Below are 228,792 nucleotides of genomic sequence, written 5' to 3' on the forward strand. Positions count from 1 at the left end.
ATCGCTCTGGTTCATCAACTGCGGCAGATAGTCGGCACCGGCGTGTGAGGCGGGATCAAACAGGGCGATGGCACCGGCGGCGAACAACCCCTCCCACGGCCAGCGGGCATCGGGTTGCGTGCGACGCAAGGTGGCAAATTCGGGCAAGGTAACGGCTTTTGCCGCCTGATAGGCCACTCCGTCCAGTGCATAGAGGGTCACCGGGTAAAAAAAACGCTCCTGGGTCTCTTCCGAGTTCAGCAACGCCAATAACTCTTCATCTGTGATGATCATGTCAGACTCTCTCACCTAATCGCCGGCAGACTTCATCCAGAGCGTGCCGCAGCGGGGACATCAGGGGTTGTTGTGGATCCCGTTTCCACTGCTCGATCACCTGGATCAGCGGGGTGGCGCCCACCATTTTGGCCGCCCCCTTCATCTTGTGTAAAGCCGCATCAAGCGCTTCAGCATCTCCTTGTGTGATGCACTGCTCAATGTCAGCCAGATCTTGACGAGTTGCCTCCAGATAGAGGTTTATCAACTCGCGGCTCAAAGGGGGCTGTGCCGGCTCATGCCACCCGGCCCCCATTTCCTCGCCTGCGGTGCCGGGAGAGGGTGCGGACAAGAGGACACTCGTGTCCGCAAGCCTTGGCACGCTGCGCAGTAAATTGGCCAGATCTTTAAGCAACAGGGGCTTGTCCAGATGTCCTCGACAACCGCAGCTGGCCAGTCGCTGCGCCGCCTGCTCGCTGAGATCGGCTGTGATAACGTAGGCAGGCAGATGGTGCCAGCGCGCAGAATCCCGCAACTGCTGGCACAGCTGGGCACCATCCATCACTGGCATCTGCAGATCGGTCAGCACCAGATCCACGGTTTCGTGCTGCAGGATATCGAGCGCCAGCCGACCATTGGCCGCACTCAGTACCTCGGCCCCCAGCTGGGTCAACTGCATGCTGATCAACACCCGATTCACTTCGTGATCTTCAACCAGCAACACCCGCATCCCCTGCCCTGGCAAACTCATCTCCTCCAGGGCAGAGGACACCAGCCGGGGCTGCAACAGGCTGACCACAGAGCCTGGCACCCAGGGCTCGCCCTGCCAGTCCCAGTAACGCAGACCCTGATCATCTTCGACGGCGCGCAGCAGGGGGCCGGCGGGATCCTCGGTCAGGCCGAGCTCGCCAAGCCAGGGCACGAGATAGGCACGCTCCGCATCGTTCAGCTGGATATTGACGCTGGCCACTCTCGGTTGCCAGCGCGGCATCTCGTGCAGCAGCACCAAGGGCAAGCTGCAGGTGAAACGGCTGCCCCCGAGAGGACGCGGTTCGACCCGGATCTCGCCACCCATCTGCTCCATCAGCTGGCGGCTGATGGCCAGCCCCAATCCGGTGCCCTGAGCTCTGGGCTGGCCCTCCTCTCCTCCCTGCTCGAATGGCAGGAACAGGCGAGGCAGCAGATCGTCGCTGATACCCGGCCCGTCATCATCCACGCCGCACAGCAGACGGTCGCCTTGACGGCGTGCCCACAGCACGACTTCACCTGCACAGCTGAACTTGATGGCATTGGCGAGCAGATTGTGCAGCACCTGCTGCACTCTATGGGGATCCAGCTCCACCTGGGCGGGCAGGTGATGGTCGATATCCAGTCGCAGCTGCAACCGCTTGGAGCGGGCCTTGGACCAGTGCACCGCCGCCACATGCTCGCACAAATCAACCAGGTCGGTTGGCTGGGGAGAGAGCGCCAGCTGCCGGTTCTCGTTGCGGCTGAAATCGAGCACATCGTTGAGCAGACCGAGCAGCTCGTCCCCCGCCTGTCTGACATGGGAGAGCGCTGAGTGCTGCTCCGCTGACAAGGGGGTGTGATTGAGCCACTCCAGCAGCCCCAGAATGGCATTCATGGGAGTACGAATTTCATGGCTCACCGCCGCGAGGAAGCGCCCCTTGGCCAGGACGGCCTGTTCGGCACGCTCATGGGATGCCTGCAAGGCACGCTCCTGCTCGACTCTAGCGGTCACATCCTGCACCACACCGTAAACCCGCCACCCCCCTTCCTGCTGGCTGCGGCCGCGACCATAACATTGCAGCCAGCGCGTGCCCTTGACCGGATGTTCATAGCGCAGCGCGTAGGAAAAAGGTTGGCCGGCATGCAACATGGCCAGCATGGGCGCCCGCATCTCGCGCCTGTCCTGATGAACAAGACGGCTGAGTGCGCTGTCGGGATGACGGCGGATCTGCTGGCTGGCCAGGCCCAGCAGCTCGTAACTGCCACGACTGATAAATTCGACCCGGGTTATTTTCCCCTGCAGCAAGAGGAACTGGATGACGACGCCGGGCACCGTATTGGTGAGGGCGCGCAGACGTCGCTCGGCCTGATGCAGCAAACGCGTACGCTCGCGCAGGGCGCTGATGTCGGAGAGCGCGATCAGATCCCCCGCCGGTGCCTGTTTGCCCAGTCGCAGCGGGATCTGGGCATAGGAGAACACCTGATCGCCGAGGGTCATTTCCCCTTCGGTTCCCTGCAACTGGGACTGCGGCAGGCTGAGTTCGGCCAGATATCGGGCTTCCAGCCGTTTGGCCTGTTTGTTGCGCTTGATGATCTCTCCCTGATCATTTCGCAGGAAGACGGGCACAGGCAGTGCCTGGAACAGGGACTCCCTGAACTGACTCTCCAGTGCCAGCGTCTGCTCCATCTCCTGACGCCGGCTCACTTCTCGCGCCAGCTGCTGGCGGGAGCGCCAGATCAACCAGATGACACCAGCACTGATCAGCAATGCAAGCAACACGGACCCCAGCCAAATGCCATAGCTGACGCCGCTCTGCTGGGTCAGTACCAGCTGACGCCAGCGCTGGTTGAGATCATCGTTCTGCTGGCCTGTGATCGTCATCAGGCTCTGTTCCATCACACCGGCCAGCCTGGGGCTGTGGGGACTGATGGCAAACCCTAGCCCGAAACGCTCCGGCAGCTCCTTGATATCCAGTCCAGCCAGCAGATTGTTACGCAGCGGATATTGCAACTGATACAGCTCGGCCAGCATGGCCTCCGCCCTGCCCGCCTGTACCTCCGCAATGCCCGACTCAAGGGTCTGGCTCTTGCGCCATCCATGCTTGCCAAGACGGGCCAGCATGTCGGGATCATAGAGGCTGGCGGGCACGACTACCTCACCCTTGATCTCCTCAAGTCGATCGAAAGACCGCAACTTGCGGCTGACCAGGGCATAACGACTGGCTACCACGATGCGAGTGAAATCAAACTCGCCAGTCAACGCCGGTGTCTCCAACAGACCCGCCATCATGTCTGCCTCGCCACTGCGCAGCCTGGCCAGGGCGTCTTCGGTGTCCTTGACTGGCACCACATGAAAAATCATCCCGGTCTGCTGGCTCACCCGGCGCAGCACATCTGCACTCCAGCCCCTGAGCTGCCCCTGCTTGTCGATGCCGCTATAAGGCATCAATGCAGGGTTCACCACCAACTTGACGGCACGGGAGGTACCGACCAGCCAGGCCTGCTCCTTGTCGGTAAAGTGCAAGGGGTTGATGTCCTGCTCCCCCTGCTCCAGATAGCGCTCGAGATCCTTGTAGACGCCCCCGGGCGGCATATAGCGGATCGCCATGTCGACCAGCTCCCTGAGCTCTGGCTTGTCATGCATCATCAGCCGATAGCTGAGCACCAGCTCATCGCTGCGCAAACGGCGCAGACGCAGTCCCACATCCGGGTATTCGCGCATCAGGTAACGCAGTTGCAGGTAGTCGCCGAGATAGGCCGTTCCCTTGCCCGCTACCAGTGACGAGTACCAGTTGACGGCATCGGTCAGGACCAGCTGGGTCGAATGGGGATAGAGTGTCTTGAGCACCTCACTCGCCTGCCAAAGGGGTGACACCAGGAAGGTGGCATGCTCCAGCTCACCCTTGTAAAGAATGGCGGACTCGGCTTCCAGCAGGGCGCGACTGAGCGCCATGCCAGGCAATGCCTGCCGTGAAGGCCCTATGTCAGGAATGAGATCGCAGCGCCCCGTCAGCAGGGCCTGCTGAACCGCGGGCCAGTTTGGCAGCTTCTCGTGCAGCAAGGGCACCGGCAGCTGTTCAGCCAGCCGTTCCAGCTGATCGATAAGCAGCCCCCCCGACTCCTCGAGATAGGGCGGCCGGATCAGGGCGGGGTAACAGATGGTCAGCGAGGTGAGAGTGTCAGCATACGCCTGGGTGGCGGGGGACAGAGGCAGCGTCATGGACTGCACCGGCATGGCCAGCAACAGAGCGAACAATAAGTTGGATTTCATCATGAAAAAGTAAAAGCCAGGCGTTTGCCTGGCTTTTTGTCACTCGTTGGGTTCAACATTTTCTACCCTGGCCTTGAGTTTCTGGCCAGGCCGGAAGGTCACCACCCGACGGGCGCTGATAGGAATATCCTCGCCTGTCTTGGGGTTACGTCCGGGACGCTGATTCTTCTCACGAAGGTCAAAGTTACCGAAGCCTGAAATCTTGACTTGTTCACCACGCTCAAGCGCCTGTCTGATTTCCTCAAAGAAGGCTTCCACCATATCTTTGGCTTCACGCTTGCTCATCCCGAGTTGGGTGAACAGGTGCTCTGCAATGTCGGCTTTGGTAAGCGCCATAGATCAATCCCTCAAGGATGCATTCAACTCTTCACCAAGGGCCCGCACGACATTGTCTACGGTCTCGGCAATCTCTTTCTCCTCCAGAGTGCGCTGGGTGTCTTGCAATACAAGACTGATGGCCAGGCTCTTCTTGTCCTCGGCCATACCAGCACCCTGGTATACGTCAAACAAGTTTATTCCAACTACCTGATTTCCGCCAACTTTTTTAATTACTGCGAGGACATCACCGGCCAGAACCTGACGGTCTACCACCACGGCGATATCACGACGGTTGGCTGGGAAGCGAGAAACCTCGGCAGCAACCGGCACCTTGGCAGGGATCAGCTTGTTCAATTCCAGCTCGAACATGATGGCCCGGGTCTTGAGACCCAGCTTCTTCTCGAGACTCGGGTGGATCACGCCGATATGGCCGAACACCTCGCCATTGCGCAAAATGGCTGCGCTCTGGCCCGGGTGCAGGGCACTGTGCTCGGTACGCTCGAAGGTAAAGGTGGCACCTTCGGCAGTCAGATCCAGCACGGCTTCCAGATCCCCTTTCAAATCAAAGAAGTCAGCTGCGCGACTCTTGATGTCCCAGTGCTCGTCGCTCTGGTTGCCGGTGATGATACCGGCCAGCATCGGTTCCTGACGGATGCCGTTCTCGGCGCTCGCGTCCTTGATGAAACGCAGACCCTGCTCGAACAGGCGTACCCGCGGCTGCTGACGATTCTGGTTGTAGACCGCTGCCTGCACCAGACCTGGGAACAGAGAGACACGCATAGCGGACATCTCGACCGAAATCGGGTTCGGCAGCACGATGGCATCGCTTTGCGGATAGAGCAGTTGCTGCGCTTTGGGATCCACGAAGCTGTAGGTGATCGCTTCCTGGAAGCCGCGGTCAACCAGCAGGTCACGCACCCGCTTGAGGGTCACCTGCCCTTCCGCCTGTTCAACCATCGCCAGGGAGGCGGCGGGTTTGAGGTTCGGGATATTGTTGTAGCCGTAAATGCGGGCTACTTCCTCGATAAGGTCTTCCTCAATGGCGATATCGAAACGCCAGGAGGGTGCCAACGCGGTCCAGCCGTCAGCATCCACAGTGACCTGCATGCCGAGGCGGGTCAGGATCTCGACCACTTGAGCGTCAGCCACGCTGATGCCGATCACCTTGTCGAGCTTGGCACGACGCAGTTTGATGGGGGCTGCTTTGGGCAGATGGGCATCGGATTTGACCTCGATGACCGGACCGGCTTCACCGCCGCACTCTCCGCCACAAATGTCCAGCAGCAGACGGGTTGCACGATCCATCACCTTGGCTTGCAGCTCGGGATCAACCCCGCGCTCGAAGCGATGGGAAGAGTCGGTATGCAGGCCGTAGGTACGGGCACGACCCGTGATGGAGAGCGGCGCGAAGAAGGCGCACTCCAGCAGGATATCGGTAGTGGTCTCGGACACACCGGTGCGATTGCCACCGAAGATACCGGCCATGCAGGCAGGACCTTTGGCATCGGCAATCACCAAAGTGGTCTCTTTGAGCTTCACTTCGTTGCCGTCGAGCAGGGTCATCGGCTCATCAGCACGGGCGCGACGCACCACCAGTTCCCCTTCCAGGGTAGCCAGATCGAAGGCGTGCATCGGCTGACCGTATTCCAGCAGCAGGTAGTTGGTGATGTCGACGATGGCGTCGATGGAGCGAATGCCGCCACGGCGCAGCTTCTCTTGCATCCAGAGCGGGCTCTTGGCTTGCAGGTTCAGCCCTTTGATGACGCGGCCCAGATAACGGGGGCAATCGGCTGGCGCCTCCACCCGGATCGGGAAGGTCGCATCACAGGTGGCAGCAGCAGGCGCCCAGGTCGGCTCAACCACGTCCACGCTGTTGAGCACGCCGATTTCACGGGCGAGTCCCGCGATACCGAGGCAATCGGCACGGTTTGGAGTCAGGTCCACATCGATGGAGACGTCGTTCAGATTGAGATAGTCGCGGATATCGGTGCCGATGGGAGCATCGCCCGGCAGCTCGATAATACCGTCCGCTTCCACGTCAATGCCCAGCTCACTAAAGGAGCAGAGCATGCCGTGGGACGGCTGACCGCGCAGTTTGGCTTTCTTGATGGTGAAATCACCCGGCAGAGTCGCCCCTACTTTGGCCACGCACACTTTCAAGCCGGCGCGGCAGTTCGGCGCGCCGCAGACGATGTCCAGCAGCTCGGCCTCGCCCACGTTGACCTTGGTCACCCGCAGCTTGTCGGCGTCCGGATGCTGGGCGCATTCGACCACTTCACCCACGACCACATTGTTGAACTGGCCAGCCACCGCTTCCACGGCGTCCACTTCCAGACCAGCCATGGTGATCTGCTCGGCCAGTGCATTGTCACTCAACTCGGTGCGGACCCACTCCATCACCCAGGATTTACTGAATTTCATGTTCTCTCGCCCTTACTTGAACTGCTTGAGGAAGCGCAGGTCGTTTTCGAAGAAGGCACGCAGGTCGTTGACCCCGTAACGCAGCATGGTCAGGCGCTCAACGCCCATGCCGAAGGCAAAGCCGGAGTATTTTTCCGGGTCGATACCGACCGAACGCAGTACGTTCGGGTGCACCATGCCGCAACCCAGCACTTCCAGCCACTTGCCGTTCTTACCCATGACGTCTACTTCGGCACTCGGCTCGGTGAACGGGAAATAAGAAGGACGGAAGCGAATGGTGAGATCTTCCTCGAAGTAGTTACGCAGGAAGTCGTGCAGTATGCCTTTGAGCTCGGTAAAGCTGGCATGCTCGTCAACCAGCAGGCCTTCAACCTGGTGGAACATAGGCGTGTGGGTCATGTCGTAGTCGTTACGATAGACGCGGCCCGGCGCTATGATGCGGATCGGCGGTTGCTGATGTTCCATGGTGCGGATCTGCACACCCGAGGTGTGGGTACGCAGCATCAGATCGGGATTGAAGTAGAAGGTGTCGTGATCGGTACGCGCCGGGTGATGAGCCGGAATATTCAACGCATCGAAGTTGTGAAAGCCATCTTCAATTTCGGGACCGCGTTCCACCTTGAACCCCATCTCGCCAAATAGGCGCTCAATGCGCTCAATGGTACGGGTCACTGGGTGCAGACCACCATTCTCGATGCGACGGCCCGGCAGGCTCACATCGATGGTCTCGGCAGCCAACTTCTGGTTCAGCTCCTGCTCCACCAGTGCATCACGGCGTGCGTTCAGGGCATCCTGAACCTGCTGCTTGGCCTGGTTGATCACGGCGCCCACGGCGGGACGCTCTTCGGCGGACAAGGCGCCCAATGTCTTCATCTGCTCGGTAAAAAAGCCTTTTTTACCCAGATATTTGACCCGGATTTCGTCGAGGGTCGCAACGTCGTTGACGCCCTCAATTTCGGCCTTGGCCTGGCCGACTACTTCTTCAAGCTGTTGCATGTCTTCCTCGTCACCACTCCCGAAACAGGAGCCTATTAGGCTAAATAAGGTCAAGAGGGGAATAATACAAAAAAAGCCCCTTCGCTGACCATAGTTAAGGTGGCCTTTTCTCCCTAGAAATCATTTTGTTATCGGGGAAGAGGCTGACCCGATCCCCTCTACCCGTTAAATATGGGGAAACAATACTAGTTTGTTGGCATATGATGAAAGCATGTTGCAGATATACAGAGGTAACAGTCGGGTCTGACAACAGAACTGGATAAATTGCAGACAACAAAAAAGGAGGCCTGAGCCTCCTTTTATCTTTCATAACAGAACCGGATTAAACCAGTGCTGCTTTAGCCTTTTCAACCAGGGCGGTGAAAGCCAACTTGTCGTGAACGGCGATATCGGACAGGATCTTGCGATCGATCTCGATAGAAGCCTTCTTCAGACCGTTGATCAGACGGCTGTAGGACAGACCGTTCTGACGGGCAGCAGCGTTGATACGCGCAATCCACAGCTGACGGAACTGACGCTTTTTCTGGCGACGGTCACGGTAGGCATACTGACCAGCTTTGGTTACCGCTTGCACCGCTACGCGGTAAACACGGGAACGGGCGCCGTAGTAACCTTTGGCGGCTTTCATTACTTTCTTGTGACGAGCTCGAGCAGTCACACCACGTTTAACTCTTGGCATTTTTTACATCCCCCCTTATGCGTACGGCAGACAAGCGACAACACGTTTGTGGTCGGCAGCGGAAACCATGAACTTCGGTCCCAGCTTGCGCTTACGCTTGCTGCTCTTCTTGGTCAGGATGTGACGCAGGTGGTTATGCTTGCACTTGAAGCGACCCGAGCCAGTCTTTTTGAAGCGCTTTGCAGCACCCCGGTTGGTTTTCATCTTCGGCATTTCATACTCCGCATTGTGAGTGACAACAAAATCGCAAGGCGAACCAACTCATGGGCGCGAACCCATGAGTCAATTTCTTGTGGGCCTTAAGATTTCTTCTTGGGTGCGAGGACCATCACAGCTTGACGGCCTTCGACTTTCGGGAACGACTCCACTACGGCCAACTCTTCCAGATCGTTCTTGACGCGCTCCAGAACCTTGATACCAAGATCCTGGTGAGCCATTTCACGACCACGGAAGCGCAGGGTGACCTTAGCCTTGTCCCCGTCTTCTAGAAAGCGAACCAGGTTGCGTAGTTTTACCTGATAGTCGCCTTCGTCAGTACCAGGACGGAATTTGATTTCCTTGACCTGGACGACTTTCTGCTTTTTCTTCTGTTCTTTGGTTGTTTTGCTCTTTTCGTAGAGGAATTTGCCGTAATCCATGATGCGGCAAACGGGCGGTTCAGCGTTAGGACTGATCTCGACCAGATCTACTCCAGCCTCAAGGGCCAAGTTCAGTGCATCATGGATCTCGACGACACCCAAAGGCTCTCCGTCAATACCAGTGAGACGAACTTCTTTCAGACGAATCTCGGTATTGATCCGGTGAGCGCGGGCTTGCGGTTGCTTGCCCAGTTTTTTTCCGCCTTTTATAGCTTATTCCTCCACTTTCTTTTGTCCGCGGGTCTGAACTTCCTGGGTCAACAGAGCAACTAGCTCTTCAACAGGATAAGTGCCCAGGTCAGCCCCTTTACGAGTCCGTACTGCAATCTTACCGGCTTCAACTTCTTTATCGCCGCAGACCAGCATGAAAGGTACTCGCTTCAAAGTATGCTCGCGGATTTTAAAGCCAATCTTCTCATTTCTCAAGTCCGCTTTTGCGCGAAGACCCGCATCATTCAATGCTTTGGCTACTTTTACCGCATAATCGGCCTGATTATCTGTGATATTCATGACCACAGCCTGAGTCGGAGCCAACCAAGTCGGGAACAGTCCGGCGTACTCTTCGGTCAGAATACCGATGAAACGCTCGAGTGAACCCAGAATGGCCCGGTGGATCATCACCGGTACGTGGCGTTCGTTGTCTTCACCCACATACGTGGCACCCAGACGTCCAGGCAGGGCAAAGTCGAGCTGCACGGTACCACACTGCCAAGCACGATCAAGGCAATCATGCAGGGTAAATTCGATTTTGGGACCGTAGAAAGCCCCCTCGCCCGGCTGCAGATCGTATTTCAGACCGTTCAGCACCAGGGCTTCGGCCAAGGCGGCCTCGGCGCGATCCCAGGCTTCATCGGAACCGATACGCTGCTCAGGACGGGTTGAGAGCTTGACCACGATATTTTCAAAACCAAAGGTACCGTAGACGTCATAGACCATACGGATACAGGCAGACACCTCTTCCATGATCTGCTCTTCAGTACAGAAGATGTGAGCATCATCTTGGGTAAAACCACGCACTCGCATCAGACCGTGCAGGGAACCGGACGGTTCGTTGCGGTGGCAGGAGCCGAACTCTGCCATGCGCAGCGGCAGATCGCGGTAGGACTTCAGACCCTGATTGAAGATCTGGACGTGACCCGGGCAGTTCATCGGCTTGATGGCGTACTCGCGGTTTTCGGACTGGGTGGTGAACATGGCCTGGGCATACTTTTCCCAGTGGCCTGAACGCTCCCACAGCACCCTGTCCATCATGAAGGGACCCTTCACTTCCTGATAGTCGTACTCTTTGAGCTTGCCACGGATGAAGGTTTCCAGCTCACGGAAGATGGTCCAGCCATCGTTGTGCCAGAACACCATGCCAGGCGCCTCTTCCTGCATGTGATACAGGTCGAGCTGCTTGCCTATCTTGCGGTGGTCGCGCTTGGACGCCTCTTCCAGACGCTGCAGGTAGCCTTTGAGCTGCTTCTTGTCAGCCCAGGCAGTGCCGTAAATGCGCTGCAGCATCTTGTTGTTGGAATCGCCACGCCAGTAGGCGCCAGACATTTTCTGCAATTTGAAGTGGTGGCAGTGACGCATGTTGGGCACGTGCGGGCCACGACACATGTCGACGTACTCTTCGTGATGATACAGACCTGGCTGGTCATCACGGGCAATATTCTGATCCAGGATCTCGACCTTGTAAGTCTCGCCACGGGCTTCGAACACGTCGCGCGCTTCCTGCCAGGAGACTTTTTTCTTGATGACGTCGTAATCCTTGGCGGCCAGCGCCAGCATGCGCTCTTCCAGGGCAGCCAGATCGTCGTCGGTCAGGGTACGATCCAGATCGATGTCGTAGTAGAAACCGTTATCGATGACAGGACCGATGGCCATCTTGGTCTGGGGCCAGAGTTGCTTGATGGCATGACCCAGCAGGTGAGCACAGGAGTGGCGCAGTATGTCCAGACCTTCTTCGTCTTTGGCGGTGATGATGGCCAAGGAGGCATCGGCTTCGATGAGCTCGCAGGCATCCACCAGTTCACCGTTTACCCGACCGGCAATGCACGCCTTGGCGAGACCCGGACCTATGTCCGCGGCCACGTCCATGACGGAAACGGAGTGGGCAAATTGACGTTGGCTGCCGTCAGGCAGAGTAATGATTGGCATTGTGTGTTTCCTTATACAGTGGTGCCCCCTACCAAAGGGCACATGTAGGCTAGAGAAATCTTTAAATTTCAAGAGGTTCACTTATGAGTTTCACCGTTCACAATACGGTTGGTACACATAGCGGTACACACTTTATTTTGTGTCTGAAACCATCAATAAGCATGTACGCCGAGGATTGTATCAGACGTCACGACTCAGACAAGCGTGATTGGTTGCTCCTTGAGCGACTGCTTTGCTAATTCAGAAGCTGTCAAAGCAGTTGGTACATCAAATAGGTTGGACCGAATTACACCTCTATCTCATAGGTCGGTAAGTCCGGCGCCTCTCCGGCAAGCTCCCCTCCCCTGTAAAATGCCTTCTTGCCGATGGTTACCCCGACACCGCGTACTGTGACGGTACCGCCTGCCAACGTATCCAGGGTGGTGGTGGTACTGGTCATGGCTGTCACGGTACCGACCAGCAGCGGGTCGGCACCAGGTACCAGCTCCAGGAATCGCTTGAACAGGTTCATACAAATCGCTCCACACTCAATTGCTGGCGCACCGTCATGGCCTTGTTCTGCAACGCAGCAGAGACCCTGACGCCCCGGTTGTACCCCTTCCAGCCATCCACCGCGAGCAGCGCCCCCGGCAGGATCAAGCCCGTATCTGCAGACAACGGCAGCTCAATGGTCTGGGTGCGCTTGGGCATGGTCTTGGCCAGCCCCACCACACCCTGGGCGCGGGCCGCCACCACATCGCACACCAGCGGATGGGTGATGCTCTGGGCCAGTTGCTCGCCAGCGGTACCTTGCCGCATGACCCGCGCACTGATCCCCTGATGACCACCGCTGACCCAGATCCCGTTGGCCGCCTGCCCCGGCTGGAAGTCACTGCCAAGGGTAGTAATGATGGCGCGGGGGATGGCCACATCGGCCAACGCTGTCTCAAGCTGCCAGGGCACAGTGGGATAGCGCGGCTTGATGACCAGATGCCGGTTGCGCTGGTGTGGCAGCACAAAGCCACCGGCCGCCTCGGCCAAGTACTTGACCACCTCGATTGGCGTCTGGTTGTCCAGGCTGAAGAACCCAGCCGGTACCAGCCAATCCGCCGCCTGCCACTCCAGTGTCCAGCCAAACGGCAGCACGGCTGCCGCCAACTGGGCCATGGTGGCCGCCGCACTCTCGCTCACCGCTTGCGCCAATACATGGGTCGGTGACAGGTAAGCAGTGCGAGAGCGGCCAGTCAGGGTGGCCGACTCACGGGCAAAACTCTGGCTCGACTGCCAACCATCACACACGCACTCCCATTGCTGGCCGTTGATGTGGATGCTCACCTCTTCCTCATCGGTCAGGGCCGCCGCCGCGATGCGCGGGATCTGGGCGCTGAACTGCCAGGCCCAGGAGTCGGTGTCGAGCTCGATATTCACGGCGGTGGCCGGGATATCGAGGCCATCGCGCACGCGCACAATGCTTGCAGTGTTACTCACCAGATAAACCCTCCGGGTCGGGATAACAATACGGGCGTCTTGCACATGCCAGACAAACTCCAGGCTGGCATCGCCACGCTGGCGGCCGAACGCCAGTGTCTTGGTGCGCTTGTCCGGGCGCGCCGGGGTGATCGGCGGCTTGGGTGGCGGGCTTGTGCCCCACGGGGGCAGCATGGCCTCGTCCCAACCATCCAGCCGGTGCAGGTGCAGCGAGGCCCCCAACTGCCAGTGCTGGCCACCGATGACCTTGCCCAGCTTGGCCCCTTCCTGCCACTGGTCGGCCTGCCACACCTGATCAAAGCGCGGCGGGTTGCGATAACCGCTTAACTGCCAGCGGCCGACCTGTTCCCCCTCCACCCACAGCGAACGGATAGCCGCATGGCCAGGGGGCAGGTTGTCAACCTGTTGGCCATGGGCATGTCCCAGCGGCGCACCTTCCTCAAACACCCCACGGGTCAGCTCATAGCGGGGGGGGCATCAGATCCCCGTGCTCGACCACGGCGGCCTCTAACGGCGCGGCTTCTTGCCAGTCAGCGGCGCAGGTGGCCCGCTCAATGGCAGGACGTTGCCAATCACTGGCCACCCCACCGCTCACCAGATCCGCCCGCCCCCAATCACTGGTGCTGGCATAGCTCGGCCCCCTGAACACGTTCACGTCATAACCGGCATCAAAGTCGTGGATCACCGGCTCGGTGGTCACGGCCATGGCGCACTCAATGACGATGGTGCCCCGGAACTCGGCCACGGCAGCCGGGAGTTGGCCTGCCAGCGCGCCCTGGAAGATGAGCCCCACATCGACAGCCAGCGCGGGAGCGGCTATCTGGCCCGCCAGCACAGCGGGCAACACCAGCCCGAGCGAACAGGCCAGTACAGGCGGCAAGGAGGTGCCCTGCAGCACCGCCTCATAGCGCACCACCTCGGCCTGGTTCAGCTCCAGATTGCCGTTGTTCTGGCGCGCCTTGCGCAGTTCAAGCGCCGCATCCTTTCTGGCCATAGGTGGCTCCGGTGGTTAGGTCTTGGCTTACGGTTCGGTGATGGTGGCGGTGTTGATGCGCACCAGGGCCCCGGTAAACAGCTCGTTGGTGGGGATCTCCAGATCGGCGCCACTACCGGGTGGCCCCACATCGAGATCCGCCACAAAGTCACCATCCCGATTGGCAAAGCGCCCCCAGGTGGGAGCACCGGATCCGGTGGCCATCTGCTCGGCCAGCGGCTTGAGGGTCAGCACCCCACCAGTCACCGACTGGGCACATGGCAGCTGGAACTGCAGCGTGACCAGCAACGGCTGGTCGGTGATGGCAGCCCCGACTGCGGGGCGGCTGCCACCGTAGATCTTGAAGGTGGCCGGGGCGGCACTGCCCTGGTCGATGGCATCCGCCAGTATCTGGGCGCGGGCGGTGCGCACCGAGTCGTGGAACTTGAGCATGGAAACCTCGCTAGACGATGTAAGGAGTCGGGGCTTGGTAATCAGCCGCCACGGCATTGTAATCGGCTGGGCCAAAGGCGGGATCGTCCTGGGCGACCAGCATGTAACGCCGGTTCAACCAGAGGTGATCGAACCGGTAAACCCCATCGGCCGCACTGCTGTAGGTTTCCGCCACCAGATACCCATCCTGGCTAAAGCAGAGTACCCGGCGCCTGACCCCCTCCCCGTTGATGGTCACCCGGTTGCTGATGTAGCCCTGGTCCACGTTCTGCACCCCATCACGGACCCAGAAATAGTCATGTCCCTTGCAGACAATGGACTGGCTCATCTGTTGGACGTCGACCGGCCCTGGATAGAGCTGCGGGGTGCCACTCCAGGCCACATCCTGCGGCTGAAAAACGGCTCTGGGCTCTTGGTTGGCGGGGGTAGCGGTCAAATGATGGCAATGGCTGTAATAGGTAAACTCTTGCGGCAGAGGCCTCCACTCAATGCCGATACTGGCCAAAGTGTCTCCCGGCGGTAACTCGATCCAGTTTTGCTGCGCGCTCTCGGTAAAAAACAGGCTTGAACGGATAATTAACTGATTCTGGTAGTAACCAAATGCTTGGCCGTTGTATTGATACAGGCTGATATAGGGTGCCGTACATGCAGCGTTGGTTGTCACCCCGCCAACAGTCAGACTGGCGACCCCATCCACATAGGAGAGGCGGGCCACGACTTGATCACTGCTATTGAGTAGCACCCCAGTCTGCCCCGGTAAGATCCCCCTCGTCAGTATGTAGGATGGTGCCGAGCCCGACGCGACTACCCCCACACCTGGCGTGTGGGTGAGCACAGCACCAGCAGGCAGTTTAAAGTCCGGGGCCAGCGCGATGTACTGTGCCTCTGTCAGCGCGGAAAAGTGACCATCAAAACCAGCTGGGGCACTGGCAATCTCCACATAAACATAAGCCCCACCTGTTCCTCCTGTGTAAGAGGACTGTGCTCTGAGGTTAGAAAATCTCAGCTGGGTGATGGCGAAGGTATTGCAGGTAATACTGAAAGACTGGTTCTTGTTTGTTCCAGTGTCAGTGGTAAAAATGATGGCGCTGTCGGTAAAGCTCAAACTGCCGGATGTCTGGGGGTAACTACCGAGCTGCGCAGCCTTGGTCAAGGTAGCCAGATTGGGGCCATACCATAACCCATGCCGGTAAGCTGCATCCCATCGAGTGCGTATAGCGGCCAGCACCACCCCGCCAGCATCCAAAAACTCCAGATCCATGTCACAGTAATCCGGGGTCAATGTGGCATTTCGAAGATCTAGCCGAAAAACAACGTCACGCACTGCCATCGCAATGGTTTTGGTGGGGATGACGCCCGTGTTAGCAAGCCCGGCGGGATTAAATACATAGCTGAATACCCCTATGTCTGCGGTCTCACCGTATAGGTTGTACCAGTTTGGATTACTGATGGCGGTCACATCATAATCGGCATTATCACCACCGATAGACTGAGCGCGAACACTGACTAATCGCCCGTGACCGGGAAAAAATGTGGCCATGACTACCTCCAGGGGCCAGTGAGATCAAACCCCATCAGCACACGTTGATTCGCTACGTTCTGCGTCTCCGAATACCCAACCATAATAAAGCGGGTCACCTTGTCGGGTATCGCTGGCAAATCCCGGAAGTTCTTTCTATCCCATGACGCCGGCGAACCGTATGGCACGACCAGGCCAGGCTGATAACCCCGGAGGTGGCTGCCCGTCTCCAGCACCATGATGGGGTCGGTGGAGAGATAAAAACCGTTGTCAGGACCGTTGGGAATGGGCAGACCCGAGCCAAACACCCCAAACAAGCCTTTCTGCCACCAGGCCGTGGTGCCAAACAGCTGATGGTAGGCGCGAGCGATCGCTTTGTATGTTGTGTTATCGAACACCGGATAGGGGTTGCCATAGCCGCTGTTGCCAGCACCTCCACCATTCGACCACACTCTGGTTGCATCGCTGGCGGATGAGGTGGGATACCAGTTCAACACCGCATGATAGCGATCCCCAGGCCGCACCGACTTGAGGTAGCCAAAGCTATACATGAACTGGTAGTTGACGAGGGCATATGCGGGCAAGAAATAGAATATCTGGCTGTCACCGATGAGATCCCAGCGACCGTTGGAATAGCGCTTGGTCGCTGGCCAACGGGCCTCCACGATGTTGGTATAGGTGTTGATGTCCACCACATCCTCGACCATCGCCACCTTGGCCAGATAGGCGCTGCTGGTGCCGGTCCAGCCGCTGAATGCGGTGTTGTCGATACGCAGGCTCACATTGCCCGCCTCGCTGACGTTGGTCGGCCGGATGATAAACACTTTGCCGTCACCGCTTTCGTGGGTGATGGTCCAACCGAGCGGCGCCACCTTCATCGTCATGGCCGCGCCGGACCCCGACGCCCCCGGATCCCCGGCATCCAGCTCGAACCACACCTGGGTGCTACTGACCTGCATCACCCTGTGCTCGCCGTTGTAGGCCGCCGGGCTCACGCCGGCGACCTCAACCACAGAGTCTTGCAGGTAGGCATGGCCACCGGAGAAGGTCGCCACTGCCCAGTCCTTGGCCGCATCCCAGGCCAGGGCGTTGATGGTAAGGGTGCCAAAGCCGGTCACCATCACCGCCTTGAGCAGCGCAGCCAGCGCCCCATCGGCGGTATCCCCCAGGCTCGGGGCGCCCTGCATTTCACTCGCGTACCATTTCACGGGATAAGCCATTGCGTCAGTCTCCATCAGTGAGGCCCTGGCTGTCAGGTCCTGCCCCACGGCAAAATAAGGGGTGGGGCGCTCTCTGCAAAAGAGTGCCCCACCTATTAGCGGTTAACGTTGCCGCGCAGTTGCAGCTCGAACTTGTCGCTTTCACTGGCCGCCACCGACTGCAAAATGGTGCGGATAACCCAGACCGGGAAGTTGGCCGATTTGGTGTTGAACCGCAGCACGTTGCCGGTAGCCCAACCTGTGCCCCACCCCCGCTTGTCCAGCCGAAAATAGGGCTGACCATTGTTGGGGTTGACCGGGGCAAAGTCGGTGTTCACGTCACCCAGCGCTATCTGGCCCACGTTCTCCCCGACCAGCACAAAGGAGGTGCTGGACTGGAAGATGATCGCCCAGCGCTCCTCTATGGTGGCCCGGTTGGTCACCACCAGAGGAAAGTCGGTGTCGTTGTACTGGGCCGTTGACTGGTCGCCGTCCACGTAGTCCTGCCACTTGTTCGTCCATACCTTCTGGTCGAACAAGCTGGTGTAACGGGACCACAGATCCCCCATGATGAGCGCGCTCGACACATGGGTGTCACTGGCGTCATAGGCATGGGACAAGGGCCGCGCCAGGGTGAGGCGGCCGGAGATCTCCACATCGGTGACCAGGCTCATGTCCTCGATGCGATGCACCACCGCCAACGGCTCCAGATAACCGGTCAGGTCTAATGGACTGCTAAGCGCGACGATCCCGCTGTCCAGGTTGACGCTGTAGAGCGCCTGCGCCAGTTGCTTGCCGTCCTTGTCCTCCACATGGGCATAAGCCAGCCGCTCACGGTTGGTATTGAGCTGCTGCCCCGCAGTGACCCCCATCGGGAAGGCACTGCGGCGGGTGGAATGCACCACGGCGATATTACCCTTGCGGATAAACGGCACCCGGCCGTCAGACGGCAGCCGCACCGGATCCAGCCCTATGATGTCGGCATCGAGCGGCAGATAGCTGAACACCACGCAGTTGAACCGGATGGTGTCAGCCACCACACTGATGGGCTTCCAGATCTTGCCATCTTCCCCCACGGCCTCGGCGTCATACCAGGGCTGGCTTTCGTTGCCGGCGGCCGTGACCTTGCGGCCAAAGCGCACCTGCACGATGCCGGTCTGGTAGCTCACCCGGCCATCCATATCGGTGGTGGTGAAATAGCCGTCCCCGTCTGCCGTGGCCTCGATACGGCGCCCGCTCGCAGTGTTGGCGGCGATGTAGAGGCTACCTGGGGCCAATGGGGCGCCCGGGGTGCGGAAGGTCACCGCATCCACCGACTGGGCGCTGAACGAGGTGGCCAAGGATTGCAGCGCAGGCTGGGCCGCCTGCCCTGCTGCCCAGTCAGCCAGCACCGCCAACCCGTTGGAATAGTCGATGGTGCCTGCCTGAATGCCAGAGCCGGTTTCAGGGTCAGGGTTGCGATAGAGCAGCCCCTGCCGGTCAACGTAGGTAGACCCGCCCAGGGTAAAGCGCATCGAGCCCTCCAGGATCGCCTCGGCAAAGCCGGGGGTCACGTCGATACGCAGCGCCTGCGCGGTCAGGGTGGCATTCTGGGCCTGCGCACTGTTGTTGTTGCGGTAGGTCACATCCACCCAGCCCTGCTCACCATCAGGAAAGGTGTACGCCGTGGTGTGGTACTGGATCCCGGTCATGGTCCAGCGCTGCACCGCGATCAGGTTGTTGCCATCCCAGCGGGTGCCCACCGTCACCCAGGCATAGGTCGGCTTGGGCAAGGGGGCACTGCCGTCCGGCATGAAATGCAGGGTGCCGGCCGTGTAGTCGATGGCCCCCAGCTCCACCCCGCTGGCATCGCGCAGCTTGCCCTGACCGTCATCGCGCAAGGTGATGATGGGGTCGCGGGTCTCAATCACCAGCTCCTGATCGTCCACGTCAAACTTGTGGTACAGGGCATTGAACTTGACGAACACCGAGCCCGGGGTGAGGTTGGTCGCCCCACCGCCCGACCCGTCCAGGGTGATGGAGAGGTGCCCCACCTGCCCCGGTGTGCTCAGCCGCCCAGGTTCGATATGGCGCTCGGTCACCGGCTCACCGTACTGATATTGGGCCGCATACTCCTGACCAAGCGCTGGCAGGGTGATGTGCTCCAGATCGATGATGCCCTCGGCATAGTTGATGGTGCCGGTGATGTCGCCCCGGATCTTGCCATCCCCCACCGAATCGTTGGCGGTCAGGCCCGCGCCCCAGGTCAGGATCAGACTCTTGGGGGTGATCCCGGTGTGGGGCAGTTGCCATGCGCTCTTGCTGATGCTGATCGCCTGGCCGCTGCGGTTGGTGTAGTTCACCGGGGTGGCCCAGCTGAACATGATGGAGGTGTCCACATCCGGCAGCGCCCCCAGGGTCAGCATGACCGAGCCGGTGGCCAGATTGATGGTGCCAGAGCCATAGGAGAGATCCGCCCCGCGCAGTTCCCCTCGCCCGTTGTCCTTCAAGTCGTACCATTTCCCCTGCGCCATGAATGACACAGTGGTGGTGCCAGGTGCCGGGGTCGGCATCAGGGTGATGGTGTAGGCATAACCCCGGTTGTTGGCCTTGACCTCGATCCGCGCCGTGTCGGCAATCCGTGATGGACGGGCGGCTGGCCAGAAGCTCACCGTTTTGCTGGCCGCGCCGTAGTTCGGGCACTGGGCATTGAACTCACATTGACCACGGCCATAGTCGATGGCACCGATTATCGTGCCGGCCACCACCAGTTCGCCGCCCCGGTCGGTGATCACCGCCGCGCCGATAGTGATGGTCACTGTGCCGGGCTTGGCGCCGCTGCCAAGGAACAAGCCCCGGCTCGGGGCGATATTGGCGGCCGTGTTGAAGCTCACCAGCCCCTGGCCAGAATCCACCAGACTGGCCAGCTCACCGGCGGCGGTGAGATCCACGGCCGGGGTTTCGCTGCGGGCCGCCGGCACCAGCTGGGTGAAAATGGTCTTGGCCTTCACCTGCAGGGCGCCGAACGCCGCATCTTCCGCCATCTTGGTGCTGGCATAGTAGTTGGCCGCATCGGCCACCACGGTTTCGCGCAGGCTGGTCTTGACGTTGGTCACCACGTCATAGGGGGTCGGCTGTTCCCCCTCGAAGGTGTAGCGCAAGGGATCAGCCAGGGTGCAGGTGATGACGTTGCGGGTGAACTCGGGCACACCAGGCACCTGGAACTTGGCCAGCTGCTGATTCACTTCAAGGACGCGCACATACTGCTCGAACTCGCCGGCCTTGCCCTCGTTGCCGACCAGCACCAGGGTCTCGCCAATCTCTGGCAGGCGCACCTCGACCCGCTGGAAGAAGCGGATCGCCCGCTGACCTTCCAGCTGGGTGTCGTAGAGAAACCCCCGCCACTTGGGCCCACGGGCCAGATAGCGCTCCACCACGTCGCGGGCTTTGTCGCGGGTGTCGTGGTGGTCTTTGGTGGTCATCAGCGCCAGTCCCACATTGGGGTCGGTCGGCGGCAGCAGCACGGTGGCATTGGCCCCGAAATAGGTGTCGGTGTCGTCGGTCTGCACGGCCAGAAACACCTTGCGCAGGTTGACCACGCCATAGGCGCGGTCCAGATCGCTGATGTCGGGGAATATGCTGTTGTGCTCGCCGCTGACGATCTCCCTGCCGGTGAGGCGGCCACCGCCATCGGTGGTATCCGTCATGCGCTGGCTGGCCATCAGCTTGATATCGCCGGAAAGAATGGTCATGGGGCTACCTCAATAAGGCGGAGAGTTATTTCATAGGGTGTCTGGTCATCCGGATCGGCAATTCGATAGAGCTGCTTTGCCTCAAAGCCCCCGCCACTCTCACGACGCCACAGTACGGTGAAATGACGTCCATTGAGCTCGAGCACCATTGGAGTTGATCGCACCGAAGCCAAGGCGTAAAGCGCGACAACAATCGATCGCTGCACCCATGAATCACCATCGGATCGCAACGTGATGGGCCGCCCCTCTGACTGAGCGGCCTCTTCCACGATGATTGCGCCTGATAAGGTCGGAGTGATTACCTGCCCGATAGGCTCCCATTCGAACTCATCACTCCAATCCAGATCATCGGGTAACTCAATGCCGGCTAGTCTGATCATCAGCTTCTCAGTCCTTGCTGTTTCAACAGGCGTAGCAAGGCATCCAGATTCTCTTCATCGGACTGGACTTCTGCATTGCCGGTGGGGGTTTTAAGATGAATGGTGACCGTCTTGCTGCTCGCAGCTTGACGTTGTTCATTCTGAGGCGACTTGGGTTGGGCAGTTTCTACAGGTAGCTTATTGGCAACTTTCTCCACTTCTTGCTGCTGTGCCTTGTCGAGCTCCTTCTGTAGCTGAGCCCGCATTACTTCCATCTCCTTCTGGAACTTCTCTCCGTAGTATTTCGACCATTCGCTGTATGCCGGAATGTCTTTGACCTTCTGGCTGTAGCGGGCCAGCTCCTCTTCCACGCCTGCGAGCGTGTTGGCCAGGGCATCGGCGTTGCCGCGTAACTGGTTGATGTCGACAGTTTTGTAGTAGAACGAGCCTGCTGCTACCGAACGAGTATCAGTGGAGCCTGTGCCTGTATTAAGGGAACCACGGCTGCTGATGGCATCTTCCACATCTGACTTGGTTTTCTTAGCCTCCTCCTGCACACCTTTGAGGTTCTCCCTCATGGTGTCGGTTGCACTCTTCGACTTGTCTGCAGCAGTGTTGAAACCATCACCAATCTCCGCTGCTTGCGCCTTGGTCTGCCGGATCTGGTCATTCAGATACCCAAGTCCGCGACCCTGTTCCTGTGCCGAGATCTTTCCTGCCTGTCCCAATGACAACCAGACCTGACGCAACTCCTCCAGTTCTTGCGCGGTATCAGCCTTATTGACGGCCGCCTTCATGGCGGCAGCAATATCGAGGGAAGTGGCATTTACATCGGTGGCCACTGCGCGGAAGGTATCGATCGTCTGGCGACCCACCGCATCAATGCCGGTATGAAGCGCTTGATAATCAACCCCCAGGCGCCGCAGCTTTTCTGACAGTACCGACTCGGTGATCTGAGCCGTGCTGATGGCACCATTTTTCATGGTGTCAAAAGCCGCCATTGACTGGACTTTCAACACTTCGAGATCCTGCAGGCTCATGTCCTGCAGGCTCTTGCGAAGTCCTGCGTCAATCTCGACCTGGGTGACCTTGCCCTGTTCACGCAAGGTGTCGAGTGCCAAGGTGATGTTTTGCAAGGAAGTCGGATCTCCCATTTGCAGACCCTTGAACATCTCGTTGATCCCGGTAGTGGTCTCCTTACCTTTTGCCTTGAGCATGTCGAAATCGGCCACCAGCTTGACCACAGCCGGACGAGTCTTGGCGTCAATGGCCTGGCCGGCAATCTCAGCTCCTGCCGCCAGGTCGAGAAATCCCTGTCGCATACTGGCCAGAGCAGTATCGGCCTGATACTGCATGGCCTCAGCCTTGAGGCCCGAGGCTTCGAGCGCCTTTTGCACCTGCAGCTGACCGGTCAGGTATTCACGGTGACCCTGTAGGCGCTGTTCATAGGCCGCTCGTTCAGTGGCTGAGAGGTTGGCCACTTCCTGCGCAGTGAGGATCTGCACATTTTTGAACTCGTCAAACTGCGCCATGGTGGTCATACCCTGGCGCTGCAACTGGGCAAAGAAGGCGCGAGACTGCTCGGCAACCCGCAACTCAATCTGGCCGGCTTCACCCATTTTGGCAGCCCAGCTCCCGGTATCTTCGGCCAACTTGGCTAACCCCTTGCCTCCCTCATAGACCAGCACCGATAAGCCCGCCAACAAGGCACCATTGCCCAAGGTCAATGCAGCCAGCACGCCCTTGAGCTTTACGGCCTTCTGACTCGTTGAGTCGAGTTCTTTGCCGGCTTCCGCTGTCGGCTTAACAACTCCGGTTCTCATCGCCTGACCAAAACCGAGCAACTGGGTGCTCCATTGGATCACCTTCATGGTGCCCCAGACCTTCACCACCAATCCGATCCCGTCTCTCATCTCGACAAGGGTTTCGGTGATCCCACGAATGGCAATGGCGCCTGACTTCATGCCATCCGACACGCCTTGCGCCCAGTCAGCCAGACTGCCATCTGCCGCTGCCGCTTTGATCTGGGCGGTGACCTCGGCCAACTCGGATTTGATGAAGGCAAAGATGCCTGCATCGGCCACGGCCAGCTCGACCTGGTTGAGCTGCTCGAGAAAGTTCGACCATATCCCACTGAAGGTCTGCGCCATCTCCTCCGACGCACCGGCAGCATCCTCACCCATCGCCTTGATCAGCAGCTCGATCTCGTTTCGACCCAGCTTGCCTGCCGTGGCCATGGCGATGATCTCGTCAGTGGTCTTGCCCATGGCCTTCGCAAGCAGTTTGGCTGCTGCCACCGAGCGCTCATTGAGCTGATTCATCTCCTCGGCTTGCAGCTTACCTTTGACATAGGCTTGCCCGAGGGCGGTGATGATCCCTTCCAGATCCTGATAGGTGCCGGCCGTCTTGGCGGTGTAATTGGCCGTTGCCTGCAGTACTCCGTTATAGGGATCCAACCCGAAGTTCTTTGCCTTGATAAAGGCGGTGGTGATCTCATTGAGCTGGAACGGGGTTTTCTCGTTGAATTCCCGCAGCCAAGCCAGCGCCTTCTCGCCGCCGGCCGCACTGCCTTCCACACTCTTGAGCGAGACGCCCAAGCGCTCGATCTCGTCAGCCGTTTTGACCATCCCGGTGGTACGGGCAACCAGTTGGTCAAAGCTGAGATAGGCTGCAGCAACACCGGAGATCTTGCCCGCCAGAGCAGCCCACCCTTGCTCACCGCTCTGAACCGCCTCATGCAGTTGCTCGGTGTTCTGCTCTGCCTGCTTGGCCCTCTTGCTGTATGCCTCCATCCCGGCGGCATTGGAGCGCAATTGCCCTGCTTGTCCTGCAAGCTGGCTCTTCAGGTATACCACCTGGGTCCCAGCCTGTTGGCTGGCGGTTTCAATCCGCTTCTGCTCGCTGGCCAGCTTGCGGGTGTCGACCCCAGCCTCGGTCAGGGCGCGGCGCAGCCCGTTGAGCGTAGTGTTCTGCCGCTGATACTGGCTATCAAGAGACTGCACTTCCCGGCGAGCAGAGTTGAACTCTCGAGCCTGTTGGCGCAGAGCCTTCTCGCTGGCGTCCAGCCCGTTCTTGAGGACATTGGTCTGGCTCGCGCTCTCTTTGTACTGGTCCCCCAGCAGACGAACCTGATCACGCGCATCCTTGAGTGCCTGGCGCTGCTCCTTGGTGACGCTGTTCGCCTCGCTGTTGGCCTGGCGCAGCAGGTCCACCTTGGCCTTGGCTTCAGCATGAGCGCTCGCCAGCCGCTCAGTCTCCTGCCGATTGGCACTGTAGGCGGCATTGGATGCCGTCAGCTCCTTCTTGGCATCTGCCAGAGCCTTGCCCATGCCGGTGGCCCGGGTGCGGGCAGCCTCCAGCCCCTCCCCCAGGTCGGCGGTGCTGCGCTTGAGGTTGGCGAACTGGGTCAGGGTTGCGTTCTGCTCACCGAGGCGCTGCAGCTCATCGCCCAAGGTGCCGACCTGTTCGCTGCTCGATTCGGTCTCACCACCGAGGGTATCCACCTCGGCAATGAGCTTGCTAATCTCGGCCAGCCCCTCAACGGCGGCGCGGATCCGCAGCTGGATATCGGTATCGTTGCTGGCCATCAGGTTCCCCTAATAATAAAAAAACCCGCCGAAGCGGGTTAATAGTTACTTTTGTGATGACAGCACTATGTATTCCATTGCATCACAAAAATCTTTGTACGATATTTGAACTACCACATTCAAACGAGTGGGGTGCCAGTCGGTTGCGCCGCTGGTGTAGTGCTGTCAGGAATACTCCTGCCAGTGCCCGATCTACCCGATAAGGTGTGACGGGACTTCAACTTCAACATTGAAGCCCGGCACAATTATCTCTGTAACGTCGCCCGGACTTCAAAAAACTTTTGGAGCCCTATATGGCAAGTTCAATTCATAAACAACGCCACCGCGCAGCGGTCAACCAAGCATATCGTTGCTACTACTGCGGCATGCCTATGTGGGAGGCGAACCCTGCACAGTTTTCTGACCAATATCAGATTAGCAAACAGCAGGTGGACCACTTCCAATGCACTGGGGAGCACCTGCTAGCCAAATGCAATGGCGGACCTAATTCAGCGAGTAACATTGTGGCCGCTTGCAAATATTGCAACCAGGCTAGGCACAAGGACAAAGATCCTCTGACCGCCACTAAATACAAGAAGAAGGTCAAGTCTCTCGCAAAAATGGGGCAATGGCATACCTCAAAAATCCTGCAAAAAGCCCAACAATCAAAGTGTGAAAAGGCGAAGTAACCACATCACGCGTTGAACAACAGAATGGCATCCATCGATGCCATTCGATCAGTTGAGGATTTCCATCCGATACGGCTCGGACTTGCCGGGCTGGGTCACCAGTGAGCCTTCCAGCTCCCCTTCCATAAACTCGCCACTCATCAGCGCCAGTGCTCCCTGGGCGGCTAGCATGGCCTGGTCAATGGTGACGCGTACCCGCTGGCCGGGGTTCGCCAGGTTCTCGCCGTCGATCAGGAAGTAGCGCGGCTTGAGGGTCTCGGTGGTGCCGGTGTAGGTGGTGCCAGTCACGGCCGCCTTGGTGTAGCTGACCTTGCAGGCCGCAGCAGCCTGATCGCTGATGGCCATGACCATGTTGCCGTTTACCTGGTAATCGGTGTCGAGTACCAGCGCAGTACCTCCAGCACTGAGCTTGACGGTGATGGTACCCGGCTTGATAAAGGCAGTGGCGAGCTCGACCCACCCCAACTTGCTTAGCGTGATCAGCTCATCCACCACCGGAGCCTCGGCCTGGGTGAAGGCCACCTGCTTGCCGGCGATGGCATCGGCCAGCAACTGCTTGGTCATGGAGTCCCATTTTAGGGAAAGCTTGGCCGGGTCTTTCGGCAGCTGGACCGAGTCCAGCGCCTGTCCGAAGGTGCTGCGCTTCTTGGATATGCGCGACTTCTCCTCGGTGGTCGGCGGGGTAACGGTGATCTCGTTGACGTTGATGGGGCCAATCAGGGGCCCTTTCACGCCGTTGTTGATTTCGGCGATGTAGACATCACCAGCCAGCAGCAGGCCTTTGTCGGTAAATGACATACTTGGATGCTCCTATGGTATCCGGATGGTAGTGCCAACCTAGAGGCTGGCGGTATAGGTGAGGCTGAATTGGATGGAGGTCAGCAGTGTGTCGCTGCCAATTTCTTCGGGTTCCAGATTGATGGTGCCTACCGAGATGGAAAGCAGCGTCGTGCCCGGCAGAGGGATCCCCGCCGTAGACGGCACCAAGGCGGCCAAGACGTCAGAGAGCAACTGGTCACGCCCTGGACGCCCGTCATTCACCGGTTGGTAGAGGTCCACCTGAATGCTGCGAGTGCGCTTCCACTCCCGTCCCCGCCGCTCCGGTTTACCCTCAGACAGCTCCCGAAAATGTGCCAGCGGCAATGGGGTATGCTGGTCGATCTGTGGGTCGCTATCGCATACCCGGTCTTCTGGAGACAGTGCTGGCACGCTGCGCAACTTGGCCAGCAGCGCATTGATGATGACGGTCGCTTCGGTCATGTCACTCTCCTGGTGAAGGTGCTCGCAAGGTTGGCTTGCAGCTCGTCAAGGAACTGCTCGGTGATGATGTCGTTCCACCAGCCCCGCAGGCCCACACCACCCGCCATCACCAGCCGTGGCTTACCGGCTTTCGCATACCGGATCATCGGGCGGCGCTTCTTGCCGTAGGGGTTGATAAAGCCGTAGACCTGCACGCGCTTGCCGCCCCGCAGCACCCAGACGCTGGCCCGGGTGCCGGTGCCATCGGTACGCTGACTGGCAAATTTGACTCGGCTGAACGGGATTTTCTTCAGGTCCAGGCTGATAGTGGCAACGTCGTTGCTGGCGTTCGCCTTGTCGAGCTGGATCCGCGCCCTAACCGAGGCTGTATTGAAACCATCCGCTGCGATCCGGTTCACGATGTCACCCCGGGTGTTGGCAGCCACTTCATTGACCACGGCCACCAGCTGCTTGCGGATCGTGGCTGGGAGCGCCTTGAATGCATCGACGCTCTCGCTCAGGCCGGTGACGTTGATCGCCCTGGCCCTGCGCTTGCGGCTAATCCCCCCCGGCATCAGGCCACCATCACTCGGAGCGTGGTGCCGTTGTCACTGCCCTCAATCAACCCATCGATACGATATTGCCGCCCACGCAAGGTGATCTGGTCACCCTGTCGTGCAAAGGGGTGTTCGAGCTCAGGCAGGATCAGGTCTATCTGGTGCCGCGGTTCGCTACGGGCTCCGACCATCACGTTCTCAGCCGCCAAGAAGGCGGTGACCGGATAAGGTTCGCCCTGCTTCGGGGTGTAGGTCGCTGGCTCACCGGAGAATTTGCGGGCCGAGATCTGCAAGGCACCAGGCGAGCTGGCGGTGTCTTCGATCAAGTACCAGCAGGCATGACCCTTCAGCAACTGCCCGGGCAGGATATCGCCCCGTGCCCGCACCGTGATCAGGGTCGAGCCGGTGGCGTAGATGCTGGCCTGGGCCTCGCGGCCTGCGGCTTTGGGGTCAATGATTTTTGCCCACAGTTTGCCAAGCGGTGGCCATACGGGGGGCGATCCGCTGGCGGCACCAAAGCGCATCAACCGAGTGTCGAGTTCGCCACTTTTAAGCATGCGTCCCCCTAGCCCACCACGATGTCACGATAGGGGTGGATCAGTGAGTCATACGCCAGCGGCAGAGTCGTGGCGATGGTGCCCGTCACCACCGCCTCCCGGTTGGTGTACCAATGGCCGATCAGCAGCAAGGCCGCCAGCTTGAGCGCAGGGGTGAGAGGCTGCCCCTCCTCCCCTGTCGCCACCAGCGGCTTGTTGATGTCGGACTGGATGTGGCTGATCGCCGCTTCAATCAAACCGGTCAGCAGCGCATCTTCGTCGGTCATCTCCGGTTCAATACGGCACTGTGCCTTGGCCTCTGCCACGGTGATCAGCAACATACTTACTCCTCACCCTCGGCTGCGGTGTAGGCCTCAGCTACGCCACCGTCGATCAGGGCCTGCACCTTGGCTGCGTCAAATCCGGTGATGTCGCCGGGGCTGTAGTTCTTGAAGGGGCGGATGACCTTGATAAGCATCACGGCGGGTTCGCTCCCCGCCTTGTCTGGTTTGGCCATGATGGCTCTCCTGAACGGTCTTGATAGTGAAATGGAAGGGGCCACGAAGCAGCCCCGTGGTAGGGTTTACCAGGTCACAGCGGTCCCCAGCACCATCCCTTCAGTGTGACGGAAGCCCACATCATGGTTGCAGACCAGCCGGATCAGGGACTGGTTGCGGGCAAAGGCACTGACCAGCTCGCCGGCAGCATCCACATAGGTGGCCTCACGGCTGAAGTCGATGGTCATGTTGTCCTGCTCGCCGATCACCACGTCGTTCCAGTCGGCGAAGTAGATCTCGGTCTGGTTGGTGCCAGCACCGAGGTTCACCGGGATGGTATTGGTATGGGCAATCGGGTAGCCCTTGAGCAGGCCTTGGGCCATCTCCGGATAAACCTTGTTGCCGTTGCCATCGCGCAGACCGAACAGCTTCATCCAGGAGCGCGGACTCATGCCCCAGCCCGGATTGATCATCATGGAGTCGGAATTCATCAGCATCAGCATCAACGAATCGAGATAGGCATCGATGGTTGCCAGATCCGCCGTGCCGGTCCAGGCGACAGTGCGGCCCGCATCGGTGGCCACCTTCTTGAAACCGGTCGGGGTGTTATTGGAACCGTCATCACGCAGAAAGGCTTTATCTTCCCGCACAGACATTGCTGCAATCATGTCACCCAGCACCAGTTGTTCGACGTTGTAACCAGCGAACCCGATCAGCTGGTTGCTCAGCGGAACCAGAGTGATCATTGTCTTGGCCGAGAGTTTCACGTCATCGGTACTGCCGCCGGTGGCCTTGGCGTCAATCCCTTCCCCCACGTAACCTGAGGTAGCGCCACCGGACAGGCGCGGCATGCTCAGGTTGCCGTTGGGCAGTGGGAGCGGGCGTGCACCGAGCTTGCGCACGATAGTGCGCGGGCGCAGCAACTCGATCACCTCGGAGTGCAGGTTCTCGGGGATGAGCGCACCACCGGAGCCGGCAGCCGTGCTGATCACCATGGCGATCTCGGCATCGCCGATCTCTTTGGCGGCAAACTGCTCGGCCAACTGCATATCCCCCTTGCCAGCGGCAACCGCCATGGCGAGGCGAGCCATGCCGGCACCGGGGTACTGCTTGAGTTCTTGTTTCACATGTACTGCCGGTGGGGCCTGAGAGCCGTTGGCATTCACCGGCACAGCCTGCTGAGCCATCAGTCGCTCGGTGCTCTCTTGGCGAGCAATGGCGGCACTGATCTGGTTCGCTTGCGCCTCCAGATTGGCAAACTGGGCCAGTTGCTCGTCACTCAAGGCAGTGCCGCTCGCTTCCAGGTCGGCAAGGGCTTTGATCTGGGCGACGATTTCGCCACGCTCGCGGCGGAGGGTTTCGATAGTTTTCATCGAGTGGTTTCCTTTGGGTATAAAAAAAGCCCCGAAAGGGGCTTATTGGGATGGGCTCCGCCGCAGGGCTAGAGCTGGTTCTGCAATTCGATGGCCCTGGCCCTCAGGCCGACGGACTGTTGAGGTTTACCCTGGTTTGCTACGCTGGCAGCAAGGGCGTTGAGATAATCCTGGGGATTGGCCAGTTCGTCGGCCATGCCGTTGGCCACGGCTTCACTGCCGCTGAAGAGGGCCGCTTCAGTGGCCTGCACTTGCTCTGCTGACAAGCCGCGATATCGAGCGACCGAGCTCACGAACAGCTCGTAGGCCTGATCCATCCGGTGGTCGATGGCGGCCATCGCTCCATCGGAGAGAGGTTCGTGCGGGGTGCCATCCTTCTTGCGCTCGCCGCGGTAGAAGGTGGTGAAGGTGAGACCCACCTCCTGCTCCCACTTGCTCACCTCCATATGCTCCATGATGACGCCCACAGAGCCGCAGCCGCCGGTTTCACTCACCACCACCCTGGTGCAAGCGGCAGCGATGAAGTAGGCGGCCGAGTAGGCGGCAAAGTTGACCAGTGCGGTGATCGGTTTGACGCTGCGCTTGGAATAGATGTATTCCGCCAGCTCCTTGCAGCCCACCGCCATGCCGCCGCCGGAGTTGATGTCGAGCACAATCTCCTTGACCCGTTCGTCGGCCAGCGCGGTGGCGATCTGCATCCTCACCCACTCGTAGCTGGTCAGCTCGGTGCAAGTGGCATCGATGTGGCCACGCCGCGCCATCAGGATGCCGTGCACAGGTATCACCGCCAGCCCGCCGATACGGTTCTTGAACTCGCCCTTGGCCTCCAGCGGAGCAGGCTCGAACCCGTCCGGCAACTCGTCGGCAGCCATGATGTCTCGCTGGTTGCCCAGCATGCGTGGTAGCAGCAAGCTCTTCACCCCAGCCAGAACATCCTGGGTGGCATAGAGTGGTTGGCCAAACGCCATGCTGGCCAGATGGGGGTAATTGATCAGCTTCGGCATAGGATGGCCTCGATCTCGTTGAGTTGTTCGGCGCTGGCTTTGGTGATGCCGGGCGGAAGAGAGCCGGTGCTCACCATGTTGAGCGGGGTCAGGTAGATATCTCCACCTGCTACCGGCGGCAGGTTCTCCAGCCGGCGGATATCGTTGACACTCATCCAGCCCCACTGGCGACCGAGGGCATAGGCCTCGTAGCGGGACTTCTGATCTGCCCGTAGCAACCCGGAGACGTTGAACTCGATGTAGAGGTTCTTGCGCTCCGCCGGCAGCAGCAGGTCTCGCATCATGGCGCCTTCGATCCGCTTGACCCAGGCCAGCAGGGTGTAGATGACAAACTGCAGCCCCTGGTGCTCAATGTTGTTGTTGGTCGCCCGCTCCAGTTCGCCGATCATGTGCGGCGGCACCTTGTAGAGCCGGCAGATCTCGTTTGCCCCATACTTGCGGGACTCCAGCAGCTGCGCCTGCTCGTTGTTCATAGCGAGCTGCTTGTACTGCATTCCCTCCTGCAGTAACGCGACTGAGAAGGCATTGCGTAGTCCCGAGTGGCGCTCTACAAACTTGCCGAGGAACGCATCCACCTTGGCCTGTGAGTCGAACTTGGCACCATCCTTCGGGCTTTCGATGACGCCCGAGAGAGTGGTGCCGTTGGCAAACACCCTTCCCGCATGCTCATCCACCGCCATGGCGAGCCCGATGGTGTCCGGGTTTGTCTGGATCGGTGACAGCCCCAAGTAGCCGTCAAGACTGAACGCCTTGACGTGGTGCACCATTCGCATCGGCAAGATCTGGTTGCTGCCGTCCAGCAACTGGTAATAGGGCAACCCATCCGGCCCCTTGAGCACCGCTACCTTGTCCGGGTTGACGGGAATGAGTTCGGTGATGAAGCCCCGGCCATCCCGGTCTATCAAGCTGTAACTGTTACCCCGCAGGCCCAGGTGGCCCATGCGTTGTTCGTTGTACTCGAACGCAGTGTCTCTCTGGTTCGGCTGGTTATGGATCAGGTCGTACAGTGGGTGGTCAGTGGCACGAAGCCGCTTGTCATCGTCACGACGGTAGAGCTCACAGGGCAGCTGCGCCACGGACTCGGCCAGCAGGGTGACACAGGCACGCACGACCCCTTGCGCCAGGGCCGTCTCCGGCGTGACCAGCACCCCGGCCTTGGTAGTCTTACCTGCCATGCTGCTGATCCACTGACTGAAGTTGCCGCCCTTGCGCCCGCTGCCGAACATCATTGGCAGGAACATTAGCTATCCCCCTTGTGGCGTTTGGCGAACTCGGCTTTGGCAACTGCTCGACTCATCAAAAATGACCAGATCAGGCAGAGCAGGCCGCCCACTATCCAGCCGAGCGGCGGGGCGTAGAGGCTGGCGCCATAGGCCAGCGCCGCAGCGCCCAGCAGGCCCACGATGAAAATGGAAAGTTGTGTCAGCATAAAACGTCCGAGGTTTCGTAGATGGAGCGGTCATCGCCGCGATCCGGCACCATGGCGCGGGCGATGGTCATGATCAGCGCCACCGCGCCGTCTATCTTCTGATCCGCGCTCTCCTTGATCGGGCGCACCATGTCATCGTTTCCTGGTAGGTTCTTGCCGATCACATTGCCGATACACCAGGTCATCAGGCTGTTGCCGTCGTGGTGGAAGCGGCCGGCCTGGATCGCAGCCTCCAGCTCCTTCATTCCGGCGGACATGTTCTGATAGTTCTGGGTGATGGTGATGGGGGTCATCCCCTCATCTGCCAGCGAGTGAGACAGGGCAATTGCCCCTGCCGGATCGAGTGGAGTCTCCAGCACCTTGTTGGCCAGGTTGGCCTCTTTGGCCTCTTCGAAGATCTCGCGATAGTCGATCTCCGCGCCATCGGTGGTACTGAGCTCGCCCAGGTTGACCCACTTCTGATACCGCTCTGCGAGGCGCCGGTTATCGTTATCGAACACGGTATCTTCCGGCACCCAGAACCTGGGGGCGACCGAGTAGTAGTGGCGTTTGCCGTCGATATCGCGCCAGAACAGCCGCGCCATGGAGTTCATGTCGAGCTTACGGGCCAGGTCGAAACCGAGGATGCACTCGTCACCGTCGAACTGCTCCAGAGTGAGGCTCTTGTCCTCGCAGGCCGCCCAGCGCTGCATGTTGTAGAACGCCGTCTTGGCCGAGACCCAGACGTTGAGGTGTTTGGTTTTGAAGATGTTGGCAAAGCGGGCCGACTTGATGGCCTTGGCCTGCTGCGCCAGCAGATGCTCGGAGTAAACCGAAATGCCCATGTTCGGATTAGCCTTAGCCAACACCTTGGGATCCGCCCAGTCATCACCCTCGTCAATGGTGTAGATGATCCCGAACAGCTCATCGTCCGGCACCGTGCCGGCCAGCATCTCGAGCACCTCCCGCCGCTTGTCGTAGCAGGGGCCGTCGATGTTGTAGCCGGCAGTGGTGATGACCCACATCAGCGGTTGGCGGCGGGCGCCCATACCGGTGATCATGGTGGTGTAGAGGTCGTCGCTGTCATGCTCGTGGTATTCGTCCACGATGGCGCAGGATGGCGACTGACCGTCACCCGGGTTGCCAATCAGCGGCTCAAAGCGAGCGCCGTCAGCAGGAATGTTCAGGTTGCTGGCGTTGACTTCAACCCCGTAATTGTCGAGGAAGTCTTGGGTGCGCTTGGCCATAAGGCGGGCGGGGCGGAATACCTCCCACGCCTGTTTTTCAGTGGTGGCGCCGGAGTAGACCTCGGCACCGAATTCGTTATCCGCCGCGAAGCAGTAGAGGCCAACCGGAGCGGAGAGCGCCGACTTGCCATTCTTGCGGGGGATTTCGTTGTAGACCTCGCGAAAGCGACGCAGCCCGCTGCCCTTGCGCACCCAGCCAAACACACAGCAGATGATGAACATCTGCCACGGCTCAAGGTTCAGGGTCTGGCGCTTGAAGGCCCACTCCCCCTTTGTGTGGGGCATGAGCTGAACGAACTTGGCAGCCCGCTCGGCTTTGTCCTTGTCGAAACGAAACCGGAACTTGGCCGACTTCTCTTTGGCCAGATCATCGAGATGACGCTGGCAGGCCTGGATCACGTAGCGGCAGGCTGGGATGTTGCCACGCGCCACATCGCGGGCGTAGCCATTGGCCACGTTGACATAGGGATAGCTTTTGCGTGCGGCCATAGTCCATCCCTACAAAGCAGCGAACGGGTTGCCTCCTCCCTTCTTCTTGTTGCCGCCGATCAGGCGCGAGCGGCTGGAAGGGTCCAGCCCGAGCAGGGCCCCGTATGTGGTCATTTGCTTGAGTGATTCGTTGGCGACGGTACAGGCCGGATTCTTGACTGGACCACCAGTGGCCCCTTCAACCACCAGGCCGTGCTTGGTGATCTCGATCTCGGCTCTGCGCCAGCGGGAGTAAGCGGCGCAGAACGCCTCCAGGTTGTGCAGGTCGGTGATGCACAACACCTCCGCCGCGCACAGTTCTTTGATGACCATATCCCACAGCGTGGGGGCCCATGGATCCTCTGCCAACCACTCAGGGCAGGCGACCCCGATCAAGGGGGTGAAGGTGGGTTCGTCTTTATTAAGTGCCCGCTTTCCGGCATTGCCACCCAGGCGCTTCAGTGCGGTTGGCTTGGGCTTTCTGCCGCGCCCGGGTACGGCAGCTGCACCGGCCATCGCGCCCTCCATTTAAATTTTTAATTTCGCGGGGATAAAAATTTCGCGGGGCGGAGCAGTGGGGGAAGCAAAAAGCTGGAAGGATTTGATCCCCCCTACCCCCTCTGGCGCCCAGACTGGCGGGCTGCCAGTGCCTCTGCCCGAGTCTTGGCATCGTGGCAATGGTTGCATATGCCCTGCAGATTGGACTCAGCATCGGTACCGCCAGCAGCCTTATTGACGATATGATCCACTTGGGTTGCTGGTGTCACAATGCCAAGGGCAAGGCACACCTGGCAGAGGTAGTTATCCCTCACCAAAATCCGCTTGCGCAGTTTGCGCCATGCCCAGTCATAGCCGCGATCATCAGCACTGACCCTGGCTACCTTCTTCCATCCATCGAGTAGATGAACATGGACAGAACAGTAGCCATGACGCTCGGTCGTCAATTGATGGCAGGTCCGCTCACGACAGACCTTGGGCACACGTGGAGGCATAGCTGATCCTGAAAGGTGCCGCACCGGCACAGATTAACGCGGGACGACCCGCCAGATGGGAGAGTGACCCGGTGCGGCTATTTGGTTACTGCTGAGAAATCAGGGAGTGGTAGGCTCTTTCGCAGGCAAGACCCGCTGTTCTAGCTCGGTCATACGCTCTTGCCAGCTCTCCCGCTCGCGCATCAGCCCGGCCGAGCAAGTCGGCGAGCACCACTGCGGGCTGTCTGGCTGCATCGCCTGACTGGGTAACGCTGGAATGACTGGCGCACTGACTGGCTCTGGTTGCCAAGCGGCGGGCTTGCTCGAGCACCCCAGCAGCAACAGCACTGGCAGCAGCGGCATCAGTCTCAACCCGGGCGATTTGTTGTTCCGCATCTTGCTTCACCTTATCAACAGCACGCTGGCGACGCTGCTCTTCCTCACGCGCCAGTTGAACGTTCTGGGCCCTGGCCTCTGCCAGTTCAGCAGATTGCCTATCCCATTTTGCCTGCCAGGTCTTGCGCTCACCCTCTTCACCGGCTGAATGACCAGACTGGTAAAGGACCACGCCACCACCGGCCAATGCAGCAATCATCAGGGCGCCAACCAGGAAGGGGATCGAGTTACTCTGCGGGAACAGTGCCATCACATCCCCTTACATTTGGCATTGAGGCGCATCCGATCTTTCCAAAGCCCGGGGCACACTCGGTTCCCCGGCACCGAGCAGTCCTGCTTGCCGGCACGCTTAAACAGCAGAATGGCCTCACAGGCTCCGGGATAATCGCCAACGTTCAGGCGCCTCACGATGGTGGAGCGGCAGAAGGCCCTGGGGCCGATGTTATGGGCAAGCTCGACATAGGCATCGTACTCGAACTGATAGAGCGGTACCGAGATGCAATCCTTCAAGGCGAGCTCGAACGACCGCACCTCCCGCAGGCTCCGGTTGATAGCTTGCAGCGGGGTGATGGTATCGCCCATCTTCACCCCCTCGGTGCTACCAAACCCCAGCGTCGGCAGCGCAACCCCGTGAACCGGGTCGGGGTAAGCCACGGGCTCATAGCCTTCCCGATTCAAGAGCCCTACAAATCCGGCCGCACTGAGCGTAAGCGCTGCAATGGCAATGCGAACCTTGCTCATCACTTACCACCCGATCCAGAACGGGGCCGAATGATGTTTTGCCATAAGAACCAGCCCATCTGGATCGCAATCCACAGGAGCGTAGCGGCCAACACCCAATCATTGAGCGAGTAACCGGCGAGCGTCATGCTGGATACTAAAACCGGAGGCCCAGACTTCACTGCGGTGCCACCAAGAGCGGCTGCAGTGGCCATGCTTTCCTCTTTGCTCATCCGCCCCCCCCAGAAACGAAAAAACCCCTGCAAAACAGAGGTCTAGACGTAGAATGCAAAAAGGACCGCCCCTGTTCAGGTGCAGTCCTCCATTATCAGATTCTACGCTAGCAAAAAATGTAGACAATGTAAAGTCATGTTCAAATGATTATTGAACTCACATACTTTCCTTTATTGATGGGTTTCAATAGAATAAGTATCTATTCAAATGGCTTTATTTTTAACACAACATGACACTCCTAACACCAAAAAACCTAAATGAGAATGAGTTTTACTGGGTTGGACAAATGACAGAACGCTTTGACTGGTTAAAACAAAAATATTATACGCCAGGGCTACATGGCCTTGCTTCTGAATACTCTGGCGAAGATGAGAAGGCAGCCTTAGAGTTATTGTTTGAACGTTTTACTCATAACGATTACAGCGAAAGAGATGACGCTATCGAAAAGCTTGCAGAATTAATAATCGAACGTAATTTCTTACCTGAAGACACTATGATAATTGGAACTGCAAAGGGAACAGAAGCTGATGGGGCAATGGCTGGACTCTACTTACTTAAACCATTACTATCTGAAATTAATTTAAATTGGAGCGAGAGAAATATTTCTCCTGTCTTGAAACACGCTACGGAAATGTGCTTAAACGACAACATTAAAAACATTGTTGTTTTTGATGATTTTATCGGAAGTGGAAAAACTCTAGTCGATAACATACAAAAATTAAAGTCTGACTTGAATAGTAAAAGAAATGCTAATTACAATATATTGGTTGCAGCATTCGCAGGCATGGAATTTGGTATTAATCACATTACCAACACCTTAAATGTAGAAGTGACTTGCCCAATAAGATTAATAAAAGGAATTTCTGATTACAACACAGAAAACCGAGAAGAAATAAAGAGCATTGTTCTCAAAATGGAAGAAATACTAGGTGAAAATTGGAACAATCTTAAGCTTAGAACTTTCAGCTTTGGCTATAAAAAATCTGAAGCCTTATACGCACTTATACGCTCCAATTGCTCAAACAATGTTTTCCCAATTTTTTGGTGGCCTAAAAACTTAGATGGAACTCATAGAGTGACGTTACTTAAGAGGCTTCGATGAATGAATGCAACCAATATATATTTAGCTCTTTGTCTTGCAAGACAACATAATGATTGTAGTCTTTATAAGTTACACACCACTTATAGACTGACGTACAATGAAACTCTTGAGGCTGTTTCATACCTTCATGAGTTGGGAGTTGTTAATTTTGATGGGAAGAATTTTTCAATTATACGTCCTATCAACTTAGTCCAGCTCTCCAGTTTATACAAAGTAATTCATCATCGCTCATGCATTCTTGATGAATTAGACATACAAGCGTATAAAAATAGAGCGACCACTGCTCATTCACTATACGCCCCCAATCGAGAAAAATTAGATAGATCATTACTTCTTGACGAATGATGATTAATCAGTAAAATATTTTGTTAGGCTGCTCAGCATTAGTTAGCATAGGTGATTCGCCTATCATGTTGAGGTCCATTTTAACCTCATATATTCTATGCATATGCATATTTCGTGGTGTTGAGCAGCCTTCTTTTGACCGAAAAGGATAAAGGTTTGGAACAAAGATATTCAGCTTGGCTTACTTTTTTGTCTAAGAATGGCTTTGAAAAAAAACATGCTATTTTATTGACGGATTATGCCGTCGGGCTAGAAAAAAAACAATTTCCTGTTATTTTCGAACTAGAGCACCTATCAAAGATTTTAGGTATGGAGTACTCTCTTCTTAGTCGGATGACTGGAGCTAACAGTTATTTTTATCGTGACTTCAAAATAAAAAAAAGAAATGGTGGCACACGGACCATTCAGAGTCCATATCCAAAGTTGGCATACACTCAGCAGTGGATAAAAAAGCATATTTTAGATAAAATATGCATAAGCGATCATGCTTTTGCTTATGCTAAAGGTAAATCACATATTGAAAATGCAAAGCAACATATTGGTTCTGGTGAATTACTAAAAATTGACTTAGTCAATTTTTTTGACCACATAGACTTCAAATCTGTATATTCCATTTTTTTTAACTGTGGTTATTCTGAAAAAGTAAGCACTCAGCTTGCTAAATTGTGTACTATATGGGATCGTTTACCCCAAGGCGCACCCACAAGCCCTGTCATAAGCAATATAATTTTAAAAGAAATAGACCACGAATTTTCTTTGTTTTCCGCTGAACATGGCCTTATTTATACCAGATATGCTGATGACATTTGCATTTCTGGACAGGAAATTTCACTAGATTTTATTCTCAATGCAAAAAATATAATCGAGTCTAATGGATTTTTAGTTAATCCAGAAAAAACTTGTCTTGTTAAAGGGAGCGCAAGAAAGTTAATCACTGGAGTTCAAGTGAATGATTTCGGTGTTAGAGCGCCAAAAAAACTGCGTCGAGAATATAGAAAGTCTGCATACTTCCTAATTAAAAATAACTTTTCATCATTAAATGGGACATTACAACCATTAAACCCAACCTATATAGATGAAGTCTATGGAAAAGGCCAATACATCTTATCAATAGAGCCAAAAAATAATAAAGTAATAGAGTATCAATTAGCCCTAAAAAAATTAAAGAATGAGCTAATGTCCTCATCATCTTAATTACCATTTAACTGCAGATGCTCGAAATGGAATTTCCTCACTTGTTGTCTCAATTCTGGCAGCTACTGACTTTAGTTACAATCTCGGCTATCTCGTTACACGTTTGCAGGTACCGCGGCCTCTCAAGCTCCACCCCGATAAACCGCCGCCCCAACCTGATTGCCGCTTTGCCGGTAGTGCCTGACCCCATAAAGAAGTCCGCCACCACATCACCAGGACGACTACTGGTTCGGATGATGTGCTCCATCATGGCCAGCGGCTTCTCGCATGGGTGCTTACCCGGGTAGGCCTGCACCGATGGATACATCCACACATCGGTAAACGGCACATCCTGGGTTACAGAGAACGGCCGGCGCAACTGCTCATACTCCGCCCGCAACTCGTCATAGGATGCCACCAGATGGCTGTAGGTCTGGTGCAACCCCTGATAGGTCTCACTCAACCCGGCATAATCCTGCCCAAGTGCCCTGCCCCGCTCGGCAAACAGCGCCTGCAACTGAACATACTGCTCTCGGCTCGGCAACTGCCACTGACTGGCACCGAACCAATGGCCAGCCATCTTGGTACCGGTTACTCGGTTGATATCGGCAGCACTGACCCCCGACACCTCCCGGGCATAGCGGAAATACTCTATCAGTGGGGCAAACACCTGCCGGCGTAGATCGTGGCATGCCTTCGCATATCCCGATCCCACCTTGGCACTCCCCTCCGCCCCCACCTGCTCAGCAAAGATGATCCGCTCGCTCGCCGGCCAGAACGCTCGCATATCAGCCTTGCGCATCCGGTTCCATACCCCTGACGGCTTGGCCCACACGATATGGTTCAACACCCTGAAGCGATCCCGGATCAGCATCTCCACATCCGCATTCATCCGCGGTGAACAGAACAGATACACAGAACCATTGGGCTTGAGCACCCGCCGGAACTCCACCAGGAAGGCATCGAGCCAAGCCAGAAACTCAGCCCCACTCTCCCATTGGTTGTCCCATGCCTCCTGCTTCACCCCGAAATAGGGCGGGTCAGTCGCGATCAGAGCAACGCTTGCCGCCGGCAGCGTTTTGATAAACTCCAGCGAGTCCGCGTTCACCAACCGTACCCACCCGTCCTGTAATTGTTTTTCCATGACTACCTCCAAGCAGGGGCTCAGAGGCACTCGCATTGTTGATGACCTTACAACGGGGACACTTAATCTCGATCTGCCCCACAAAATTTGCCAATTTCTTGCCGCAATGGCCGCATCGCAATTCGTACATATGATCAGGGGTCCTTAAGCGTGATAAGCTCACCCCGCTCTGCAGAGCAATGGTGGCCTTGGCTTAGCCCGTGATCTCGTGCATGTGGCTAGGTGGCCTAGTGGCGTTACAAGCACCGCTAGGTCGCCACTATCTCTCAGGCAACAAAAAGCCCGCCACATTGCTGTGCGGGCTTTGTTTTTCGTGCAATGAAAAAAGGACCTAACCCATTAGGGTTCAGTCCTCTATCATTGATTTCTACGTTAGCAAAAATTGCAGATTGCTGTCAAACCGGTGGATGAACACTTCTGCCACATCATTTACTAATAAAGCTATTAACAAACGTCTCGAACTTATCCGCCTTCACGAACGTTGCAGGATTATCGATTGCGTTACCCTGTATGTCCTTCGCCAGTGCTTTAAAATGCTCGATACCGCAGTTGATCTTGGCCTGCTCAGTTGCCCGCAAATCATCAGAGAAAATACTGGATTTGGTTTCAACGACGAAATACAGGTGATCACCCATGCCATCATCTTTGTCGATAAGCACGGCCCAGTCCGGGTTATAGCTCCCCAGTGGCGTATCGATTTTAAACCATGCAGGCAGCTTGGCGTACAGCTTAACCTCGGAGGCTTGCTCCAGCTTTTTGGCAAACTCAAACTCAACATCAGAATCACAGATGATGTAGTCGTAAACTGATTTATCCGCCGTGACCATGTTCTTGAGGTAGCCGGTCAGCTCTGCTTCCTGGAACAGCTCTTGAGCGTAGTAATCATCATCACCAATACGGTGATAACTTATCCCATCCACAATTGCCAAACGCATCTGCTTGCGGATAACTTCACTGGCCAACTGAATAAAACTCTGTGGGTTGTTCTTAAAGGCCTCAAGCTTATCGCCCAGCCCCAGCAAAATATCAATCACGGTTTTGCGGGTCAGGTTAGTAGTAGATTCCAGATAAGTGACCACATCGGGCAACTGATAGTTACGATGCTGGTAAATATGTGTTTTGTTATCAACTACCGTAGTAGCCAACTCGGCTTTGCTTATCTCAACACTCACCTTGGTGTAATCGAACTTGGCACTTCGAACATCGACGCTGGCACGAATTTCTTTAATGCAGGTCGTAACCAAATCACCGACAGAGAAGTTCACCCGGTAGGTGGTCTTGTATTTGATTCGGTCCCACAGCGCCTTGAAGTCGTCCCCCAGCACTACTTGCTTGCCGTTATCTTCACGTAGCTTGGCGGTTTTCTTCTCCTCATGCTTTTTGATGCTCAAGCCTTTGGCCACTTTGCCAATAGTGGCAAGAATGGCCTCGGCGTACTCTGCAAACCGATCTGGCAGATTAACCTTGTTATCCGCCAGCGCCTGCTTCAGAGAGTCTTGGATCTTACCTTTGCTATCGATATAGCCTTCTGCGTACAGATGTTGGTAGATGGCTTCAGAGGCCTGGGCGCCCAAGAAGGCTTTATCTTCATGGGCCGCAGACACCAAAATATTGGCAAACTGGTGCTTCTCAATGGTGCCGAACTTGATGCCCTCTTCCTCTTCAATCTCTTTTTGCAGTTGCGCAACGAAATCCTCATAGGACTCGTTGGCCATCACCGTCAGGGTATTGACCTCAAAACCATAGGGCACTCGCTGCCCCGACTGATCGACAGCCAAACGCAGACCACGACCAATCTCCTGACGTTTCTTCATCACCGAGTTGGTTTCGTTGAGGGTACAGATTTGGAAGACATTAGGGTTATCCCAACCCTCTTTCAGTGCTGAGTGCGAGAAGATAAAGCGCAGCTTGCTATCAAGTGACAGCAGCTTTTCTTTATCTTTCATGATCATGTTATAAGCGGATTCATCGGCTGCGGTATTTTTACCGTCACCATTCTTGTCAAATTTTGACTCGGCAAACTGCGGGTTACCTGCCGCATCTTTCTTTTTATCTTGCGCAAAGTAGCCATTGTGAACACTGCGAGCCAGTTCAACTAACGCCTGTTCATTGATAACGTGCTTACCGGAAGCGTCCTGCTCCCATAGCTCGGGGTATAACACCCGAAACTTGGGCTTACGAAGTTGCGCTTTAAATTCATCCTCAAACCACTGGGAAAATTTACCTTGTACCACGGCGCCGTCTTTATCGTAGCTGCGATAATTGACCACTTTATCAATAAAGAAGAGTGACAACACTTTGATACCATGGGCTTTTATAATCGCAGCATGGTCGCTTGCGGCCGCTCCGGTGGTCAGTTTTTGGTAGAATTTCAACTCTTTATTGAGGTGCTCTTCAACGGTTTTGCTCACTTGCAGCCGTTTGAAGGTATCCACATCCACTTCACCGATGGCATTGCCCAAGGTGATGATGTCATCACGGCTAGTAAAATCGATATACTCATTGCCCTGCTCGCAATAGATATCATTGATCACATAGCCTTCATACACGCTGCGACCACCTGATGCTTCGAACAAATCGGTACCACTGCGCACGGTCACCAGCTTGCGCGGCTGCAATTTACCGGTTTTGCTCTGGGCATCGATCTCAACCTTGGCGGTGATCGGCGATTTTTTATTATCAACACTGAGCAGCTTGATATATGCCTGATTGTGGTTGTCGTGCACAGATAAGGATGCCACCTCAATCTGTTTGACCAATTTACGCTCATAAGCATCGATGGAGTCGAGCTTATAAAGCAGGTTGAATTTTTCAGTCAAGGTCGCCGAAAAACGAAACGTACAGAGCGGATTTAGGCTGGCAATCGCTTTTTTTCGGTTAGCGGTTGACGCCACCGATTGCGGCTCATCAATCAGCACCACAGGGTTGGTCGCCTGAATAAATTCAATGGGCTTCATGCCATTAAGGCGATCATCGGTGCGGTGAATCAGGTTAGCGGTTGACTCCTTTTCAGGGTCAACAAACGACTTACTGAACGCATCGATGTTTATCACCATGATCTGGATATAATCGTTAGTGGCAAAGTTTCTGACCTGATCGCGCTTGGAAGAGTCGTAAACAAAATAATCATACTGGATATTTTTATACTGTTGTCTAAAGTGCTCTTCGGTTATCTCCAGCGACTTGTTCACCCCCTCTTTAATAGCAACAGAAGGCACCACAATAATAAACTTAGTCAAGCCATAGCGCTGGTTTAGTTCAAATACGCTGCGCAAGTAGACATAAGTTTTACCTGTACCGGTTTCCATCTCTATGGTGAAATCATTGCTTGGTAAGGCTTTTTTGGCACTTTCAGTTTGTGGAAGGCCATTTAATAGTTGGACATGACGGGTGTTTTCATAGATATCTTCAGGCTTTAAGGTAAGGTTGTTAGAAACCCCAAAAACGTTATTTTTTGAAAACAAGCCAAGCTGTTGATTGGCCACAGAATGAGTTCCAACCGAAAAGCTAGACCCAAAGGAGCTCTGACCATCAAATACACCGACGATGGCATTAACAGCATCTATTTGATGATTTAAATCCGCTATAAATTGAATTTTCATCTTTATCACCTTAGATGCTCTTTACATCATCAATACCTACCTGTTTCAATATTTGAATAGCGTTTGTTTTGATAACGCTATCAGCAAACCCAGTATCTTTGAACACAACTTGGACTGTTTCTAAATTCAGATCATGTTTTAACATTGCAATATATTCGACCACATCCATAGTTATGTCGTCATCTAGACACACAATGAGAGCCCCAGATCGAACAACAAATATTTGCTTACCATTGACGATTTTCAATCCAACTGGAGCGGTTAACTCGATACCATATTTAAGTAAAATTTCATAGAGTACATCTTCAGCTTCACGATCAGATTTAACTGAGTCAACTGCATTCAATAATGAATGTTCAAGATCATCAAAGTTTGCATCCCAAGCCTTTATGTTAGTCTCATCCAACCGAAAAAATTTAAATCCAATATCGCCAGTGCTTATTTTTTCACCGCACCTCAATAAACGTTCTCTAGTAATATCTGAAATATTCTTATAGTTTGACTTTCCTGCAACTGATGAACTTAAGCACGGTTCAGGAAGTTGTACTAATATAAACTTACGATTCCCACCATCTTTCTCATTTTCAAGCATAACGCTATGCCCAGTCGTACCGGAACCAGCAAAAAAATCTAGCACTATATCACCAGAATCTTTGCTAGTTGCAATACCGAGCATTTTACTTATCAACCGAGTAGGCTTGGCAGTATCAAATACTGCTGAACCAAATAAATCTTTTATTTCTTTACCTCCATCATCTGTTGTACCCGCGTCCTTATAGCTCCATAAATCAATCGGAACCAACCCTTTGGTCTGTTCAGAGAGAAATAGTTTCAGCCTCGGAAACTCCGCCTTACCATCTTTCCCCCACCATAACCTATTTTCATTCGCATGTTTTTCACATGACTCTTGTGAATGCTTCCATGCATGGGTTGGGTGCTCTACCACTTCTCCAGTAAACGGATTGGTTATACCATAAACAAGATTTTTGCGTGCAGACTTGACTGCTGGATTTACATATGAGGAAGTAGTCCATGGACCTCTGGGATCATTATCCGGATTAGAGTAATTTGCATCTGACTTTTCATTCCTAGATTCTTTGATAATATCAAGAGCGGATGATTTTCGATATGCCAATATATTATCTTTAAGCGAATAAAAGCGCTTTGCATTATTACTTCTGGTGTATCTTTTTTCCCATGCGATTTGGGCTAAAAAGTTATCTTCGCCAAAAATCTCATCGCATATAAAACGAAGATTTTTTACCTCGGTATCATCAATTGATATAAATATGATTCCGTCATCCTTTAATAAATTTCTAGCCAGGCGCAATCTTGGATACATCATATTCAACCAATTAGTATGATATCTGCCTGAAGCGTCTGAATTAGTAGAATATGGATTGCCTTCATCATCAATTTGATTTGTCAACTTTTTATAGTTAGCAATCCCATCAGTGAAATCATCTTGATATACAAAATCATTCCCTGTGTTATATGGAGGGTCTATGTATATCATTTTAATCTTCTTATGGTAAGATTTTTGCAGGCATTTTAAAGCTTCAAGATTGTCACCCTCAATAAAAACATTCTCAGTTGAGTTCCACGAAGCGCTCAAGTCTTTATCTGGCCTTAGAGTGCCATAGGAAGGCAAAAGAGCTATTTGTTTGGCCCTTGTTTTCCCTTTCCAAGTAAAATCAAATTTTTCATTGGTATTTTCTACTGCATCACCTAAAAGTATTCTTAGGGCATCAAAATCAACAACCCCATCTTTGATGGTTTCAGGGAAAATTTCAGAAAGCTTAACTAAATTATCACTTTTGATATCGAGTGACTTAGATAAGTCAGAACTGGAATTAATTCTCTCAATCACTTTGAATTCCCCCTGTTTAAAATAAAAATTTCTTTTAATTTTACCATCTATTTGAGAGATATTCAATAATTTCCCAAGAATCCCCTTCTTTTTCATTATTAAATTTTTTAAATCGTGTTTTGAACTCAAGAAAAGACATCACACTATCTTTAGTTACAATATGATTAATATGTTTGGTTTCATGTCCATCATATACCCACTTTGATGTGGCATCTATATTTATACTAATAACATTCATTACTTTTATCGTATTTCTAGCATCATCATAATTTACTAAGACCAATTTGGATTCAAATCCAGCAGCCTCTAGACTGCGTTTTAGAGCCCATAAACTTAAGAATTTTCGCTTGTTTTTTGTCCAATACCTGTTCGGGTGACTGGACTCAACACTCAAATGTTCAGAGTCTTTTTTTAGAAATTCAAATATCAGCCACCCCCATCCCCCGGCTGTCTTATATGAAAAAATTGACTCCACATCGAAATTTCTACCTGGCGAGCCATCTAATAAATCAATAAGTAGCCTTGCGGCAGAATCATCACTATTTGAAAGGACTTTTGATGTATTTTCTATACTCACTTGCATCTCCATAATAAAAGAAAATTTCAATCAAATTCTTATACTTAAAATATCATTTTCATAGGCACATTGACTGAGAGGAAAAGGCCTAACGAGCTCCAAATACAGGGATATTATATCTACTGACATTAGAAATGACGCTCAACATAAATTACCATACACACCTTCTCAGATTTCTAATTCGTAAGTAAACGATGCACAATCGCAATCAGGGTTCTTGCTCGCATGGATGCCATAGATATAGCTAATAGCGCTCACAAATTCATCAATACTCATAAAAACTCAATTGTGAACGCTTTCCCCTGTTTGATGTGCATCATACTGCAACATGACTCTCAAGCGAGTGTGAATGAAAAGTAATTTGCGGTGGACCACAAAATTTAGGACAAGTTCTCCGGAGCCCCTCCTTGCGCATCACCAGCACAGCCTCATTTCTTGGGTGCCCTTTTTTCCATAACCCCGCGCTCTTGCGAGGCGGGATAGAGGCTGTCGCCCCTTTGTGCGAGATCAGCTGATGGCTGGCTTTGCTGTCATAGGCTCCATCCGCATAAACACGTCCCAGCTTGCGCCGCAGTGGATTGAGCAGAGTCGGCAGCACCTCGGCATCATGGACATTTTCCAGCGAGACTTCCGCCGCCACGATATCGTGGGTCACCGGGTCTACCGCCAGATGTAACTTGCGCCAGACTCGCCGTTTCTCAACACCGTGCTTTCTGACCTTCCACTAGCCTTCACCAAACACCTTCAGCCCGGTTGAGTCGATAACCAAGTCAGTAATGCGCCCCTTTGGGGGCTGTCGATAAACCACCGTCACCGTGCGTGCCCGCTTGCTGACACAGCTATAGTCCGGTGCGCACAACGGCACATTCATCAACTCGAACAAGGAGTCGAGTAGTCCCTGAGTAGCCCGCAGAGTGAGGTTGAAAATCCCCTTGAGCATCAGGAAGGTGCAGATGGTCTGGTCAGTGTAAAGCTGGCTGCGCCCCCGCCGCCCATGATGGTCATGATGGTCATGATGGTCATGATGGTCATGATGGTCATGATGGTCATGATGAAACCAGTTGCTCATGGCCTCGGCATCAACCCAGAAGGTGAGTGAACCACGGTTAATCAGAGACCTGTTGTATTTAGGCCAGTTGGTGATGGGGTGAAGCGACGTGCCCATGATGCAGACTTGAAAGGGATGGTGGTGATCAGATCACCGAGCCCTCAGCAAGTTCCATTCAAGCTGCATCGATTTGGGCAACAACGCCGGTATTCACCTGACAGTAGCCCACAAAAGAGAGTGGTCATACGGCTTCAAACCGGATAACAAAACGGTACCCCTACCGTGTTATCTGGAGTCACCGTATGACCACCAACGAGAAAGTAGCACGTCGCAAACTCAGCCTGCTACTAGCGCTCGCCAAAGAGCTCAATAACGTCAGCAAAGCCTGCAAGCTCATCGGCTACAGCCGTCAGCAGTTCTACGAAATTCGCCGTAATTACCAGACCTATAGCGCCGAGGGCTTGCTCGACAAATTGCCCGGCTGTAAAGGCGCTCATCCCAATCGGGTTGCGCCCGAGATTGAACAGGCTATCCTCGATTACTCCCTCACCAGACCAACTCATGGCCCGCTGCGGGTCGCGCAAGAACTGGCTCTGCAAGGTATCAATGTCAGTGCCGGTGGGGTGCGTGGCGTGTGGCAACGGCATGACTTGCTCTCCAAACACGACCGCTTGTTGCGCCTCGAGAAAACCCACCGGGAGCAGACCATTGATCTCAATGACGAGCAAATTCGCCTGTTAGAGCGCTTCAGCCCCGAGTTTCGCGAACGCCAGATTGAGGTCCACTACACCTTCTTCGTCGGCGCGTTCAAGGAGGTTGGTAAGGTGTATATGCAAACCGTGCTCAACTGCTATAGCCGCCACGCTTGGGGACGGCTCTACACCAGCAAGCTTCCGGTGACCTCGGTTCATGTGCTCAATGAAACAGTGCTACCGTTTTTCGAAGCCCACGAGGCACGGGTCTATACCATCCTGTCGGACAACGGGCGCGAGTTCTGTGGACAACCTGACCACCCCCTACGAGCTATTCCTGCAACTGGAGGGGATTGAGCACCGGACCACCAAGGTGCGCAGGCCGCAGAGCAACTGCTTTATCGAACGACTGCATCGAACCTTGCTGGATGAACACTTCCGTATCAAGGGGAGAACAACCTGGTATGAGTCGGTAGAGCAGATGCAGATAGACCTAGAGAGCTGCTTGGAACACTACAACACCCAGCGGCCACATCAGGGCAGGATGATGGAGGGACAGACCCCCTACAGCATGTTCAAGAAGGGTCTGAAATTGATACCGAAGGAAGTGCGCACTAAAGTAGCGTAAACAAGACACCGGTTTGAGGCCGGTGTCAGGTGATAACTAGATCTGTACAGCTAAGGAATGTGCAAACAAGTTAACTTACTTTAAAATATATAGGCTTGAGTCTTTCAGACTCTTCCTTATCAAATGATACTACCATATCCGCATGAGCATTTGGCTTTTGTATAAATGTTTGCGCCAAATGTATTTCTTCTTTTTTCATTTCATCTACAGAGTATTCAGAGTTAATTAAACAATAAAAATCTACATTTCCTTTCAAATTTTCACGCACAATCATTTTATACATTACATAGCTATTTAATGTAACAATATAAGATTTTACTTTTAATTCAGCAATGAAAATTCCGTGTACTTTTGCAAGAGTGACCGAACCGACACCCTGCCCTCTTATTTGAGGAGATATCTCTATATTTGTAAGAATCCAAGTCTTAGCACCAGTACCCTTATTAATTGTTTCAGCTAAGATAACATAGCCAAGATAACTACCACTTTGTTTTATTAATAAGAATTTAAACCGACGATATTCCAATCGATCAGCATTACTAAAGTGACTAATTATGATTTTTTGTTTCTTTAGTTCCTTATGAAAATCCTTCTCATTTTTCTCAACAAGAATCACCTTGTCGTGTTCAATCTTTAGTCTCATGAATACCCTTACTTTTTATAAAATAAGTAACATCATTTTTTTTGAGCATTTAACATAGCTATGAACAGATGGAATTTCTTGTTATGCTGATAGCAAAGCATTCCTTATTACTTCGCAAAAAACAAACCCATCACGAGAAATTATGATATTACCAGACTATCTCCGATGTCTAGAGATACTCACTTGTCCCCACCTTACTTCTGTACAAAAACACATGCGAGAAGCCTGCTATGGAAAAATTCAACGGCAAATATCACGCCGCCGTCACTCGCTTGTAGAAAGCTTCCACCTCACTCTCCTGCACATGACACCAGGCCAGCACAGCTTGATAGAGCGGATACCACTGCTGCTCCCATTCTCCACGGCTTAGGGGGCCCAGTCGTGGCTCGATTGCTCGTCGTATCTGTGTGCCAGGAATGGGACGCAGGCCGGTACCGCCACAGCGCGGGCAGATCTTGTCGATGGGCTTACCGTGCAAGCGGGATGCTTCCATATCCCGCACATTTCCCCTCCCCTTGCACTGACAAGCCGCATCCGGGATATCTGCGGTACGGCAGTAGTGTTCCACAGCCAGAGCAGCGATGGTTTTCAGGGCCATGGCATGACCACGCGACTTGATAGAGCCCACATACTTGGCGGCCTGCTTGCTGCAGTGTGCCATTACCCCGATCACCGCCTTGCGATAGCTGGCCTTATCTTTTGTGTAACGGGCCATCATCAGCGCCAGTCCCACGCCTTCATATTTCTGCACCAGCCCAAGCGCCCCCAGCACATCGGCCTGGGTCAAATGAGAAGGGCCAGTGGAGCGCGACTGAATAGCCTGCAGCATCACCGAACGGGGTTCACCAATTGAAAGTGCATATTCAAGCCGCATCAGAATGCCTCCAGTGACCAGTTGGCACCATGGCGCATCACGCCCACGAAGGTGAACATCCAGTGCTGCTTGGCCGCCACCTTGATCTTGACCCGGGCGTCATCCTCCCAGAACCCCTTCACCTCGTGCAGCTCGATCAACCCATCCTTACGCACCACCATAAAGTCCGGGGTGTAGAAGGTTTTGTCCGCCAGCCGCAGCTTGAGCGGCTCGAACTCATAGGAGAGCACCTCCCCCGCCAGCATCAGCAGCCGAAGATGATCGGCATAGGCCTGCTCGGTCTTGTTCATAGTGCCCGGTATCGGCTGTGGGCGAGCCCGCGCCTTCACGACTTTCGTACTGTATGGTGTCATCCAAACACTCCCAGGCCGGCGGCCTTGTTTAACGTCATCGCGACGTGATCTAGCTGGCTTCCGTGGGTTTGCTCCCATTGCTGCCAACCATTGTTGTGCAATTCCATGTGTGCCTGGTGGCAAAGCGGGAAAGTCATCAGGTCATGGGTCTTGCTGCCCATCACGCTGAGCCCGTGCCCCACCACATGGTGCGCTTCGATGCCATCGGTCTGGCCGGTCACCACACAAGGCAGCTGGCGCACGAACGCCAGATAGTTGGCAGACTCCCACCGTTTCATCTTGGGGCGGGGGATGTGTAGCATCGGAGGCTCAGGATCGATCGTCTTCACCGCTGGTTTGATGCGCAGCCGGCCACGCAGCTCGACCAGCGGGTCCTGCTCCATCAGCTCGGGGCGGTTCACCCGATAGCGGGCATCGCTCTCGCGATAACCACGCCCAGGGATCAGCACCCTGTCTGGCCCCACCGGCGGCAGCCGGCAAGCATGGCGCACCACATCAATGGGCAGCAGACCCTGCACCTTGAACACGCTGGCCCACCAACAGAGATCCCGCGCCTGCAACTGGGCAAGGACGACCCCGCACCAGCCCGCCACCCGGGTCAGCAGCGCCCGGGCGATTGCCTCGGCATGCTCACCCTGATTGAACGGCAGCTGGCCGTCGCGGAACTCGTTGTCGTGGTGCCAGCACAGGGGGAGCGGCAGGCCACCCATCTCGGTGGTGACCGACTCGCCAATGCACCCCTCGCCGATCAGGCACTGACCCACACTACGCAAGGCCAGCTCGCCACCGGCGGCATTAACGATGGCAGGATCCAGCAGAGCGCTTGCCAACTCAGGGAATTGCGCCAGCAGATCCCCCTTTTCGCAGGCTGGGACCAACACCGCCGGACGATTACCAAGAGAGGAACGCAACGTGGCCAGCCCCTCTCCCACCTCCAGCAGCACCAGCCCCATGGCTGGCACAAACACCGGATGTGTTGGCATCATCCCAACTTCTCCACCATCTCCAGCTTATCGAGCAGTGGGCCCAGGCGAGCCAGTAGCTGGTAACTTGCGCTACGGCGCACGGCCAGTGATTCAGAGGCAATGACCCGGCGGGCAGCCTCGGCGGCGGTCAGCCCCGGGCAGGCGGTGTCGATGGAACGGAACAGCGCAGCACTCTCGTTAAGTGCCGCACCAGCCGGGTTGCTGGCTTGCTGCTGTAAATGGTGTGCTCTGGCCGCGCTGCGGCTAGTAAACTTGCTCATGTGACCCCTTTACCTCACGGTAATAGTTCAGCCGCTAAAGGAAATACGTCCGGTATTCCTCTGGCTGACCGGTGATGGCCTTGGCAACATCCTCTCGAGTCACCAGGTTGCGGCGGCACTGCCAAACCAGCCAAGCCGCCAGCTTATCCAATTCTACTTTCTGGCGTTCCTGCTCAGGAAGTTGCGCCAGACTCAATGTCATTGTGTGCTAATTCGCCGCCGGCAAGCCCTTGCTTGAAGGCTGTCAGTATGTGGATCAGGTATGCCGCCTCATGGCGGGCATCGTGCAGTGCGTGATGGCGGGTACCCTCGAACGGCAATTGATACTTGGGATCAATGCCCAACAGTTGCCGCCCCATCCACACCACAGTCCGCAGGCTCTGGTTACCACGGAACCACCAAGGCTGATCGACACCCCACTGCTGGTAGGCATCAGCCAGCAGTACGTTGTCGAACTCGCTGCCATTGCCCATCAGCTCGACCAGAGCCACCTTGTCAAAATGGCGACCCAAGAAGTTGGAGAGGGCTTGAAGCGCATCCACCAGGAACAGCCGGCCAGCATTGCCGAACATCTCTTCCCACGCCACTGGGCTCTCGCTCTTCTGTCGCTCCCAAAATGCCATGGTGTCATCATCACGCTGGCGGCCCTGTGCCAGATCCACCCGGCAGTAAAACTCATCCACAGTACGCAGCTGCGCCACATCCACAATCACCACCCCGATGGCGCCGATCACCGCATCATGACCCTGCGCGAGGGTCTCGATATCCACCACTGCGACCAAACTTGAATTACTCATACGTCCAGAACCTCGATTAAATTGTCAGTTTCAGGCCGCCACTTGTCCCAGCCCAACCTTGGCCAACAAGTCGGCGAACCGGCTCTGGTACCAGTGCGGCTGCGTCTCGCGCTGACAGCGCGGATCCACAATGTTCTTGCCGAACAGCAGCCCTTTGGGCGTGATCGCCCAGAACTCCTTCTGCTTATCCGGTGACTTGGTGGAAGGGCGCCGCATCTTGGTCAGCAACCTCCTGCACACCGCTGGTTGTGGGGGTGTCGCGCTTCACGACATCCCCCTCATCCACATGGCGGCGCACCGCATCCCGCGCATTGCTGTAGCCCAACGCCTTACACACGTCGACAGCACAGAACAGCACCCGCCCGTCTTCCTGGATCAAGCGCACTTTGCCAAACTCTGCGCTATCAAAGCTCAACACCTGCATGTCACTCTCCCGATTGTCATGAGTAAGGTTTAGCTACAAAATAATACTGTTTATTTATACAGCCAACAATCACCACTCATAAGGCTTTTCAGAGCAGTGAGTGCCTATACAACCAGGGGTAAGTGCTGCTTGGCCCACACTTCACCGGCCACTTCGTCCATATCCAGTTGAAACAGGCTCAACCCAAAGGCATGGGCCCGGGTGAACTCTTGCCGCGCCCCCTTGCTCTGCTGCCAACCCGGCAAAAAGGCCACCGCATCGCATTCCATCAACATGGGAATGGCGATCCGCATGTAGGCGTCATGAGTCCAACCATCCGGTAACACGGCAGGATTCATCACCCATGCACCCTGGCCGTGCAGATAGACTTCGGCAGCAAAGAACATGGGCCGATTAAACATGGGAAAACCGCTCATCGGCCCGGCGATATACACCTTCACGCCGGCCAGGTCGATCAGGCCCTGCTCAGTCAGTTCCTTCGGTTTAATGGTCATGATGGGCCTCCTCGGCCAGATCGCGATTCATACGGTTCAGCGTCACCAAGACGGCTTTTGCCAACGCCAACAGCAGGGTGCCGCACCATACCAGCACCAGTAAAACGGCCCGCAGCGGAGCCAGCAGTAGACGGGTAACCTGGCGAGGGAACATAACCAACACCCAACCCGCGGAGATCACCCACACCACAGGGGCATGCAACATCTGCCAGCCAATCCCACCCTCGTAGGGCATATGAGCCAGCGCAAACAGCGCCACGAACACATACATCAGCAGGAAGAAAGCCTTAACCATGACTGGCCTCCTTGGTCTTCGCCGCCAGCTCGGTGAGCTCACGACAGGCAGATACCAGTCGGGGCTCTACCTCAAACTCATCCCACTCAAGACCACGCTCCTCTTCCTCCGCCAGCCATTCGCGCAGCGAGAGCCAAACAAGAGCAAGAAACGCAGCCCAGGCCAACATAAGGGCCAACAACATCCATTCAATATTCATCCCTTCCTCCCCCTCCCGGTGGTGGCTTGATGAGCTGCCTTGTTCATGGCAGTCCCGACAATCTCTCCTATCTCGGTGCTCCAGGCACCAAATCCGATATCGTGGATCACCCACATCCCGATCGACACACAGATGCCGGCCTCCTGCGCCTTCACCAGCTCCTCAATGCCCAGCAGCGGGGCTTGCCAATCCCGGGTCGGGGTGTGCTGGGCGTAGTAGTGCATCATGCCCCTACCCTCACCAGCTCCACCGCCTGCCCCCGGATCCGCGCAGCTTCTGCCCGTGCCTCCTCGGCCCCATCCCACACCAGGTAATACCCGGCACCGGTGGCAGCATCGGTCTTGCCAAGAGTATCCAGTGAGTTCGACACCTCCAGGTGCACCCGCTCCCCCACCCAGCCCCGCACCGGCGGATAAATGACCACTCGGCAGAACTTCGCCTCGCGCACATCGCGCTCGACGTTTGCATTGAATTGACCAGCCATCACCGAATCCTCCCCGTAATCGTCACACCCTCAATGCGCAGCTCTGCCAGCAGTTGCTGCAACTCGGCCTGCAGCGCTTCATCGGTCACCTGACGATCACGCACATAGACCCTGGCCTCCGCCTGCATCTCGCAGGCACGTATGGAGATAAAGCGCCCAGCTGGGGCACACTTCGGTACCGGATTGCGCTGCAAGATAGCGGCCTTGACCTCGGCCGGACGCGGTGCGAACTGACGACTGGCATCCTCGGCCAGCACTACCACCGCTTCGCGAACCTGACCGACAGGGAAGCCCCTGAGCATCAGCGCCCAGGCCTGGGCGGTATTGCTAGCGTTGCTGTCGAGCTGGTTGGCACTGGCGGGCCAGAACGCCGTCATCATCGGGAATAACTCGTTGGCCAGGAACAAGGCGATCGGGTCGGCAGTGCGCTGTTCGGTAGGCAAGCCGCCTTGATGCCGCACGGCCATGTCAGAGGATGGTGTTATCGTCATAGCCGAGCCCTCCCGTGGCGGCCATGATGGCCTGAGCCTGCTGCTTAGCCTGCGCCAGATTGGACAAGGTGCGCTTGCGCTCGAAGCCCTCCCACTCCCCGTTAACACAGCGGGGCCGCCCAACCTGCTCCCAGCGCCGGGCTGCGGCGAGATATCCCGGGAACTTCTGCGGGGCATACACCGTCATCGGGCGCAGGTACTCGGCCATCTTCAGGTCGGCCGCCCAGTGGGCGCTTTTGAACTCGGCAACCAGCATCAGGTCAGCCATGCTGTGCCCCTCTGTCAGCCGGGCATTGATGTTTTGCAGGGCGGTGGGTTTGGCCTGGTAACGGCGATCGGCTACCGCATTGAAGTGTGCCAGCACGGTCCTGGCATCCACGCTGATGGCCAACGAGGCCGTATCCTTCCGGTCGCGTTCGGTTTCGTCAGAAACCGGACAAGAGATCTGTTTAAGATCCTCTGTAGTTTCCTTTTCTTTTACTTCTTGTTCTGTTGTCGCGACGGTCGGGGCCCCGATGCGCGGGACAGTGGGCGCCCCATCACACCCACTCAAAACTGCGCAAGACATGGGATTGGGCGGGACACTCGGCGCCCCAGTCGGTACCCCGATGGGTGTCCCTTTTGTCGCGCCCTCAAACTGCTCTGTTGCGAACGATTCGCAATTAGTGGCGACTGGCTGCACAACGGCCTGATAGTCGTCATAGTGGCAGATCTCGATGATGGTTCCCCATGGGGTGCCACGCAGCTCAATCATCCCCTCCTTGGCAAACCAGGCCAGCATGCGCTCTGCCCCCTTCTTGTCGAGCCCACGGCCTCGCTCGTCACGGAGTTGCAGGCCCAGCTCGGTGGCGCTGATCACCAGTTGGCCCCGCAGCAGATGCCAGTCACGCCCCTTGTAGTGCACAGGGCCAGCCTCATAGGCCGCCATGCTGATCAACCGAATCCAGGCCGCCAGCTTGGTGGCATTACGGGCCCACTCTGCTTGCAGCAACGAGCGCCAGCACACCACATAGCCGCTGCGACGGTTGTCACTCATGTTGCACACCTTCTTTCTGGCCGAGGTGGCTACCTGGGCCAAAAGCCTCACAACTTCACCCATGACGGCCTCCCATGTGCTGCAGTTGGGCAAACACCATCCTGGCCTGTTCAGCACTGATGGGTAACGACAGCCCCATCACCACCAGCCGGTATCCGTTAACAAACTGCAGTTGCGGCATTGCTTGCCTGACTGAGCTCGGTTGGATAAGATCTTTCATGTTCACATCCCTTTCGATGTTTGAACCATGGTCCCGGCTGTTGACGCAGCGCGGGGCCGCCCTTTTCTACTTGTTGTTGGTAGTCGTCGGCAGCTGTCGCACATTGGCGGCGGTAGAACAGATCAGCCCCATCACCTGCTCAGCAACCAAGGCGCCAACCCGTTCAATCTGGCCCTGCTCTATTCGGTCAATCACCCCATCAGCACGGGCATCATGAATGGCCTGCATCAGCTTGCCGAACACGGACTGGGCCAGCAGTACCTGCTCCACCAGCTCATCATCACTGACAGAGCCATGAGGTCTCGCAACCAACATCAGGCCACGACCTGCAGCCCATGCTTCCAGGATGCAGTTGTCATCTGCCAGCTCAGTGACGGCAACCGCCTCCCCCAAATTCAAGTGGTGACTGTCGCAATCGGGGTTCATCTTATTGGCCAGTACCACTGGGCTCTTACCTAGCTTGCGAGCCAAGTCGCTGATATTGCTGATCTGCCCCAGCAAATACGCAGCAGCTAGTACATCGGTACGCAAAACAGAGCCCTGGTTTAACGTGGTTTTTTCGGTAGTGTTTGCCATGATGACCTCATACGTTTACGGGTTTGGGCCGACCACATGCCAATATTTCAGATGGTGAAAATGAACCGCCGGAGACCTCGGCAAGACGAACTGCATGCTGAGTAACACCGCTGTAATCCGTATGGGGCAGCGTGTTAGTTTTTCGCCATTTATAAACAGCCCGAACGCTGACTAGACACGCATCCGCCGCCACTTTTACACCTATGGAGTCGATGACTTCTCGTAGAGAGGCCATATGCACCTCAATGAATGTGAACCTTTGGTACACCATAGATCGGAACTGAAAGTACATGCAAGCGCATATAGTATTGAACGTATGGTTCACAAACTGAAAGACCGCGACTCATATGCGGCTCGGCTACATCATGCAGCTGACAAGAAAGGCTTACCCATGCGGGGCAGAGGCAAAATTTTGTCTGATGCCATCAAAGTCACGCCCAAGGCCATCAGCAAATACCTGAATGATGAAGCCATCCCTACCTCGGAAAACGGGCGTAAACTGGCAGATTTCCTCGGTGTCTCGTTCGTATGGCTTCAGTTGGGAGAAGAGGCAATAGATAGAGAACAAGAGCTGATCCCTGTGCCCTCGAGTAATATTAAGATGGTGCCTTTAATCTCCTGGGTACAGGCTGGTGAATTCTGCTTGTCAGATAGCCCCGACTTTATTGCGGATGATACGCCATACTATGCCTGCCCCAATCCCAAGGCTGGGCCCCGTACTTTTGCTTTAATGGTACGTGGCGACTCTATGACTAATCCAAATGGCCAGCGAAGCTATCCAGAGGGAACGATAATTTTTGTCGATCCCGATCATGCCCCCAAAGCAGGGCTACGTGTCATTGCAGGTCTGGAAGATGGCAGTTGTACCTTTAAAGAATTGGCAGAAAATGAGACGGGTAAAACATATTTGAAGGCCTTAAACCCTCGCTACACAATCAATGATCATGTTCAGCCCGCCAAAATCTGCGGCGTGGTTATCGGCTCGTATACTCCTGAATAGACCCATCATCATTTCTGATCACCCGCCACCTTGGCGGGTTTTTGCTATCCAAAGAAATAAATGAACCAATGGTACTTTACAAAAATATACCTTTGGTTCATTGTTGTTCAAGGTAGTTGGTTTTGCAGGGGACTTACGAGGCTTAGCGCCCACGGACGAGCGAACCGGCGACCAGAACCAACTGAGTTGTGGTGACAACCATCCCATCAGCTGCAAGCAGCCGGGAGGTGCCGATAAGAACTGCAATCGTAGGCCACCACATTCCCACCGCGGGGTTAAGCGGATGCTTTGTCCCGCTGTGAAGCGCCAACAAAGCCCTCGCCGAGAGGCGACAGTTTCGATAGGTAGGTCTGTCCGTGAGGGCGCACCGGTGCCAACAACCAGAACGGCTGACTCACTGTGAAGTGCTCAAGCCACCGCCACAGGTGCAACGCATGTGGCTATTGCTCTCTCCTGGCCCCGGCAACGGGGCCCTTATCCCACAAGCGATAGCGGCCCATCAGCGGGTCACGGACTTCTATTGCCTGTCGCTTGTGTGATGAGACTTGTTCCAGAAAGAGCGGAGGCAGCCATGCACCCACGCGAGTTCATTGCCAAACATACCCAGGCAATGCTGGAGAAAGAGGAATTCCCTCCCCATGCAGTCTCGTTGGGTGTGACAGAAGCTACCCGCTATTTCGACCGGACACCTATCTTCGCCAAAGGGAAGGTGTTCGATGAGTGCCTCAAGGCGGCCCGCGCAGTAGCCAGGATCGCGAAGAAGGCCGAGTCGGCCAGGAAGGCCAAACCCTGATCCGGGGCTCGGATTGCAACTGATGGATGAAGTGATCATGAATCATTACGCCGAGGCTTTGGCCCTACTTCAAACCCAGCCTGACCATGAACTCAAGCAGATAGGAGATCAGTGGCAGACCCCCAAAGCGTTGGCCTGGGGCCTCTTCCACCAGTTCGTCCCCACTCTGGGGCCAGTGGTACTCGACATGTTCGCTGACGACAGCAACGCCCTGGTACCGAACTACTACGACGCCGAGGACAATGCCCTGACTCAGGATCTCGCTTCGGACCTGCGCCGACTGGGTGGAGCCGCCTTCGGCAATCCGCCCTACTCCCGCCCCTGCACGGATGCTGACGGCAACGCCATCACCGGGATGGAGGCCATTCTCAACTATTGCCGCGAGCAACGGGCTCAAGGTGCCAAGATCATGTTGCTCATCAAAGCCGCAACCAGCGAGGCTTGGTGGCCGGAGGATGTCGACTTCATCCAGTTCATCAGCGGCCGCATCGGCTTTGAAGTGCCGGAATGGTACGTCCCCCGCGATCCCAAGAAAGACAAGCCCAGCGCCTCCGGCTTTGCCTCTGCCGTGGTGATCTTCGATATCAGCTGGCAAGGCGATCGCCGACCAGAAGCACGCCTGCGTCGGGATGACCTTATCACCACCGGCCAGATCATCCTCGACATGATCCACCGCCAGGCTGTAGCGCTCAACGAAGAAGCCAGCCAGGCCATCGCCAAGGCCGTTTCTACCGAGCCAGCCATGCTGCAGGACGAACCTGCCGTCGCCAAGCCGGCAGGTTGGGATCCATCTTGGGATCTATCCAAGGAGGCCGATGACCACACAGCAGTTACAAAAGTCGCTCTGACTCAGATGGGGTTTGAGGTAATCCACGCTATTGAGCCGCTGAACGATTGGCAACATTTCCCAGCCATCAAGTCGATCATCTATCAGATTGATGAAGCGGATCTGCTTACCCCTGCAAATACCCGCCTGCTGGCTGGCTACATCCACAATCTGCAGGATGGAGAGGGTGACCAAGAGTCCACGCTCAGTGCTGCGACCAAAATGGCCAAACACCTGCTGAACCCTGAAGAAGCGCAGCTGAGACTCTCGCTGAATGATGGGGAGGCAGCATGAGAGTCATAGACCTATTTGCCGGGCTTGGCGGCTGGTCCACCGGAGCAAAGATGGCTGGGTGTAATGTTCTGTGGGCAGCAAACCATTGGCCGGATGCGGTGCACTGGCACAGCGCCAACCACCCTGACACCCAGCACATTTGCCAAGATCTGCACCAGGCCGACTGGGCTTCGGTGCCAGCCCATGATCTCTTGCTCGCCTCCCCCTGCTGCCAAGGCCACAGCAAGGCAAGGGGCAAGGCAAGCGGCAACCCTCAGCACGACGCAAGCAGATCAACTGCGTGGGCAGTTGTCTCTGCGCTGGAGTTCCATCGACCACCAGCGGCAATCGTGGAGAACGTACCCGAGTTCATGGATTGGCCGCTCTACCAAGCTTGGGCTGCAGCCATGCAGGCTCTTGGCTATGCCTTGGCTCCGCATGTGGTCAACTGCGCAGATCTCGGTGTACCGCAGGAGCGGATTCGTCTGTTTATCGTCTGCACCCGCTCTGCCAGCCCGCTGACGCTGCATCTGCCGAGCCTTGAACATGTCCCTGCAGCTGCATTCATCGACTTCTCTGCCGGGAGATGGTCGCCTATAGAGAAAACCGGCAGAGCGGAGGCAACACTGGAACGGGTAGCTAATGGTAGGGCCATATATGGCGATCGCTTTGTGATGAGTTACTACGGAAACACACGCTCCGGCCGCAGCATGGACCGCCCCATCGGAACAATTACAACCCGGGATCGCTGGGCAGTTGTTGATGGTGACTGCATGCGGATGCTGACAGCAGAAGAGAATCTGCTGGCTATGAGCTTTCCGGCAAACATTAAGCGCCCCGATAACCACCGCCTGACTGTTCATATGGCTGGCAATGCTGTCCCCCCACTGGCAGGCATGCGCATCATTCAAGCTTTGATGGAGGATGCATGAGCATCGTTCAGGACGTTGCCGAGTGGGTGCATACCCGGGTAGAGGGGGCTCTGTGTGGGGATGTGGCAACTGAGTTCGCCATCACTGCGATCAAGGCCAGCATGGTGATGAGCCAGATCCATCGGGAGTCTCGTTTCACTACTAGGGTTGAGCACAGTTGCATCCTTGATGCCAACGGCAAGGGGCGGAACACCCGCCGCCTTTATGTCGATGCAGTGCAGACCCCACAGTGGCACAAGACACCAGTGATAGGCACCGCAGGAGATCAGGTCGTCAGATTCGACAGCATCACCGATGCGGAAACCATCGGCGGCTTTGTCAGAGTCAGCATCACCCGCTGCCTCGCTGGCCAGCAAGAGAAACACGGTGGCTACCATTGGCAAGCTGACACCACAGAAGGAGCTACGAAATGCACCGCTACCACTACACCCTGAATGCGGCAACCGAGCTTGGCGCTGCACCGGATCGGCTAACCGGCACCATCGAGGCACACCACCCGATGACCAGCCAGCAGATCAGAGTGGCTGCCATCGACCAGGCGGCCGCCCACTACCTCAACTTCACCGAACTGGAGTATCAGGAATGTGAAGAGGGAAGTGATTGAAGGGCTGGCCGTCCTGGTTGGCACCATATTGGAAATGATGTAACAGCGACTGTCCGGGAGGACACGATGGATATCAGACTCTACCAGCGCAATTACAGGGATGACCTCAAGCAAGCCATCCTGCAAGAGCAAACCGCAGACTACCCTGCTGCCGCTCTTTCATACAAGAAGGCTCAGCACCACGCGGCCAGCGCCAACATGTTGGACAAGGCAAAATTTGCCATGGCTCGCCGCATTCATTGCCTCAAATTGGCCAATGACCCGCAATGGAAACAGGTGAATTCCCAGTACCAGCAGCTCTATCAAGCCATGGAGGCCCACTAATGAGACGCGGGATTAACAAGGTCATCCTGATCGGCAACCTCGGCCAGGATCCAGAAGTCCGCTATATGCCAAGCGGCGGTGCTGTTACCAGCATCACCTTGGCCACCTCTGAGACTTGGCGCGACAAGCAGACCAATACCCAGAAGGAGCGTACAGAGTGGCACCGAGTGGTCATTATGGGCAAGTTGGCCGAAGTGGCCGGCGAGTATCTGAAGAAAGGTGCTCAAGTCTACGTTGAAGGGAAACTGCAGACTCGAAGATGGCAGGACCAGAGCGGCCAGGAGCGCTACACCACCGAGGTGCTGGTCGATAGCTTCACCGGGGTGATGCAGATGCTCGGCAGCAAACAACAGGGCAGCCAGCCACAGCAAGCACCAGTGCCACAGCAGCAGGGCGGATACGGTCGACCAACCCAGCAACCAGCACCACCGGCTTACAATGAACCGCCGATGGACTTTGATGATGATGAGATCCCGTTCTAGGACTCCGGAGGATACATGGCAAACTACATTCAAACACCAGCACTGATCCGCCGTTGCGATATCGAGCAACTGCTCGGCGGGATAGGCAGAACTACTTTCTACCGCCGCCGGCTGGAGTGGGAAGCACAAGGCACCCCGTTCCCCAAGCCACTCAACTGGATGGCCAAGGGGGGCACCCTATGGCGCCGTCACGAAGTAATCGCGTTTCTGGTGGAGCGTGGGCTGATGCTTGCGGAGTCACATCCATCAGCACAACACTGAGCAATGTGGGCGGCCCAACGCTCAAGGGCCTCCCTCTGCTCATCGGCATAGTCGTGCTGGTCATAGACGGCAAGAATCCCTGCCAATCTGTGACCAAGCACTTTCTCCGACACATGGGGATGTACACCGATCCGGCTCATTACCGTCTTTACGGTACGACGCAGGTCATGGTTACCCCAGTCAGTGACACCCATTATCTTCCCTACTTGCTTAGCCAAACTCAACAGTACACTGGCTGCCATTGGTCGATCTTCTAAGCTGCGAGCAGGCGGGAATACATAGACATGGTCAGGAAAGAACTCAAAGGCTGCTGCAAACAGCTCACAAGCCTGGTGCGATAGCCCCCGCAAGAAGCCAATCCCTGTTTTGGAATCATCATCAGTTACCCTCCATTGGCCCTTAACTAAGTCAATGTCGGCCTTCTTGGCGGTTCGGATCTCCACCCCACGACAACCAGTGAGCAAAATCAGCTTCATCAGGATTTTGTGGGCATCCGTCATATCTGTGCGGTCTACGGCCAGCCAGAACTGGCCGATTTCCTCGTCATTCAAGTAACGAGATCGGCTCTTGATAGGTGTACCTACGTCCTTAACCTTCCAAGTGGCAAGTGTGTTGGCCTTGATCATGTTACGGCGCTGGGCATAATCCAACACCTCCTTCAGCTTGCCAAGCAGGATCCCCGCTTGGGTGCTGGCTGATTCCTGCATAGGGATAAAGACTTTGTCCCAGTGCAGTGTCGTCATGTCATCCACCACAAACTGGCCAACGGTGGGAATCACGTACATCTCGAACTGACGACGCCACTGCTTGAAATGAACCAACCGGATTGCCTGCTGACTACCCAACCAAGCGTTCAGACAGTCATTTACTGTGACAGCGACATGACGCTCCTTGATCTCCATTAGGCGAGCCATTGCCGGATCAGTGCCTGTCTGCAAGATCCGCCGAGCTTCGGCATGGCGTTCCCGCGCCTCCTTCAGAGTGACATCACCATAAGTTCCCAGTGACATCCTGCGGGCATGCGCCCCGTGCCGGTATCGGTACTGAAAGCTGATGTGCCCTGATGTGCTGATACGGGCAGAAAGTCCCTGCCCATCAGGTAACTCGGTCGGCCCATCATATGGCTTGCCAGCAATTTTACGCAGCTTCGCGTCACTCAATGCCATAGCACTGTTCTCGCCTGATTTGATGTGTCCATGGTACACACGTTGGTACACAAATTTAAATACACAGGCCAGAAGCAACGTGCACAGCATGGAACAGGAAAGACGCTTAGACCTTGATAAAACAATAGGTTACAGCGCAGAAAAAGATATGAAAAAACAGGCTGGATCGAGAGTAGTGACTACTACCAAAGGGCACATGCGGGATGGAAAAAATCATTCAAAAAGGGTGATGTTCTGGCTCTCTACAGCACTTTGCAGAGGTGCACTGCGACGCAAACAGCTTGCTTAACGGCACAAGGCAAACCAAAAACCGGACCATGCTACCAGAAGTAGGCGGGGCTGTATCGAGTTTGGTGAGATTTTCTACAACCAAATGAATCGCTTGCCAGTCACTCACTCAGCAGGGGTTGCCAGTTGAAATCGAAGGTACTGCTCCCCTCCTCGGCCAGGGCAAGCTCCTCCAACACCTTCAATGCAAGCTTGTTGCCCTTCTGCGAAGCCTGATAGAGCCACTGCTTGGCCTGGGGCAGATCGACCCGGCCACTTACCCCCATCAGGTGCAGCACGCCGACTTTGAGCATGGCGGGCACGTCACCATTGCGGGCCGCCAGCTCCATCCAGTGAAATGCCTCCCGCAGGTCCCGTTTCACCCCGGCGCCGCGCAGATAGACCTCCGCCAGCCGGTATTGGCCAAAGGCGTCTCCGGCCTGCGCCGACTGGCGATAAAGGCTGATGGCTTGCTCCATGTCCTGCGCTGTGCCCTGCCCCACCTCGTGGCTCCAGCCCATCAGCGCCTGAGCCCGGGGGATCCCCTGCTCGGCCAGCGGTTGCCAGATCTTTGTCGCCGTCTCGAACTGGCCGCTACGCCAGGCTCGATTGGCCGATGCCAGCTCCTGATCGGTGGAGAGCGGGATCAGCCGCCAGATGACCAGGCCAAGTACACCGATAAACAGCCAGCGGGAGACAATGGGTTTCATGATGATTTCCGTGATCCAGTTCGCATTTTGTCTATGTAAACGAAATGTATCAGAGGGATCAAGCAAGAGATCCATTTGTCATGCTGTTTTAAGCAAGGAAGCGATGGCGAGAGCTTGTATTTTGGCACTGAGGCTTGCAAGATGACTGTATATATAAACAGTATTAGTGTGACGCTATGGCAGGACGAGGCAGTTTCCACAATGTTGATCACCGCTTCAGCGGCCAGCGGGTCGACGCGGTCGATGACGGCTGGGCTCAACCCGAGTGGGAAGCGGCATTTGCCGCTAGTGATCCCCGCACCGAGGTGAAGGAGATAACCGCCCGCAGCATCATCAGTTACAACCGCTCACCGGATGTGCCCTTTGGTCGCTCCATCAACCCCTATCAAGGTTGTGAGCATGGCTGCATCTACTGCTATGCCAGACCGAGTCACGCCTATCTGGAGCTATCCCCCGGCCTCGACTTCGAGACCAGGCTGTTTGCCAAACTCAATGCCGCCGAGCTGTTGCGCCGGGAGTTTGCCAAACCCAGCTACCAGCCGGACACTATCGTGCTGGGGGCCAACACCGATCCTTACCAGCCCATCGAGCATCACTATCGCCTCACCCGCCAATTGCTGGAAGTGATGTTGGCCCATCGCCACCCGGTCGGCATCATCACCAAGAGCGCCATGATCTTGCGCGACCTCGATCTGCTGGCCGAACTGGCTCGGGAGGGACTCTGTCAGGTGATGGTGTCGGTGACGACACTAAATGAAACCTTGCGCCGTCAGCTGGAACCCAGAGCCAGCACAGGCACGGGTCGGCTAAAGGTGATTGAAAAGCTGGCACAGGCAGGAGTACCGGTCGGCGTGCTGGCGGCGCCCATGATCCCGCGCCTCAACGAACCTGAGCTCGAGCACATCATCAAGGCGGCAGCCGAAGCCGGCGCCCAGAGCGCCGACTACATACTGCTGCGATTACCCCACGAGCTGACCACACTGTTCAGCGACTGGCTGGAGGAGCACTACCCCGGCCAGAAGGAGGCCATCCTGAACCAGTTGCGAGCCAGTCGGGATGGCAGGCTCAACAGCCCCGCCTTTGGCGCCCGCATGCGCGGTGAGGGCCAGTTTGCGGACTTGCTCGCCCAGCGCTTTCGGCTTATCAACAAGCGTTTGGGCCTGGGCAAGCGCCATCTTCAGCTGCGGCGGGACGGCTTTATCCGCCCGGGTGAACAACTGCGGCTCTTCTGATCGCCCCGACAGCATCAACAAGGATCACAACGCCTCCCCCCTTAATCGGCGCACCACAAGGTTAACCATGCCGACAAGCAGGGCCTCAACCCCTTGGCCGAGGCGCGTACGTGCCCTTGCCCTGTGCAGTCAATTCGGCGGGCAGTCGTGCAGGCTCATGGGCCACTTCGTCCTCATGCTCCTCTGTCAGCGATCCTTGCTGATGTTCGCCCCATACCCGGCTCCACCAGATCTCCCACATTACCCAGCTGGTCATAAGATGCTCCTGTTGATGGATGCAAGCGCCAGGCCCGCTTGGCATGCTTGTTGAGTACAAGGTGCAGCTTGGCCCCGCCCAATGACAGCGAGATGACACCAGCATGAAGGATTTGGGGTAAATTGCGGGAGTGCGGCAATGCAGAGGAATCAAAGCGGGCACGATCAGCTGGCTCCCTGGGGCGGATGTAAAAGCAGCAGCAAGGCACAAAACAGCAATAAAAAGAGCGACCCAAGGGTCGCTCTTTTTCATGGGGGCAAACGCGCGATTATTCGTCGCTCGCTGCGCCCTCTTCAGTAGACCCTTCAGAGGATCCTGCGGCGGCAGAGCCGGCGTCTGGCGTGGTGTCGGTGCCTTCAGACACCTCACCGTCAATGGCCATGACGTCGTTCTCTTCCTCATCGCTCTCGGCAATGCGCTGCAGGCCAACCACGGTTTCATCTTCACCGGTACGGATCAGACGAACACCACCTGTGTTGCGGCCTATGATGCTCACTTCGGAGACACGAGTACGTACCAGGGTGCCGCCATTGGTGATAAGCATGATCTGGTCGGTATCGTCGACCTGGATCGCATCGATCACCTTGCCGTTACGCTCGTCCACCTTGATGGAACGAACGCCCTGAGTACCACGGCTCTTGGTCGGGTACTCGGTCAGCGCGGTACGCTTGCCGTAACCGTTCTCGGTCGCGGTCAGGATGGCACCCTCGCCACGGGGGACGATCAGGGAAACCACCTTGTCACCGTTGAGCAGGCGGATACCGCGTACCCCACCGGCGGTACGGCCCATGGGACGCACGCCCTTGAAGGTACCCTTGCTTTCGGTACTCTCGCTGCCTTCGCCGTTGTCGCTGCCATCATCGTCGTTGCCAGCGTCAATGACACTCTCGTCATCTCCGTCGACATCATCGCTGACATCAGCATCGGCTGCATCGGCGCGGCCGCTACCTTCATTGAAGCGAACCACCTTGCCCGCATCGGAGAACAGCATGATCTCGTTGCTGCCATCTGTGATGTCCACCCCGATCAGCTCATCACCCTCTTTGAGGTTGATGGCACGAATACCGGAGGAGAGCGGACGGCTGAACGCAGACAGGCTGGTTTTCTTCACGGTACCATCAGCGGTAGCGAAGAAGACGTACTTGTCGTCGGCATACTCTTTGACCGGCAGGATGGCGGTGATACGTTCACCCTCTTCCAGCGGCAGCAAGTTGATGATCGGACGACCACGGGCACCACGGGACGCCTCCGGCAGCTGATACACCTTGAGCCAGTAGACCTTGCCACGGGTGGAGAAGCACAGAATGGTGTCATGGGTGTTGGCCACCAGCAGACGTTCCACAAAGTCCTCTTCCTTGATCCGGGTGGCCGACTTGCCACGACCACCGCGGCGCTGGGCCTCGTAGTCGGTGATCGGCTGGTATTTCACGTAACCCTGGTGAGACAGGGTAACCACCACGTCTTCCGGCGTGATCAGATCTTCGATGTTGATCTCGGCGCTGGAGGCGCTGATCTCGGTGCGACGTTCGTCGCCATACTGCTCGCGCACGGCCAGCAGTTCATCGCGGATCACTTCCATCAACCGTTCCGGGCTTGCCAGGATGAACAGCAGCTCAGCAATCAGATCCAGCAGAGATTGATACTCTTCCAGGATCTTGCCGTGCTCGAGGCCGGTCAGCTTGTGCAGACGCAGGTCAAGGATGGCCTGGGCTTGCTGCTCGGTCAGGAAATATTGACCTTCGCGGATGCCGAATTCCGGCTCCAGCCACTCGGGGCGGGCCGCGTCGTCGCCTGCTTTTTCCAGCATGGCGGCCACGTTGCCGAGCTCCCAACCGCGGGCAACCAGTTTGGCTTTGGCGTCTGCGGGCGTATCGGAGTGACGGATCAGCTCTATGATGGGGTCGATGTTGGCCAGCGCGACGGCCAGACCTTCAAGGATGTGAGCCCGATCCCGCGCCTTGCGCAGCTCGAACACGGTCCGGCGGGTCACGACCTCACGGCGGTGCAGCAGGAACGCATCCAGAATGTCTTTAAGGTTCATCACCTTGGGCTGGTTGTTATCGAGCGCCACCATGTTGATGCCGAACGTGGTCTGCAGCTGGGTGTGCTTGTAGAGATTGTTCAGCACAATCTCGCCAGACTCGCCACGTTTGATCTCGATAACGATGCGCATGCCGTCTTTATCAGACTCATCGCGCAGGGCACTGATGCCCTCGACCTTCTTCTCTTTGACCAGCTCGGCGATCTTCTCGATCAACCGCGCCTTGTTCACCTGATAAGGCAGCTCGTGAACGATGATGGTCTCGCGACTGGTCTTGTCGTCCACTTCCACTTCGGCTTTGGCACGCACATAGACGGAGCCACGACCGGTACGGTAGGCCTGCACTATGCCAGCACGACCATTGATGATGGCGCCGGTGGGGAAATCAGGCCCTGTGATGTAGGTCATCAACTCATCGATGGTGAGATTGCCATTCTCGATAAGCGCCAGACAGCCGTTCACTATCTCGGTGAGGTTGTGAGGAGGAATGTTGGTCGCCATGCCCACCGCGATACCGGATGAACCGTTGACCAGCAGGTTGGGCACCTTGGTGGGCATGACAGCCGGGATCATCTCGGTGCCATCATAGTTGGGCACCCAATCCACGGTTTCTTTGTCCAGATCGGCCAGCAGCTCGTGGGAGATGCGGGCCATCCGCACTTCGGTATAACGCATGGCGGCGGCGCTGTCGCCGTCGACCGAACCGAAGTTGCCCTGACCATCGACCAGCATGTAACGCATGGAGAAATCCTGCGCCAAGCGGACAATGGTGTCATACACGGCACTGTCGCCGTGCGGGTGGTATTTACCAATTACGTCACCGACCACACGGGCCGATTTTTTATAGGGCTTGTTCCAGTCGTTCCCCAACTCGTTCATAGCAAACAGAACGCGGCGGTGAACCGGTTTCAAGCCATCACGCACATCCGGCAGAGCTCGTCCTACGATCACGCTCATGGCGTAATCAAGATAGGAACTCTTGAGCTCTTCTTCGATGTTGATCGGCGTGATCTCTCTGGCCAGATCGCTCATAGAAAGCCTTAATCCCTAATTAGTTGTTCTTTGGCTTAAACAGCGCGCCATGGTAACACACTGAGCCAAATACCTTAAGCCACAAATCCGGGTAACAAGTCGGGCTGGTGTGACAAAGTGTCTCCGTTATAATGCCCGCTAGGACAATAGATTGCGCCCGAGTCTTGCTACCTGCGCGCCCTGCCACAGGATCCACAAAATATGAATAGTGATGCCAATGTCGATCTGACAGAAATCGCCAAATTTGAAGCTATTGCCTCCCGCTGGTGGGACATGGAGGGCGAGTTCAAGCCACTGCATCAAATCAATCCGGTGCGCCTTGACTGGATCACCGACAAGAGCGGCGGCCTGTTTGGCAAGCGCATCCTCGACATCGGCTGCGGTGGCGGCATTCTCTCCGAGAGCATGGCCCGTCGGGGGGCTCACGTCACCGGCATCGACATGGGCAAGGAACCGCTCGGGGTCGCCCGCCTGCACGCCCTGGAACAAGGGGTGGAGCTCCAATACCAGCAGATGACGGCGGAGGAGCACGCCGACCAGGCCCCTGGCCAGTATGACGTGGTTACCTGCATGGAGATGCTGGAGCATGTGCCGGATCCGGCTTCGGTGCTGCGCGCCATCGCCACCCTGGTGCGCCCGGGCGGACGGGTGTTCGTCTCCACCATCAACCGCAATCCGAAAGCCTATCTGATGATGATCATCGGCGCCGAATACCTGATGAAGATGGTTCCCAAAGGGACCCACGATCACAAGAAGTTCATCACCCCCGCCGAGCTGTGTCGCATGGGTGAAGCAGCAGGCCTCTTGGTACGGGACATGAGCGGGGTGCACTACGCGCCGCTCTCCAACCAGTTCAAGCTTGGCAAAAACGTCGACGTCAACTACATGGTGGAGTTCATCCGCCCGGAGCATGGCTGATGATTGATAACAAGCCGGTACCGCTGCGCTGTGTGCTGTTTGACCTCGACGGCACCTTGCTCGATACGGCGCCGGACTTGGGCGCCGCCGTCAACCATGTGCTGGTGAGCGAAGGCTTTGCGCCGCTCTCTGACGCCATCATCCGTCAAACCACCTCCCACGGCGCGCTCGGGCTGCTCAAGGCCGGGCTTGGCGATGAGCTGCTCGAAGAGCTGGGGGCCACTCGCCTGCGCACCGCCCTGCTCGACTACTACGCGGCGAACCTCTGCGTCGGCACCCGCCCCTATGAGGGCATGGTGGCACTCATCGAATGGCTGGACGAACGTGCCCTGCCCTGGGGCATAGTCACCAACAAGCCGGGCTTTCTGACCGAGCCGCTGCTGGCGGCCTTGCCCGAGCTTGCCAGCTGCGGCGTGACTGTGAGTGCCGACACCCTGCCGGTGCGCAAGCCCGACCCTGCCCCCATGTACTTTGCCTGTGAACAGTTGGGGGTCGACGCCGCCCACTGCCTCTATGTGGGGGATCATGTGCGTGACATAGAGGCGGGCCGCAATGCGGGCATGCGCACCGCCGTCGCAGGTTGGGGTTATCTGAGCGAGGACGAGGATCCCGCAGACTGGGGCGCGGATCTGCACTTCGATACCGTGCAGGCCCTGCACCACTGGCTGCGTTACGAGCTGAGCTAATCCTGTTTGCCGCCAGACAGCCAGATTGATGGATAATAAAGGCAGCTTTATCGCCAGTCGGTGGCCAGATGAGCACGATTGGCGACCGTTGCAGGCACAAGGATGAGACCAGGGGAGGTCCGGATTGATCTCCCTTTTTTGCGGTTTGGCAACCGCCAACAGACTGGGACAGGACACCTTTTGACCCTTGCTGCACAAGGGATAACCAGACTGAATTTGCTAGTAAAAACACCCCGTTTTCGCAAGCAAAAAAAGTTATTTAAATTTTCCATGTTCGATCATCAGACTTGCATTTACCGGATCGGACGCATGAAAACCCACTCACTGTGAGCGTCCACTAACATGGGTCTCGACACCCACAATTTATCCACAGCTAATGCCTTATCCACAGATTGCAAAGCGAGGGCGACCTCACTATCTTGTAGCTCGAACTCAAAATAACACTATATCTTGTGATTCATCGCACAATACGCCCCCACCTCCCGCAGCCGTTCACGGCGCCGAGGCCAGCGCAGTGCGATGGTTTTTCGGGAATCAACTGAAGGTCATCAGCCAATGAACTTGTTTGTGACGAAGCGTAACGGCCACAAAGAACCCATCGATCTGGATAAAATTCACCGCGTGCTGGATTGGGCCGCCGAAGGGCTCGACAACGTGTCGGTCTCCCAGGTGGAACTCAAGTCCCACATCCAGTTCTATGACGGTATCCGTACCGCCGATATCCACGAAACCGTCATCAAGGCCACTGCTGACCTGATCTCCGAGCAAAGTCCGGACTACCAGTACATGGCTGCCCGTCTGGCCATCTTCCACCTGCGCAAGAAAGCCTACGGCCAGTTCGAGCCGCCCCACCTCTACCAGCACGTCGCCCGTCTGGTAGACATGGGCAAATATGACAAGCACCTGCTGACCGACTACACCCAGGCCGAATTCGAGGAGCTCAACGAGCACCTGGATCACTGGCGTGACATGAACTTCTCCTACGCCGCCGTCAAGCAGCTGGAAGGCAAGTACCTGGTGCAGAACCGCGTCACCGGCGAGATCTACGAGAGCCCGCAGTTCCTCTACATACTGGTAGCGGCCTGCCTCTTCTCCAAGTATCCGAAAGATACCCGTCTGAGCTACATTAAACGTTTCTACGATGCGGTGTCGACCTTCAAAATTTCGCTGCCGACCCCCATCATGAGCGGTGTGCGTACCCCGACCCGTCAGTTCAGCTCCTGCGTGCTGATCGAATGCGATGACAGCTTGGATTCCATCAATGCCACCGCCAGCGCCATCGTCCGTTATGTCTCCCAGCGCGCCGGCATCGGCATCAACGCTGGCCGCATCCGTGGTCTGGGCAGCCCCATCCGTGGCGGCGAAGCCTTCCACACCGGCTGCATCCCCTTCTACAAGTACTTCCAGACTGCGGTCAAATGCTGCTCTCAGGGCGGTGTACGCGGTGGTGCGGCCACCCTTTTCTACCCGCTGTGGCACACCGAAGTGGAGAGCCTGCTGGTACTGAAAAACAACCGCGGCGTGGAAGAGAACCGGGTCCGTCACATGGACTACGGCGTGCAGATCAACAAGCTGATGTACCAGCGCCTGATCAAGGGCGGTGACATTACCTTGTTCTCCCCGTCCGATGCTCCTGGCCTGTACGATGCGTTCTTTGCGGATCAGGACAAGTTCGAAGCGCTCTACATCAAGTACGAGCAGGACCCGGCCATTCGCAAGAAGACCATCAAGGCTGTCGATCTCTTCTCCCTGATGATGCAGGAGCGCGCAGGCACCGGTCGTATCTACATCCAGAACGTGGACCACTGCAACACCCACAGCCCGTTCGATCCAAGCGTGGCGCCAGTACGCCAGTCCAACCTCTGCCTCGAGATTGCACTGCCCACCAAGCCGCTCAACAACGTGGATGACGAAGAGGGCGAAATTGCCCTGTGCACCCTGTCTGCCTTCAACCTCGGCGCCATCGAGAAGCTGGAAGATCTGGAAGAGATGGCGGATCTCGCCGTGCGCGCCCTGGATGCCCTGCTCGACTATCAGGACTACCCGCTCAAGGCCGCCCAGAAAGGCAGCATGAACCGTCGCACCCTGGGCATTGGCGTCATCAACTACGCCTACTACCTGGCCAAGAACGGCGCCCGTTACTCCGATGGCTCAGGTCTGGCGCTGACCCACCGCACCTTTGAGGCGATCCAGTTCTACCTGCTGAAAGCCTCCGTGCAGCTGGCCCGCGAATTCGGCCCCTGCCCGGCGTTCAACGAGACCACCTATGCCCAGGGCATTTTGCCCATCGATACCTATAAAAAGGATCTCGACAACCTGTGCAACGAGCCGCTGCACCTGGACTGGGAAACCTTGCGTGAAGAGATAAAGACAGTGGGGCTGCGCAACTCCACCCTGACCGCCCTGATGCCGAGCGAGACTTCCAGCCAGATCTCCAACGCCACCAACGGCATAGAGCCGCCGCGCGGTTTGGTCTCGGTCAAGGCCTCCAAGGACGGCATTCTCAAACAGGTGGTGCCCGAGTATCATCGCCTGAAAGATCAATACGAATTGCTCTGGAAGCAACCGAGCGTCGATGGCTATCTGCAGCTGGTCGGTATCATGCAGAAGTTTGTGGATCAGGCGATCTCTGCCAACACCAACTACGACCCCGCCCGTTTCGAAGGCAACAAGGTACCGATGAAGCAGTTGCTCAAGGATCTGCTGACCGCTTACAAATACGGCCTCAAGACCCTCTACTATCACAACACCCGTGATGGGGCGGATGACGCACAAGCCGATATGCAAGATGACGGTTGTGCCGGTGGGGCTTGTAAAATATAAGCCATTGCAAGATCTGACAACCGGGCGGGAGCGACAAGCTCCCGCTCTCCTGTTTATCCATTCAATACATTCTGGTAACCATGGCCTATTCAACTTTCTGCCAAACCCAAAACGACCAGCTCAAAGAGCCGATGTTTTTTGGCCAATCGGTCAATGTGGCCCGTTATGATCAACAAAAACACGAAGTCTTTGAACGGCTGATCGAGAAGCAGCTCTCCTTCTTCTGGCGCCCGGAAGAGGTGGATGTCTCCCACGACCGCATCGACTATCAGGCGCTGCCGCCCCACGAGCAGCACATCTTCATCTCCAACCTTAAGTACCAGACCCTGCTGGATTCCATCCAGGGTCGCAGCCCGAACGTGGCGCTGCTGCCGCTGGTCTCCATTCCGGAGCTGGAAACCTGGATCGAGACCTGGGCCTTCTCGGAGACCATCCACTCTCGCTCCTATACCCACATCATTCGCAATATCGTCAACAACCCGGGGCAGGTGTTCGATGACATAGTGACCAACGAGCAGATCCTCAAACGCGCTGGCTCCATCAGCTGCTTCTACGATGACCTGATTGAAGCGACTGCGCTCTACAACCTGCACGGTGAAGGGACCCACAGCGTCGCCGGACAGATGCGCACCATCACACTGCGCGAGCTGAAGAAGAAGCTCTATCTGTGCCTGATGAGCGTCAATGCCCTGGAGGCAATTCGCTTCTACGTCAGCTTCGCCTGCTCCTTTGCCTTCGCCGAGCGCGAATTGATGGAAGGCAACGCCAAGATCATCAAGATGATCGCCCGTGACGAAGCGCTGCACCTGACCGGCACCCAGCATATGCTGAACCTGATGCGCACCGGCCAGGACGACCCCGAGATGGCCGAGATTGCCGCCGAGTGCGAGCAAGCCTGCTTCGAGATCTTCAAGGAAGCCGCCATTCAGGAGAAAGAGTGGGCCGAGTACCTGTTCCAGGACGGCTCCATGATCGGCCTGAACAAAGACATCCTCTGCCAATACGTGGAGTACATCACCAACCTGCGCATGAACGCGGTCGGTCTGCAGCCAGCCTTTGCCGGCGCAAAGCAAAACCCGATCCCCTGGATCAACACCTGGCTGTCCTCTGACAACGTGCAGGTCGCCCCGCAGGAAGTTGAAGTGAGCTCCTACCTGGTCGGCCAGATCGACAGCGAAGTACATGCCGATGATCTCGGTGACTTCGAGCTGTGAGTGAGCACCCTATATGCTGGTCAGTCGGATCGACAGCGAAGTGCACGCCGATTATCTCGGTGACTTCGAGCTGTGAGTGAGCATCCGATATGCTGGTCAGTCGGATCGAGAGCGAAGTACACGCAGACGACTTGGGCGATTTCGAGCTGTAAGTCAGCTACCCGATATGCTGCTCGGTCAGACTGGCAGAAACCTAGATGCAGACAATTTATCAGGTGACGTTGAACTGTGAGTGACGCAACCAACACCTTGGCCCCTGCCCTGCAGCCTGCAACGCAGCAGGAGGCACCACAGGTGCCGCTGGTACATACCTGTGATGGCACCCTGCTCGCCCATCCCGGCGAGAGCGTGTTGGAGACCCTGGAGCGCCACGGCCATCAGCTGGAGTTCCAGTGCCGCAGCGGCTATTGCGGCGCCTGCCGCACGCCCTTGCTGGCAGGCTCGGTGCACTACCCCAATGTGCCGCTGGCGTTTGTCTCCCCGGGTGAATGTCTGCCCTGTTGCTGCAAACCGGTCGGTGCCATCCGGCTGGACCTGACGAAGGGTTGAGCCTCCTCGGCAGACTGTGGACATAAGCACATACAAAAAAGCCGCCGGATTGCCTCCGGCGGCTTTTTTCTTTGGCACCTCCCCTCGAAGGAAGAGCAGCAGGGAAAGGGTCATCAGGCCTTGTGTGGGTTAGCTACAAAGCGGCATCACCCGCCACAGTCGCCTTATTCCATTACAATCCCTGTTTCGCTTATATCCTGTTTTGCTTATAACCAGGGCGCAGCAGTCGGCCCATGGTGCAGACCCAGCTTCCAGACCCGGCCAAAGTGCTTGTAGTGACCGGCCGCCACACCCGCCTTCTCACCCATGCCGTGGTAAAGATCCAGGTGCCCCTTCTTCACGGCACCACCCACATCCAGCGCAATCAAGAGCCGCAGCTGGTGCTTGCCGGTCCAGTTGCCGGCCTTGTCGAGCAAAGGCACTTCCGCCAGGATGGGGGTGCCCATCGGCAGCAAACTCTTGTCGGCCGCAACGGCCGCCAGCGGCAGCAACGGAATACCGGCGGCGCCAATCACGTCATTGGTGGGGCGACGCTCGAAGAAGACATAAGAGGGATTCTGCTCAACCAGCTCCTTGACGCTCTCCTCCGGTTGGGCGTTGGCCCAATCCTTGATGGCCTTCATCGACATCTTCTCTTTGGGTACCTCGCCCCGGTCGATCAGCACCCGGCCTATGCTCACATAGCCGTGACCGTTTTTGCCGCTGTAACCCAAGTATTGCAACCGATCGTCATCCCCATAATGCACAAAGCCCGAGCCCTGCACATCCATCAGGAAGTTGTCGATAAGAGACTTGCTATAACCCAGCTCCAGCCCACGGTTGGCCAACGCCCCCCGATGGATATCGGCCCGGCTTGGGCAGCGGCCACCACATTTTGGCATGGCATAAATAGGGTACTTGTACTTGGCATCCGGGCGATGGCGCACCTCCAGCACCGGCGAGTAATAACCGGTGAACAGCACGTTGCCCATGCGATCGGCGCCGCCCAGCTGGGCCAGGCTGATGCCGTACTGGGTGATATGAGCCGGATTGCCACCATTGGCCACCCAGCGGGAGAGCTGATGATAGAGCTCGCCATAACGGCGGGTCATCTTGCCGGAACGTTCCAGTACCAACCGGCTCTGGGGGCCGAACTTGCTGAAATCAGAACGCTGGCGGCTGTTGATGCGCTCTACCCGCACCAGATCGCCCGGCAGGGCACCGTCCAGATACTGCTTGCCCAGGTTTTCCGGCACCTCGCAGTTGAGAAAACATCCGGCATCGGGTTTCTTTTTGGGCACCTGCGCCTGCTCAGGATTGCCCGCACAACCGGCCAGCCCCAGCACGGCAGCGGTCAGCCAGTACGCGTGTTTGTTCATATGTCCTCATATAACACCAAGCCTCATGCTTGGCGGGGAAGATGCCAAATTTGCTGGGGGAAAGCAAACGCCTTCACCCCCTTGGCGACGGATTTCTCCAAAGAGGATCTTCTGGGTTATAACAAGGTAACAAGGTGAGAGAGGCCATGGATGGAACAGCTCGAGATCTTCCCGCTACAGAGCCCCTGTATCGGGGTATGCGAAGTGAACAACAAGGGCTACTGCAAGGGCTGCCTGCGCAATCGGGAGGAGCGATTCAACTGGCTCACCATGACACAAACCCAGCAGCAGGAGGTGATGCGTCTTTGCCGTGGCCGCAAGGCACGGGTTGAGGCCGCGCGCCGCAAGGCACAAGAGGCCGAGCAAGCCAACCAGCCAGCGCAGTCCGGCTGGGATTTTTAACTTGCCCACGGGCTAGCCCTCTTCTTCCGCTTGTTTACCCCCATCAGAAACAGACAAGGCGACCCGCAGGTCGCCTTGTCATTTACACCCTTGACGTTGTCAGGTCGTCGCCAGCTTGGCCTGCTCTTCGCCGCGCTTGAGCATGGCGTAGCCAACCCCTGTCACCAGGGAACCTGCCGCTATGGCCAGGATATACATGAACACGTGGCTGATGGCGTTAGGAATGAAGAGCACGAACAGACCACCGTGAGGTGCAACCAGCTCGCAGCCGAACAGCATGGAGAGCGCGCCAGTCAGGGCACCACCCGCCATGCAGGCCGGGATGACGCGCATCGGATCCTTGGCGGCAAACGGAATGGCCCCCTCGGAGATGAAGCACAGACCCAGTACGAAGGAGGCCTTGCCTGCTTCCTGCTCCGTCTTGATGAACTTGGCGCGCGCCAGGAAGGTGGCGATCCCCATCCCCAGTGCCGGTACCATACCGGCGGCCATCACGGCAGCCATGGGGGCATAGGTTTTGGAGGCGAGCAAGCCGACACCGAAGGCGTAGGCCGCCTTGTTGACCGGACCACCCATGTCGAAGCACATCATGGCACCTATGATGACACCCAGCAGCACGGCGTTGGCAGAGCCCATGTTGTTGAGGAACTCTGTCATGGCACTCATGATGCCGGCAACCGGACCACCCACCACGTAGATCATTACCAGACCGGTAAACAGGCTGGCAAACAGCGGGATGATGAGGATGGGCTTGAGCGCTTCCAGGGTCACCGGCAGGCGCACCTTGTCGCTCAGGTACTTGGCACTGTAACCGGCCAGGAAACCGGCGACGATACCGCCGAGGAAACCTGCGCCCAGGGAGCTTGCCAGCATACCGCCAATCATGCCTGGCGCCAGACCCGGACGGTCGGCGATGGAGTAGGCAATGTAACCGGCCAGCACAGGGATCATCAGGGCGAAGGCTGAGGCACCACCAATCGTCATCAAGGCGGCGGCCAGGCTGCCTTCCACCTTGAACGCTTCGATACCAAAGATGAAGGAGATGGCAATGATGAGACCACCGGCCACCACCATGGGCAACATGAAGGAGACACCGGTCAGCAGGTGCTTGTAGGGGCCCGCCTTCTCCTCCTTCTTGGGCTGACTGGCGCCGCTATGGCGATAGACCTTGGCTTCCAGCCACGCCTTGTCGAGCTCGGCGCGGGTCTTCTTCAGCGCAGCACCGGTACTGGTGCGATACACCTGCTTGCCATCGAAACGAGTCATGTCCACTTCGATGTCGGTGGCGAGGAACACCAGATCGGCGGCTGCGATTTCATCTGCGGTCAGGGCATTTTGGGCACCGACCGAGCCTTGAGTCTCGACACGGATCTGGTAACCCAGCTGCTTGGCCATGGTCTCGAGCGCTTCCGCCGACATGAAGGTGTGGGCCACCCCGGTCGGACAGGCGGTGACTGCGACTATGCGTTTGGCCGAGGCCGGCTGGGCGGCGGCGACCGGCGCAGCCTGATGATGATAGACACTGGCACCACTGGCGGCGGCGTCGAGCACGGCGGCCGGATCTTGCAAGGCGAGATCCATGCTCCCCTGAAAGAGACGCTTGCCGTCGTAGGCGGCGAGATCCACGGGGGCACTTGCCACCACCAGGATCAGATCAGCGGCGGCTATCTGCTCTTTTGAGGGGATCTGGCGCGGTTGTACGCTGGAGCCAACATCGAGTGTGAGCTCCCAACCCGCCAGTTTGGCCTGTTGTTCTATCCGTTTAGCAACGAGAAAGCTGGTGGCAATGCCCGCCGGGCAAGCCGTGACCAAGATTGCTTTCATTGGGCATCTCCTGAGTTTTCCATTGAAGGGGAATGGGTATTGAGTTGAGCAGGGGCAAGGTCATCCAGACGTTGCACACGCACCTGCTCGAGTAAGGGTGTCAACACATTCATATCGCTAAAACCGACTGCCACCTGACTGACGGCCAGCGCCGAAACGGCGGTGGCCAGACGCAAGGTCTGCTCCGGCGCCCAGCCGAGACTGAGGCCATGGGCCAGCCCCGCGACCAGGGAGTCACCAGCACCGACGGTGCTGACGACCTGCATACGGGGTGGTATGGCCTGCCAGGTGGCATCCGGACCAAACCAGACGAGGCCGTCGGCACCGTTGGAGATCACCACATGGGCTATCCCCTGAGCCTGCAGCTCGCGGGCACACTCGGCCTGCTCGTTCAAGGTCTTGATGGGACGACCGGCCCACTGGCTGAGCTCTTCCAGATTAGGTTTGATCAGGGTCGGTGCGGCCTTGATGCCTTCCGTCAGGGCCAGGCCGCTGCAATCGAAGATCACCTGCTTGCCTTTGGCCTTGAGCAAGGTAATGAGGCGGGCGCAATAATCAGGCGCCACCCCTTTGGGCAGACTGCCCGCCAGCACAAACCAGTCTGCCTGTGGCGCCAACTCGTCAATCGCGGCCTCAAGGACCTTCACTTCACGCTCGTCAATGATGAGCCCCGGCAAGTTGAGATCGGTGACCCTGCCAGATTGCTCGGAGATCTTGACGTTGATGCGGGTATTGCCCGCCACGCGCACGAAGTGATCACCCAGGGCTCGCTCGGCAAACAGCGAGACGAAGCTCTGCTGATTGTCAGCGCCGAGCCAGCCGGTCAGCCCGACGTCACGGCCCAAGTCTTTGAGCACCATGGCAACGTTGATCCCCTTGCCTGCGGCGCGCAAATTGGCTTCGCTCACCAGGTTCACTTCACCAAGGGCCATGGCCTCGAGACGAGTGGTGAGATCCAGCGCCGGGTTGAGGGTGATGGTGACGATATCCATCAGTGCGCCCCCTCACCCAGGCCTGCGGCAATAGCGGCACCAATGCCCTTGAGGGCCGCTTCGGCATCCGCCCCTTCTGCGCGAAATGCCAGGCGATGACCGCACTTGACCCCAAGGCCGATCACCTTCATCAGGCTCTTGGCAGAGACGGCTTCACCGCTGCCATCGAGGTTGGCAACACGAATGTCGGATTCGAACTCCTTGGCCACCTTGACCAGCATGGCGCCCGGACGGGCGTGCAAGCCATGGGGGTTGATGATGGTGAAGGTATCAGACAGGCCGCTCGCCGGCCCTGCTTGCAACATGGCAAGGCCCTCGGCGCCAGCCAGCGTCGCAAGTTGGCCTGCGGCGGCCAGCTTGGCCAGATTGTCCAGCTGTGGCAGATGGCTCGTATCGCTGGCGCACAGCAGCAGTAAGGTGCTGACCGGCAGTTCCCCTGCCTGCAACTGCGCGCTCGGGGTCGCCACGACCCAGCCGGTCTGGGCCGCTTGCGTACGGGCCAGCCAGACGCCCTCCCCCAGATAGGCAGGGTCACTTGCCAGCAGTGAGCTGACCATGGCGGCCTCCCCCCAACCGGCGGATTTGGCGCGAGCGGCAGCCCCCAGCAGCAGTTGGTCACGGTCGTCTGCGGGGAAGTTGGCCAGGGTCAGGAACTGCACTTCTTTCGCCGCGCTGGCACCGGTCAGAATATTGATGATGGTGTCGGCATCTGTGGCATTTTTCAGCGCAGCTGCCGCCTGCTCGTCACCCAGCACATGGGTAAGCTGGCGCAAGATGCCCAGATGCTCGTCGGATTTGGCGGCGATGCCGATGGCCACATAGGCGATCTGCCCCTCGTCCCATTCGATCCCCTTGGGGAACTGGGCCACCATGACACCCGTGCTCTTGACCAGATGGCGGGTATCCGTGGTGCCGTGGGGAATGGCGATGCCGCTGCCAAGGTAGGTGGCGTGCTGCGCTTCCCGCGCCAGCATGCCGTCCACATAACCTGCTTCCACCAGACCGGCCTCGGTCAGTTTGCTTGCCAGCAGAGCGATGGCATCCGCCTTGGTCGCCACCGACTGCCCCAGCAAAATCTGCTGCTGTGCCAACTTCAACATAGATATTCTCCATCAGGTTCCGGGCTGGCCGTGCGGCTCACCGGATCAATACAATTGAAAATTCGGGTAATTTGCCTGCTGACAATAGACCGGATTGCATCCCGCCGGAGCGGTATCGCATTTTTATACCCGGACATCGATTGCCTGCTGACAAGCTGAATCGTTTCACTTACACTCAGACTGAATCGTTTCAGCCAATTGATCAAGTACCCGCAAAGAGTGCTTTTCAATGATATGATCCCGCGCACACTTTTCGGTGCCCTCACCTGGCAGTGACCGTGGGCCTTGCAACTCAAACAGAGCCGATATGATGAAACTGGATGAAATCGCCGCCCTCGCCGGTGTCTCGCGCACCACGGCCAGCTATGTGATCAATGGCAAGGCCGATCAATACCGCATCAGTCAGGCAACCCGTGACAAAGTGATGGCGGTGGTGACCGCCCACAACTACCAACCTGACAGCCGCGCCGCCTCCCTGCGCGGCGGCCAGACCAAGACCCTCGGCTTTATCCTGCCCGACCTCGAGAACGCCAGTTATGCCAAGCTCGCCAAGCGCCTCGAACAGGGGGCCCGAGCCCAGGGTTATCAGCTGCTGATCGTCTGCTCGGAAGATGAACCCGCCACCGAGAAAGAACTGGCCGAGATGCTGGCCAGTCGCCATGTGGATGCCCTGCTGGTGGCCAGTTGCCTGCCGCCGGACGATCCCTTCTATCCACGCCAGCAGGCGCGCGGCATCCATGTGCTGGCCATCGACCGGGCCATGGCCGCCGACAAGTTCGTGACCGTCGCCAGTGAAAACCAGAAGGCGAGCTTTGATCTCACCGCCTCCCTGCTCACCCCGGCGCTCAAGCACATCGCCTTGATCACCGCGCTGCCGGCACTCACGATCAGTCAGGAACGAAAAGCGGGCTTCGAGCAGGCCGTCTCCCGCCATACCACGGCCCGCCACCTGTGCGAGGGGGCACATTTCTCCCGCGTCGAAGGCTATCGCCTGATCAAGGAACTTCATCATCAACTCGGCCAGCTGCCCGAAGCACTGGTTGCCACCTCCTACATATTGATGGAGGGGGTACTGGATTATTTGCTGGAACAAGAGACCGACATGAGCCAGCTCGCCATGGCCACCTTCGGCGACGATCGCCTGCTCGATTTCCTCCCCTTTGGCATCAACTCCCTGCCCCAGCAACACGATGCACTGGCCAGCCAGGCGCTGGAGCTCGCCCTCAAGGCCATCAATGGCGAGTACCAATGCGGGCTGCATTACGTGAGCCGGACCCTCAAGCGCCGACGCTAAGCAACCCCCTCACGCGCTGGCGGCGACCGCCATCTTCGCCAGCGCGTTTTTCCTCCATTGGCTTGCCAGCCCTTTTCACTCCCCAACACATAGTTCTGTCATCTTTTATTTCCACCTATTGCGCCCTTCCAGTACAAAATCCGCCTTTACAGGCTTGTTTCCACTATTTTGATCCGTTAACTTGGCAACCATCTTTTACAACCAACGGGTTTTTCGTAACGATGCGTCCACTCCGATATTGCTAGCCTCCGGTTTCAACCCCGGAGACGTCTTGATGACACCGCCACTTTCACTCTTTATGAACACGCAGTTTCTCGATCCGGATGGACACAATGAACACCAAAACCCTGGGTTGTACCCTGTTGATTGCCGGCACCACCATAGGCGCCGGCATGCTGGCCCTGCCGCTGGCCTCCTCATCTCTGGGTGGCCCCGCCACTTTGCTGCTGATGATTGGGCTCTGGGCCCTGATGGCCTTCACCGCCATGTTGCAAGTGGAGGCCAGCCTCAACACCGGCAAGTGGTACCTGCACCAGCTGGCGGATCACCTGCTCGGCCCCTGGGGCAAGGGCATCGCCTCTTTTTGTATCCTGATGCTGTTTTACTCCCTGGCCTCCGCCTACATCAGTGGCGGCAGCAGCCTGCTGGCCCAGGCGCTGGACGATGCGGGCATGACCATTAGCCAGGAGCAGGCTGCCTGGGCCTTTACCTTGCTGTTCGGTGGCATGGTCTGCGTCGGTACCCGCTCGGTGGACTACCTCAATCGACTGATGTTTACCGTCAAACTGGTGATCATGGTGGCGGTACTGGGGCTGCTGCTGCCCCGCGCAGAAGGACAACACCTGCTCTCCCTGCCGCTCGGCCAGGGGTTGCTGCTGGCAGGCTTGCCCGTCATCTTCACCTCGTTCGGCTTTCACGGCTCCATCCCGAGCGTCATGCTCTATCTCGGGGATTGCCCCAAGCAGCTGCGCCGGGTCTTTGTGTGGGGCTCCGCCCTGCCGCTCATCCTTTACGTGCTGTGGCAAGTGGCCATTTTGGGGCTGCTCGGTCAGCAAACCCTGATCCAGACCGGCGGCGCGCTCGACAGCCTCCTGGCCAGCGTCGGCAATCTGGTGAGCTGGCCTGCGTTCAATCAGGCGATGCACCTGTTTGCCGATCTGGCGTTGGCGACCTCTTTCCTCGGCGTGACCCTTGGGCTGTTTGATTTCATGGCCAAAGTGACTCGTCGCAAGGACAACTGGCAGGGCCGCAGCCAGACCGGGCTTATCACCTTCGTGCCGCCCCTGTTGTTTGCCCTCTACTTCCCGCAAGGCTTCATCATGGCACTGGGCTACGCCGCCATTGCACTGGCGATCCTCGCGGTACTGCTGCCGGTCACCCTGGTGTGGCAGAGCCGCAAGCAGGCAGAGGCGCACCACTACCGCGCCCCGGGTGGTGTACTGGCCCTGGGCCTTGCCGGTGCCATGGGGGTGCTGATCGTCGGCGTACAGGTGAGTGTCAGCCTGGGATTACTGCCAGCTCTGTAACCCTCGCCCCATGATGGATAACGAAAGCCCTGCCAACCCAGTTGGCGGGGCTTTTTGCCAGCAGGAGTACAGTAAAACCCAATGATGACTCCTTATCGTGGTCGGTATCACTTAGCCCCGTCATGCCGCTTTCTTCAGCACATACATCGATGTACATATTCATCACTAGTCACGCAAATATGTACATATATGCACAAGTCTTCTACACTGAGTGCAGATAAACCCTTCACGCCCTCTTATCCGGCGTGAACAATACAAGGAGGAGATATGGCCGCAACAGCACAAAAGGCAATGAAAGAAGGCGCCATAGACCCCAGCAAGGCGCTGCCTGTGGTATTCCGCATCCTGGACAAGTGGCAGTGCAACACAGATGAACAACTGACACTGCTCGGCATTTCATCTCGTTCAACATTGAACAAATACAAGGAGTCAAACGGCGGGATCCGCCTCAGCGTGGATATGCAGGAACGGATGAGCTATCTCCTCAACATCCACAAGAGCCTGAGGGTACTGTTCAGCGCCGATGACAGCATCTATGGCTGGGTACGCAAGCCCAACAGCCACCCCTTCTTTGCCGGCCGCAGCGCGATGGAGATCATGAAGGGTGGCCGGGTGGCGGATCTCTATGAAGTGGCGACCCGATTGCACGCCTGGCGCGGGGGTATGGCCTGATGCAGGAGCCGCCACTGATCCCATTCAAGGGAGAGCGGGCCTACCGGATCATTCCGAGCCGCTACCCCACTATCTGTGTCTATGAAGATGTGGCCAATGCGGACGAACTGGAGGCGGTATGGGCCATGGAGGCACTGACCAACGACAGGTTGCGGGAGGAGGCGGGAGACTTGTCTCGCGTCCCCAGGGCCGATTGGCTGGTGGGCTTGCACGGGGGCAGCTATGTGATGGCCGCCTTTACCCATATCAATCCGGAAGGGGCCCGTTTTACCACGGGCGATTTCGGTGGTTATTACTGTGCACCTCTGCTCGATACCGCCGTCAAGGAGACTGTCTACCATCAGGAGCGGATCTTCGGCTACACCGGAGAACCAGCCCAGAAAGTGCAGATGCGGGTGCTCTGTGCCGAGTTCAGTGCCAACCTGGTCGATATCACAGGGGACGCGTTTCTCTCCACCCCTCTCTATCACGCCACCAGCTATAGCCAGTCTCAAGTCTTTGCCCTGGAGCAGAAAACCCGGGGGGTGGATGGCATCCACTACCGCTCGGTGCGTCACAGCGGCCACAATTGCCATGTACTCTACCGCCCCTGTCTCATTACCCGGATCCATCAGGCCCAGCATCTGGAGTACCACTGGAATGGCAGTGCCATCGCCAATGTGCTGGAGATCAAGCTGTATGGGGAGTGATATCGAGACGAAACGCGGCAATAAACTGCCCACCAGAAATGACAAAAGCCCTGCCGGATTGGCAGGGCTTTTTATATCAACCGATGCAGCGTGAGGGTATCCCCTCACCTGCTTACTGGTTGTGGGTAGCGCGACGGGGGCGACGAGCCTGGGCCGGTTTGCCAGCAGCATCAACCGGACGCTGCGCACCTTGCGGTTTGGGCTTGCCACTGTTGCCGGTGCGAGCACCGCCAGCGTTGCCACCATTGGCAGAGCGACCGGCACCCTGACGCTGGCCTTGACCTTGCGGACGCGGCGCAGCACGGCGCGGCTCGCTCGGGTCACGAGGCTCTTTGCGCAGGGGCGCGCCGATACCACGGGCAATGTTGTCCAGGGTTTCGCGGGAGGCTTCAAAACCGGCCACCTGCTCGCACGGGATGTTCTGCTTGGTCAGACGCTCGATCGCCTTGATAAGCTTGCCTTCGTCGGCAGCAACCAGGGAGATGGCATGACCGGCAGCACCGGCACGACCGGTACGACCGATACGGTGAACGTAGTCTTCCGCCACGTTGGGCAGCTCGAAGTTGACCACTTGCGGCAACTTGTCGATGTCCAGACCACGGGCGGCGATGTCGGTCGCCACCAGCACCTTGACGTTACCATCCTTGAAACCGGCCAGGGCACGGGTACGGGCACCCTGGCTCTTGTTGCCGTGGATGGCGGCGGCGCTGACGCCGTTCTTGTCGAGGGTCTCGGCAACACGGTTGGCCATGTGCTTGGTACGGGTGAAGACCAGTACCTGCTGCCAGTCATTGCTGGTGACCAGATGGCTCAGCAGACCTATCTTGTTGGCCTTGTCGCACGGGTGCACCAGCTGCTCGATACGCTCGGCCGTGCTGTTGCGCGGCGCCACTTCGATCACTGCCGGATTGTTGAGCAGGCCGGTGGCCAACTCGCGGATCTCTTCGGCGAAGGTGGCGGAGAAGAGCAGGTTCTGACGCTGCTTGGGCATCAGGGCCAGGATCTTGCGGATATCGCGGATAAAACCCATGTCGAGCATGCGATCCGCTTCGTCCAGCACCAGTATTTCGACTTCGTCGAACTTGACGGCATTCTGGTTGTAGAGGTCCATCAGGCGGCCCGGGCAGGCCACCAGCACGTCCAGACCACGGCGAGTCGCCATCATCTGCGGATTGATGCTGACGCCGCCAAATACCACATGGCTGCGCATCGGCAAATGTTTGCCGTAATTGCGCACGCTCTCGCCCACCTGGGCAGCCAGCTCACGGGTTGGGGTCAGTACCAGAGCGCGAATACGGTTCGGAGAAACCTTGCGCTTGCTCTCCATCAGACGCTGCAGCATCGGCAGGGTAAAGCCTGCGGTCTTGCCAGTCCCTGTTTGGGCCGCCGCCATCAGGTCGCGGCCAGCCAGAACGGCGGGGATCGCTTGCAGCTGAATGGGAGACGGGGTGTCGTAGCCTTGCTCGGCAACGGCACGCAACAAGGGTTCGGCCAGACCGAGGGAAGAAAAACTCATAATTACCTGCTAGGGATAGTGGCGCCGGGGATTTGTGGTGGGGCTCCTCTGCTGAGCCGATGCCATCTCACAAGAACTGGGCCTATTGAGAAAACAACGATTTCCCCGGGGAGCAGAGCAAAGGGGAAAGAATAGAGGCGCAGTCTAACGGAGTTGCTGTGGATAAACGAGAAAAATGTGATATTCATCCCAGCACAAACCCAAAAAGTGGGTCAGCGTCCTATTCAGCCCGCCCACCTCAGAACTCATTCGAATCAAGCTATGCTGGATGCCAGATAAGATGCGACCATCATCTCAGTACCGGAACAAGGAGGTTCAGGCTCATGGCAGTTCATATCACACGCATCCACAGGGCATGGCGACCCGTTGCCCTGCTGCTCATAGCGCTGGGGGCAAGTCTGCCCCTTGGCGCCAAGCCCCCTTTGACGGTCGCCTGGAATCACTGGCCCCCTTTTAGCTACATCAATCCACAAGGCACCCTGGATGGGCTGGACGTCACCCTGACCAGCCAGATCCTCAGGCAAGCGGGGCTGAAGACGCGTTTTCGCAATCTGCCCTGGGCCCGCGCCTTGCATCTCATCGAGCTGCAACAGCTGGACTTGGCCATGGGAGCGCTCGATACGCCGGAGCGACGCCAGTTCGCGCGTTTCTCTGTCCCCTACCGGCGCAGCACCTTCGTGCTCTTGAGCAACAACTCCATACCGGGCCATGCCAATCCCTGGCAGCGTATCCAGAGCCTCCCCGACTTGTGCCAGCAGACAGCGCTACGCCTGGGCAAGCTGCGCGGCACCCGCCCCACCCAGCAGATGGAGGACTGCCCAGCCCTCAAGAGCGCCACCGAATACAACGCCGACGACAGGTTGATCGATCTGTTGCTGGCCCGCCGTCTGGACGGGGTCATCATGGAGTGGCAATACGCACGCTATCGCCTGACACAGCTGGGGGCCGAGAAGATTATCAGCTGTCAGTTGTTGCTGCACCACCAGCCAGTCAGCCTGATGTTTGCCAAAGAGGCAGTAAGCGAGGCCGAGATAGCTCGAGTCAATGAGGCCATCGCCACCCTGCCCCCGCCAAACATTCGCTTTGCCCCGCCTCCCTGTCGCTTTGGCAATCCAGAGGGCGAAGCAATCCCTCGACCAGCATCTGCACAACCCCAGCCAGGCTGACAGTCGCTAAGCATTAAACTCAAGCCAATAAAGAAGGCGACCTTGAGGTCGCCTTCTTGCTCTGTTATTTACAGTGCTTCTTGATCGTGCCCCCGGATCAGCCGGGCATTCGAAAAACCGATCAGCGCAGTTGCGGCGTCTGGGTCAGCACACCCTGATTCTGGGCGCGATGGCGCAGCAGGTGATCCATCAACACCAGCGCCAGCATGGCTTCGGCGATGGGCACGGCGCGAATGCCAACACAAGGATCGTGGCGCCCCTTGGTGATCATCTCGATGGCTTCGCCTTCGGTATTGATGGTCTTGCCCGGCACTGTGATGCTGGAGGTAGGCTTTAAGCCTAAGCTCACCACTATGTCCTGACCCGACGAGATACCGCCCAGAATGCCACCCGCATGGTTGCTGGCAAAGCCGGCCGGGGTCATCTCGTCGCGATGTTCGGAGCCTTTTTGCTCCACCACCGCGAAACCGTCGCCTATCTCCACCCCTTTCACCGCATTGATGCCCATCATGGCGTGGGCGATGTCGGCATCGAGCCTGTCGAACACAGGCTCGCCGAGGCCCACAGGCACCTTGGTCGCGATGACCTGTACCTTGGCACCGACACTGTTGCCCTCTTTTTTCAGATCGCGCATGTACTGATCGAGCTCTTCCAGCTTGCCCGCATCGGGGAAGAAGAAAGGGTTCTGCTCAATTTGCGCCGCGTCAAAGCCTTCCGCCTTGATGGGACCGAGCTGGGAGAGAAAGCCGGTGATCTCGATGCCATGCATCTGCTTGAGGTACTTCTTGGCAATGGCACCCGCCGCCACCCGCATGGCAGTTTCACGGGCGGAGGAGCGACCGCCCCCCCGATAATCCCGCTGACCATATTTCTGGTGGTAGGTGTAATCCGCATGGCCCGGACGAAATACGTCCTTGATGTCGGAGTAATCCTTGGAACGCTGATCGGTATTCTCGATAAGCAGCCCGATGGAGGTGCCCGTGGTTCTGCCCTCGAACACACCGGAGAGGATCTTCACCTCATCCGGCTCGCGCCGCGGCGTGGTGTAGCGGGAAGTACCCGGCTTGCGCCGATCCAGGTCTATCTGCAGATCCGCTTCGCTTATCTCGAGTCCGGGCGGGCAACCATCGACCACGGCGCCCAGCGCCAGGCCATGGCTCTCGCCAAAGGTGGTGACCCGAAAGAGTTGGCCAAAACTGTTCCCTGCCATGAGTGCTCCTGCTTAGCTTTTGTAAATCGCGAAATGATCCTGGTACTGCTCCAGCTCGGACTTGGTCATCACGAACACGCCGTGACCGCCGTTCTCGAACTCGACCCAGGTAAAGGGCACTTCCGGGAACTGGGCTTCCAGGTGGATCATGCTGTTGCCCACCTCGACCACCAGCACGCCGTCATCCTTGAGGAAGTCGGCGGCATTGGCCAGCAGACGCTTGGTGAGCTTGAGGCCGTCGGAACCGGAAGCGAGCGCCAGTTCCGGCTCGTGACGAAACTCCTGTGGCAAGTCCGACATGTCTTCGGAGTCCACATAGGGCGGGTTGGAGACGATGAGATCGTATTTGTCACCCACCGGAAGATCACGCATCAGATCGGAGCGGATCGGGATGACCTGCTGCTCCAGACCGTGATCGGTGATGTTGCGCTCGGCCACGTTCAGCGCATCGACGCTAATGTCGATGGCGTCCACTTCCGCATCCGGGAATTCGTGAGCCATGATGATGGCGATGCAACCTGAACCGGTACAGAGATCCATGATCCGGGTCGGTTCATGCTTGAGGAAGGGGGCGAAGCGGTTGGCCACCATCTCGGCAATCGGCGAACGGGGAATGAGTACCCGCTCGTCCACGTAGAACTCCCAACCGGCATACCAGGCCTTGTTGGTCAGGTAGGCGGCCGGCACGCGTTCTTGCACGCGGCGAATGATGAGTTCAGCGATGCGATGGCGCTCGCTGGTGGTCAGACGGGAGTGGCGCATGCCCGGATCCACGTCAGGCGGCAGATGTAGCGCGGGCAGTACCAGCTGCACGGCCTCATCCCAGGCGTTGTCGGTACCATGTCCGTAGAAGATCCCGGCGTCGTTGAAACGACTCATGGCCCAGCGCAACATGTCCTGGATGGTGTGCATCTCGGCAACCACCTCATCGATAAATATCTTGTCCAAATCCACCTCCAAGTCGAGTAATATCCGGCCCGAGCACCCACTGTATAGCGGGCAAGACGCATACCTGACAAATGAGCCTCTGATGAAAAAAACGCCCTCACCGACGATCGAGGAAAGCCTGCTGTTTCGCGATGCTGTCAAAGGTACCCGGAAAATTAAGCAAGATACCATAAGGGCCGACCTGCGCCCGGTCAAGCAGAAACGCGAACTGCGGGAAAGCCGCGAAAAGCTTGGGGTTGGCCACTTTTTCAGCGACGAGTACCAGCCCCATCTCGATGAGGATGGCCCGACCCGTTACGTGCGTGACGATGTGTCAAAATTCGAGCTGAAAAAGCTCAAACGCGGCATCTATCCACCGGAGATTTATCTGGATCTGCACGGCATGAACCAGAATCAGGCAAAACAGGAGCTGGCCGCCCTGCTCACCCTCTGCCAGAAAGAGAACATCCATGTCGCCTCCGTGATGCACGGCATCGGCAAACACATCCTCAAGCAGCGGATCCCGAGCTGGCTGGCCCAGCACCCCAATGTACGAGCCTTTCATCAGGCCCCCCGTGAATGGGGCGGCGACAGCGCCATCCTGGTGCTGCTGGACATAGAGGAATAGCGCTCGCTTCTCGACGAGCTGCCGTTGCCGTCTTGGTGACGTCAGCAAGGCATCCGACCTCCACCTTCACATCAAAGCTCCATATGCCTCCCGCAACGAGTAAATCGGCAGCACTATACTGAATATCAATGTGTTATTCGTCATGGAGGTTGCATGTTTACAAAGGGTTCTCATGCCGAGATCAAATCATCTCTCGATGCCATCGGTGCGGCGGTGGCGGTATTTTCCCTGGATGCGGATGATCGCTTCATTCTGGTCTCGGCCAACGATACCTTTGCCCAGGCCTTCGAGCTGGATGTGCCGGGCACCATAGGCAAACGACTCAACGAGATGTTTCCCCGCTACATCACCGGCAGCATAGAGCAGCCGATGCATGACTGTGTCAGCCAGCAAACCGGGCTGGAGAGCGAGCTCCCCATCGATACTCTGTCGCGTACCAGCTGGTGGCGTTTCATCCTCTCCCCCATCATCATTCCCGAACAGTCCCGGATCACCCGCATCATAGTCACCGCCATCGACATCACGGCCAAAAAGCAGTTGGAAGATGCACTCAAAATGAGTCGAAAGCGTTTTGAAGCTGTGGTGAACTCGGCCTATGACGGCATCATCAGCGTCAGCAGCGAATCCCGTATCGAGCTCATCAATACCGCCGCCTGCGAGATGTTCGGGGTCGATGAGAGCTATGTGGGCAAACGGCTGGAAACCCTGTTGCCCCTGCGCTTTCGCTCCAACCACGAGAGCTATTTCAGAGCCTTCAGCAACTCCCCCATCAACTCGCGCCCCATGCACGCCCGCGCCTCCGTCATGGGTCTACGCCGTGATGGCAGCGAATTTCCGCTGGAAGTGACCATCGCCAAGATCAATCTGGGCCAAACCACTGAGATGACCGCCATACTGCGGGACATTTCGGAGCGGGCCCGTCTGGTGGAAGAGCTGAAAGTGGCGGCCACCACGGATCCCCTGACCGGGATCGCCAACCGGCGCCGCTTCGATGAGCTGGTCAAGCAGGAAGTGCAGCGCTGCCAGCGTTTCGGCCATACCATGAGTCTGCTGCTGCTCGACATCGATCACTTCAAGCAAGTCAACGACACACACGGCCATCAGCAAGGGGATCAGGCGATCCTCAGTCTGGTGAGGCGTATTGCCAAGCAACTGCGGGAGGTGGACATACTGGGCCGCTGGGGTGGCGAGGAGTTCATCATCTTGCTGCCGGAAACCTCGCTGGATCTGGCCTGGGCCAGTGCAGAGCGGATCCGGCTAGCCATAGCGTCAGAGAGCCACCCATTGGGCGCCGACATCGAGATCCCGCTTACCGTCAGTATCGGCATCAGCGCCAGTCAAGGCCCACAAGATAACGTCGACAACATGGTGCGCCGGGCCGATACAGCGCTCTATCTGGCCAAAAAACAGGGGCGAAACTGCTGCATCAAAGAGGCAACTGAGCAGCCGTAAGCCCGAATGTGACCACACCAAAGACTCCCCGCATGCGTCAGACCTGAATGATGTTGCATTCAGGTCTGACGCAGCACCACAGCTAACCGGACCTTGTCCCGCCCACCACTGGAAAGGATCCGCCCACCTGCACCTGCCAGCACCTCACACGCTTTTTGCAACAAGGGTTGATACGCAGCTCTTGGCAGATGAAATAGTGAATTCCAGATAACCCCCCCATCGAAAGGCCCTATGAGTTAAGCATCTTCAATACCTTCCTCAATCCAGACCTGCTCAGGGAAGGCCTGACGAGCCTGCACTAATGAAGCGGCTGAGTGATCCGCACCCGGCACGTCATATCACATGAGCGGATCAAGAAGGCGACATCATGGCTTGGGCGCAAACTGCTCGAACACCTGCTGGCCGGTCAGGGTGGGCGTCTCGTTCTTCAACTCGTAAAAGTCAGGCTTCTCATCGATGAAGATCTGGCTCGTTAGCTGGAACCTTTCCATCTGGAAGAGGCCAGCTGGCACTATGTACTCATCCGTCGGCAGCAGGTGATAGAAGAGGTGAGTGCCGCAGGTGGGGCAAAATCCGCGCTCCGCCCACTCCGATGATCGATAGGCGACAGGGGCGATCCCGGTGAAGCGCACGTCCGCACCGCAATGCACCGCAAACAGCGGTCCACCCGACCAGCGCCGGCAGGTGGTGCAGTGGCAGAGATTGACCTCCTGATGACCTCCGGTCGACACAACGATGCCGCCGCACAAACAATGTCCTTGCATAACGCCTCCCTAACAAGATGGGTCCAAGCCGTTCTTCGGCCAGATTTCGCATCAGATGAGTACCATGCCTGTCACGTCCTCGCCATTAACTGCCTCACAAAACACCAATGAAACATGGTTATACCAACGACCTCGGCGACATGATAATAAATAGCGTATTGCCATCTGCCATCTGCCATCTGCCATCTGCCATCTGCCATCATGGCCATAAATGGGGCGCAGATATCGCACGACAAATATCCAAGCAACAGGGGATCACTATTGAAAAAGTTTGAGTCAGCGGCCTTGCTTCTGATCGGTGCCGTGATGGGGGCAGGTATAGTGTGGCGATATGATCATATGTCAAATCCAATACGGGATACCTTGCCAATCAGCCTTGAGCAGGTGTTTCGACACGCCAATACAGACATCATGGTTGAGCGTTTTTCTTGTGAGGGAGATACGGCAGCCAATGTTGGCGCAGTGATTGCGTCTATCTATGAACGTAATGCGCTGAATCGCCTTAATCAAACCAGTTACCTTTGCTCAGGTAATGAGTGCATGTTATCCGTCAGCAATTGCAAGCCGTGGCAGTCATCTGAATGCAGTTCCAGAATATTGAAGTTCGGGCTGCTTAGCCAAGAAGAGATTGATACATCTTCGTTTACTTGCATCGATGTACCTTAGCCGCAGGTATATATAAAAACCGCCAATCCATTAAATGGGTTGATACTAAAAACCACAATAGAAGGGAGGCAAGATGCCTCCCTTCTCATTATTTCGTCACATGCAAGACTGATGACGTCAGTACAGTGAAAAATACACGTATCTCACTTGGCCGGCACCAGCGCCCAGGGATCGCCCTTGCCGGGTTCATTACCCTGAGTCCACCATTTGGCCTGATAAACAGCCCCCTTATGACTGACCTTAGCCCCCGCCGGATAAACCTTGGTGATATCCCAGGCAGCATGCCCGTCAACGGGCGGATCAACCGGATCGACCGGTGCGGGATCGAGCTTGGCGACAATGCGCACTTTCGGCCAGTTGGCATGGGAGCCGTAAAAGTTGGTCACACACTTTTCGTAGTCTCCCGGCACCAGGGCAGAATAGGCGGTCTGAAAACCCACCAGCTCACATTCGAAGGAGTAACCGCCGGGTCTGTCCGGGTAGTACTTCCAGTTGCCATCCCAGTTGGTATAAAGCACATCGGTGGCGCCGTTCAGATTCAGGCTGCCGTAGGGGGTCTGCTGCCAGCAGGTGTTCTTCTCGTCGGCCTTGACGGGGATCTGGTAATGCTCGGCCAACCCCTCCCAATAACGGATCCGGTTGACCGGCTGGCCCTTGTCCTTGTTCTGTTCACCACACTCTATGCCGCCATTGATGACGTTGATAGTGGTGCCAAAGCCATAGCCGATGCCGGCCGCTATCTCGCGCTGGGAGGGCACCCAAGTGCGGTCAATTACATGCAGCATGGCGGGCTTGGGCGCCTGGGGGGTGAGGAAAAACCAGATGGCGGACGCCAGGTTCAACCAGGAGTCGGCCACCAGCCCCGGGTTGTTGAGCAGCACAGAGGCATCGCCGTCAAACATCGCCTCGGAGAAAGCGCCGTAGTTAAAGTGATAAGAGAGCTGCTTGGCGCCGCGACCGAAATAGCCCTGCCCCGTACTGCAGGGCCACTTCTTGTTCTGCCAGTCATTTTGCCCACACCCAGTGGTGTAACCCGCCTGCCCCTCTGACCAACCCATTTCACGCACATGCACCAGTGCCTGTTGCCACTCCTCCAGCGCCAGCGGATTATCAGAAATATTGTCTTTGCTGATATGACCACCCGTCTCCTGGGAAAAATGGGCGAAGGCGGTCACTATGGATTTTTTGCAGATAGCATCCGAATCCCGGCCATCGGTATATTCACCACAAAAAGCTGGGAATTTACCTATGGCCCGCAAGAAGCGTTCATAGGTATATTCCGGCGCCGCCATCTGGGTTAAATATTCCCAGTCAGACTCCGTGAACACCCGCTCGACCCGCTTGACGTTATCCGGGTTGCTGGCCGCTCTTGGCATGATGGCATCGACAATATTATTTGGCCGCGTCGCCAATGCTTTTGACCAGACGCCATACATGGGATTAGCAGTTTTGCTTTTTTCAACGACGGCCAATTCTGGCGCAGCAATCACATATCCACCGGCATTTTGTGGATCAGGCTGAATATTCATGGCGGCATAACTTGGCAATGCACAGGCAGCAGCAACTAACCAGGCTGAGTGCTTGGGTTTGAACATGGGTCACAGTCCTTGTCTCGGAAAAGTTCATACCGAGAATAGGCCTTTTTATAACTAAATTCTCATCAAAAATTAAGAAATAAAACGATTCTGTGAGCCATTTCACTTAGTGGCCGTGGGCCATGAAAAGCATATAAAAAGAGAGACTGAATGTCGGCCTGATACGTGGGCATACCACAGGGATGTCGAAACAGGATAGAGAAAGACAAGAGCGGCATGATAATCGCCCTGCCTCACCCTCTTATCCTGGCCACTGGCCATGACAATGACTTGTCTGATGATCCCCGGATTGCCCCGCTGGCCGCAGGGTAATCCGGGGCACGCCACTCACAGGTTCATGCGAGCGAGGATCGCACGGCACGGATCAAAACATTGCGCGGCGTCATGGGCTTGTCGCAGAACTCTCCCACTTCCACCCGGTAGCCATGCTCTTGCAGGAAGAGCGCCCGATCGAGCACCAACCAGATCTCGAGCGGACGACGAAACAGATGGCGCACCAGCTCCATGCGAGCGACATCGCCATAACGCGCCTCCCCCTGCGCCAGAAAAGCGGCAAGATCCATCCCCGCAGGCAGGGCTATCCCCTTGCGCTCGGCCGCCCATTCACAAAACGCCTCGAAGCTGCCGGTGAGCAGACTTTTTTGCATATTGGGCACCGGCAGGTATTCGTTAACCCCGCGCACCTGGCGTTGCAGGCAGTCAAAACCGAGCCGCCATACCACCTCCTGCTCGCGCAGGCGGGAGATGCGCGCGCCAGCCGTGACCGTTTCCTGCAGCGGCAGCCGCAGATCCGCCTTGGCAAGCGCAAGCGCGCTGGCCTTGGCAGCAGCAGACAAGGGGGCATAGTGGGTGCCGCGGATCAGGTGATAGCAACAAGGAGAGATGGTCACTCCCTGAGCGCCGCGCTCTGCCACCAGCGACAGCAGATGAGTGTGCAGCTCGCCACAGGCGTGCAGCGCCATGGCGTGGTGATCCGTGACGAGCAACTGGCCGGCATCTGCCGCAAAGGCATCCGCCTGCACGAAATGCATGCGAGCCCCGTCGCGGGCCGCCAGCCGACGGCCCTCTTCACAAAGCGGGCCTTGCAGCTCCAGGCTCAAGATCTCTGCCTGCCGATGCAGGGAGACCAGCCGCCCCAGATGGCCCTTGCCTGCGCACCACTCCAGATAAGGACCTTGATGGGGTGGCAGGCAGCCGGTAAAGGCTTCTATCTGCGCCTGCTTGCGACCCGGCATGTGCAGCGCCATCTCCTTGGCACACTGGATGGGCTCCGGGGTAAATAGCGCAAGTTCACTCAAGGCGTGTAGCGTCTCCCCCGCCGGGATCCAGGGGGCGAGCAGGTCGCACAGGGCCCCCATGTCACCATCGAGCCGATTGATCTGCTCAAGGGGCATGGCGTTGAGCTGCGCTGCCAGCGCAGGAGCCTCGTCGGCAAAAGCCAGGTTCAGGTGATGATAGGGTTGGTATTGCCACCAGCGCCGGGTCTCGGTCAGCAATCTATCCAGTTGTTGAAAACGTTGAGCCAGCACGCTTGCCCCTGCCTTGCAGTCAAAAAAGAGGCTCATTTTAGCGATCCCTTCCCAAAAAGCACTCGCCAATGCGGATAGGCCGCCATGAGACCGGGCTTGGGCCTGACCGGCGGTCATTAACCCTGGCCTTGCCCCGGCAGGCAACTATAAGCACAGGCGTCAACCAGACAAACAACCCGGAGCCCGGGCCTTGGCCTGACAAAGAGAGGGGTTTTATGCTATATTCCGCCCCCTCTTTACCCTGGTTCGCTCAAGGCGGGCCATTTTACCAACATGAATGGAACCAAAACATGACCATCAATGCCATCCTGCAAGCGCGCGCGGGCGCCAAGTGTGAACTGTGCGGCGCCGAACAGGCACTGACTGCCTTCGCTGTGCCCCACTCACCGGCCAGCGATGATGATCACAGCCTTGCCCTGTGTGATACCTGCCGTGGCCAGCTGGAACAGCCGGACACCACAGTGGTCAATCACTGGCGTTGCCTGGGCGACAGCATGTGGAGCCAGGTTCCTGCCGTGCAGGTCATGGCGTGGCGTCAGCTGAAAGCCCTGTCCGGCCAGGGCGAAGTGTGGGCGCAGGACATGCTGGACATGATGTACATGGAAGACGAGACCAAGGCCTGGGCCGAAGCTGGCCAGGCTGGCGACGATGACGACAGCGTACCGACCCTGGATTCCAACGGCGCCGTGCTGGTCGAAGGGGACTCGGTTACCTTGATCAAGGATCTGGACGTCAAGGGCGGCGGCTTCACCGCCAAGCGCGGCACCCTGGTCAAGGGCATCCGCCTGACCAACAACCCGCTGCACATCGAAGGCAAGGTCAACGGCGTACAGATAGTGCTGGTCGCCGCCTACCTGAAAAAGGCCTGACTCCTCGGCTTGAGGATCTAGCCGATCGCAGTCACATCCCGTGCAAGCCACCCTAGCGGGATAGCAATACAAAAAGACCCCCCTCATGCCATTGAGGGGGGTCTTTTGTTATCCGAGGCAACAGGCCACCACTTTCATCCTGCTCGGGCCATTAGGCAGAGCATGGATCAGGTTTCCGACAAGCGTTACCCGTAGAAACGCTGCTGCTCCGCAGCCATTGCCTTGAGGCGATCGCAGGGGGCAAATCGGTCGCCATAGCGTTTCTGGTAGTGCTCGAGACGCTCCACCAGATGGTCGATGCCGAGGGTGTCCATATAACGGAACGGGCCACCGAGGAAGGGCGGGAAGCCGATGCCGAAGATGGCACCAATGTCGCCATCTCGCGCCGAGGCTACCACACCGCTGTCCAGCGCCATGGCTGCTTCATTGAGCATCATCAGCACGCAGCGCTCGGCAATTTCCATCCTGGATTGCTTGGGTGCAGGCTTGACCCCGAGCACGGCGTAAACGCTCTCATCGACCTTTTTCTTGCCCTCTTTGCCGGTGAGCCGATTGCGTGGTGCAGCCTTGCCATAGAGGTAGAAACCCTTGCCGTTCTTGCGCCCCTTGCGATCGTCTTGCAGCAGCTTGTCGAACGCCTTGGGTGCCTGGAACTGCTCGCCACCCAGCTCTTTCTCGAGGATGGGGGAGATCTTGGCCCCCACGTCTATCCCCACCTCATCGAGCAGGGTAATGGGGCCGACCGGAAAGCCGAAGTCCAGCAGGGCATTGTCCAGCACTTCCACCGGCTCCCCTTCCAGCACAAGGCGGGCCGCCTCGTTCATGTAGGGCGCCAGGATGCGGTTGACGTAGAAACCGGCCTCGTCTTTCACCACTATCGGGGTCTTGCCCTGGGCACGGGCAAACGCCAGCGTGGTGGCCACCGTCTCGGCGCTGGTACCGGCGTGGGGAATGATCTCGGCCAGCGGCATTTTGTCCACCGGACTGAAATAGTGCAGCCCCACGATCCGCTCCGGGTGCGCCGCTTCTGCCGCTATCTGATGGATTGGCAGGGAGGAGGTGTTGGAGGCAAACACAGTGTGTTCACCGCATTCGCGCTCCACCTCTTTCACCATCTGGTGTTTGAGAGCGAGATCTTCAAACACCGCCTCCACCACCATGTCTACCCGATGGAACCCGGAGTAATCCAGGGTACCGGAGAGCAGGCTCATCTGTTTTTCCAGCTCGCTGCGCAGGATGTGACGGCGCTTGAGCTTCTTGGCCAGAATGTCGTAGCTGTAACGCATGGCATTGCCAATGCCGGCGCTCGCTACATCCTTGATCCGCACCGGCACCCCCGCCTTGGTGGCGGTGACGAAGGCGATCCCGCCCCCCATCAGGCCCCCGCCCAGCACGGCGGCATGGGTGACCTTGCGTGGCTCGGCACCCTGATAGGTGACCTCTTTCTTCATCTCGGTAGTGGCAAAGAAGAGGGAACGCAGGACGGCGGATTCTGCCGTCATCACCAGCTCGCCAAAGTGGCGGGATTCAGCGGCCAGACCGGCCTGCATCCCTTCTTCCACGCCGATGCGCACCACCTCCAGGATCCGCTCCGGCGCCGGATAGTTGCCGCGGGTTTTGCTCATGACGCCTTTGCGTGCCTGATCGAACAGCACCTTGCGACCCAGCGCATTGGTTTCCAGCACCTTTCCTTGCAGATCCCGTTTCAACTGATGGCGGGGCTTGCCCTGCTTGGCCAACTTGATGGCAGCATCCAGCAGGATAGAAGGCGGCACCACATCGTCCACCAGCCCCAACTTCTTGGCCTGTTTGGCCCGCACCTGCTTGCCGGTCAGCATCAGATCCAGAGCCTTGGCCACGCCGATGAGGCGCGGCAAACGCTGGGTCCCGCCAGAACCTGGCAGCAGGCCGAGCTGTACTTCCGGCAATCCCAGCACGGTTTTGCCGTGGTCGGTCACCACACGGCCATGGCAGGCCAGTGCCAGCTCCAGCCCGCCACCGAGGCAGGGGCCGTGAATGGCGGCGATCACCGGAATGGCCAGCGACTCGATCTCGGCGAAGATGATCTGCCCTTCGCGAGAGAGGGTCTGGGCATCTTCGGCACTGGTACAGGCCGCCAGCATGCTGATGTCGGCACCTGCGATGAAGGAGTCCTTCTTGCCGGAGACCACCACCAGCCCGATCAGCTCGCTGTTATTTTTCACCTCGGCCAGCACGGCACGGATCTCGTCCACGAAGGCGGCCTTCAGGGTATTCATGCTCTCGCCTGGTACGTCCATGGTGAGGATACCGATGCCATCCTGACGTACCGTCAGGGAAAAAGTCTTCGCACTCATCATTCCACCTCCAACACCATGGCCACACCGAGCCCGCCCGCCGCACAGGCGGTATTGAGCCCCAATCCCCCACCCCGACGACGCAACTCATGAAGCGTCTGGGTGATCATGCGCGCACCGGTCGCGGCAAAAGGATGACCATAGGCCAGGGAGCCACCGAGGACGTTGAACTTGTCCATGTCCACTTCACCTATGGCTTGGCTGCGCCCCAACTTGTCACGGGCAAACTCGGCGCTCGCAAACATTTTGAGGTTGGCCAGGGTCTGGGCGGCAAAGGCTTCGTGCATGTCGATCAGGGTCAGATCCGCGAGTGTGATGCCAGCGCGCTCCAGCGCCAGCGGCGTCGCATAGGAGGGGCCCATCAGCATGTCTTGCCATACGTCGATGGCGGAAAACGCGAAGCTGCGAATATAGCCGAGCGGTTCCAGCCCCAGCTCTTTTGCTCGCCCTTCCCGCATCAACAGCACGGCGGCGGCACCGTCGGTCAGCGGGGTGGCGTTGGCAGCAGTGACTGTGCCATGCACCCGGTCAAACACGGGTTTGAGCTTGGCGTAGCTCGCCAAATCCGAGCTCTCGCGGATGTTGTTGTCCCGCTCCAGCGGCGACTTGTAGGGGGGCACGTGGGCGGTGAACACCTCGCCGCTCAGCTTGCCATCGGCCCAGGCTTGCGCCGCCAGGGTGTGGGAGCGATGGGCCAGCGCATCTTGCGCCTCGCGGCTGATCTGGTGGCTCTTGGCCATCTGCTCGGCAGTCTGTCCCATGGAGAGGCCGGTGGAGTATTCAGCCACGGCAGGGGGAACCGGCATCAGGTCCTTGAGTCGCAGTGCACGCAGAATATTGAAGCGCTGCTGCAGATTGCGCGCCTTGTTGAGATCCACCAGGGCGCGGGCCAGCTTCTTGCTGACCCCGATGGGCAGCACGGAAGAGGAGTCGGCACCACCGGCGATGGCGATGTCGACCGTGCCGGCCATGATGGATTCAGTGACGTTGGCCACCGCCTGGAAACTGGTGGCGCAGGCACGAGACACGCTATAGGCATCCGTGGTGACGCTCATGCCGGTACCGAGCACGATTTCGCGGGCTATGTTGGGCGCTTCCGGCATCTGCACCACCTGACCGAACACCAGCTGGTCGATAAGCTTGGGATCGAGGCTGGTACGGGCGAGCAGTTCACTCACCACCAGCTTGCCAAGATCCACCGCAGGCACGCCGTGGAAGGCGGTGGCCTGTTTGGCAAAAGGGGTACGCAGACCCGCCACGACGGCAATCCGTTCGCCCTGGCGAGTCGTCAGTTTCAATGGCTGTTTCATCCTGGCTCCTTGGGTTAAAAGGCAGAGGTCTGACCTCATTGGGCCACATCTTAACAATCCACTCACAAATTTCATACGGCTGATTGAAACTAAATTGCCGTCATCTTGGCCCCCTCCCTCGCCCTCTTGGAACAACTGGAGTATAAAAAGAACAACGTCCATAAAAACAACGGGTTCATCCCATGGCAGCGGCCGAGTTCAGACAACTGAGAGACTATCTGGCAAGCCAGATCCTGGGACAGGGCGCCCTCATCGAGGGGCTACTGATCGCCCTGCTATGTGAAGGACATGTGTTAATCGAGGGGGCGCCCGGCCTTGCCAAAACCCGTGCAGTCAAGGCACTGGCCAGTGCGGTGGAGGGGCGCTTCGCCCGTATCCAGTTTACCCCCGATCTGCTGCCTGCCGATCTCACCGGCAGCGAGGTGTTTCACCCGCAAGATGCCAGCTTCGTGTTCCAGCCCGGCCCCCTGTTCAATCACCTGGTGCTGGCCGATGAAATCAACCGGGCTCCCGCCAAGGTGCAATCCGCGTTGCTGGAGGCGATGGCCGAGCACCAGATAACGGTAGGCAAGAAGAGCTGGCGCCTGCCGCCGCTCTTCATGGTCGCAGCGACCCAGAACCCCATCGAACAGGAGGGGACCTATCCGTTGCCGGAGGCCCAGCTCGACCGCTTCTTGCTTAAATTGATGGTGGATTACCCGAGCCCCGCCATGGAGCTCGCCATCTTGCAGCTCAACGCCCGGGGCGAGCAACTAGCCCCCCCGCCAGTGACCCTGAGTCAGGCCGATCTGCTGGCAGCCCGCACCGGCGTTCAAGAGGTACAGATGCAGGGGCGGCTCGAGCACTATCTGGTGCAACTGGTGTGCGCCACCCGCCCGGGTAGCGGCCTGTGCCCCGAGCTTGAACCCTTCATTGCCGTCGGTGCCAGCCCCAGGGCCAGCATAGGCCTGGCCCGCGCCGCCCGCGCCCAGGCCTGGCTCGCCGGACGGGATTTCGTGCTGCCGGAAGACATACAGCAATTGGCCCCCGCCATACTGCGCCACCGCCTCATTCCCAGTTATCAGGCATTGGCCGACAATCTCGATAACGACACCCTGATCGCCCGGCTACTGGACGCGATACCATGCCCCTAGCAACCCCATGCCCATGACCAGACCGGACGATCCCCGCGCACACCCCGATATTGCCCTCACCCTGGCCCAGTTGCTGGCCATCAGGCTGTGGGCGAGACAGGGGCCGAGGGCTCGCGTCCAACCGGCCCAGCAGGGCAGACTTGGCCGCATGCCGGGGCTCACCTTTCGCGAGCTGCGCGCCTATCAGGCGGGGGATGAGGTGCGCCACATCGACTGGCGGGTCACTGCCCGGCTGGGGCGCCCCTACACCCGACTCTACAGCGAGGAGCAAGATCAGGCCCACTGGCTGCTGATTGATCTCTCCCCTGCCATGTACTTTGGCTCACGGATACAACTCAAGGCCCGGCTGGGATGTGAGCTGGCCGCAGCCCTGCTGTGGCAGGGAGAGAAACAGGCCAACACCCTGATCTGCCACGGCGCAGAGCTTCATATCCACCCCCAGCGCGGCTCTCTGGTGCCCTTGCTGGAAGCGCTTTGCCATCACTATGACGAGGGGCTGGATCGCACGCCGTTGCAATCGCAATCCCTGGCCCGGACGCTGGCGCGACTCAGCCTGCCTCACGGCGCCAGATTGACACTGATCACCGACCACCAGCCTTGCGATGAGTCGCTCAGCCAGCAGTTGCAACTGCTCGGGCGGCGCCACGACATCCACTGCTGGCAGATCCGGGATCCGCTGGAGGCGAGCCTGCCAAGCCAGGGACGGCTGGCCGTGCAGGCAGTCAGGCAGAACGGCTGGCTCGATGCCACTGAGCCTGGCTTTGCTCATCGCTACCAGCTGGCTGCCGAACGTCTGGCCCGCCAGTGCCACCAGCAATTACTGCCGCTGGTACAACGCCTCTACCGGCTCGACAACGGCCAGTCGCTGCAACAGCAGTGGCAGGAGGGTGCATGTCGTCTGTTTTGAGCATGCTGCTCGCCAGCGCATCCACTGCCGTGGCCACAATCCCGCCCCTCTCACCTCTGGCGGCGCAACTGCGTGACATACACCCGGGCCCCATGCTGGTCGCAGCATCAGATCCCCGTATTCAGGGCTGGTGGGGGCTGCTGATCACTCTTCTGATTGCCGTGCTGATCTGCATGACGCTGAAAAACCTTGGACGCTATCGCCGCTGGCAGCGACAAATTGACTGGGAGGCGCCGGATCTGGTGCCACGATTGCAAACCGTGCTGCGCGAAGCAGCCCTGCGCCGCTGGCCCGAGGTGCGTACCTTGCAAGGGGATGCCTGGCTCGCGTTTCTGGACAGCAAAGGGGGCTGCCGCTTCAGGGAATTTACCCTCCAGTGGCCCCAATGGCTCTATGGCCAGGGGGCGCCAAACGCCAGGCAACTCAAGGCACTGCGCTGCGCCTACCTGAGTTGGGGGCGAGCCTGCATCTGGCTGCCATCCGGGATGGCCGTCTTGCTCAACCGCTGGCAGCAAGGTGTCAGGCACCTGCGTGACCGGAGGCCATCATGATCCTCGCCTGGCCCTGGTTTGCGCTGGCGTTGGTGCTGCCATTGCTGGTGCGCTTCGGCCTGCCGCCACTCTCTGCTGACAAACAAAACCGAACCCTGCTGTTGCACGACGGCTTTCCCCTGCTGCGGCCCCATGCCGGCCAGCCACTCTGGCGGATGACGCTGTGCTGGTGCGCCCTGGTGCTGGCCCTGTGCCGTCCTCAATGGCAGGAGCCCCCCCTGGTCACTTACCAGAGCAGCCGGGATCTCATTTTGGCGGTAGACCTTTCCGACAGCATGCGCACCCAGGACATGCTGGATCAGGGGGAGCAGCGGGACAGGCTCAGCGCTGTGCGCCAGCAGATAAGCCGACTGATCGAAACCCGCCCCGGCGATCGCATTGCCCTCATCGTCTTCGCCGATCACGCTTACCTGCTCTCCCCCCTGACCCAGGAGACCAAGGCCCTGCTGACCTTGACCCATGAGCTCGATTTTGATCTGGTTGGCCGCACCACTGCGCTGGGAGAAGCCATACTGCTGGCTCGCCAGCATGCAGATCCCAAACGCCCCACTGCCCTGCTGCTGGTCACAGATGGCCGCAACACGGCGGGCAGCGCCGATCCCCTAAGTGAGGCCCGGCGGGCTGCCGCCAGCGGCATGACCCTCTACACCCTGGGGGTGGGTGCCGACCCCGATACCTTCGTCGACGCGCTGCAACCGGCGCAAAGCGACCCCAGTGCAGAGCTGGACGAGGCCCTGCTGCAACAGCTGGCCAAGGTGGGTCAGGGCCGCTATTTCCGCGCCAGGACCCAGGGCGATCTCGATGCCATCAACCAGACCCTGGATACCCTGGAGCCTGCCACCACGGCCCGAACCCGCTATCTGCCGAACCGGGAGATCTATCCCTGGCCCCTGGCACTCGCCTGGCTGTTGCTGATGTGGCCCGACCGTCTGCACTGGCCCCGCCTGCTGCGTTTGCACCCCCAACTGCAACGGGGAGACACCCATGATTGATCGCCATTGCCCCGGATGGCCATCATGGAGCTGATACTGCTACGCCCGCTCTGGCTGCTGGCCCTGTTGCCCTGGTTGTGGCAGGGCTGGCGTCGTCGCAAACAGGCCCCTCTGCTTGCTCCCGCCATGCAGGCCTACCTGCTGCCGGGACGCCACCGCACCCGTCCCTGGCTCTGGCTGGCCTGTCTGCCCGTCATACTGGCTTTGAGTGGCCCCGCCCTGCGCCAGCAGAGCCAGTCCATTGCATCCCCCGCCCTCGACATCTGGTTGCTGGATCTCTCCCGCTCCATGCTGGCAACCGATCTGCTGCCGGACCGGGCAACCCGGGTGCGCCTGCTGCTGCAAGATATGCTGGCCGAGGCCCTCCCGAACAAAGAGGGGCGCCCCATCGCCCTTATTCTGTTTGCCGGTGATGCCTACCTCGCCATGCCTGCCACCCGGGATCATCAGGCCATAGCGCTGCTGTTGCCCGACCTGCGTCCGGCCATCATGCCCAAACAGGGGAGCGCCCCCGAGCGCGCCGTGGCGCTGGCCCTCAGCCAGATAGCCCCAGGCCAGCGTGCACGACTGCTGCTGATCAGCGACGGCCTCTCGGCAAGACAGGCTGACCGGATCCGCGCACTCTGGCCCTGCCAGGGCGAGCTGTTTTGCCATGAAGGTGCAGCGCCACGCCTGGATATATTGCTCGCCAGCGGCGGCAAGGCCAGCCGGTTGCCCCCCGTCTCCGGCGAAGTGCAGGGCTTTGGTGCAGCGCTCGGCCGCGAGCTGCCAGCCACCGATGTGACGATCATGCAACAGCTTGCCCGCGAGCTGGGTGGCCAGTTGCAGTGGTTGCAGGCGGGGCTTCCACGCTTTGCACCGCTCCCCATGACCCAGACATTGACGGCCAATCAGTCGCAGGATCTCGGCCTCTGGTTGTTGCTGCCCCTGCTGCCATTGGCTCTGCTGGCCCGCGTCGGCACACTCTGGCTGCTGTTGCTGGGGACCGGATTCGGGATCCTCAACCCTCAGCCCTTGCAGGCCGCTCCCACTACCTCCTTATCCGTGCAGGAGAGCCAGGCCTGGCACGCCTATCAACAGGGACGCTATCTGGCTGCAGCACGCGACTTCAAGGATCCGATCTGGCGTGGCAATGCCTGGTACAGAGCCGGCGACTATGCCCAGGCCGCCGCCGCCTATGCGAGTGCAACCAGTGCCACTGCTCACTACAACCGGGGCAACGCACTGGTGCAACTCGGTAACCTTGTCGCTGCCGAGCAAGCCTATCTGGCTGCGTTGGCGAAGGAGCCCAATCACGAGGATGCACGCTACAACCTTGCTCTGCTGCGGGCTCAGCCACCGCAAGCGACCCCACAGGCGCAGGATCCCGACCCCATAGACGCTCCCGAGCAAGCGGCCTCGCCGGACAGCCAGCTCCCCCCCTCGCCACCAGTGTTGCTGCTGGAGCAGCGGCTGCGCAAAGAGGCTCAGCGCCGTCAGTTGCTCAAGACAGAATGGGGCCAGGAGTACAAAGGAGAAGAGCCTTGGTAAAGAGCGCGCCTCTTCTTCGCTTCTTACTCCCTTGCTGGCTGCTGCTCTGGCTGTTTGCACACCCAGTGCTGGCAGCGCCGCCACGGGCCGAGCTGCTGCCGGGTGCCGACAGCCGCGACTGGTTGCTTATCGTAGAAGCGGACGGTGAGCGTCAGAGCAACGAGCTCATCATCACCCCCCTGCTGCGCCAGTTCGCTGTGGGCAAGGTGACCATCAGCCGGGTCACAACGCCAGTCCACAGCCTGACCCGCTGGCAGATCCCGCTGCATACCCTGGATGCCGGTCCCCATATTGTTCCCGCACTGTCACTGGGATCGGAACAGACCCCTGAGGTGCCGTTGCCAAAACGCAGCCAGACCGGGACTCTTGTATCCGCACCCAGCCAAGCAGCCCTCTCTCCCATCGAATTGCAGGCCAGGGTGCTGCATCAGGGGCCCCTCTATCCCGGTCAGCCCTTCATCTATGAGCTCAGCCTCTGGCTGCCAGCCAACATGGAGGCCCCCAATCTCACCGAACCAGACAGTGACGCTTTTACCATACGTCGACTCGGGGATGATCAATGGCAAGCCCCGGCAGGACCGGGATTACCGGGTCGGCTGACCCGCAGCTGGCTGTTGCAAGCCCGAGCCCCCGGACTTCACCCACTGGCCTCGCCGCGTTTTCAGGGCCGTTTTCCGCAGGATAACGGCACCAGCGACCCCCTCTCGGCCAGAGCCGCTACCCTGTTTGTGAAGATTGACAAGGCGCCGGTGCAACCCGTGGCAAGCCAGCTGACCCTGAGCCAGCAGCTGAGTCCGGCTTCGGGCGCCAGGGCCGGCGAGCCGGTGATCCGCACGCTGACGCTGATAATGGAAGGGGGTGATGGCACGCGAGTCTTATCCCAACTGGCGGGGATCTCTGCGAATATGCCTGCTGGCATGCAGGCAAGGCCGGACGGAGAGCAACAACAGGAGCGCTTTCTGGCCAAAGGGGCGCTGCGTTTCGAGCGCCAGTGGCGTCAGGCCCTCACTGCCACCGAGCCTGGCGACTATCTGCTGCCAGTCATAGAAGTGCCCTGGTTCAACACCCAAAACGGGCGCATCGAACATGCTCGTCTACCTGCCATATCGGTGCACATGGATGCGACCACGCCCGCAGAACGCGGACCTGTTGGCCCCAGTGATGAGAGCCTCTACTGGGTTATCTGGGCCCTGCTGCTACGCGCACTCTGGCAAGGGTGGCCACGTTGGCACGCCTTCTACCGCTTGCAACAAACGCTGCAGCGCGCAGATGCAAACCATGCCAGACAGGCTCTGCTAAAGTGGGCCGGTCTGCGCTGGCACCGGCGTCATGCCCACCTCACCACCCTGCCCTGTCGCCAGGATCCCCACCTGGCAGCCAGACTTGCCGCGCTGGAACGGGCCTGTTTCACCGCCCATGGGACATCACTTGACAACCTGGCTTGTTGGCAAGGGCTCGCCGGCCCGCTGTGCGCGTACGAGACATTTGCGATAGCCTATGGCCTCCGGCAGCTGGCCCGACGAGGCCACTGATCCCTCAGGATCCCCCATTTAAAAGGAAGCCCAGCGATGGCGTTAGGTTTTTTCAGAAAAAAAGGTGCCACGGTCGGAAAGGATCCAACGGCTTCTCCGGTCTATGAAGGCATGGCAGACAAACAAACCAAATACGAGGCTCTGGTGCATGCCCTGCACGGGGACATCTACCGCTACGCCTACTGGCTGTGCAGAGATCCCCAGGTGGCGGAAGATCTGGTGCAAGAGACCTTCCTGCGCGCCTGGAAGGCCATTGATACGCTGGTCGATGACAAAGCCGCCAAGGCCTGGCTCATCACCATATTGCGGCGGGAGAACGCCCGCCGTTTCGAGCGCAGGCAATTTGATCTCATCGATCTCGACGAGCATCCCCAGAGCGATCCGGATGCCTTGCACAGCGAGCAGGAGATGGAGCACGAATGGCTTAGACGCCATATCGCCCGTTTGCCCGCCGAATATCAGGAACCCTTGCTGCTGCAGGTGCTGGGGGGATTCAGCGGCGACGAGATAGCGACGCAGCTGGGATTGAACAAAAATACCGTCATGACTCGCCTGTTTCGGGCCCGCAACCAGATCAAAGAGGCCATGGAGTCAAAGACACAACAAAGAGGACATACCCATGGATGAGCTGGAATTTCGCCGTCGGGCCATCACCCATCCACTGGAACAGACTCCCGAGTTTCTCGAGGCGGCGCAGGCTTCCCCTGCCAATCGCAAGCACATGGACGAGATGAAGCAGCTGGATCGCCACCTGCATCAGGCCATGGAGGTCGAGGTGCCGGCCGGGTTGGCCGAGCGTATTTTGCTCAGGCAGGCGCTGGAGGCAGAGCCAGAGGTTGTCCCGCTGCCATCTCGCCCACACACCAGCTGGCGTATGCTGGCCATGGCCGCGTCGGTCGCCTTCCTGCTTGGCATGAGTACCCGCTGGTTAAGCTGGCCACTGACAACTCCGGGAGAGCTTTCCCTCGGTCAGGTCGCCATGGCTCACGTCTATGGGGAGGAGCCCTTCATCAAGGATGTGGATGAGAAGGTGAGCCTGCGTACTATCAACGCCAAGATGGAAAAATATGGCGCCACCCTGATGGGCATGGACGGCATGAAAGTAACCTATGTCAATCACTGTGCTTTCTACCAGGGGCCGGCGCTGCACATGGTGATCCAGGGCAAGATGGGGCCTGTCACCCTGTTTCTGGTACCCAAGCATGTGCCACTGACCCTTGAGCCTAACTTCGATGATGGCCAGCTCAAGGGGGAGATAGTGCCGCTCAAGGGAGCCAACATGGTGTTGATCGGGGATATGCAGGAGTCACTGAACCCGGTGGCGCAGGAACTGGAGTCCCGTTTGCACTGGTCGATTTAACCGGGTTTAACGCGATCCTGACTCAGGCGGCGTCGTGTCCGTTATACGAGCAGACAATCCGGTTGTCTGCTCGTTCTTCTCCTTTAACGCCACAATCCTCACCCATTAGCGCCCAATCACCACAAATAGCCAAAATTATTTTTGTGATGCAGATCAGCATCAACGTTCAATTTTTACTCAATAACTGGCAAAAGAGACTGTTTAAACGCCAAGTTAAAACAAATGATTAACACAATAGACACTTTTATGTATTCTGCTGTCACTGGTCTGATTTCTTACCTCCTACCAGATCCATAGAATCACGCCAGAATTGAATGGGAAGAAGCTGAAATAACAACAGATCTTGTCGTATACGGTGGCAAAAAAGCCCTGATGCTGACAGAAAATCTGCCTACAAGAGAGAACACTATGACAACTGCCTTTTTCAAAAAAAGCCTGATCGCGGCCGCCGTTACTCTGGCCAGTACCCAAACCTTCGCTGCCGCGTTCCAGCTGAACGAACACTCGGCCTCCGGTCTGGGTCGTGCGTATGCAGGGGAAGCAGCCATTGCCGACAACGCCTCCGTGTTGTCACGCAACCCGGCAGCCATGACCCGTTTTGACAAGATGGCACTCTCCGTTTCCGGTACTTACATCAAGCCGGATGTGGATGTTGAAGGTGATATCTATGCAGGCCCCGCTAAAATGGCCAGCGCCAGCCAGTCTGATATCGCACCGGATGCCTTCGTCCCTGCTACCTACTTTATCCAGCCACTGAACGATCAGTGGGCCTGGGGTATCGGCATGTTCTCCAACTACGGTCTGGCGACCGAGTACTCCAAGAACTTCGCTGCCGGTGCAGGTGCCGGTGATACCGAGCTGCTGACCTTCAACATCAACCCGAATATCGCCTATCGCATCAACTCAAACTTCAGCGTCGGTGCTGGCATCAACGCAGTCTACGCCAAGGCCGAGCTAAACCGTTATGCTGGTGCCCTCGCCCCGGCTCTGACCGCCAAGACAGGTATAGTCCATAACAGCGACACCGCCATAGCGCACCTGAAAGGCGACACTTGGGGCTTTGGTTGGAACGTCGGCACCATGTACGAGGTAAACGAGGATCATCGTTTCGCTCTGACCTATCGCTCCCAAGTGGATTTGAGCTTTGACGGTGACTTCAAGGGTTTGAGCTCAGGCTACAACACTGTTGATGGCAATCTGAAACTGGATCTGCCGGCCCAGGCCGAGTTCGCCGGTTACCACCGTCTGAATCCGCAGTTCGCCGTGCACTACTCCGTCAACTGGACTGACTGGAGCGCCTTCCAGGAGCTCAAGGCCACCAGCAACTCCTGCGCCGGCGGCGTCTGTCTGCAAAAAGACGAGAAGTTCAAGGACTCCACCCGTTACGCTCTGGGCGGAACCTGGTACATCAATCCGTCCTGGGAAGCCCGCATCGGTTTCGCCTATGACAAGACCGCGATCGAGGCTGAATATCGCAGCCTGAGCATTCCGGACTCCGACCGCGTCTGGTATAGCGCTGGTGCCACCTACAACATCGACAAGGACATGAGTGTCGATTTCGGCATGGCCTATCTGGACGGCAAGAAAGTGGACGTGAACGAAGGCCTTACCAGCCACTCCGATCCGGTACGCTGGAAGGGTACCTCTAGCGGTACTGCTTTGCTGGCCTCTGCTCAGTTCAACATGAAATTCTGATTATTTGCAGAACCAAAAGAGCGCCTACGGGCGCTCTTTTTTTATTCAACATCCTGTTTTCAGCGTACAGCTGTAGCAAACACCTGTTCACATTTCCTTTTTTATCAAGCCATTAGCCCCCTACTTCTCAGCATTTAATCTTGTTTTACACCCCACAGGGCTGAGCCCGTTGCCTTACTGGTCATACCATATAAAATCCTGCACCCGACCATAAGACCGATTGAACCCAGCGTTCATTTTCAAGGACAACGCAATGCACTCCTTTATGAAGCCATCTCTTGTCGCCCTGCTGGTACTGTCAAGCCAGGCCCAGGGAGCAGGTTTCCAGCTGGCCGAACAATCCGCTACCGGCATGGGCCGCGCCTTCGCAGGCGAGGCAGCCATCGCTGACAACGCCAGCGTGCTCTCCCGCAATGCGGCCGCCATGACTCGTTTCGATACAGTGGCTTTCTCTGGTGGTTTCATCTATGTCCGCCCCGACGTCAACATAGAGGGGACCACCCGGGTGCCTACCGCCATGGGCCCGGTCAATCTGGATGCAGCAGCCCACGATATTGCTGGCGATGCCTGGGTCCCGAACGCTTATCTGATAGTGCCGCTCAATGAGCAGTGGCGACTGGGGCTGGCAGCCACCTCCTACTACGGCCTCGGCGTCGAGATGCCGGATAACTACAATGCCGGTCACTTCGGCAATATCTCGGACATCAAGACCCTGGATTTGAGTGCTTCGCTGGCCTATCGCATCAATCAGATGTGGTCTGTCGGCGGCGGCCTTTCCGCCATTCAGGGTGAGGGAGAAGTGGGTGGCACCTTCCCTTCCAACAACAAGATAGCCAAACACCTGAAAGGGGATGGCTGGGCCATGGGTTGGCACCTGGGCACTCTGCTGGAGCTGTCAAAAACAACCCGCCTTGGTCTCTCCTACCGGCATGATGTGACCCTGACGCTCTCCGGCGATGCCATCGGCATCGAGCAAAATGGTCAGGCGTTTACCGACACCGGCAGCCTGGATCTGCCCCTGCCCGCCACGGCCGAGCTGGCTCTGTTCCATCAGTTGACCCAGACCCTGGCCCTGCACTCAAGCATCAACTGGACCAACTGGAGCAAATTCGTGCAGCTCGAATCCGAGCTCGACAATCACGGCATCATGCACATCAAGGATGAGCACTGGGAAGACAGCTGGCGCTATGCGCTGGGCCTGACCTATCAGCTGGCACCACAATGGCAACTGCGTTCAGGTATTGCCTATGATCGCAGCCCGGTCCCGGCCGATCGCCGCACCATCTCCATCCCTGACTCGGACCGGGTCTGGTACAGCGCCGGTGTGGGCTATCAGGTTGATCGCAACCTCTCGCTGGATCTGGGCCTGACGCTGATCGATGGCAAGAAAGTGGGTGTGTCCGAGACCATGGAGCTCAAGCCGGGGATCCCGCAAACCACCTCTACCTTCCAGGGCACCTCGGAAGGGGATGCCTGGCTGGCTGGCCTGCAGCTGAACTATCTCTTCTAACCGGCTCTTCCAACCCCGGTACCCTCCCATTCAAGCACTATGCCAGTTATTGACTGTTTCCGGTTCCGCAGCGCTGGCATAGTGCTCATCTTCACAATAAAATCAATCCAGTACTCACGCTGGAGAGATGCATGTATTCATACGTAGCAAGGCAGCCCATCCTGGATCGGGAGTTGAACACCTATGCCTATGAGCTGCTGTTTCGCGACAGTCTGGATAATGTGTTTCCGGTGATTTCCTCCCAGCAGGCCACGGCCAGACTGGTGGTCGAGCAATTTTTGCAACAGAACATCGATCAGTTGCTTGGCGGGCGCCCCTGCTTTATCAACTTTCCCCACTCCCTGCTGCTGGAAGGGCTGGCGGAATGTCTGCCACAAGAGAAGGTCGTCATCGAAATTCTGGAAGATGCAGATCCTGACGATGCTTTGCTGGCCAAAGTGCAGCAGTTGCATGAGCTTGGTTATCAGCTGGCGCTGGACGACTTCACCATGTCGGACGAATGGGAGCGCTTCCTGCCCTATATTCACATCATCAAGTTCGATCTGCGCGCCACCTCGCTGTTGCGGATCAAGGTGTTCATCCAGCAACACCAGCATCTCAAGCTCACTTATCTGGCGGAGAAAGTTGAAGACAAGGCGGAGTTTGAACGAGTGAAGCGGCTCGGTATCGATCTGTTCCAGGGGTTCTTCTTCAGCCGTCCCGAAATGGTGAGGCAGACCACAATGCAGCCCGCCCAGGTGGTGGTGATGCAACTGCTCAATGTAGTCAACCAGGAGGAACCGGACCTCAATCGTATCGAACAGCTGCTGAGCCAGGATATCTCGCTATCCCTCAAGTTGTTGCGTTACGTCAATCACCTGAAGAGCCACGCCAACCCCATCTCCTCGTTTCGCCAGGCGGCCGTTTATCTGGGGCACACCCAGCTCAAGCGCTTCGTGACCCTGGTCGCCGCCACCAGCGCGGGCCATGGCAAGAGTGCCGAGCTCTATCAGATGTCCATGATCCGGGCCCGCTTTTGCGAGCTGCTGGCGCACACCCATGCCCCCACCCAGGAGGCGCAGCAAGCCTTTATCACGGGTCTGTTCTCTTTGCTGGATGTCTTGATGGAGCAGCCGATGGACAGGCTGCTCGGCACTATCCCCCTGATCGAGGAGATCCGGGTCGCCCTGCTGGAACGCAAGGGAAACCTGGGTTTCTACCTCTCGTTTTGTGAAGATTATGAGAGTGCGAACTGGCAGCGCATTACCGCCAGAACGGCCCGACTCGGGCTCAATGAAGAGAAGGTCAGCCAGCTCTATCTGGCCGCCACCGCCTGGGTCAATCAGCAATTCCAGGCCATGGCGGAAACAGATTAGCTCAACTCGATGGCGACGGCAGTCGCCTCCCCTCCACCGATACACAGGCTTGCCACACCCCGTTTCAGACTGCGCGCATGCAGTGCATGAATGAGCGTAACCAGAATACGGGCACCACTCGCCCCCAGTGGATGCCCCAGTGCGCAGGCCCCGCCGTTCACGTTCACCTTGTCATGAGGCAGGTTGCAACCCGCCATGGCCAGCATGCTGACCATGGCAAACGCCTCATTGATTTCGAATAGATCGACCTCTTCCGCCCGCCAGTCGATCTTGGATAGCAAGGCATTGATGGCGCCGATGGGCGCATTGGTAAACTCGGCAGGCGCAGCGGCATGACTTTGATAACCCACCAGATGGGCCAGCACAGGCAGGCCCAGCTGCGCCGCCATCTCGGCTCGCATCAGGATGAGCGCCGCCGCTCCGTCCGAGATGGAGCTGGCATTGGCAGCCGTTATGGTGCCCTGCTTGCTGAATGCCGGTTTCAGATGGGGGATCTTGTCGGGCCTGGCCTTGGCAGGCTGCTCATCCTCGGCGAGCAGCAGGGTGTCACCGACAGTAACCCGGGCCAGCTCGGCCTTGAAAGCACCGCTCTGCTGGGCAGCCAGCGCACGCGTCAGGGAAGCGATGGCAAAAGCGTCCATGTCGGAGCGGGCCAGACCGGCGCGATCCGCACTCAACTGGGCATAATGGCCCATCAACTGGCCTTCGTAAGCATCCTGTAAGCCGTCGAGGAACATATGATCCAGCACGCTCTGATGCCCCATGCGAAAACCGCTGCGCGCCTTGTCGAGCAGGTAAGGCGCCCGGCTCATGCTCTCCATGCCACCGGCGATCACTATGTCGGTGTCACCCAGACGCAAGCTGTCTGCCGCCAGCATCACCGCCTTCATGCCGGAACCACACACCTTGTTGACAGTGGTACATGGCACACTCTCCGGCAAACCTGCCTTCAACACAGCCTGACGGGCGGGCGCCTGCCCCACCCCGGCACTGAGCACATTGCCCATGTAGGCTTCATCGATCTGCTCCCCCTTGAGCCCGGCTTGTGCCATGGCGGCAGCAATGGCGCAAGCACCGAGCTCGGGGGCGGTCAGGTTGGCCAAGGCTCCCTGGAAGGCCCCCATGGGGGTACGCTTGGCCGCAACAATCACAATATCCATCAATTGCACTCTCCTTGTTACATGGACATAACATATGCTGCTCCCGCTGCTGGAACAAGACTTGCGGGGCAGTTGACGTTTGGGTAAGGTGCCAGCCTGCATTGACAACAAAATGACAGTCAAGATAGCGCCATGAACCGAACCAAGGATGACTCACGGACCTACAGCATCAGTGAACTGGCCCGTGAATTTGATGTTACGACCCGAAGTATTCGTTTTTATGAAGATCAGGGACTGTTGAATCCTGCCCGCCAGGGACAGACACGGATTTACAGCAAGCAGGACAGAGTTCGCCTCAAACTGACCCTGCGCGGCAAGCGTCTGGGCTTCAGCCTGGCGGATATCCGGGATCTGTTTGATCTCTATGATGCAGACAAGAGCAGCCGTACCCAGCTGCAAACCATGCTGGGACTGGTGGCCGACAAGCGGGAAACGCTGCAACAGCAGCTGGAAGACATCAAGATGGTGTTGCTGGAGCTCGACGCCGCCGAGCAGCGCTGCCAGCAGGCGCTGGCCCAGTTGCAGCGAAACACGGGTGAGACACCATAAAGAAAGGGGCCGGCAGGCCCCTTTGTCATTGACTCGTTTGTGTACCTGTTATTTTGACCAGCGATCCGGATCGTAATCCGGGCTATAACGGTCGACGATAACGGCGCAGGCCGCATCCCCTGTGATATTCAACGCGGTACGGATCATGTCGAACAGACGATCCAGTGCGAACAACAGCGGCAGCCCCTCGATGGGGATGCCGGCAGCCAGCAACACAGCCACCACCAGGAAGCTCGGGCCAGGCACACCGGCCTGACCAATCGCCCCCAAGGTAGACGTCACTATGATGGCAGCCCAGGCACCCATGGAGAGATCTATGTTGTAAACCTGAGCGAAGAAGATGGCGACCAGACCGTAATAGATGGCATTGCCACTCATATTGATGGTGGCACCGAGCGGCAGCACAAAGGAAGCCGTGGCGTTGGTCACCTTCAGATCGTGTTCGCACGTTTCCATGTTGACCGGCAGAGTCGCCATGGAAGAGGCGGTGGAGAAGGCCACGATCTGCGGCTTCTTCATGGCGGAGAAGTACTTGCGTACCGGTGTGTTGGAGAACAGTACGATGAGCAGCGGGTAGACCACGAATCCGAAGATCAGGATGGCAGCAACATAGACCACGAACAACTTGAGCACCAGAGTCAGCACGTCAAAGCCGTAAGTCCCTATGGCCTCGGCCATCAGGCCGAACACACCGAGCGGTGCAATCAGCATCACCTTGTTGATCATCCAGACGAAGGCGTCCACCAGGGTGTTGAGCCCGTCAACCAGCGGTTTGGCTCGCTCGCGTGGCTGCTTGGCCAACGCGATGCCAAGGAACATGCAGAACACCAGGATCTGCAGTATGTTGGCTTCGTTCAATGACTGGAAGACGTTGGTCGGGATCATGCCAAGCAGGGTAGATACCGCATCCGGCAGGGCGCCCTTGTCGGCGTAGTCACCGGTGAACATGGAGGCCATGGAGCCAAATTCGACGCCGACACCCGGTTTGAAGATTTGTCCCATCACCAGCGCCAGCAGCACGGCCAGTGCCGATGTGCCGAGGAAGAAGACCAGAGTGGTGACGCCTATCTTGCCCGCAGCCGGGCTCGCGCCCAGATTGGCCGCCCCCGACAGGATGGCAACTGCCACCAGCGGGATCACCAGCATCTTGATCAGCTGGATAAAGAGGGTACCAAGCGGTGCAAAGATGCTGGCTTGTTCACCCATGAACGCCCCCACCAGTGCGCCCAGCACCATGGCAACCACAACCTGGAAGCCAATGTTCTTAATGAGTCCTTTTGTTAACACAGAATGTTCCTTTATTTAGCAAAAATTCACACTTTCCCAGTGCAATTAACCAGACAGGGGAAAAACACCTGTTTATTCCCCTGAGCGCGCGTTTTATCTCATATTTATCTGCTGTTTTAAATCGACAAATCGTTAACGGAACTTATTGATAACTTTGCGACAAAGTGAAGATTCAAAAGGAACATGACGATTTTTCTGGCTTTATTCATGACAACTGGCAAAACATTGTGCTATTTTTGCTGGGCAAACGTGCATACAGGGATGAAAACATGCTGAAAGTTAACGAATATTTTGACGGAAATGTAAAATCCATCGGTTTCGAGCAAAAAGGTGACAAAGCGACGGTTGGTGTGATGGAAGCCGGTGACTACCAGTTCAATACCGCCGCCCCCGAGCGGATGACTGTGGTCAAGGGTGCTCTCACCATACAGCTGGCCGATGAGGACGAATGGCACACCTACAGTCAGGGCCAATCCTTCGAGGTGGCCGGCCACTCCTCTTTCAAGCTGGAAGTGAAAACGCCCACCGCCTATCTGTGCGAGTTCCTCGACTGAGTGACTGAACGCAGATGATTGACTGAACAGTGCAAAGGAGCGGGCCCGGGTCTCGCTCCTTCTCTTTGATGTCAGTGCGCTCATTCCAACCTTCTTTGCCCGCTGCCAGCCACTCATTTGTATGCCGCCATCACACGCCTCAGCTTCCCCGCTTTCCATCGACTACAAAAAATTTACAATGTTTAGACGAAACCCATAATCGGAGTGGTGTCATGATCAGTGTCTTCGACCTGTTTTCCATCGGGATCGGCCCTTCTTCTTCCCATACGGTGGGGCCGATGCGGGCCTCTTACGCCTTTGTTAACGCGCTCAAGCAGCAGGGTCTGCTGCCCGGCACAGAACGGGTGGAAGTAGAGTGCTACGGATCTCTCGGCCAGACCGGCAAGGGTCACGGCACAGGCAAGGCCATCATTCTGGGGTTGGCTGGCTTTGAACCGGAATCGGTGGATATCGAAGCCATTCCCGCCTTCCTGAGCGAAGTGGATCGCAGCCAGTCCTTGCTGCTGGCGGGTGAGCAGCCATGCCAGTTCGCCCGGGTCGGTGCCATCATCTTCAATCGCCGCAAGACCCTGGCCGCTCACTCCAACGGCATGACGCTGCGCGCATTTGCAGGCAAGGCTCTGCTGCTTGAGCAGACCTACTACTCCATCGGCGGTGGCTTCATCATAGAGGAGAGCCATTTTGCCAACGCCAAGGAAGAGGCGGCCCGCTTCGATGCAGCCCACCCCGTCCCCTACCCGTTCGAGAGCGGCGCCCAGCTGCTGGCCCATTGCCAGGAGAGCGGTCTCTCCATCTCGGGTCTGATGCTGGCCAACGAGAAGGTATTTCGGAGCGAAGAGGAAATCAAAGCCGGTCTGCGCAAGATCTGGCAGGCGATGCAGGCTTGTGTCGAACGCGGCTGCCGCAGCGAAGGGGTGTTGCCGGGCGGCCTCAAAGTGAAGCGCCGGGCCCCGGCCCTCCATCGCCAGCTCAACTGCGAGACCAACTTCAACAAGGATCCCCTGATGGTGATCGAGTGGGTGGACTTGTTTGCGCTGGCCGTCAACGAGGAGAACGCCGCCGGTGGCCGTGTGGTCACAGCCCCTACCAACGGCGCCGCCGGCATCATTCCCGCCGTGTTGCACTACTACGATCGCTTTGTGCGCAAGGTGGATGACGAGCTGCTGCTGAGCTACTTCCTCACCGCCGCCGCCATCGGCATCCTATATAAGAAAAACGCCTCGCTGTCGGGAGCCGAAGTGGGCTGTCAGGGAGAAGTGGGCGTTGCCTGCTCCATGGCCGCCGGTGCCCTGACCGAGATCCTGGGCGGCAGCCCCTCCATCGTCGAAAACGCCGCAGAGATCGGCATGGAACACAACCTGGGTCTCACCTGCGATCCGGTGGGAGGGCTGGTGCAGGTGCCCTGCATAGAACGCAATGCCATGGGCGCAGTCAAGGCCATCAATGCCGCCCGCCTCGCCCTGCGTGGCACAGGTGAACACAAGGTGTCGCTGGACAAGGTGATCAAAACCATGTGGGAAACCGGCAACGACATGAAGACCAAGTACAAGGAGACAGCCCGCGGCGGCCTGGCTGTTAACATTACAGAATGTTAAAAACAGCCAATTGACTCCACTTTTTCCCGCAATACCCGGCCTGGCCGGGTATTTTTTTGCAAAACGTTTGCCAAGTGCTTAACAAAATGGATAAGCATCAAAATAAATTTTATACTCGCGCCTCTAATTCAACAAAAATAGATCTATTTCAACTTTTTTTAGGCTTTGAATCGTTACACTAGGGTTATCTGGTTCATTGACCTCGGCGACGACGCCCTCGTCCCATGGATCATCCCGTTTCTGCGAGTGGGCATGGCGCCCCCTTCTATCCTGAGGTAATTGTTACATGATCAGCGTTTTTGATATCTTCAAAATCGGTGTTGGCCCCTCCTCTTCCCACACTGTCGGCCCGATGAAAGCTGCCAAACAGTTCGTGGATGAACTGCGTGCTGGCGGCAAGATCCGTGACATCACCCGGATCCAGGTCGATGTCTATGGCTCGCTCTCCTGGACCGGCAAAGGTCATCACACCGATACCGCTATCATCATGGGTCTGGCGGGCAACCTGCCCGAGAACGTCGACATCGACGGCATCCCCGAATTCATCTCCCGTGTCGAGCAGACCGGCCGCCTGCCGATCGGCCTGCACTGCCACACCGTCAGCTTCCCGCAGGGCGCCATGGTGTTCCATGACGAGGCGCTGCCGCTGCACGAAAACGGCATGAAGCTGACCGCCTTCATCGAAGATGAGGCTATCTACAGCAAGACCTATTACTCCATCGGTGGTGGTTTCATCGTCGACGAAGAGAACTTCGGCAAGGCCGACAGCGGCGACATGTCGGTGAGCTATCCGTTCAAGAGTGCAGCAGAGCTGCTCGCCCACTGCAGCCAGACCGGTCTCTCCATCTCCGCCCTGATGCTGGAAAACGAGAAGTGCTTCAACACCCCGGAAGAGATCTACAAGAAACTTGGCAAGATCTGGACCACCATGCGGGAGGGGATCGAACGCGGCTGCCGTACCGAAGGGATCCTGGCCGGCCCGCTGCGCGTACCCCGTCGTGCCGCCCCGCTCTACCGTCAGCTGACCACCAATGAACATCTCTCCAACGATCCGATGAGCATCGTCGACTGGGTCAACATGTTTGCCTTGGCGGTGAGTGAAGAGAACGCTGCCGGTGGCCGCGTGGTGACCGCGCCGACCAACGGCGCAGCGGGCATCATACCGGCCGTGCTGGCCTACTACGACAAGTTCATCCAGCCGGTCGGCCGTGACGAATACACCCGCTTCTATCTGGCCTCCGCCGCCGTCGGCATGCTCTACAAGATGAACGCCTCCATCTCCGGCGCCGAAGTGGGCTGCCAGGGTGAAGTGGGTGTCTCCTGCTCCATGGCCGCCGCCGGCCTGACCGAACTGATGGGTGGCAGCCCGGAACAGGTGTGTGAAGCCGCCGAGATCGGCATGGAGCACAACCTGGGTCTGACCTGTGATCCTGTGGCCGGTCAGGTGCAAGTCCCCTGCATCGAACGCAACGCCATCGCCGCCATGAAGGCGGTCAACGCCTCCCGCATGGCCCTGCGTCGCACCTCCAAGCCGCGCGTGTCATTGGACAAGGTCATCGAGACCATGTACATCACCGGCAAGGACATGGACTCCAAGTATCGTGAAACCTCCCGTGGTGGTCTGGCCATCAAGGTGATGCAGGTTGCCTGCGAATAAGCAGTGTTTGCCATAAACACAAAAAGGCGGGAATTCCCGCCTTTTTGTTGCCTGTTATTTGGAGACGCCCGCCATCTAGATTACCGCTGCGATTTATTCACTCTGCAATCGCATCCCTTGTTTATCGTATGAAATGCCCAGTCAGAGGAAGTACCAGAATCTGAGCCAGCTACTCCACGATACGATCGGCCAGGGTTCCCACCGCCACCACGAAATAGTGGGAGCGATTCCAGTGGCGCAGTACCAGATAGTTGGGATAAGCCAGATAGGCACGCCCTTCCACATCGTCGGGGCGAACCAGGGAGGCCTGCATATCGGCGCGGGGCAAGGCTGTGCCATCGAGCTGCCTCACACCCAGTGCCTGCCACGCCGATAACGGCCTGGACTGTTCCAGCCCGAGCAAGGCGGGATCCAGCGTCTTGGGCACCTTGACCTGACGGCCCCAGGTTTCATCCCCGTGCCAACCATTCTGATGCAGATAATTGGCTGCCGAACCAAACACATCCGCGAGATTGCCCCACAAATCCTTCTTGCCGTCACCATCCTGATCGACTGCGTATTTGAGGAAGGAAGATGGCATGAACTGCACCTGCCCCATGGCACCGGCCCAGGAGCCCTTGAAGGCCGCAGGGGTCACATGTCCCTGCTCTATGATATGCAGGGCATCAAACAGCTGTCCTTTGAAAAATGCCTCACGTCGACCATCCCAGGCCAGCGTGGCCAGCGAAGAAATGAGCGGGAATTTACCGGTCAATTTACCGAAATTGGTTTCGACGCCCCACAAGGCGACAATAAAGCGCGGTTGTACGTCATATTCTGCCCCTATTTTTGTGAGCAGCGGCAAATGCTGACGATATAGAGCCCTGGCCTGATTGACTTTCCACTGCGGGACCGCACGGGGAATATAAGTGTCCAGCGTCACTTTAAATTCCGGCTGATTTTTATCGTGCTTGATGGCAGGCTCGATGACCCGAATATCGGCAAACGCAGCCGCCACTGTCTCGGCCTTGATACCGGCCGCCAGTGCTTCCTGTTTGAGGCCAATCACGTAACGCTCAAAATCGGGGCTGGCCTGCAACGGAGTACTTAACAGTCCCCCCAGTAATAACAGTGCCAGCTGACCCTTCATCAGCGGCTGACCTTTAATTGTGCCTTGTGCTGTTCCAGCAGATTTTCGGGCGGCGGTGGCACCTGCAGGTAGAAGCCCTGACTGCCGAGCGCCTCCATGACCCGGCTGGTCGAAGCAATCCCAAGGGGCTTGGCTGGATCCAGCTTGGTCATCAATACCAGCTCGGGACGACCAAATGTACTCATCAGCACCTCGGGTACGCGGGAGAAATCCTCTCTTCTTTCAACAAAAAGATAGGTCTCGGCTTTTTTACGACTTTTATAGACTGCACATAACATGGAAGTTGATATAATCCGACGGGTTTATTGCCTCTGATGGTGGCAAACTATAACATCAGGAATTGAATAACAATAACGGATTACCGTCTCTGTCTCGGGGAAGATCATGGTTGAGCGCGATAACGAATTGAAAGGGACTACCTTCACTATTTCTGTGTTGCATATCAGCGATGGCAAGCCTGAGCGGATCCGTCAGTTACTGGCGGCAAAAGTCGCCCAGGCGCCTCAGTTTTTTAATTGTGCCCCCCTCGTCATCAATGTGGAACGACTCGCGGATATCCCCGACTTTGACCAGCTCAAAGGGCTGGTCGAGTCAGAGGACTTCGTACTGGTCGGGATCACGGGCGCCAGGGACGAGGCGATGAAGACGGCAGCCAAGGCCGCGGGGCTGGCGGTAATGGCCTCTGGCAAGAGCCGCAAGGTCGAGTCGCTGCCACTGCCGGAACCCACCCCGTCTCCGGTGGCCGAGGTGAAGGCCGCGCCGGCGCCTCTGGTGCCGAGCAAGGTGCACGTGGGCCCCGTGCGTTCCGGCCAACAGCTCTACGCCGCCGGCACCTCGCTGGTGATACTGGGCTCGGTGAGCCAGGGGGCCGAAGTCATCGCCGACGACAGCATACATATTTATGGCGCCCTGCGTGGCAGGGCCATTGCCGGTGCCAAGGGCAACACCCAGGCACGGATTTATTGCCAGCAATTGCAGGCCGAGCTGCTATCCATCGCAGGCACGTTCCAACTGAGCGATGCACTGCCGGCAGGCCTGATACAACAGCCGGTGCATGTCCGGCTGGATAACGAACAACTCCGAATAGACCATATCAAATAGAGTTACAAGGAAGCGAGAATGGCGCGAATCATAGTCGTTACATCGGGTAAAGGTGGCGTTGGCAAGACCACAACCAGCGCGGCCCTGAGTACAGGTTTGGCTCAGCGTGGCCACAAGACTGTGGTCATCGATTTTGACATCGGTCTGAGAAATCTGGATCTCATCATGGGCTGCGAGCGGCGCGTGGTGTATGACTTCGTCAATGTGATCAACGGTGAGGCCAACCTCAATCAGGCCCTCATCAAGGACAAACGCTGCGAAAATCTGTTCATCCTGCCCGCGTCCCAGACCCGGGACAAGGACGCCCTGACCCATGAAGGGGTCGAGAAGATCCTGGATCAGCTGGCGGAAATGAAGTTTGATTACATCGTCTGCGACTCGCCAGCCGGGATCGAAGCGGGTGCCCTGATGGCGCTCTACTTCGCCGACGAGGCCATCGTCACCACCAACCCGGAAGTCTCTTCCGTGCGTGACTCGGATCGCATCCTTGGCATTCTGGCCTCCAAGTCCCGTCGTGCCGAGCGCGGCGAAGACCCAATCAAGGAACACCTGCTGCTCACCCGCTACTGCCCGACCCGCGTCAACCGTGGCGACATGCTGAGCGTACAGGATGTACAGGATATCCTGGCCATCAAGCTGCTCGGGGTGATCCCGGAGTCCCAGGCTGTGCTGCGCGCCTCCAACTCGGGGGAGCCGGTCATTCTGGACAAGGAGTCCGATGCCGGTCAGGCCTATGAGGATGCCGTTGCCCGCCTGTTGGGCGACACCAAGGATTTTCGTTTTCTGGAAGAAGAAAAGAAGGGCTTCTTTAGCCGACTGTTCGGGAGTTAAACATGTCATTATTGGATTATTTTCGTTCCAACAAGAAACAAAACACCGCACAACTGGCCAAAGAGCGGTTGCAGATCATAGTCGCGCACGAGCGTTCATCCAGAGGGGGGCCGGATTACCTGCCCCAGCTCAAGCAGGACCTGCTGGATGTGATCCGCAAGTATGTGCAGATCGACCCTGACAAGATCACGGTCCAGCTGGACAAGAAGAGTGATGAGCTGTCTGTGCTGGAGCTCAACATCACCTTCGCCGATGACAAAAAGGGATGAGCTGACGCCCCATGCGTGACCCCTTCCCCCAATGAAGACCGGATCCTGTACCAGGGTCCGGTTTTTTATTGCCGCAAACAGGGCGGGCCGCACGCCTGATCTCGCCAAGGAAGAGGGGGCCAGCTAGAATACCGCGCGCCACTGTTCGGCTTCGCCGACGGGGCGTCTCATTTTTATTATCTGGAACGGACGATCTATGTCTTTGAACGATGAAATGCACAGCGTCGAGGAACTGCTCGACACCGCACTCGAACTTTTCATGGAGCTGGCCTCCGACAACTTGCCGGAGCAGGAGATTGCCGTCTTCAACCGGGAGTTCAACAGTCGCGGCCTGCTGGCGGAAACCGATCCGGCCGATGACTGGGAAGCGGACGTGGGATTTGCCGTAAGCGATACCGAGTATGCCGAGATCTGGATCGGGCTTGGTAATGCCGAACAAGAATATGAGCACCTGTTTGCCCGCATGCTGCTCTCCCGCCGTGTTGACGAGAAGTTCTGCCACATCGAATGGTTGCCCCAATAATTCCGGATCCCGATGATCTGCGTCCCCGCTATTATGCCCCCGAGCCGGCACGTCCGGCTCTGGGACGGCGCATGCTGAGCTGGCTCGGCAAGCTGCTGGCGGCAGTCCTGCTCGGCTCCATCGTCTCGGTGGTGCTGCTGCGCTTCATCGATCCCCCCATGTGGACCTGGCGCATCGAACGGGCCCTGTTTCCGCCCGCCAAGATAGCCGTGGTCAAGCATGACTGGGTGCCCATAGATCGTATTTCGCGGGAACTGCAACTGGCGGTGATCGCCGCAGAGGATCAGCGCTTTGCCGACCATAGCGGCTTTGACATGGATGCCATCAGCTCGGCACTCAAGCACAACCAGCGCAGCAAGCGGGTACGTGGCGCCAGCACGCTGAGCCAGCAGACAGCCAAGAATCTCTTCATGTGGAGCGATCGCAGCTTCCTGCGCAAGGGGATCGAGGCCTGGTTTACCCTGCTGATGGAGCTGGGCTGGGACAAATCCCGCATCCTCGAGGTCTATCTCAATATCGTGGAGTTCGGCCCCGGCATCTATGGCGCCGAGGCCGCCGCCAAGCACTATTTTGGCAAATCGGCCGCCCGCTTGACTCGTTACGAGGCTTCTCTGCTGGCTGCCGCCCTGCCCAATCCCTGGCGCTATCGGGTCCAGCCTCCCTCCCCCTATGTTCAGCAACGCTCTGCCTGGATCCGTCGCCAGATGGGTCAACTTGGCCAGGCTACCCTCAACAAGGTATACAAGGACGATTGAGGATCGGGCACAGAAAACATGCCCGGATAGCCGTACATCGCCCCTGAGCGCATCAGCGTCATCGATCAGGGATCGGGGTCAGCAGGCAATGTCTCTGCCGGCGGGCCCAGATGACCGCCCACCGTGCTCTGGTGCAGCGGCAGATAGTGCCACCACCAGGCCTCCCGTCGTCGCTTGATCTGCTGTCGCCGCACTCGTCGCTTCATGACACCCCTCCAGTGGATCCCCCTTCAACCATACCTTCTACCCGCGCCGTTGGACAGGTGGCGGATCGGTATCCGCACCGGTCTGGCCGCCACCGCCAATACTTGCTACAGTAGCGAACCTCGATGTATCTGGAGTGATTTCATGGAACAACGTACCCCGGATCAGCTGGTCGAATGGGCCTATGATCAGTTTCTTGAGCAGGCCGCAGACATGCTGGCCCCCGAACAAATCGTCGACATCACACTGGAGTTCGAACAGCGTGGCGCCGTCGAGGCGACCCTGCCCAATGGAGACTGGTCAACCGAACTCGGTGTACCGGTCGACATGGAGTCCTGGGTCGAGGTGTGGGTTGGCTTGCTGGACCATCAGGATGAGTTTGAGGTGATCTACGCCACCTTCCTGCTGCCCCGCTTTCTTAACGAGCACGATGTCCATGTGCGCTGGCATCGCCAGCAACAGGCATAAAAAAGGCGCCCTCGGCGCCTTTCTCTTTTCTGGTATGCCCCCGCTCAGGGCTGCGCTGCAATGGCCTTGGCCAGACAGCGGCGACACCAGCAGGCGCTGGCCTCGCTCATGGGCAGAGCAGGCAACTGGCTGCACCAGCACTGTGCGATTGTTGCACCAGCCGACACGGCGCAAAATGCCGGCTCGCCACAACCAGGGCACGCATGGGTGCTTTTCGAGCCGTCCAGCTCTGCCATCACGGCCAGCTGGGCGTCGCTCTCCATGGCCGACCAGTGACCAATCTCGGTCAGGGTACGGCCACAGCCGAGGCAGAGCCCGTCCTTGGCCTGACAGTGGCCGATACAGGGACTCGGCACTTACTCGCTGTCCACTGCCGAGTCGGTATCTGTGGCAACCAGGGTGATGCAGTTGTCTTCGATGACGATTTTGCCCTGCTTGTAGAGGCCGCCGATAGCCTTCTTGAAGGTGCCCTTGCTCATGTTGAACTGCTTGTAGATGAGCTCGGGTTCGCTCTTGTCACCGACAGCCAGACTGCCACCCTGCTTCATCAGCCGGGTCAGGATCCGGCCACCGGCATCGTCCATCCGATCCATGCCCGGCTTTTGCAGGGTCAAGTCCAATTTGCCATCGTCACGTACCTGCTTGACCCAGGCGGTCAGCGGTCGACCCGTCATCACCCGGCCAAATACTTCGTTCTTGAACAGCATGCCGGAATATTCACCGTTGACGATGGCCTTGATGCCAAGCGGCGTGTGCTCACCCGGCAGTGCTGTTACCTCGTCACCAGCCTTGAAGGGGGGGTTATCGGTGCGCAGGAACCGCTCCAGCCGGCTGGTGCCTACCATGCGGCCCTCGTTGTCGAGCATCAGATGCACCAGATAGACGTGGCCCACCTGCATCGGCTTGTTCTGCTCACGGGTCGGCACAAACAGATCTTTTTTCATGCCCCAGTCGAGAAAGGCACCGATCTTGTTGGCATTGACCACCTTGAGACCGACTATGTCGCCCACCATGGCAAACGGCTTGTCGGTGGTGATCACAGGCTCACAGTCGGCATCCAGATAGAGGAAGACCTCCACACCGTCACCTTCAGCCACCCCTTCAGGCAGCTGACGCTTGGGCAGCAGCAGCTCGCCATATTCGTCGGCCGCCAGCCAGGCGCCCCTGTCTTCGAGCTCGATTACGGTGAGGGTGTTCATCTTGCCAATCTGTAACATGCTGATCTCTTCTTTCATTATCCGGATGGTCAATTTTTCATTGCCCGTATGGGCGCGCATGTTACCCCAAGAGCGGCAACAGGGCCTAGCCCCTTGCCCAGCTCCCGCATGATTTTCGAGGCCGTTTTCACGGTTTATGGCGATATAATCGTCATTCGGCCGGTGCTTTACTGCAAATACCCCCACTTTTGGGTAGACTGCGCCGCTGTTCAAATCCTGAGGAACTGTCGATGAATCCATCCACTCGTACCCGTCATCTCAATCAATGGATCCAGACCCACAGTGGGCAGGACATGACCTACCCGGCGCTGCACGGTTTTCTGTGCGCCCGTCTGGTGGGGCCGGATGCCCCTGACTGGCAGGCCCCGCTGGCCGGTCTGTTGCCACATGACGCCGAACTGGATGAGAAGAGCGCAGAGGCGCTGCACCATCTGATTGCCGAACTGGAAGCTCAGGCCGACGAGGCCCAGCTGGCCTTGCCAAGCCAGTGCCGCCTCTCTACCGACGGCCCGGAGCAAGTGTTCGAGCAGAGTCACCCCCTCGGCCAGTGGTGCTACGGCTTCAGTCAGGGATTCGCCAGCTGGCCCAAGCCCAAGGATCTGAACGATCCCACCACCCAGTACCGTTTCAGCCTCGCTGCCGAACTCAGTCTGTTTCGCGACAAGCCCATGGCCCAGATGCTGCACGCGGCCGCCGGCAGTGAGCTGCCCTTCATGGAATTTTGCAAACGCCAGCGCCAGAACATGAAGGCGGCGCTCAACCAGCTGCTGCAACTGGATGAGTATCAAGCTGTGCCCGGCACTCAGGCAGCCCTCGATAGCGAGCAGGCCGAACAGTGGCAGCAGTGGTTCGAACTGGCCGATGCCTGCCGCGATCCCCTGGCTCGTCTTGGCTGGTTTGACAAGGTGATTGACGATGCCGAGCCGCTGTTCGATGCCGCTTTCTGGCAGCAGATGGCTGGCCACGGCTGGAGTGCCCACGAGGCACGCCCGCTGCTCGCCGCCAGGGCCGGCAGGGCCGATTGCCTGCTGCGTCTCGGCCAGCTGGAGCAGGCTCGCCAGGAATATCTGGCGCTGCTCGACCTGTGCATCGCCGACGAGTTGGGTTGCCGTTATCCCCTCTCTAGCCTCTATGCCCTGCAAGGGGATTGGGCCGCCCTGCGCGCCTTGCTGGTGCGCTTCGACGAGGCTTCCAGCTGGCTGCTTTACAACAGGGCCTTGATGGCATTTGTCTGTGACGGCCCCGAGGCGGCTCAGCCGCAGCTGGACGCCGCCATCAAGGCCAATGCCCATATTCCGGCCTGTCTGCTGGGCCAGCGCAAGCTGCCCAAACAGGAGCCCCAGAGCTGGCAGGCGGGTAGTCGCGATGAAGCAGCGCTCTACACACTGCAGAGCCGCGAGGCCTGGCTCAAGCACAACGCCTTGATCTGGTTGCGTAAAGGCTGAGCAGCCAGTCGTATAAATCAGCTTCGAACAGACCCGGTTGCGGCGTATGACGTGCGCAACCGCACATTTCTCTGGTGCATGTTCAGACAAACGCCCTTGTGTTACGTATCATCAAGGTCAAAGTATCAAGAGAAACTGCACCCGATGCAGCCGTCACAGCAGGATGTCATATGTCAAAGATCATAGAGCTGCTTGCGCACTACCCCCCCTATCAGCTGGTTCACGCCGCCGAGATGGTGCGCGATACCTTTGAGCAGTTTTACCAGCAGCGTTATCAGCTGACGGTGCCCCAATGGCGCCTCATGATGGTGCTCGGCCCCAACTACCCCATCAGCCAGAAAGAGCTGGTGGAGGCGAGCGGGATGGACAAGGTGCGGATCTCCCGCGAAATCCACCGACTGGTGGAGAAGGGGATACTGTTTACTGAGAGCAGCGAACAGGACAAGCGGGTCAGCCTGGTCTCTCTCACTCATGCCGGGCTCACCTTGTTCCAGCAGCTCAAGACCGAAGCGGGCAGCTGGCAGCATACCCTCACCGATTACCTGCCTGCCGAGGCGCGTCAGTCCATTCGTCTGCACCTGCAAAGTGTCAGCGACGCCATCGAACAACTGCACCTGCTGGATAGCGAGCACAAGTCATGAACCTGAACAATTTCGCCACCATGGATGTCAACATGCTGCTGAGCCTGGTCAATATGCAGTTGCGTGATCGTTTTGATGATCTGGACGATCTCTGCAAGGCGCAGGATCTCGACCAAGAGGCCCTGGTCGCCAGGCTTGCCAGCGGCGATTTCCACTACCTGCCGGATCAGAAACAGTTCAGATAGGGATCCGGATCACAACCCGGCCAACGGCACTGGCCCCGGCGCTAAAAGCTGATATGGTGATGATGACACCGTGGAATGACACTCAGCGACATGTATGGATACATCAAGCTGTCATACACGGCCGTTAGCCTCTGACCCGTGACACGCCAGCCAAGGACGACCCATGATGATCCTGACCCGACAGACCACGCTGATCACCCTCTGCGCCATTCTCATGATCAGTTTGTTTTCCCCCAGCCTGCCTGACAGCGCCGAGCAGTGGCTCAGCACCTTGTTGCTGGGCTCTCTGGTTGCCGTGTGTCTGATGGTGGGCAGCGGCTGTCGTCACTTCATTCAGGATTGACCCGCCCCGACTGGCCACTGTCGTTATACCTACACAGAAACAACAACGCAGCCCAAGGGCTGCGTTGTTTTGTTTGGTATGGCACTGCGCCATGCCGTACCCGCCATGGCCAGTCTCTTGATCAGAGTGCCAGGGTTTCCAGCTGGCCTTTGGCCTGCTCAATGCCTTTGGCTTGCGCATCCGGCCCCATGCCCATGCCTTCGGCGTAGATGAAATCCACGTCCTTGATGCCGATGAAACCCAGCACGGTACGCATGTAGGGGGTCACCAGATCGGTGGCGCTGCCGACGTGCATGCCGCCACGGGGGCTTATCACCAGGGCGCGGGTGTTTTCCACCAGACCGACCGGACCGGTTTCGGTGTAACGGAAGGTCACGCCGGCACGGGCAATCAGGTCAATCCAGTTTTTCAGCTGGGTCGGAATACTGAAGTTGTACATGGGGGCGGCAATCACCACCAAATCGCTTCCTTTGAGTTCGGCGATCAGCTCGTCGGATTGTGCCATGGCTGCCAGCTGACGTTCGTTCAGGTTGTCACCACCGCGCAGACCCGAGGCCAGCTCACCGTCCAGCACCGGCAGGTTCAGGGTCGCCAGATCACGCACCGTGACTGTGTCGGACGGGTGGTCAGCCAGGAAGCCGTCTATCAGGGCGTTTGATTGGGAATATTGGCCCAGGATGCTGGACTTGAGTACGAGGATATTGGCCATGGTGAAACTCCATTTGGTTGTCGGTTGAACAGCTTGGCTGTCGATGGAGGTCACTCTAAACATTGAGCTTCTCTGCGGATAGCGAAAATAGATGCTCAACTTGTTCAAAAATTTTGACCTTAGTTCATTCTATCGCCAACGGCCCCATGGCCAACCGCCCAATGCTTGGCAGAACAAACGATTGCCGTTATGATCCGCCGCACTTTTTTCCAGCGACCCGGATCCCATGGCACCCTCGCGCAGGCACTCTCCTTTTGCTGGTGCAGTCTGGATGATGGTGGCAGGCCTCTGCTTTGCCGCCGTCAACAGTCTGAGCCAATATGTCAGTTTCAAGCTCGGCCTCCCCTCGACCCAGGTTGCCTTTCATCAATACCTGATCGCCCTGGTGTGTCTGCTGCCCTGGCTGGTGCGCCACGGCCTGCGTCAATCTCTGATGACCAACCAATTGCGCCTGCACCTGCTGCGAGTCGCCCTGGCCGTGGTTGGCATCCAGTTCTGGCTGTGGGCGCTGGCGGTGCCCGTGCCCATCTGGCAGGGGATAGCGCTCTTGATGACCTCCCCTTTGTTCGCAACCCTGGGTTCTGCCCTGCTGCTCAAGGAGCAGGTGAGCCGAGCCCGCATTCTGGCAACTCTGGCGGGCTTTGTCGGCGCCATGGTGATCCTGGCCCCCTGGACCGATGATTTCAGCTGGGCCTCCCTGCTGCCGGTGGCAGCCGCCCTGTTCTGGGCCGGTTACTCTCTGCTGGTGCGCTATCAGGCGGCAAGCGAGTCATCCCACACCATAGTGGTCTACCTGCTCATCTTCAGCACCCCCTTCAATGTCATGCTGGCCCTGCCGGAGTGGCAGTGGCCGAGCGAAACCCAGTGGCTGCTGGTGGCGGTGTCAGGGGTACTCTCGGCACTGGCCCAGATGTCCATCGCCCGCGCCTACAGCGTGGCCGAGGCTTCGTTCGTACAACCCTTTGATTTTGCCAAGCTGCCCATGAACGTGCTGGCAGGCTGGCTGGTGTTTGGCTGGGCGCCCCCCGGCCGATTGTGGCTCGGCGCTGCCATCATCATTGGCGCCATCACGCTGCTTACCCATCTGGAGCAGCGCGCCCATCAATCTGTTTCCTGAGGTACGCCATGCGTGCCTCTTTTTTTGCCTGCTATTGCTGCCAATAGCGACAGAGACATTGTGACCATCGACATCAGGAGAGATCGTATGTTTGGAACCGCCACCCGCCCCAGCGCCACCCGCGCCTTGCTGCTTGGCTCGGGAGAACTCGGCAAGGAAGTCGCCATCGAGTTGCAACGGTTCGGGATCGAGGTGATCGCCGCCGACCGTTACCCCAATGCTCCCGCCATGCAGGTGGCGCACAAAGCCCACGTGCTGGACATGCTCGATGGCAATGCCCTGCGCGCCCTGGTCACCCTGGTCAAACCCGATCTCATCATTCCTGAAATCGAGGCCATCGCCACCGATACCCTGGCACAGCTTGAGCAAGAGGGGGTCAAGGTGGTGCCGAACGCCCGCGCCACCCAGCTCACCATGAATCGGGAAGGGATCCGCCGGCTCGCCGCCGAAGAGTTGGGTCTGCCCACCTCCCCCTACCGTTTTGCCCAGAGCAAAGAGGAGTTCATCGCCGCCGTCGAAGCCATCGGCCTGCCCTGCGTGGTAAAACCCGTGATGAGCTCGTCGGGCAAGGGGCAGAGCGTGCTGCGGGATCTCGCCAAACTGGACGAAAGCTGGACCTACGCCCAGGAGGGTGGCCGTGCCGGTCGCGGCAAGGTGATTGTTGAAGGATTCGTCCCCTTCGAGTACGAGATCACCCTGCTCACGGTGCGGGCCGTCGATGGCATTCATTTTTGCGACCCCATAGGCCACCGCCAGGAAGATGGCGACTACCGCGAATCCTGGCAGCCACAGGCGATGAGCACCCTGGCGCTGGCCCGCTCCAAGGAGGTCGCCGCCAGGGTGGTCGAGGCGCTTGGCGGTTATGGCCTGTTCGGGGTCGAGCTCTTTATCAGGGGCGATGAGGTGTGGTTCAGCGAAGTCTCCCCCCGCCCCCACGACACCGGCATGGTGACCCTGATCTCTCAGGATCTCTCCGAATTTGCCCTCCATGTGCGCGCCATCCTGGGGCTGCCCATCGGCACCATCACCCAGTACGGGCCGAGCGCCTCGGCCGTGGTGCTGCGGGATGGTCACAGTCAGGACATCCGCTATCAGGGCATTGGAGAGGCGCTGGCCTTGGTATCGGGCGCCCAGCTGCGGTTGTTTGGCAAGCCCGAGATCGCCGGTCGCCGCCGGCTCGGGGTCGCCCTGGCCCGTGGGCAGCAGTGTGAAGAGGCGGTGGAAAAAGCCAAGGCGGTCGCCGCCCGGGTCGAGGTGATTTGTTGACCAAAACCGGTTGTTGACGTGATCAGGCGCAAGGGGCATGGCAATGCCCCTTTTGCATTTGCCCGTCAGGCTTATAATCCCCCTTCAAATTTGTCAGGAGTACAAGATGTTAGCTGCCGTGATCTTCGATATGGATGGTGTTCTGATCGACTCGGAACCCTTTTGGCAACGGGCCCAGATGGCCGTGTTCTCCGAGCTGGGTCATCCCCACAGCGAGGAGGATTGCAACTCCACCATAGGCGTGCGCATCGACCAGCTGGTGGCGCACTGGTATCGGCTGCGCCCCTGGGTGGGCCCCAGCCAGGAAGAGGTGATGCAACGCATCCTGGATCAGGTCATTGCCCTGATCCTGAGTGAAGGCCAACCCAAGGAGGGAGTGCTGGAGGCGCTGGTATTGATGGAGGCACAAGGGCTCAAGATTGGGCTGGCAACCTCCTCCCCCTTCACCATGGTCGAGGCGGTGCTCGGCAAGCTCGGTATCCGTGATCGCTTTCTGGCGGTGCACTCCGCCGAGGTGGAGCGCTTCGGCAAACCGCATCCGGACGTTTACATACACGCGGCGGAAAAACTCGGGGTAGAACCGGTACACTGTCTGGCCATTGAAGACAGCTTCACCGGCCTGCTGGCGGCCAAGGCGGCCTCCATGAGAGCGCTCATAGTACCGGACCCGGCATTGGTCGGCGATCCCCGTCTGGCCATTGCCGATCACCAGCTCAGATCCCTCGGTGAGTTGAATGCCGCCACGCTGGCCAGCTGGGTGGCATAGGCTCCCGCAGACAGCGAGGGCACTAAAGGGACCAGATCGCCGTATCCCCCTGACCACTGTCATAAACGTGCGCTTGCTCGCGGTTAACTCCCTCCCGGCCAACTAGAATCAGGGAAGATAGGCGGCCCGAGGGCCCGAGGAGGTCACCATGATCGAGTACACCAGCAAGCGTATCGTCTGCCCCCACTGTGGCCATCATACCCGGGTCGAACTGGATGCCAGCCAGGGGGATCAGGAGTTCTACGAAGATTGCATGGCTTGTTGCAACCCCATCCACCTGCGGCTGCATCTAGACGAAGCCCGTGACTGCCTGCAACTGTTTGTGGATGCAGACGACGAGCAGATGTTCTGATTGAGAGTCATCAAAATTCGAGCGATCAAAAGGGCCTGCAATGCAGGCCCTTTTCCATGGCATGTCGGAAGCTTTCGCCCAGATCAGCCCAACTGGCGCGCAGCCAGTACCCGCTCCACCGTATCGACGATGGCCTGGGTCTGGGGATCGATCTCGATATTGGTGTGCCAACCGGCTTTGACCCAACCCAGGTTGGTACGAGCCAGGGTCTCCGGGATCAGGTTGACGCAAAATTCACTCTCTCGCACTTCACCCACTGTCAGGCTGATGCCGTCGATGCCGATGTAGCCCTTGGTCAACACGTACTTCATGAGCGTGGGGGCAAGGCGATACCACACCTGACGATTGTTGGGGGTGTCTATGACCGAGATCACTTCCGCCGTGCCCATGATATGACCAGACATGGTATGACCGCCGATCTCGTCACCAAAGCGGGCAGCCCGCTCCACGTTCACCTTGTCCCCCGCTTGCAGCGTGCCAAGGTTGGTCAGGCGCAGGGTTTCCTGGATCAGATCGAAACTGACCAGATCGCCTTCCACCCGGGTGACCGTCAGGCAGCAGCCGTTATGGGCCACGGAGGCCCCCAACGCCAATCCCTCACCCCAGGCCAGACTTGGCATGCGGATCACATGGGTGCGAAAGTTGGGAAGCGCTTTGATGGCCACCAGTTCGGCGGTCCCCTGCACTATGCCGGTGAACATGTCTCTTCTCCTGCTACGAAAAAAGGCAGGTTACCCCCGGCCCGCCACCCAGACAAGCACGCCTGCTGACAAGCTTGCCCCCGATCGCTATAGTGACGGCGTTCACATTCGGGTTAATGAGGAAGAAATAATGCAGGTATATCAATGTTGTGAGGCCATTCGCATCGCCTATAACCAGATTGGCTCAGGTGAGCAAGGTTATGTGCCACAGGCCATAGCGGCGACCATCAGGGCCCTCAATGCTGTGGCCTCCGACGAGCGGGTGCCGGCCGAACTGCGCCAGGAAGCCGCCTATGCCGCCGCCAATCTGCTGATCAGCGATCATCAGGACGCCTGAGCCGGGCAGAAAGCCTGCCGCCAACCGTTTCGCGGCGGGCGACTTTCAGGCTAGAATGACACCCCCGCATTTTGTCTCCTCCCGGTGAGGGGGCAAAAGCCCATCCTGTTATCCGTTCTTGCTCTTTTTATCTGATCCACTCGGAGGTGTCAGTGCAACGTTATTGGTCCGAGGCGAGGCAGCTCGTTCGTTTAGCCAGCCCCATTCTGGTCGCCCAGGTGGCCCAGATCGCCATGAACTTTGTCGATACCGTGATGGCGGGGCAAGTCAGCGCCGTGGATCTGGCGGCCGTGTCGGTTGCCACCAGCTTCTGGTTGCCGATCATATTGCTGGTGCAGGGCATCATAATGGCGCTCACCCCCATCGTCTCCCAGCTCAACGGGGCTCGCAAACGGGACGAGATCCGCCCGGCCGTGCATCAGGGCTTCTGGCTGGCACTCATGGTCACTCCCATCGCCATGATAGCGCTCTATTTCAGCCCGCTGACCCTGCAATTCATGGGGGTAGACACTGTCATGGCCACCAAGACTGCCGGCTATCTGCATGCCATCTTGTGGGGGCTGCCCGCCTTCGTGCTGTTCCAGGTGCTGCGCAACTTCAGTGAAGGACTCTCCCACACCATGCCCACCATGGTGATAGGTTTCGTCGGGCTGGCGGTCAATATTCCCGCCAACTACATTTTCATCCACGGCCATTTTGGCATGCCAAAACTCGGCGGTGTCGGTTGTGGGGTGGCCACCGCCATCGTGCTGTGGGCCATGCTGCTGGCAATGATCATCTATGTGAAACTCTCCCCTCACTTCACGAAGATCAACCTGTTTGCCCAGCTGGCACGCCCCAATGGCAGCCGGATCTGGCGCCTGTTCCGACTCGGCTTTCCCATTGCCATGGCCATCTTCTGCGAGGTGACCCTGTTTACCGTGGTTGCCCTGATGCTGGCCCCGTTCGGAGCAGAGACGGTCGCGAGCCACCAGATAGCGCTGAACTTCTCCAGCCTGGTGTTCATGCTGCCGCTCTCCATTGGTGTGGGGGTGACTATCCGGGTCGGCCACAGCATAGGGGAAGGCTTGCCGGATCACGCCCGTGTCGCGGCCCGTACCGGCCTCATGCTGGGCATGGCGGTCGCGGCCTGCACCGCCGCCCTGACAGTGCTGCTGCGTGAACAGATAGCGACCATCTACACAGATGACATGCAGGTGATCACGCTGGCGGCTACCTTGCTGTTCTTCGCCGCCATCTATCAGGTCTCCGACTCGGTACAGGTGGTAGCGGCAGCGGCGCTGCGTGGATACAAAGACACCAAGGCGATTTTCTACGTCACCATAGTCGCCTACTGGGGTCTGGGCCTGCCTACCGGCATGCTGCTGGGACTGACCGACTGGGTCGTACCTCGCATGGGGCCGCAGGGCTTCTGGGTCGGTTTTATCGTCGGCCTGACCGGTGCAGCCCTGATGCTGGGCGCCCGTCTCAAAGTGATCTATGGCCGTTTCGGCGCCCATCCGTAACGGACTGATCTGGCTGTGGGGGATGCAGCTGGCAGGCTGTACCCCCACCATAGAGGATCAATTTGCCACCTATCAAACCAGGGTGGCCCATGTCCTGAGTCTCCCGTCCACCCCCTCTCCCGTCATTACGCTGGTGCCCTTCCCCGCCCAGCGGGAACTGCAGCGTCCGCTGCCAGATCTGCGCATTGGCCTGCTCGATATCTTGCCCCTCAACCAGTGTGGCCTCGGCACCCTGGTGGCCGAACGCAACGGCCCTGTCGGGCGCAGCACGGACAACTTCAGCCAGCTGGCCTATGAGTGGCAACTGGTGCAGGGGCTGGCGCGCTGCAAGACACAGGACCCCGAGATGGCACAGTGGCTGACCAGCCTTCGACAACAAAAAACGGCCATGTTGCCGGACCGCTTCTGGAATGCGCTGGTCAGCACCCCGGAGCTGCGCCGGGTACTGACCCCCAGACGAACCCCCTTGTCGCTAACCAGTACTCTGCTGGAGACCCGCCAGGCACTGGGTCAGTTGCAGCGCTGGCAAGAGGCGGTGGCCAGTCCCCACCATGTGACGGCATCCCTGCCTCCGTTGACGGATGCGCTGGAGAGCCTATACCGATCGGATGCCCTGCCCCGGCTGCTCTATTCACTGCCGCTGGCCACGGCCTGGCTCAACCAGATCAGTGCACAACTGGAGCCCTTGCCCATCACCACACTCTGCCCGGCCACGGATCCACAGCGACAAGATCGTCTGCGGGGGGCCATGACGCACTACTATGCCAGGGGGCTGCAACCCTGGCTGGCTCAGCTTGATCGCCAGTTCCGCCAGATTTCCCCTTCCCTGACCGCCCTGTTTGACAATGAATCCCCGCCAGCCCTGCAGGCATGGCAGACAAGCTACGCCAGAGGGCTGGAGAGCCGCGTCTGGCTGGATTTTCGCGCCGCCACAGTGCGCCATGCCAAGGCCTGGCAAGGGGTCTTTTTGCGCTGTGAAGCACCCGCTGGCAAGCCCCCCTGCTACCCAAGTCCGGATAGGGTGTGCCTGTAAAATCAACAGGCTGCGCAAGAACTCGGCAAACGGTCTCCTTTGTGCATACCGCCTGTTGACAGCCTTTGGGGGCATGGGTAGTATGCCGACCACGTCAGCAGTGCTGGTGTCATGAAGCGGTCATTACCGATTCTTGCAGTGGGTTTATAGCTCAGTTGGTTAGAGCACTACCTTGACATGGTAGGGGTCGTTGGTTCGAATCCAATTAAACCCACCACTTTTTCTGTGATGCGTCCTTAGCTCAGCTGGTTAGAGCACCACCTTGACATGGTGGGGGTCGGTGGTTCGAATCCACTAGGACGCACCATCACAGAATACCGAGTATGCGTCCTTAGCTCAGCTGGTTAGAGCATCACCTTGACATGGTGGGGGTCGGTGGTTCGAATCCACTAGGACGCACCATAATAGATTGCAGATGTGGGTTTATAGCTCAGTTGGTTAGAGCACTACCTTGACATGGTAGGGGTCGTTGGTTCGAATCCAATTAAACCCACCACTCCCCTGCAAAAAGAAGTCGCATTGCGCACCCTGCGTCCTTAGCTCAGCTGGTTAGAGCATCACCTTGACATGGTGGGGGTCGGTGGTTCGAATCCACTAGGACGCACCAGATTAAAAAAGCCCGCTCCATGAGCGGGCTTTTTGCATGTCAGGGCCACCTGCATCGCTACAGGATCAAAAGGCCGGGCCCGTGCGCCCTCCCCTTGATGCTGTACTGAATAAGCAGCCTCACTACCCAGCTTGCTGGCTTCTCTGCTTCCCGCCCTCGTTGCCCTGTCACCACACACTGTCTGACGGGACTAGAAGAGATCCAGCTGCTGGCCGCAGATCCGCTCGAATGACTCGCCGATAAACGGCAGTATGGCATCCGCTATGGGTCTGATCTGCTTGTCGATGTAGTGCTCGTAGTCAATGGCGCTGCGCCTGTATTCCAGCGGCTCAGGCCCATTGAGGGTCATCAGATAGGAGATGGTGCCCCTGTGCTGGTAGCGCTGGGGCTGGCCCCGGCGCAGGTTCTCTTCATCGGCCAGCCGCGCCGCCCGTACATGGGGCGGGACGTTCTTCTGGTACTCCTCCAGCTTCTGGCGCAGCCGCTTGCGGTAGATGAGCAGATCATCGTGCAAGCCGGCCCGGGTCTCATCCACCATGGTGCGCACATAGCCGCTGGGATCTTCATCGTGAAACACCAGCTCATAGAGCCGGGTCTGGAACTGTTTGGCCAGCATGGTCCAGTCGGTGCGCACCGACTCGAGCCCCTTGAACACCAGTTGTTCCGTCCCCTCGCTCGCCTTGCCAACCAGACCGGCATACCGCTTCTTGCTCCCCTTCTCCAGCCCGCGAATGGTCGGCATCAGAAAGCGGCGGTAGTGGGTCTCGTACTGGATCTCCAGATGACTGGGCAGGTCGAACTCGCGCTTGATCAGTGCTGTCCAGTTGTCGTTGATCATCCGCGCCAAGCCATGACCAATCTCATCGGCCTGCTGCGAGCTTGTCTCCCTGGCCAGGTGGACGAAAGTGGAGTCAGTGTCGCCGTAGATCACCTCGAAACCTTGCGCCTCAATCCACTCCCGGGTCTGCTGCATAATGCTGTGACCGCGCAGGGTGATGGAAGAAGCAAGCCTGGGGTCGTAGAAACGGCAGCCCCCCGAGCCCAGCACGCCGTAGAAGGAGTTCATGATGATCTTGATTGCCTGGGAAAGCGCCTTGTTGCTGGCCGCCTTGGCTCTGTCCCGCGCCGCCCACAGGGTGGCGATGAGATCCGGCAGGAAGTGGCGAGTACGGGAGAAGAGGGCGCCGCGAAAGCCGGGGATCGCCTCATCCGGATGCTGCAGCCCCTCCACCAGGCCCATGGGATCAATACAGAAAGTGCGGATGATGCTGGGATAAAGGCTCTTGAAATCGAGCACCAGCACGTGGCGATAGAGACCGGGTTTTGAGTCCATCACATAGCCGCCGGGGCTTGCCAGCCCGCCGTCGGCAGGCAGATTGGGGGCCACATAGCCACCGCGATGGAGCCGCGGCAGATAGAGGTTGGTAAACGCCGCCACAGAGCCACCGACCCGGTCGAGCTCAAGGCCGGTAAGGGAAGCCCGCTCGATGGCAAAGGGAATGAGGTGGCAGTAGTCGAAGATCTCCCACACCAGCCTGCAATCTTCCAGGTTGTAGCGGGCCAGCGCCTCCTTGTCGGAGTGGAACAGTTCGGTGATCTTCTCCCCCCGATTGGCCACATCCTCGATATCCTTGCCGCGGCCGAGCAGCTCGCTTGCTACAGCATCCAGGCTGTAACTGGCAAACTGCCAGGTAGCGCTTTTCAGGGTATCGATGCCGTCGAGCACCATGCGCCCCGGTATGATGACGTTGCCGGTCTGGGGATCGTTACGCGATGAGCGCCAGAAACAGAGCTCCCGCCCCCGCCCGAGCCGCAGCCGCCGCTTGTTGAGCTCGGCGCGGCGCAGCAGCAGCCGAAAGTCAAAGTTCACCACGTTCCAGCCGATCACCAGGTCTGGATCATGCTGGCTGAACCACTGCTCCAGCGCCCCGAGCAAGGCATTCTCGTCCGCCACCCACTCCAGAGTTGTGCTCCACTCATCGGCGCCGACCTCGGGGGAGCCTATCATGATGACGCGGGCATCCAGCTCGCTATAAAGTCCCACCGAGAAGAGGGCCCCGTCCATGGCACACTCCACATCCAGAGATACCCAGGAGAGCGTCGGCGTCACCGCCTGCGGCGCACAGCGCGCCTCGTTCACCTCCCAGTAACCGTGCTTGCCCCCCTTGCGCGCCGTTTTGCCGCCAAAGCGGACTCCGGCTGTGATGAAGCGCTCCATCAGAAACCGCTCCGGCAGCCGGATATCCGCCTCGAAGTGCTCCAGCCCGCGGATCAGCAACAACTCGATGGCACGGTGAAAAGCGCTCAAGGTGGAGAAATAGCAAGCCACCACGGCACGCCCATCGAAGGTGTGCATGGGCAGGCGCCGAAACCGCCCGCTCACGCCTGAGCCCTTGAACAGCTCGGCCGCTTCCTGCATGTGGCTCTGTGGCAGGAAGAACACAGGCTCCTGCCCGGGCACCACCAGCCGTACCGGTCCCTGCTCGCTCCAGAGCCACATCACTATCTCTGTGCGTCCGCGCACGTCCCGACCATGGCGGGTCAGGATGAAGCCGTCCAGGGGCGCAGTTGCAGGAGAGGTCGTCGTCACGGTGGGCTGGGTCGCAATCATTCAGGATAAAGGGGCCGGTTTTGGGATGGGAGTATTGTACGTTCATACAGTGCTTGCCCGCAATCGTCATGCCAGGCTGCACCGCAAGGCTCATGCTGGTAAGCTCGAAGACGCGCACACGTGGGCAAGCGTGCTGTCACTGGCATACCTGCTTGCACCGGTTCACCCCATACAAGGAATCCATAGTGGCACTCTATTCCCTGCTGGATCGGCTGGCCATTCCCTACCAGCGATTCGATCACCCTCCCGTCTTTACCTGTGAGGAGGCGAGTCGGCTGTTGCCTGACTTGCCAGCCGCCAGGACCAAGAACCTGTTTTTACGCGATCCCAAAAGCGAGCGGCTGTTTCTGGTGGTCACGCCACAGGAGAGCCGGGTCGATCTCAAGGCGCTGGCTGCCAAGCTCGGAGTCAAGCGACTGAGCTTTGGCTCCCCGGAGCGGTTGCATGCCGCGCTCGGTCTAACCCCGGGTGCCGTCACCCTGCTCGCCATGGTGCGTGATACGGAGCAGGCGGTGGAACTGGTGGTGGATGAGCAAGTCTGGCAGGCCGAGCAGGTGCAGTGCCATCCGCTGGTCAATACCGCCACCCTGCTCATCAGGCTGGACGATGTACGCCGCCTGCTGGCCCATCTGGGCCGGGAAGCCACCGTCATGATCCTGCCAGTGCTGGCTGAGTGACGGGCAGCGGATCAGGGGCTGCTTTTCCCCACACACACGTCAGCGGCTGCCAGGGCGGCCGCTTCGCAGTGATGCATGGCTGGATGCTTAAGCCATTGATAATGGGTTGGATTCATGCTGTGATCCAGCACTGCCAGCTATCGACCTCATACGTCGGGACGCGGTTAACAGGTGGAAGAGCCCTGAGAGACCCTTGATGCATAATCTGTTTTCCTCCGCACAATTGCTGAGTCTGGTACTGTTTGTCACGCTATCCCATGTCGGGGTCGCAGCCATTTTTGCCTATGTGTGGCATACCCAGCGCCGCATCAGGGGCCTGCTCTACTGGTCTGCCAGCGAACTGGCCATCGCCGCTTCGTTCTGCGGCCTGCTGCTCCGGCCGCTCGAGGGGGATATCTCCCTTGTCAACATACTGCTGACCAACCTGCTGCTGCTTGCCGCCCCCCTGCTGTATGAGCGGGGCTTGCGCCACTTCTTTCGACGCGAGGCAGACCAGCTTGGCTGGCTCTGCCCTGCCATAGCGCTCATCGGATTTATGCTGTTTGCCCTGACCGCCAGCCTGCGGCCCCTGTCTGACGTACACAGCCGGATCATGGTCCTCTCCGCCGTGCTCTCCCTGCAATTCGCGGTACTGATCTGGCAGCTCTGGCGTTATCAACGTCTGGCCCCCCTCTATCGGGTATTGCGCTTTGCCATACTGCTGCTCGGTCTGCAGTTGCTGCTGCAGCTACTCAGGATAGCCAAGCACCTCTGGCAGCCGGAACTCAACGCCAGTACCTTTACCGACCCCTTGCTCGGCCCCGTGATCCTGCTCAGCCTGCTCTTTACCATAGCCCGCAGCTATCTGTTGCTCAGCCTTGTTCATACCCGCCAGCAGCAGGCACTATTGGCGACCCAGCGCGAGCTGGAGCAGCGGGCCAATCAGGATGAGCTGACCGGTTTGCTGAGCCGCCACTATTTTCAGCAACTGTTACAGGCGCAGGTCAGTGCAGGGGCCAACCCCTGTCAGCTGTTGCTGATCGACCTGGATGACTTCAAGCAGATCAATGACCGGCACGGTCATCCCGCCGGGGATGCCATGTTGCGGCTGGTGGGTCAGGTGATACGCACTACCCTGCCACGGCAGGGAATAGCGGGGCGACTGGGGGGAGACGAGCTGGTCATTTTCTTGATGGAAAATCCGCAAACGCTGCCACATTACTGCCACTCCTTGCAGCAACGGATCGCCCAGGCCACCTCGCAGCTCGCTGGCGGTCCCATCAGCATGAGCATAGGTCTGACGTCGCTGCAGCCGGGAGAGCGCTTCGAGCAGGCATACCCCAGAGCGGACAGAGCGCTCTATGCGGCCAAGCAAGGGGGGCGACAACGGACCTGCATACAGGAGCCCCACCACAGCGAGCCGCAACTGCTCCAACCCCTGGTCACTGGCTCGTGAGCAGGCCGTCGACCATAGAGTGCCGCCCGGCGCAACCTGACGATGTCCCCGCCTATCGCAGCTATGTGACCGAGTGCGGCGAAGCCGGTCTGCCGCTCTATCAGGTGGCGCAATTTGACCCTGACGGCTGGCTGCAAAGCCTGCTCGATCACGCAGAGGGCCGTCATCTGCCCATGGGGTATCTGCCCACCACTACCTACTTTGCACTTGAGGAGGGGGAGATACTCGGCACACTGCGGCTACGCCACGGTGACAACCCGGCCACGGCGCAATGGCTTGGCCACATAGGTTACGATACCCGCCCCTCCCGCCGCGGTGAGGGCGTTGCCCGCACCCTGCTGCGCTGGTTGCAACAACATGTATTGACCGGCTCCGTCATTATCAGCTGCGACGAAACGAATGCCGCCTCCCTCAAGATCATTGAAGCTGCCAACGGACAGTGGCTGGATCGTCGTTACCATGCAGGGGATGACTGCTGGGTACGGTTTTACCGCCTCCCGCCCCTGCGTTGAACCGCCAGCCAGATGCCGCGTCAAACGGCAGCCATAAACAACATGAGCGCCCGAAGGCGCTCATGTTGTGACTGATGACGTGATGATGAGTGGCGATCAGTAGCTGTCTTCCTGCTCGGCGTTCATTCGGGCCAGACGGGCATGGGCTTCCTCTTCGGCACTTTCGATCTCGTGCAGCACGGAATCGATATCGATGGCCTCTGTGCTCTCCTCGAACAGGCCAGTCAACTCGCTCTCCGGGGTCAGCTTGCCATCTTCGAACAGGGCCCACATCTCCTTGGCGTAACGGGTATTGAGCAGCTCGGGGGCATACATGCCGTAATAGTTGCGCATGTTGTTGACGTCCCGCTCCAGCATCGCCTTGGCCTGGTTGTTGGCGGCGGCATCCACCACCTGGGGCAGGTCTATGATGACGGGACCCTGGGCATCCACCAGCACGTTGAACTCGGAAAGATCCCCGTGGATAAGGCCCGCGCAGAGCATGCGCACCACATAGCGGATCACCTTGTCGTGATCGATGACAGCCTGCTCGGGTGAGAGTGCCACGTCATTGAGACGGGGGGCCACATTGCCATCCTCGTCGGTGATGAGCTCCATCAAGAGCACACCGTCGAGACAGACATAGGGCTGCGGTACCCGCACGCCAGCCGCCGCCAGCTTGAACAGGGCATCCACTTCTGTGTTCTGCCACACCTCTTCGTGCTGTTTGCGGCCGTACTTGGAGCCTTTCTCCATGGCGCGGGCGCTGCGACTGTTACGCACCTTGCGCCCTTCCTGATACACCACGGCCTGCTTGAAGCTGCGCTTGGACGCCTCTTTATAGACCTTGGCGCAGCGGATCTCGTCGCCGCAGCGCACCACATAGACGTCGGCCTCTTTGCCGCTCATCAGCCGGCTGATGACGTCATCGACCAGGCCGTCATCAACCAGAGGTTGGATTCGATTTGGAATTTTCATGGCCGCCCTTTTACCCTATTTGCGCCTCAGAAGATAGCCCCTATGAGGCCAGCTTGCATATCCCTGTTCCTTGGCACCTTCCGGTGCCCCATTTGCCGCTGTTTTACTCACCAAACTGCTTAAAGGACAAGCGCTTGTCACCGCTGTCATCTCAGGTCGCCAGCCAGTGTCTTTCCCTTCAGGGTTCGGGTGGCAGACCGCTGCGGATCCGCTTAATCCCCTCTTCGTAGAGACCATCCTCCCCTTCTTGATGTTCCTGGGTTTCGAAGATCTTGAGAAACCACATGTACTGCTCTGGATACTGGCTCAGTTGCTGCTCCACCATGCGGTTCATGGCATTGACGTCGGCGGTCAAATCGTCCGTTGGATATGGATCAAACGGGGGTTCAATCTCAAGCCGGTAGCACTCTTCATCTTCGTCATAGCAGGCGAGGATGGGCACAGCACGGGCACCGGTCAGCTTCACCAGCTTGGGCAGGGCCGGCAGAGTCGCCTTGGGGTGACCGAAGAAAGGGATGAAGATGCTCTTCTCACGACCATGATCCTGATCCGGCAGATAGAAGAAGTTGTAGCCGCTGCGGATGGCCTTGATGGCCGGTTTGATGCCGACACTGCGCTCATACACCTTGCCGGCTTTGGATCGCTCGCGGTTGATATACCAGTCAAACACCTGATCTTTCGGGCTCTTCATCATGGTACAGAGCGCAAGACCCTCATCGGTCAGGTAGCGGCCAATCATGTCCACCGCCCAGGTGTGAGGCACGACCAGTATCATGGTCCGCCCGGCGGCCAGCTCCGCTTCTATATGCTCCCAGCCCCGTACCTTGATGCGGCTTTTGAGATGCGCGGAGCTGCGCATGGTCAGCTCGCCAAAGCCCATGAATGCCTTGAGACCGGTCCGGATCGCTTTGAGCAAGAGGGTACGGCGCCCGGCGGCATCCAGCTCGGGAAAACAGATCTTGAGATTGGTCTCGGCAATGTAGGCCTGCTTTTTGGAAAGTCGCAGCAAAGCCGGGGCCACGGCATTGGCAAAACGCCCGCGCACGCCGTGAGGCACCCATGCCAGCAGACACAAAAAGCCAAGCGCCAGCCAACTGCCCCACCAGCGCGGATGGAGCAGACGGGCATGAAATGAGGTATCAAAAACCGGATCGTGTGAAGACATCGCCGCCATCAAGTCATAGAAAATAAACGGTTATTTTAATTATCCTGACAATTTTTTCCACTTTGGGGTGCAGTGGTCTTACCAACACACTGACTCGTACCCAATAAAAATGGCCCCGCAGGGCCATGATCACGATGACAGGTCAGGCGCCGGGAGGAAGATCACCCCGGATCCGCTTGATCCCTTCTTCATAGAGGCCGTCCGACCCTTCCTGCTCTTCACGGGTATCGAAAATCTTGAGGAACCACATGTATTGGCCAGGATCGCGAGTCAGTTGCTGCTCAATCATGTTGTTCATGCGGCAGGTGTCCGCCATCAGATCGGCGCTGGGGTAATCAGCAAACGGCGCCTCTATCTCCAGACGGTAGCAGTACTTGGCCTCATCGTAGCAGGCCAGCATGGGCACTGCCTTGGCACCACTGACCTGCACCAACCGCGGCAGAGCCGGCAGGGTTGCCTTGGGATAGCCGAAGAAGGGCGCAAAGATGCTCGCCTCACGGCCATGATCCTGGTCCGGCAGATAGAAGAAACTGTGTCCACGCTTGACGGTTCTGATCACCGACTTGATGCCGGCACTGCGTTCATAGACACGGCAACCATTCTTGGCTCGTTCCCGATTGATGTGCCAGTCAAATACCGGATTGCGGGCACTCTTCATCATGGCGCACATAGGCACGCCACGCTGGGTGAAGTAGTAACCGGCAGCATCGACCGGCCAGCTATGAGGCACCACCAGTATCATGGGGCGGCCGGCGGCCTGCTCCGCCTCGATATGCTCCCAGCCCCTCACCTGGATGCGCTTCATCAGGTAGGCGGGGCTGCGCACGGTAAATTCACCAAATCCAAGCAGGGTCTTGAGACCGATGCGGATGGAGGTCATCAGGATGGCATCACGCTCGGCTTGGCTCTTGTTGGCAAAGCAGATATCGAGGTTGGTTTTGGCGATGTAGATCTGTTTCTTGGAGACCTTGACTACCAACGGCGCCAGCCATTCTGCCAGCTTGTCACGCCAGCGGGGCGGCACGAATGCGAGCACACAGAGTGCGCCGAGTGCCAACCAGCTTGGCCAGTAACGCGGTCGCAATAAACGGGTCTGAAAAGAGGAATCAAACACAGGATCTTGGGAAGACATGAATGAGGTCAAACGAAGAAAATGGGGTTGCATTGTATTCGTCCTGACAGGTAATACCAGTGAAATTCATCGTGAGCACCTCAGGGTGAGCGCTGGTTCAAAAAATGGATTTCCCCGCGGCAAAAAAAGTCTCCTTCAACACTTAACAGCAGACAAAAAAGCGCTCCACCCATGGCGGAGCGCTCTCACTATTTCTGGCCAGTGGAGCATGTCGTGCACGCATGCCCTTCTCGTTGACTGACCCCTTACCCCGAGTCTCTCCAGGAGAGTCGTGCCTAGCGGCGGGCGCCGTGTCGGGCGATGCCGTGATCCATGTTGATCTCCCTTAATGGCAGGAAGAACATCAGATAGCGCAAGGCCACATAGCCGACGATCAGGGTGGCGGCACCCAGTTCGAAGTGGGCCAGCAGATTGACCTGCTCCACATAGTGGGTTGCTTGTGGCCACTGCGCCAGCAGGTGGCTTACCTTGAACAGGGCGGTTGCACCTATCACCAGCGGAAAGGTGAAGGCGGCATACCCCGGTGAAAACGGCAGGCGCAACAACTTGATAAACGCCAGATAGATGATGCAGGTCATCAGGATGGCAATCCCCAGCAACACGGCCACCAGCAACAAGGAAGGATCCTCGGTCACAGTCAGATAACCGGCGAGCGACAGACTGGCAGGGGCTGCCAGAATGGCGATGGTCGGCTTGGCGGCATCCGGTACTTCATGGCTGAAGATGAGGCGATAGAGCATCAGCGGCAACATCAGGCCGTAGCAGAGCATGCCAAACCAGAGCAGGCCGTCGGCCAGCGCGGCAAACTGGCCACCCGGAAAGGCCACGTCAGCCACTATGATGCCCACCGGCGGCACAAACCAGCTCGGTACCATGTGATGGATCTCGAACTGCTTGACCCTGTGCCAGACAAACGTGGCCAGAAACAGCAGATGCAGCACAACGGCAAACAACCAGAGCCCCTCGCCCAGACCGGGGGCCAGCATGCCGACCGCCTTGGAGACCACCATGGTGGCCATGGCATAGGTGGGCACAACGCTGCCCACCACGGGGTGAGCCAGATCCTGCCACAGCAGGCGTGGATGAAGCAGAAACTTGAAGGTGAGGATCACCAGCAGCACGGCGGCAACGGCGGCGCCCAGCAGTTGCAGGCGACCATCGAACTGGCCGGCATTTTCCCAGCACCAACCGAGACTGGCGATCCCGAGTGCCAGGCCCGCCATGGGGGTCGGTGCCGCGGCTAGGGATTGACGAGTTCTTGCGATCATGGCTGAAACCTCTTGTGAGAGACGATGAGCATAGGATAAAGCGCCGCTATCGTTTACGATATCTAAATGAATTGAATCAATTGTTCGGGTAAACCAAACATGAAACTGACCCTGCAACAACTCAAGGTCTTCGCCACCATAGCCCGCTACGGCAATCTGGGACTGGCCGCCAACGAGCTCTGCCTGAGCAAGGGCGCCGTGTCCCAGTCGTTGCAGGAGCTGGAGCGCCAGCTCGCCACCCCCTTGTTTGACCGCATTCACCCCAGATTGCAGCTCAACAACGAGGGACGCTTGCTGCAACCGGCCGCCGAAGAGCTGCTGACCCGGATGCAGGATATTGAAACCCTGTTCAGCCCGGATGCAGAGCCAAGCGGCCAGCTGCGCCTGGGAGCGAGCCAGACCATAGGCAACTACCTGCTCCCCACCCTGCTGGCCAGCAGCAAACAGGAGCTGGGGTTGCCACCCAGGGTCACCATCACCAACACTCACCAGCTGTGCCATCTGCTGGCCAACTTCGAGCTGGATCTGGCCTTGATAGAGGGGCAGAACCACCATGCTGATCTGGTGAGTGAACCCTGGCTCAATGACGAGATGCTGATCGTGGCTCATCCCGATCATCCCCTCGCCCGGCGCAGTCGCCTGTCGCTCAGCCAGTTGAGCGATGAAACCTGGGTGCTGCGCGAGCCACAGTCAGGCAGCCGCGAGCAATTCGAGCAACAGATCCAGCCTGGGCTGCCTCGCTGGCAGGCAGGGCTTGAGCTCAACACCCTGGAGGCCGTGATGCTGGCGGTTGAAAAGGGGCTGGGGATCTCCTTCATCTCCCGCCTGGCGGTGTCGGATCGGTTGCAGGCAGGTCGTTTGGTGGCCTTCTCACTTGCCCGGCATTTTCCCCGCCAGCTCTCCCTCATCTGGCACCGGCAGAAATACCACTCCGCCACCCTGCGCCGCTTTCTGCAGTTTTGCCGCGCGCAAGAGGGGGCCCTGCCTCAACCCCTGGCGGACATAACCACACGGGCAAAAGCACAATAAGATGATCGCGCCCGATCATCTGGCTTACCCTTGCGCAGACAAAAAAAGAGAGGGCGCCCAGGCGCCCTCTCTTTCTCTCCGTTATCAGGGTGCGGGTTGCAAACCACGCTCGACCCACCCCAGCACTTGTCTGGTCAGGGCCTGCGGCACCCAGGGGGAATCCCTCAATCCCTGCCTGACACAGGCGGCGAAATGATCCGCCTCGTGCTGCATGCCACCGCCCGCTACCTGCGCCTCTATGTCTCCCGGCCAGGCAGGCAAGGGATCCCCCGTGACCCAGCGTACCTGCTGGGGGTTCCACCACTTGCCGACCAGTTGCAGGGCCCAACCCTCGCCGCCCAGATACGCCGCCTTGTCGAGATCCTGGACGATGGAGGCATCCAGCTCGGCCGCGAGGGTGCCGGCAAAGCGGAAGCTGGCGGCCTCGTCCACCTCGCCCGTCTGGCGGGAAAGAGCGACCTGCGGCTCACCCGCAGCCAGCCCCAGCTGGTGACAGATGGCAGCGTAGAGCCAGAGCGGATAGACACCCACATCCCAGGCAGCGCCTCCGGCCAAGGCGGGATCAAACAGTTTGCCGGATCTCTCCTGCACCGAGCCGAAGGCCGCCTGCAGCCGATCGGGGGCAGGCAAGGCGCCGAGTCGCCGCAGCAATTCGCGCATGGCAGGGAAGCACATCACCTTCATGGCCTCCATCAGCAGCAGGCCACGGGCCTGGGCGAGCTGCACCAGCGCATCCCAATCTGCTACTTGAGTCACCGCCGGCTTTTCCACCAGCACGTGCTTGCCCGCCAGCAACATCTGTTTGATCAGGTCGGCGTGCTCCGGGTGGATCACCGCCACATAGACGGCCTCCACCTCGGTGCTTGCCGCCAGCGCCTGGTAGCTGCCATAGGCAAGGGGCAATCCCTGCTCCTCGGCAAAGTCCCGGGCCCGCGTCTGATCACGGGCGGCGATCGCCACCACCTGCCCCAAGCTCGCGTGCTCATTCACGTCCTTGCAAAAGCGACGGGCAATGGCCCCCGCCCCGGCAATGCCCCAGCGCAGTGGCCGCGCGTGTGGATCTTCTTGCATCATCATTGCTCCTTATGCGGTGGCCGCGGCGCTTTACGCCTTTGCCAGACTGCGCAGCCAACTGATCTCGTCGCCCCAGATCGTCTCGTCGATGGTCTCCAGGATCAGCGGAATGCCGTCGAAACGCTCGTCATTCATGATGTGGTGGAATACCACCTCCCCCAGATTGCCTTCACGCAAGCTGTGGTGGCGATCGACCCGGCTGCCGAAGGTGCACTTGGCGCCGTTGATGTGCATTCCCTTGAGATACTGGAAGCCGACGATCCGATCGAAATCGGCAAACACCTGAGCGCAGGACTCGGGGGTGCGCAAGTCGTAACCGGCGGCGAAGGCGTGGCAGGTATCGAAGCAGATACCGACCCGACTCTTGTCCTCCACCCCGTCGATGAGGGTGGCAAGGTGTTCAAACGACCAGCCGAGGTTAGTGCCCTGCCCGGCTGTGTTCTCTATCACGGCCGTCACCCCCTGGCTGCGCTCCAGCGCCCAGTTGATGGATTCGCTCACCAGTTTCAGGCTGGCCGCTTCCGGGATCTGCTTCAAATGGCTGCCGGGGTGGAAGTTCAGGTAGCAAAGTCCCAGCTGCTCGCAGCGCTTTATCTCATCGAGAAACGCATCGCGAGACTTGGCCAGGCCGTCGGGATCGGGATGGCCCAGATTGATGAGGTAACTGTCGTGGGGCAGGATCTGCTCCGGGCGAAAACCGGCTTTCTCGCACGCCAGTTTGAAGGCTCGGATACTGGCCTCGGACAGCGGCGCCGCCTGCCACTGGCGCTGGTTCTTGGTAAACAGGGCGAAGGCGTTGGCACCGATGGCCTGGGCGCGGGCTATGGTGTTCTCCACCCCGCCGGCGGCACTGACGTGGGCTCCGATATATTTCATGAGATCTCCTCTGCTCTGTGAGAGCGCCATTATGCCTATCTGCCCCGCCCGCGCCAAACCGGGATCTTCGATGATCACTTTCGATGACCACTATAGAGAGCCCGACCGGAGCATCTGACCACCGATGTCGTGCATGACAGAGGGAGGCGCCCCGTCACTGGCCGCTCGACAATGCCGGGGCAGGCTCACTGGCGAGCGCCATATCCAGCACGCCGCCCAGCCAGTGAATGAAGGCCTGCACCCTGGGCGAGAGCTGACGACGATGGGCATAGAGGGCATGAATGGGCAAAGGAGGCGCCTGCCACTGGGGCAACACCATGACCAGTTCCCCACTGGCGAGCAGTGCCTCTACCCCGACTCGCGGCATCTGGATGATCCCGAGCCCCGCCAGCGCCGCGGCCAGATAGGTTTCGCTGTCGTTCACAGTGAGGGCGCCGGCCATCGCCAGCACGGCGCGGGAGCCATCGGCCTGCAAGTACTCGAACCCGGCCTCCCTGTCCCCCGGCACGGTGCCATAGTGGACCAGTCGGTGCCCCGCCAGATCCGCCAGGGTCTGCGGCACCCCGTAACGGGCCAGATAGGTGGCGCTGGCGCAGTTGATCTGGCGGTAGTGGCCCAGGGGGCGGGCTACCAGGCTGGAAGACTCCAGCTCCCCCACCCGCACTACACAGTCAAAGCCTTCGCGCACCAGATCGACACGCCGATCCGTGCTGCTCAGCATCAGTTGCAAGTCAGGGTGGGCCGCCAGAAAGGCGGGCAGTGCCGGTATGACCAGATGACGCGCCATCCGGCTCGGCATGTCCACCCGCAGCTGGCCGCTGAGTTGCCCATGCGGCCGAAACAGCCCATTGAACTCCTCCATGTCGGCCAGCAACGCCTGACAGCGGGTGTAGCAGAGCTGGCCATCCGTGGTCAGTTGCACCCGCCTGGTGGTGCGATGAAGCAAGCGGGCTCCCAGCTGCTCCTCCAGCCGTCGAATGGCCGCGGAGAGCGTCGCCTTGGGCATGCTCATCTGCTCGGCGCTGCGGGTGAAGCTCTCAAGCTCGGCCACCCGCATAAACATTCTCATCGCATCCAGTTGATCCATGGCGTCATTGTCACTTCAAACGGAACAGTGCATCTATTATTACCCTCTTTATCCATAATGTAAGCACCAATAGAGTGGCACTACCGGCTCGTCTCGAGCCCGCACCCACCTCATTGACAGGAGTCGTACCATGACCCGTTCCATCGCCCTCATCACAGGCGCCAGCCGTGGCCTCGGCAAACACTCGGCTCTTGCCCTCGCCGCCAAAGGCGTCGACCTCATCATCACCTACCGCAGCCAGGCCGAAGAGGCGGCTGCCGTGGTGGCGCAGGCCAATGCGCTCGGCGTGAAGGCGCATGCTCTGCCGCTCGATGTGGCCGACAGCGCCTCCTTTGCCGCCTTCGCGGCTGAGGTGCACCAATTGCTGCAGCGAGAGTGGCAACGCGAACGGTTCGACTTTCTGGTCAACAATGCCGGCATCGGCATCCACGCCAGCTTCGAGCAAACTACGGAGCAGCAGTTCGATACCCTCATGAACATTCACCTCAAGGGGACCTTCTTCCTGACCCAGCAGCTGTTGCCCCTGATCCGCGATGGCGGGCGCATCATCAACCTCTCGACCGGCCTCACCCGTTTCGCGCTGCCCGGTTACGCCGCCTATGCAGCCATGAAGGGGGGAATCGAGGTGCTGACCCGCTATCTGGCCAAGGAGCTGGGCCCGCGCGGGATCGCCGTCAACGTGGTGGCACCCGGTGCCATCGAGACTGATTTTGGCGGGGGTGTGGTGCGGGACAACCAGGCGGTCAACGACTTCATCGCCAGCCAGACCGCGCTCGGGCGAGTCGGCCAGCCGGACGACATAGGCGGCGTGATAGCGGCCCTGCTCTCGGATGACAATCGCTGGGTCAATGCCCAGCGCATCGAAGCCTCGGGGGGCATGTTCATCTAGCGAACCATCCCATCACTGGGCGGGAAAACGGCTATGCAAAAGGCCCTGCCTCACGGCAGGGCCTTTTCGTATGACAAGACCAGGGGATGCGTCAAAGCGCCTTGCCACCCGAACAGATGACTGACTGATACCAGTAGAAGCTGTCTTTCTTGATGCGGCGCAAGGAATTGACGTGCTGCTCATCCCTGTCGATATAGACGAAGCCGTAACGCTTCTGGTAGCCATTGAGCCAGCTCAAGATGTCGGTGAACGACCAGGCGCAGTAACCAATCAGCTCAACCCCGTCCTGCAGCGCCTGCTGACAGGCAATGAGATGGCACTTGAGGTAGGCGATGCGATAGGCATCGTGCACGCTGTCATCCGCTTCCAGCTGGTCAAACTCCCCCAGCCCGTTCTCGGTGATCATCAGCGGCAGCCCGTAGCGGGACGAGAGGCGGCGCAGGGCGATGCGCATCCCGGTCGGGTCTATGGCCCAGTCCCAGTTGCTGGTCTCAAGATGCGGATTGGGCGCCGTCTTGTAGAGGCCCGGAATGCCGCTCGAGGGGGTGGTGCCCTTCTGCCCCGTGGTATTGATGCGCTGCAAGGTCTGGCCGCCGAGGGGGTTGTCGGTATAGGTCAGGGTGTAGTAGTAGTTGACCCCGATGTAATCCGGTGTGCCTTCCCGCAGCAGCTCCAGATCCCCTGGCAGTATCTGTGGCGCCTCGCCGTTTTCCCGCAAGTAAGCCAGCGCCGCCTGGGGGTAGCGGCCAAAGCAGTAAGCATCCAGCCACCAGTAGTTGGTGAACTCCTCGGCATTTTCAAACGCCAGCATGTCTTTGGGATCGCACGACGCCGGATAGGCGGGCGAGTAGGCAAAGCTCGGGCCGATCAGGCCGTTTGGCACGTGCTGACGAAACGCCTTGATCACCTTGGCATTGGCCAGAAAAGCGATGTGGTTGGCGGCGAAGAAGCGCTTTCTGTCCTGCACGGCAGGCGGATGGGTGCCGAGCTGGTAGGCATTGGTCAGGTTGTAGTTCTGCTCGTTGAGGGACACCCAGTACTTCACCTTGCCCGCAAAGCGTTGATACAGGGTCACGCAGTAGCGTTCGAAATCCTCGATGACGCGTCTGTCTTCCCAGCCGCCGTATTCATCCTGCAGCGCCTGGGGCAAGTCCCAGTGATAGAGGGTCAGCACAGGCTCTATCTGGTGGGCCAGCAGGGTATCGATCAACTTCTCGTAAAATGCCAGACCCGCCTCGTTCACCTCACCCCGGCCGGTCGGGTAGATGCGCGGCCAGCTCACCGAGAAGCGGTAGGCCTTGAGCCCCATTTCGGCCATCAGTGCCACGTCCTCTTCGATGCGATGGTAGTGATCGACGGCCACGTCACCGTTGCTCCCCTCAAAGGTCTTGCCCGGCAACTTGGTGAAGAGGTCCCACACAGAGGGCCCTTTGCCATCCGTGTTCCAGGCCCCTTCTACCTGATAGGCGGCAGAGGCGGCGCCCCACAGGAAATCCTTGGGGAAATCGTTGAACTTGTGGTGATGCATCTGGCTTTTCTCCTGCTGCGATGATGGTGCAGGCCATCTCGAATGAACCGGCGCTCTGTATTGACTGCGATTGACTGCGCCCCAAATGAATTGGCATAAGCATCGAACAGTTCTAAAATTCCGTCCAATGACAAATTTAACCACTCAACATTCCTGACAGGAATGAAAGGAGTCAGGATGGAGCTGAGAGATCTGAAAGCCTTCGTTACCCTGGGGGAAGTGCTGCACTTCGGTCAGGCAGCGGTGCGCCAGCATGTCACCCAGTCGGCCCTGAGCAAGCAGATAAAACGGCTGGAGGAGGAGCTTGGCGGCGAGCTGTTCGAGCGCAATGCCAGTACAACCCGGCTCACAGTGCTGGGGCGGGCGCTCTATGCAGATGCCAGCGCCCTGGTGGCCTCCAGCGAGCAACTCGGCCGCACTGCCCGCGATGTGCTGGCAGGCAATAGCGGCACCCTGCGCATCGGCTTTGGCGTTGCCACCAAGATACTGGTGCCCGCCGCCATCGCCCGCTTTCGCGCCGAGCGGCCGCAGGTGACCATAGAGCTCAATGATCTCTCCACCCATCACCAGCTGCTGGCCCTGAGCGAAGGGCGACTGGATCTCGGTTTCTGCCGCCTGCCCGCCCCCAAGGGGTGGCACTGCCTGCCCGTGGTGCAGGCCCACTTTGTCGCCGTGCTGCCCGCCAGTTACAGCGGCATGAGCGAGCTGGCGGATCTGGTGGACAAACCGCTGGCAATCCTGCGCCGGGACAAGGCGCCCTCGTTTTACGATCACCTGATGAACTACCTGGCCCAGAGCGGATTGCGGTTTCGCGATATCCAGTATGTGAACGACTTCGCAGCCGGGGTGGCCACCGCAGCTGCCGGCATCGCCTGGACCCTGGTGCCCTCCTCCACCACCATAGAGCACCCGGATGTGCTCACCCTGCCTCTCACCGAGCGCGAAGCGAGCTGGACCATAGGCCTTATCCGCCCGCCCCACAGCAAGGGCCCGCTCATCGACACCTTCTGGCAGGTGGTCTCCCCCATGAGCGAGCTGAAGTCAGAGCCGTACTAGTCCTGCGCCTGCGATACTGACAGTACGGCTGTTGACGGCCCCTCATCCGCCGGCTCTGGACACAATGGTCAGGGATCGAAATAAATAGATAAATAAATCAACAGCTCCCCTGCTGAATATATGAACTTACCTGCTATTTGTATGAAGAATTATGCTGCCAAAAATTTTCTGTGAACCAGCTCCCGCCGCTAAAAAAAGAAGCCTCTACTCTTGGTTGGCACAATAAACAATTTGGCTCGGCCCTGTTTATTTAGAAACGCATCACAAAGGAGTGTCATATGTATAAAAAGATGAAGCTGGCGGGAATTATCAGTGCAGTCTTGCTCTCGGGTACTGTTTATTCTGCCGACATGACGGTGGGGTTCTCTCAAATTGGTTCCGAGTCTGGCTGGCGGGCAGCTGAAACCTCGGTGGCCAAGACAGAAGCAGAGAAACGTGGCATCACACTGAAAATTGCAGATGCCCAGCAAAAACAGGAGAACCAGATCAAGGCCATTCGCTCATTCATCGCCCAGGGTGTGGATGCCATCTTTATTGCCCCCGTCGTCCAGACTGGTTGGGAACCCGTGCTGCAAGAAGCCAAAGAGGCGGATATTCCCGTCTTCCTGCTGGATCGCAATATTACCGTGAAAGATGACTCGCTCTTCATGACGGGCGTCGCCGCAGACAGCGTGCATGAAGGGGCTGTGGCTGCAGACTGGCTGGTCAGACAACTCGATGGAAAAGCCTGCAATGTCGTCGAGTTACAAGGCACTGTTGGCGCCAGCGTGGCGCTGGATCGCAAAAAAGGCTTCCTCGATACCGTGGCCAACGTACCCACCATCAAGATCATCCGGACCCAATCCGGCGACTTTACTCGCAGCAAGGGCAAAGAGGTCATGGAGAGCTTTATCAAGGCCGAGAATAATGGCAAGAATATTTGCGCCGTCTATGCCCATAACGACGACATGGCCATCGGTGCCATTCAGGCGATTAAAGAGGCCGGACTGAAACCGGGTAAAGACATCAAAATCATTTCAATTGATGGCGTGCCGGATATATTCAAGGCGATGATCGCCGGTGAAGCCAATGCCTCTGTGGAATTGACACCTAATATGGCAGGCCCCGCCTTTGACGCGCTGCTGGCTTATAAAAAAGATGGCAGCCTGCCCCCCAAACACATCAAGACAGCGTCGATTCTGTTCCAGCCTGACAGTGCACAGGCCCAGCTCGACATGAAAAAGAGCATGGGTTACTAAGTCACGCCCGTCGTGAGCCAGTCCTTTTAATAGCCGGCCATATAAGTACAACCTCTTATATGGCCGGCTATACCGGAGTGCCTATTTTCATGCCAGATAACCATCATGAACTCGTATTAAATGCCACCGGGATCTGCAAGACATTTCCCGGGGTTCGCGCGCTGCACCAAGTGGATTTCTCACTGCGTCTGGGAGAGATAATGGCGTTGCTCGGCGAAAATGGGGCGGGCAAATCCACCCTGGTAAAAACCCTCACCGGGGTTTATCAAGGTGATGCGGGTCGCATCGAGCTGGATGGCGCCCTGATAGCCCCCACGGACACGGCCCACGCCCAGCGCTTGGGGATTGGCACCGTCTATCAGGAGGTCAACCTGCTCCCCAATATGTCGGTGACCGACAATCTGTTCATCGGCCATGAACCCCGTCGGTTTGGCCTCATCGATCGGGCCAGCATGTCACGGCAAGCCAGCGCCATCATGGCCAGCCACGGTTTCGAAATGGACGTCTCGCTGCCACTGGGACACTACTCGGTCGCCATGCAGCAGATTGTCGCCATCGCCAGGGCCATCTCGTTGTCAGCGAAGATCCTGATCCTGGATGAACCGACGGCGAGCCTGGATACCAGCGAAGTGCAGATGCTGTTTTCCATCATGCGCAGCTTGAGAGACAAGGGCGTCAGCCTGATTTTCATCACCCATTTTCTCGACCAGGTCTACGACATCAGCGATCGCATCACTGTGCTGCGCAATGGCGAGCTGGTCGGCACCCGTGAAACCGCCACACTGCCGCAGCTGGACTTGGTCAAGATGATGCTGGGGCGCGAGCTGGCCGAGAATGCGCTCCAGCGGGCGGGCAAAACCCTGCGCAGCAACCACCCCACAGTGTCATTCAAACACTATGGCAAGAAAGGGGTGATAGCCCCTTTCAGCCTGGACGTCATGCCGGGGGAGATAGTCGGTCTGGCTGGCTTGCTGGGGTCGGGTCGTACCGAAACCGCCGAGCTGATGTTTGGCATTCAGTCCAGCGACAGTGGCGAATGCCGGGTGCGCGGCAAGGTCACCTCAATCCGCTCCGCTCGCCAGGCCGCCGCCAACGGCTTTGGCTTTTGCCCGGAGGATCGCAAGAACGCCGGCATCATCGCCTCGGCCTCGGTGCGAGAGAACATGGTGCTGGCCCTGCAAGCCCAGCGGGGCTGGCTGCATCCCCTGTCACGCAAGGAGCAGGACGAGATCACGGCGCGCTTCATTGAACAGCTGGCGATCAAGACCCCGGGTCCGGAGCAGCCGATCCAGTTCTTGTCAGGGGGCAACCAGCAGAAGGTGCTGCTGGCCCGCTGGCTACTGACCAAACCGCAGTTCCTGATCCTGGACGAACCCACCCGGGGCATAGATGTGGGGGCCCATGCCGAGATCATCCGCCTGATCGAATCACTCTGTGCCAATGGCCTGGCGCTGCTGGTCATCTCATCGGAGCTGGAGGAGCTGGTGAGTTATGCCGATCGGGTGATCGTATTGCGAGACAGAAAACAGGTGGCAGAGCTGGCAACCGATGCGCTGTCTGTCCCTGCCATCATGAACGCCATTGCCATGTGAGGCCTGATATGACGTCATCCATACTACCCATCCCCATCCGGCGAGCGCAGGCCAGCCGGTATTTGCCCACAGGCACGGCGCAATGCGTGGCCTTGCTCTGCGTGCTGCTCATCAACGCCCTGGTCGCCGACAATTTTTTCGCCATCCATATTCAGGATGGCCGCCTGTTCGGCAGCCTGATCGACATTCTCAACCGCTGCGCCCCTGTGGCCCTGCTCTCCCTTGGCATGACACTGGTGATTGCCACTGGCGGCATCGACCTGTCGGTGGGTGCCGTGATGGCGATCAGCGGCGCAACCATGGCAAGCATGGCTACCGGCGACCACAGCATTCCCGTCATTCTGTGCTCCGTGCTCGGGGTCGGGCTCCTATGCGGCTTGTGGAATGGCGTGCTGGTCGCCGTCTTCAAGATCCAGCCCATAGTGGCAACCCTGATCCTGATGGTGGCGGGCCGCGGTATCGCCCAGCTCATCACGCAGGGGCAGATCATCACCTTCAACAACGAGGCCCTGGCCTGGCTCGGCAGCGGGTCACTTTTTTATCTTCCTACCCCTGTCATCATCACCCTGGGGGCGGCGCTGCTCATCTGGTTGTTGACCAAGCGCACCGCGCTCGGGCTCTTCATCGAAGCCGTGGGGATCAACATCAAGGCGGCCAACAATGCCGGCCTCAATACTCCCATGGTGGTGATCACCACCTATCTGCTGAGTGGCATGCTGGCTGCCGTCGCCGGCATGATAGTGGCGGCCGACATCAGGGGGGCGGATGCCAACAACGCCGGCCTCTGGCTGGAGATGGATGCCATTCTGGCGGTGGTGATAGGGGGAACCTCGCTGATGGGAGGACGCTTCAACCTCGCACTCTCCCTGGTCAGCATACTGATCATTCAAGGGGTGAACACCGGCATTCTGCTCTCCGGCTATCAGCCTCAGTGGAATCAAATCGTCAAGGCCATGGTGGTGCTGGCGGTGCTCGTCATGCAATCCCCTGCACTCAATCACCTGTTTTCCCGGGGAACCCGCCATGTTTAAACGCAATCTTCCCTTGATGGTGACCATCATGGTGTTTCTGGTCGGGTATCTGGTGTGCCTTGCCTCCTTTCCCGCCTTTTTATCTACCCGCATCATTTGCAACATACTGACGGACAATGCCTTTCTTGGCATAGTGGCCGTGGGCATGACCTTCGTGATCCTCTCTGGCGGCATCGATCTGTCGGTGGGCGCCGTGATCGCCTTTACCGGGGTCTTGCTCGCCAAGTTGATTGGCGATCTGGGGGTAAGCCCCTATCTGGCCATCCCCCTGGTCATGATGCTGGGAGCCAGTTTTGGTGCCCTCATGGGCTGGCTGATCGATACCCTGAAGATCCCGGCCTTTATCATCACGCTGGCGGGCATGTTCTTTCTGCGGGGGGCAAGCTTCCTCATCTCGGAACAATCCCTGCCCATCGATCATCCGACCTTTACCTACCTGTCGAGTCTGTCATGGAAGATGGCGGGCGGTGGGCGCTTGAGCCTGCTGGCCCTGATCATGCTGGCGGTGGTGTTACTTGGCATGCTGCTCGCCAATCGAACCCGCTTTGGCAACAACGTCTATGCCATCGGCGGCAATGCCACCTCGGCAGCCTTGATGGGGATCTCGGTGCGCCAGACCACTATCCGCATCTATCTACTTTCCACCACACTGGCGACCCTAGCGGGCATCGTATTTGCGCTCTATACCTCGGCGGGCTATCCGCTCGCCGCCGTTGGGGTGGAGCTCGATGCCATCGCCGCAGTGGTGATTGGCGGCACCTTGCTCAGTGGTGGCGTAGGCACCGTCTTTGGCTCGCTATTTGGCGTCTTGATCCAGGGATTGATCCAGACCTATATCAACTTCGACGGCACCCTCAGCTCCTGGTGGACCAAGATCATCATAGGCCTGCTGCTGTTTTGCTTCATCGCCCTGCAGCGCATGCTGATCGTATTTTCGGAAAATCGAAAAACCAGCAAACCCGGGCTTTTCAAGCAGCAGGCCTCCATCGAGAGTGCCCCCAGATAATGGCGTGGAGTGAGAACGTATCGCTTTGTTACTCGCTCAGTGCGATGCAATTGCGGCCAGCCAATTTGGCGTGATAGAGGGCGGCATCCGCCTGTTGCACCAGTTCAATGGCTGATTGGGTGGTGGAGGGCTGCAAACTGGCCACCCCGAAACTGACGGTCACTATCCCCAGCGGCGAGTCAGCCCGTGGCAAGGCGAGTGTCAGGATGAGACGGTGAAGATGCTGCGCCGTGGCAAACGCCGCCTGCATGTTCATGTTGGGCAACAGGATGACAAACTCCTCACCGCCGTAGCGGGCCACCAGCTCCCCTGCCCTGCGCCCGGACTGTGACAACGCCTGGGCCAGCGCCCGCAGACAACTGTCCCCGGCCAGATGACCATAGTGATCGTTGAACTGCTTGAAGTGATCGATGTCGAGCATGATCAAGGCCAGTGGCATGCCGCTGCGCAACCCGCGGTTCCACTCCTGCAGCAGGATGTGATCGAACAGGCGTCGATTGCCTATGTTGGTCAGGGCATCTGTGTTACTCAGGATTTCCAACTGCCGGTTGGCTTCGGCCAACTCATGAGTGCGGATCTCAATGATGCGTTCCAGTTCGAGGTTGCGCTCGCACAAGCGCGCCACGGGATAGACTTCGGTATCCTGCGCCAACCCGTAGGGAAGCGAGATCCCGCTATGGGCGATTTTCCACTCGCCCTCTTCGTGGCGGAAGATCAACACCAATCTGGCCGTCTCCCGCGACAAGATATGGTCAGGTATGGGCAGGTGAATGTGGAAAAAACCGGTCGCGACGACCACATCCTCTGCCAAATCTTGCAATGACAGATCCAGCATTTCGATATGGATCCGCTCGGGGATTTGTGCGAAATCTTTGCGAGTGACCCGTATCCACTCTTCCCGATCGGTGACAAGCTGGTCACTACTGCCTGCATAGCCACTGAAATTGTCACTAAACCGGGTAACAAGACGAACATCACGTGCCGAATACATTTCTATGTATTCATCAAACAATGAACGAATAAGACGCTGACGTTCCACCCGCATAAACTTGCTCCGATCACGGCACTGGGCCACCGCCTTAAATATGACAGGTGAAACGGAACCCGACTAGCCAAGCGACCGTGGCCAGATCTCATAATGAGCAAATCATCAAATATCAAACTTGACATCAAATCCAAATGTGTCTCTATAAAGAGACATCGCGATTCAATTAGCGCCAAATTCATTCACTGGAGGCGGGCTAGCAGACTCGAGGATCCCAGCGCGCCCACCCGTCCTACGCAGTCCAAGCCTTCGCGCACCAGACCGACCCACCATAGGTCGTTGAAGCAATCGGCCACCACCTGACATCCTTCATCACCACAGGATGGCAGGAAAAATCCCGGGCAAATGCAGCATGAATAGATATAAGAATGCTCCCGGAGCAGGAGCATAAATTCAACGTTCGGCCTCGCTATCAAACTGACCAAGACATATTTACATGGTGATCAGCGTGCCCTTTTCGACCTGGGGAAGATCACATAACAAGATCTGCCCCGGGGCATATTTTGGGGCCAAGTCATTGGATTAGGCAACTTGGATAGTGACTGTCACAGCCTTATTTCAAGCGCAGATCATTTTTGACAGAAGTGACACCGTTGACACCTTTGGCGACAACAACTGCTTTATTGATATTGGCGCTGTCTTTAACAAAACCACTCAACTGTACGACACCTTTAAAGGTCTCTACATTGATCTCGGCTGATTTCAGGTCCGGGTCATTGAAGATAGCCGTGACAACCTTGGTGGTAATCACTGAGTCATCCAAGTATTCACCTGTGCCTGCTTTATTTTTAGTTGATGCACAACCTACCGCAGTGATCAGAACGGCGATAGCCAACAGAATTGAAAAGCGATTTGTAGTTTTCATTTAATGTTTACTCCAACTAGTGTTAAACATTTCAAATTAAAGGCTGAAATGTATGCTCCATTAGAACATGGTGTCTGTGAGTGCCAGAACTCTGTATAGCGTTACTGTGAATAACGATAACCACACACTCACGCTTGTCGAGCCAAGCAGCCAGTACCTTATTGATTGGCATGCTACATTATAATTTACGGCTATATCATCTTGTCGTCTGTGCGCTAACGAACATGACGCCCAGTTAACTGACCACCATATTCATAATGTGACATCTAAAATTGGTTAACGTTAGTATATTCACCAGCGCACACGTCAGATTATGTCATAGCACTCGACGACCTTGGATAATACGAAGTAAAACAACAACTACCGCGATAACAAGCAGTACATGAATGAAACCACCCAGGGTGGTGGCTGTTACCAGACCAACAGCCCAAAGCAGAAGCATCACTATAGCAAGGGTATATAGCATATACTCTCCTAAATAATGGGTTGTGATTGCTCATGAATTATAATAACCATGCTTAAGCAAGCATATATTCATGAGCATGAATATAACATGTGGCCATTCTGCCATGTGTTATTGACGGTGTGACCTGTCTTTGTTTTTCTGTTCTGGCTGACCAAGCAGTCGTGACACCAGCAGAAACATATCTATGCCCGACGCCAAACTTGACGTCACTCTGCCGGTGGTGACTGGCGCGCCTCGCCTTTGCGGTCCCTCATAACCAAGCACAAAACCCGCGCAGGCAGCAGAACAAAGCACAAGAGGATGAGTGAGCCTCGTTTGCAGTGCCTGCTTCATGAGATGGGACAGCCCGACTATCGTCAACTGACGGGACTGCAGTCGCTGCCGCAAGATGGCAATCTTCTCCCGGCGGGAGCCTTGAACAAGGGGGCGGGTATGACACGCTACAGGCAGCTTCATAAAGGTGCTCCAGGCATGGTTGAGGACTCGTCTGATGGCACGGGTGCATTGCTGGTCGCCACCGCATCGATACATATATTCTGCTGATAACGACGATACCGTATCATGACCCCGCCAATGGCGAGTCCATTGCCCACACTGATGATGAATAAGGCGCTACTCGTAGCCATTCCCTGCTCGAGTAACCAACATAGTGAGGCCGCAGCCAACATCAACCACAAGCTGACTAATAAAAAAGCCCCGACCAGACCACAGACAAGCATGCCAATCAGGCTGCTCACTGCCTGTTGTACTTCCAGTCTGAATAACTGCAATCGCTCTTGCAGTTGTTCACCAAGCAGTCCAAAAACCAAGGTCGTCAGGCTGGTAATTGACACCGACTCCGTCGGTGTCAATTCTGCGTCAGGAATAGGCGCACTCTCTGTGGTTCGTTCCGCGTTCATTAACGCTTCTTCAGTAACCAACCCACTAAAAATCCGGTGGAGATGGCAATACCGAGCGCCATGAGCGGCTTGTCATTAATCTGTGTACGACACTGGTCGAACAGTTTCATTTTCATTTCTCGCAGACTATCGCTTTTCTGTTCAATGGATTCGGCAACATTCATAGCAACGTCAGCTAATTTATCTACCGTTTGATGGGAGCGCTCGCTCAAATTATCCAACGCAGGATGAACTGTCTTGGATGCACTGTCGACAGCGTCATGCAACTTCTTGCTGGTATCATCAACCGAATCAGAAACACTTTCGCCTGACATGACTTGCTTTTGTTCACTCATTATTACTCTCCCGTTCAATATGACAAAGGGCGGATGAAATAATCACGATCCGACCTGACAACATGATACTTGGTGAAAGGACACCGGCCATGAATTGAAATATTACCTGGCGGTGTTACATAAGACACGGGGCAACGCAGGAGTGAATGGATAAACACTATTCAGGGAGGCTCTTTTCAGCCCGCCACCTCCCTGTCACTACGCTATGAAATTGACTGTAAATATATTCCTTGTCACTCAAAATCATAATCCTGCCAATCAGGCTAGTCTGTACGGTAGAGCACATAAAATGCCCTTGTTTTAGTCCTCATCACGTATATATATTTCTCTATGTGCGATAGCGCACATACGGAAGGTAAACAATCTGTGAATATGATAGGCTGGTGAATGTTTTGTTTAACATTTGGAATATGTATGACTGATAATTATCATCCCCAGCAGAATCACCTGCTGGCTGCGCTATCAGCTGACACATATAGCAGATTGCATCCCCATCTTGAGCTGATGAACTTTCCTTTAGGCATGGTGCTTTATGAATCAGGTGATACGCTTCACCATGTTTATTTTCCTCTCGACTGCATCGTTTCACTCTTGTACGTGATGAAAAGCGGTGCATCTGCCGAAATTGCCGTCGTCGGTAATGAAGGATTGATCGGTGTCGCGCTGTTTATGGGCGGAGAAAGCACCACTAATCGTGCCATTGTGCAAAGCGCAGGTTACGCCTACCGCATGAAAGGACAGCTGTTGAAGACCGAGTTCAATGTCCACGGCGATTTGTTGCATCTGATGCTGCGTTACACTCAATCCTTGTTGACTCAGATGGCACAAACGGCGGTTTGCAATCGCCATCACTCCATTGATCAGCAACTGTGCCGCTGGCTGTTGCTATCGCTGGACAGATTGCCCAGCAACCAGTTGACGATGACTCAGGAATTGATTGCCAATATGCTGGGTGTTCGCCGTGAAGGCGTCACCGAGGCGGCAGGGAAACTGCAAAAACTGGGCGTCATCGAATATCGTCGGGGCCAAATCACTGTGCTGGATCGTCCCAAACTCGAGCGATTAAGCTGTGAATGCTACTCGGTGGTGAAGAAAGAAACCGAACGCCTGCTCCCCTATATGCACTCGTCAACCAAGTCAGTGCCAATACCCAAGTCCCTTGAGCGCGTCACTCATAGCGGCTGACGACTGGGCCAGACGTGCATAAGGTTGCCTGGCACCTGAGAGGGCTTTTTTAGTCCTTCATAACGGCTGCAATAGGCATGGGCGCAAATACCTTGCGTCTTGGCAAGTGAGCCAGAAACACATGAGATAGCCCAGGCTAGCGCGACACAACCCAAGGAGAGTGCTGGCTTTAACGCTCCGATATCCCCTTTATGTCGAGCATGACTCGGCTGTTGTTATGTAATGAAGGTCCCCTCGACACAACCAGCGTCACGCTGTGTTGGACATGGAAGAAGAACATCACCACATGACACCAGATAAAAAAACGCCCTTCACAGAAGGGCGTTTTGGTTGAAGGCATGTCGATGATTAGATGCGGACCGGCTCTTTTTTCTTCTGCAGAGCGAAGAACTCTTGCGCTTCCTGATGCGGATCCTTCCCGCCAGCTTTCGCTGCCAGTTTTAGGTTACTGTGCGCCTTGATCATCTCAACAACAGAGAGCGATTGCAGATGCACACGGTAGGACTCTTTGTCCTTCAGCGTGATGAAAAGGACTTTTTCCTTTTCGATATCGACGGTGATCTCCATCCCCATCGGCAGGCCATAGAGGAACAGGCCGGTTTCTTTGGACTGGACCCCGAACAGGATGTTGTATTGATAGGTAGTCTTGTGGGCTGTCGTGTGCTCCCAGAAAATCCAGGCATCATTCTTTTGTTCATCCAGGCCGGTGAACGCGCTCGCGATGGACTCGGTCAGTTTTTGCTTCGGCGCTGCACCAAGCACGACTCCCAACACCTTGCTCAATATCTCCAGCACCTTGTCTACCATCAACTGGACGGCGGAGTTGGATTGTTCGACCACTTGATCGGTGAAGTTGATCACCGCCATTTCAGGGTGCTTTTTGATGAGGTTTATGGCTGTTTGCACATCAAAGCGGAGCGACTTCTTGTCATCAGTGGGCACCAGCGCCTGCTGGAAAACCTGCGCCATCGCAAACGCCTGGGGGGCAATGTTGGGATCCGTGATGGAGAAGATCTCGTTGAAGTTAATCTGGTCCGCACTCGCACTCAGCGAAACATAGATGTTTCGAGTCACAACGTTCTTCACTTTATCAACTGTGGTATTCATTGATTCGTCCTTGTGTTGTCTTGTGATTGCTTACTGTGGTGTTCAACGGCCAGTAAGGTATACCCCCCTATTGATTCATCTATCAACCAAGCCTCCCCATATGGGTGCCATATGAAAATTAAAGCCTCAATTGAGATTCATTTGTTGCACAATAAGGGAAATGCTTCTATGGCATTAAAAGCAAGCTGTCGTTGACAGGAGATGTGGACAAGTCACTGGGGGGTTGTGAGGCAATCCGCTTTCACGGACAGTGTGATGATGACGATCATGCTGTCTGGGGTATCCGAAACCTTGCTGGCGGCCAGCAGCTCATAGATATATCCACTTTTTCTTGCTCACTGCATGCAGCTGAAATCTGCCGAACCGATGCGGGTTCAACCCTGTCTTTACTGCCGTTGATGCCGAGTCCGGGGATGGTGAAAAGTACGGAGGCCGTCACTTGGGTGGCTCGCGCGTCACCTGCTTAATCAGGCTTATCTCACCATCACCTTCAAGGTACATTCCCTTGATGAGCGCTATGTCATCAATGCCCTCCTGCCGGATTTTCGCCCCCAACTCCTCGTCGGTAATAAACTCGCGACGCATGTTTCGCCTAAGCATTTTACCGTTGCGGACCAGACATATTCGGGGTGCGGAAGTGAAGCGTTGAACCACCGGGACGTGGACGCTCAAGAACTCCAGCATGTAGCTCCAGGATACCAGGGTCGCGATCAGCACCATACCATCGCTGGTCGACGTGGCATCGCCGATCATCGCATTCTGTGCCGCGTCACCGAGGAGCACCACAAACAAGAAATCGCTGACACCGAGAGCGCCTATGTCGCGCCTCAACACAAACCGGAAGACCACGAACAGGAACCAGTACATCAGGGTCCCCCGCAACATCAGTTGTAGCGGAGAGACTGTGAAGGCAAGTATGGCGGGCAGGTCAACGTCGAAAAGATTCATTTTCACTCTCGACTGTGGGTGTGTCGCCAGGCATGGCTTGGCGGCAAACAAGCAATGACAGCGCCTTGGTAGAACGACCGACTGCATGGCTTAGCGAACATCTTCGCGACAAGACAGGGTCCTGCCGACAGATGCTAGTTCCGACTGTATCAATCCTGGTGAACCTTGAGCTGTGCGCTACCGAACGCAAGAGTCCGGTGATCCCTTACGCCCACCTCCTTGCAGGATACCAATATCACATCCGGCCAGGCCTTGTCCGTCATAAAACCGGAAACGCAACATACCTGCCACACCACTCGCTCACCATTTGGCGCTCGCTCAAAAGAAGAGCGATTGCAGGCGTGAAATTGCTTCCCGCCTGATGCCATTGATGGGCAAGCAAGGCACGCCCCCCTTGCTCATCACGACGTCAACCATGGGTGATAACTGCCCTGAACAGAGCAAAAAAACACACAACCAAAAGCCATTTTGACTGACACCATGAGTCTCAAAAAATGTGTGACTTGACGACAGATACCGACAGATGTCGACAGTTCTTCGTGGTTTACCGTACAGACGCAACTTTTAGTGGATTTTAGGATGGGCTCGAACACCCATTTCAAGAAGTCATTTCTTGAGCCTGTGCCTCATTGACTGGCACCCATGATCCACCTTGATCCAAAGGACTACCATGACAATTACCAGCACGTCCCCTCCTGACCTGCGAGAAGGCGACTTTGCCGTGATCGACCGCTCGGTTGATGCGCCGCACTTCGTCACGAACGCCATTTCCTGGGGGGCCATCATTGCAGGGGCTACAGGGGCCGCGGCCCTGTCTTTGATCCTCATGATCCTGGGCGTGGGGCTAGGCCTGTCATCGGTCTCCCCCTGGTCGTTTGAAGGGATCAGTGCAGCGAGCTTTGGCCTCTCCACCATAGTGTGGCTGACGCTCACCCAGCTGCTTTCTTCCGCCATGGGGGGCTACCTGGCCGGTCGGTTACGAACCAGATGGATGGATGCGCACACCGACGAAGTGTATTTCCGGGACTCTGCGCACGGCTTCCTGGCATGGGCAGTCGCCTCACTGGCCACTGCTGTGCTACTGACCTCGGTGATCGGATCCATTCTGAATGGCGGTATCCAGGCCGGGAGCGCCATGGTCGGCGGGGCCGCCAACACGGCCACAGTGGCAGCAGGTGGCTTCAAGACATCGGGATCCGGGGAAGATGGGCCCATGGCTTACTTTGTCGATTCCCTGTTTCGCCGCAACGGGAGCACAGCGGCAGCCAATCCGACCGGATCGCTACTCGCTACCGATGCATCAGGTCGCACCATGGCCAATGAGGCCTCGGAAGTGGGGCGTATCTTCATGAACGTCAGCCGCACTGACCCCCTGCCAGCCGAAGACATAGAGTACGTCGGTCAGCTCGTCGCCCAACGCACCGGCATGTCGCAGAAAGAGGCGGAGCAACGCGTGACTGACGTCTACAAGCTCGCTCAAACCAAATTGCACAATGCCGAAGTGACCGCCAAAGAGGCCGCCGACACGGCGAGCAAGGCATCGGCCTATGCGGCCTTGTGGATGTTTGTCTCCCTGCTCATCGGAGCTTTCGTCGCCAGTCTGACCGCGACTTACGGTGGCCGGCAGCGTGACGCCTGAAGGTCCCATCCCGCTATCTGATCTCACTTTCCGACGTCAAAAGGCACCACAATGCGCTCACTTTTGCTGCTGCTTCTAGGCATCCCCATCCCAATCATCATCCTGATTGCGCTGCTGATGTAATTGCACACCCGCTCTCCACACACTCACCAAGGAACTGCCATGACCACAGTGACCAATACCTCCGCCACATCGAAAACTCCGGCGACGAAGGATGCAATCGCCTTGCTCAGGGCTGACCACAAAGAAGTCAGCGACCTGTTTGCCGATTATGAGAAAACACGCTCCAACGCCAAGAAGAAGGCGCTGGTTGCCAAGATTTGTTCCGAACTGAGCGTTCATACGCAAATCGAGGAAGAGATCTTCTACCCGGCCATCACGACTGCATTGAAGGACAAGCTTCTGGTGCCGGAAGCCACGATTGAACATGGCGGCATCAAGGATCTGATCGCGCAACTCGAAGGTGCCGAACCCGATGGCGAGATGTATGACGCCAAGGTCAAGGTGCTGTCCGAATATGTTGAGCATCACGTCAAGGAAGAGCAGACCGGCATGTTTCAAAAAGCCAAAACCACCTCGCTCGATCTCGTCGAACTCGGCGCCAGGATGGCGGCGCGCAAGGCCGATCTTCTCGCCGCACGCGGCTAGATACCCAATGCCCAGGGACACGACCGGACCGGCAGCGGCCGGTCGTGATACCCCTTGATGCCGCACTCCCGCCTCCACATGGTTGCAGCCGCAATCACTCACACAGGATTGACCCCCATGAAAAAAACGGATCTCAAACTGATGACTGCCAGAAAGCGGCCTAACCGGGCAATAGATCTCTGTCCTCTCGACGCCCTTGCACAACAAGTGGCCGCCATCGAGGCACTGGCCAGATCAATGCCGCGCAACATCAACAAAGACAAGGAGTTCGGCCGTGACAATGCCATATCACCGGCAGCCGGGCAGACGATGGCGCCACAATCCAAACTCGCATCCGCCAGCACCCTCAGCGAATCCAATCTATCGGCCAAGACCGGCGGCAATGAAACGTCCCTCGATCGGGCACGCATCGACTCCACCGATCAGGTGCTGACGACCAACCAGGGTGTCGCCATCGGTGATAACCAGAATTCGCTGAAAGCCGGTCTGCGCGGACCCTCTCTGTTTGAAGACTTCATACTGCGTGAGAAGATCACCCATTTTGACCACGAACGGATCCCTGAGCGCATCGTGCATGCCCGCGGCTCTGCCGCCCATGGATTTTTCGAGGCCTACCAGCCACTGACCGAATTCACCCGCGCGGCCCCCTTCCAGGAAGCAGGCAAGATCACGCCGGTTTTTGTGCGCTTTTCTACCGTCGCCGGTGAACGGGGCTCAGTGGATACGGCGCGCGACGCACGCGGCTTCGCCGTCAAGTTCTACACCGACGAGGGCAACTGGGATCTGGTGGGCAACAACATACCGGTTTTCTTCATACAGGATGCGATGAAGTTCCCGGATCTCATCCATGCCGTGAAACCCGAACCCCATAACGCCATGCCACAGGCGGCATCGGCCCATGACACCTTCTGGGATTTCGTCTCGCTCATGCCGGAGAGCACCCACATGCTGATGTGGGTCATGTCAGACCGGGGTATTCCCCGCAGCTACCGGATGATGCAAGGCTTTGGCGTACACACCTTCCGCCTGATCAATGCAGAAGGCGAATCGCACTTCGTCAAGTTCCACTGGACACCAAAACTGGGCACCCATTCGCTGGTCTGGGATGAGGCGGTCAAGATTGCCGGGGCCGATGCCGACTTCCATCGTCGCGACCTGTGGGATGCCATCGAAGCTGGCGAATACCCCGAATGGGAGCTGGGCCTGCAGATATTCACAGAAGCCCAAGCTGAAAGTTTCAGCTTCGACGTGCTCGATGCCACCAAGCTGATCCCCGAGGAGCTGGTGCCGGTGACACCGGTAGGTCGCATGGTGCTCAACCGCAACCCGGACAATTTCTTCGCCGAAACCGAGCAGGTCGCCTTCTGTACCGCCCATGTGGTGCCGGGCATCGACTTCAGCAACGACCCCTTGCTGGCGGGCCGACTCCACTCCTATGTCGATACCCAGATCACCCGGCTTGGCGGCGCAAACTTCCACGAGATCCCGATCAACTCACCGCTCGCCCCCGTTCACAACAACCAGCGCGATGGTTTGCACCGCCAGACCATCCCCCGTGGCAGGGTCGCCTACGAGCCGAACTCCCTCGGTGGCGGTTGCCCATTCCAGGCTGGTACAGCCGGTTTTGTCTCTTTCCCGCAACCGCTCGAAGGTGACAAGCTGCGCGGTAAGCCAGAGAAGTTTGCCGACCACTACACTCAGGCCGCCCTGTTCTATGAGAGCCAGACCGAGACTGAAAAAGCGCACATCATCGGCGGCTTTCGCTTCGAACTGAGCAAAGTCACTGTGCCAGCCATCCGTGAGCGCATGCTGGCCTCACTGGTCAACGTGTCCGCCGACATGACGGCGAATATCGCTGCCGGCCTTGGCATGGACGTGCCCGAAGCGATGCCGAAGGCGCTGGCGCAATCCGAGCCCCCCGAAGTGCTCAAGTCGCCAGCGCTCTCACTGACAGCGCTGCCCGGCGATGGCGGGATACGTACTCGCAAGGTGGCGATCCTGATTGCCGATGGGGTACACGGCGCATCCATCGTCACGCTTCAGACGGCATTGGTTGCTGCAGGCGCTGTGGTCTGCCTCATCGCACCCCATCTTGGCTCGGTTGAAACTGCCGACGGTGACTTATTGGTCGCAATGGGAACACTGGAAAATTCGCCGCCGGTCCTGTTCGATGCGCTCGTCTTGCCAGATGGTAGCAAGGGGGTAACCCGGTTGGCCGGATACGGACAGGCACAGGAGTTCGTGATCACTCAGTATCGTCATGGCAAGACCATACTGGCCCTCGGCGCCTCGAATGCCCTGCTCGACAAGGCTGGCATCCCAAGCACTCAGCCAGATACGGGTATCTTGCAGGCGAGTATCGATACCCTTGCTGATGGCACAGCCGCCTTTATTGCTGCATTGGGCAAACATCGTCACCCAGTACGGGAGACAAACCCACCCCGCCTATGACAACAGGCCGGGTGTGAACGATTGAGCCTTGGCTCAATGCCGCTTAGGGTAAGAACGGAAGTGCTGTGGATAAGGGATGACGCCAAGCGCTATAAAAGCAAGGCAGCCATCACAGGATTGGATGACGCCATGATGGCGTTGATGCCGCCCCGATCGCCACGCCGATGCTCAGTACCACATCCATCAGTGGATCTAACCTCAGGGGCCTTTGGGCCCCTCTTCTCTGGCGGCGAGCATGCCGACGCTATGGCCTCTCTGCACGTCTCAATGGATATCTCGCCTCATATCGGCATCACTGGATGCCCCATTGGTGTGCCTCAACTGGCAATGCCCCTTGACCGTTCAAGGCAGTCACAACCCTGGGTGTCAGGCTAACTCCCCGCTCCCCTCTCCTTCACCATTTTGAGATAACGACCACACAAGACCGACAAGCCAGGAGCATATGATCTGAACGCTGGGGCAACAGGCTGGGTTTGTGGCAGGTAGAGAGAGGTTGTGACTTATCTACATACTGGATGTCTATTTTCATAATTTTAATACATCAATAACCACTCTTAATGCCGGTGAGACATTCCGGTGGGGATAATAGAGGTACAGACCGGCCAGACGGTGACTATAGGGTTTCAATACCTGAATTAAGGTGCTGCGCTCAAGCTCATCTTTCACCAACTCCTCTGGCACATAGGCCAGCCCCAGCCCCATTTTGGCGGCAGCCGCTTCCATGTAGCTGTCAGAGAAGACCCACTGCCCCTGTGGTCGATGCTTAATCGCCTTGCCCTCCTGCCACAGTTCCCATTGATAGAGGCTGCCATCGGCAAACTGGTAGGCGATACACGGATGTCCCGCCAGATCGGCCGGCGTCTGGGGAAAACCGTATTGAAGAAAATGATCCGGTGTGGCTACCATCACCATCTCCAGATCGGGCGTAATGCGCGCAGCCACCATCCCCTCATCCACCTCATCGCCCAGCCGCACGCCGGCATCAAACCGCTCATCAATGATGTTCACAAAGCGACTTTCACTGATGAGTTCCAGCCGAATATCCGGATAACGCTGCCTGAAGATGGCCAGTTTGGGTAGCAGCACCTTGTCGATGGCATGCTGGCTGGCGTTGATCCGGACCGTGCCTGAAGGTGTGTCACGATAGTGGGCTAGCGTTGCCAGACCCGCATCGAGGGACTGAAAACAACCCTGTGCCGTACGGTACAACTGCTCACCCGCCTGGGTCAGAGAGAGGCTGCGGGTGGTGCGTACTAGAAGTTGCACCCCTAGACGGGCCTCGAGATCCCGAATCGTTCGACTGACCCCGGACTGGGCAAGCCCCAATCTGGCGGCGGCCCTGGTAAAACTCCCTTCCCGAGCGACCAGCATAAAGACGTGGAGATCGTTGTAATTCTCGCGGCCTGTCATCTTGTTCACCCCACTATGTTCCTGTCCGGCACGACCCGAGTTAGATGCGCGTCAGGCACCTTATTCAGAACCTATTCGCATGAATGTTATCAAAAAACCGCCTCTAATCATCATTAATTGTTCTAACTAGAATGTGTGTCGTGGGCCACAAAATCAGCCCCCACCATCAGGACCACGCATCAGAAATCCGATTTAGAGGAACTTTGCCATGAATGTTCTCCCCAAAAAACTGACCGCCATCGCGTCTGCCCTGCTGCTGGGTGCAGCATTAACCGGAGTCTCCACAATGAGTGATGCCCAGACCACCAACCCCACTGAACCAGTTTCCATGGTGACCCAATGGGACAAGACCTTTGCCCAGAGCAACAAGGTTGATCATCGCAAAGTCACCTTCAAGAACCGTTACGGCATCACCCTGGTGGCTGACCTCTATCTTCCGAAAAACCGGGATGACGCCAAGCTGGCGGCCATTGCCCTGAGCGGCCCGTTTGGTGCGGTGAAAGAGCAGTCGAGCGGTCTGTATGCCCAGACCCTGGCCGAGCGTGGCTTTGTCACGTTGGCGTTTGACCCCTCTTACACCGGTGAAAGTGGCGGTCAACCGCGCGATGTGGCCTCGCCAGACATCAACACCGAAGATTTCAGCGCAGCCGTCGATTTCCTCGGCCTGCAAAAAGAGGTCGACCGCAACCGTATCGGTCTGCTGGGGGTTTGCGGTTGGGGCGGCATGGCCCTCAATGCCGCCGCTGGCGACACCCGCATCAAGGCGGTGGCGACCAGTGTGATGTATGACATGAGCCGGGCTATTGGGCACGGTGTGGGCGATGGCAAGGATCGCTACACCACTGCCGATCGCCGCGCGGTGCTGACATACCTGAATGAACAACGCTGGAAAGACGCGGAAAGTGGCGCCTATGCCCACGGTAACCACGACCTCTATGTCGATGAGAAGGGCAATGTCACGGCCGCCGCCCGCACTCTTCCAGAGGCGCTGCCGGACAACCCGCATCCGGTGCTCAAGGAATTCTTCGATTACTACCGTGTTCCGCGCGGCTTCCACGTCCGCTCGGTGAACTCCAACGGGGCCTGGACCACCACAATGCCGTTGTCGTTCATGAATATGCCGCTGCTGAGCTATGCCAGCGAAATCGCCATTCCCACCCTGATCGTGACCGGTGAGCAGGCCCACTCTCGCTATTTTGCCGAAGATGCCTTCAAGGCCGTTGGCAGCCAGCAAAAAGAGCTGGTCGTCGTGCCAGGCGCCAATCATGTCGACCTGTATGACAACAAGGCCGGCAAGATCCCGTTTGCCAAGTTCGAGCAGTTCTTCAAGACCAACCTGAAGTAAGCGTCGAAAACGCGGCGAGCTCTTCGCCGCATTTTCTCATCGGTTACTACGCCACCTTTCGCGCCACATTGAGAGAAGAGCAATGACCATAGGAAAGTTCGCCAGCGCGATGACCCTATCGCTGGTGATGACCAGCACAGCAGCCACAAGTACTGAGGATCAGAACAGGACAGAGAGCATGAACATCAAGATGACGATAGCCGGCCAGATCATCACGGCCACCCTGGAAGAGAGTCACAGCGCACGGGACTTTTTTGCCATGCTCCCCCTGACGCTGCCCCTTGAGGATTACGCTGGCACGGAGAAGATTGCCTATCTGCCACGCAAATTGACAACGCAGGACGCCCCAAAGGGCATAGACCCGGATGCGGGGGATATCACCTATTACGCCCCCTGGGGCAATCTGGCGATCTTCTATCGGGATTTTGGCTATTCAACCGGACTGATCAAGCTGGGGCGCATTGAATCGGGTCTCACCCACCTTACCACCACCCCGTCCGCCAGCATCACGATTGAAGCGATCGAATAATCCCATGTTTTACTTTCAGGTCATGTCATGAACGCAACATCGCTATCATCACACACACCCGCTGTCGTCAGCGAACACTGGTCTGCGGTTGCCGCAATGTCACTGTGCGTGGCACTGCTCATTGCCGCCGAGTTCATGCCAGTCAGCCTGCTGACACCGATTGCCACAGACCTTGGTGCCAGCAACGGCATGGCTGGTCTTGCCATTTCCATTTCCGGTCTGTTTGCCGTCCCAACCAGTCTGCTCATCGCCCCCCTCTCTCATAGACTGGATCGGCGCCATGTGCTCATGGGGCTGGCCACTCTGATGCTGACCTCTCTGGTCGTTATTGCCCTGAGCCCCAACTTTGCCGTGCTGATGGTGGCGCGCGCTCTGCTCGGGGTCGTCATCGGCGGTTTTTGGGCACTGGCAACTGCCACCATCATGCGGCTGGTCTCCAGCCAATCCGTCCCCAAAGCGCTGGGGATCATGTATACCGGCAATGCAGTCGCGACTGCTTTTGCGGCCCCCATTGGCAGTTACCTGGGCGGACTGATCGGCTGGCGAGGCGTGTTCTGGCTGCTGGTGCCGTTGGTAGTGATCAACCTGCTGTGGATGGCACTTTGCCTGCCTTCCATGCGCTCCCAAGCGCGCCCGCACAGCGCATTTCGCCTGATGCGCAGACCCAACGTCGCCATTGCCATCATGGGCGTGACGCTGACCTTTGCCGGAGCCTTCAGTGCCTTTACCTATTTTCGCCCCTTCCTGGAGACACGCACCCAGGTCGACCTGCCACAACTCTCGGCGCTGCTGCTGGCTTTGGGGCTGGCCGGTTTTGTCGGCACCACAGCGGTAAGCTTGCTGCTGCGCCGTCATCTTTACCGGATGCTGCGCTGGTTGCCGCTGGTGCTAGGCGTTATCACCCTGGCGCTGCTGGCGGTGGAGCATCACTTCTGGAGTGTGGCCCTGATGCTGATCCTCTGGGGCGCCCTTAACTCCGCCATTCCGGTCGCCTGGTCAGCCTGGATCACCCAGGGCATCGCAGATTCACCCGAGAGCGGTGGAGGCCTGATGGTGGCAGCTATTCAGCTGGCGATCACGTTGGGGGCTGCAGTGGGGGGATGGTTACTGGATTCCCTCTCTATCAGTGCCACCTTTATGGGCAGTGCCCTGTTACTTGCCGCTGCCTCTCTGGTAGTCGGCAATGGCAGGCGGCTCAGGCCCGCCATGCCTGGCCAGTAAGTGGATCAATCCGCGAGCAAATCCATTCGTCGTCACACAGTGCAACCGCGCCTGCACCTGGCGCCCCCAGAGGGCACAAGCCGGCCAAGCCAGCATCCGATGCCAATTCACAGGAGACAACCATGATCAAGTCCGTTAAAGCCTATGCCGCCACCTCGGCAACGGCGCCACTGGCGCTGCATCCCATCACTCGCCGGCAACTGCGCCCAGATGATGTGGAGATCGACATTCTCTACTGTGGCGTCTGCCACTCAGATCTGCACACCGCCCGCAATGATTGGGGCTGGAGCAGCTATCCCATCGTGCCGGGCCATGAAATCATCGGCCGAGTGATTGCCGTCGGCAGCCAGGTTAGCAAATTTAAGGTGGGCGATCGGGTCGGAGTGGGTTGCATGGTCGACTCTTGCGGCCATTGCGATGCCTGCGCCGACGGCCATGAGCAGCACTGCCGCGACAGCGCAACCTACACCTATGGTGCGCCCGATCGCATCGACGGCAGCCTGACCCAGGGCGGCTACGCCGAGAAGGTGGTGGTCAAAGAGGCGTTTGTGGTGCGCATCCCCGATAACCTCGCATTGCAGGCAGCCGCGCCGCTGCTGTGCGCTGGTATCACCACCTGGTCACCGCTCAAAAACGCCCGGGTTGGCCCCGGCAGTCGTGTTGCCGTCGTAGGGCTGGGTGGTTTGGGGCACATGGCCATCAAGCTGGCCAAGGCGTTGGGCGCGGAAGTGACTCTGTTTACCCGCTCCATCGGCAAGGAAGAGGATGCCTATCGTCTCGGTGCCGATCGGGTGGTGATCTCGACCGATGTCACGCAGATGGCTGTGGTGGCAGGCCACTTTCACCTGATCGTCGATACAGTGCCCTACGTGCATGACATCAACGCTTACATCCCGACACTGCGCTTCAAGGGGTCTTTGGTACTGGTGGGCTATCTTGGCCCGCTCGAGCCGACGCTCAACACCATGCCCATGGTGATTGGCGGCAAGGCAGTAGCGGCTTCCATGATCGGTGGTATTGCGGCAACCCAGGAGATGCTCGATTTTTGCGGTGAGCACAACATCGTATCGGATGTTGAAGTGATCGCCATGCAGGAGATCAACGACGCCTACGAGCGCATGCTCAAAAGCGACGTGAAGTACCGCTTCGTGATCAACATGGCCACCCTCAAGGCACAAGCCTGATCAGGCCGGCCGGCCCACGTTGACAAGGGCCGGCTTCTTTTCTTTGAAGAAAGAGAGCTCCCCATGATGAAACAGTGGCTATTACCGCCGGCGTCATAGTGATGAACCTCGTTTCCCACTCTCTGGGCATGTGAGTTGACCGGTTGCTCGAGGTGCTCAAGGACGACAGGCATACTCCTCCAGCGCGTGCAGCAGCACATGCAGCGCGGCGTCGCTGGCAAAGGCGGCGAGAAGATGATCGATGGTGGCACGCACTCGCGGTGCCATCAGGACACTGTGCGGGTATTGCTGAATCGCCCCAGTTTTTCACGTGAAACGAGTCTGTCCCGAGTACGGAGAGATTTCTTGACGTTTTTGCGGCGACCACACGAAAGAACGGTCACTTTGCGGTAATACCAGATGCCGTGGGGGTTGAGCCAGGGATTTACTTTGAAGACTCCTGATCCATCCACACAAAGTGGATTACCAAGAGGTATGCAGGGGGCTATTAGGTGTGAATTATTGTATTGCAGAAACAGGTGGTGGCCCCACCAGCCACATCCCGGCACTCGAGTCCCCCGCCTTGGCTGCTACCTTCCGGTCCTGACCAGGTTGACGAGTTATCAATGCGAGAGGACCAATGGGACCACCGGCGAGGAGAATAGCAAAGTCCCATTTCATTGCAATGGCTTTCTGCCTGCGGGCGTACCGTTTGCCTTATTTTTCAACAATCTGCCGAATGAGTCAGCTAAACAGCATGAATTTCGCCCCGACCAGCAACATCAGCAGGGCGAAAGCCTGCTTGAGCCGCTTGGGAGAAAGTCGATGTGCCAGCCTGGCGCCCACCCGGGCAAACTGGGTGCTGGTGAGCACTATGCCGAGCAGGGCGGGCAGATAGATGAAACCGACACTCCACTCGGGCAAGTCCGCATGGCCCCAGCCGGCGTAGAGGTAGCTGAGGCTGCCCGCCAGCGCTATGGGCATGCTGCAGGCCGCAGAGGCTGCAACCGCGTTGCGCATCGGTACGCTGTTCCAGCAGAGATAAGGCACTGTCAGCGAGCCGCCGCCGATGCCGAACAGTGCCGACATCCAGCCGATGAGGGTGCCCGCTATGCCGGTTCCCACCGGGCCGGGCAGATGGCGCTCCGCCTTTGGCTTGAGGTTGAGCCCCATCTGCAATGCCATGGCCCAGGCGAAACAGCCGATGATGACATTGAGGGTGCCGGCACTGAGCTGGTTGGCGGTCATGCCACCGAGCCAGGCGCCAATCAACATGCCGACACCGAGGCGCCGTATCATCACCCAGTCGACTGCACCTGCCTCTTGGTGAGCCCGCAGCGAGCTGAAACCGGTGAAGATCATGGTGGGCAACGAGGTGCCAAGCGCCAGATGGGTGATGATGTCGGGCTCAAATCCCATGGCCCTGAAGCTCACCACCAGTACGGGCACTATGATAAGACCGCCGCCAATGCCGAACAGTCCCGCCAGCATGCCAGCAAACGCGCCCAGCAACAGATAACCCATAAACAGCATAAACATTCCTTCCCGAGGCAGCGCAGTGGCCCCAAGGCCAACACGCGCATAAAAAAAGAGATGGCCCTTGGGCCATCTCTTCATTGTGCCGGTTAACTCAAGGGAATGGTACCGTCCATCACCTTGTAGAAGGCCAGTACGGCGCACCCGAGCAGGGCCGCCGTCATCCCCTGCTCCAGTCGATTGAGGCCGCGCAACCCGTGGTGTTGGCGCGCCTTCCAGTAGATGAAGATGCCCGGGCTGTAGAGCAGCGCCACCAGCAGCAGGTACTCCACACCGGCGGCATAGACCAGCCAGCAGCCATAAGTCGTGGCCACCAGGGCCAGCAGCAGGTCACGCTTGCGCTGATGGGGTTGACCCTCGTAGGTCTCTCCCTTCATTGCCAGCTTGAGGCCATAGGCACCGGAGAAGACGTAGGGCACCAGCGCCGCCGAGGTGGCGATGTTGACCAGCGCCAGATAGGTGCTGCTCTGGAAGTAGATGATGATCAGGAAGATCTGCACCAGACAGGTGGAACACCAGAGCGACACCTGCGGCGAGCCGTTCTTGTTCTCCTTGGCAAACCAGCTGGGGAAGACACCTGTCTTGCCGGCTATGTAAGGTACTTCCGCTGCCAGCACTGTCCAGCTAAGCAAGGCCCCCATCACGGAGATCACCAGACCTATGTTGATGAGCCAGGCGCCCCAGGGACCCAGCACTTTTTCAAGGATCATGGCGGTGGAGGGATTCTTGAGCTGGGCCAGTTCCGGCTGACTCATGACCCCCAGGGAGAACAGGGTCACCATGACATAGAGCGTCAGGGCGCCGAGCAGCGCCAGCACGGTGGCACGGCCCACGTCCTTGCGGTGACGGGCACGGGCAGAGACCACCACAGCCCCTTCGATGCCGATGAAGACCCAGAGCGTCACCTTCATGGTGGACTTGACCTGATCCATCACGGATCCCAGCTCCACGTTGTCGTGGCCCCAGATATCCAGGGTGAAGGTCTGCATGTTGAAGGCGAGCAGTATGGCGACGCAGAACACGATGAGCGGCACCATCTTGGCGATGGTGGTGATGATGTTCACCAGAGCGGCGACCTGGATCCCGCGCAGCACCAGCGCATGCACCGACCAGATCAGGATGGAGGCCAGTATGATGGCCACCGGCGTGTTGCCGTCACCGAAGATAACGTTGTCCGGCGTGTCAAAGAAGTAGCTCAGGGCGCTGAACACGACGATGGCATAGGAGACGTTGGCCAGCAGCTGACAGAGCCAGTAACCCCAGGCGGCGTTGAAACCGATGAAATCGCCGAAACCGGCCTTGGCGTAACTGAAGATACCGCCATCGAGATCCGGGCGGCGCATGGAAAGATTCTGGTAAACCAGCGCGAGGCAGATCATGCCCAGACCCGTGATGACCCAACCCAGGGCAACGGCCCCGGCACTGGCATGAGCGGCAATATTTTGTGGCAGACTGAAGACCCCGGCGCCGACCATGGAGCCGATCACCAGCGAGATGAGGGCGCCAAGCCCTAGTTTCTTGTCCATCTCAATCCTGTTTGATTAGGCGGCGGCAGAGCGTCCGTATTCATACTGCGCGCAATATGGGAGGGGCGAAAAATCCGTACCCCGTGAAAAAGGCGGCAACTATATTGCATGACTATTCCGACCGCAATCCCTCGTACCGTCAATCATGCCCCGTCTTGACCGCGCGCAATTTTACAGTACTGACCCCGAGTGCCTGTGAGCTGGTTCAAATTAAGAAAGACCCGTTGATATTTCACATTTTTCCATGACCTGGCCCCCGTTTTTCCGGATCAGACCTGCATGGGCATGCAGATGACCATCAGCGCCGCCGGGCCGGCCCGCGAGTCAAACGCACAATAAAAATGCCCCTGTACCAGCGGCCAGGGGCATCTAGTGGTGGGCGACAAAACTAGAGTCTCAGGCCACCGTCGAGCTCTATCATACGGCCCGACAGATAGTCATTGGCGAGAATAAAAAGCACGGTGTCGGCCAGCTGGTGCGCCTTCCCCAGGGTGCCAACCGGAATGGCCTGCTGCATGCGGGCCATTGCCTCCGGTTTCATCGCCGCCGTCATGTCGGTGGCAAACACGCCGGGGGCTATGCCCATCACCCGAATGCCGTGGCGAGCCAGCTCCCGCCCCCAGGTCACCACCAGAGAGGCCACTCCCGCCTTGCTGGCGGCATAGTTGCTCTGGCCCATGTTGCCGGCACGGGCAATGGAGGAGATGTTGACGATGACCCCCCCCTGCCCCCCCTGGGCCATCAGGGCCGCCCCTTCACGACCACAGAGGAAGGTGCCGGTCAGGTTGACGTCGATGACGGCCTGCCACTGGGCCAGACTCATCTTCTCCACCAGCACGCCCTCTTTCACCTTGATCAGCATGCCGTCCCGCAGGATACCGGCGCAGTTGATGAGGCCATGCAAGGCACCGAGTTGCTCTTTGATGGCACTAAAGGTCGCCTCAACCTCGGCTTCGCTCGCCACGTTGCAGACGAACAGGGTGCATTGACCATCGTGACTGCGCACCTCGGCTTCGGTCACCTCCAAATCCGCACGATTCACATCGATCAACGCCAGTACGGCGCCCTGACTGGCCAGACTGAGGGCAATGGCCCGACCGAGCCCCCGCCCCGCGCCCGTGACGGCGATGACCTTCTGCTTGATATCCATGGGTACTCCTTGCCAGTTTGTCTGGCCATACATGATTGGGTGAATGAGTTGAGAGCAGAGCACCCGAGATCAACCGGCTTTGGACTGATCCCGCATTTTATCCAGATAGAGCTCGACGATGCTGGAGAAATCCTTGCTCTCCTGGCCCTGGCTTGCGTGCAGGTTGAACAGGTTGCGGGCAAGCGCCCCCATGGGGACGGCGCTGTGGGCATGTTCGGCCAGCGCCATCGCCAACCCCAAGTCTTTGACCATCAATCGGGTCATAAAGCCCCCCTGATAGTTGCGGGCGGCGGGCACGTTCTCCATCACGCCAGGCCAGGGGTTGTAACGCTCCAGGCTCCAGTTGTTGCCCGAGCTCTTGCCCATGATGGTGGAGAGCACACTCGGATCCAGCCCCTCCTTCACCCCGAGCGCCAGCGCCTCGGCGGTGCCCGCCATGTGGATGGCGAGCAGCATGTTGTTGCACATCTTGGCGATCTGGCCAGCCCCCAGCGCCCCGGCATGGAACAGGTTCTGCCCCATGTGGGCCAGAATGGGGCTGGCCGCCTCGAAATCCGCCAGTTCACCACCGACGATGAAGCTGAGGGTCCCTGCGCTCGCCCCCGCCACGCCACCCGAAACGGGGGCATCGACAAAGCGAATGCCCCGCGCCTTCGCCACTTCCCCCACCTGGCGGGCCGACGCCACATCTATGGTGGAGCAGTCGATCACCAGGGCCCCCGCTGGCAAGGCTGCCAGCATATCCTGTCCGCCCCTCTCTCCTGCACTCTCGCCGAGCCAGAGCGCGCGTACATGCTCACCGGCGGGCAGCATGCTGATGACCACCTCACAATCGGCCACCGCCTCGCGGGCATCCCCGGCGGCGATACAGCCAGCCGCAATCGCCTTGGCGACACTCTCCGGCATCAAGTCAAATACCCGGACCCCGTGCCCCGCCCTGGCCAGATTGGCGGCCATGGGCCCCCCCATGTTGCCCAGCCCGATAAATCCAATCCTTGTCATCTCGTTTGCTCCTTGCCGTGCTGGCTCTCCAGCAACCTGTGTCCGTTCATCCGCCCTGATGCCTTCCCGTCGAAGGCTTAAGGCGCCAGAGGGTTTTTCCCTTCGGGCCAGCGATAGAAAGCATCCAGCCAGTCAGTGCCAGCTTGCGGCGCCTGCCACCGGGGGGACTTGTCCTTGTCGATGAGCAGTGCCCGCACCCCTTCCACAAAATCCCCTTTCAACACGCAATTGACCGACAGCGCCAGCTCATCGGCAAACACCTCGGCCAGCGACTGGCGGCGCGCCTGCCAGTACTGGCGCCACAGGATGGCACAGCTGATAGGGCTGCCACTGCGACATGTTTCGCGGGCCTGCGCCAGGCTCCCTTCCCCCTGCTCGGGATCAAAGCTGGCATCAAACACGCTGTCCAACACCCCTTGCAGGGTGCGCCCGGCCAGCAGGGCGTCAATTTTGGCCCTGTGGGGCAAGAGCACAGGCGCTGGCAGCTTTTTGTCTGCCTCTGCCTGCAAGTCCCTCAACAGCTGATCGATCTGCTCGCGGGGCGCCTGGCTGCCACACCAGTCCAACCCGGCCAGGCGAGGCAACAAGGCTGCACGCTCACTGCTGGCGATGGCGTGATCCGCCAGCCCCAGGCCAATGGCATCCGCGCCGTTGAAACGGGCGCCGGTCAGACCGAGCCAGAGCCCGAGTCGCCCCAGCATACGGCTCAAAAACCAGCTGGCCCCCACATCCGGATAGAGGCCGATCGTCACTTCCGGCATGGCGAACAGGCTCTTCTCGGTCACCACCCGAAAATCGGCACCGGCGAACAGGCCTATGCCGCCCCCCATGCAGATGCCATCCGCCACGCAGATGAGGGGCTTGCCGTAGCGGTGGATATGGTGGTCGAGCCGATACTCCTGCTCAAAGAAATCCCGCGCATAGCCAAACAGCGCCTGCTCGCTCTCCTCCTGTTTGCAGTAATAGAAGGAGCGGATGTCACCGCCGGCGCAAAATGCCTTCTCGCCGGCCCCTTGCAACAGCACGCAGACCACGCCGGGATCCTGCTCCCAGCGCGTGAGCTCGCGCTGCAGAGCCTGGATCATCGGCAGGCTCAGGGCATTGAGAGACGCAGGGCTGTCCAGGGTCAAGACGCCGATATGATGGCCGTCCGCCGTGGGATGGGTCTCTATGCGTACCGATTCACTCATTCGTCACTCCATTGGATTTTTCATACTGCCAGCGGGGTGGGCGCTTCTCCAGGAAGGCCGCCACCCCTTCACGCTGGTTGGCGTCTGCAAACAGCTCGAGAAACAGGGATCGCTCCAGCGGCAAGGCGGCATCACGATGGCCGCTGCGCCCCTGATTGATAAGGGTCTTGCAGGCGCGCAGGGCGCTCGGGCTCTGACGCTCCACCAACTGGGCCATCTGGTGCGCCGCGTCCCAGGCGTGCCCTTCTTTGACCACCTCCTCCACCAGCCCCATCTCATAGGCCAGGGTGGCGCTGACCTTCTCGCCGCACAAGATCATGCGCTTGGCCCAGCCAGGCCCCACCAGCTCTGTGAGCCGCTGGGTGCCACCGGCGCAGGGCAGCAAGCCCACGGACGCTTCCGGCAACCCAAGCTTGGCTTGCAGCTCGGCGATGCGGATGTCGCAGGCCAGCGCCACTTCCAGCCCGCCGCCCATGGCGTAACCATTGATGGCGGCTATGCTGACGCCATGAAAACGCGCCAGCGCCTCGAAGGCATGACCAAAGGCCTCGGCTACCTCGCGAGCATGGTCCAGATCGCCATCGGCAAACATCTTGAGATCGGCGCCGGCGCAGAAGAACTTGTCCCCCGCCCCGCGGATCACCAGAGCCACCACATCGGGGCGACTGTCGAGCTCCACCATCATCTGCAAGAAGGCCTGCAAGCTGGCCAGGGTCCAGGTGTTGGCGGGCGGATGGTCGAGGGTGATATAGGCCACGTGACCGTGATATTCGAGCCTGATCCTTGTCATTGCATTGTCCTTGTGAATGAGACTGCCCCATGATGACAGGGTTGAATGGAGCCAACCTTCGGCTGGCTCACAAAGCCTGATGACGTCTCGGAGGCAGATAATATGTTACGCCAGCGACAGGCCGGGCTTCGCCAGCAAGCGGCAGACGATGCACAATCCCATCACCTGCCCTGGCATCGTCCTGGCAATGGTGCCTGTCCCCTTACTCCAGCGACAGACCAGAGTCTGCCAGCAGGCGACGGGCGATGATCAGCCACATCACCTGCCTTGGCGCTCTCCAGGAAAAGCGGCGCCCCCCTTACTCCAGTGACAGACCGGGATCCGCCAGCAGGCGGCGGGCGATGATCAACCGCATCACCTCGTTGGTGCCTTCCAGAATGCGATGTACCCGGGTATCGCGCAGGTAGCGCTCAAGCGGATACTCGCGGATATAACCATAGCCGCCAAAGAGTTGCAGAGCCTCGTCACAGACGCGATAACCCACGTCGGTGGCAAAACGCTTGGCCATGGCACACCAGGCGCTCTTGTCCGGACTGCCTCTGTCCAGCTTGTCGGCAGCCTGGCGTACCATCAGGCGTGCTGCCGCCAGCTCGGTGGCCATGTCGGCGAGGCGAAACTGCACGCTCTGGAATTCGCTGATGGGGTGGCCAAACTGCTGGCGCTGCTGCACATAGCGCAGTGCATCGTCCAGCGCCTGCTGGGCTGTACCCACAGAGCAGGTGGCGATGTTGATGCGCCCGCCATCCAGCGCCTGCATGGCGAACTTGAAGCCTTCCCCCTCCTGCCCCAGTCGATAGCTGGCGGGAATGCGCACCCCGTTGAAGGCCACCTCCCGGGTCGGCTGACTGTTCCAGCCCATCTTCTCCTCCGCCTTGCCGTAGACAATCCCCTCACTACCGGCGGGCACCATGAAGGCGGAGATCCCCTTGGCCCCGTCACCTCCAGTGCGAGCCATCACCACCAGCACATCCGTGCTGCCCGCCCCCGAGATGAACACCTTGCTGCCGTCGATGAGGTAGTCCTCGCCGTCACGCACCGCACGAGTCTTGAGGGCCGCCGCATCTGAGCCAGCACCGGGCTCGGTCAGGCAATAAGAGCCCAGCAGTTCGCCGCTGGCGAGCCTGGGCACCCACTCCTCGGCAACTGCGGCAGCCAGCCAGCTGCCCAGCATCCAGCTAACCATGTTGTGGATGGTCAGATAAGCCGTGGTGGAGGTGCAGCCCATGGCGAGGCGCTCAAAAATCAGGCTGGCATCGAGCCGAGGCAGACCGAGCCCGCCGTACTGTTCCTGGGTATAGAGGCCGCAAAAGCCGAGCGCCGCCGCCTGCTTGATGGTGGGGATGGGAAACTCGTGATCTCTGTCCCAGCGGGCGGCATGGGGTTTGAGCGCCTCATTGGCAAAGGCGGTGGCCGCCTCGACATAAGCCTGTTGATCCTCGGTCAGGGTAAAGTCCATCTTGTCCGCTTCCTTGTATCCTTTGTCTGTTGTCTCTGTGGCCCGCGCTCAACTCAGGCTGATGTCAGGTTCGCGCCGGTCGGCATTGCCAAGTCCTGTATCTTTTCGCCCCCCTTAACGCAGGCTGATGGTCATATTGGGGCCTGTGGGGATATCCTCGTCGAACCAGCGCTCAGTCACCGTCTTGGTCTCGGTATAGAAGCGCACCGCCTGCTTGCCGTAGGCGTGCAGATCCCCGTAAAAAGAGCCACGCCAGCCGGTGAAGGAGAAAAATGGCAACGGCACCGGAATGGGCACGTTGATCCCCACCTGACCCACGGCCACCTCGTGGCGAAACTTGCGGGCCGCAGCGCCGCAGCCAGTGAAGATGGCGGTACCGTTGCCGTAGGGGTTGGTGTTGATGAGGGTCAGCGCTTCGTCCAGATTGTCTACTTCCAGGCAGGCGAGCACAGGGCCGAAAATCTCCTCTTTATAAATTCGCATCTCGGGCGTCACGCCGCGAAACAGGGTCGGCCCCACCCAGTTGCCCACCGGATAGCCCGCCACATCGCAGAAGCGGCCATCGAGCAGGCACTCGGCCCCCTCCTTGATCCCCGCCTCGATGAGGCCCTCTACCCTGACTTTCGCCTCCGGGCTGATGAGGGGACCATAGGCCGCCTCGGGATCGTGCCAGACCCCGGGCCTTACCTTGGCAAACTCGGCGGCAAGCTCGGGGATCCAGTCGCGGGCACTGCCGACAAACACGGCCACACTGATGGCCATGCAGCGTTGACCGGCCGCGCCAACGCCGGCCCCCACCAGGTTGCTCAACACCTGCCCCCTGTTGGCATCCGGCATGATCACCATGTGGTTCTTGGCACCGACAAAGCACTGGGCCCGTTTGAGATGTTCGGTGGCGGTGCGATAGACGTGAGCCCCGACCCGGGCAGAGCCGACGAAGCTGACCGCCTTCACATCGGGATGACACAGCAGCGCATCCACCTGCTCGGCGCCGCCGTGTACAACGGAGAGGATGCCTTTGGGGGCTCCCGCCTCGGTGAACAGCTCGGCCAGCCGCATGGGGGTAAGCGGATCCTGCTCGGAAGGCTTGAGCACGAAGCCGTTGCCGCAGGCTACCGCCAGCGGGAACATCCACAGGGGTATCATGGCGGGGAAGTTGAACGGTGTGATGCCGACACAGACCCCCAGCGGCTGCACCCAGGAGTGGCCATCGACCCTGCGCGCCACGTTGCCCATTGTCTCCCCCATGGTCTGACTGGCGATGCCACAGGCCTGCTCCACCACCTCGATGCCGCGCCACACATCCCCCCTGGCATCCGCCAGATTCTTGCCGGTCTCCTGGGCCAGCAGGGAGGCCAGCTCATCGTGATGGGCTTTAAGCAGATGCTGGTAGTTGAACATGACCCGCGCCCGCTCGGGGGCGGGCACATCCCGCCACAGCAGATAGGCGTCGTGAGCGCTGCGCACCGCGCGCTCCACCTCGGCCGGGGTCGCTTTGGGCACGCGTGCCAGCAGGCTCTGATCCGCCGGATTGGTCACCTCGATCCACGCCTCGCTTGTGGAAGCACAGGCCTCGCCACCGATATAAAGCGGCACATCACCGTACTGGGTCTGATGGTTGCTCATGCCCTGCTCTCCTTGCTGGCAGGCTGCAATGGATATTGGCTTGTCATGCCGCTCACTCCTTGAGGTCGGTTGATGGAGGGGGACGAGCCACCTTGCAGCCGCCACCCGACAAATTTACCTTAGACTAACAATCAATTTACGTTTACGCTAACGTAAACTTAACTCACAAATGGACTGACCAGTTTGACACCCCGTTTACGATCATAAGGGCAGTCAGATGGGTGAGAACCAACCATTCAAAGGAGAGCAAGGATGCACGCAGTGATGGATGAGACCCTCAGCGCCCTGACCGAGCAGGTCGAGGCCTTCTGCCAGAAAGTGATAGCGCCGCGCGCCAGCGAGATCGATCACAGCAACGTCTTTCCGCGGGATCTCTGGCCCCAAATGGGCGAACTCGGGCTGCACGGCATTACTGTGGCGGAAGAGTATGACGGCGTGAGCCTCGGTTATCTGGCCCACGTGCTGGTGATGGAGCAGGTGAGTCGCGCCAGCGCCTCGGTCGGCCTCTCCTACGGCGCCCACTCCAACCTCTGCATCAACCAGATCCACCGCCACGGCACGCCCGATCAGAAGGCACGCTATCTGCCCTCCCTCGTCAGCGGCAAGCACGTGGGCGCACTGGCCATGAGCGAGACGGGTGCAGGCTCCGATGTTGTCAGCATGCGGCTTACCGCCAAGCACGATGGCGATCATTTCGTGCTGAACGGCAACAAGATGTGGATCACCAATGGCCCGGATGCCGACACCTTTGTCATCTATGCCAAAACCGATACCAGCGCCGGACCCAAGGGGATTTCGGCCTTTATCGTCGAGGCGGGTACACAAGGTTTCACCACGGCCCAGAAGCTCGACAAGCTCGGCATGCGCGGCTCCAGTACCTGCGAGCTGGTATTTGACAACTGCCGCGTCCCCCGGGAGAACCTGCTCGGCACCTTGCACGGCGGGGCCCGGGTACTGATGAGCGGTCTCGATTACGAACGGGTGGTGCTGGCCGCCGGCCCCCTTGGCATCATGCAGGCCTGCATGGACGTTGTGCTGCCTTATGTGCGCGAGCGCAAGCAGTTCGGCCAGGCCATAGGTGAGTTCCAGCTGGTACAGGGCAAGCTGGCGGACATGTATACCCGTCTGGCCAGCAGCCGAGCCCTGGTCTACTCGGTGGCGAGCGCCTGCGATCAGGGCCGCACCAGTCGCAAGGATTGCGCCGCCGCCATTTTGTTTGCCGCCGAGAATGCCACCCAGATGGCGCTGGATGCCATTCAGCTCTTGGGGGGCAATGGCTACATCAATGAGTATCCCACCGGTCGCCTGCTGCGGGACGCCAAGCTCTACGAGATAGGCGCCGGCACCTCGGAGATCCGCCGCTGGCTCATCGGTCGGGAGCTGATGGGAGAGAACGCATGAGCCAGATACACTCCCGTCTCGACACGGCCAGCCCGGAATTTGCCGCCAACAAAACGGCAATGCAGGCGCTGGTCGAGGATCTCAATGCCCGGCTCGCCGAGATAGCCCAGGGCGGGGGCGCGGCCAACAACGCCCGCCATCAGGCCCGTGGCAAGCTGCTGCCCCGCGAGCGCATCAACCAGCTGCTGGACCCGGGTTCGCCTTTTCTCGAACTCTCAGCGTTGGCTGCCTGGCAGGTCTATGACGAGCCTGTGCCCGCCGCCGGCATCATCACGGGACTCGGCCAGATTGCGGGCAGGCTCTGCCTGCTGGTGGTGAACGATGCCACCGTCAAGGGAGGCACCTACTACCCGCTGACGGTGAAAAAACACCTGCGGGCCCAGGCCATCGCCGAGCGCCTGCGCCTGCCCTGCCTCTATCTGGTGGATTCCGGCGGCGCCTTCCTGCCCATGCAGGATGAGGTATTCCCCGACCGGGAGCACTTCGGTCGCATCTTCTACAACCAGGCCCGCATGTCCGCCCGGAGCATTCCCCAGCTGGCGGTGGTGATGGGGCTCTGTACCGCCGGGGGCGCCTATGTACCCGCCATGGCGGATGAATCCATCATGGTCAAGGAACAGGCCACCATCTTTCTGGCGGGGCCCCCACTGGTCAAAGCGGCCACCGGCGAGGAGATCAGCGCCGAGGCCCTGGGCGGCGCCGAGGTGCACTGCGCTCACTCAGGCGTTGCAGATCACATGGCGCGAGACGATGCCCATGCCCTGGCCATAGCCCGCACCTTGGTTGGCAATCTGGGGGAAAACACGATTCCGGCGTCGGGTTTCGCTTCGCGAGACCCAGGCTATGACGAACCCCGGTACCCCATAGAGGAACTCTACGGTCTGGTGGGCACCAGCCTCAAGCGCCCTTACGATGCCCGCGAGCTCATCGCCCGTCTGGTGGATGGCTCCGTATTTGACGAATTCAAGGCACTGTTCGGCACTACCCTGGTGACGGGATTTGCCCGCATCTGTGGCATGCAGGTGGGGATCCTTGCCAACAACGGCGTGTTGCACAGCGACAGTGCCCAGAAAGGCGCCCACTTTATCCAGCTTTGCAACAAGCGATCCATTCCCCTGCTGTTCCTGCAAAATATCACCGGCTTTATGGTGGGCAGTACCGCAGAGCGGGAAGGCATCGCCAAACATGGGGCCAAACTGGTCACCGCCGTGGCCTGCAGCCGGGTACCCAAGATAACCCTGATCGTCGGCGGCAGCTTCGGCGCGGGCAACTACGGCATGTGTGGCCGCGCCTATGAGCCCGATTTTCTGTTCAGCTGGCCCAACAGTCGCATCTCTGTCATGGGCGGCGAGCAGGCTGCCGGTGTGCTGGTACAGGTGCGCCGGGACAAGCTGGCCGTTGAGGGCAAGGTATTGAGCGAGCAGGAAGCCGCCGCCATCCGCGCGCCCGTGATCGCCCAGTATGAACAGCAGGGTCATCCCTATTACGCCAGCGCGCGGTTATGGGATGACGGCGTCATAGACCCGGCGCAAAGCCGCACAGTGCTGGCGCTGGCGCTGGCCGCCTGCCGGGGTGCTGAGCCGGGACCCGAGCAATACGGCATCTTCCGGATGTAAGGAGTTCGTCATGTCCGATCCACTTTTCAATGATCCTCCGGCGGGATTTCGCCTGGAGCGCCATGGGCCACTGGCTGAACTGGTGCTGTCACGTCCCGCTCGCCACAACGCTTTTGATGCTGACCTCATGCTGGGGCTGCTCGATTGCCTCGACGAACTGGCCCATCTTCATGGTCAATCGCTCGCCGAACGCCCCCATGCCTTGCTGCTGCGCGCAGAGGGCAGACACTTTTGTGCCGGCGCCGATCTCAACTGGATGCGCAATCTCGCTCACGCCGACTTTGAACACAACAGGGAAGACGCCCGGGTACTGGCGAGGCTGATGCAAACCCTGGATGAGCTCCCTTTCCCCACCCTGGCGCTAGTGCAGGGAGCTGCCTATGGCGGTGCATTGGGCCTTGTCTGTGCCTGCGATCTGGTGCTGGCCAGCGAAGATGCACGCTTCTGCCTCTCCGAGGTGAGCCTGGGGCTGGTACCTGCGGTGATCAGCCCCTATGTGGTGCGCACCATGGGCATGCGCCAGGCACGCCGTTACATGCTGAGCGCCGAACCTTTCGATGCCATCACCGCCTGCCGGCTCAATGTGGCGCACCAGCTGACCAGGCCGGTGCAGTTGCTGGCCGAAGGGCGCGCGCTGGCCATGCGCCTGTGTCGCAACGGCCCGGAGGCGATGAAGGAGACCAAGCGACTGCTGGCCGCCATCGAAAGCCATACCGCCCGCCTCCATGAAGAGAAAACCGTCGAGACCATAGCCCGGGTGCGGGTCGGGCTCGAGGCTCAGGAGGGGATGCAGGCCTTTTTTGATAAACGCCCCCCCAGCTGGCGCCCCCGTTTCAAGGATGAAGCATGACTCACAGCAACACCGTCAAGCGACTGCAGATCGCTAACCGCGGCGAGGACAACCGCCGCGCATCATCCCATTCTGCCTTTTCAGCGCAATGTGAGGAGCCGTCATGACCAACCAGACGCCGATTAGACGGCTGTTGATTGCCAACCGCGGCGAAATCGCCGTGCGCATCATCAAGACAGCCCGTCGGCTCGGCATCCACACCATAGCCCTCTACTCGGATGCCGACCCAAATGCCATGCATGTGCGGGAAGCCGACGAAGCCTGGCATCTGGGACCTGCCCCCGCGCGGGAGAGCTATCTCGATGCGGCCAAGGTACTGCGCATCGCCCAGCAGGCAGGCGCCGATGCCATCCATCCCGGTTACGGCTTTTTGTCGGAAAACAGCGACTTTGCCACCGCCTGCGAGCAGCGTGGTGTGCGTTTTATCGGCCCCAGTGGCGCGGCTATCCTCGCCATGGGGGACAAGTCCGGCGCCAAGTCGCTGATGCAGGCAGCCGGCGTTCCCGTGCTGCCCGGCTATCACGGCACGGATCAGCGCCTCGAGCTGCTGCGCGAGCAGGCATTGCTGACCGGCTTGCCGCTGCTGATCAAGGCGGCCAGCGGGGGCGGTGGCAAGGGGATGCGCCTGGTCGAACAGATCGATGAATTTGACGAGGCGCTGGCGGCCGTGAAACGCGAAGCGCTGGGCGCCTTTGGCGATGACAGCGTTTTGCTGGAGCGCTACTTGCCCAAGGCCCGTCATGTGGAGGTGCAGGTGTTTGCCGACAGCCTCGGCAACGCCATCTATCTGGGGGACAGGGATTGCTCCTTGCAGCGACGCCACCAGAAGGTGATTGAAGAGGCCCCCGCCCCCGACATCCCCCCGTCACTGCGCCAAGCCATGGGGCAAGCCGCCGTCGCCGCGGCCAAAGCCATCGATTATCGAGGGGCTGGTACCATCGAATTTTTGCTGTGCGGGGACGAATTCTTCTTTATGGAGATGAACACTCGCCTGCAGGTGGAACACCCTGTCACCGAGTGTGTCACCGGCCAGGACCTAGTGGCCTGGCAGTTGGCGGTCGCCGAAGGCAAGCCCCTGCCCCTGACCCAGGAGGAGGTGGTCCTGCACGGCCATGCGGTTGAAGCGCGCCTTTATGCCGAGGATGTGGCAGCCGGTTTTCTGCCCGCCAGCGGCCCGATAGAGTGGCTGCACTGGCCGGACGGGGTGCGCATCGACACAGGTGTGACTGCCGGAGATGACGTCAGCCCCTATTACGATCCCATGATTGCCAAGCTGATTGCCCACGGCCAGAGCCGAGCAGAAGCCTTTGGCAGACTCGCCGATGCGCTGGGTGCGCTGGAACTCGGCCCCCTGGTGCACAACGGCCCCTTGTTGCTGCGCCTGTGTCAGGAGCCGGACGTGCTGGCCATGCGCCATCACACCCAGTGGCCCATCCCCACAGTGCCATTGACAGTGCCCGAGCTTGCCTGGCCGCTGGCCACCCTCTGGCTTGCCAGCCGCAGTGCAGGCAGCGCCCCCTGGCAACAGGCATCCGGCTTTCGTCTGGGTCAACGCAAAAACTGGACGGCGGCGGTACAGATCGGCGAGGAGGATCGGGTACTGAGCCTCACCGAATGTGCAGGCAAGCTTGAGTGGCAGGGAGAGCAAATTCCCTATGCGCTGGGCGCTGATCATATCCGCCTGCAACATGCAGGGTGCTGGCAGCGCTACCCCATACAGGCTGTTGGGGCGAGGGATTTCATGGTGCAACTGGATGGGCAACGCATTCGCTTTTGCCCCCATGATCACGCGCACCAGACCCATCATGATCACACCAGCATCACCATGCAGGGCGCCATAGCCCCCATGCATGGCATCGTAGTGGCACTGCTGGTCGAGGTCGGGCAACACGTCAGCAAAGGGCAACCCCTGCTGGTACTGGAGGCAATGAAGATGGAGCACGTCTTGAAAGCCGAACAAGACGGTGTGATCGATACCCTGCAATGCAAAGCAGGGGAACAGGTAAGTCAGGGCGCCGTGCTGGTACGTTTTACCGATGCCGGCCTGGCCGATGAAAGCACGCTGAAGACGCAAGAGAGCAGTACATGAAAAGAGAATCTGGCATGCAGGACGACAAGGTAAGCCTGGTGGAGATGGGCCCGCGCGATGGCCTGCAAAACGAAGCCAATGCCCTGCCCCTTATCCAGCGGCTTGAGCTGATAGCCCGTCTCGTCGAGAGCGGCTTGCAGCGCATCGAGGTGGGGGCCTTCGTCTCCCCCAGGCGAGTGCCGCAGATGGCTGACTCTGCCGAACTGTTCAAGGCCCTGCCGCGCAAGGGGCCAACCCGCTACGGTGCCTTGGTGCCCAACTTGCAAGGCCTGCAGGCTGCCATTGCCGCCCGGGCTGACGAGATTGGTCTGTTCACCGCCTGTTCCGACGGTTTTACCCGCGCCAATATCGGCATCGGTGTGGAGGAGTCACTGGTGCGCTTCGCCCCCCTGGTGCAGGAGGCACGCAGCCTCGGCATCAAGGTGCGCGGTTATCTCTCCACCGTCATCGCCTGCCCCTTCGATGGCCCGACCCGCCCGAAACGGGTAGCGGCCATGGCCGAGCGACTCCTTGATCTCGGTTGTCATGAGATCTCGTTGGGGGACACCATAGGGGTCGGTACCCCTGGCACGGTCGCCCCCATGCTGGATGCTGTGCTGCACGAGATCCCCGCAGGACGGCTCGCGGTCCATTTTCACGACACCTACGGCCAGGGCTTGGCCAACCTGCTGCCGGCACTGGAGCGCGGTATCCGCACCATAGACTGCTCGGTAGCCGGACTCGGCGGGTGCCCCTACGCACCGGGTGCCTCTGGCAACGTCGCCTCGGAGGAGGTGATCTATCTGCTGCACGGCCTTGGCATGAGCACAGGGGTGGATCTGGACAAGCTGGCGGCTACCGGCCAATGGGTAAGCGAGCGGCTCGGCCGTCCCAACGGCTCCCGGGTCGGCCAGGCCCTCCACGCCAATGCAGAGCGGCTGCGGATGCGCCTTTGCCAGTCATCCTCGCACTAACAGGAGTCACGACCATGCCACCGTCCCTGCCCGGCAAGGAGATCACCTACAGCATCTCGGAGCTGGCCCATGAATTTGATATCACGCCAAGGACCATCCGCTACTACGAGGATGAGAGACTGATCACCCCGACCCGGGAGGGACAGACCCGCATCTACAGCCACAAGGACAAGATCCGCCTCAAGCTGACATTGCGCGGCAAACGGCTCGGCTTCAGCCTGGCGGAAATCCGCGAGCTGTTCGACATGTATGACACGGATCGCTCGAGCAAGACCCAGCTCCACTCCATGATCCAGCTCATCAATGCCAAGCGCCAATCCCTGCACCAGCAACTGGAGGATATCCAGATGGTGATGGCAGAGCTGGAAGCCGCCGAGCAGCGCTGTGCAAATTCCCTTAACAGCTTGAAAACCAGCGCAGATTAACCGAATCTGGGATCATCTCACCATCTTGGTGCTCCCGATGAAATGCTGGTGCTGGTTGTTACTCCTGTTCTGCTCCACGGCCTGGAACCACCCCCTGATCCGGGTCGGGGGTTACCCCTATGCCCCCTTCGTGGTCAAGGAGAGTGAAAACCGCTATCGGGGACTAACGCTGGATCTCATCTCGGCGCTCAACGAAGTTCAGCAAGAGGTGCGTTTTGTCTTTGTCCCCACCTCGGCCACCTATCGCTATCAGGCGCTGGCACTCGGCCGCTTCTCCCTCATGCTGTTCGAGGATATCCGCTGGAATTGGGATGCGGGACAAGTTCACATGACCCCACCTTTACTGCTGGGGGGCGAAATATATGTCGCTCTCAAGGTGCCCGGGCGTGATCAAACCTTCTTCGAACACATTGATCAGCGCAAGCTTATCGGCGTCACCGGTTATCACTATGGATTTGCCGACTTCAATGCCAATGCGGACGCGCTCAAGCAGCGCTTTCGCATCACGCTGGTGAAAGACAGTGCCACCGCCATACAGGGATTGTTCAAGGGGCGCGGCGACGTGGCCATCCTCAACCTTGCCTACCTCAACCAGTTCAGCCAACAGTATCCTGAGCTGGCGGCCCAGTTGCTGCGGTCAGACAAGTGGGATCAGCAGTATGAGCTGAGAGCACTGCTCAGCCCGACGGCAGACATCTCGACCCGCCAGCTGGAAACCTGGCTGGCCGAGTTGAAGAAAAGCGGAACCCTGGCACGCCTGTGGACAAAGTACGGCGTACAGCATCAAGCGGCACCATGATTATGTCCTGAAAACTTGCTACCCTGTGCGCATCAATTGGAGACCTTCATGCCCAAACCCCTGCGTGTCCGCCTGCTGCGCTATACCCTTTATCTCTTCGCCGCACTGCTCATCTCCCTGTTGGTCCTGTTATGGCAAGCGCCGACTCTCACCCAGCGCCACCTGCCCGCTTGGCTGGCCAAACACTATGGTCTGAACCTGACGCTGGGGGAGATCCATGTCAGCCTGCGCCATCCCTCCCTTGCCATAGGTCCCTCGGCGCTGCTCGATGAAAAACAGCAACCCATCATCGCCTTCGAGCAGTTGCAGCTTGTCCCCGAGCTTGGCCAGAGCTGGCGGCAGAAGGCCATTATTCTGAGTGACGCCACCCTCACCAAGCCGATGGTGAATCTCATCCGTCAGGCCGACAGCAAAGGTGAGGTACGTTTCAATCTGACCGATGCCCTGGCCAGCGTGCTGACGCCCTCGCAGACGCCCGCCACGACCAGCAGCGAGCCCCCTCTGGTACAGATAGCCAAACTGGCCGCCGTACAGGGTCACGTCAGCTACCAGGACAGTCGCAAGAAAAACAGTGCGGGCTGGATACCCCCGCTCACCCTGAGCGGGCTCGATCTGCAACTGCCGGCTTTCTCCACTGCGGCGAAAAATACCAACTACTTCCAGTTGACCGCCCGGCTCAACAAGCAGAGCCCGCTCAAGGCGAGCGGCCAGCTCGATATCATGACGGGGGCTGGCAAGGGCCAGCTCAGTCTCGGCAAGCTTGCGCTCTCGCCCTTCGCGCCGCTCTGGGCCCCCTACCTCAAGGTCAATCTGGTCAAGGGCGAGGCCAGCGCCGAACTGAACTACCAGCTCAGTCAGGGCAAGCATGGCCTGGATTGGCAATTGTCAAAGGGCAAGCTGACTTTGAGCGACTGGCAACTCAAGCAGAATAAGGGCGCCGAGTTTGCCCGCTTCAAACAGCTGGCATTGGCAGGCATAGCCCTGGATGGCAACAAGCAGTCGGTCAGGATCGACAAGATCGCACTCAAGGCCCCGGCGGTCACGGCAACCCTCGATGCCGCGCAGCAGCTGGACCTGACAGCACTGCTTGTCCCCCAGCCTGCGGATAAACCCTCGGGCAAAAAGCCGGCTCCGGGCAACCCCTGGCGCTGGTCGCTCAAGGAGACGCGCATCAGCCAGGGGGAGTTCAAGCTGACCGAGTCGAGCAGTGGCAAGCCGCTGCTGCGCGAGATCTCCGGGCTGAACCTCACGCTGGGTCCCCTTGGCAGTCAGTCTGATCAGCCCAGCCCGCTCAACCTCAATGCCACCCTCAACACCCAGAGTACGCTGGGGTTTGACGGCGACCTCACCCTGGCCCCTTTCACCCTCAAGGGCGAGTTCAAGCAGCAGGGGCTGCCCCTCAAATGGGCACAACCCTACCTGCAGGATCTGCTGCGCATCACGGTGCGCGACGGCCAGCTTGCCAGCCGTACCAGACTGGCCTTGACCACCAATGCCGAGGGGGGGCTGAGCAAACTCGAGGTCACCGGGGGGCTCGACATAGACCAGTTGTTCGTGCTTGATCGGGCCGACAATCAACGCCTGCTGCAAATAGATCGTCTGGAGCTGAGCGGGTTGCACTATGACGGCATCAGCCAGCAGGTGAAGATTGGCGACATACTGCTGCGCAAACCCTTCGCCCGCATCGAGATCAACGAAGACGGGATCACCAACCTCCAGCAACTGGTGCTGCCACAAGCCGCCAGCACAGAGCCCGCCAACGGGCCCGTCCCCCGCATTACCATCGATCAGGTCCGTACCGAACAGGGCAACCTGCGCTTTGCCGATCGCAGCCTGAGCCCGGAATTCGTGGTGGACATTGCCTCCCTCAGCGGCCAGAGCCGCCATATCAGCAATATTCCCGGCCAACGTTCGGATCTCGCCTTCAACGGCAAGGTTGACCGCTATGCCCCCGTGACCATTCGCGGCAACACCAATCTGCTGATCGAGCAGCCCGTGCTCGATGTGGCAGTCACCTTCAGCAACCTGGAACTCACCACTTTTACCCCCTACTCCAGTACCTACGCCGGGTATGCCATCGACAAGGGACAGCTCTCCATGAAGCTGAACTACAAGCTGCAGGGCAATCGACTGGAGGGAGATAACGACATCACCATCAAGAAGCTGCAACTGGGAGAGAAGATCAAGAGCGAGCAGGCCAAGGACATGCCGCTGGGACTGGCCATCGCCCTGCTCAGCGATGCCAACGGCGTCATCCAGATGAACCTGAAGGTAAAAGGCAATCTGGATCAGCCAAATTTCAGCCTCGGCAATATCTTCTGGGATGTACTGGGCAATACCCTCAGAAAGGCCATCACGTCCCCCTTCTCTCTGCTGGCCTCGTTGACCGGAGGCACTGAGGATCTGGATGAGCTGCCCTTCCTGCTGGGTGAGCCCGCCCTCACTCCAACCCTGCAGATCAGGCTGACCAAGCTGGCGCAAGCGCTAAAGGAGAGACCCAAGATCAGCATGAACATTCGCGGCAAGGTCAACTTCAACGAAGAACGCCCCATTTTGCAGCGCCAGAAGCTGGAGCGTGCATTAACCAAGATCACGGGCATGCCGGTTGACCTCGATCTGCTGGAGCAAGACCCCATACTCCAAGCCGCGCTGGCCGAAGCCTATGAGGCGCGCTTCAACGAAGATTGGGGGGACTTGGCCGACAGGTTGAAACTGGATGAAGAGAGCCCGGCCCTGCGAAGCCAGGCGGTGATCCTGCTGCGGGATCAACAGCTGATCACTGCCAAGTCCCTGCGCAATCTGGCCATGCGCCGTGCCCAGAACACCAAGGAGTATCTGGTAGATACCCAAGGGATTGCGCCGGAACGCCTGTTCGTACTCGACAGCCAGGTAAAGGAGGCGGACAAGGAAGCCAAGGTCGTTCTGACACTGGATAACTGACCACTGCCGGGGAGCAGAAACGGCTCCCCGGCGTTTTCACCTCAGCTCTCCTTGATTGTTCGTGCCGCTAGGCGTCCACTTCCCCCTTGAGGCCATAGCCGCTAACGTCTCATCATTGAGTGCGCAGAGCATAGAGGGTATACCCCCTCATTCCCAGCGCCCTTTAAGACTGTGCTCTGCCCTCCTCTGGCGACCCGTTATCCCGTTATCCCGTTATCCCGTTATCCCGTTATCCACATAATGCGCCCCATGTGGGTGCCCCTGCTCGGCCGGTTTTCCTATGGTTCCGGGCCAGTGTCTTCTGCGCTTCAAACGGTGACTCCCTCTTTTTGTTTGATGGCATATATAGTGATTTTTACCTCTGACGAATGCTAGGCATCTGGCTGCAACAGACAAGAGCCCAGTGGCACGAAAACCAGGGTACGAAGGCACTGCTGCTATCTGTTATTCACTTTCACATCTGGCGTAGCTCACACAAAAAATCAACCTTGCCACCGCTATTCATTCACCTGTTATCTACCTGAATGGCACGAATAATGACGTGGATAAAATTTCGTGTAGTTTTTTTACCATTTTTTGTACTCCCCTCTTGCGAGGGACCCGTTGCCTGCCTAAAATCGCGCGTCTTTTATCAACCCCCACCTCTATTTTTGGAGAACACCACGTGAGCGAAAAATTGGCCAACCCTGCCCCTCTGGGTCTGATGGGTTTCGGTATGACCACCATTCTGCTGAACATCCATAACGCAGGTTTCTTCCCCATCAGCGCCATGATCCTGGCCATGGGCCTGTGCTATGGCGGTCTGGCCCAGATCATCGCCGGTATCATGGAGTTCAAGCGTGGCAACACCTTCGGTGTCACCGCCTTCATCTCCTACGGCACCTTCTGGTGGAGCCTGGTGTTCCTGCTGGTGATGCCAACCATGGGTCTGGCCGAAGCCACTCCCCACGCTTACATGGGCTGGTATCTGCTGATGTGGGGCATGTTCACTCTCTTCATGCTGGTCGGCACCGTCAACTTCCCCCGTGTGAAGCAGTTCGTGTTCGCCTCCCTGACAGTGCTGTTCTTCCTGCTGGCCGCCCGTGATTTCACCGGCAGCACCCTGATCGGCACCATTGCCGGTTTCGAAGGCATCATCTGTGGCGCCAGTGCCATCTACCTGGCCATGGCTACCGTGATCAACGAACAGTTTGGCCGCACTGTGCTGCCAATTGGCGATCACAAGAAAGCCGCTGCAGTACAGCTGAAAGCTGCTGCCTGATAGGTAAGCAATTCAGATTGTGAAAAAGGCACCTTCGGGTGCCTTTTTGCTATTCAGATTAATTCATCTGCGGATCGGCTATCAGACAGTTAGCCCCGTTTGCGCCTCTCCCGCCAACAAGCGGGTCGCCGGAAAACGCAGGGCGGGATCCTGGCTGAAGAACTGGCTTAGTTGTCGATATACAGCGGGATAGACCTGCCGCAAGCGCAACGGATCGGTAAAGAAGCTCTCGCAGCACACGGCAAAAAACTCGGCCGGATGCTCGGCGGCATAGGGATCGATAGCGGTTACCTCGTCGCGGGCCAGCTGGGCATTCATGGCATCGAACGCCTCCTGCAGGGCCTGGGTCCACTGGCGTGTATCCATGCCACTTGGCAGCGGTGGCGCACCGTCGGCATCTCCCCCCAGCATGTCGAGTTTATGAGCCAATTCGTGGATAACCAGGTTGAAGCCATCCCAATCCCCGTCCTGCTGCAACTCGCTCCAGGCCAGCACCAGCGGCCCCTGAGGCCAGGACTCCCCAGCGTTCTCTTCTTCCCACTCGCTCACCAGACCGAATTCATCCTGCACCTCCTGACGACGGACCACAGGTTCCGGGATCAATATGATTTCGTGAAAGCCACGATACCAGTCGAGACCAAGATGCAAAATGGGCAGCACCGCCTGCAAGGCCAATACCGCCTGCTGGCGGGAAGTCAGCTCAACCCCGAGTTGGGTCAGGGTCTTGCGGGCCAGAAATTGCTGCGCCAGAGCAATCAGCCGCAGCTGATCGTCTTTGGAAAATCCCTGCAAGATGGGCACCACAGCCAGGGCCTGTTGCCACTCCAGCGCTCGTGGGGCGCTCTCTTCCTGTCGGGACATACCACCAAACAGACTCCATAATCGGGACCAGAACACGCAGACTCCTCTTGCCAATCAAAATACTTTTACGAACCGCTTCGGACGCTCGAGGTAACCCTGAGACAGATAGAAACGATGGGCATCTTGCCGCTTGAGACTGCTGGACAATTCCAGCTGGCTGCAACCTTGCGTCAGGGCGCGAGCTTCTGCCGTCGCCAGCAAGGCAGCCCCCACACCAGCGCCTCTTGCACCTTCATCGACGACCAGCGCCGAGATCAGGCCCCAGTCTGGTGCAACATGCAAGGGCCGCAGGCGATGCCACACCAGCACTCCCACTACCTCGACCTCGTGACAGGCGAGCAGCACCTCACGATCAGGAGCTGGCTGCAACCAGCGTTCAGCCACCTCGACCGGGCTGGCGGGATAGCCAAGCTGCCCGAACAGGTGGGCCATGGCGACCGCATCCCCCTGCCCGGCGAGGCGGATCACATTGAGATGGTTTTCTATTTTCATCCTTGGCCTCAAATTTGCTGTGTCTCCGTTATCACCAATCCAGGTAGACGAGAGAGGAGATCATGGCGGGGATACCGACACATCCCGACCAAAAGGGCCATTTGTTAACGCCAACTCACAAATTAACAACATGACAACATATTTCGCTGGGAAGCCCTTGAACAAACCGATATGTTAAAACCCACGGACTTGGCAGTTGAAAGTCCCGCTCAAGATTGAGTGACCCCCTTGGTCACTTACCATTTTAAGGGAGCGAGGCAAAGACCTCGCCAAGACAGCACAACAAAGGAGTTGTTGTACATGAATGAAATCGTCAATGCTATCAATGGTGTGATTTGGAGCCCTGCGCTCATCTATCTGTGCCTGGGGGTAGGCCTCTACTTCTCCCTGCGTACCCGGTTTTTACAACTACGTCATATAAAAGAGATGATTCGCCTGATGTTTGATGGCAAGAGCACCGATGCCGGTGTCTCCTCCTTCCAGGCGCTGGCCATGACGCTTGCGGGTCGGGTCGGGACCGGCAACATAGCCGGTGTCGCCACTGCCATCACCTTCGGTGGTCCGGGCGCCCTGTTCTGGATGTGGATGGTGGCCTTCCTCGGTGCCAGCTCCGCCTTCGTGGAGTCCACCCTGGGTCAGGTCTACAAAGAGAAGATCAACGGTGAGTACCGCGGTGGCCCAGCCTTTTATATCGAGAAAGGGCTTGGCATGAAGTGGTACGCCTGGACCTTCGCCATATCTACCATCTTTGCCTGCGGCGTGCTGCTGCCGGGGGTTCAAGCAAACTCCATCGGCTCCAGCCTGAAAACCGCCTTTGACATCGATCCAAACGTCACTGCCGCTGGTCTCGCTCTGCTGCTGGGCTTTATCATCTTCGGTGGTGTCAAACGGATTGCCAGCTTTGCCAGTACCGTAGTGCCCTTCATGGCGCTGGGCTACATCATAGTGGCCTGCGTCATCATAGCCCTCAACATCTCGGCACTGCCGGGCGTGATCCTGCTGATCTGGAAGAGTGCCTTTGGTCTGGACGCCGGTTTTGGTGCCATTCTGGGTCTGGCCATCATGTGGGGCGTCAAGCGTGGGGTCTATTCCAACGAAGCTGGTCAAGGTACCGGCCCCCATGCCTCCTCTGCCGCCGCAGTGAGCCACCCGGCCAAACAAGGACTGGTGCAGGCGTTTTCCGTCTACATCGACACCCTGTTTGTCTGCTCCGCCACCGGCTTCATGCTGCTGATCACCGGTCTTTACAACGTGCAAGGACCGGATGGCGCAGCCATTTACACAGGCATCGCCGGCATTGCCGCAGGCCCTGGTTATGTACAGACCGCCATGGAGAGCATGATGCCGGGCTTTGGCAGCATCTTCGTGGCTATCGCGCTGTTCTTCTTCGCGTTCACCACCATAGTCGCCTACTACTACATCGCCGAAACCAACATCGCCTATATCAACCGCAAGATTAATCGCCCCTGGCTCACCTTCTTGCTGAAGATTGCTCTGATGGCAGCGACTGTCTACGGTACCGTCAAGACGGCAGATCTCGCCTGGGGTCTGGGAGACATAGGGGTAGGTCTGATGGCCTGGCTCAACATCATCGCCATCCTGCTGCTGCAAAAAACTGCTTTTATCTGCTTGAAAGACTATGAAGCACAGCAGGCTCAAGGGCTGGATCCCGTGTTCCATCCCGAGAAACTAGGTATCAAGAACGCCGATTACTGGACTGGTCGCCGCTCCGAGCAAAACCTGGAGCAAGAGCTGTCCGGCCACCCGTTCGAACCGGATCCAGATACCATCACCAAATAAGTGCTACGACACAACGAAAAATGGCAGCCTCGGCTGCCATTTTCTTTTGCTGTGTTCTTTACCGCTTCCCTTTACCGCGTCAGAGGGCGTTGCGCCTCGGCCCAAACGGCAAGCGCCAGTGAAACAGGCTGTTGAACGTGGCGCGCCACTGATTGGGTCGGCCCAGGATCTGCTTTTGCAAGCGGGTCTCTTCCTTGAGCATCACCTCATCGCTGCGAGCCCAGGCCTGCTGGTAGAGCTGCTTGATCCCCGCCAGCGCATCCGGCGACTTGGTGATGAGGGTGCGGGCAAACTCCCGCGCCTCGGTCAGCGGATCCTCGCATACCCGGCTTACCAACCCGAGGGACTTGGCCTCCAGTGCATCGCACTCGCGCCCGCTCATGGCGAGCTCCATGGCGGTATCCACCCCCATCAGGTTACGCAGGGTGACGCAGCCACTCATGTCGGGAATGATGCCCCACTTGATCTCCATCACGGAGAAGCGACAATCCGGGGTGCTGAACCGGAAGTCGGCGCCGAGGGCAATCTGCAAGCCGCCGCCAAAGCACACCCCCTGGGTCACGGCAATCACAGGCACCGGCAACTGGTGCCAGCCATAGGCGACCCGCTGCGCCAGATTGGTTGCCTCATCCGCCTCGCGCTTGAGTATGTCCAGGGCCGCCACCGGCTGCTTGAGCATGGATTTCACATCCAGCCCGGCGCAGAAGGCGCGCCCTTCCCCATACAGGATCACGGCCCGTAGCCCCTTGTGTTGCTGCAACTCGGCGAGCGTCTGGTCGATGGCGCCAAACATGCTTCTATCCAGCGCATTGAGCTTGTCCCCCCGCGCCAGCATCACCTCGGCGATACCGTCCCGGATCTCGCACTTGACCCTTGGTTTTTCCATTTCCCTCTCCGCTCCTTGAATCAAACTGGTCATACCACCACGTTATCAGAGTGTTATTGCGAGGTACAGCGAGGCCACCATTTTCCCGCTTCCTGTTGCAGGCAAGGTGTGCGACTAAAGTCGGCTGGCTCCTGCGTCACGGCTTTGTCAGACTGATCTGACGCCACAGGCCAAGGATTGCCATGACTAGCTTGTTCAACTTTGCCCGCCCCCCATTTGATGTACTGAATGCAGAGCAGCGTGAGCGGCTCGAACAGCACCTCTCCATCTGCTATTTTCGCGCGGGACAGACGGTGTTGAACGCCGGTGATGCCCCGCCCGGCCTCTACCTGATCATCAAGGGAGCGGTGGAGGAATCCGCGACCCATCACCATTTTGGCGATTACGGGGTCGACGATCTGTTTGATGTGCGGGCCCAGTTTGATGGCCGCTGTCGCCACCAGTTCAACGCACTGGAAGATACACTCTGCCAGCTCATTCCCCACACCGAGTTTCTGGCACTGTGCGACAGCAATCCGGCGCTGGCTGGCTACTTCACCGCCAGCCTGGCCGAACGACAACAGCAACAAGAGCAGCGCGAACAGCTGGGCCAGAAGAATCTGGCGGAATTTATCCTGACCCGGATTGAACCTGGTCATCTGCAAGCACCGCTCGTCGTCGACAACCGGCTCAGCCTGCTGGCGGCCACCGAGGCCATGGTGGCCAAGGGCACGGATTGCCTGCTCTATCCCGCTCACGATGGCAGCCTGACCCTGGCTACCCGCAAGACATTGCTGCACGCCCTCACCCTGAAGGGGCTGCCGCTGACAGCCCCGCTCGCCGTACTGACCCCGGCACCTCTGATTGGCCTGCCACTGGGCAGCTATCTGTTTGATGCCCTGTTATTGATGACCCGTCATCGCATCAAGCGGCTGGTCATCTGGCAACAAGGTGAAGTGATGGGCATCTTGCAGTTGGCTCAGGTGCTGGGGCTCTTCTCCACCCACTCCCATGTATTGACCCTGCGCATCGCCCGCGCCGATACACTGCCCGCGCTGGAAGCGGTAGCCCGGGAGCAGCAACAACTGACCCGCTCCCTGTTTGGTCAGGGTATCCACACCGCCTTTTTGATGAAACTCATCGCCACCATCAACGAGCAATTGATCGCCAAGGCTTTTTCTCTGGTGATCCCGCCCGAGGTGCAGGACAAGGTGTGCCTGCTGATGCTGGGCTCGGAGGGGCGCGGCGAACAGATCCTCAAAACAGATCAGGACAATGCCCTGATCCTGCCCGCCGACCTGCACTGGCCCAGTCAACAGAAAGATCTGGCCGCCTTCAGCACACTGCTTGAGCAACTCGGCTACCCGCCCTGCCCCGGCCAGGTGATGGTAAACAACCCCCTATGGGTGAAAGAGGTGACGCAGTGGCAGAGCGGGATTGAGCAGGCCTGCCTCACAGCAAACGAAGCCAGCCTGCTCTGGCTCGCCACCCTGGCCGATGCTCACCCTATCGCCGGAGATCGCAGCCTGCTCCCTCCCATCGCCCGTCAACTGCAGGAGCAGCTTGCCGACAGGCGGGATCTGCTGGCGGAGATGGTCAGACCGGCAGTGGCTTTTCATGCGCCGCTCACCCTGTTTGGCCGGCTGGAACGCTCCGCTGATGGGCTGGATCTCAAGCGGGGCGGACTGTTCCCCCTGGTCCATGGCATCCGTATGCTGGCACTGGAGGCGACTATTATGGAGACCTCGACCCTGGGGCGCATCGAGGCACTGGTGGCGGCAAAACGACTTAGCGCCAGCTATGGTGACAATCTGGCAGAAGCATTTCGACTCTTTATCCGCCTGCGATTGCGCAGCCAGCTCAAGGGAGGAGAGAGCCGGGTACAGGTCAATGAACTCAGCCACGGCGAGCGGGATCTGCTGCGCCAGGCGCTGCATCAGGTAAAGAAATTCCAGCAGTGGCTCACCTTGCACTTTCGTCTGAGGCAATAGGCATGTGGAGCCGCGCTCGACGCTACTGGCATGGCCGTGCTTTCCGAGCTGGCGAGTTCGCACCGCTCTTTGCCCTGCCACCAGGGGATGAGCTGATTGCCCTCGATTTTGAAACCACCAGCCTGGATCCTGCCCAGGCCGAGATCGTTTCCATCGGGGCCGTGCGCATCAAGGGTAACCGGATATTGACCGGCGAAGCGCTCTCACTGAGGGTACAAGCCCCCGCCAGCCTGAACGCGCAATCCGTGGTGATCCACGGCCTGCGCCATCAGGATCTGCAACAGGGCATGAGGCTGGAAGCCGCGCTGCGCCAGCTGTTGGCCTTTATCGGCCCACGTGAACTGGTGGGATATCACATCGCCTACGATCTGCGCATTCTCAACCTGGCCTGCCAGAAACAGTGGGGGCTGCCCCTTGCCCAACAAGGGATAGAGGTGAGCCGGCTCTACCACGACCACCTCTATCGCCGCTATCCCGACGCGGTCATCGACCTGCATCTGGCCGCCATCCGCCAGCACCTGAACTTGCCTTCCCTGCCCGTACACGACGCCCTGAGTGATGCCATCACGGCTGCTCTTATCTACCTGCGCCTGACTCAAGGCGGGCCACTGACTTATCCCAAAGTCTAATTGCCCGCAAATAACATTTAATTCACATTCTGCTTACATGAGCAGGGTGCCTGCTCGGTAGGGACTTCCCTTCATCCACCGCTGACACTTATGTCATGGAGAACTGCAATGGAACAGCAACGTTACTTGAGGATCCAGCAAGATCCCCACTTCCAGGAGTTGGTGGCCAAACGCCAGCGCTTTGCCTGGACCCTCTCCATCCTGATGCTGGGGCTCTACCTGGCCTTCATCCTGCTCATCGCTTTTGCCCCCGGCTGGCTTGGCACCCCCTTGAGCGAGGGCTCCACCATCACCCGTGGTATCCCGGTGGGAGTGGGGCTGATCCTATCTTCCTTCATACTGACCGGCATCTATGTATTCCGGGCCAACGGCGAGTTCGACGAGCTGAACCAGAAGATCCTCAAGGGAGTGCAATCATGAAAGGCAAGTCTCTGCTGTTGCTGACCTCGCTGGCCTCTTTCCCCTTGCTGGCGGCCGAGGCGCTGACCGGTGACGTCAATCGCCAACCCCTCAACATCTCTGCCATCGTCATGTTCGTGATCTTCGTGGCGGGTACCCTGTTCATTACCTATTGGGCCTCCAAGCGTAACCGCTCCGCCTCCGATTATTATGCCGCTGGCGGACGCATCACCGGCTTTCAAAATGGTCTAGCCATCGCCGGTGACTACATGTCTGCCGCCTCTTTTCTCGGTATTTCCGCTCTGGTTTACACCTCGGGCTACGATGGCCTCATTTACTCCATCGGCTTTTTGGTGGGCTGGCCCATCATACTGTTCCTGATCGCGGAGCGGCTGCGCAATCTCGGCAAATATACCTTTGCTGATGTGGCTTCCTACCGCCTCAAACAGACCTCGGTGCGCAGCCTCTCCGCCAGCGGCTCCCTGGTAGTGGTGGCCCTCTACCTCATCGCCCAGATGGTGGGTGCCGGCAAACTCATCGAGCTGCTGTTCGGCCTGCAATACCATGTGGCCGTGGTGCTGGTCGGCATACTGATGGTGCTCTATGTGTTGTTTGGCGGCATGCTGGCCACCACCTGGGTGCAGATCATCAAGGCGGTGATGCTGCTCTCCGGTGCCAGCTTCATGGCCATCATGGTGATGAAGTCCGTCAACTTCGATATCGGTGCCCTGTTCAGCGAAGCGGTCAAGGTGCATGAGAAGGGTATCGCCATCATGAGTCCGGGTGGACTGGTGTCTGATCCCATCTCCGCCATCTCGCTGGGTCTGGCGCTGATGTTCGGTACCGCCGGTCTACCCCACATACTGATGCGTTTCTTCACAGTGAGCGACGCCAAGGAAGCTCGTAAATCGGTGTTCTATGCCACCGGCTTCATCGGCTACTTCTACATCCTGACCTTCATCATCGGCTTTGGCGCCATTTTGCTGGTCAGCACCAACCCTGACTTCAAGGACGCTACCGGCGCCCTGCTGGGCGGCACCAATATGGCAGCCATTCATCTGGCCGATGCAGTCGGTGGCAGCCTGTTCCTCGGTTTCATCTCCGCCGTTGCGTTCGCCACCATACTGGCGGTGGTCGCGGGCTTGACCCTGGCAGGTGCTTCTGCGGTCTCCCACGATATCTATGCCAGCGTCATCAAGAAGGGCAAGGCCAACGAAACCGACGAGCTGCGCGTTTCCAAGTACACCACTGTGGTGCTGGGGGTGGTCGCCATCGGTCTGGGGATCCTGTTCGAGAAGCAGAACATCGCCTTCATGGTCGGACTGGCCTTCTCCATTGCGGCGAGCTGCAACTTCCCTGTGCTCTTCCTCTCCATGTTCTGGTCCCGTCTGACGACGCGCGGTGCCGTCTTCGGTGGCTGGCTCGGTCTGGTCAGTGCGGTCAGCCTGATGGTGCTGGGCCCGACCGTGTGGGTGAAGGTACTGGGTCATGCAGAAGCTATTTTCCCCTACGAGTACCCTGCCCTCTTCTCCATGGCAGTGGCTTTCATCGGGATCTGGCTGTTCTCTGTCACCGACAAGTCCGAGAATGCGGCCGACGAACATGCCAAGTTCCTGCCCCAGTTCATCCGTTCACAAACCGGGCTCGGTGCCTCCGGCGCGACAGCCCACTAACCACAACTTACCTTGTTGCAAGCCGGCCCTGTGCCGGCTTTTTCATGGCCGACGCTCACGGACGATTCCCCCGATGCCATGAGAACCGGTCGCTGACTTCATCAAAACGTTCAGAGGGCTTGCCACCTGCTCTGTGCCCTGCCCGCAATGGGGCCAGATCACAGTTCTTGCTAAAACTTTCGGGGGATCTGTGCCATAATGCGCGCCATTTGACAGACCAACCGGGACACTTACTTTGTTAAGCAGCAATAACATCACCATGCAATTCGGCGCCAAGCCGCTGTTTGAGAACATCAACGTCAAGTTTGGCGGCGGCAACCGCTATGGCCTCATTGGCGCCAACGGCTGTGGCAAGTCCACCTTTATGAAGATCCTCGGCGGCGACCTTGAGCCGAGCGGCGGTAATGTGAGCCTGGACGTCAACGAGCGTATCGGTAAGCTGCGCCAAGACCAGTTCGCCTACGAAGAGATGCGCGTGCTGGACGTGGTCATGATGGGTCACGGCGAGTTGTGGGCCGCCATCGCCGAACGCGATGCCATCTACGCCAACCTGGACGCCACCGACGACGACTACATGAAGGCCGCCGAGCTGGAAGGCATGGTTGCCGAGTACGATGGCTATACCGCTGAATCCCGTGCAGGCGAACTGCTGCTGGGTGCAGGTATCCCCATCGAACAGCACAACGGTCCCATGAGCGAAGTGGCTCCAGGCTGGAAACTGCGGGTGCTGCTGGCCCAGGCCCTCTTCTCCAACCCCGACATCCTGTTGCTGGACGAACCGACCAACAACCTGGATATCAATACCATCCGCTGGCTGGAGCAGGTGCTGAACGAACGTGAAAGCACCATGATCATCATCTCTCACGATCGTCACTTCCTGAACTCCGTCTGCACCCACATGGCGGATCTGGACTACGGCGAGCTGCGCGTCTACCCGGGCAACTACGACGAGTACATGACGGCCGCCACCCAGGCCCGCGAGCGTCTGCTCTCCGACAACGCCAAGAAGAAGGCCCAGATCGCCGATCTGCAATCCTTCGTCTCCCGTTTCAGCGCCAACGCCTCCAAATCCAGCCAGGCCACCTCTCGCCTCAAGCAGATCGACAAGATCAAGATTGAGGAAGTGAAGGTGTCCAGCCGTCAGAACCCCTTCATCCGCTTCGAGCAGGAGAAGAAGCTCTACCGCAACATCCTGGAAATGGAAAACGTTGCCAAAGGCTATGGCGATGCGCCCCTGTTCAAGGGCCTCAGCATGATGCTGGAAGTGGGCGAGAAGGTCGCCATTCTGGGTACCAACGGCATCGGTAAATCCACCCTGATCAAGACCCTCGTTGGCGATCTGACCCCGGACACCGGCACCATCAAATGGTCCGAGAACGCCCAGATCGGTTACTACGCTCAGGATCATGCTGAAGACTTCGACACCGACCTCAATGTGTTCGACTGGATGGCACAGTGGAAACAGGAGAATGAAGATGAGCAGGCGGTACGATCCATTCTCGGTCGTCTGTTGTTCACCCAGGATGACATCAAGAAGCCGGTCAAGGTGCTCTCCGGTGGTGAACAGGGCCGCATGCTGTTCGGCAAGCTGATGATGCAACGCCCCAACATCCTCATCATGGATGAACCGACCAACCACCTGGACATGGAATCTATCGAATCCTTGAACATGGCGCTGGAAATGTATCAGGGCACCCTGATCTTCGTCTCCCACGACCGCGAGTTCGTCTCCTCATTGGCGACCCGCATCCTGGAACTGAGCGAGAACGGCATCCGTGACTTCGGCGGCACCTACGAGGAGTACCTCCGCACTCAGGGCGTGGTGTAACCCCTCGCCCGCCAGGGCGCTTGAATAGAAAAAACCGGCAAGTGATTGCCGGTTTTTTTATGGCCGCCGCGCTCTGATCCGTCCCCTGCCGGCAACCAACACATATCCGCATTTCTACGCTGCGCATAACGTATCACGCAGGTCACGCAGGTCACGCAGGTCACGCAGGTCACGCAGGTCACGCAGGTCACGCAGGTCACGCAGGTCACGCAGGTCACGCAGGTCACGCAGGTCACGCAGCCAGCATAGCGACCTCAACCCCACTTCACAGATAAAAAAACGGCCCCATGACGGGGCCGTTTTCAATGGGTTGCAACCGGTCGGATTTATTCGACTGTGGCTTCCACATCGGTGAAGTACTCGATCTTGGCGGCTTTGCGTAGCTCGTCGATCAGGGACTTGTAGCTCACCTGGGCCTTGCCCTGGCCAAGCTGGCCTTGCAGCAGGCTGACCATCTGGGACGGCTCCTTGGCTACCACCACCTTGTCCAGTGCGACCACCACACGATCACCATTGGCTTCGGCAACCAGCTCGACACTAGGCTTGCCATCCTTCGGATGAGGCATACGGAACACCTGGGCAACCAGGTTCTGATCCATGTCCTGAGCGAAGCGGGCAACCCCTTTGTGGGTCTCCATCTTCAAGCCCAGCGCAGTCAGATCGGCCTGGATGTTCTCACCGGCCTTCAGCTTGTCCAGCAGGCCCTGCGCCTTGCCACGAGCCACTTCACTGGCCTTGTCATGCTTGATGGCCGCGATCACCTGCTCCTTGATCTCCGCCAGCGGTTTGGCCGCTTTCGGTTGATAACCTGTGATGTGCAGGACCAGCGCCTTGCCATCAGCCAGTTCGATCACATCCGAGTTGGTGTTGTCATCGCGCAGCTGTTCGGAGAACGCCACCGAGAGCACCTTGGGATCATTGAGGGGTGCCGGTGCATCCGCCTGACTGAAGAAGTCCACGGACTGCACCTTGAGGCCCATGGTATCGGCGGTCAGATCCAGCGAGTCCGGGTTCTCGAAGCTGCTGTCAGCCATTTTCTGCTGCTCGGCAAAGAACAGCTCCTTGGCCTTGTCAGCCTGCAGACGTCGGATGGTTTCACCCATGACATCCACAAACGGCTTGGTCTGAGCCGCTTCAACACCCAGCAACTTGATGACGTGGAAACCGAACGGGCTCTTCACCAGGTTGGAGAGATCCCCTGCCTTGTTCAGGGCAAAGGCGGCCTGCTCGAAGGCCGGATCCATCACCCCTTTCTCGAACCAGTCCAGCTCGCCGCCCTTCTTGGCAGAGAAAGTATCGGAGGAGTTGGCCTTGGCCAGCGCGGCAAAATCATCGCCGCCCTTGGCCTTGGTCAGGAGTTCGCCGGCCAGCTTCTCGGCCGCCTTCTCATCCTTGCCAAACGGGATAAGGATATGCGCTACATGACGACGCTCGGCACGCTGGAACAGGTCCTGGTGCTGATCGTAGTAATCCTTGGCATCCTGCTCGGTGACCTTGATATCTTTGCCGAGGTTGGCCGCATCCAGCAGCAGATAGTCGACCTTCACCTTCTCGTCGTTCATGAAACGCGCGCTGTTAGTCTTGTAGTACTGCTCCACTTCCTGATCGGAAACCTGGACATCGCCCAGATAAGCGGCGGCAGCAAGACGCACCAGACGCAGATCACGGGTCTGGTTGTAGAGCTTGTCGAGTTGCTCCGCTTCACCCTTGAGCGCGAACTCGGTGCCGAGCAGGGCGCCCATCAGCTGCTGACGCACCATGTCCTGGCGCAGTGAGTCACGGAACATCTCCGGTGTCATGCCGGCACGACGAATGAGCTGCAGGTAGCGGTCATTGTTGAATTTGCCATCTTCGGCAAACTCCGGCATGGCGATGATGGCCTGTTTGATCTGCTCGTCACTGACCCGCAGACCAAGTTCACGGGCCTTGCTGTCGAACAGGGCCTGATCGATCAGCCTGTCCAGCACACCACGGCGGAACTGCTTCATGTAGTCAGGGTTGGCGGCCAACTGGCTGAAAGATTCCCCCATTTGGGATTCCATGCGGGCCCGCTCGTTGCGATAGGCATTTTCCAGCGCAGCGGAGCTGATGTCATTGCCGTTGACGGTAGCGGGGGCGGTACGTGCCGGGCCATTGAGGTAACTGCCTACACCGGCCAAGGCAAAGGAGAGGATGATCAGGCCCAAGATAACCTTGGCTACCTTGCCCTGCGCCCCTTCGCGTAGTTTATCCAACATCATGTTTGTACTTATGCTCCCGAACTCGATGGGCGTAAATAATGAAAAGGCGCACCGATTGCGATGCGCCTTGGTCAATCAGTATGAGGGAGAGCCCTCTCACTTGTCTGGTCTGTGACCAAGGACGGTGGCCGATGTAATATCAGCGCCCGGCTTAGTTGACAGCGTCTTTCAGGGCCTTGCCGGCTTTGAAAGCAGGAACTTTACCAGCTGCGATTTCGATGGTCGCGCCAGTTTGCGGGTTACGACCAGAACGGGCAGCACGCTCGCGCACGGCGAAAGTACCGAAACCCACCAGAGCAACCTGGTCACCCTCTTTCAGGGCTTCACCCACGGCATCAATGAAAGCGTCCAGCGCACGGCCAGCAGCGGCTTTGGAGATATCAGCACCGTCTGCAATCTTGTCAATCAGTTGAGATTTATTCACTCTTATATTCCCCTTTTATCGAACATCGCTGCGGCGCTGATTTCCCTGGCCACAACAAGTGGAGGTTTTATAGCAAGCCTCCTGATCAGTTGCAAGTGACAATCTAGCGCAAACCCGCGCCACATCACGCATTGCGACTCATCATGAGTACCCGATCGGTGGTCAAGGCTACTTCCGTTACCCGGCGCATGCAAGCCTTAACCACCCCCCGAATGCGCCAAATTTGCGGCGCATCAACATTTACACGACAGAAACGCGCTCAAACCCTTGCGGATTGTCCTGCAACGCCAGTTCCAGCACTTCATCAATCCAGCGAACCGGATAGATTTCAAGGTCTTGTTTGACGTTGTCCGGGATCTCTTCGAGGTCTCGTTCGTTTTCTTTCGGGATAAGTACACGCTTGATGCCACCACGATGAGCCGCCAGCAGCTTCTCTTTGAGACCGCCGATGGGCAGCACTTCGCCGCGCAAGGTGATTTCCCCCGTCATGGCCACATCAGCACGAACCGGATTACCGGTCAAGCTGGAGACCAGGGCGGTACACATGGCGATACCGGCACTCGGACCGTCTTTCGGGGTCGCCCCTTCCGGCACGTGCACATGGATATCACGCTTCTCGTAGAAGTCGGCATTGATGCGCAGCTTGTCGGCACGGGCCCGTACTACCGTCATGGCAGCCTGGATGGACTCCTGCATCACATCACCGAGTGAACCGGTGTAGGTGAGCTTGCCCTTGCCCGGCATGTTGGTGGTTTCGATGGTGAGCAGATCGCCGCCCACTTCGGTCCACGCCAAACCACAGACCTGACCAACCTGGTTCTGGTCGGTGGCCTTGCCGTAGTCGAAACGCTGCACCCCGAGGAACTCCTTGAGGTTGGCCTGATTGACCTGAACATGCTTGATGCTCTTGTCCAGCAGGATGCGCTTGACCGCCTTGCGACAAATCTTGGAGATCTCCCGCTCCAGATTCCGCACCCCCGCCTCGCGGGTGTAGTAGCGGATCACACCGACCAGGGCAGAATCTTCGATGGTGATCTCGGACTCTTTCAGGCCGTTGCGCTGGATCTGCTTGGAGACCAGATGCTGCTTGGCAATATTGAGCTTCTCATCTTCGGTATAACCGGAGAGGCGGATCACTTCCATCCGGTCCAGCAGCGGACCCGGGATGTTCATGGAGTTGGAGGTGGCCACGAACATGACGTCCGACAGGTCATAATCCACTTCCAGATAGTGATCGTTGAAGCTGTTGTTCTGCTCCGGATCCAGCACTTCCAGCAAGGCAGAAGCGGGATCGCCACGCATGTCCGAGCTCATCTTGTCGATTTCATCGAGCAGGAACAGCGGGTTTTTCACCCCCACCTTCGCCATCTTCTGGATGAGCTTGCCGGGCATGGAACCGATATAGGTTCGACGGTGACCGCGGATTTCCGCTTCGTCACGCACCCCACCCAGGGCCATGCGCACATACTTGCGACCGGTTGCCTTGGCGATGGACTGACCCAGCGAGGTCTTGCCCACACCGGGAGGACCAACCAGACAGAGGATCGGACCTTTAAGCTTGTTCACCCGCGCCTGTACCGCCAGATACTCGAGGATGCGCTCCTTGACCTTCTCCAGACCAAAATGATCCGAATCCAGCACCTCCTGCGCCTTGCCAAGGTCTTTCTTGACCTTGGAGCGCGCCTTCCAAGGCACCTGCACCATCCAGTCCACATAGCTGCGCACGACTGTGGCTTCGGCAGACATGGGAGACATCATCTTCAGCTTGGCGAGCTCGGCATGGGCCTTTTCACGGGCATCTTCCGGCATGCCCGCCTCTTCAATCTTGCGATTGAGGGCTTCAAATTCATCCGGGCTGTCTTCCAGCTCACCCAGCTCTTTCTGGATGGCCTTCATCTGCTCGTTGAGGTAGTACTCCCGCTGGCTCTTCTCCATCTGCTTCTTGACCCGGGTACGGATGCGTTTCTCGACCTGCAGCAGGTCAATCTCCGACTCCATCATGGCCATCAGAAACTCGATGCGCTCGGACACAGAGGCGATTTCCAGCACCTTCTGCTTGTCTTCGAGCTTGAGCGGCATGTGCGCGGCCATGGTATCGGCCAGGCGAGCAGCATCATCGATCGCCGAAATCGAGGTCAATACCTCGGGCGGGATCTTCTTGTTGAGCTTGATATAGCCTTCAAACTGACCGATGGCGGAGCGCACCAGCACGTCCTGGTCCTTCTCCTCGATGGCGGTGGAAGCGATGTACTGCGCCTCACCGACGAAGAAGTCCTTGTCATCGATTATCCGCTCAAGACGGGCACGCTGGCCCCCTTCCACCAGCACCTTGACGGTGCCATCCGGCAGCTTGAGCATCTGTAGAATATTGGCCACTGTCCCGACGGAGAAAATCTCCTCCACCGTCGGCTCATCGGTTGACGCGTCCTTCTGAGCCACCAGCAGAACTTTTTTGTCCTGCTCCATGGCCGCTTCCAGACAGCGAATGGATTTTTCCCGCCCCACAAAGAGTGGAATGACCATGTGGGGGTAAACCACCACGTCACGAAGAGGCAGGACGGGAATCTCGATGCGTTCTGAACGCTCTAGGTTCATATATGTCCTCTCGGCTTGTTATACCGTTGGCAAAGCGCTTGGCTGAGTATATGGGGGCGCAGAGATGAGATTCAATCGCCGAATCGGTAAAAAGCATGAAAGGGGCAAAAAGCCCCTTTCATTTGATTAAAAATCAGACTGTTACTCTGATACAGCAGCCTGGGTCTCGGGATTTTCGTAGATCATCAAGGGCGCGGAGTCCCCTTTGATCACCGTCTCGTCGATCACCACCTTGCTGACACCCTCCAGGGATGGCAGGTCATACATGGTATCGAGCAACACGGCTTCCACGATGGATCTCAGACCACGGGCACCGGTTTTCCGCTCCATCGCCTTGTGCGCAATGGCGTTCAAGGCGTCGTCACGGAACTCCAGCTCCACCCCTTCAAGATCGAACAAGGCAGCATATTGCTTGGTCAGCGCATTTTTCGGCTCTTTCAGGATCTGGATGAGGGCAGCCTCGTCCAGCTCGGTCAAGGTCGCGACCACAGGCAAACGGCCGATGAACTCGGGGATCAGACCATATTTGATCAGATCTTCCGGCTCCACCTTGGCAAAGTTCTCGCTCAAGGTCGCTCTGGCATTCTTGGATTTGACGTCAGCGCCAAAACCGATGCCGGTGCCCTTGACGGAGCGTTGCTCGATCACCTTGTCCAGACCGGCAAAGGCGCCGCCACAGATGAAGAGGATCTTGGAGGTATCGACCTGCAAGAACTCCTGCTGCGGGTGCTTGCGACCACCTTGCGGCGGCACGGAAGCAATGGTGCCTTCGATCAGCTTGAGCAGGGCCTGCTGCACCCCTTCCCCGGACACGTCGCGGGTAATGGAGGGGTTGTCTGACTTGCGGGAGATCTTGTCGATCTCGTCGATATAGACGATGCCGCGCTGGGCCTTCTCTACGTCGTAGTCACACTTTTGCAACAGCTTCTGGATGATGTTCTCCACGTCTTCGCCCACATAACCGGCTTCGGTCAGTGTGGTGGCGTCGGCCATGGTGAACGGCACATCCAGCAGACGAGCAAGTGTTTCGGCCAGCAGCGTCTTGCCGCTACCGGTCGGGCCAATCAACAGAATGTTGGACTTGCCCAGCTCCACACCACCGGCTTCGCTGCTGTTACGCAGACGCTTGTAGTGGTTGTAAACGGCCACGGCCAACACCTTCTTGGCATATTCCTGCCCGATCACATAGTCATCCAGGTGAGCACGGATTTCATGAGGGGTCGGCAGCTCGCTACCATCGCGCTTGGGAGAGATCTCGCGGATCTCCTCGCGGATGATGTCGTTACACAGCTCGACACACTCATCACATATGTAGACGGAAGGGCCAGCGATCAGCTTGCGCACTTCATGCTGGCTTTTGCCGCAAAAAGAGCAGTAGAGCAGCTTATCACCCTCACCCTTGCGTTTTTCTGTCATTCAGCAACCTCGTTTTATCAATAGAGGATGGGTCGTCCCGTTGAGTTTACAACAGTCCGCGACACCCTGCTCAAGCACGCTAGTTCAGGACACAGTCACTCAGGCAATGTCCAGGACGATACCGGAGCTCAGCCGCGCTGGCTCAGGATACCGTCAACCAGGCCATAAGCCACGGCTTGATCGGCCGACATGAAGTTGTCACGGTCGGTATCACGCTCTATGGTGGCCATCTCCTGACCGGTATGGAAGGCCAGACGCTCGTTCAGGGTATTCTTGATTTTCAGGATCTCCTGGGCATGGATCTGGATGTCAGATGCCTGTCCCTGGAAACCGCCCAACGGCTGATGGATCATCACGCGGGCACTGGGCAGGCAGAAACGCTTGCCCTTGGCACCACCGGCCAGCAGGAAGGCACCCATGGAGCAGGCTTGCCCCATACAGACGGTACTCACATCCGGCTTGATGAACTGCATGGTGTCATAAATGGACATGCCGGCCGTGACGGCACCACCCGGAGAGTTGATGTAGATGCTGATGTCCTGATCCGGATTCTCGGACTCCAGAAACAGCAGCTGGGCTACAACCAGATTTGCCATATGATCTTCAACCTGACCAGTCAGGAAGATCACCCGCTCCTTCAACAGACGAGAATAAATGTCGTAGGAACGCTCCCCTTTTGCAGTCTGCTCTACCACCATGGGGATGAGCGCATTGCGTGGGGATTCAGTCACATCGTTATAGTTCTTGTACATAAGGCATTGTCCCTAAAATAAAATGGCCCGAGTGGAGATCACACGAGCCATTATACTTAACAGTCTTGACCTTAAGTCAAATGTTCTTAGGCAGCGGCACCGGACTTGTTGATCACTTCGTCAAAGGCAACTTCTTTCTCGGTCACTTGCGCTTTGGACAGGATCAGGTCGATGGCTTGATCTTCAACCGCCAGATTGCGCACGCCATTCAGCATTTGCTCATTCTTCTGGTAGTACTCGATCACTTCCTTCGGATCTTCGTAGGCAGTGGCCATGGACTCGATGATGCTGGTCACGCGGGCATCGTCAGCCTTGATCTCGTTGGTACGGATCACGTCGCCCAGCAGCAGACCTACACGGACGCGACGCTCGGCCTGAGCCTGGAACAGTTCAGCCGGCAGCTCAGGTGCGTTGCCGCCCTGGAAACCGCCAAAGCGCTGCAGAGCCTGTTGACGCAGAGTATCGATCTCCTGAGCAACAGCAGCCTTCGGCAGATCGATCTGGTTGGCTTCAACCAGACCGTTCAGAACCTGCTCTTTCACGCTGTTTTTCAGGGCTTGAGCCAGTTCGCGCTCCATGTTCTTGCGCACTTCGGCTTTCAGCTCTTCAACGTTGCCGCTCTCGATACCGAAACGCTTGACGAACTCTTCAGTCAGCTCAGGCAGGATCTGCTCTTCAACCTTGATCAACTTGGAGGCGAACTTGGCCGCTTTGCCTTTCAGGTTTTCAGCGTGGTAGTCAGCCGGGAAAGTCACTTCGATAGTGAACTCGTCGCCCGCTTTCTTGCCCATGATGGCGTCTTCGAAGCCAGGGATCATGCGACCGGCACCCAGTACCAGGTTGAAGCCTTCGGCTTTGCCGCCGTCGAACTCTTCACCGTCGATGGAACCGATGAAGTCCATGGTCACACGCATGCCATCGGCAGCGGCGGCATCGACATCAGCCCAGGTGGCGTGCTGCTTGCGCAGGGTGTCGATCATGTTGGCCAGATCTTCATCCTTGACGGTCGCAACCGGCTTCTCGACCTTGATGGTCTCCAGGCCAGCCACTTCAAACTCGGGATAAACTTCAAAGGTCGCGGTGAATTCGAAATCCTGACCTTCCTGGATCTCTTTCGGATCCATGGTCGGGGCACCGGCCGGGCTCAGTTTGTTTTCGATGATGGCCTTGATGAAGTTGTTCTGCATCATTTCATCAGCAACACGAGCGTGAGCCATGGCGCCGAACATCTTCTTGATGATGGCAACCGGGGCCTTGCCAGGACGGAAACCGTCGATACGACGGGTTTTGGCCAGACCGTTCAATTCTTTACGCACGGCAGCGTCAACGGTAGCAGCCGGTACAGTGATGGTAAGACGGCGTTCCAGACCCTGGGTTGTCTCTACAGAAACTTGCATTCTTTTACCTCGTTCAACTCAGCACTGTGTGCTGACCCTTATTGCCCCTGGGCAAAGCCCGGAGTCTTCCTGTTTATAAAGACAACGACTGTCTTTGTGATGAGAAAATATGACGCGACATTATAGCGGCGCACTTTGGTCGAGTCGAGCCACACATCCCCCAACGGGGGTGGCGATAGCACAATTCGCGCAAAACTGACCCTTATATGGGGAACTCCCGAGCAAACTTCAAGCGCACAACACGCAAGAATTTGCACTTGCTCACCTTTTTTCGCGCAAAGGCCTACTTTTTCACCTCATTTTCTGCCAAAAAGGCAGCCTGTTCAGGGGTTGCGACCCAAATTGTCCACCCTGTCACATCAACCATTGCGTCTATGGCCGCTGCTCGCTATGGTGACAGCCAAATTTATGAGTCTGGAGTGACCAACATGGCCTTTTTCCGCTTCTTGTTTAACCTGCTCTGGTTTGTACTGGGGGGCGTCTTCATGGGGCTGGCCTGGTGGCTGGCCGGGCTGCTCTGCTTTGTCTCGCTGATCGGGATCCCCTGGGGTCGCGCCTGCTTCGTCATCGGCACCTTTACCTTCTTCCCGTTTGGCAAGCAGGCGGTGAGCCGCAAGAGCATGACTGGGCAAAGCGACATCGGCACCGGTACTCTGGGGCTGATTGGCAACATACTCTGGTTCCTGGTGATCGGGATCTGGCTGGCAATCGGTCACATTGCCTCCGCGCTAGCCTGCTTCGTGACCATCATAGGCATTCCGTTTGGCATCCAGCACCTCAAGCTGGCCTTGATTGCCCTGGCCCCCATCGGTCAGATGGTGGTGACCAACCACGAAGCCGAATCCGGTCGCTACATTCGCTGAGCACCACGCAAAATTGCACGGGCAAGCTGCCTGCGCAGCAAAAAAAGGGCAGACTAGGGTCTGCCCTTTTTCATTGCCACTGCCCGAGGCCCTCCATGCTTCCCAGCCATTTTTTTGCCAATCTCGCCCGCATGAAACTCATTTACCGCTGGCCGCTGATGCGCAACATACAACCTGAAAACATCGCCGAGCACAGTCTGCAGGTGGCCATGGTGGCCCACGCCCTGGGGCTTATCCAGAATCGTCTTTTTGGTGGCCAAGTCGATGCGGATCGCGCCGCCGTGATGGCGCTCTACCACGACAGCAGCGAGGTGCTGACCGGCGATCTGCCCACACCGGTCAAGTATTTCAATCCCGAAATTGCGAGGGAGTACAAGAAGATAGAGCTGGCCGCCGAGCAGCGCCTGCTGGGGATGCTACCGGCCGAACTGGTGGAGGATTTTCGCCCTCTGCTGGACTCGGGAGCCCAGGACGCCGGGCTGGTTCGTCTGGTGAAAGACGCCGATACCCTCTGCGCCTACACCAAGTGTCTGGAGGAGATAAACGCCGGCAACCGGGAGTTCGAACCGGCCAGGAAACGCCTCGAAGCCATGCTGGAAGCGCGCATGAGCCCGCAGATGCATTACTTCATCGATGTCTTCGTGGCAAGCTTCTCCCTGCCGCTCGATGAGCTGAACGCACACTAGCAGCCCAAACCACCTGAAAACAGAAGGGCCCGCCGGTTTGCACCGGCGGGCCCTTCGTTATTTATCGGCAGATCAGATACCGCGCATCAGTGCCCCAACTCCCGCGATGGCACCAGACCGCTCGCCCGCCAGGCGGGGTAAAGCGTCGCCAGCAGGCTCATCAGTATGGCTGCGCCAGTCACGATAGCCAGATCCTGCATGTGCAATTCGGTCGGCAGGAAGTCGATGAAGTAGATGTCGGGGTTGAGGAAGCGATGGCCTATCACCCCTTCGATAAAGCTCAGGATCTGGGTCAGCTTGCTGGAGAGCAGGCCGCCGAGCAGGGCCCCGAGCAAGGCGCCGAGCACCCCGTTCACCATGCCCTGAATGACAAAGGTAAGCCGGATCTGACCGGGGCTCGCCCCCATGGTCTTCAAGATGGCAATCTCGCTGCGCTTCTCGTTCACCGCCATCACCAGGGTGGAGACGATGTTGAAGCAGGCCACCGCCACCACCATCAGCATCACCACATACATGACGGTACGCACCATCTGTATGTCCTGATAGAGGTAGCCCTGCCGGCTCATCCAGCTGCTGATGTAGACGTAATGCGGAAATTTCTGGGCAGCCGCGACCGTGATGGATTGTGCCTTGAGCACATCGCTGACCTTGAGGCTGAACCCTTCCACCGTATTGCCCATACCGGTCATGGTCTGGGCATCGGCCAGGTGCATGAAGCCGAGCATGCCATCGAGCTGACCGCCGATCTCAAGCAAGCCCACTACCTTGAGGGATTCCCGCTTCGGGTTCTTGATGCCGGCGGCGTCCCCCCCTTGCGGCAGCAAGAGGGCAACCGAGTCACCTATCTTGACCCCCAGCTTGTCGGCGATGGTCTTGCCGAGAATCAGCCCATGTTCGCCCACCTGCAGTTCACGCAGACCACGGCCAGTCATGTACTTGCCCGCATCGGACAGATTGGCTTCGAGCTCCGGCAACACGGCACGCACCTGCAAGCCCTTGAGGGCATTGCCATGCTCAAGCAACCCATTGAGGGTGATCACAGGCGCGGCAGCTTCCACTCCTGGCTGGGCCAGCAGGTAATCCCGCAACTTGGGCCAGTCAGGCAATGGCGCCTCCATCCCCATCAGCTCACCGTGAGGCACCACTGAGAGCACCCTGTCTTTGAGCTCCCGCTCGAACCCGTTCATTGCAGAGAGACCCAGAATGAGGGCCATCACACCGAGAGCGATGCCGATGAGGGACGAGGCGGAAATAAACGCGATGAAGCCGTTGCGTCGACGGGAGCGGCTGTAACGCAGGCCCAGAAAGAGGGGCAGCGGTTTGAACATCAGGCGACCTCCGCCATGATGCCGCTCACCAGGGTGACCCGCCGATGGAGCTTGGCGGCCAGACTCAGGTCATGGGTGACTACCACAAAGGCAGTGCCCAGCTCACGATTGAGCTCACAGAGCAGCTCGTAAACAGCGGTTGCACTGGCATGATCCAGGTTTCCGGTGGGCTCGTCCGCCAGTACCAGGCTGGGCTCGTTGACCAAGGCGCGGGCAATGGCCACCCGCTGGCGTTCGCCACCGGACAGCTCGGATGGCCTGTGGTTGAGGCGATGGGAAAGCCCCACCCGACCCAGCATGCGAGTCGCCTTGTCGGTAGCGACGGCTACCGACTCACCGGCAATAAGCAGCGGCATGGCGGTGTTCTCCAGCGCGGTAAACTCGGCGAGCAGGTGGTGAAACTGATAGACAAATCCCAGCTCCTGGTTGCGGAATCTCGCCTGGGTACGGCTATCCCAGTGGTGGATATCCTGCCCCTTGAACAGCACGGCGCCGCTTGACGGGTTGTCGAGGGCTCCCATCAGATGCAGCAAGGTGGTCTTGCCCGATCCCGAGCTGCCCACCACCGCCAGCATCTCGCCGGGGGCGACACTCAGATCAATCCCCTTGAGGACCTGGGTCTCCAGCTCACCCTCTTGATAAACATGATTCAGGGCCTGACAACGCAGCAGAGGTTCACTGGACAAGGGTTCATTCATAAAGGGAGCTCCACTTACGCCGGCAATCTCACCGGAGGTAACAACAGAAGATGAGTTATTCATAACGCAGCGCCTCGGCCGGTTTCACCCGGGCCGCACGGGCCGCAGGGTAGAGGGTGGCACTGAAGCTGAGCAGCACGGCGCCCAGCAAGATGGTAATGACCTGGGTTGGCTCCACTATCACGGGCAGGCCGCTACCGCCCGCCGTCATATAGAGGTTGAGCCCCACCGCATCGAGCAGGGGGTTGAGTCCGAGCGAGAGTGCGAGCCCGGTCAGACCGCCAAGCAGGGCGCCGATCACACCGCTGGAAGCGCCGAGCACCATGAATATCTTGACGATACCCGACTCGTTCATGCCCATGGTGCGCAGTATGGCAACTTCTCCCTCCTTGTCGGTGACCACCATCACCAGGGCTGAGAGGATGTTGAAGGTGGCGACCGCGATGATCAGCACCAGCATCAGCCCCATCATGCGCTTCTCCATGGCGACCGCCTGGAACAGCTCACCGCGCTCTCGGCGCCAGTCCTGCCATTCCAGTCCATCCGGCAATGCCGTCTTTATCACCTGATCGGCGGCGAAGGGATCGTCCAGCCAGAGCCGAATGCCGCCGACGGTTTCTGTCGGCAGGCGCAGCAGGCGCTGGGCATCCCCCAACGCAACCAGAGCAACCTGGCTATCCACGTCGGCGCCGACCCCGAAGATGCCGGAAACGGTAAACAGGCGCTGGGCAGGGACCCGACCAAAGGGCGTGAAACGGGTGCCCTCGGTCAGAAGCAGACGAACCTGATCCCCCATGGAGACCTTGAGACGGCTGGCGACCCCCTGCCCCAGCACTATGTGGTATTCACCCTGCTGCAGGCTGTCGAGGCGACCCATCTGCATCTGGGCGTGCAGTATGTCATCCTTTGGCCACTGGGCCGGGTCTATCCCCTGTACGCTGACACCGATGAGCTGGCCCGGGCTCTGCAACATCCCTTCGCTATCGAGCATGGGGGCGCTGGCAATCACATGGGGCAGCTTGGCAAGGTCGGGTAAACCGTCGGGATGGGCATCGATGCGGCCAGTCTGGTTGGTCACCACCACATGGGGGATCACGCCCAGGATCCGGCCCTTGAGCTGCCCTTCGAAGCCGTTCATCACGGATATGACCACCATCAGGGCCGCGACCCCGATGGCGATACCAAAGGTGGAGAACAGGGAGATGAATGAAACGAAGCGATTACTGCGTCGTGAGCCTGCGTAGCGAAGGCCAATGGCCAGCGACAGCGGCTGAAAAAGTCCAGTCTTCAAGGAGTTCTACGTTGCCAACAAAATAAGATACCGGATAATAAAGGGAAACCGTCTATGACAACAAGGGATAGCCTCCATGCAGGAACAGTTCTTCAGCGTCACCCATGCCACCCCGGTCAATGTGATCCCCATGCCCGGTGACTTTCATCTGCCGACGCTGGAGGCACTGGAGGCCGAACTGCCCGAGCCCTTTCGCATCGCCTCCTCCATTACCTCCATCGACATGGTGACCAGTCGCCTGATGCGAAACCAGAATGAATCGATGCACGATCTGGTGGAAATCGTCAACCAGCAGTCGCGCAAGATCGACATGATCATGGGTTATGTGCTGTCGGTGCAAGATCACCCCGAGCATCGCTTCCACACCCTGCGCTTTGGCGCAGGCCAGCTTACCTACTTGCATCCGCACCAGGGCCATGGCGAACCACCGCCCCTGCACCAGATAGTGCGACTCAAGATCTTCCTGCGGGAAGAGGCCTCCGCCATCTACTGCTATGCCGAGGTCAAGCAGCTGGATCCGAGCGAACATGGCACCCAGGTGGGGCTCGATTATGCCCGGATCCGTGAGGATGACCGCGAACTGCTGGTCCGTGCCAGCCTGCATGTCCAATCCAAGCAACTCAAATTGCGTGCTCAAGACCGTCAACGTTAAAAGAATCGAATGATGCCAATGAAGCTTCCCGCCTTGCCCGCCAAGGCGGGCCAAAAGTTAACGCTCGGCCAGTTGACCGGCAGCAGCCTTTCACTGGTTGCTGCCCGCCTTACCACCCAAGCGAACCGTCCGGTCCTGCTGGTGACCGCCGATACCCCGAGTGCCCTGCGCCTCGAGCAGGAATTGCAGTTCCTGCTGGCCGCTCAAGGTTGCCCTGTGCTGATGTTCCCGGATTGGGAAACCCTGCCCTACGACACCTTTTCCCCCCATCAGGACATCATCTCCCAGCGACTGGAGACCCTCTACAAACTGCCGCAGATGAGCGCCGGCGTGCTGATCGTGCCTATCTCGACCTTGATGCTGCGCTGCGCCCCCCAGGTCTACCTCGACAAGTACAGCCTGATGGTGAAGGCCGGTCAGCGCCTCAACCTGCAACAGTTGCGAGGACGTCTGGCCGAGGCAGGCTATGTGGCGGTGGATCAGGTGCTGGAGCACGGCGAGTTTGCCGCCCGCGGCTCACTGCTCGATCTCTTTCCCATGGGCAGCAACAGCCCCTATCGCATCGACTTTTTCGATGACGAGGTGGACTCCATCCGTCCGTTCGATCCCGAGACCCAGCGTTCCAGCGAACCGGTCAAGACGGTCAGCCTGTTGCCCGCCCGGGAATTCCCCACCGACGAGGCCGCCATCGAGCTGTTCCGTGGGCAATTTCGCGAACAGTTCGAGCTGTCGCGCGCGGAAGGCTCCGTCTATCAGGAAGTGAGCAAGGGGCGCTGGCCCGCCGGCATCGAATACTACCTGCCGCTCTTCTTCCATCAGACCGCCAGCCTGTTCGACTACCTGCCGGACAACACCCTGCTGCTCACAGTGGGGGATATCTATCCCGCGGCCCAACGCTTCTGGAACGACATAGGCCAGCGCTATGAGGACAGACGCTGGGACAACACCCGCCCCTTGTTACCACCCCAGCAGATCTACCTGCCGGTGGAGCAATTGTTCGCCGCCCTCGGTCACTATGGTGCCGTGCGGCTGCAGGAAGCCGCCACCGACGGCGGCGCTGGCCAGCATGATCTCCCCATAGCCGCGCTGCCGGAGCTGCAACTGGATCACAGCAAAGAGCAGCCCATGCTGGCGCTGAACCAGTTTCTGGACAGCTTCACGGGTCGCACCCTGTTCGTGGTGGAATCCGAAGGACGGCGGGAAGTGCTCGGCGATCTGCTGGCGCGCATATCCTTGCAACCCAAGGAGTTCCCCTCGCTGGATGCCTTCATGGCGGGCAAGGCGCGCCACGGTCTGCTGGTTGCACCGCTGGAGCGGGGTTTTCTGCTGCAAGAGGCCGGGCATGATGAGCTTGCCCTTATCACGGAGACAGAGCTGCTGGGCGGTAAAGTCCGCAGCAAGCGAGCCCGGGAAAAGAACAAGAACTTAAGCTCGGATGCGGTGATCCGAAACCTCGGCGAGTTGACCCAGGGCCAGCCTGTGGTTCACCTGGATCACGGCGTCGGCCGGTATCTGGGGCTCGAAACCATCGATGCCGGTGGCCTGCCCACCGAGTTCCTGACCCTCGAGTATGCCGGTGGCGACAAGCTGTTCGTGCCGGTCACCAACCTGCATCTCATCAGCCGCTACACAGGCTCTGACAACCCGCCCAGCCACAAACTCGGCGGCGAGGCCTGGGTCAAGGCGCGGCGCAAGGCGGCAGAGAAGGTGCGCGACGTGGCAGCCGAGCTGCTGGATGTCTATGCCCTGCGGGCGGCGCGCCACGGTTTTGCCTTCCAGCACGACAGGGAAGCCTACCGCCAGTTCGCCGCCGGTTTCCCGTTCGAGGAGACAGAGGATCAGCTCAACGCCATCAATGCGGTACTGGGGGACATGTGTCAGGCCAAGAGCATGGACCGGCTGGTGTGTGGCGACGTCGGCTTTGGCAAGACCGAAGTGGCGATGCGAGCCGCCTTCGTGGCCGTCCACGGCGGCAAGCAGGTCGCCGTGCTGGTGCCCACCACTTTGCTGGCCCAGCAGCACTACGACAACTTCCGTGATCGCTTCGCCAACTGGCCGGTGCGGGTCGAGGTGCTGAGCCGCTTTCGTACCGCCAGGGAGCAGACCAGCGTGATGAAGGAGCTGGCCGATGGTAAGGTCGACATCATCATAGGTACCCACAAGCTCTTGGGCTCAGATCTGACCTTCAAGGATTTGGGGCTGCTCATCGTCGATGAGGAGCACAGATTCGGGGTGCGCCAGAAGGAGAAGATCAAGGCGCTGCGGGCCGACGTGGATATCCTTACCCTCACGGCGACGCCAATCCCGCGCACCCTCAACATGGCGATGGCCGGCATGCGGGATCTCTCCATCATCGCCACCCCGCCAGCCAAGCGTCTCGCCATCAAGACCTTTGTGCGCCAGCAGGATCCTGCGGTCACCCGCGAGGCGGTACTGCGGGAGCTCAAGCGGGGCGGTCAGGTCTACTACCTGCACAACGACGTGGAGAGCATAGAAAAATGCGCCGGCGATCTCGCCGAGCTGGTGCCGGAGGCCCGTATCGGCATCGCCCACGGCCAGATGCGCGAACGCGATCTTGAGCGAGTCATGTCGGACTTCTACCACCAGCGCTTCAACCTGCTGGTCTGCACCACCATCATAGAGACCGGCATAGACGTCCCCAGCGCCAACACCATCATCATGGATCGCGCCGATCATCTGGGGCTGGCCCAGTTGCACCAGTTGCGGGGCCGGGTTGGCCGCTCCCACCATCAGGCCTATGCCTACCTGCTCACCCCTCATCCCAAGTTGATGAGCAAGGATGCGCTCAAGCGGCTCGAGGCCATCGCATCGCTCGAAGATCTCGGCGCCGGTTTTGCGCTGGCGACCCACGATCTGGAGATCCGGGGTGCAGGCGAGCTCTTGGGCGACGATCAGAGCGGCCAGATCGAATCGGTCGGTTTCACCCTCTATATGGAGATGCTGGAGCAGGCGGTCGAGGCGCTGAAAAATGGCAAGGAGCCATCGCTGGAGCAGCTGATGAGTCAGCACACAGAGGTCGAGCTGCGCCTGCCCGCCCTGTTGCCGGAGGAGTACATACCGGACGTCAACATGCGTCTGTCCATGTACAAGCGCATCGCCAGCGCGGCCGACGAGCAGGAGCTGCGCGAATTGAAGGTGGAGCTGATCGACCGCTTCGGCCTGCTGCCGGAGGCGACCAAGACGCTCATGGAGATTGCCGCCTTCCGCCAGCGTGCCACCGCCCTTGGCATTCGCCGGGTGGAGATGAGCGAGCGTGGCGGTTACCTGGACTTCACTCAGGAGACCCGCGTCAACCCTGGCTATCTGGTCAAGCTGCTCTCCGAGCAGCCACGCATCTACAAGATGGATGGGCCCACCCGATTGCGCTTCCAGGTACCGACCCCGGACCGCGCCATGCGCCTGAAACTGGTGGACGGCCTGCTGGCGGATCTCGCCAACCACGCCAGCCACTGATACGAGCAACGCAACTCGCCCAAACAAAACGGGAGCCATATCGGCTCCCGTTTTTTTATGCGCTCATCGCAGGCACTGGATCAGTGCATCAACCCTGATTGGCCGGATCCTCGTGGGCGGAGAACTCCCGCATGAAGGCCTCGGCCCGCTCCACCATCTTGGTGGAACCGACGAAGTAAGGGGTGCGCTGGTGCAAGGCAGTGGGCTGGATGTCCATGATGCGGCCAAAGCCGTCGGACGCCTTGCCACCGGCCTGCTCCACCAAAAATGCCATGGGGTTGCACTCATAGAGCAGGCGCAGCTTGCCGTTCGGGGAGTTGGTGCCGGACGGATAGATATAGATGCCGCCCTTGAGCAGGTTGCGATGGAAATCGGAGACCAGGGAGCCGATATAGCGGGAGGTGTAGGGTCTGTGAGTCGCCTCGTCCCGCTCCTGGCAATATTTGAGGTACTTCTTCACCCCGTCCGGGAACTTGATGTAGTTGCCCTCGTTGATGGAGTAGATCTTGCCCTCCTCCGGGATGCGAATGTTCTCGTGGGAGAGGCAAAAGCAACCGATGGAAGGATCGTAGGTGAAACCGTTGACGCCAAAGCCGGTGGTGTAGACCAGCATGGTGGAAGAGCCGTAGACCACGTAACCGGCAGCGACCTGACGGTTGCCCGGTTGCAGGAAATCTTCCAGGGTGACGCCCGTCCCCGGGGCGCTGAGACGGCGGTAAATGGAGAAGATGGTCCCGACCGAGACGTTGACATCAATGTTGGAAGAGCCGTCGAGGGGATCGATCAGCACCACGTATTTGGAGTGACGGGAGAGCTCGGAATCAAAGGAGACGAAGTCCTCTTCTTCTTCGGATGCAATACCGCACACTTCACCACGGGCTTCCAGCGCGGCTTTAAAGCGCTCATTGGCATACACATCCAGCTTCTGCTGCACCTCGCCCTGCACGTTTTCAGCACCC

The 228,792-nt window shown here is 58.2% G+C and carries 219 protein-coding genes, 5 tRNA genes, 1 other RNA gene and 2 pseudogenes (2 of these 227 cut by a window edge); 104 read left to right on the forward strand and 123 right to left on the reverse strand.

What is annotated here, in order from left to right; genetic code table 11:
• From AC1P02_RS16545 to AC1P02_RS16630, 18 genes are all read right to left on the reverse strand, one after another.
• A protein-coding gene (locus tag AC1P02_RS16545; protein WP_485182684.1) for a response regulator crosses the window boundary here: on the reverse strand, positions 1-273 show its beginning. Its footprint begins 975 nt before the window's first position; only the first 273 of its 1,248 coding nucleotides appear in the window; it begins with the start codon at positions 271-273; its stop codon lies beyond the left edge, outside the window.
• 1 nt (position 274) lies between these two features.
• Positions 275-4,237 carry an ATP-binding protein gene (locus AC1P02_RS16550; protein ID WP_485185475.1) on the reverse strand — a complete coding sequence of 1,321 codons (3,963 nt, stop codon included), beginning with the start codon at positions 4,235-4,237 and terminating at the stop codon, positions 275-277.
• Between the two features lie 54 nt (positions 4,238-4,291).
• Entirely contained in the window at positions 4,292-4,588 is a 297-nt protein-coding gene (gene ihfA, locus AC1P02_RS16555) for an integration host factor subunit alpha (protein ID WP_005300715.1), read from the reverse strand.
• A gap of 3 nt (positions 4,589-4,591) precedes the next feature.
• Entirely contained in the window at positions 4,592-6,991 is a 2,400-nt protein-coding gene (pheT, locus tag AC1P02_RS16560) for a phenylalanine--tRNA ligase subunit beta (RefSeq protein ID WP_485182685.1), read from the reverse strand.
• 12 nt (positions 6,992-7,003) lie between these two features.
• Entirely contained in the window at positions 7,004-7,987 is a 984-nt protein-coding gene (gene pheS / locus AC1P02_RS16565) for a phenylalanine--tRNA ligase subunit alpha (protein ID WP_485182686.1), read from the reverse strand.
• Between the two features lie 322 nt (positions 7,988-8,309).
• Entirely contained in the window at positions 8,310-8,666 is a 357-nt protein-coding gene (rplT, locus tag AC1P02_RS16570) for a 50S ribosomal protein L20 (protein ID WP_005300683.1), read from the reverse strand.
• A 15-nt stretch (positions 8,667-8,681) separates the two neighbouring features.
• The gene (rpmI, locus tag AC1P02_RS16575; protein ID WP_005315535.1) at positions 8,682-8,879 is read right to left on the reverse strand and encodes a 50S ribosomal protein L35; all 198 of its coding nucleotides are present in this window, start codon (positions 8,877-8,879) and stop codon (positions 8,682-8,684) included.
• Between the two features lie 86 nt (positions 8,880-8,965).
• A complete protein-coding gene (gene infC, locus AC1P02_RS16580) occupies positions 8,966-9,514 on the reverse strand; it encodes a translation initiation factor IF-3 (RefSeq protein ID WP_011898682.1) in 549 nt (182 codons plus the stop codon).
• 3 nt (positions 9,515-9,517) lie between these two features.
• The gene (gene thrS, locus AC1P02_RS16585) at positions 9,518-11,446 is read right to left on the reverse strand and encodes a threonine--tRNA ligase (RefSeq protein ID WP_021138702.1); all 1,929 of its coding nucleotides are present in this window, start codon (positions 11,444-11,446) and stop codon (positions 9,518-9,520) included.
• 286 nt (positions 11,447-11,732) lie between these two features.
• Positions 11,733-11,957 (reverse strand): hypothetical protein, encoded by a 225-nt coding sequence (locus AC1P02_RS16590; protein WP_271788216.1) that lies wholly within the window; start codon positions 11,955-11,957, stop codon positions 11,733-11,735.
• Positions 11,954-13,360 (reverse strand): hypothetical protein, encoded by a 1,407-nt coding sequence (locus tag AC1P02_RS16595; protein WP_485182687.1) that lies wholly within the window; start codon positions 13,358-13,360, stop codon positions 11,954-11,956. The genes AC1P02_RS16590 and AC1P02_RS16595 overlap by 4 nt, the downstream gene beginning before the upstream one ends.
• Positions 13,361-13,373: 13 nt before the next feature.
• Positions 13,374-13,907, reverse strand: a complete 534-nt coding sequence (locus tag AC1P02_RS16600; protein ID WP_485182688.1) for a hypothetical protein — start codon at positions 13,905-13,907, stop codon at positions 13,374-13,376.
• A 27-nt stretch (positions 13,908-13,934) separates the two neighbouring features.
• A complete protein-coding gene (locus AC1P02_RS16605; RefSeq protein WP_234594800.1) occupies positions 13,935-14,339 on the reverse strand; it encodes a hypothetical protein in 405 nt (134 codons plus the stop codon).
• Positions 14,340-14,349: 10 nt separating this feature from the next.
• Positions 14,350-15,879, reverse strand: coding sequence for a hypothetical protein (locus tag AC1P02_RS16610; RefSeq protein WP_408132719.1), 1,530 nt, complete (start codon positions 15,877-15,879; stop codon positions 14,350-14,352).
• 2 nt (positions 15,880-15,881) lie between these two features.
• Positions 15,882-17,078: a hypothetical protein gene (locus tag AC1P02_RS16615; protein WP_485182689.1), complete on the reverse strand. Its 1,197-nt coding sequence runs from the start codon at positions 17,076-17,078 to the stop codon at positions 15,882-15,884.
• 95 nt (positions 17,079-17,173) lie between these two features.
• Positions 17,174-20,788 carry a curculin (mannose-binding) lectin protein gene (locus AC1P02_RS16620; RefSeq protein WP_485182690.1) on the reverse strand — a complete coding sequence of 1,205 codons (3,615 nt, stop codon included), beginning with the start codon at positions 20,786-20,788 and terminating at the stop codon, positions 17,174-17,176.
• Positions 20,785-21,168, reverse strand: coding sequence for a hypothetical protein (locus tag AC1P02_RS16625; protein WP_234578289.1), 384 nt, complete (start codon positions 21,166-21,168; stop codon positions 20,785-20,787). Before AC1P02_RS16625 ends, AC1P02_RS16620 begins: the two co-directional genes overlap by 4 nt.
• Positions 21,168-24,734: a tape measure protein gene (locus AC1P02_RS16630; RefSeq protein ID WP_485182691.1), complete on the reverse strand. Its 3,567-nt coding sequence runs from the start codon at positions 24,732-24,734 to the stop codon at positions 21,168-21,170. The genes AC1P02_RS16625 and AC1P02_RS16630 overlap by 1 nt, the downstream gene beginning before the upstream one ends.
• A gap of 293 nt (positions 24,735-25,027) precedes the next feature.
• On the opposite strand from AC1P02_RS16630, the gene AC1P02_RS16635 reads away from it, so the two are divergent.
• Positions 25,028-25,402, forward strand: a complete 375-nt coding sequence (locus AC1P02_RS16635; protein ID WP_346209351.1) for an HNH endonuclease — start codon at positions 25,028-25,030, stop codon at positions 25,400-25,402.
• Between the two features lie 48 nt (positions 25,403-25,450).
• On the opposite strand, the gene AC1P02_RS16640 is transcribed toward AC1P02_RS16635, so the two are convergent.
• From AC1P02_RS16640 to AC1P02_RS16715, 16 genes are all read right to left on the reverse strand, one after another.
• Positions 25,451-26,200, reverse strand: a complete 750-nt coding sequence (locus tag AC1P02_RS16640) for a phage tail tube protein (RefSeq protein ID WP_346209350.1) — start codon at positions 26,198-26,200, stop codon at positions 25,451-25,453.
• Between the two features lie 39 nt (positions 26,201-26,239).
• The gene (locus AC1P02_RS16645; protein ID WP_408133063.1) at positions 26,240-26,662 is read right to left on the reverse strand and encodes a gp17 family tail completion protein; all 423 of its coding nucleotides are present in this window, start codon (positions 26,660-26,662) and stop codon (positions 26,240-26,242) included.
• The gene (locus AC1P02_RS16650; RefSeq protein WP_346209348.1) at positions 26,659-27,216 is read right to left on the reverse strand and encodes a hypothetical protein; all 558 of its coding nucleotides are present in this window, start codon (positions 27,214-27,216) and stop codon (positions 26,659-26,661) included. The genes AC1P02_RS16645 and AC1P02_RS16650 overlap by 4 nt, the downstream gene beginning before the upstream one ends.
• Positions 27,216-27,755 carry a head-tail joining protein gene (locus AC1P02_RS16655; protein ID WP_408133065.1) on the reverse strand — a complete coding sequence of 180 codons (540 nt, stop codon included), beginning with the start codon at positions 27,753-27,755 and terminating at the stop codon, positions 27,216-27,218. The genes AC1P02_RS16650 and AC1P02_RS16655 overlap by 1 nt, the downstream gene beginning before the upstream one ends.
• Positions 27,756-27,763: 8 nt before the next feature.
• The gene (locus tag AC1P02_RS16660) at positions 27,764-28,075 is read right to left on the reverse strand and encodes a head-tail connector protein (RefSeq protein WP_052100972.1); all 312 of its coding nucleotides are present in this window, start codon (positions 28,073-28,075) and stop codon (positions 27,764-27,766) included.
• 2 nt (positions 28,076-28,077) lie between these two features.
• Positions 28,078-28,251, reverse strand: a complete 174-nt coding sequence (locus AC1P02_RS16665; protein ID WP_346209347.1) for a hypothetical protein — start codon at positions 28,249-28,251, stop codon at positions 28,078-28,080.
• Positions 28,252-28,317: 66 nt separating this feature from the next.
• On the reverse strand, positions 28,318-29,604 hold the full coding sequence (locus AC1P02_RS16670; protein WP_346209346.1) for a phage major capsid protein: 1,287 nt from the start codon (positions 29,602-29,604) through the stop codon (positions 28,318-28,320).
• 68 nt (positions 29,605-29,672) lie between these two features.
• Positions 29,673-30,608 carry a S49 family peptidase gene (locus AC1P02_RS16675; RefSeq protein ID WP_346209345.1) on the reverse strand — a complete coding sequence of 312 codons (936 nt, stop codon included), beginning with the start codon at positions 30,606-30,608 and terminating at the stop codon, positions 29,673-29,675.
• The gene (locus AC1P02_RS16680) at positions 30,596-31,849 is read right to left on the reverse strand and encodes a phage portal protein (protein WP_346209344.1); all 1,254 of its coding nucleotides are present in this window, start codon (positions 31,847-31,849) and stop codon (positions 30,596-30,598) included. The genes AC1P02_RS16675 and AC1P02_RS16680 overlap by 13 nt, the downstream gene beginning before the upstream one ends.
• Entirely contained in the window at positions 31,849-32,037 is a 189-nt protein-coding gene (locus AC1P02_RS16685) for a hypothetical protein (RefSeq protein WP_310011256.1), read from the reverse strand. The genes AC1P02_RS16680 and AC1P02_RS16685 overlap by 1 nt, the downstream gene beginning before the upstream one ends.
• On the reverse strand, positions 32,031-33,752 hold the full coding sequence (locus tag AC1P02_RS16690) for a terminase large subunit (RefSeq protein ID WP_346209343.1): 1,722 nt from the start codon (positions 33,750-33,752) through the stop codon (positions 32,031-32,033). The genes AC1P02_RS16685 and AC1P02_RS16690 overlap by 7 nt, the downstream gene beginning before the upstream one ends.
• A gap of 9 nt (positions 33,753-33,761) precedes the next feature.
• Positions 33,762-34,247, reverse strand: coding sequence for a phage terminase small subunit P27 family (locus AC1P02_RS16695; protein WP_104451780.1), 486 nt, complete (start codon positions 34,245-34,247; stop codon positions 33,762-33,764).
• 95 nt (positions 34,248-34,342) lie between these two features.
• Positions 34,343-34,723 carry an HNH endonuclease gene (locus AC1P02_RS16700; RefSeq protein WP_485182692.1) on the reverse strand — a complete coding sequence of 127 codons (381 nt, stop codon included), beginning with the start codon at positions 34,721-34,723 and terminating at the stop codon, positions 34,343-34,345.
• Between the two features lie 85 nt (positions 34,724-34,808).
• The gene (locus AC1P02_RS16705; RefSeq protein ID WP_485182693.1) at positions 34,809-35,348 is read right to left on the reverse strand and encodes a DUF2514 family protein; all 540 of its coding nucleotides are present in this window, start codon (positions 35,346-35,348) and stop codon (positions 34,809-34,811) included.
• Positions 35,348-35,839: a lysozyme gene (locus AC1P02_RS16710; protein ID WP_485182694.1), complete on the reverse strand. Its 492-nt coding sequence runs from the start codon at positions 35,837-35,839 to the stop codon at positions 35,348-35,350. Before AC1P02_RS16710 ends, AC1P02_RS16705 begins: the two co-directional genes overlap by 1 nt.
• Positions 35,839-36,051 carry a hypothetical protein gene (locus AC1P02_RS16715; RefSeq protein ID WP_485182695.1) on the reverse strand — a complete coding sequence of 71 codons (213 nt, stop codon included), beginning with the start codon at positions 36,049-36,051 and terminating at the stop codon, positions 35,839-35,841. The genes AC1P02_RS16710 and AC1P02_RS16715 overlap by 1 nt, the downstream gene beginning before the upstream one ends.
• Positions 36,052-36,338: 287 nt before the next feature.
• Between AC1P02_RS16715 and AC1P02_RS16720 the strand changes: the two genes are divergently transcribed.
• Together AC1P02_RS16720 and AC1P02_RS16725 are read left to right on the forward strand one after the other, a co-directional pair.
• Complete coding sequence (locus AC1P02_RS16720; protein ID WP_485182696.1) at positions 36,339-37,154, forward strand: phosphoribosyltransferase; 816 nt, start codon at positions 36,339-36,341, stop codon at positions 37,152-37,154.
• Positions 37,155-37,634: 480 nt separating this feature from the next.
• Positions 37,635-38,693 carry a reverse transcriptase family protein gene (locus AC1P02_RS16725; protein ID WP_485182697.1) on the forward strand — a complete coding sequence of 353 codons (1,059 nt, stop codon included), beginning with the start codon at positions 37,635-37,637 and terminating at the stop codon, positions 38,691-38,693.
• Between the two features lie 49 nt (positions 38,694-38,742).
• Here the strand turns inward: AC1P02_RS16725 and AC1P02_RS16730 are convergent, their stop codons facing one another.
• From AC1P02_RS16730 to AC1P02_RS16755, 6 genes and pseudogenes are all read right to left on the reverse strand, one after another.
• Entirely contained in the window at positions 38,743-39,816 is a 1,074-nt protein-coding gene (locus tag AC1P02_RS16730) for a DNA-methyltransferase (RefSeq protein WP_485182698.1), read from the reverse strand.
• Positions 39,713-39,946 (reverse strand): Com family DNA-binding transcriptional regulator, encoded by a 234-nt coding sequence (locus AC1P02_RS16735; protein ID WP_485182699.1) that lies wholly within the window; start codon positions 39,944-39,946, stop codon positions 39,713-39,715. The genes AC1P02_RS16730 and AC1P02_RS16735 overlap by 104 nt, the downstream gene beginning before the upstream one ends.
• 295 nt (positions 39,947-40,241) lie before the next feature.
• Positions 40,242-43,418: a type III restriction-modification system endonuclease gene (locus AC1P02_RS16740; RefSeq protein ID WP_485182700.1), complete on the reverse strand. Its 3,177-nt coding sequence runs from the start codon at positions 43,416-43,418 to the stop codon at positions 40,242-40,244.
• A 10-nt stretch (positions 43,419-43,428) separates the two neighbouring features.
• Positions 43,429-45,384, reverse strand: coding sequence for a site-specific DNA-methyltransferase (locus AC1P02_RS16745; protein WP_485182701.1), 1,956 nt, complete (start codon positions 45,382-45,384; stop codon positions 43,429-43,431).
• Positions 45,329-45,865 carry a hypothetical protein gene (locus AC1P02_RS16750; RefSeq protein ID WP_485182702.1) on the reverse strand — a complete coding sequence of 179 codons (537 nt, stop codon included), beginning with the start codon at positions 45,863-45,865 and terminating at the stop codon, positions 45,329-45,331. Before AC1P02_RS16750 ends, AC1P02_RS16745 begins: the two co-directional genes overlap by 56 nt.
• Before the next feature lie 397 nt (positions 45,866-46,262).
• Positions 46,263-47,030 (reverse strand): annotated as a pseudogene (locus AC1P02_RS16755) (IS5 family transposase); the annotation flags it as partial.
• 185 nt (positions 47,031-47,215) lie between these two features.
• Between AC1P02_RS16755 and AC1P02_RS16760 the strand changes: the two are divergent.
• Positions 47,216-48,233, forward strand: a pseudogene (locus AC1P02_RS16760) (integrase core domain-containing protein).
• Positions 48,234-48,303: 70 nt separating this feature from the next.
• Here the strand turns inward: AC1P02_RS16760 and AC1P02_RS16765 are convergent.
• The 18 genes from AC1P02_RS16765 to AC1P02_RS16850 all read right to left on the reverse strand — a co-directional run bounded on the left by AC1P02_RS16765 (position 48,304) and on the right by AC1P02_RS16850 (position 56,365).
• Positions 48,304-48,876, reverse strand: coding sequence for a hypothetical protein (locus tag AC1P02_RS16765; RefSeq protein WP_485182703.1), 573 nt, complete (start codon positions 48,874-48,876; stop codon positions 48,304-48,306).
• A 253-nt stretch (positions 48,877-49,129) separates the two neighbouring features.
• Positions 49,130-49,750: an antitermination protein Q gene (locus AC1P02_RS16770; protein WP_485182704.1), complete on the reverse strand. Its 621-nt coding sequence runs from the start codon at positions 49,748-49,750 to the stop codon at positions 49,130-49,132.
• Positions 49,750-50,103, reverse strand: coding sequence for a DUF1064 domain-containing protein (locus tag AC1P02_RS16775; RefSeq protein WP_265432584.1), 354 nt, complete (start codon positions 50,101-50,103; stop codon positions 49,750-49,752). Before AC1P02_RS16775 ends, AC1P02_RS16770 begins: the two co-directional genes overlap by 1 nt.
• Entirely contained in the window at positions 50,100-51,089 is a 990-nt protein-coding gene (locus AC1P02_RS16780) for a DUF968 domain-containing protein (RefSeq protein WP_485182705.1), read from the reverse strand. Before AC1P02_RS16780 ends, AC1P02_RS16775 begins: the two co-directional genes overlap by 4 nt.
• Positions 51,086-51,349 carry a hypothetical protein gene (locus AC1P02_RS16785; RefSeq protein ID WP_265432582.1) on the reverse strand — a complete coding sequence of 88 codons (264 nt, stop codon included), beginning with the start codon at positions 51,347-51,349 and terminating at the stop codon, positions 51,086-51,088. Before AC1P02_RS16785 ends, AC1P02_RS16780 begins: the two co-directional genes overlap by 4 nt.
• Before the next feature lie 34 nt (positions 51,350-51,383).
• Entirely contained in the window at positions 51,384-51,551 is a 168-nt protein-coding gene (locus tag AC1P02_RS16790) for a DUF3283 family protein (RefSeq protein WP_485182706.1), read from the reverse strand.
• Complete coding sequence (locus tag AC1P02_RS16795) at positions 51,523-52,146, reverse strand: 3'-5' exonuclease (RefSeq protein ID WP_485182708.1); 624 nt, start codon at positions 52,144-52,146, stop codon at positions 51,523-51,525. The genes AC1P02_RS16790 and AC1P02_RS16795 overlap by 29 nt, the downstream gene beginning before the upstream one ends.
• A gap of 30 nt (positions 52,147-52,176) precedes the next feature.
• Positions 52,177-52,362, reverse strand: a complete 186-nt coding sequence (locus AC1P02_RS16800; protein ID WP_485182709.1) for a hypothetical protein — start codon at positions 52,360-52,362, stop codon at positions 52,177-52,179.
• Positions 52,331-52,570 carry a BRO-N domain-containing protein gene (locus AC1P02_RS16805; RefSeq protein WP_485182710.1) on the reverse strand — a complete coding sequence of 80 codons (240 nt, stop codon included), beginning with the start codon at positions 52,568-52,570 and terminating at the stop codon, positions 52,331-52,333. Before AC1P02_RS16805 ends, AC1P02_RS16800 begins: the two co-directional genes overlap by 32 nt.
• Before the next feature lie 104 nt (positions 52,571-52,674).
• The gene (locus AC1P02_RS16810) at positions 52,675-53,064 is read right to left on the reverse strand and encodes a DUF4406 domain-containing protein (protein WP_485182711.1); all 390 of its coding nucleotides are present in this window, start codon (positions 53,062-53,064) and stop codon (positions 52,675-52,677) included.
• Positions 53,054-53,359: a hypothetical protein gene (locus AC1P02_RS16815; protein ID WP_485182712.1), complete on the reverse strand. Its 306-nt coding sequence runs from the start codon at positions 53,357-53,359 to the stop codon at positions 53,054-53,056. The genes AC1P02_RS16810 and AC1P02_RS16815 overlap by 11 nt, the downstream gene beginning before the upstream one ends.
• On the reverse strand, positions 53,352-53,558 hold the full coding sequence (locus tag AC1P02_RS16820) for a hypothetical protein (RefSeq protein WP_310011221.1): 207 nt from the start codon (positions 53,556-53,558) through the stop codon (positions 53,352-53,354). The genes AC1P02_RS16815 and AC1P02_RS16820 overlap by 8 nt, the downstream gene beginning before the upstream one ends.
• The gene (locus AC1P02_RS16825; protein ID WP_310011220.1) at positions 53,555-53,785 is read right to left on the reverse strand and encodes a hypothetical protein; all 231 of its coding nucleotides are present in this window, start codon (positions 53,783-53,785) and stop codon (positions 53,555-53,557) included. Before AC1P02_RS16825 ends, AC1P02_RS16820 begins: the two co-directional genes overlap by 4 nt.
• Positions 53,782-54,042, reverse strand: a complete 261-nt coding sequence (locus tag AC1P02_RS16830; protein WP_485182713.1) for a hypothetical protein — start codon at positions 54,040-54,042, stop codon at positions 53,782-53,784. The genes AC1P02_RS16825 and AC1P02_RS16830 overlap by 4 nt, the downstream gene beginning before the upstream one ends.
• On the reverse strand, positions 54,042-54,533 hold the full coding sequence (locus AC1P02_RS16835; RefSeq protein ID WP_485182714.1) for a hypothetical protein: 492 nt from the start codon (positions 54,531-54,533) through the stop codon (positions 54,042-54,044). Before AC1P02_RS16835 ends, AC1P02_RS16830 begins: the two co-directional genes overlap by 1 nt.
• The gene (locus AC1P02_RS16840; RefSeq protein WP_485182715.1) at positions 54,511-55,569 is read right to left on the reverse strand and encodes a conserved phage C-terminal domain-containing protein; all 1,059 of its coding nucleotides are present in this window, start codon (positions 55,567-55,569) and stop codon (positions 54,511-54,513) included. Before AC1P02_RS16840 ends, AC1P02_RS16835 begins: the two co-directional genes overlap by 23 nt.
• Positions 55,570-55,624: 55 nt before the next feature.
• Complete coding sequence (locus tag AC1P02_RS16845) at positions 55,625-55,789, reverse strand: hypothetical protein (protein WP_234579644.1); 165 nt, start codon at positions 55,787-55,789, stop codon at positions 55,625-55,627.
• A 66-nt stretch (positions 55,790-55,855) separates the two neighbouring features.
• A complete protein-coding gene (locus AC1P02_RS16850; RefSeq protein WP_234579646.1) occupies positions 55,856-56,365 on the reverse strand; it encodes a phage regulatory CII family protein in 510 nt (169 codons plus the stop codon).
• Positions 56,366-56,600: 235 nt separating this feature from the next.
• Here AC1P02_RS16850 and AC1P02_RS16855 point away from each other — a divergent pair, with 235 nt between their 5' ends.
• The 9 genes from AC1P02_RS16855 to AC1P02_RS16895 all read left to right on the forward strand — a co-directional run bounded on the left by AC1P02_RS16855 (position 56,601) and on the right by AC1P02_RS16895 (position 61,860).
• Positions 56,601-57,365: a LexA family protein gene (locus AC1P02_RS16855; protein WP_234579648.1), complete on the forward strand. Its 765-nt coding sequence runs from the start codon at positions 56,601-56,603 to the stop codon at positions 57,363-57,365.
• Positions 57,366-57,936: 571 nt separating this feature from the next.
• Positions 57,937-58,158, forward strand: a complete 222-nt coding sequence (locus AC1P02_RS16860; RefSeq protein ID WP_265432572.1) for a hypothetical protein — start codon at positions 57,937-57,939, stop codon at positions 58,156-58,158.
• Between the two features lie 37 nt (positions 58,159-58,195).
• Positions 58,196-59,278 (forward strand): phage N-6-adenine-methyltransferase, encoded by a 1,083-nt coding sequence (locus tag AC1P02_RS16865; RefSeq protein ID WP_485182716.1) that lies wholly within the window; start codon positions 58,196-58,198, stop codon positions 59,276-59,278.
• Positions 59,275-60,189, forward strand: coding sequence for a DNA cytosine methyltransferase (locus tag AC1P02_RS16870; RefSeq protein ID WP_485182717.1), 915 nt, complete (start codon positions 59,275-59,277; stop codon positions 60,187-60,189). Before AC1P02_RS16865 ends, AC1P02_RS16870 begins: the two co-directional genes overlap by 4 nt.
• Positions 60,186-60,623 (forward strand): hypothetical protein, encoded by a 438-nt coding sequence (locus AC1P02_RS16875; protein ID WP_485182718.1) that lies wholly within the window; start codon positions 60,186-60,188, stop codon positions 60,621-60,623. Before AC1P02_RS16870 ends, AC1P02_RS16875 begins: the two co-directional genes overlap by 4 nt.
• Positions 60,599-60,793 (forward strand): hypothetical protein, encoded by a 195-nt coding sequence (locus tag AC1P02_RS16880; RefSeq protein WP_234579660.1) that lies wholly within the window; start codon positions 60,599-60,601, stop codon positions 60,791-60,793. The genes AC1P02_RS16875 and AC1P02_RS16880 overlap by 25 nt, the downstream gene beginning before the upstream one ends.
• Positions 60,794-60,859: 66 nt before the next feature.
• A complete protein-coding gene (locus AC1P02_RS16885) occupies positions 60,860-61,117 on the forward strand; it encodes a hypothetical protein (RefSeq protein ID WP_485182719.1) in 258 nt (85 codons plus the stop codon).
• On the forward strand, positions 61,117-61,599 hold the full coding sequence (ssb, locus tag AC1P02_RS16890) for a single-stranded DNA-binding protein (RefSeq protein WP_485182720.1): 483 nt from the start codon (positions 61,117-61,119) through the stop codon (positions 61,597-61,599). Before AC1P02_RS16885 ends, ssb begins: the two co-directional genes overlap by 1 nt.
• Positions 61,600-61,614: 15 nt before the next feature.
• Positions 61,615-61,860, forward strand: coding sequence for a helix-turn-helix transcriptional regulator (locus AC1P02_RS16895; RefSeq protein WP_234579666.1), 246 nt, complete (start codon positions 61,615-61,617; stop codon positions 61,858-61,860).
• Here the strand turns inward: AC1P02_RS16895 and AC1P02_RS16900 are convergent.
• Positions 61,788-63,026, reverse strand: a complete 1,239-nt coding sequence (locus AC1P02_RS16900; RefSeq protein WP_485182721.1) for a tyrosine-type recombinase/integrase — start codon at positions 63,024-63,026, stop codon at positions 61,788-61,790. The two genes, AC1P02_RS16895 and AC1P02_RS16900, sit on opposite strands and share 73 nt — an antisense overlap.
• Positions 63,027-63,114: 88 nt before the next feature.
• On the opposite strand from AC1P02_RS16900, the gene AC1P02_RS16905 reads away from it, so the two are divergent.
• On the forward strand, positions 63,115-63,315 hold the full coding sequence (locus AC1P02_RS16905; protein ID WP_234579670.1) for a hypothetical protein: 201 nt from the start codon (positions 63,115-63,117) through the stop codon (positions 63,313-63,315).
• A 100-nt stretch (positions 63,316-63,415) separates the two neighbouring features.
• On the opposite strand, the gene AC1P02_RS16910 is transcribed toward AC1P02_RS16905, so the two are convergent.
• Complete coding sequence (locus AC1P02_RS16910; RefSeq protein WP_485182722.1) at positions 63,416-64,003, reverse strand: tetratricopeptide repeat protein; 588 nt, start codon at positions 64,001-64,003, stop codon at positions 63,416-63,418.
• A gap of 176 nt (positions 64,004-64,179) precedes the next feature.
• Here AC1P02_RS16910 and AC1P02_RS16915 point away from each other — a divergent pair, with 176 nt between their 5' ends.
• Complete coding sequence (locus AC1P02_RS16915; protein ID WP_485182724.1) at positions 64,180-65,235, forward strand: PA0069 family radical SAM protein; 1,056 nt, start codon at positions 64,180-64,182, stop codon at positions 65,233-65,235.
• An 85-nt stretch (positions 65,236-65,320) separates the two neighbouring features.
• Here the strand turns inward: AC1P02_RS16915 and AC1P02_RS16920 are convergent, their stop codons facing one another.
• Both AC1P02_RS16920 and gyrA read right to left on the reverse strand, forming a co-directional pair.
• Positions 65,321-65,491: a hypothetical protein gene (locus AC1P02_RS16920; protein WP_165484246.1), complete on the reverse strand. Its 171-nt coding sequence runs from the start codon at positions 65,489-65,491 to the stop codon at positions 65,321-65,323.
• Positions 65,492-65,759: 268 nt separating this feature from the next.
• Positions 65,760-68,564, reverse strand: coding sequence for a DNA topoisomerase (ATP-hydrolyzing) subunit A (gene gyrA / locus AC1P02_RS16925; RefSeq protein WP_021140533.1), 2,805 nt, complete (start codon positions 68,562-68,564; stop codon positions 65,760-65,762).
• A 201-nt stretch (positions 68,565-68,765) separates the two neighbouring features.
• Between gyrA and ubiG the strand changes: the two genes are divergently transcribed.
• The 5 genes from ubiG to yfaE all read left to right on the forward strand — a co-directional run bounded on the left by ubiG (position 68,766) and on the right by yfaE (position 74,754).
• Positions 68,766-69,482, forward strand: coding sequence for a bifunctional 2-polyprenyl-6-hydroxyphenol methylase/3-demethylubiquinol 3-O-methyltransferase UbiG (gene ubiG, locus AC1P02_RS16930; protein WP_159166429.1), 717 nt, complete (start codon positions 68,766-68,768; stop codon positions 69,480-69,482).
• Entirely contained in the window at positions 69,482-70,168 is a 687-nt protein-coding gene (locus AC1P02_RS16935; protein ID WP_125606634.1) for an HAD family hydrolase, read from the forward strand. The genes ubiG and AC1P02_RS16935 overlap by 1 nt, the downstream gene beginning before the upstream one ends.
• 555 nt (positions 70,169-70,723) lie before the next feature.
• Positions 70,724-72,991, forward strand: coding sequence for a class 1a ribonucleoside-diphosphate reductase subunit alpha (gene nrdA, locus AC1P02_RS16940; RefSeq protein WP_485182725.1), 2,268 nt, complete (start codon positions 70,724-70,726; stop codon positions 72,989-72,991).
• Between the two features lie 80 nt (positions 72,992-73,071).
• The gene (nrdB, locus tag AC1P02_RS16945; protein WP_021140537.1) at positions 73,072-74,205 is read left to right on the forward strand and encodes a class Ia ribonucleoside-diphosphate reductase subunit beta; all 1,134 of its coding nucleotides are present in this window, start codon (positions 73,072-73,074) and stop codon (positions 74,203-74,205) included.
• 228 nt (positions 74,206-74,433) lie between these two features.
• Positions 74,434-74,754: a class I ribonucleotide reductase maintenance protein YfaE gene (yfaE, locus tag AC1P02_RS16950; RefSeq protein ID WP_275909180.1), complete on the forward strand. Its 321-nt coding sequence runs from the start codon at positions 74,434-74,436 to the stop codon at positions 74,752-74,754.
• Between the two features lie 206 nt (positions 74,755-74,960).
• On the opposite strand, the gene mltA is transcribed toward yfaE, so the two are convergent.
• The gene (gene mltA / locus AC1P02_RS16955; RefSeq protein WP_058393933.1) at positions 74,961-76,112 is read right to left on the reverse strand and encodes a murein transglycosylase A; all 1,152 of its coding nucleotides are present in this window, start codon (positions 76,110-76,112) and stop codon (positions 74,961-74,963) included.
• A gap of 150 nt (positions 76,113-76,262) precedes the next feature.
• Here mltA and AC1P02_RS16960 point away from each other — a divergent pair, with 150 nt between their 5' ends.
• Positions 76,263-76,514, forward strand: a complete 252-nt coding sequence (locus tag AC1P02_RS16960) for a DUF1289 domain-containing protein (RefSeq protein WP_005315494.1) — start codon at positions 76,263-76,265, stop codon at positions 76,512-76,514.
• A 99-nt stretch (positions 76,515-76,613) separates the two neighbouring features.
• Here AC1P02_RS16960 and fruA read toward each other — a convergent pair whose 3' ends face one another.
• From fruA to fruB, 3 genes are read right to left on the reverse strand one after another with little or no spacing between them, the layout of a single operon-like run.
• Positions 76,614-78,338 carry a PTS fructose transporter subunit IIBC gene (fruA, locus tag AC1P02_RS16965; RefSeq protein ID WP_485182726.1) on the reverse strand — a complete coding sequence of 575 codons (1,725 nt, stop codon included), beginning with the start codon at positions 78,336-78,338 and terminating at the stop codon, positions 76,614-76,616.
• Complete coding sequence (gene pfkB / locus AC1P02_RS16970; protein ID WP_485182727.1) at positions 78,335-79,330, reverse strand: 1-phosphofructokinase; 996 nt, start codon at positions 79,328-79,330, stop codon at positions 78,335-78,337. Before pfkB ends, fruA begins: the two co-directional genes overlap by 4 nt.
• Positions 79,330-80,430: a fused PTS fructose transporter subunit IIA/HPr protein gene (fruB, locus tag AC1P02_RS16975; RefSeq protein WP_485182728.1), complete on the reverse strand. Its 1,101-nt coding sequence runs from the start codon at positions 80,428-80,430 to the stop codon at positions 79,330-79,332. The genes pfkB and fruB overlap by 1 nt, the downstream gene beginning before the upstream one ends.
• A 307-nt stretch (positions 80,431-80,737) precedes the next feature.
• On the opposite strand from fruB, the gene cra reads away from it, so the two are divergent.
• The 4 genes from cra (at position 80,738) to AC1P02_RS16995 (ending at position 84,611) form a co-directional block, all read left to right on the forward strand.
• Positions 80,738-81,724: a catabolite repressor/activator gene (gene cra / locus AC1P02_RS16980; protein ID WP_058393937.1), complete on the forward strand. Its 987-nt coding sequence runs from the start codon at positions 80,738-80,740 to the stop codon at positions 81,722-81,724.
• 332 nt (positions 81,725-82,056) lie between these two features.
• Positions 82,057-83,250, forward strand: coding sequence for an aromatic amino acid transport family protein (locus AC1P02_RS16985; protein ID WP_005315480.1), 1,194 nt, complete (start codon positions 82,057-82,059; stop codon positions 83,248-83,250).
• Between the two features lie 267 nt (positions 83,251-83,517).
• Positions 83,518-83,922 carry an MbcA/ParS/Xre antitoxin family protein gene (locus tag AC1P02_RS16990; RefSeq protein ID WP_005315478.1) on the forward strand — a complete coding sequence of 135 codons (405 nt, stop codon included), beginning with the start codon at positions 83,518-83,520 and terminating at the stop codon, positions 83,920-83,922.
• Positions 83,922-84,611 carry an RES family NAD+ phosphorylase gene (locus AC1P02_RS16995; RefSeq protein ID WP_058393940.1) on the forward strand — a complete coding sequence of 230 codons (690 nt, stop codon included), beginning with the start codon at positions 83,922-83,924 and terminating at the stop codon, positions 84,609-84,611. The genes AC1P02_RS16990 and AC1P02_RS16995 overlap by 1 nt, the downstream gene beginning before the upstream one ends.
• A 112-nt stretch (positions 84,612-84,723) precedes the next feature.
• On the opposite strand, the gene AC1P02_RS17000 is transcribed toward AC1P02_RS16995, so the two are convergent.
• A complete protein-coding gene (locus AC1P02_RS17000) occupies positions 84,724-86,127 on the reverse strand; it encodes a DEAD/DEAH box helicase (protein WP_058393941.1) in 1,404 nt (467 codons plus the stop codon).
• Positions 86,128-86,450: 323 nt separating this feature from the next.
• Here AC1P02_RS17000 and AC1P02_RS17005 point away from each other — a divergent pair, with 323 nt between their 5' ends.
• The gene (locus AC1P02_RS17005; protein ID WP_485182729.1) at positions 86,451-87,293 is read left to right on the forward strand and encodes a substrate-binding periplasmic protein; all 843 of its coding nucleotides are present in this window, start codon (positions 86,451-86,453) and stop codon (positions 87,291-87,293) included.
• 121 nt (positions 87,294-87,414) lie between these two features.
• Here the strand turns inward: AC1P02_RS17005 and aroC are convergent, their stop codons facing one another.
• Both aroC and prmB read right to left on the reverse strand, forming a co-directional pair.
• Entirely contained in the window at positions 87,415-88,503 is a 1,089-nt protein-coding gene (gene aroC, locus AC1P02_RS17010; RefSeq protein ID WP_099993302.1) for a chorismate synthase, read from the reverse strand.
• Positions 88,504-88,515: 12 nt separating this feature from the next.
• The gene (gene prmB / locus AC1P02_RS17015) at positions 88,516-89,451 is read right to left on the reverse strand and encodes a 50S ribosomal protein L3 N(5)-glutamine methyltransferase (protein ID WP_275909822.1); all 936 of its coding nucleotides are present in this window, start codon (positions 89,449-89,451) and stop codon (positions 88,516-88,518) included.
• An 82-nt stretch (positions 89,452-89,533) separates the two neighbouring features.
• On the opposite strand from prmB, the gene smrB reads away from it, so the two are divergent.
• Together smrB and AC1P02_RS17025 are read left to right on the forward strand one after the other, a co-directional pair.
• Positions 89,534-90,058: an endonuclease SmrB gene (gene smrB, locus AC1P02_RS17020; protein WP_005315464.1), complete on the forward strand. Its 525-nt coding sequence runs from the start codon at positions 89,534-89,536 to the stop codon at positions 90,056-90,058.
• A 153-nt stretch (positions 90,059-90,211) separates the two neighbouring features.
• Complete coding sequence (locus AC1P02_RS17025) at positions 90,212-91,510, forward strand: sensor domain-containing diguanylate cyclase (RefSeq protein ID WP_058393944.1); 1,299 nt, start codon at positions 90,212-90,214, stop codon at positions 91,508-91,510.
• 365 nt (positions 91,511-91,875) lie between these two features.
• On the opposite strand, the gene AC1P02_RS17030 is transcribed toward AC1P02_RS17025, so the two are convergent.
• Positions 91,876-92,274 (reverse strand): GFA family protein, encoded by a 399-nt coding sequence (locus tag AC1P02_RS17030; protein ID WP_485182730.1) that lies wholly within the window; start codon positions 92,272-92,274, stop codon positions 91,876-91,878.
• 261 nt (positions 92,275-92,535) lie between these two features.
• Here AC1P02_RS17030 and AC1P02_RS17035 point away from each other — a divergent pair, with 261 nt between their 5' ends.
• Positions 92,536-92,940 (forward strand): hypothetical protein, encoded by a 405-nt coding sequence (locus AC1P02_RS17035; RefSeq protein ID WP_485182731.1) that lies wholly within the window; start codon positions 92,536-92,538, stop codon positions 92,938-92,940.
• A 143-nt stretch (positions 92,941-93,083) separates the two neighbouring features.
• On the opposite strand, the gene AC1P02_RS17040 is transcribed toward AC1P02_RS17035, so the two are convergent.
• A complete protein-coding gene (locus tag AC1P02_RS17040; protein ID WP_485182732.1) occupies positions 93,084-94,535 on the reverse strand; it encodes a chitinase in 1,452 nt (483 codons plus the stop codon).
• A gap of 335 nt (positions 94,536-94,870) precedes the next feature.
• Positions 94,871-96,100 carry a methyltransferase gene (locus AC1P02_RS17045; RefSeq protein WP_429179210.1) on the reverse strand — a complete coding sequence of 410 codons (1,230 nt, stop codon included), beginning with the start codon at positions 96,098-96,100 and terminating at the stop codon, positions 94,871-94,873.
• Positions 96,101-96,354: 254 nt separating this feature from the next.
• Between AC1P02_RS17045 and AC1P02_RS17050 the strand changes: the two genes are divergently transcribed.
• Positions 96,355-96,933 carry a PhnA domain-containing protein gene (locus tag AC1P02_RS17050; protein ID WP_017412092.1) on the forward strand — a complete coding sequence of 193 codons (579 nt, stop codon included), beginning with the start codon at positions 96,355-96,357 and terminating at the stop codon, positions 96,931-96,933.
• Positions 96,934-97,118: 185 nt separating this feature from the next.
• On the opposite strand, the gene fadJ is transcribed toward AC1P02_RS17050, so the two are convergent.
• Together fadJ and fadI are read right to left on the reverse strand one after the other, a co-directional pair.
• Positions 97,119-99,269, reverse strand: coding sequence for a fatty acid oxidation complex subunit alpha FadJ (gene fadJ, locus AC1P02_RS17055; RefSeq protein ID WP_485185477.1), 2,151 nt, complete (start codon positions 99,267-99,269; stop codon positions 97,119-97,121).
• Positions 99,269-100,579: an acetyl-CoA C-acyltransferase FadI gene (fadI, locus tag AC1P02_RS17060; RefSeq protein WP_005311309.1), complete on the reverse strand. Its 1,311-nt coding sequence runs from the start codon at positions 100,577-100,579 to the stop codon at positions 99,269-99,271. Before fadI ends, fadJ begins: the two co-directional genes overlap by 1 nt.
• Before the next feature lie 182 nt (positions 100,580-100,761).
• Between fadI and AC1P02_RS17065 the strand changes: the two genes are divergently transcribed.
• The 11 genes from AC1P02_RS17065 to AC1P02_RS17115 all read left to right on the forward strand — a co-directional run bounded on the left by AC1P02_RS17065 (position 100,762) and on the right by AC1P02_RS17115 (position 113,144).
• Positions 100,762-101,712: an AAA family ATPase gene (locus AC1P02_RS17065; RefSeq protein WP_021140047.1), complete on the forward strand. Its 951-nt coding sequence runs from the start codon at positions 100,762-100,764 to the stop codon at positions 101,710-101,712.
• A 13-nt stretch (positions 101,713-101,725) separates the two neighbouring features.
• Complete coding sequence (locus AC1P02_RS17070; RefSeq protein ID WP_485185479.1) at positions 101,726-102,619, forward strand: DUF58 domain-containing protein; 894 nt, start codon at positions 101,726-101,728, stop codon at positions 102,617-102,619.
• Positions 102,604-103,170, forward strand: coding sequence for a DUF4381 domain-containing protein (locus AC1P02_RS17075; RefSeq protein ID WP_485182733.1), 567 nt, complete (start codon positions 102,604-102,606; stop codon positions 103,168-103,170). The genes AC1P02_RS17070 and AC1P02_RS17075 overlap by 16 nt, the downstream gene beginning before the upstream one ends.
• Positions 103,167-104,162, forward strand: a complete 996-nt coding sequence (locus AC1P02_RS17080; RefSeq protein ID WP_485182734.1) for a VWA domain-containing protein — start codon at positions 103,167-103,169, stop codon at positions 104,160-104,162. The genes AC1P02_RS17075 and AC1P02_RS17080 overlap by 4 nt, the downstream gene beginning before the upstream one ends.
• Before the next feature lie 24 nt (positions 104,163-104,186).
• Complete coding sequence (locus tag AC1P02_RS17085) at positions 104,187-105,692, forward strand: VWA domain-containing protein (protein WP_485182735.1); 1,506 nt, start codon at positions 104,187-104,189, stop codon at positions 105,690-105,692.
• Positions 105,686-107,224: a BatD family protein gene (locus tag AC1P02_RS17090; RefSeq protein ID WP_485182736.1), complete on the forward strand. Its 1,539-nt coding sequence runs from the start codon at positions 105,686-105,688 to the stop codon at positions 107,222-107,224. The genes AC1P02_RS17085 and AC1P02_RS17090 overlap by 7 nt, the downstream gene beginning before the upstream one ends.
• A gap of 36 nt (positions 107,225-107,260) precedes the next feature.
• Positions 107,261-107,851, forward strand: a complete 591-nt coding sequence (locus AC1P02_RS17095; RefSeq protein WP_011898743.1) for a sigma-70 family RNA polymerase sigma factor — start codon at positions 107,261-107,263, stop codon at positions 107,849-107,851.
• Positions 107,844-108,584 carry a DUF3379 domain-containing protein gene (locus tag AC1P02_RS17100; RefSeq protein WP_485182737.1) on the forward strand — a complete coding sequence of 247 codons (741 nt, stop codon included), beginning with the start codon at positions 107,844-107,846 and terminating at the stop codon, positions 108,582-108,584. The genes AC1P02_RS17095 and AC1P02_RS17100 overlap by 8 nt, the downstream gene beginning before the upstream one ends.
• Positions 108,585-108,992: 408 nt before the next feature.
• Complete coding sequence (locus tag AC1P02_RS17105; RefSeq protein ID WP_087755651.1) at positions 108,993-110,279, forward strand: outer membrane protein transport protein; 1,287 nt, start codon at positions 108,993-108,995, stop codon at positions 110,277-110,279.
• A gap of 253 nt (positions 110,280-110,532) precedes the next feature.
• A complete protein-coding gene (locus tag AC1P02_RS17110; protein ID WP_485182738.1) occupies positions 110,533-111,789 on the forward strand; it encodes an outer membrane protein transport protein in 1,257 nt (418 codons plus the stop codon).
• Positions 111,790-111,920: 131 nt separating this feature from the next.
• Positions 111,921-113,144: an EAL and HDOD domain-containing protein gene (locus AC1P02_RS17115; protein ID WP_034524016.1), complete on the forward strand. Its 1,224-nt coding sequence runs from the start codon at positions 111,921-111,923 to the stop codon at positions 113,142-113,144.
• Here AC1P02_RS17115 and AC1P02_RS17120 read toward each other — a convergent pair.
• Complete coding sequence (locus AC1P02_RS17120; RefSeq protein WP_485182739.1) at positions 113,141-114,304, reverse strand: acetyl-CoA C-acyltransferase; 1,164 nt, start codon at positions 114,302-114,304, stop codon at positions 113,141-113,143. The genes AC1P02_RS17115 and AC1P02_RS17120 overlap by 4 nt on opposite strands.
• A gap of 132 nt (positions 114,305-114,436) precedes the next feature.
• On the opposite strand from AC1P02_RS17120, the gene AC1P02_RS17125 reads away from it, so the two are divergent.
• Positions 114,437-114,853: a MerR family transcriptional regulator gene (locus tag AC1P02_RS17125; RefSeq protein ID WP_005311283.1), complete on the forward strand. Its 417-nt coding sequence runs from the start codon at positions 114,437-114,439 to the stop codon at positions 114,851-114,853.
• Positions 114,854-114,901: 48 nt separating this feature from the next.
• Here the strand turns inward: AC1P02_RS17125 and AC1P02_RS17130 are convergent, their stop codons facing one another.
• Positions 114,902-116,140 (reverse strand): dicarboxylate/amino acid:cation symporter, encoded by a 1,239-nt coding sequence (locus AC1P02_RS17130; RefSeq protein ID WP_005311281.1) that lies wholly within the window; start codon positions 116,138-116,140, stop codon positions 114,902-114,904.
• 269 nt (positions 116,141-116,409) lie between these two features.
• On the opposite strand from AC1P02_RS17130, the gene ppnP reads away from it, so the two are divergent.
• From ppnP to AC1P02_RS17145, 3 genes are all read left to right on the forward strand, one after another.
• Entirely contained in the window at positions 116,410-116,694 is a 285-nt protein-coding gene (ppnP, locus tag AC1P02_RS17135; protein ID WP_005311279.1) for a pyrimidine/purine nucleoside phosphorylase, read from the forward strand.
• 212 nt (positions 116,695-116,906) lie between these two features.
• Entirely contained in the window at positions 116,907-118,289 is a 1,383-nt protein-coding gene (locus AC1P02_RS17140; protein ID WP_485182740.1) for an L-serine ammonia-lyase, read from the forward strand.
• Between the two features lie 286 nt (positions 118,290-118,575).
• Positions 118,576-119,946, forward strand: coding sequence for an L-serine ammonia-lyase (locus AC1P02_RS17145; protein ID WP_005311275.1), 1,371 nt, complete (start codon positions 118,576-118,578; stop codon positions 119,944-119,946).
• A 169-nt stretch (positions 119,947-120,115) separates the two neighbouring features.
• On the opposite strand, the gene AC1P02_RS17150 is transcribed toward AC1P02_RS17145, so the two are convergent.
• Both AC1P02_RS17150 and AC1P02_RS17155 read right to left on the reverse strand, forming a co-directional pair.
• Entirely contained in the window at positions 120,116-121,075 is a 960-nt protein-coding gene (locus AC1P02_RS17150; protein ID WP_485182741.1) for a lytic murein transglycosylase, read from the reverse strand.
• Complete coding sequence (locus AC1P02_RS17155) at positions 121,075-121,353, reverse strand: YcgL domain-containing protein (protein WP_059167725.1); 279 nt, start codon at positions 121,351-121,353, stop codon at positions 121,075-121,077. The genes AC1P02_RS17150 and AC1P02_RS17155 overlap by 1 nt, the downstream gene beginning before the upstream one ends.
• 106 nt (positions 121,354-121,459) lie before the next feature.
• On the opposite strand from AC1P02_RS17155, the gene minC reads away from it, so the two are divergent.
• The 5 genes from minC (at position 121,460) to mtgA (ending at position 124,554) form a co-directional block, all read left to right on the forward strand.
• On the forward strand, positions 121,460-122,176 hold the full coding sequence (gene minC, locus AC1P02_RS17160; RefSeq protein ID WP_485182742.1) for a septum site-determining protein MinC: 717 nt from the start codon (positions 121,460-121,462) through the stop codon (positions 122,174-122,176).
• Between the two features lie 18 nt (positions 122,177-122,194).
• On the forward strand, positions 122,195-123,007 hold the full coding sequence (minD, locus tag AC1P02_RS17165; protein WP_005311266.1) for a septum site-determining protein MinD: 813 nt from the start codon (positions 122,195-122,197) through the stop codon (positions 123,005-123,007).
• 2 nt (positions 123,008-123,009) lie between these two features.
• A complete protein-coding gene (minE, locus tag AC1P02_RS17170; protein ID WP_005311265.1) occupies positions 123,010-123,276 on the forward strand; it encodes a cell division topological specificity factor MinE in 267 nt (88 codons plus the stop codon).
• A 196-nt stretch (positions 123,277-123,472) separates the two neighbouring features.
• Entirely contained in the window at positions 123,473-123,799 is a 327-nt protein-coding gene (locus tag AC1P02_RS17175; RefSeq protein WP_005311263.1) for an HI1450 family dsDNA-mimic protein, read from the forward strand.
• Entirely contained in the window at positions 123,784-124,554 is a 771-nt protein-coding gene (gene mtgA / locus AC1P02_RS17180) for a monofunctional biosynthetic peptidoglycan transglycosylase (protein ID WP_192896124.1), read from the forward strand. Before AC1P02_RS17175 ends, mtgA begins: the two co-directional genes overlap by 16 nt.
• 65 nt (positions 124,555-124,619) lie before the next feature.
• Here the strand turns inward: mtgA and AC1P02_RS17185 are convergent, their stop codons facing one another.
• A complete protein-coding gene (locus AC1P02_RS17185) occupies positions 124,620-124,760 on the reverse strand; it encodes a hypothetical protein (RefSeq protein ID WP_162829730.1) in 141 nt (46 codons plus the stop codon).
• 142 nt (positions 124,761-124,902) lie between these two features.
• Here AC1P02_RS17185 and AC1P02_RS17190 point away from each other — a divergent pair, with 142 nt between their 5' ends.
• Positions 124,903-125,226 carry an HI1450 family dsDNA-mimic protein gene (locus AC1P02_RS17190; protein WP_005311259.1) on the forward strand — a complete coding sequence of 108 codons (324 nt, stop codon included), beginning with the start codon at positions 124,903-124,905 and terminating at the stop codon, positions 125,224-125,226.
• 44 nt (positions 125,227-125,270) lie between these two features.
• Here the strand turns inward: AC1P02_RS17190 and AC1P02_RS17195 are convergent, their stop codons facing one another.
• Complete coding sequence (locus AC1P02_RS17195) at positions 125,271-125,582, reverse strand: DUF1289 domain-containing protein (RefSeq protein ID WP_021139268.1); 312 nt, start codon at positions 125,580-125,582, stop codon at positions 125,271-125,273.
• Complete coding sequence (locus tag AC1P02_RS17200; protein ID WP_306637975.1) at positions 125,583-126,461, reverse strand: CvfB family protein; 879 nt, start codon at positions 126,459-126,461, stop codon at positions 125,583-125,585.
• 212 nt (positions 126,462-126,673) lie between these two features.
• On the opposite strand from AC1P02_RS17200, the gene AC1P02_RS17205 reads away from it, so the two are divergent.
• The 4 genes from AC1P02_RS17205 (at position 126,674) to AC1P02_RS17220 (ending at position 129,057) form a co-directional block, all read left to right on the forward strand.
• Entirely contained in the window at positions 126,674-127,888 is a 1,215-nt protein-coding gene (locus AC1P02_RS17205; protein ID WP_099993349.1) for a UPF0149 family protein, read from the forward strand.
• A 170-nt stretch (positions 127,889-128,058) separates the two neighbouring features.
• On the forward strand, positions 128,059-128,529 hold the full coding sequence (locus AC1P02_RS17210; RefSeq protein WP_005311250.1) for a MarR family winged helix-turn-helix transcriptional regulator: 471 nt from the start codon (positions 128,059-128,061) through the stop codon (positions 128,527-128,529).
• The gene (locus AC1P02_RS17215; RefSeq protein WP_058393964.1) at positions 128,526-128,714 is read left to right on the forward strand and encodes a DUF4250 domain-containing protein; all 189 of its coding nucleotides are present in this window, start codon (positions 128,526-128,528) and stop codon (positions 128,712-128,714) included. The genes AC1P02_RS17210 and AC1P02_RS17215 overlap by 4 nt, the downstream gene beginning before the upstream one ends.
• A gap of 163 nt (positions 128,715-128,877) precedes the next feature.
• On the forward strand, positions 128,878-129,057 hold the full coding sequence (locus tag AC1P02_RS17220; RefSeq protein WP_005311246.1) for a hypothetical protein: 180 nt from the start codon (positions 128,878-128,880) through the stop codon (positions 129,055-129,057).
• Positions 129,058-129,178: 121 nt separating this feature from the next.
• Here the strand turns inward: AC1P02_RS17220 and AC1P02_RS17225 are convergent, their stop codons facing one another.
• Positions 129,179-129,766, reverse strand: a complete 588-nt coding sequence (locus AC1P02_RS17225) for an FMN-dependent NADH-azoreductase (protein WP_485182743.1) — start codon at positions 129,764-129,766, stop codon at positions 129,179-129,181.
• Between the two features lie 226 nt (positions 129,767-129,992).
• Here AC1P02_RS17225 and AC1P02_RS17230 point away from each other — a divergent pair, with 226 nt between their 5' ends.
• The 4 genes from AC1P02_RS17230 to AC1P02_RS17245 all read left to right on the forward strand — a co-directional run bounded on the left by AC1P02_RS17230 (position 129,993) and on the right by AC1P02_RS17245 (position 133,267).
• Positions 129,993-130,883, forward strand: a complete 891-nt coding sequence (locus tag AC1P02_RS17230; protein ID WP_485182744.1) for a DMT family transporter — start codon at positions 129,993-129,995, stop codon at positions 130,881-130,883.
• Between the two features lie 87 nt (positions 130,884-130,970).
• Positions 130,971-132,149: a formate-dependent phosphoribosylglycinamide formyltransferase gene (gene purT / locus AC1P02_RS17235; RefSeq protein WP_485182745.1), complete on the forward strand. Its 1,179-nt coding sequence runs from the start codon at positions 130,971-130,973 to the stop codon at positions 132,147-132,149.
• A 106-nt stretch (positions 132,150-132,255) separates the two neighbouring features.
• Complete coding sequence (hxpB, locus tag AC1P02_RS17240) at positions 132,256-132,915, forward strand: hexitol phosphatase HxpB (RefSeq protein WP_485182746.1); 660 nt, start codon at positions 132,256-132,258, stop codon at positions 132,913-132,915.
• A 148-nt stretch (positions 132,916-133,063) separates the two neighbouring features.
• Positions 133,064-133,267, forward strand: coding sequence for a CPXCG motif-containing cysteine-rich protein (locus AC1P02_RS17245; RefSeq protein ID WP_017412080.1), 204 nt, complete (start codon positions 133,064-133,066; stop codon positions 133,265-133,267).
• An 83-nt stretch (positions 133,268-133,350) separates the two neighbouring features.
• On the opposite strand, the gene AC1P02_RS17250 is transcribed toward AC1P02_RS17245, so the two are convergent.
• Complete coding sequence (locus tag AC1P02_RS17250) at positions 133,351-133,968, reverse strand: riboflavin synthase (protein WP_005311235.1); 618 nt, start codon at positions 133,966-133,968, stop codon at positions 133,351-133,353.
• Positions 133,969-134,098: 130 nt separating this feature from the next.
• Here AC1P02_RS17250 and AC1P02_RS17255 point away from each other — a divergent pair, with 130 nt between their 5' ends.
• The 8 genes from AC1P02_RS17255 (at position 134,099) to AC1P02_RS17290 (ending at position 137,450) form a co-directional block, all read left to right on the forward strand.
• Entirely contained in the window at positions 134,099-134,305 is a 207-nt protein-coding gene (locus tag AC1P02_RS17255) for a YaeP family protein (RefSeq protein ID WP_005311233.1), read from the forward strand.
• 152 nt (positions 134,306-134,457) lie between these two features.
• Positions 134,458-135,810, forward strand: a complete 1,353-nt coding sequence (locus AC1P02_RS17260; protein WP_005311230.1) for an MATE family efflux transporter — start codon at positions 134,458-134,460, stop codon at positions 135,808-135,810.
• Positions 135,785-136,843, forward strand: a complete 1,059-nt coding sequence (locus AC1P02_RS17265) for a DUF3080 family protein (protein WP_485182748.1) — start codon at positions 135,785-135,787, stop codon at positions 136,841-136,843. The genes AC1P02_RS17260 and AC1P02_RS17265 overlap by 26 nt, the downstream gene beginning before the upstream one ends.
• Before the next feature lie 140 nt (positions 136,844-136,983).
• Positions 136,984-137,060: transfer RNA gene (locus AC1P02_RS17270), tRNA-Val, on the forward strand.
• A 13-nt stretch (positions 137,061-137,073) separates the two neighbouring features.
• Positions 137,074-137,150: transfer RNA gene (locus AC1P02_RS17275), tRNA-Val, on the forward strand.
• An 18-nt stretch (positions 137,151-137,168) separates the two neighbouring features.
• Positions 137,169-137,245 (forward strand) — tRNA-Val (locus AC1P02_RS17280).
• A gap of 17 nt (positions 137,246-137,262) precedes the next feature.
• Positions 137,263-137,339: transfer RNA gene (locus tag AC1P02_RS17285), tRNA-Val, on the forward strand.
• 34 nt (positions 137,340-137,373) lie between these two features.
• Positions 137,374-137,450, forward strand: a tRNA-Val gene (locus tag AC1P02_RS17290).
• Positions 137,451-137,640: 190 nt separating this feature from the next.
• Here AC1P02_RS17290 and AC1P02_RS17295 read toward each other — a convergent pair.
• A complete protein-coding gene (locus tag AC1P02_RS17295) occupies positions 137,641-140,061 on the reverse strand; it encodes a DNA polymerase II (RefSeq protein ID WP_485182749.1) in 2,421 nt (806 codons plus the stop codon).
• Between the two features lie 185 nt (positions 140,062-140,246).
• On the opposite strand from AC1P02_RS17295, the gene AC1P02_RS17300 reads away from it, so the two are divergent.
• From AC1P02_RS17300 to AC1P02_RS17310, 3 genes are all read left to right on the forward strand, one after another.
• Positions 140,247-140,738: a prolyl-tRNA synthetase associated domain-containing protein gene (locus AC1P02_RS17300; RefSeq protein ID WP_125599235.1), complete on the forward strand. Its 492-nt coding sequence runs from the start codon at positions 140,247-140,249 to the stop codon at positions 140,736-140,738.
• Between the two features lie 196 nt (positions 140,739-140,934).
• Entirely contained in the window at positions 140,935-142,173 is a 1,239-nt protein-coding gene (locus AC1P02_RS17305) for a GGDEF domain-containing protein (protein WP_282790275.1), read from the forward strand.
• Positions 142,170-142,685 carry a GNAT family N-acetyltransferase gene (locus AC1P02_RS17310; protein WP_485182750.1) on the forward strand — a complete coding sequence of 172 codons (516 nt, stop codon included), beginning with the start codon at positions 142,170-142,172 and terminating at the stop codon, positions 142,683-142,685. Before AC1P02_RS17305 ends, AC1P02_RS17310 begins: the two co-directional genes overlap by 4 nt.
• A 96-nt stretch (positions 142,686-142,781) precedes the next feature.
• Here AC1P02_RS17310 and AC1P02_RS17315 read toward each other — a convergent pair whose 3' ends face one another.
• From AC1P02_RS17315 to AC1P02_RS17330, 4 genes are all read right to left on the reverse strand, one after another.
• Positions 142,782-143,642 (reverse strand): PA4780 family RIO1-like protein kinase, encoded by an 861-nt coding sequence (locus tag AC1P02_RS17315; protein WP_021139282.1) that lies wholly within the window; start codon positions 143,640-143,642, stop codon positions 142,782-142,784.
• 178 nt (positions 143,643-143,820) lie between these two features.
• Positions 143,821-144,816 carry an LpxL/LpxP family acyltransferase gene (locus AC1P02_RS17320; protein ID WP_271788126.1) on the reverse strand — a complete coding sequence of 332 codons (996 nt, stop codon included), beginning with the start codon at positions 144,814-144,816 and terminating at the stop codon, positions 143,821-143,823.
• 133 nt (positions 144,817-144,949) lie between these two features.
• The gene (gene lpxM, locus AC1P02_RS17325; protein WP_234592942.1) at positions 144,950-145,939 is read right to left on the reverse strand and encodes a lauroyl-Kdo(2)-lipid IV(A) myristoyltransferase; all 990 of its coding nucleotides are present in this window, start codon (positions 145,937-145,939) and stop codon (positions 144,950-144,952) included.
• Between the two features lie 275 nt (positions 145,940-146,214).
• Entirely contained in the window at positions 146,215-147,207 is a 993-nt protein-coding gene (locus tag AC1P02_RS17330) for a TDT family transporter (RefSeq protein ID WP_017412087.1), read from the reverse strand.
• A 99-nt stretch (positions 147,208-147,306) separates the two neighbouring features.
• Here AC1P02_RS17330 and AC1P02_RS17335 point away from each other — a divergent pair, with 99 nt between their 5' ends.
• Positions 147,307-148,236, forward strand: a complete 930-nt coding sequence (locus AC1P02_RS17335) for a LysR substrate-binding domain-containing protein (RefSeq protein WP_408133503.1) — start codon at positions 147,307-147,309, stop codon at positions 148,234-148,236.
• A gap of 84 nt (positions 148,237-148,320) precedes the next feature.
• Here AC1P02_RS17335 and AC1P02_RS17340 read toward each other — a convergent pair whose 3' ends face one another.
• The 3 genes from AC1P02_RS17340 to AC1P02_RS17350 all read right to left on the reverse strand — a co-directional run bounded on the left by AC1P02_RS17340 (position 148,321) and on the right by AC1P02_RS17350 (position 151,273).
• On the reverse strand, positions 148,321-149,313 hold the full coding sequence (locus AC1P02_RS17340) for a Gfo/Idh/MocA family protein (RefSeq protein ID WP_485182751.1): 993 nt from the start codon (positions 149,311-149,313) through the stop codon (positions 148,321-148,323).
• A gap of 27 nt (positions 149,314-149,340) precedes the next feature.
• On the reverse strand, positions 149,341-150,186 hold the full coding sequence (gene nfo / locus AC1P02_RS17345; protein WP_485182752.1) for a deoxyribonuclease IV: 846 nt from the start codon (positions 150,184-150,186) through the stop codon (positions 149,341-149,343).
• Positions 150,187-150,340: 154 nt separating this feature from the next.
• Positions 150,341-151,273, reverse strand: a complete 933-nt coding sequence (locus AC1P02_RS17350; protein ID WP_485182753.1) for a LysR family transcriptional regulator — start codon at positions 151,271-151,273, stop codon at positions 150,341-150,343.
• A 130-nt stretch (positions 151,274-151,403) separates the two neighbouring features.
• Between AC1P02_RS17350 and AC1P02_RS17355 the strand changes: the two genes are divergently transcribed.
• A complete protein-coding gene (locus AC1P02_RS17355; RefSeq protein WP_265462144.1) occupies positions 151,404-152,162 on the forward strand; it encodes an SDR family NAD(P)-dependent oxidoreductase in 759 nt (252 codons plus the stop codon).
• A 91-nt stretch (positions 152,163-152,253) separates the two neighbouring features.
• On the opposite strand, the gene AC1P02_RS17360 is transcribed toward AC1P02_RS17355, so the two are convergent.
• The gene (locus AC1P02_RS17360; protein ID WP_485182754.1) at positions 152,254-153,690 is read right to left on the reverse strand and encodes a glycoside hydrolase family 1 protein; all 1,437 of its coding nucleotides are present in this window, start codon (positions 153,688-153,690) and stop codon (positions 152,254-152,256) included.
• A gap of 177 nt (positions 153,691-153,867) precedes the next feature.
• Here AC1P02_RS17360 and AC1P02_RS17365 point away from each other — a divergent pair, with 177 nt between their 5' ends.
• From AC1P02_RS17365 to yjfF, 5 genes are all read left to right on the forward strand, one after another.
• Positions 153,868-154,746, forward strand: a complete 879-nt coding sequence (locus AC1P02_RS17365; protein WP_485182755.1) for a LysR family transcriptional regulator — start codon at positions 153,868-153,870, stop codon at positions 154,744-154,746.
• A 278-nt stretch (positions 154,747-155,024) separates the two neighbouring features.
• Positions 155,025-155,984, forward strand: coding sequence for a galactofuranose ABC transporter, galactofuranose-binding protein YtfQ (gene ytfQ, locus AC1P02_RS17370; protein WP_059114209.1), 960 nt, complete (start codon positions 155,025-155,027; stop codon positions 155,982-155,984).
• Between the two features lie 200 nt (positions 155,985-156,184).
• The gene (locus AC1P02_RS17375) at positions 156,185-157,576 is read left to right on the forward strand and encodes a sugar ABC transporter ATP-binding protein (RefSeq protein ID WP_485182756.1); all 1,392 of its coding nucleotides are present in this window, start codon (positions 156,185-156,187) and stop codon (positions 157,574-157,576) included.
• Between the two features lie 8 nt (positions 157,577-157,584).
• Positions 157,585-158,607 (forward strand): galactofuranose ABC transporter, ATP-binding protein YtfT, encoded by a 1,023-nt coding sequence (gene ytfT, locus AC1P02_RS17380; protein ID WP_485182757.1) that lies wholly within the window; start codon positions 157,585-157,587, stop codon positions 158,605-158,607.
• Entirely contained in the window at positions 158,600-159,613 is a 1,014-nt protein-coding gene (gene yjfF / locus AC1P02_RS17385; RefSeq protein WP_485182758.1) for a galactofuranose ABC transporter, permease protein YjfF, read from the forward strand. The genes ytfT and yjfF overlap by 8 nt, the downstream gene beginning before the upstream one ends.
• A gap of 28 nt (positions 159,614-159,641) precedes the next feature.
• On the opposite strand, the gene AC1P02_RS17390 is transcribed toward yjfF, so the two are convergent.
• From AC1P02_RS17390 to AC1P02_RS17410, 5 genes are all read right to left on the reverse strand, one after another.
• Positions 159,642-160,604 (reverse strand): diguanylate cyclase domain-containing protein, encoded by a 963-nt coding sequence (locus tag AC1P02_RS17390; RefSeq protein WP_234592659.1) that lies wholly within the window; start codon positions 160,602-160,604, stop codon positions 159,642-159,644.
• 607 nt (positions 160,605-161,211) lie between these two features.
• The gene (locus AC1P02_RS17395; protein WP_234592660.1) at positions 161,212-161,523 is read right to left on the reverse strand and encodes a BON domain-containing protein; all 312 of its coding nucleotides are present in this window, start codon (positions 161,521-161,523) and stop codon (positions 161,212-161,214) included.
• 316 nt (positions 161,524-161,839) lie between these two features.
• Complete coding sequence (locus AC1P02_RS17400; protein WP_111906204.1) at positions 161,840-161,989, reverse strand: lmo0937 family membrane protein; 150 nt, start codon at positions 161,987-161,989, stop codon at positions 161,840-161,842.
• A gap of 452 nt (positions 161,990-162,441) precedes the next feature.
• Positions 162,442-162,888, reverse strand: coding sequence for a hypothetical protein (locus AC1P02_RS17405; RefSeq protein WP_404294816.1), 447 nt, complete (start codon positions 162,886-162,888; stop codon positions 162,442-162,444).
• Positions 162,888-163,223, reverse strand: a complete 336-nt coding sequence (locus tag AC1P02_RS17410; protein ID WP_404294818.1) for an ElaB/YgaM/YqjD family protein — start codon at positions 163,221-163,223, stop codon at positions 162,888-162,890. The genes AC1P02_RS17405 and AC1P02_RS17410 overlap by 1 nt, the downstream gene beginning before the upstream one ends.
• A gap of 414 nt (positions 163,224-163,637) precedes the next feature.
• Between AC1P02_RS17410 and AC1P02_RS17415 the strand changes: the two genes are divergently transcribed.
• The gene (locus AC1P02_RS17415) at positions 163,638-164,408 is read left to right on the forward strand and encodes a Crp/Fnr family transcriptional regulator (RefSeq protein ID WP_113720234.1); all 771 of its coding nucleotides are present in this window, start codon (positions 163,638-163,640) and stop codon (positions 164,406-164,408) included.
• A 348-nt stretch (positions 164,409-164,756) separates the two neighbouring features.
• On the opposite strand, the gene AC1P02_RS17420 is transcribed toward AC1P02_RS17415, so the two are convergent.
• Together AC1P02_RS17420 and AC1P02_RS17425 are read right to left on the reverse strand one after the other, a co-directional pair.
• Positions 164,757-165,515 (reverse strand): cytolytic delta-endotoxin (insecticidal protein), encoded by a 759-nt coding sequence (locus tag AC1P02_RS17420; protein ID WP_017413134.1) that lies wholly within the window; start codon positions 165,513-165,515, stop codon positions 164,757-164,759.
• A gap of 435 nt (positions 165,516-165,950) precedes the next feature.
• Positions 165,951-166,463 carry a DUF421 domain-containing protein gene (locus AC1P02_RS17425; protein WP_125608996.1) on the reverse strand — a complete coding sequence of 171 codons (513 nt, stop codon included), beginning with the start codon at positions 166,461-166,463 and terminating at the stop codon, positions 165,951-165,953.
• Between the two features lie 670 nt (positions 166,464-167,133).
• Between AC1P02_RS17425 and AC1P02_RS17430 the strand changes: the two genes are divergently transcribed.
• From AC1P02_RS17430 to AC1P02_RS17440, 3 genes are all read left to right on the forward strand, one after another.
• Entirely contained in the window at positions 167,134-168,102 is a 969-nt protein-coding gene (locus AC1P02_RS17430; protein WP_485182759.1) for a hypothetical protein, read from the forward strand.
• A 162-nt stretch (positions 168,103-168,264) separates the two neighbouring features.
• Positions 168,265-168,750, forward strand: a complete 486-nt coding sequence (locus AC1P02_RS17435) for a hemerythrin domain-containing protein (RefSeq protein ID WP_059167698.1) — start codon at positions 168,265-168,267, stop codon at positions 168,748-168,750.
• A 117-nt stretch (positions 168,751-168,867) separates the two neighbouring features.
• The gene (locus tag AC1P02_RS17440) at positions 168,868-171,201 is read left to right on the forward strand and encodes a catalase (RefSeq protein WP_485182760.1); all 2,334 of its coding nucleotides are present in this window, start codon (positions 168,868-168,870) and stop codon (positions 171,199-171,201) included.
• 525 nt (positions 171,202-171,726) lie between these two features.
• Here AC1P02_RS17440 and AC1P02_RS17445 read toward each other — a convergent pair.
• Positions 171,727-172,611, reverse strand: a complete 885-nt coding sequence (locus AC1P02_RS17445; RefSeq protein WP_485185481.1) for a LysR family transcriptional regulator — start codon at positions 172,609-172,611, stop codon at positions 171,727-171,729.
• 208 nt (positions 172,612-172,819) lie between these two features.
• Between AC1P02_RS17445 and AC1P02_RS17450 the strand changes: the two genes are divergently transcribed.
• From AC1P02_RS17450 to AC1P02_RS17465, 4 genes are all read left to right on the forward strand, one after another.
• Positions 172,820-173,956, forward strand: a complete 1,137-nt coding sequence (locus AC1P02_RS17450; RefSeq protein ID WP_485182761.1) for an alpha/beta hydrolase — start codon at positions 172,820-172,822, stop codon at positions 173,954-173,956.
• 178 nt (positions 173,957-174,134) lie between these two features.
• Positions 174,135-174,485 carry a cyclophilin-like fold protein gene (locus tag AC1P02_RS17455; protein ID WP_234576992.1) on the forward strand — a complete coding sequence of 117 codons (351 nt, stop codon included), beginning with the start codon at positions 174,135-174,137 and terminating at the stop codon, positions 174,483-174,485.
• A gap of 96 nt (positions 174,486-174,581) precedes the next feature.
• Positions 174,582-175,706: an MFS transporter gene (locus AC1P02_RS17460; RefSeq protein WP_485182762.1), complete on the forward strand. Its 1,125-nt coding sequence runs from the start codon at positions 174,582-174,584 to the stop codon at positions 175,704-175,706.
• A gap of 122 nt (positions 175,707-175,828) precedes the next feature.
• On the forward strand, positions 175,829-176,890 hold the full coding sequence (locus tag AC1P02_RS17465; protein WP_485182764.1) for an NAD(P)-dependent alcohol dehydrogenase: 1,062 nt from the start codon (positions 175,829-175,831) through the stop codon (positions 176,888-176,890).
• Positions 176,891-177,415: 525 nt separating this feature from the next.
• Here AC1P02_RS17465 and ffs read toward each other — a convergent pair.
• The 9 genes from ffs to AC1P02_RS17510 all read right to left on the reverse strand — a co-directional run bounded on the left by ffs (position 177,416) and on the right by AC1P02_RS17510 (position 187,145).
• Positions 177,416-177,512: signal recognition particle sRNA small type (gene ffs / locus AC1P02_RS17470), an RNA gene on the reverse strand.
• A gap of 101 nt (positions 177,513-177,613) precedes the next feature.
• On the reverse strand, positions 177,614-178,402 hold the full coding sequence (locus AC1P02_RS17475) for a sulfite exporter TauE/SafE family protein (RefSeq protein ID WP_485182765.1): 789 nt from the start codon (positions 178,400-178,402) through the stop codon (positions 177,614-177,616).
• A 92-nt stretch (positions 178,403-178,494) separates the two neighbouring features.
• Complete coding sequence (arcD, locus tag AC1P02_RS17480) at positions 178,495-179,931, reverse strand: arginine-ornithine antiporter (protein ID WP_485182766.1); 1,437 nt, start codon at positions 179,929-179,931, stop codon at positions 178,495-178,497.
• A 388-nt stretch (positions 179,932-180,319) separates the two neighbouring features.
• A complete protein-coding gene (locus tag AC1P02_RS17485) occupies positions 180,320-181,081 on the reverse strand; it encodes an SDR family oxidoreductase (RefSeq protein WP_021140246.1) in 762 nt (253 codons plus the stop codon).
• A 69-nt stretch (positions 181,082-181,150) separates the two neighbouring features.
• Positions 181,151-182,083: a 3-hydroxyisobutyrate dehydrogenase gene (gene mmsB, locus AC1P02_RS17490; protein WP_485182767.1), complete on the reverse strand. Its 933-nt coding sequence runs from the start codon at positions 182,081-182,083 to the stop codon at positions 181,151-181,153.
• A gap of 77 nt (positions 182,084-182,160) precedes the next feature.
• The gene (locus AC1P02_RS17495) at positions 182,161-183,273 is read right to left on the reverse strand and encodes an enoyl-CoA hydratase/isomerase family protein (RefSeq protein WP_485182768.1); all 1,113 of its coding nucleotides are present in this window, start codon (positions 183,271-183,273) and stop codon (positions 182,161-182,163) included.
• The gene (locus AC1P02_RS17500) at positions 183,266-184,063 is read right to left on the reverse strand and encodes an enoyl-CoA hydratase (protein WP_096119405.1); all 798 of its coding nucleotides are present in this window, start codon (positions 184,061-184,063) and stop codon (positions 183,266-183,268) included. Before AC1P02_RS17500 ends, AC1P02_RS17495 begins: the two co-directional genes overlap by 8 nt.
• A 298-nt stretch (positions 184,064-184,361) precedes the next feature.
• Positions 184,362-185,519, reverse strand: coding sequence for an acyl-CoA dehydrogenase family protein (locus AC1P02_RS17505; RefSeq protein WP_485182769.1), 1,158 nt, complete (start codon positions 185,517-185,519; stop codon positions 184,362-184,364).
• A gap of 114 nt (positions 185,520-185,633) precedes the next feature.
• A complete protein-coding gene (locus AC1P02_RS17510) occupies positions 185,634-187,145 on the reverse strand; it encodes a CoA-acylating methylmalonate-semialdehyde dehydrogenase (protein WP_413165258.1) in 1,512 nt (503 codons plus the stop codon).
• 252 nt (positions 187,146-187,397) lie between these two features.
• Here AC1P02_RS17510 and AC1P02_RS17515 point away from each other — a divergent pair, with 252 nt between their 5' ends.
• The 9 genes from AC1P02_RS17515 to AC1P02_RS17555 all read left to right on the forward strand — a co-directional run bounded on the left by AC1P02_RS17515 (position 187,398) and on the right by AC1P02_RS17555 (position 199,479).
• A complete protein-coding gene (locus AC1P02_RS17515; RefSeq protein WP_058393997.1) occupies positions 187,398-188,546 on the forward strand; it encodes an isovaleryl-CoA dehydrogenase in 1,149 nt (382 codons plus the stop codon).
• Positions 188,543-190,162 carry a carboxyl transferase domain-containing protein gene (locus tag AC1P02_RS17520; protein ID WP_485182770.1) on the forward strand — a complete coding sequence of 540 codons (1,620 nt, stop codon included), beginning with the start codon at positions 188,543-188,545 and terminating at the stop codon, positions 190,160-190,162. Before AC1P02_RS17515 ends, AC1P02_RS17520 begins: the two co-directional genes overlap by 4 nt.
• 10 nt (positions 190,163-190,172) lie before the next feature.
• Entirely contained in the window at positions 190,173-191,012 is an 840-nt protein-coding gene (locus AC1P02_RS17525; RefSeq protein WP_485182771.1) for an enoyl-CoA hydratase-related protein, read from the forward strand.
• A gap of 103 nt (positions 191,013-191,115) precedes the next feature.
• Entirely contained in the window at positions 191,116-193,101 is a 1,986-nt protein-coding gene (locus tag AC1P02_RS17530; RefSeq protein ID WP_485182772.1) for an acetyl/propionyl/methylcrotonyl-CoA carboxylase subunit alpha, read from the forward strand.
• A 14-nt stretch (positions 193,102-193,115) separates the two neighbouring features.
• On the forward strand, positions 193,116-194,054 hold the full coding sequence (locus tag AC1P02_RS17535; RefSeq protein ID WP_021140236.1) for a hydroxymethylglutaryl-CoA lyase: 939 nt from the start codon (positions 193,116-193,118) through the stop codon (positions 194,052-194,054).
• A 14-nt stretch (positions 194,055-194,068) separates the two neighbouring features.
• Positions 194,069-194,479 (forward strand): MerR family transcriptional regulator, encoded by a 411-nt coding sequence (locus AC1P02_RS17540; protein WP_440146271.1) that lies wholly within the window; start codon positions 194,069-194,071, stop codon positions 194,477-194,479.
• A 37-nt stretch (positions 194,480-194,516) separates the two neighbouring features.
• The gene (locus AC1P02_RS17545; RefSeq protein ID WP_485182773.1) at positions 194,517-195,278 is read left to right on the forward strand and encodes a substrate-binding periplasmic protein; all 762 of its coding nucleotides are present in this window, start codon (positions 194,517-194,519) and stop codon (positions 195,276-195,278) included.
• A gap of 48 nt (positions 195,279-195,326) precedes the next feature.
• Positions 195,327-198,218: a DUF748 domain-containing protein gene (locus tag AC1P02_RS17550; RefSeq protein ID WP_485182774.1), complete on the forward strand. Its 2,892-nt coding sequence runs from the start codon at positions 195,327-195,329 to the stop codon at positions 198,216-198,218.
• Between the two features lie 664 nt (positions 198,219-198,882).
• Positions 198,883-199,479: an acetate uptake transporter gene (locus tag AC1P02_RS17555; RefSeq protein WP_005315399.1), complete on the forward strand. Its 597-nt coding sequence runs from the start codon at positions 198,883-198,885 to the stop codon at positions 199,477-199,479.
• An 81-nt stretch (positions 199,480-199,560) separates the two neighbouring features.
• Here the strand turns inward: AC1P02_RS17555 and AC1P02_RS17560 are convergent, their stop codons facing one another.
• Both AC1P02_RS17560 and AC1P02_RS17565 read right to left on the reverse strand, forming a co-directional pair.
• The gene (locus tag AC1P02_RS17560; protein ID WP_282790222.1) at positions 199,561-200,376 is read right to left on the reverse strand and encodes a M90 family metallopeptidase; all 816 of its coding nucleotides are present in this window, start codon (positions 200,374-200,376) and stop codon (positions 199,561-199,563) included.
• An 18-nt stretch (positions 200,377-200,394) separates the two neighbouring features.
• Positions 200,395-200,832, reverse strand: a complete 438-nt coding sequence (locus AC1P02_RS17565) for a GNAT family N-acetyltransferase (protein WP_282790221.1) — start codon at positions 200,830-200,832, stop codon at positions 200,395-200,397.
• Positions 200,833-201,132: 300 nt separating this feature from the next.
• Here AC1P02_RS17565 and AC1P02_RS17570 point away from each other — a divergent pair, with 300 nt between their 5' ends.
• A complete protein-coding gene (locus tag AC1P02_RS17570) occupies positions 201,133-202,632 on the forward strand; it encodes an alanine/glycine:cation symporter family protein (RefSeq protein WP_087755611.1) in 1,500 nt (499 codons plus the stop codon).
• 79 nt (positions 202,633-202,711) lie between these two features.
• On the opposite strand, the gene AC1P02_RS17575 is transcribed toward AC1P02_RS17570, so the two are convergent.
• The gene (locus AC1P02_RS17575; RefSeq protein WP_485182775.1) at positions 202,712-203,518 is read right to left on the reverse strand and encodes a crotonase/enoyl-CoA hydratase family protein; all 807 of its coding nucleotides are present in this window, start codon (positions 203,516-203,518) and stop codon (positions 202,712-202,714) included.
• A 182-nt stretch (positions 203,519-203,700) separates the two neighbouring features.
• Here AC1P02_RS17575 and AC1P02_RS17580 point away from each other — a divergent pair, with 182 nt between their 5' ends.
• The 5 genes from AC1P02_RS17580 (at position 203,701) to AC1P02_RS17600 (ending at position 210,017) form a co-directional block, all read left to right on the forward strand.
• Positions 203,701-205,488 (forward strand): putative nucleotidyltransferase substrate binding domain-containing protein, encoded by a 1,788-nt coding sequence (locus AC1P02_RS17580; protein ID WP_485182776.1) that lies wholly within the window; start codon positions 203,701-203,703, stop codon positions 205,486-205,488.
• Between the two features lie 2 nt (positions 205,489-205,490).
• Positions 205,491-206,117 carry a 3'-5' exonuclease gene (locus AC1P02_RS17585; RefSeq protein WP_485182777.1) on the forward strand — a complete coding sequence of 209 codons (627 nt, stop codon included), beginning with the start codon at positions 205,491-205,493 and terminating at the stop codon, positions 206,115-206,117.
• A 108-nt stretch (positions 206,118-206,225) separates the two neighbouring features.
• A complete protein-coding gene (locus tag AC1P02_RS17590; RefSeq protein ID WP_058394009.1) occupies positions 206,226-206,537 on the forward strand; it encodes a DUF485 domain-containing protein in 312 nt (103 codons plus the stop codon).
• Positions 206,534-208,189 (forward strand): cation acetate symporter, encoded by a 1,656-nt coding sequence (locus tag AC1P02_RS17595; protein WP_290026168.1) that lies wholly within the window; start codon positions 206,534-206,536, stop codon positions 208,187-208,189. Before AC1P02_RS17590 ends, AC1P02_RS17595 begins: the two co-directional genes overlap by 4 nt.
• 235 nt (positions 208,190-208,424) lie before the next feature.
• A complete protein-coding gene (locus AC1P02_RS17600) occupies positions 208,425-210,017 on the forward strand; it encodes an ABC-F family ATPase (RefSeq protein WP_059113278.1) in 1,593 nt (530 codons plus the stop codon).
• A 114-nt stretch (positions 210,018-210,131) separates the two neighbouring features.
• Here AC1P02_RS17600 and AC1P02_RS17605 read toward each other — a convergent pair whose 3' ends face one another.
• From AC1P02_RS17605 to tig, 7 genes are all read right to left on the reverse strand, one after another.
• A complete protein-coding gene (locus tag AC1P02_RS17605; RefSeq protein ID WP_271788096.1) occupies positions 210,132-210,275 on the reverse strand; it encodes a hypothetical protein in 144 nt (47 codons plus the stop codon).
• Positions 210,276-210,343: 68 nt separating this feature from the next.
• On the reverse strand, positions 210,344-212,257 hold the full coding sequence (gene ppiD, locus AC1P02_RS17610) for a peptidylprolyl isomerase (RefSeq protein WP_059168014.1): 1,914 nt from the start codon (positions 212,255-212,257) through the stop codon (positions 210,344-210,346).
• A gap of 151 nt (positions 212,258-212,408) precedes the next feature.
• Complete coding sequence (hupB, locus tag AC1P02_RS17615) at positions 212,409-212,681, reverse strand: nucleoid-associated protein HU-beta (RefSeq protein ID WP_005315375.1); 273 nt, start codon at positions 212,679-212,681, stop codon at positions 212,409-212,411.
• Between the two features lie 240 nt (positions 212,682-212,921).
• The gene (gene lon, locus AC1P02_RS17620; RefSeq protein WP_021140372.1) at positions 212,922-215,276 is read right to left on the reverse strand and encodes an endopeptidase La; all 2,355 of its coding nucleotides are present in this window, start codon (positions 215,274-215,276) and stop codon (positions 212,922-212,924) included.
• A 141-nt stretch (positions 215,277-215,417) separates the two neighbouring features.
• Positions 215,418-216,692: an ATP-dependent protease ATP-binding subunit ClpX gene (clpX, locus tag AC1P02_RS17625; protein WP_017411865.1), complete on the reverse strand. Its 1,275-nt coding sequence runs from the start codon at positions 216,690-216,692 to the stop codon at positions 215,418-215,420.
• 128 nt (positions 216,693-216,820) lie between these two features.
• On the reverse strand, positions 216,821-217,444 hold the full coding sequence (clpP, locus tag AC1P02_RS17630) for an ATP-dependent Clp endopeptidase proteolytic subunit ClpP (RefSeq protein WP_005315368.1): 624 nt from the start codon (positions 217,442-217,444) through the stop codon (positions 216,821-216,823).
• A gap of 86 nt (positions 217,445-217,530) precedes the next feature.
• The gene (gene tig / locus AC1P02_RS17635; RefSeq protein ID WP_005315366.1) at positions 217,531-218,841 is read right to left on the reverse strand and encodes a trigger factor; all 1,311 of its coding nucleotides are present in this window, start codon (positions 218,839-218,841) and stop codon (positions 217,531-217,533) included.
• A gap of 428 nt (positions 218,842-219,269) precedes the next feature.
• Between tig and AC1P02_RS17640 the strand changes: the two genes are divergently transcribed.
• Positions 219,270-219,704, forward strand: coding sequence for a YccF domain-containing protein (locus AC1P02_RS17640; protein WP_011898663.1), 435 nt, complete (start codon positions 219,270-219,272; stop codon positions 219,702-219,704).
• 95 nt (positions 219,705-219,799) lie between these two features.
• Positions 219,800-220,390, forward strand: coding sequence for a 5'-deoxynucleotidase (yfbR, locus tag AC1P02_RS17645; protein ID WP_005315363.1), 591 nt, complete (start codon positions 219,800-219,802; stop codon positions 220,388-220,390).
• Positions 220,391-220,476: 86 nt separating this feature from the next.
• Here yfbR and lolE read toward each other — a convergent pair whose 3' ends face one another.
• The 3 genes from lolE to AC1P02_RS17660 are packed head-to-tail and all read right to left on the reverse strand — an operon-like array spanning position 220,477 to position 223,707.
• Positions 220,477-221,718 (reverse strand): lipoprotein-releasing ABC transporter permease subunit LolE, encoded by a 1,242-nt coding sequence (lolE, locus tag AC1P02_RS17650; protein WP_021140374.1) that lies wholly within the window; start codon positions 221,716-221,718, stop codon positions 220,477-220,479.
• Positions 221,718-222,416 (reverse strand): lipoprotein-releasing ABC transporter ATP-binding protein LolD, encoded by a 699-nt coding sequence (gene lolD, locus AC1P02_RS17655; RefSeq protein ID WP_017411862.1) that lies wholly within the window; start codon positions 222,414-222,416, stop codon positions 221,718-221,720. The genes lolE and lolD overlap by 1 nt, the downstream gene beginning before the upstream one ends.
• Before the next feature lie 55 nt (positions 222,417-222,471).
• The gene (locus AC1P02_RS17660) at positions 222,472-223,707 is read right to left on the reverse strand and encodes a lipoprotein-releasing ABC transporter permease subunit (RefSeq protein WP_021140375.1); all 1,236 of its coding nucleotides are present in this window, start codon (positions 223,705-223,707) and stop codon (positions 222,472-222,474) included.
• 76 nt (positions 223,708-223,783) lie between these two features.
• Between AC1P02_RS17660 and AC1P02_RS17665 the strand changes: the two genes are divergently transcribed.
• Together AC1P02_RS17665 and mfd are read left to right on the forward strand one after the other, a co-directional pair.
• Entirely contained in the window at positions 223,784-224,359 is a 576-nt protein-coding gene (locus AC1P02_RS17665) for a PilZ domain-containing protein (RefSeq protein ID WP_005315356.1), read from the forward strand.
• A 9-nt stretch (positions 224,360-224,368) separates the two neighbouring features.
• Positions 224,369-227,833: a transcription-repair coupling factor gene (gene mfd / locus AC1P02_RS17670; protein ID WP_429179013.1), complete on the forward strand. Its 3,465-nt coding sequence runs from the start codon at positions 224,369-224,371 to the stop codon at positions 227,831-227,833.
• 88 nt (positions 227,834-227,921) lie between these two features.
• Here mfd and fbp read toward each other — a convergent pair whose 3' ends face one another.
• Positions 227,922-228,792, reverse strand: partial view of a class 1 fructose-bisphosphatase gene (fbp, locus tag AC1P02_RS17675; protein WP_005315352.1) — the 3' portion only. 164 nt of this gene lie beyond the right edge of the window; the window shows 871 of its 1,035 coding nt (coding positions 165-1,035); its start codon lies off the right edge, out of view; the stop codon is at positions 227,922-227,924.

This window comes from Aeromonas sp. TS_SC_11, assembly GCF_057318915.1.

Coding starts and splice junctions, on each gene's coding strand:
- ihfA (WP_005300715.1), bottom strand. CDS start 4,588: ATGGCGCTTACCAAAGCCGACATTGCAGAGCACCTGTTCACCCAACTC.
- pheT (WP_485182685.1), bottom strand. CDS start 6,991: ATGAAATTCAGTAAATCCTGGGTGATGGAGTGGGTCCGCACCGAGTTG.
- pheS (WP_485182686.1), bottom strand. CDS start 7,987: ATGCAACAGCTTGAAGAAGTAGTCGGCCAGGCCAAGGCCGAAATTGAG.
- rplT (WP_005300683.1), bottom strand. CDS start 8,666: ATGCCAAGAGTTAAACGTGGTGTGACTGCTCGAGCTCGTCACAAGAAA.
- rpmI (WP_005315535.1), bottom strand. CDS start 8,879: ATGCCGAAGATGAAAACCAACCGGGGTGCTGCAAAGCGCTTCAAAAAG.
- thrS (WP_021138702.1), bottom strand. CDS start 11,446: ATGCCAATCATTACTCTGCCTGACGGCAGCCAACGTCAATTTGCCCAC.
- AC1P02_RS16590 (WP_271788216.1), bottom strand. CDS start 11,957: ATGAACCTGTTCAAGCGATTCCTGGAGCTGGTACCTGGTGCCGACCCG.
- AC1P02_RS16600 (WP_485182688.1), bottom strand. CDS start 13,907: ATGGCCAGAAAGGATGCGGCGCTTGAACTGCGCAAGGCGCGCCAGAAC.
- AC1P02_RS16605 (WP_234594800.1), bottom strand. CDS start 14,339: ATGCTCAAGTTCCACGACTCGGTGCGCACCGCCCGCGCCCAGATACTG.
- AC1P02_RS16610 (WP_408132719.1), bottom strand. CDS start 15,879: ATGGCCACATTTTTTCCCGGTCACGGGCGATTAGTCAGTGTTCGCGCT.
- AC1P02_RS16615 (WP_485182689.1), bottom strand. CDS start 17,078: ATGGCTTATCCCGTGAAATGGTACGCGAGTGAAATGCAGGGCGCCCCG.
- AC1P02_RS16620 (WP_485182690.1), bottom strand. CDS start 20,788: ATGACCATTCTTTCCGGCGATATCAAGCTGATGGCCAGCCAGCGCATG.
- AC1P02_RS16625 (WP_234578289.1), bottom strand. CDS start 21,168: ATGATCAGACTAGCCGGCATTGAGTTACCCGATGATCTGGATTGGAGT.
- AC1P02_RS16630 (WP_485182691.1), bottom strand. CDS start 24,734: ATGGCCAGCAACGATACCGATATCCAGCTGCGGATCCGCGCCGCCGTT.
- AC1P02_RS16635 (WP_346209351.1), top strand. CDS start 25,028: ATGGCAAGTTCAATTCATAAACAACGCCACCGCGCAGCGGTCAACCAA.
- AC1P02_RS16640 (WP_346209350.1), bottom strand. CDS start 26,200: ATGTCATTTACCGACAAAGGCCTGCTGCTGGCTGGTGATGTCTACATC.
- AC1P02_RS16645 (WP_408133063.1), bottom strand. CDS start 26,662: ATGACCGAAGCGACCGTCATCATCAATGCGCTGCTGGCCAAGTTGCGC.
- AC1P02_RS16650 (WP_346209348.1), bottom strand. CDS start 27,216: ATGCCGGGGGGGATTAGCCGCAAGCGCAGGGCCAGGGCGATCAACGTC.
- AC1P02_RS16655 (WP_408133065.1), bottom strand. CDS start 27,755: ATGCTTAAAAGTGGCGAACTCGACACTCGGTTGATGCGCTTTGGTGCC.
- AC1P02_RS16660 (WP_052100972.1), bottom strand. CDS start 28,075: ATGTTGCTGATCACCGTGGCAGAGGCCAAGGCACAGTGCCGTATTGAA.
- AC1P02_RS16665 (WP_346209347.1), bottom strand. CDS start 28,251: ATGGCCAAACCAGACAAGGCGGGGAGCGAACCCGCCGTGATGCTTATC.
- AC1P02_RS16670 (WP_346209346.1), bottom strand. CDS start 29,604: ATGAAAACTATCGAAACCCTCCGCCGCGAGCGTGGCGAAATCGTCGCC.
- AC1P02_RS16675 (WP_346209345.1), bottom strand. CDS start 30,608: ATGCCGAAGCTGATCAATTACCCCCATCTGGCCAGCATGGCGTTTGGC.
- AC1P02_RS16680 (WP_346209344.1), bottom strand. CDS start 31,849: ATGTTCCTGCCAATGATGTTCGGCAGCGGGCGCAAGGGCGGCAACTTC.
- AC1P02_RS16685 (WP_310011256.1), bottom strand. CDS start 32,037: ATGCTGACACAACTTTCCATTTTCATCGTGGGCCTGCTGGGCGCTGCG.
- AC1P02_RS16690 (WP_346209343.1), bottom strand. CDS start 33,752: ATGGCCGCACGCAAAAGCTATCCCTATGTCAACGTGGCCAATGGCTAC.
- AC1P02_RS16695 (WP_104451780.1), bottom strand. CDS start 34,247: ATGGCCGGTGCAGCTGCCGTACCCGGGCGCGGCAGAAAGCCCAAGCCA.
- AC1P02_RS16700 (WP_485182692.1), bottom strand. CDS start 34,723: ATGCCTCCACGTGTGCCCAAGGTCTGTCGTGAGCGGACCTGCCATCAA.
- AC1P02_RS16705 (WP_485182693.1), bottom strand. CDS start 35,348: ATGGCACTGTTCCCGCAGAGTAACTCGATCCCCTTCCTGGTTGGCGCC.
- AC1P02_RS16710 (WP_485182694.1), bottom strand. CDS start 35,839: ATGAGCAAGGTTCGCATTGCCATTGCAGCGCTTACGCTCAGTGCGGCC.
- AC1P02_RS16715 (WP_485182695.1), bottom strand. CDS start 36,051: ATGAGCAAAGAGGAAAGCATGGCCACTGCAGCCGCTCTTGGTGGCACC.
- AC1P02_RS16720 (WP_485182696.1), top strand. CDS start 36,339: ATGACAGAACGCTTTGACTGGTTAAAACAAAAATATTATACGCCAGGG.
- AC1P02_RS16730 (WP_485182698.1), bottom strand. CDS start 39,816: ATGGAAAAACAATTACAGGACGGGTGGGTACGGTTGGTGAACGCGGAC.
- AC1P02_RS16735 (WP_485182699.1), bottom strand. CDS start 39,946: ATGTACGAATTGCGATGCGGCCATTGCGGCAAGAAATTGGCAAATTTT.
- AC1P02_RS16740 (WP_485182700.1), bottom strand. CDS start 43,418: ATGAAAATTCAATTTATAGCGGATTTAAATCATCAAATAGATGCTGTT.
- AC1P02_RS16745 (WP_485182701.1), bottom strand. CDS start 45,384: ATGAAAAAGAAGGGGATTCTTGGGAAATTATTGAATATCTCTCAAATA.
- AC1P02_RS16765 (WP_485182703.1), bottom strand. CDS start 48,876: ATGAGACTAAAGATTGAACACGACAAGGTGATTCTTGTTGAGAAAAAT.
- AC1P02_RS16770 (WP_485182704.1), bottom strand. CDS start 49,750: ATGCGGCTTGAATATGCACTTTCAATTGGTGAACCCCGTTCGGTGATG.
- AC1P02_RS16775 (WP_265432584.1), bottom strand. CDS start 50,103: ATGACACCATACAGTACGAAAGTCGTGAAGGCGCGGGCTCGCCCACAG.
- AC1P02_RS16780 (WP_485182705.1), bottom strand. CDS start 51,089: ATGATGCCAACACATCCGGTGTTTGTGCCAGCCATGGGGCTGGTGCTG.
- AC1P02_RS16785 (WP_265432582.1), bottom strand. CDS start 51,349: ATGAGCAAGTTTACTAGCCGCAGCGCGGCCAGAGCACACCATTTACAG.
- AC1P02_RS16790 (WP_485182706.1), bottom strand. CDS start 51,551: ATGACATTGAGTCTGGCGCAACTTCCTGAGCAGGAACGCCAGAAAGTA.
- AC1P02_RS16795 (WP_485182708.1), bottom strand. CDS start 52,146: ATGAGTAATTCAAGTTTGGTCGCAGTGGTGGATATCGAGACCCTCGCG.
- AC1P02_RS16800 (WP_485182709.1), bottom strand. CDS start 52,362: ATGCGGCGCCCTTCCACCAAGTCACCGGATAAGCAGAAGGAGTTCTGG.
- AC1P02_RS16805 (WP_485182710.1), bottom strand. CDS start 52,570: ATGCAGGTGTTGAGCTTTGATAGCGCAGAGTTTGGCAAAGTGCGCTTG.
- AC1P02_RS16810 (WP_485182711.1), bottom strand. CDS start 53,064: ATGACCATTAAACCGAAGGAACTGACTGAGCAGGGCCTGATCGACCTG.
- AC1P02_RS16815 (WP_485182712.1), bottom strand. CDS start 53,359: ATGGTTAAGGCTTTCTTCCTGCTGATGTATGTGTTCGTGGCGCTGTTT.
- AC1P02_RS16820 (WP_310011221.1), bottom strand. CDS start 53,558: ATGAATATTGAATGGATGTTGTTGGCCCTTATGTTGGCCTGGGCTGCG.
- AC1P02_RS16825 (WP_310011220.1), bottom strand. CDS start 53,785: ATGATGCACTACTACGCCCAGCACACCCCGACCCGGGATTGGCAAGCC.
- AC1P02_RS16830 (WP_485182713.1), bottom strand. CDS start 54,042: ATGGCTGGTCAATTCAATGCAAACGTCGAGCGCGATGTGCGCGAGGCG.
- AC1P02_RS16835 (WP_485182714.1), bottom strand. CDS start 54,533: ATGACGATAACACCATCCTCTGACATGGCCGTGCGGCATCAAGGCGGC.
- AC1P02_RS16840 (WP_485182715.1), bottom strand. CDS start 55,569: ATGAGTGACAACCGTCGCAGCGGCTATGTGGTGTGCTGGCGCTCGTTG.
- AC1P02_RS16845 (WP_234579644.1), bottom strand. CDS start 55,789: ATGAAAGATCTTATCCAACCGAGCTCAGTCAGGCAAGCAATGCCGCAA.
- AC1P02_RS16850 (WP_234579646.1), bottom strand. CDS start 56,365: ATGGCAAACACTACCGAAAAAACCACGTTAAACCAGGGCTCTGTTTTG.
- AC1P02_RS16855 (WP_234579648.1), top strand. CDS start 56,601: ATGCACCTCAATGAATGTGAACCTTTGGTACACCATAGATCGGAACTG.
- AC1P02_RS16860 (WP_265432572.1), top strand. CDS start 57,937: ATGCACCCACGCGAGTTCATTGCCAAACATACCCAGGCAATGCTGGAG.
- AC1P02_RS16865 (WP_485182716.1), top strand. CDS start 58,196: ATGAATCATTACGCCGAGGCTTTGGCCCTACTTCAAACCCAGCCTGAC.
- AC1P02_RS16870 (WP_485182717.1), top strand. CDS start 59,275: ATGAGAGTCATAGACCTATTTGCCGGGCTTGGCGGCTGGTCCACCGGA.
- AC1P02_RS16875 (WP_485182718.1), top strand. CDS start 60,186: ATGAGCATCGTTCAGGACGTTGCCGAGTGGGTGCATACCCGGGTAGAG.
- AC1P02_RS16880 (WP_234579660.1), top strand. CDS start 60,599: ATGCACCGCTACCACTACACCCTGAATGCGGCAACCGAGCTTGGCGCT.
- AC1P02_RS16885 (WP_485182719.1), top strand. CDS start 60,860: ATGGATATCAGACTCTACCAGCGCAATTACAGGGATGACCTCAAGCAA.
- ssb (WP_485182720.1), top strand. CDS start 61,117: ATGAGACGCGGGATTAACAAGGTCATCCTGATCGGCAACCTCGGCCAG.
- AC1P02_RS16895 (WP_234579666.1), top strand. CDS start 61,615: ATGGCAAACTACATTCAAACACCAGCACTGATCCGCCGTTGCGATATC.
- AC1P02_RS16900 (WP_485182721.1), bottom strand. CDS start 63,026: ATGGCATTGAGTGACGCGAAGCTGCGTAAAATTGCTGGCAAGCCATAT.
- AC1P02_RS16905 (WP_234579670.1), top strand. CDS start 63,115: ATGGAACAGGAAAGACGCTTAGACCTTGATAAAACAATAGGTTACAGC.
- AC1P02_RS16910 (WP_485182722.1), bottom strand. CDS start 64,003: ATGAAACCCATTGTCTCCCGCTGGCTGTTTATCGGTGTACTTGGCCTG.
- AC1P02_RS16915 (WP_485182724.1), top strand. CDS start 64,180: ATGGCAGGACGAGGCAGTTTCCACAATGTTGATCACCGCTTCAGCGGC.
- AC1P02_RS16920 (WP_165484246.1), bottom strand. CDS start 65,491: ATGACCAGCTGGGTAATGTGGGAGATCTGGTGGAGCCGGGTATGGGGC.
- gyrA (WP_021140533.1), bottom strand. CDS start 68,564: ATGAGCGATCTGGCCAGAGAGATCACGCCGATCAACATCGAAGAAGAG.
- ubiG (WP_159166429.1), top strand. CDS start 68,766: ATGAATAGTGATGCCAATGTCGATCTGACAGAAATCGCCAAATTTGAA.
- AC1P02_RS16935 (WP_125606634.1), top strand. CDS start 69,482: ATGATTGATAACAAGCCGGTACCGCTGCGCTGTGTGCTGTTTGACCTC.
- nrdA (WP_485182725.1), top strand. CDS start 70,724: ATGAACTTGTTTGTGACGAAGCGTAACGGCCACAAAGAACCCATCGAT.
- nrdB (WP_021140537.1), top strand. CDS start 73,072: ATGGCCTATTCAACTTTCTGCCAAACCCAAAACGACCAGCTCAAAGAG.
- mltA (WP_058393933.1), bottom strand. CDS start 76,112: ATGAACAAACACGCGTACTGGCTGACCGCTGCCGTGCTGGGGCTGGCC.
- AC1P02_RS16960 (WP_005315494.1), top strand. CDS start 76,263: ATGGAACAGCTCGAGATCTTCCCGCTACAGAGCCCCTGTATCGGGGTA.
- fruA (WP_485182726.1), bottom strand. CDS start 78,338: ATGAAAGCAATCTTGGTCACGGCTTGCCCGGCGGGCATTGCCACCAGC.
- pfkB (WP_485182727.1), bottom strand. CDS start 79,330: ATGGATATCGTCACCATCACCCTCAACCCGGCGCTGGATCTCACCACT.
- fruB (WP_485182728.1), bottom strand. CDS start 80,430: ATGTTGAAGTTGGCACAGCAGCAGATTTTGCTGGGGCAGTCGGTGGCG.
- cra (WP_058393937.1), top strand. CDS start 80,738: ATGATGAAACTGGATGAAATCGCCGCCCTCGCCGGTGTCTCGCGCACC.
- AC1P02_RS16985 (WP_005315480.1), top strand. CDS start 82,057: ATGAACACCAAAACCCTGGGTTGTACCCTGTTGATTGCCGGCACCACC.
- AC1P02_RS16990 (WP_005315478.1), top strand. CDS start 83,518: ATGGCCGCAACAGCACAAAAGGCAATGAAAGAAGGCGCCATAGACCCC.
- AC1P02_RS16995 (WP_058393940.1), top strand. CDS start 83,922: ATGCAGGAGCCGCCACTGATCCCATTCAAGGGAGAGCGGGCCTACCGG.
- AC1P02_RS17000 (WP_058393941.1), bottom strand. CDS start 86,127: ATGAGTTTTTCTTCCCTCGGTCTGGCCGAACCCTTGTTGCGTGCCGTT.
- AC1P02_RS17005 (WP_485182729.1), top strand. CDS start 86,451: ATGGCAGTTCATATCACACGCATCCACAGGGCATGGCGACCCGTTGCC.
- aroC (WP_099993302.1), bottom strand. CDS start 88,503: ATGGCAGGGAACAGTTTTGGCCAACTCTTTCGGGTCACCACCTTTGGC.
- smrB (WP_005315464.1), top strand. CDS start 89,534: ATGAAAAAAACGCCCTCACCGACGATCGAGGAAAGCCTGCTGTTTCGC.
- AC1P02_RS17025 (WP_058393944.1), top strand. CDS start 90,212: ATGTTTACAAAGGGTTCTCATGCCGAGATCAAATCATCTCTCGATGCC.
- AC1P02_RS17030 (WP_485182730.1), bottom strand. CDS start 92,274: ATGCAAGGACATTGTTTGTGCGGCGGCATCGTTGTGTCGACCGGAGGT.
- AC1P02_RS17040 (WP_485182732.1), bottom strand. CDS start 94,535: ATGTTCAAACCCAAGCACTCAGCCTGGTTAGTTGCTGCTGCCTGTGCA.
- AC1P02_RS17045 (WP_429179210.1), bottom strand. CDS start 96,100: ATGAGCCTCTTTTTTGACTGCAAGGCAGGGGCAAGCGTGCTGGCTCAA.
- AC1P02_RS17050 (WP_017412092.1), top strand. CDS start 96,355: ATGACCATCAATGCCATCCTGCAAGCGCGCGCGGGCGCCAAGTGTGAA.
- fadJ (WP_485185477.1), bottom strand. CDS start 99,269: ATGAGTGCGAAGACTTTTTCCCTGACGGTACGTCAGGATGGCATCGGT.
- fadI (WP_005311309.1), bottom strand. CDS start 100,579: ATGAAACAGCCATTGAAACTGACGACTCGCCAGGGCGAACGGATTGCC.
- AC1P02_RS17065 (WP_021140047.1), top strand. CDS start 100,762: ATGGCAGCGGCCGAGTTCAGACAACTGAGAGACTATCTGGCAAGCCAG.
- AC1P02_RS17070 (WP_485185479.1), top strand. CDS start 101,726: ATGACCAGACCGGACGATCCCCGCGCACACCCCGATATTGCCCTCACC.
- AC1P02_RS17075 (WP_485182733.1), top strand. CDS start 102,604: ATGTCGTCTGTTTTGAGCATGCTGCTCGCCAGCGCATCCACTGCCGTG.
- AC1P02_RS17080 (WP_485182734.1), top strand. CDS start 103,167: ATGATCCTCGCCTGGCCCTGGTTTGCGCTGGCGTTGGTGCTGCCATTG.
- AC1P02_RS17085 (WP_485182735.1), top strand. CDS start 104,187: ATGGAGCTGATACTGCTACGCCCGCTCTGGCTGCTGGCCCTGTTGCCC.
- AC1P02_RS17095 (WP_011898743.1), top strand. CDS start 107,261: ATGGCGTTAGGTTTTTTCAGAAAAAAAGGTGCCACGGTCGGAAAGGAT.
- AC1P02_RS17100 (WP_485182737.1), top strand. CDS start 107,844: ATGGATGAGCTGGAATTTCGCCGTCGGGCCATCACCCATCCACTGGAA.
- AC1P02_RS17105 (WP_087755651.1), top strand. CDS start 108,993: ATGACAACTGCCTTTTTCAAAAAAAGCCTGATCGCGGCCGCCGTTACT.
- AC1P02_RS17110 (WP_485182738.1), top strand. CDS start 110,533: ATGCACTCCTTTATGAAGCCATCTCTTGTCGCCCTGCTGGTACTGTCA.
- AC1P02_RS17115 (WP_034524016.1), top strand. CDS start 111,921: ATGTATTCATACGTAGCAAGGCAGCCCATCCTGGATCGGGAGTTGAAC.
- AC1P02_RS17120 (WP_485182739.1), bottom strand. CDS start 114,304: ATGGATATTGTGATTGTTGCGGCCAAGCGTACCCCCATGGGGGCCTTC.
- AC1P02_RS17125 (WP_005311283.1), top strand. CDS start 114,437: ATGAACCGAACCAAGGATGACTCACGGACCTACAGCATCAGTGAACTG.
- ppnP (WP_005311279.1), top strand. CDS start 116,410: ATGCTGAAAGTTAACGAATATTTTGACGGAAATGTAAAATCCATCGGT.
- AC1P02_RS17140 (WP_485182740.1), top strand. CDS start 116,907: ATGATCAGTGTCTTCGACCTGTTTTCCATCGGGATCGGCCCTTCTTCT.
- AC1P02_RS17145 (WP_005311275.1), top strand. CDS start 118,576: ATGATCAGCGTTTTTGATATCTTCAAAATCGGTGTTGGCCCCTCCTCT.
- AC1P02_RS17150 (WP_485182741.1), bottom strand. CDS start 121,075: ATGAAGGGTCAGCTGGCACTGTTATTACTGGGGGGACTGTTAAGTACT.
- AC1P02_RS17155 (WP_059167725.1), bottom strand. CDS start 121,353: ATGTTATGTGCAGTCTATAAAAGTCGTAAAAAAGCCGAGACCTATCTT.
- minC (WP_485182742.1), top strand. CDS start 121,460: ATGGTTGAGCGCGATAACGAATTGAAAGGGACTACCTTCACTATTTCT.
- minD (WP_005311266.1), top strand. CDS start 122,195: ATGGCGCGAATCATAGTCGTTACATCGGGTAAAGGTGGCGTTGGCAAG.
- minE (WP_005311265.1), top strand. CDS start 123,010: ATGTCATTATTGGATTATTTTCGTTCCAACAAGAAACAAAACACCGCA.
- AC1P02_RS17175 (WP_005311263.1), top strand. CDS start 123,473: ATGTCTTTGAACGATGAAATGCACAGCGTCGAGGAACTGCTCGACACC.
- mtgA (WP_192896124.1), top strand. CDS start 123,784: ATGGTTGCCCCAATAATTCCGGATCCCGATGATCTGCGTCCCCGCTAT.
- AC1P02_RS17185 (WP_162829730.1), bottom strand. CDS start 124,760: ATGAAGCGACGAGTGCGGCGACAGCAGATCAAGCGACGACGGGAGGCC.
- AC1P02_RS17190 (WP_005311259.1), top strand. CDS start 124,903: ATGGAACAACGTACCCCGGATCAGCTGGTCGAATGGGCCTATGATCAG.
- AC1P02_RS17200 (WP_306637975.1), bottom strand. CDS start 126,461: ATGAAAGAAGAGATCAGCATGTTACAGATTGGCAAGATGAACACCCTC.
- AC1P02_RS17205 (WP_099993349.1), top strand. CDS start 126,674: ATGAATCCATCCACTCGTACCCGTCATCTCAATCAATGGATCCAGACC.
- AC1P02_RS17210 (WP_005311250.1), top strand. CDS start 128,059: ATGTCAAAGATCATAGAGCTGCTTGCGCACTACCCCCCCTATCAGCTG.
- AC1P02_RS17215 (WP_058393964.1), top strand. CDS start 128,526: ATGAACCTGAACAATTTCGCCACCATGGATGTCAACATGCTGCTGAGC.
- AC1P02_RS17220 (WP_005311246.1), top strand. CDS start 128,878: ATGATGATCCTGACCCGACAGACCACGCTGATCACCCTCTGCGCCATT.
- AC1P02_RS17225 (WP_485182743.1), bottom strand. CDS start 129,766: ATGGCCAATATCCTCGTACTCAAGTCCAGCATCCTGGGCCAATATTCC.
- AC1P02_RS17230 (WP_485182744.1), top strand. CDS start 129,993: ATGGCACCCTCGCGCAGGCACTCTCCTTTTGCTGGTGCAGTCTGGATG.
- purT (WP_485182745.1), top strand. CDS start 130,971: ATGTTTGGAACCGCCACCCGCCCCAGCGCCACCCGCGCCTTGCTGCTT.
- hxpB (WP_485182746.1), top strand. CDS start 132,256: ATGTTAGCTGCCGTGATCTTCGATATGGATGGTGTTCTGATCGACTCG.
- AC1P02_RS17245 (WP_017412080.1), top strand. CDS start 133,064: ATGATCGAGTACACCAGCAAGCGTATCGTCTGCCCCCACTGTGGCCAT.
- AC1P02_RS17250 (WP_005311235.1), bottom strand. CDS start 133,968: ATGTTCACCGGCATAGTGCAGGGGACCGCCGAACTGGTGGCCATCAAA.
- AC1P02_RS17255 (WP_005311233.1), top strand. CDS start 134,099: ATGCAGGTATATCAATGTTGTGAGGCCATTCGCATCGCCTATAACCAG.
- AC1P02_RS17265 (WP_485182748.1), top strand. CDS start 135,785: ATGGCCGTTTCGGCGCCCATCCGTAACGGACTGATCTGGCTGTGGGGG.
- AC1P02_RS17295 (WP_485182749.1), bottom strand. CDS start 140,061: ATGATTGCGACCCAGCCCACCGTGACGACGACCTCTCCTGCAACTGCG.
- AC1P02_RS17305 (WP_282790275.1), top strand. CDS start 140,935: ATGCATAATCTGTTTTCCTCCGCACAATTGCTGAGTCTGGTACTGTTT.
- AC1P02_RS17315 (WP_021139282.1), bottom strand. CDS start 143,642: ATGAAAATTCCAAATCGAATCCAACCTCTGGTTGATGACGGCCTGGTC.
- AC1P02_RS17320 (WP_271788126.1), bottom strand. CDS start 144,816: ATGGCGGCGATGTCTTCACACGATCCGGTTTTTGATACCTCATTTCAT.
- lpxM (WP_234592942.1), bottom strand. CDS start 145,939: ATGTCTTCCCAAGATCCTGTGTTTGATTCCTCTTTTCAGACCCGTTTA.
- AC1P02_RS17330 (WP_017412087.1), bottom strand. CDS start 147,207: ATGATCGCAAGAACTCGTCAATCCCTAGCCGCGGCACCGACCCCCATG.
- AC1P02_RS17335 (WP_408133503.1), top strand. CDS start 147,307: ATGAAACTGACCCTGCAACAACTCAAGGTCTTCGCCACCATAGCCCGC.
- AC1P02_RS17340 (WP_485182751.1), bottom strand. CDS start 149,313: ATGATGATGCAAGAAGATCCACACGCGCGGCCACTGCGCTGGGGCATT.
- nfo (WP_485182752.1), bottom strand. CDS start 150,186: ATGAAATATATCGGAGCCCACGTCAGTGCCGCCGGCGGGGTGGAGAAC.
- AC1P02_RS17350 (WP_485182753.1), bottom strand. CDS start 151,273: ATGGATCAACTGGATGCGATGAGAATGTTTATGCGGGTGGCCGAGCTT.
- AC1P02_RS17355 (WP_265462144.1), top strand. CDS start 151,404: ATGACCCGTTCCATCGCCCTCATCACAGGCGCCAGCCGTGGCCTCGGC.
- AC1P02_RS17360 (WP_485182754.1), bottom strand. CDS start 153,690: ATGCATCACCACAAGTTCAACGATTTCCCCAAGGATTTCCTGTGGGGC.
- AC1P02_RS17365 (WP_485182755.1), top strand. CDS start 153,868: ATGGAGCTGAGAGATCTGAAAGCCTTCGTTACCCTGGGGGAAGTGCTG.
- ytfQ (WP_059114209.1), top strand. CDS start 155,025: ATGTATAAAAAGATGAAGCTGGCGGGAATTATCAGTGCAGTCTTGCTC.
- AC1P02_RS17375 (WP_485182756.1), top strand. CDS start 156,185: ATGGCGTTGCTCGGCGAAAATGGGGCGGGCAAATCCACCCTGGTAAAA.
- ytfT (WP_485182757.1), top strand. CDS start 157,585: ATGACGTCATCCATACTACCCATCCCCATCCGGCGAGCGCAGGCCAGC.
- yjfF (WP_485182758.1), top strand. CDS start 158,600: ATGTTTAAACGCAATCTTCCCTTGATGGTGACCATCATGGTGTTTCTG.
- AC1P02_RS17390 (WP_234592659.1), bottom strand. CDS start 160,604: ATGTATTCGGCACGTGATGTTCGTCTTGTTACCCGGTTTAGTGACAAT.
- AC1P02_RS17395 (WP_234592660.1), bottom strand. CDS start 161,523: ATGAAAACTACAAATCGCTTTTCAATTCTGTTGGCTATCGCCGTTCTG.
- AC1P02_RS17400 (WP_111906204.1), bottom strand. CDS start 161,989: ATGCTATATACCCTTGCTATAGTGATGCTTCTGCTTTGGGCTGTTGGT.
- AC1P02_RS17405 (WP_404294816.1), bottom strand. CDS start 162,888: ATGAACGCGGAACGAACCACAGAGAGTGCGCCTATTCCTGACGCAGAA.
- AC1P02_RS17410 (WP_404294818.1), bottom strand. CDS start 163,223: ATGAGTGAACAAAAGCAAGTCATGTCAGGCGAAAGTGTTTCTGATTCG.
- AC1P02_RS17415 (WP_113720234.1), top strand. CDS start 163,638: ATGACTGATAATTATCATCCCCAGCAGAATCACCTGCTGGCTGCGCTA.
- AC1P02_RS17420 (WP_017413134.1), bottom strand. CDS start 165,515: ATGAATACCACAGTTGATAAAGTGAAGAACGTTGTGACTCGAAACATC.
- AC1P02_RS17425 (WP_125608996.1), bottom strand. CDS start 166,463: ATGAATCTTTTCGACGTTGACCTGCCCGCCATACTTGCCTTCACAGTC.
- AC1P02_RS17430 (WP_485182759.1), top strand. CDS start 167,134: ATGACAATTACCAGCACGTCCCCTCCTGACCTGCGAGAAGGCGACTTT.
- AC1P02_RS17435 (WP_059167698.1), top strand. CDS start 168,265: ATGACCACAGTGACCAATACCTCCGCCACATCGAAAACTCCGGCGACG.
- AC1P02_RS17440 (WP_485182760.1), top strand. CDS start 168,868: ATGAAAAAAACGGATCTCAAACTGATGACTGCCAGAAAGCGGCCTAAC.
- AC1P02_RS17445 (WP_485185481.1), bottom strand. CDS start 172,611: ATGACAGGCCGCGAGAATTACAACGATCTCCACGTCTTTATGCTGGTC.
- AC1P02_RS17450 (WP_485182761.1), top strand. CDS start 172,820: ATGAATGTTCTCCCCAAAAAACTGACCGCCATCGCGTCTGCCCTGCTG.
- AC1P02_RS17455 (WP_234576992.1), top strand. CDS start 174,135: ATGAACATCAAGATGACGATAGCCGGCCAGATCATCACGGCCACCCTG.
- AC1P02_RS17460 (WP_485182762.1), top strand. CDS start 174,582: ATGTCACTGTGCGTGGCACTGCTCATTGCCGCCGAGTTCATGCCAGTC.
- AC1P02_RS17465 (WP_485182764.1), top strand. CDS start 175,829: ATGATCAAGTCCGTTAAAGCCTATGCCGCCACCTCGGCAACGGCGCCA.
- AC1P02_RS17475 (WP_485182765.1), bottom strand. CDS start 178,402: ATGCTGTTTATGGGTTATCTGTTGCTGGGCGCGTTTGCTGGCATGCTG.
- arcD (WP_485182766.1), bottom strand. CDS start 179,931: ATGGACAAGAAACTAGGGCTTGGCGCCCTCATCTCGCTGGTGATCGGC.
- AC1P02_RS17485 (WP_021140246.1), bottom strand. CDS start 181,081: ATGGATATCAAGCAGAAGGTCATCGCCGTCACGGGCGCGGGGCGGGGG.
- mmsB (WP_485182767.1), bottom strand. CDS start 182,083: ATGACAAGGATTGGATTTATCGGGCTGGGCAACATGGGGGGGCCCATG.
- AC1P02_RS17495 (WP_485182768.1), bottom strand. CDS start 183,273: ATGAGTGAATCGGTACGCATAGAGACCCATCCCACGGCGGACGGCCAT.
- AC1P02_RS17500 (WP_096119405.1), bottom strand. CDS start 184,063: ATGACAAGGATCAGGCTCGAATATCACGGTCACGTGGCCTATATCACC.
- AC1P02_RS17505 (WP_485182769.1), bottom strand. CDS start 185,519: ATGGACTTTACCCTGACCGAGGATCAACAGGCTTATGTCGAGGCGGCC.
- AC1P02_RS17510 (WP_413165258.1), bottom strand. CDS start 187,145: ATGAGCAACCATCAGACCCAGTACGGTGATGTGCCGCTTTATATCGGT.
- AC1P02_RS17515 (WP_058393997.1), top strand. CDS start 187,398: ATGCACGCAGTGATGGATGAGACCCTCAGCGCCCTGACCGAGCAGGTC.
- AC1P02_RS17520 (WP_485182770.1), top strand. CDS start 188,543: ATGAGCCAGATACACTCCCGTCTCGACACGGCCAGCCCGGAATTTGCC.
- AC1P02_RS17525 (WP_485182771.1), top strand. CDS start 190,173: ATGTCCGATCCACTTTTCAATGATCCTCCGGCGGGATTTCGCCTGGAG.
- AC1P02_RS17530 (WP_485182772.1), top strand. CDS start 191,116: ATGACCAACCAGACGCCGATTAGACGGCTGTTGATTGCCAACCGCGGC.
- AC1P02_RS17535 (WP_021140236.1), top strand. CDS start 193,116: ATGCAGGACGACAAGGTAAGCCTGGTGGAGATGGGCCCGCGCGATGGC.
- AC1P02_RS17540 (WP_440146271.1), top strand. CDS start 194,069: ATGCCACCGTCCCTGCCCGGCAAGGAGATCACCTACAGCATCTCGGAG.
- AC1P02_RS17545 (WP_485182773.1), top strand. CDS start 194,517: ATGAAATGCTGGTGCTGGTTGTTACTCCTGTTCTGCTCCACGGCCTGG.
- AC1P02_RS17550 (WP_485182774.1), top strand. CDS start 195,327: ATGCCCAAACCCCTGCGTGTCCGCCTGCTGCGCTATACCCTTTATCTC.
- AC1P02_RS17565 (WP_282790221.1), bottom strand. CDS start 200,832: ATGAAAATAGAAAACCATCTCAATGTGATCCGCCTCGCCGGGCAGGGG.
- AC1P02_RS17570 (WP_087755611.1), top strand. CDS start 201,133: ATGAATGAAATCGTCAATGCTATCAATGGTGTGATTTGGAGCCCTGCG.
- AC1P02_RS17575 (WP_485182775.1), bottom strand. CDS start 203,518: ATGGAAAAACCAAGGGTCAAGTGCGAGATCCGGGACGGTATCGCCGAG.
- AC1P02_RS17580 (WP_485182776.1), top strand. CDS start 203,701: ATGACTAGCTTGTTCAACTTTGCCCGCCCCCCATTTGATGTACTGAAT.
- AC1P02_RS17585 (WP_485182777.1), top strand. CDS start 205,491: ATGTGGAGCCGCGCTCGACGCTACTGGCATGGCCGTGCTTTCCGAGCT.
- AC1P02_RS17590 (WP_058394009.1), top strand. CDS start 206,226: ATGGAACAGCAACGTTACTTGAGGATCCAGCAAGATCCCCACTTCCAG.
- AC1P02_RS17595 (WP_290026168.1), top strand. CDS start 206,534: ATGAAAGGCAAGTCTCTGCTGTTGCTGACCTCGCTGGCCTCTTTCCCC.
- ppiD (WP_059168014.1), bottom strand. CDS start 212,257: ATGATGTTGGATAAACTACGCGAAGGGGCGCAGGGCAAGGTAGCCAAG.
- lon (WP_021140372.1), bottom strand. CDS start 215,276: ATGAACCTAGAGCGTTCAGAACGCATCGAGATTCCCGTCCTGCCTCTT.
- clpX (WP_017411865.1), bottom strand. CDS start 216,692: ATGACAGAAAAACGCAAGGGTGAGGGTGATAAGCTGCTCTACTGCTCT.
- clpP (WP_005315368.1), bottom strand. CDS start 217,444: ATGTACAAGAACTATAACGATGTGACTGAATCCCCACGCAATGCGCTC.
- tig (WP_005315366.1), bottom strand. CDS start 218,841: ATGCAAGTTTCTGTAGAGACAACCCAGGGTCTGGAACGCCGTCTTACC.
- AC1P02_RS17640 (WP_011898663.1), top strand. CDS start 219,270: ATGGCCTTTTTCCGCTTCTTGTTTAACCTGCTCTGGTTTGTACTGGGG.
- yfbR (WP_005315363.1), top strand. CDS start 219,800: ATGCTTCCCAGCCATTTTTTTGCCAATCTCGCCCGCATGAAACTCATT.
- lolE (WP_021140374.1), bottom strand. CDS start 221,718: ATGTTCAAACCGCTGCCCCTCTTTCTGGGCCTGCGTTACAGCCGCTCC.
- lolD (WP_017411862.1), bottom strand. CDS start 222,416: ATGAATGAACCCTTGTCCAGTGAACCTCTGCTGCGTTGTCAGGCCCTG.
- AC1P02_RS17665 (WP_005315356.1), top strand. CDS start 223,784: ATGCAGGAACAGTTCTTCAGCGTCACCCATGCCACCCCGGTCAATGTG.
- mfd (WP_429179013.1), top strand. CDS start 224,369: ATGATGCCAATGAAGCTTCCCGCCTTGCCCGCCAAGGCGGGCCAAAAG.